General features: G+C 71.1%; 207 protein-coding genes, 4 tRNA genes, 2 pseudogenes and 1 riboswitch (2 of these 214 cut by a window edge). Of the genes and pseudogenes, 118 read left to right on the forward strand and 95 right to left on the reverse strand.

Going from position 1 to position 225,634, the window contains the following annotated elements:
* Together ABXJ52_RS10995 and ABXJ52_RS11000 are read right to left on the reverse strand one after the other, a co-directional pair.
* Nucleotides 1-579, reverse strand: partial view of an AraC family transcriptional regulator gene (locus ABXJ52_RS10995; protein WP_367048971.1) — the 5' portion only. 258 nt of this gene lie to the left of the window's left edge; the window shows 579 of its 837 coding nt (coding positions 1-579); the start codon lies at nt 577-579; its stop codon lies off the left edge, out of view.
* Between the two features lie 264 nt (nt 580-843).
* On the reverse strand, nt 844-1,422 hold the full coding sequence (locus ABXJ52_RS11000) for a Uma2 family endonuclease (protein WP_367041395.1): 579 nt from the start codon (nt 1,420-1,422) through the stop codon (nt 844-846).
* Nucleotides 1,423-1,638: 216 nt separating this feature from the next.
* On the opposite strand from ABXJ52_RS11000, the gene ABXJ52_RS11005 reads away from it, so the two are divergent.
* Complete coding sequence (locus ABXJ52_RS11005; RefSeq protein WP_367048973.1) at nt 1,639-2,463, forward strand: MerR family transcriptional regulator; 825 nt, start codon at nt 1,639-1,641, stop codon at nt 2,461-2,463.
* Entirely contained in the window at nt 2,460-3,344 is an 885-nt protein-coding gene (locus ABXJ52_RS11010; RefSeq protein WP_367041397.1) for a hypothetical protein, read from the forward strand. Before ABXJ52_RS11005 ends, ABXJ52_RS11010 begins: the two co-directional genes overlap by 4 nt.
* Here ABXJ52_RS11010 and ABXJ52_RS11015 read toward each other — a convergent pair.
* A complete protein-coding gene (locus ABXJ52_RS11015) occupies nt 3,295-4,737 on the reverse strand; it encodes an RNB domain-containing ribonuclease (RefSeq protein WP_367041399.1) in 1,443 nt (480 codons plus the stop codon). The two genes, ABXJ52_RS11010 and ABXJ52_RS11015, sit on opposite strands and share 50 nt — an antisense overlap.
* Nucleotides 4,738-5,330: 593 nt before the next feature.
* Between ABXJ52_RS11015 and yaaA the strand changes: the two genes are divergently transcribed.
* Nucleotides 5,331-6,131 (forward strand): peroxide stress protein YaaA, encoded by an 801-nt coding sequence (gene yaaA, locus ABXJ52_RS11020; RefSeq protein WP_367041400.1) that lies wholly within the window; start codon nt 5,331-5,333, stop codon nt 6,129-6,131.
* A gap of 117 nt (nt 6,132-6,248) precedes the next feature.
* Nucleotides 6,249-6,887, forward strand: coding sequence for a bifunctional 4-hydroxy-2-oxoglutarate aldolase/2-dehydro-3-deoxy-phosphogluconate aldolase (eda, locus tag ABXJ52_RS11025; protein ID WP_367041401.1), 639 nt, complete (start codon nt 6,249-6,251; stop codon nt 6,885-6,887).
* A gap of 275 nt (nt 6,888-7,162) precedes the next feature.
* On the opposite strand, the gene ABXJ52_RS11030 is transcribed toward eda, so the two are convergent.
* The 3 genes from ABXJ52_RS11030 to ABXJ52_RS11040 are packed head-to-tail and all read right to left on the reverse strand — an operon-like array spanning nt 7,163 to nt 9,959.
* Nucleotides 7,163-8,356, reverse strand: a complete 1,194-nt coding sequence (locus ABXJ52_RS11030; protein WP_367041403.1) for a bifunctional RNase H/acid phosphatase — start codon at nt 8,354-8,356, stop codon at nt 7,163-7,165.
* Nucleotides 8,357-8,368: 12 nt separating this feature from the next.
* A complete protein-coding gene (locus tag ABXJ52_RS11035; protein ID WP_367048975.1) occupies nt 8,369-9,112 on the reverse strand; it encodes a C4-type zinc ribbon domain-containing protein in 744 nt (247 codons plus the stop codon).
* Nucleotides 9,108-9,959: a Nif3-like dinuclear metal center hexameric protein gene (locus tag ABXJ52_RS11040; RefSeq protein ID WP_367041405.1), complete on the reverse strand. Its 852-nt coding sequence runs from the start codon at nt 9,957-9,959 to the stop codon at nt 9,108-9,110. Before ABXJ52_RS11040 ends, ABXJ52_RS11035 begins: the two co-directional genes overlap by 5 nt.
* Before the next feature lie 333 nt (nt 9,960-10,292).
* On the opposite strand from ABXJ52_RS11040, the gene ABXJ52_RS11045 reads away from it, so the two are divergent.
* Entirely contained in the window at nt 10,293-11,363 is a 1,071-nt protein-coding gene (locus tag ABXJ52_RS11045; RefSeq protein WP_367048977.1) for a hypothetical protein, read from the forward strand.
* 399 nt (nt 11,364-11,762) lie between these two features.
* Here ABXJ52_RS11045 and ABXJ52_RS11050 read toward each other — a convergent pair whose 3' ends face one another.
* The 3 genes from ABXJ52_RS11050 to ABXJ52_RS11060 form a co-directional block, all read right to left on the reverse strand.
* Nucleotides 11,763-12,710: a 3-oxoacyl-ACP reductase gene (locus ABXJ52_RS11050; RefSeq protein ID WP_367048978.1), complete on the reverse strand. Its 948-nt coding sequence runs from the start codon at nt 12,708-12,710 to the stop codon at nt 11,763-11,765.
* Nucleotides 12,711-12,750: 40 nt separating this feature from the next.
* Nucleotides 12,751-13,827, reverse strand: a complete 1,077-nt coding sequence (locus ABXJ52_RS11055; protein ID WP_367041407.1) for a Zn-dependent alcohol dehydrogenase — start codon at nt 13,825-13,827, stop codon at nt 12,751-12,753.
* Nucleotides 13,828-13,888: 61 nt separating this feature from the next.
* Nucleotides 13,889-14,743: a MaoC/PaaZ C-terminal domain-containing protein gene (locus ABXJ52_RS11060; RefSeq protein WP_367041409.1), complete on the reverse strand. Its 855-nt coding sequence runs from the start codon at nt 14,741-14,743 to the stop codon at nt 13,889-13,891.
* A gap of 276 nt (nt 14,744-15,019) precedes the next feature.
* On the opposite strand from ABXJ52_RS11060, the gene ABXJ52_RS11065 reads away from it, so the two are divergent.
* Nucleotides 15,020-16,255: a histidine kinase gene (locus ABXJ52_RS11065; protein WP_367041411.1), complete on the forward strand. Its 1,236-nt coding sequence runs from the start codon at nt 15,020-15,022 to the stop codon at nt 16,253-16,255.
* The gene (locus tag ABXJ52_RS11070) at nt 16,252-16,857 is read left to right on the forward strand and encodes a response regulator transcription factor (RefSeq protein ID WP_367041413.1); all 606 of its coding nucleotides are present in this window, start codon (nt 16,252-16,254) and stop codon (nt 16,855-16,857) included. Before ABXJ52_RS11065 ends, ABXJ52_RS11070 begins: the two co-directional genes overlap by 4 nt.
* Here the strand turns inward: ABXJ52_RS11070 and ABXJ52_RS11075 are convergent.
* From ABXJ52_RS11075 to ABXJ52_RS11085, 3 genes are all read right to left on the reverse strand, one after another.
* On the reverse strand, nt 16,854-18,281 hold the full coding sequence (locus tag ABXJ52_RS11075; RefSeq protein WP_367041415.1) for an MFS transporter: 1,428 nt from the start codon (nt 18,279-18,281) through the stop codon (nt 16,854-16,856). The genes ABXJ52_RS11070 and ABXJ52_RS11075 overlap by 4 nt on opposite strands.
* Before the next feature lie 146 nt (nt 18,282-18,427).
* Nucleotides 18,428-19,618 (reverse strand): lipid-transfer protein, encoded by a 1,191-nt coding sequence (locus tag ABXJ52_RS11080; protein WP_367041417.1) that lies wholly within the window; start codon nt 19,616-19,618, stop codon nt 18,428-18,430.
* 13 nt (nt 19,619-19,631) lie between these two features.
* On the reverse strand, nt 19,632-21,815 hold the full coding sequence (locus ABXJ52_RS11085; protein WP_367041419.1) for an acyl-CoA dehydrogenase: 2,184 nt from the start codon (nt 21,813-21,815) through the stop codon (nt 19,632-19,634).
* 247 nt (nt 21,816-22,062) lie between these two features.
* Between ABXJ52_RS11085 and ABXJ52_RS11090 the strand changes: the two genes are divergently transcribed.
* A complete protein-coding gene (locus tag ABXJ52_RS11090) occupies nt 22,063-23,790 on the forward strand; it encodes an MFS transporter (RefSeq protein ID WP_367041420.1) in 1,728 nt (575 codons plus the stop codon).
* A 47-nt stretch (nt 23,791-23,837) separates the two neighbouring features.
* Here the strand turns inward: ABXJ52_RS11090 and ABXJ52_RS11095 are convergent, their stop codons facing one another.
* Nucleotides 23,838-24,482 carry a CatB-related O-acetyltransferase gene (locus ABXJ52_RS11095; RefSeq protein WP_367041422.1) on the reverse strand — a complete coding sequence of 215 codons (645 nt, stop codon included), beginning with the start codon at nt 24,480-24,482 and terminating at the stop codon, nt 23,838-23,840.
* A gap of 120 nt (nt 24,483-24,602) precedes the next feature.
* Here ABXJ52_RS11095 and ABXJ52_RS11100 point away from each other — a divergent pair, with 120 nt between their 5' ends.
* The 4 genes from ABXJ52_RS11100 to ABXJ52_RS11115 all read left to right on the forward strand — a co-directional run bounded on the left by ABXJ52_RS11100 (nt 24,603) and on the right by ABXJ52_RS11115 (nt 28,449).
* On the forward strand, nt 24,603-25,256 hold the full coding sequence (locus ABXJ52_RS11100) for a class I SAM-dependent methyltransferase (protein WP_367041423.1): 654 nt from the start codon (nt 24,603-24,605) through the stop codon (nt 25,254-25,256).
* A gap of 22 nt (nt 25,257-25,278) precedes the next feature.
* Entirely contained in the window at nt 25,279-26,271 is a 993-nt protein-coding gene (locus tag ABXJ52_RS11105) for an N-acetylmuramoyl-L-alanine amidase (RefSeq protein ID WP_367041425.1), read from the forward strand.
* Between the two features lie 171 nt (nt 26,272-26,442).
* A complete protein-coding gene (locus ABXJ52_RS11110; RefSeq protein WP_367041428.1) occupies nt 26,443-27,315 on the forward strand; it encodes a hypothetical protein in 873 nt (290 codons plus the stop codon).
* A gap of 123 nt (nt 27,316-27,438) precedes the next feature.
* Complete coding sequence (locus ABXJ52_RS11115; protein WP_367041430.1) at nt 27,439-28,449, forward strand: LLM class F420-dependent oxidoreductase; 1,011 nt, start codon at nt 27,439-27,441, stop codon at nt 28,447-28,449.
* 38 nt (nt 28,450-28,487) lie between these two features.
* Here the strand turns inward: ABXJ52_RS11115 and ABXJ52_RS11120 are convergent, their stop codons facing one another.
* Nucleotides 28,488-29,033 (reverse strand): hypothetical protein, encoded by a 546-nt coding sequence (locus tag ABXJ52_RS11120; RefSeq protein ID WP_367048979.1) that lies wholly within the window; start codon nt 29,031-29,033, stop codon nt 28,488-28,490.
* A 129-nt stretch (nt 29,034-29,162) separates the two neighbouring features.
* Here ABXJ52_RS11120 and ABXJ52_RS11125 point away from each other — a divergent pair, with 129 nt between their 5' ends.
* Nucleotides 29,163-29,453, forward strand: coding sequence for a hypothetical protein (locus ABXJ52_RS11125; RefSeq protein WP_367041432.1), 291 nt, complete (start codon nt 29,163-29,165; stop codon nt 29,451-29,453).
* On the opposite strand, the gene ABXJ52_RS11130 is transcribed toward ABXJ52_RS11125, so the two are convergent.
* Genes ABXJ52_RS11130 through ABXJ52_RS11140 form a run of 3 tightly spaced genes read right to left on the reverse strand, consistent with a single transcriptional unit; the run spans nt 29,447 to nt 32,645 of the window.
* Entirely contained in the window at nt 29,447-30,538 is a 1,092-nt protein-coding gene (locus tag ABXJ52_RS11130) for a prenyltransferase (RefSeq protein WP_367041434.1), read from the reverse strand. The two genes, ABXJ52_RS11125 and ABXJ52_RS11130, sit on opposite strands and share 7 nt — an antisense overlap.
* Nucleotides 30,535-31,278 (reverse strand): class I SAM-dependent methyltransferase, encoded by a 744-nt coding sequence (locus ABXJ52_RS11135; RefSeq protein WP_351159880.1) that lies wholly within the window; start codon nt 31,276-31,278, stop codon nt 30,535-30,537. The genes ABXJ52_RS11130 and ABXJ52_RS11135 overlap by 4 nt, the downstream gene beginning before the upstream one ends.
* Nucleotides 31,278-32,645, reverse strand: a complete 1,368-nt coding sequence (locus ABXJ52_RS11140; RefSeq protein ID WP_367041435.1) for a glycosyltransferase family 4 protein — start codon at nt 32,643-32,645, stop codon at nt 31,278-31,280. The genes ABXJ52_RS11135 and ABXJ52_RS11140 overlap by 1 nt, the downstream gene beginning before the upstream one ends.
* A gap of 238 nt (nt 32,646-32,883) precedes the next feature.
* On the opposite strand from ABXJ52_RS11140, the gene ABXJ52_RS11145 reads away from it, so the two are divergent.
* Nucleotides 32,884-33,519: a TetR family transcriptional regulator gene (locus tag ABXJ52_RS11145; RefSeq protein ID WP_367041437.1), complete on the forward strand. Its 636-nt coding sequence runs from the start codon at nt 32,884-32,886 to the stop codon at nt 33,517-33,519.
* Between the two features lie 500 nt (nt 33,520-34,019).
* Nucleotides 34,020-34,262, forward strand: a pseudogene (locus ABXJ52_RS11150) (LuxR C-terminal-related transcriptional regulator); the annotation flags it as partial.
* Here the strand turns inward: ABXJ52_RS11150 and ABXJ52_RS11155 are convergent.
* From ABXJ52_RS11155 to ABXJ52_RS11180, 6 genes are all read right to left on the reverse strand, one after another.
* The gene (locus tag ABXJ52_RS11155; RefSeq protein WP_367048981.1) at nt 34,176-36,002 is read right to left on the reverse strand and encodes an ABC transporter ATP-binding protein; all 1,827 of its coding nucleotides are present in this window, start codon (nt 36,000-36,002) and stop codon (nt 34,176-34,178) included. The pseudogene ABXJ52_RS11150 and the gene ABXJ52_RS11155 sit on opposite strands and share 87 nt — an antisense overlap.
* 110 nt (nt 36,003-36,112) lie before the next feature.
* On the reverse strand, nt 36,113-37,876 hold the full coding sequence (locus tag ABXJ52_RS11160) for an ABC transporter ATP-binding protein (protein ID WP_367041438.1): 1,764 nt from the start codon (nt 37,874-37,876) through the stop codon (nt 36,113-36,115).
* 185 nt (nt 37,877-38,061) lie between these two features.
* Complete coding sequence (locus ABXJ52_RS11165; RefSeq protein ID WP_363307399.1) at nt 38,062-38,187, reverse strand: SapB/AmfS family lanthipeptide; 126 nt, start codon at nt 38,185-38,187, stop codon at nt 38,062-38,064.
* A gap of 45 nt (nt 38,188-38,232) precedes the next feature.
* Complete coding sequence (gene lanKC, locus ABXJ52_RS11170; RefSeq protein WP_367041440.1) at nt 38,233-40,869, reverse strand: class III lanthionine synthetase LanKC; 2,637 nt, start codon at nt 40,867-40,869, stop codon at nt 38,233-38,235.
* 205 nt (nt 40,870-41,074) lie between these two features.
* A complete protein-coding gene (locus ABXJ52_RS11175) occupies nt 41,075-41,308 on the reverse strand; it encodes a ferredoxin (protein ID WP_367041441.1) in 234 nt (77 codons plus the stop codon).
* Complete coding sequence (locus tag ABXJ52_RS11180; protein WP_367041443.1) at nt 41,308-42,774, reverse strand: aldehyde dehydrogenase; 1,467 nt, start codon at nt 42,772-42,774, stop codon at nt 41,308-41,310. Before ABXJ52_RS11180 ends, ABXJ52_RS11175 begins: the two co-directional genes overlap by 1 nt.
* 231 nt (nt 42,775-43,005) lie before the next feature.
* Here ABXJ52_RS11180 and ABXJ52_RS11185 point away from each other — a divergent pair, with 231 nt between their 5' ends.
* The 7 genes from ABXJ52_RS11185 (at nt 43,006) to ABXJ52_RS11215 (ending at nt 50,761) form a co-directional block, all read left to right on the forward strand.
* The gene (locus ABXJ52_RS11185; RefSeq protein ID WP_367041445.1) at nt 43,006-44,055 is read left to right on the forward strand and encodes an MBL fold metallo-hydrolase; all 1,050 of its coding nucleotides are present in this window, start codon (nt 43,006-43,008) and stop codon (nt 44,053-44,055) included.
* Nucleotides 44,056-44,135: 80 nt separating this feature from the next.
* A riboswitch (cobalamin riboswitch) is annotated at nt 44,136-44,204 on the forward strand.
* 144 nt (nt 44,205-44,348) lie between these two features.
* Nucleotides 44,349-45,566: a prenyltransferase/squalene oxidase repeat-containing protein gene (locus ABXJ52_RS11190; protein WP_367041447.1), complete on the forward strand. Its 1,218-nt coding sequence runs from the start codon at nt 44,349-44,351 to the stop codon at nt 45,564-45,566.
* The gene (locus ABXJ52_RS11195) at nt 45,563-46,237 is read left to right on the forward strand and encodes an SCO2322 family protein (protein ID WP_367041449.1); all 675 of its coding nucleotides are present in this window, start codon (nt 45,563-45,565) and stop codon (nt 46,235-46,237) included. Before ABXJ52_RS11190 ends, ABXJ52_RS11195 begins: the two co-directional genes overlap by 4 nt.
* A 15-nt stretch (nt 46,238-46,252) precedes the next feature.
* Nucleotides 46,253-47,446, forward strand: a complete 1,194-nt coding sequence (locus tag ABXJ52_RS11200; protein ID WP_367041451.1) for an energy-coupling factor transporter transmembrane component T — start codon at nt 46,253-46,255, stop codon at nt 47,444-47,446.
* Nucleotides 47,443-49,128, forward strand: a complete 1,686-nt coding sequence (locus ABXJ52_RS11205) for an ATP-binding cassette domain-containing protein (protein ID WP_367041453.1) — start codon at nt 47,443-47,445, stop codon at nt 49,126-49,128. The genes ABXJ52_RS11200 and ABXJ52_RS11205 overlap by 4 nt, the downstream gene beginning before the upstream one ends.
* Entirely contained in the window at nt 49,125-49,958 is an 834-nt protein-coding gene (locus tag ABXJ52_RS11210) for an ECF transporter S component (protein ID WP_367041455.1), read from the forward strand. The genes ABXJ52_RS11205 and ABXJ52_RS11210 overlap by 4 nt, the downstream gene beginning before the upstream one ends.
* Before the next feature lie 347 nt (nt 49,959-50,305).
* A complete protein-coding gene (locus tag ABXJ52_RS11215; protein WP_367048983.1) occupies nt 50,306-50,761 on the forward strand; it encodes a transglycosylase SLT domain-containing protein in 456 nt (151 codons plus the stop codon).
* 113 nt (nt 50,762-50,874) lie between these two features.
* On the opposite strand, the gene ABXJ52_RS11220 is transcribed toward ABXJ52_RS11215, so the two are convergent.
* Entirely contained in the window at nt 50,875-52,044 is a 1,170-nt protein-coding gene (locus ABXJ52_RS11220; RefSeq protein WP_367041457.1) for a steroid 3-ketoacyl-CoA thiolase, read from the reverse strand.
* Nucleotides 52,045-52,307: 263 nt separating this feature from the next.
* On the opposite strand from ABXJ52_RS11220, the gene ABXJ52_RS11225 reads away from it, so the two are divergent.
* Together ABXJ52_RS11225 and ABXJ52_RS11230 are read left to right on the forward strand one after the other, a co-directional pair.
* Nucleotides 52,308-53,552: a cytochrome P450 gene (locus ABXJ52_RS11225; protein ID WP_367041458.1), complete on the forward strand. Its 1,245-nt coding sequence runs from the start codon at nt 52,308-52,310 to the stop codon at nt 53,550-53,552.
* Nucleotides 53,553-53,746: 194 nt separating this feature from the next.
* Complete coding sequence (locus ABXJ52_RS11230; protein ID WP_367041460.1) at nt 53,747-55,369, forward strand: hypothetical protein; 1,623 nt, start codon at nt 53,747-53,749, stop codon at nt 55,367-55,369.
* Here the strand turns inward: ABXJ52_RS11230 and ABXJ52_RS11235 are convergent.
* Nucleotides 55,323-57,386 carry a bifunctional glycosyltransferase 87/phosphatase PAP2 family protein gene (locus ABXJ52_RS11235; protein ID WP_367041462.1) on the reverse strand — a complete coding sequence of 688 codons (2,064 nt, stop codon included), beginning with the start codon at nt 57,384-57,386 and terminating at the stop codon, nt 55,323-55,325. The genes ABXJ52_RS11230 and ABXJ52_RS11235 overlap by 47 nt on opposite strands.
* A 495-nt stretch (nt 57,387-57,881) precedes the next feature.
* Between ABXJ52_RS11235 and proP the strand changes: the two genes are divergently transcribed.
* Nucleotides 57,882-59,282: a glycine betaine/L-proline transporter ProP gene (gene proP / locus ABXJ52_RS11240; RefSeq protein WP_367041464.1), complete on the forward strand. Its 1,401-nt coding sequence runs from the start codon at nt 57,882-57,884 to the stop codon at nt 59,280-59,282.
* Nucleotides 59,283-59,414: 132 nt separating this feature from the next.
* Here the strand turns inward: proP and ABXJ52_RS11245 are convergent, their stop codons facing one another.
* Entirely contained in the window at nt 59,415-60,488 is a 1,074-nt protein-coding gene (locus ABXJ52_RS11245; protein ID WP_367041465.1) for a serpin family protein, read from the reverse strand.
* Nucleotides 60,489-60,730: 242 nt separating this feature from the next.
* Between ABXJ52_RS11245 and ABXJ52_RS11250 the strand changes: the two genes are divergently transcribed.
* Nucleotides 60,731-61,399 carry an O-methyltransferase gene (locus ABXJ52_RS11250; protein ID WP_367041467.1) on the forward strand — a complete coding sequence of 223 codons (669 nt, stop codon included), beginning with the start codon at nt 60,731-60,733 and terminating at the stop codon, nt 61,397-61,399.
* A gap of 77 nt (nt 61,400-61,476) precedes the next feature.
* Here the strand turns inward: ABXJ52_RS11250 and ABXJ52_RS11255 are convergent, their stop codons facing one another.
* Nucleotides 61,477-61,869 carry a hypothetical protein gene (locus ABXJ52_RS11255; protein ID WP_367041469.1) on the reverse strand — a complete coding sequence of 131 codons (393 nt, stop codon included), beginning with the start codon at nt 61,867-61,869 and terminating at the stop codon, nt 61,477-61,479.
* Between the two features lie 115 nt (nt 61,870-61,984).
* Between ABXJ52_RS11255 and ABXJ52_RS11260 the strand changes: the two genes are divergently transcribed.
* From ABXJ52_RS11260 to ABXJ52_RS11275, 4 genes are all read left to right on the forward strand, one after another.
* A complete protein-coding gene (locus tag ABXJ52_RS11260; RefSeq protein ID WP_367041470.1) occupies nt 61,985-62,392 on the forward strand; it encodes a DUF1992 domain-containing protein in 408 nt (135 codons plus the stop codon).
* Nucleotides 62,393-62,440: 48 nt separating this feature from the next.
* A complete protein-coding gene (locus ABXJ52_RS11265) occupies nt 62,441-62,770 on the forward strand; it encodes an antibiotic biosynthesis monooxygenase (protein WP_367041472.1) in 330 nt (109 codons plus the stop codon).
* 76 nt (nt 62,771-62,846) lie between these two features.
* Nucleotides 62,847-63,485: a LysE family translocator gene (locus tag ABXJ52_RS11270; protein ID WP_367041474.1), complete on the forward strand. Its 639-nt coding sequence runs from the start codon at nt 62,847-62,849 to the stop codon at nt 63,483-63,485.
* A 94-nt stretch (nt 63,486-63,579) separates the two neighbouring features.
* Entirely contained in the window at nt 63,580-64,131 is a 552-nt protein-coding gene (locus ABXJ52_RS11275; protein WP_367041476.1) for a GNAT family N-acetyltransferase, read from the forward strand.
* A gap of 80 nt (nt 64,132-64,211) precedes the next feature.
* Here the strand turns inward: ABXJ52_RS11275 and ABXJ52_RS11280 are convergent, their stop codons facing one another.
* Nucleotides 64,212-66,320, reverse strand: coding sequence for an MDR family MFS transporter (locus ABXJ52_RS11280; RefSeq protein ID WP_367041478.1), 2,109 nt, complete (start codon nt 66,318-66,320; stop codon nt 64,212-64,214).
* A 152-nt stretch (nt 66,321-66,472) separates the two neighbouring features.
* On the opposite strand from ABXJ52_RS11280, the gene ABXJ52_RS11285 reads away from it, so the two are divergent.
* Entirely contained in the window at nt 66,473-67,501 is a 1,029-nt protein-coding gene (locus ABXJ52_RS11285; RefSeq protein ID WP_367041480.1) for a peptidoglycan-binding domain-containing protein, read from the forward strand.
* 502 nt (nt 67,502-68,003) lie between these two features.
* Here ABXJ52_RS11285 and ABXJ52_RS11290 read toward each other — a convergent pair.
* Together ABXJ52_RS11290 and ABXJ52_RS11295 are read right to left on the reverse strand one after the other, a co-directional pair.
* On the reverse strand, nt 68,004-68,669 hold the full coding sequence (locus tag ABXJ52_RS11290) for an HAD-IA family hydrolase (protein ID WP_367041481.1): 666 nt from the start codon (nt 68,667-68,669) through the stop codon (nt 68,004-68,006).
* A 185-nt stretch (nt 68,670-68,854) separates the two neighbouring features.
* Nucleotides 68,855-69,433 carry a TMEM165/GDT1 family protein gene (locus ABXJ52_RS11295; protein WP_367041483.1) on the reverse strand — a complete coding sequence of 193 codons (579 nt, stop codon included), beginning with the start codon at nt 69,431-69,433 and terminating at the stop codon, nt 68,855-68,857.
* Between the two features lie 498 nt (nt 69,434-69,931).
* On the opposite strand from ABXJ52_RS11295, the gene ABXJ52_RS11300 reads away from it, so the two are divergent.
* From ABXJ52_RS11300 to ABXJ52_RS11315, 4 genes are all read left to right on the forward strand, one after another.
* Entirely contained in the window at nt 69,932-70,579 is a 648-nt protein-coding gene (locus ABXJ52_RS11300; RefSeq protein WP_367041485.1) for an HNH endonuclease family protein, read from the forward strand.
* Nucleotides 70,580-70,715: 136 nt separating this feature from the next.
* Nucleotides 70,716-72,392: an alkaline phosphatase D family protein gene (locus ABXJ52_RS11305; RefSeq protein WP_367041487.1), complete on the forward strand. Its 1,677-nt coding sequence runs from the start codon at nt 70,716-70,718 to the stop codon at nt 72,390-72,392.
* Nucleotides 72,393-72,642: 250 nt separating this feature from the next.
* On the forward strand, nt 72,643-74,619 hold the full coding sequence (locus tag ABXJ52_RS11310) for an FAD/NAD(P)-binding protein (protein WP_367041488.1): 1,977 nt from the start codon (nt 72,643-72,645) through the stop codon (nt 74,617-74,619).
* Nucleotides 74,620-74,681: 62 nt separating this feature from the next.
* The gene (locus tag ABXJ52_RS11315) at nt 74,682-75,131 is read left to right on the forward strand and encodes a DoxX family protein (protein WP_367041490.1); all 450 of its coding nucleotides are present in this window, start codon (nt 74,682-74,684) and stop codon (nt 75,129-75,131) included.
* Nucleotides 75,132-75,222: 91 nt separating this feature from the next.
* On the opposite strand, the gene ABXJ52_RS11320 is transcribed toward ABXJ52_RS11315, so the two are convergent.
* On the reverse strand, nt 75,223-75,561 hold the full coding sequence (locus ABXJ52_RS11320; protein WP_367041492.1) for a hypothetical protein: 339 nt from the start codon (nt 75,559-75,561) through the stop codon (nt 75,223-75,225).
* Entirely contained in the window at nt 75,540-75,791 is a 252-nt protein-coding gene (locus ABXJ52_RS11325; protein WP_367041494.1) for a hypothetical protein, read from the reverse strand. Before ABXJ52_RS11325 ends, ABXJ52_RS11320 begins: the two co-directional genes overlap by 22 nt.
* Nucleotides 75,792-76,020: 229 nt before the next feature.
* On the opposite strand from ABXJ52_RS11325, the gene ABXJ52_RS11330 reads away from it, so the two are divergent.
* Entirely contained in the window at nt 76,021-76,725 is a 705-nt protein-coding gene (locus tag ABXJ52_RS11330; RefSeq protein ID WP_367041496.1) for a VTT domain-containing protein, read from the forward strand.
* Here the strand turns inward: ABXJ52_RS11330 and ABXJ52_RS11335 are convergent.
* Nucleotides 76,722-76,979, reverse strand: a complete 258-nt coding sequence (locus tag ABXJ52_RS11335) for a DUF2277 domain-containing protein (protein WP_367041498.1) — start codon at nt 76,977-76,979, stop codon at nt 76,722-76,724. The genes ABXJ52_RS11330 and ABXJ52_RS11335 overlap by 4 nt on opposite strands.
* A 196-nt stretch (nt 76,980-77,175) precedes the next feature.
* Here ABXJ52_RS11335 and ABXJ52_RS11340 point away from each other — a divergent pair, with 196 nt between their 5' ends.
* Nucleotides 77,176-77,523: a hypothetical protein gene (locus tag ABXJ52_RS11340; protein ID WP_367041499.1), complete on the forward strand. Its 348-nt coding sequence runs from the start codon at nt 77,176-77,178 to the stop codon at nt 77,521-77,523.
* Between the two features lie 40 nt (nt 77,524-77,563).
* A complete protein-coding gene (locus ABXJ52_RS11345; protein WP_367041501.1) occupies nt 77,564-77,887 on the forward strand; it encodes a hypothetical protein in 324 nt (107 codons plus the stop codon).
* A gap of 96 nt (nt 77,888-77,983) precedes the next feature.
* Here ABXJ52_RS11345 and ABXJ52_RS11350 read toward each other — a convergent pair whose 3' ends face one another.
* A complete protein-coding gene (locus ABXJ52_RS11350) occupies nt 77,984-78,328 on the reverse strand; it encodes a hypothetical protein (protein ID WP_367041503.1) in 345 nt (114 codons plus the stop codon).
* Nucleotides 78,329-78,653: 325 nt separating this feature from the next.
* Here ABXJ52_RS11350 and ABXJ52_RS11355 point away from each other — a divergent pair, with 325 nt between their 5' ends.
* Both ABXJ52_RS11355 and ABXJ52_RS11360 read left to right on the forward strand, forming a co-directional pair.
* On the forward strand, nt 78,654-79,016 hold the full coding sequence (locus tag ABXJ52_RS11355) for a cupin domain-containing protein (protein ID WP_367041505.1): 363 nt from the start codon (nt 78,654-78,656) through the stop codon (nt 79,014-79,016).
* 259 nt (nt 79,017-79,275) lie between these two features.
* Nucleotides 79,276-79,755, forward strand: coding sequence for a response regulator (locus ABXJ52_RS11360; protein WP_367041507.1), 480 nt, complete (start codon nt 79,276-79,278; stop codon nt 79,753-79,755).
* A gap of 23 nt (nt 79,756-79,778) precedes the next feature.
* Here ABXJ52_RS11360 and ABXJ52_RS11365 read toward each other — a convergent pair.
* Nucleotides 79,779-79,850 (reverse strand) — tRNA-Val (locus ABXJ52_RS11365).
* 245 nt (nt 79,851-80,095) lie between these two features.
* Between ABXJ52_RS11365 and ABXJ52_RS11370 the strand changes: the two genes are divergently transcribed.
* The 4 genes from ABXJ52_RS11370 to ABXJ52_RS11385 all read left to right on the forward strand — a co-directional run bounded on the left by ABXJ52_RS11370 (nt 80,096) and on the right by ABXJ52_RS11385 (nt 83,919).
* Nucleotides 80,096-81,565, forward strand: coding sequence for a hypothetical protein (locus ABXJ52_RS11370; RefSeq protein ID WP_367041509.1), 1,470 nt, complete (start codon nt 80,096-80,098; stop codon nt 81,563-81,565).
* An 87-nt stretch (nt 81,566-81,652) separates the two neighbouring features.
* Complete coding sequence (locus ABXJ52_RS11375; RefSeq protein WP_367041511.1) at nt 81,653-82,243, forward strand: DUF4383 domain-containing protein; 591 nt, start codon at nt 81,653-81,655, stop codon at nt 82,241-82,243.
* A 36-nt stretch (nt 82,244-82,279) separates the two neighbouring features.
* On the forward strand, nt 82,280-82,936 hold the full coding sequence (locus ABXJ52_RS11380) for a bifunctional 4-hydroxy-2-oxoglutarate aldolase/2-dehydro-3-deoxy-phosphogluconate aldolase (RefSeq protein ID WP_367041513.1): 657 nt from the start codon (nt 82,280-82,282) through the stop codon (nt 82,934-82,936).
* Nucleotides 82,933-83,919, forward strand: coding sequence for a sugar kinase (locus ABXJ52_RS11385; RefSeq protein ID WP_367041514.1), 987 nt, complete (start codon nt 82,933-82,935; stop codon nt 83,917-83,919). The genes ABXJ52_RS11380 and ABXJ52_RS11385 overlap by 4 nt, the downstream gene beginning before the upstream one ends.
* Before the next feature lie 492 nt (nt 83,920-84,411).
* Here ABXJ52_RS11385 and ABXJ52_RS11390 read toward each other — a convergent pair whose 3' ends face one another.
* The 4 genes from ABXJ52_RS11390 to ABXJ52_RS11405 form a co-directional block, all read right to left on the reverse strand.
* Entirely contained in the window at nt 84,412-84,630 is a 219-nt protein-coding gene (locus ABXJ52_RS11390; RefSeq protein WP_367041515.1) for a zinc ribbon domain-containing protein, read from the reverse strand.
* Between the two features lie 34 nt (nt 84,631-84,664).
* On the reverse strand, nt 84,665-85,468 hold the full coding sequence (locus tag ABXJ52_RS11395) for an HAD family hydrolase (protein WP_367041517.1): 804 nt from the start codon (nt 85,466-85,468) through the stop codon (nt 84,665-84,667).
* 17 nt (nt 85,469-85,485) lie between these two features.
* Complete coding sequence (locus ABXJ52_RS11400) at nt 85,486-88,005, reverse strand: phosphoribosyltransferase (RefSeq protein WP_367041519.1); 2,520 nt, start codon at nt 88,003-88,005, stop codon at nt 85,486-85,488.
* Between the two features lie 62 nt (nt 88,006-88,067).
* Nucleotides 88,068-89,234: an HpcH/HpaI aldolase/citrate lyase family protein gene (locus ABXJ52_RS11405; RefSeq protein ID WP_367041521.1), complete on the reverse strand. Its 1,167-nt coding sequence runs from the start codon at nt 89,232-89,234 to the stop codon at nt 88,068-88,070.
* A 181-nt stretch (nt 89,235-89,415) separates the two neighbouring features.
* Between ABXJ52_RS11405 and ABXJ52_RS11410 the strand changes: the two genes are divergently transcribed.
* Entirely contained in the window at nt 89,416-90,339 is a 924-nt protein-coding gene (locus ABXJ52_RS11410) for a TerD family protein (RefSeq protein WP_367041523.1), read from the forward strand.
* Between the two features lie 128 nt (nt 90,340-90,467).
* Here ABXJ52_RS11410 and ABXJ52_RS11415 read toward each other — a convergent pair whose 3' ends face one another.
* The 6 genes from ABXJ52_RS11415 to ABXJ52_RS11440 all read right to left on the reverse strand — a co-directional run bounded on the left by ABXJ52_RS11415 (nt 90,468) and on the right by ABXJ52_RS11440 (nt 95,188).
* The gene (locus ABXJ52_RS11415; RefSeq protein ID WP_367041524.1) at nt 90,468-91,211 is read right to left on the reverse strand and encodes a Tellurium resistance; all 744 of its coding nucleotides are present in this window, start codon (nt 91,209-91,211) and stop codon (nt 90,468-90,470) included.
* Nucleotides 91,212-91,434: 223 nt separating this feature from the next.
* Entirely contained in the window at nt 91,435-92,586 is a 1,152-nt protein-coding gene (locus tag ABXJ52_RS11420; RefSeq protein WP_367041526.1) for a DUF475 domain-containing protein, read from the reverse strand.
* 64 nt (nt 92,587-92,650) lie between these two features.
* Entirely contained in the window at nt 92,651-93,226 is a 576-nt protein-coding gene (locus tag ABXJ52_RS11425) for a TerD family protein (RefSeq protein ID WP_249593058.1), read from the reverse strand.
* 147 nt (nt 93,227-93,373) lie between these two features.
* On the reverse strand, nt 93,374-93,949 hold the full coding sequence (locus ABXJ52_RS11430) for a TerD family protein (RefSeq protein WP_367041528.1): 576 nt from the start codon (nt 93,947-93,949) through the stop codon (nt 93,374-93,376).
* A 138-nt stretch (nt 93,950-94,087) separates the two neighbouring features.
* Nucleotides 94,088-94,555, reverse strand: a complete 468-nt coding sequence (locus tag ABXJ52_RS11435) for a peroxiredoxin (RefSeq protein WP_367041530.1) — start codon at nt 94,553-94,555, stop codon at nt 94,088-94,090.
* A gap of 195 nt (nt 94,556-94,750) precedes the next feature.
* Nucleotides 94,751-95,188 (reverse strand): DUF3052 domain-containing protein, encoded by a 438-nt coding sequence (locus ABXJ52_RS11440; RefSeq protein ID WP_361189495.1) that lies wholly within the window; start codon nt 95,186-95,188, stop codon nt 94,751-94,753.
* A 423-nt stretch (nt 95,189-95,611) separates the two neighbouring features.
* Between ABXJ52_RS11440 and aceE the strand changes: the two genes are divergently transcribed.
* Nucleotides 95,612-98,344: a pyruvate dehydrogenase (acetyl-transferring), homodimeric type gene (gene aceE / locus ABXJ52_RS11445; protein WP_367041532.1), complete on the forward strand. Its 2,733-nt coding sequence runs from the start codon at nt 95,612-95,614 to the stop codon at nt 98,342-98,344.
* 155 nt (nt 98,345-98,499) lie between these two features.
* Nucleotides 98,500-99,339 (forward strand): potassium channel family protein, encoded by an 840-nt coding sequence (locus ABXJ52_RS11450; protein WP_367041534.1) that lies wholly within the window; start codon nt 98,500-98,502, stop codon nt 99,337-99,339.
* On the opposite strand, the gene ABXJ52_RS11455 is transcribed toward ABXJ52_RS11450, so the two are convergent.
* Both ABXJ52_RS11455 and ABXJ52_RS11460 read right to left on the reverse strand, forming a co-directional pair.
* A complete protein-coding gene (locus ABXJ52_RS11455; protein ID WP_367048984.1) occupies nt 99,320-99,736 on the reverse strand; it encodes a peptidase inhibitor family I36 protein in 417 nt (138 codons plus the stop codon). The two genes, ABXJ52_RS11450 and ABXJ52_RS11455, sit on opposite strands and share 20 nt — an antisense overlap.
* A 220-nt stretch (nt 99,737-99,956) precedes the next feature.
* On the reverse strand, nt 99,957-101,564 hold the full coding sequence (locus ABXJ52_RS11460; RefSeq protein WP_367041536.1) for an MFS transporter: 1,608 nt from the start codon (nt 101,562-101,564) through the stop codon (nt 99,957-99,959).
* Nucleotides 101,565-101,779: 215 nt separating this feature from the next.
* On the opposite strand from ABXJ52_RS11460, the gene ABXJ52_RS11465 reads away from it, so the two are divergent.
* The 7 genes from ABXJ52_RS11465 (at nt 101,780) to ABXJ52_RS11495 (ending at nt 109,577) form a co-directional block, all read left to right on the forward strand.
* A complete protein-coding gene (locus ABXJ52_RS11465; protein WP_367048985.1) occupies nt 101,780-102,397 on the forward strand; it encodes a TetR family transcriptional regulator in 618 nt (205 codons plus the stop codon).
* A 262-nt stretch (nt 102,398-102,659) separates the two neighbouring features.
* Nucleotides 102,660-103,871, forward strand: coding sequence for an alpha/beta hydrolase (locus ABXJ52_RS11470; protein ID WP_367041538.1), 1,212 nt, complete (start codon nt 102,660-102,662; stop codon nt 103,869-103,871).
* 75 nt (nt 103,872-103,946) lie between these two features.
* Nucleotides 103,947-104,819: a DUF4429 domain-containing protein gene (locus ABXJ52_RS11475; RefSeq protein WP_367041540.1), complete on the forward strand. Its 873-nt coding sequence runs from the start codon at nt 103,947-103,949 to the stop codon at nt 104,817-104,819.
* Nucleotides 104,820-104,952: 133 nt separating this feature from the next.
* Entirely contained in the window at nt 104,953-106,317 is a 1,365-nt protein-coding gene (locus ABXJ52_RS11480; RefSeq protein WP_367041542.1) for a histidine kinase, read from the forward strand.
* On the forward strand, nt 106,314-106,985 hold the full coding sequence (locus ABXJ52_RS11485; protein ID WP_367041544.1) for a response regulator transcription factor: 672 nt from the start codon (nt 106,314-106,316) through the stop codon (nt 106,983-106,985). Before ABXJ52_RS11480 ends, ABXJ52_RS11485 begins: the two co-directional genes overlap by 4 nt.
* Nucleotides 106,986-107,133: 148 nt before the next feature.
* Nucleotides 107,134-108,351: an alpha/beta hydrolase gene (locus ABXJ52_RS11490; RefSeq protein WP_367041546.1), complete on the forward strand. Its 1,218-nt coding sequence runs from the start codon at nt 107,134-107,136 to the stop codon at nt 108,349-108,351.
* Nucleotides 108,348-109,577 carry an acyltransferase gene (locus ABXJ52_RS11495; protein WP_367041548.1) on the forward strand — a complete coding sequence of 410 codons (1,230 nt, stop codon included), beginning with the start codon at nt 108,348-108,350 and terminating at the stop codon, nt 109,575-109,577. Before ABXJ52_RS11490 ends, ABXJ52_RS11495 begins: the two co-directional genes overlap by 4 nt.
* Before the next feature lie 326 nt (nt 109,578-109,903).
* Here the strand turns inward: ABXJ52_RS11495 and ABXJ52_RS11500 are convergent, their stop codons facing one another.
* Both ABXJ52_RS11500 and ABXJ52_RS11505 read right to left on the reverse strand, forming a co-directional pair.
* Nucleotides 109,904-110,953, reverse strand: coding sequence for an aldo/keto reductase (locus ABXJ52_RS11500; RefSeq protein WP_367048987.1), 1,050 nt, complete (start codon nt 110,951-110,953; stop codon nt 109,904-109,906).
* Between the two features lie 59 nt (nt 110,954-111,012).
* Nucleotides 111,013-111,597 (reverse strand): MerR family transcriptional regulator, encoded by a 585-nt coding sequence (locus ABXJ52_RS11505; protein ID WP_367041550.1) that lies wholly within the window; start codon nt 111,595-111,597, stop codon nt 111,013-111,015.
* A 147-nt stretch (nt 111,598-111,744) separates the two neighbouring features.
* On the opposite strand from ABXJ52_RS11505, the gene ABXJ52_RS11510 reads away from it, so the two are divergent.
* Together ABXJ52_RS11510 and ABXJ52_RS11515 are read left to right on the forward strand one after the other, a co-directional pair.
* Complete coding sequence (locus tag ABXJ52_RS11510; protein ID WP_367041552.1) at nt 111,745-112,230, forward strand: GNAT family N-acetyltransferase; 486 nt, start codon at nt 111,745-111,747, stop codon at nt 112,228-112,230.
* A 19-nt stretch (nt 112,231-112,249) separates the two neighbouring features.
* A complete protein-coding gene (locus ABXJ52_RS11515) occupies nt 112,250-113,065 on the forward strand; it encodes a serine hydrolase domain-containing protein (protein ID WP_367041554.1) in 816 nt (271 codons plus the stop codon).
* A gap of 183 nt (nt 113,066-113,248) precedes the next feature.
* Here ABXJ52_RS11515 and ABXJ52_RS11520 read toward each other — a convergent pair whose 3' ends face one another.
* Nucleotides 113,249-113,914 carry a pirin family protein gene (locus ABXJ52_RS11520; RefSeq protein WP_367041556.1) on the reverse strand — a complete coding sequence of 222 codons (666 nt, stop codon included), beginning with the start codon at nt 113,912-113,914 and terminating at the stop codon, nt 113,249-113,251.
* Nucleotides 113,915-114,099: 185 nt separating this feature from the next.
* Here ABXJ52_RS11520 and fasR point away from each other — a divergent pair, with 185 nt between their 5' ends.
* From fasR to fabF, 5 genes are all read left to right on the forward strand, one after another.
* Nucleotides 114,100-115,239, forward strand: coding sequence for a fatty acid biosynthesis transcriptional regulator FasR (fasR, locus tag ABXJ52_RS11525; protein ID WP_367048988.1), 1,140 nt, complete (start codon nt 114,100-114,102; stop codon nt 115,237-115,239).
* An 89-nt stretch (nt 115,240-115,328) separates the two neighbouring features.
* Entirely contained in the window at nt 115,329-116,276 is a 948-nt protein-coding gene (locus ABXJ52_RS11530) for an ACP S-malonyltransferase (RefSeq protein WP_367041558.1), read from the forward strand.
* A 17-nt stretch (nt 116,277-116,293) separates the two neighbouring features.
* Nucleotides 116,294-117,325 (forward strand): ketoacyl-ACP synthase III, encoded by a 1,032-nt coding sequence (locus ABXJ52_RS11535; protein ID WP_367041560.1) that lies wholly within the window; start codon nt 116,294-116,296, stop codon nt 117,323-117,325.
* A 98-nt stretch (nt 117,326-117,423) separates the two neighbouring features.
* The gene (locus tag ABXJ52_RS11540; RefSeq protein ID WP_367041562.1) at nt 117,424-117,672 is read left to right on the forward strand and encodes an acyl carrier protein; all 249 of its coding nucleotides are present in this window, start codon (nt 117,424-117,426) and stop codon (nt 117,670-117,672) included.
* Nucleotides 117,673-117,773: 101 nt separating this feature from the next.
* Entirely contained in the window at nt 117,774-119,036 is a 1,263-nt protein-coding gene (gene fabF / locus ABXJ52_RS11545; protein ID WP_367041564.1) for a beta-ketoacyl-ACP synthase II, read from the forward strand.
* 74 nt (nt 119,037-119,110) lie between these two features.
* On the opposite strand, the gene ABXJ52_RS11550 is transcribed toward fabF, so the two are convergent.
* Complete coding sequence (locus tag ABXJ52_RS11550) at nt 119,111-119,605, reverse strand: DUF3145 domain-containing protein (RefSeq protein ID WP_367041566.1); 495 nt, start codon at nt 119,603-119,605, stop codon at nt 119,111-119,113.
* A 327-nt stretch (nt 119,606-119,932) separates the two neighbouring features.
* Here ABXJ52_RS11550 and ABXJ52_RS11555 point away from each other — a divergent pair, with 327 nt between their 5' ends.
* Together ABXJ52_RS11555 and ABXJ52_RS11560 are read left to right on the forward strand one after the other, a co-directional pair.
* Complete coding sequence (locus ABXJ52_RS11555; protein ID WP_367041568.1) at nt 119,933-120,832, forward strand: SGNH/GDSL hydrolase family protein; 900 nt, start codon at nt 119,933-119,935, stop codon at nt 120,830-120,832.
* A 10-nt stretch (nt 120,833-120,842) separates the two neighbouring features.
* Nucleotides 120,843-121,829 carry an aldose epimerase family protein gene (locus ABXJ52_RS11560; RefSeq protein WP_367041570.1) on the forward strand — a complete coding sequence of 329 codons (987 nt, stop codon included), beginning with the start codon at nt 120,843-120,845 and terminating at the stop codon, nt 121,827-121,829.
* A gap of 44 nt (nt 121,830-121,873) precedes the next feature.
* Here ABXJ52_RS11560 and ABXJ52_RS11565 read toward each other — a convergent pair whose 3' ends face one another.
* Nucleotides 121,874-124,327: a glycoside hydrolase family 3 C-terminal domain-containing protein gene (locus ABXJ52_RS11565; RefSeq protein WP_367041572.1), complete on the reverse strand. Its 2,454-nt coding sequence runs from the start codon at nt 124,325-124,327 to the stop codon at nt 121,874-121,876.
* Nucleotides 124,328-124,504: 177 nt separating this feature from the next.
* On the opposite strand from ABXJ52_RS11565, the gene ABXJ52_RS11570 reads away from it, so the two are divergent.
* The 3 genes from ABXJ52_RS11570 to ABXJ52_RS11580 all read left to right on the forward strand — a co-directional run bounded on the left by ABXJ52_RS11570 (nt 124,505) and on the right by ABXJ52_RS11580 (nt 127,723).
* Complete coding sequence (locus tag ABXJ52_RS11570; protein WP_367041574.1) at nt 124,505-125,074, forward strand: TetR/AcrR family transcriptional regulator; 570 nt, start codon at nt 124,505-124,507, stop codon at nt 125,072-125,074.
* Between the two features lie 156 nt (nt 125,075-125,230).
* A complete protein-coding gene (locus ABXJ52_RS11575; protein WP_367041576.1) occupies nt 125,231-126,349 on the forward strand; it encodes an abortive phage infection protein in 1,119 nt (372 codons plus the stop codon).
* 153 nt (nt 126,350-126,502) lie between these two features.
* On the forward strand, nt 126,503-127,723 hold the full coding sequence (locus tag ABXJ52_RS11580) for a pyroglutamyl peptidase (protein ID WP_367048990.1): 1,221 nt from the start codon (nt 126,503-126,505) through the stop codon (nt 127,721-127,723).
* Here the strand turns inward: ABXJ52_RS11580 and ABXJ52_RS11585 are convergent.
* Nucleotides 127,704-128,531: an EI24 domain-containing protein gene (locus ABXJ52_RS11585; RefSeq protein ID WP_367041578.1), complete on the reverse strand. Its 828-nt coding sequence runs from the start codon at nt 128,529-128,531 to the stop codon at nt 127,704-127,706. The genes ABXJ52_RS11580 and ABXJ52_RS11585 overlap by 20 nt on opposite strands.
* Nucleotides 128,532-128,678: 147 nt before the next feature.
* On the opposite strand from ABXJ52_RS11585, the gene ABXJ52_RS11590 reads away from it, so the two are divergent.
* Together ABXJ52_RS11590 and ABXJ52_RS11595 are read left to right on the forward strand one after the other, a co-directional pair.
* A complete protein-coding gene (locus ABXJ52_RS11590; protein WP_367041580.1) occupies nt 128,679-131,279 on the forward strand; it encodes a M14 family zinc carboxypeptidase in 2,601 nt (866 codons plus the stop codon).
* Nucleotides 131,280-131,470: 191 nt separating this feature from the next.
* Nucleotides 131,471-132,628: a serine hydrolase domain-containing protein gene (locus ABXJ52_RS11595; protein ID WP_367041582.1), complete on the forward strand. Its 1,158-nt coding sequence runs from the start codon at nt 131,471-131,473 to the stop codon at nt 132,626-132,628.
* A gap of 66 nt (nt 132,629-132,694) precedes the next feature.
* Here ABXJ52_RS11595 and ABXJ52_RS11600 read toward each other — a convergent pair whose 3' ends face one another.
* The gene (locus ABXJ52_RS11600) at nt 132,695-133,123 is read right to left on the reverse strand and encodes an organic hydroperoxide resistance protein (protein ID WP_367041583.1); all 429 of its coding nucleotides are present in this window, start codon (nt 133,121-133,123) and stop codon (nt 132,695-132,697) included.
* Between the two features lie 115 nt (nt 133,124-133,238).
* Nucleotides 133,239-134,285 carry an NADP-dependent oxidoreductase gene (locus ABXJ52_RS11605; protein WP_367041585.1) on the reverse strand — a complete coding sequence of 349 codons (1,047 nt, stop codon included), beginning with the start codon at nt 134,283-134,285 and terminating at the stop codon, nt 133,239-133,241.
* A 127-nt stretch (nt 134,286-134,412) separates the two neighbouring features.
* Here ABXJ52_RS11605 and ABXJ52_RS11610 point away from each other — a divergent pair, with 127 nt between their 5' ends.
* Nucleotides 134,413-134,862 carry a MarR family transcriptional regulator gene (locus tag ABXJ52_RS11610; RefSeq protein WP_367041586.1) on the forward strand — a complete coding sequence of 150 codons (450 nt, stop codon included), beginning with the start codon at nt 134,413-134,415 and terminating at the stop codon, nt 134,860-134,862.
* Nucleotides 134,863-134,887: 25 nt separating this feature from the next.
* Here ABXJ52_RS11610 and ABXJ52_RS11615 read toward each other — a convergent pair whose 3' ends face one another.
* The 4 genes from ABXJ52_RS11615 to ABXJ52_RS11630 form a co-directional block, all read right to left on the reverse strand.
* On the reverse strand, nt 134,888-135,577 hold the full coding sequence (locus tag ABXJ52_RS11615) for a hypothetical protein (protein WP_367041588.1): 690 nt from the start codon (nt 135,575-135,577) through the stop codon (nt 134,888-134,890).
* A 137-nt stretch (nt 135,578-135,714) separates the two neighbouring features.
* The gene (locus tag ABXJ52_RS11620) at nt 135,715-136,563 is read right to left on the reverse strand and encodes an SMP-30/gluconolactonase/LRE family protein (protein WP_367041590.1); all 849 of its coding nucleotides are present in this window, start codon (nt 136,561-136,563) and stop codon (nt 135,715-135,717) included.
* Nucleotides 136,564-136,612: 49 nt separating this feature from the next.
* Nucleotides 136,613-137,917 carry a helix-turn-helix domain-containing protein gene (locus ABXJ52_RS11625; protein ID WP_367048992.1) on the reverse strand — a complete coding sequence of 435 codons (1,305 nt, stop codon included), beginning with the start codon at nt 137,915-137,917 and terminating at the stop codon, nt 136,613-136,615.
* Between the two features lie 12 nt (nt 137,918-137,929).
* Nucleotides 137,930-138,082 (reverse strand): hypothetical protein, encoded by a 153-nt coding sequence (locus tag ABXJ52_RS11630; protein ID WP_367041592.1) that lies wholly within the window; start codon nt 138,080-138,082, stop codon nt 137,930-137,932.
* A 190-nt stretch (nt 138,083-138,272) separates the two neighbouring features.
* On the opposite strand from ABXJ52_RS11630, the gene ABXJ52_RS11635 reads away from it, so the two are divergent.
* From ABXJ52_RS11635 to ABXJ52_RS11680, 10 genes are all read left to right on the forward strand, one after another.
* Complete coding sequence (locus ABXJ52_RS11635) at nt 138,273-139,316, forward strand: DUF3068 domain-containing protein (protein WP_367041593.1); 1,044 nt, start codon at nt 138,273-138,275, stop codon at nt 139,314-139,316.
* A gap of 209 nt (nt 139,317-139,525) precedes the next feature.
* Complete coding sequence (locus ABXJ52_RS11640) at nt 139,526-140,692, forward strand: glycosyltransferase family 4 protein (RefSeq protein WP_367041595.1); 1,167 nt, start codon at nt 139,526-139,528, stop codon at nt 140,690-140,692.
* On the forward strand, nt 140,689-141,408 hold the full coding sequence (locus ABXJ52_RS11645) for a class I SAM-dependent methyltransferase (protein ID WP_367041597.1): 720 nt from the start codon (nt 140,689-140,691) through the stop codon (nt 141,406-141,408). Before ABXJ52_RS11640 ends, ABXJ52_RS11645 begins: the two co-directional genes overlap by 4 nt.
* Nucleotides 141,405-145,919, forward strand: coding sequence for an alpha-(1->3)-arabinofuranosyltransferase family protein (locus ABXJ52_RS11650; protein ID WP_367041599.1), 4,515 nt, complete (start codon nt 141,405-141,407; stop codon nt 145,917-145,919). Before ABXJ52_RS11645 ends, ABXJ52_RS11650 begins: the two co-directional genes overlap by 4 nt.
* Nucleotides 145,916-147,409, forward strand: a complete 1,494-nt coding sequence (locus ABXJ52_RS11655) for a condensation protein (RefSeq protein ID WP_367041601.1) — start codon at nt 145,916-145,918, stop codon at nt 147,407-147,409. Before ABXJ52_RS11650 ends, ABXJ52_RS11655 begins: the two co-directional genes overlap by 4 nt.
* The gene (locus ABXJ52_RS11660) at nt 147,406-148,155 is read left to right on the forward strand and encodes a class I SAM-dependent methyltransferase (RefSeq protein WP_367041603.1); all 750 of its coding nucleotides are present in this window, start codon (nt 147,406-147,408) and stop codon (nt 148,153-148,155) included. Before ABXJ52_RS11655 ends, ABXJ52_RS11660 begins: the two co-directional genes overlap by 4 nt.
* 15 nt (nt 148,156-148,170) lie before the next feature.
* The gene (locus ABXJ52_RS11665) at nt 148,171-149,076 is read left to right on the forward strand and encodes a hypothetical protein (RefSeq protein ID WP_367048993.1); all 906 of its coding nucleotides are present in this window, start codon (nt 148,171-148,173) and stop codon (nt 149,074-149,076) included.
* Nucleotides 149,076-149,303, forward strand: coding sequence for a Trm112 family protein (locus ABXJ52_RS11670; RefSeq protein WP_367041605.1), 228 nt, complete (start codon nt 149,076-149,078; stop codon nt 149,301-149,303). Before ABXJ52_RS11665 ends, ABXJ52_RS11670 begins: the two co-directional genes overlap by 1 nt.
* Nucleotides 149,300-150,154, forward strand: coding sequence for an FkbM family methyltransferase (locus ABXJ52_RS11675; RefSeq protein WP_367041607.1), 855 nt, complete (start codon nt 149,300-149,302; stop codon nt 150,152-150,154). Before ABXJ52_RS11670 ends, ABXJ52_RS11675 begins: the two co-directional genes overlap by 4 nt.
* A complete protein-coding gene (locus ABXJ52_RS11680) occupies nt 150,144-150,767 on the forward strand; it encodes a hypothetical protein (protein ID WP_367041608.1) in 624 nt (207 codons plus the stop codon). The genes ABXJ52_RS11675 and ABXJ52_RS11680 overlap by 11 nt, the downstream gene beginning before the upstream one ends.
* Here ABXJ52_RS11680 and ABXJ52_RS11685 read toward each other — a convergent pair.
* From ABXJ52_RS11685 to ABXJ52_RS11700, 4 genes are all read right to left on the reverse strand, one after another.
* Nucleotides 150,695-151,948, reverse strand: a complete 1,254-nt coding sequence (locus ABXJ52_RS11685) for a Cmx/CmrA family chloramphenicol efflux MFS transporter (RefSeq protein ID WP_367041610.1) — start codon at nt 151,946-151,948, stop codon at nt 150,695-150,697. The two genes, ABXJ52_RS11680 and ABXJ52_RS11685, sit on opposite strands and share 73 nt — an antisense overlap.
* A 236-nt stretch (nt 151,949-152,184) precedes the next feature.
* On the reverse strand, nt 152,185-153,048 hold the full coding sequence (locus ABXJ52_RS11690) for a hypothetical protein (RefSeq protein WP_367048994.1): 864 nt from the start codon (nt 153,046-153,048) through the stop codon (nt 152,185-152,187).
* Between the two features lie 172 nt (nt 153,049-153,220).
* Nucleotides 153,221-153,589 carry a DUF488 family protein gene (locus ABXJ52_RS11695; protein ID WP_367041612.1) on the reverse strand — a complete coding sequence of 123 codons (369 nt, stop codon included), beginning with the start codon at nt 153,587-153,589 and terminating at the stop codon, nt 153,221-153,223.
* A 385-nt stretch (nt 153,590-153,974) separates the two neighbouring features.
* Complete coding sequence (locus ABXJ52_RS11700; protein ID WP_367041614.1) at nt 153,975-157,679, reverse strand: S8 family serine peptidase; 3,705 nt, start codon at nt 157,677-157,679, stop codon at nt 153,975-153,977.
* Nucleotides 157,680-158,613: 934 nt separating this feature from the next.
* On the opposite strand from ABXJ52_RS11700, the gene ABXJ52_RS11705 reads away from it, so the two are divergent.
* From ABXJ52_RS11705 to ABXJ52_RS11715, 3 genes are read left to right on the forward strand one after another with little or no spacing between them, the layout of a single operon-like run.
* Entirely contained in the window at nt 158,614-159,651 is a 1,038-nt protein-coding gene (locus ABXJ52_RS11705) for a rod shape-determining protein (RefSeq protein WP_367041615.1), read from the forward strand.
* A 49-nt stretch (nt 159,652-159,700) separates the two neighbouring features.
* Nucleotides 159,701-159,973, forward strand: coding sequence for a hypothetical protein (locus tag ABXJ52_RS11710; RefSeq protein ID WP_367041617.1), 273 nt, complete (start codon nt 159,701-159,703; stop codon nt 159,971-159,973).
* Entirely contained in the window at nt 159,970-161,574 is a 1,605-nt protein-coding gene (locus ABXJ52_RS11715) for a GAF domain-containing protein (RefSeq protein ID WP_367041619.1), read from the forward strand. Before ABXJ52_RS11710 ends, ABXJ52_RS11715 begins: the two co-directional genes overlap by 4 nt.
* Before the next feature lie 20 nt (nt 161,575-161,594).
* Here the strand turns inward: ABXJ52_RS11715 and ABXJ52_RS11720 are convergent, their stop codons facing one another.
* Nucleotides 161,595-161,828 (reverse strand): hypothetical protein, encoded by a 234-nt coding sequence (locus ABXJ52_RS11720; protein ID WP_367041621.1) that lies wholly within the window; start codon nt 161,826-161,828, stop codon nt 161,595-161,597.
* Between the two features lie 566 nt (nt 161,829-162,394).
* Here ABXJ52_RS11720 and ABXJ52_RS11725 point away from each other — a divergent pair.
* The 4 genes and pseudogenes from ABXJ52_RS11725 to ABXJ52_RS11740 form a co-directional block, all read left to right on the forward strand.
* Nucleotides 162,395-163,606, forward strand: coding sequence for a helix-turn-helix domain-containing protein (locus tag ABXJ52_RS11725; protein WP_367041623.1), 1,212 nt, complete (start codon nt 162,395-162,397; stop codon nt 163,604-163,606).
* A gap of 295 nt (nt 163,607-163,901) precedes the next feature.
* Complete coding sequence (locus tag ABXJ52_RS11730) at nt 163,902-164,090, forward strand: hypothetical protein (protein ID WP_367041625.1); 189 nt, start codon at nt 163,902-163,904, stop codon at nt 164,088-164,090.
* Complete coding sequence (locus ABXJ52_RS11735; protein WP_367041627.1) at nt 164,087-164,248, forward strand: hypothetical protein; 162 nt, start codon at nt 164,087-164,089, stop codon at nt 164,246-164,248. Before ABXJ52_RS11730 ends, ABXJ52_RS11735 begins: the two co-directional genes overlap by 4 nt.
* Before the next feature lie 32 nt (nt 164,249-164,280).
* A pseudogene (locus tag ABXJ52_RS11740) lies at nt 164,281-164,532 on the forward strand (SAM-dependent methyltransferase); the annotation flags it as partial.
* A 17-nt stretch (nt 164,533-164,549) separates the two neighbouring features.
* Here ABXJ52_RS11740 and ABXJ52_RS11745 read toward each other — a convergent pair.
* The 5 genes from ABXJ52_RS11745 to ABXJ52_RS11765 form a co-directional block, all read right to left on the reverse strand.
* Nucleotides 164,550-164,957, reverse strand: coding sequence for a PIN domain nuclease (locus ABXJ52_RS11745; RefSeq protein ID WP_367041629.1), 408 nt, complete (start codon nt 164,955-164,957; stop codon nt 164,550-164,552).
* Entirely contained in the window at nt 164,954-165,187 is a 234-nt protein-coding gene (locus ABXJ52_RS11750) for a type II toxin-antitoxin system VapB family antitoxin (RefSeq protein ID WP_367041631.1), read from the reverse strand. Before ABXJ52_RS11750 ends, ABXJ52_RS11745 begins: the two co-directional genes overlap by 4 nt.
* 312 nt (nt 165,188-165,499) lie before the next feature.
* Nucleotides 165,500-165,576 (reverse strand) — tRNA-Ile (locus ABXJ52_RS11755).
* Nucleotides 165,577-165,751: 175 nt separating this feature from the next.
* Nucleotides 165,752-165,824: transfer RNA gene (locus tag ABXJ52_RS11760), tRNA-Asn, on the reverse strand.
* A gap of 5 nt (nt 165,825-165,829) precedes the next feature.
* Nucleotides 165,830-165,902 (reverse strand) — tRNA-Asn (locus tag ABXJ52_RS11765).
* Between the two features lie 178 nt (nt 165,903-166,080).
* Between ABXJ52_RS11765 and ABXJ52_RS11770 the strand changes: the two genes are divergently transcribed.
* The 4 genes from ABXJ52_RS11770 (at nt 166,081) to ABXJ52_RS11785 (ending at nt 171,758) form a co-directional block, all read left to right on the forward strand.
* Nucleotides 166,081-166,383, forward strand: coding sequence for a YtxH domain-containing protein (locus ABXJ52_RS11770; protein ID WP_367041633.1), 303 nt, complete (start codon nt 166,081-166,083; stop codon nt 166,381-166,383).
* Between the two features lie 62 nt (nt 166,384-166,445).
* A complete protein-coding gene (locus tag ABXJ52_RS11775) occupies nt 166,446-167,882 on the forward strand; it encodes an FGGY family carbohydrate kinase (RefSeq protein ID WP_367041635.1) in 1,437 nt (478 codons plus the stop codon).
* 223 nt (nt 167,883-168,105) lie between these two features.
* On the forward strand, nt 168,106-169,839 hold the full coding sequence (locus ABXJ52_RS11780) for an ABC transporter ATP-binding protein (protein ID WP_367041637.1): 1,734 nt from the start codon (nt 168,106-168,108) through the stop codon (nt 169,837-169,839).
* Nucleotides 169,839-171,758 carry an ABC transporter ATP-binding protein gene (locus tag ABXJ52_RS11785; protein ID WP_367041639.1) on the forward strand — a complete coding sequence of 640 codons (1,920 nt, stop codon included), beginning with the start codon at nt 169,839-169,841 and terminating at the stop codon, nt 171,756-171,758. Before ABXJ52_RS11780 ends, ABXJ52_RS11785 begins: the two co-directional genes overlap by 1 nt.
* 6 nt (nt 171,759-171,764) lie before the next feature.
* On the opposite strand, the gene ABXJ52_RS11790 is transcribed toward ABXJ52_RS11785, so the two are convergent.
* The 5 genes from ABXJ52_RS11790 to ABXJ52_RS11810 form a co-directional block, all read right to left on the reverse strand.
* Nucleotides 171,765-173,114 (reverse strand): RNA polymerase sigma factor, encoded by a 1,350-nt coding sequence (locus ABXJ52_RS11790; protein WP_367041641.1) that lies wholly within the window; start codon nt 173,112-173,114, stop codon nt 171,765-171,767.
* 150 nt (nt 173,115-173,264) lie between these two features.
* Nucleotides 173,265-175,172 (reverse strand): DNA primase, encoded by a 1,908-nt coding sequence (gene dnaG, locus ABXJ52_RS11795; RefSeq protein ID WP_367041643.1) that lies wholly within the window; start codon nt 175,170-175,172, stop codon nt 173,265-173,267.
* A gap of 44 nt (nt 175,173-175,216) precedes the next feature.
* Nucleotides 175,217-176,479 (reverse strand): FAD-dependent oxidoreductase, encoded by a 1,263-nt coding sequence (locus tag ABXJ52_RS11800; protein ID WP_367041644.1) that lies wholly within the window; start codon nt 176,477-176,479, stop codon nt 175,217-175,219.
* Between the two features lie 184 nt (nt 176,480-176,663).
* Nucleotides 176,664-178,022 carry a deoxyguanosinetriphosphate triphosphohydrolase gene (locus ABXJ52_RS11805; protein ID WP_367041646.1) on the reverse strand — a complete coding sequence of 453 codons (1,359 nt, stop codon included), beginning with the start codon at nt 178,020-178,022 and terminating at the stop codon, nt 176,664-176,666.
* A gap of 67 nt (nt 178,023-178,089) precedes the next feature.
* The gene (locus tag ABXJ52_RS11810; protein WP_367041647.1) at nt 178,090-178,902 is read right to left on the reverse strand and encodes a sirohydrochlorin chelatase; all 813 of its coding nucleotides are present in this window, start codon (nt 178,900-178,902) and stop codon (nt 178,090-178,092) included.
* A gap of 166 nt (nt 178,903-179,068) precedes the next feature.
* Here ABXJ52_RS11810 and ABXJ52_RS11815 point away from each other — a divergent pair, with 166 nt between their 5' ends.
* Both ABXJ52_RS11815 and ABXJ52_RS11820 read left to right on the forward strand, forming a co-directional pair.
* The gene (locus ABXJ52_RS11815) at nt 179,069-179,758 is read left to right on the forward strand and encodes an ElyC/SanA/YdcF family protein (protein WP_367041649.1); all 690 of its coding nucleotides are present in this window, start codon (nt 179,069-179,071) and stop codon (nt 179,756-179,758) included.
* 250 nt (nt 179,759-180,008) lie between these two features.
* On the forward strand, nt 180,009-182,369 hold the full coding sequence (locus ABXJ52_RS11820; protein ID WP_367041650.1) for a molybdopterin oxidoreductase family protein: 2,361 nt from the start codon (nt 180,009-180,011) through the stop codon (nt 182,367-182,369).
* A gap of 106 nt (nt 182,370-182,475) precedes the next feature.
* Here the strand turns inward: ABXJ52_RS11820 and ABXJ52_RS11825 are convergent, their stop codons facing one another.
* The 3 genes from ABXJ52_RS11825 to cutA form a co-directional block, all read right to left on the reverse strand.
* Nucleotides 182,476-182,772 carry a DUF6355 family natural product biosynthesis protein gene (locus ABXJ52_RS11825; protein ID WP_367041651.1) on the reverse strand — a complete coding sequence of 99 codons (297 nt, stop codon included), beginning with the start codon at nt 182,770-182,772 and terminating at the stop codon, nt 182,476-182,478.
* 246 nt (nt 182,773-183,018) lie between these two features.
* A complete protein-coding gene (locus tag ABXJ52_RS11830) occupies nt 183,019-183,468 on the reverse strand; it encodes a gamma-glutamylcyclotransferase family protein (protein WP_367041653.1) in 450 nt (149 codons plus the stop codon).
* A 16-nt stretch (nt 183,469-183,484) separates the two neighbouring features.
* Nucleotides 183,485-183,841, reverse strand: coding sequence for a divalent-cation tolerance protein CutA (gene cutA, locus ABXJ52_RS11835; RefSeq protein WP_367041656.1), 357 nt, complete (start codon nt 183,839-183,841; stop codon nt 183,485-183,487).
* 185 nt (nt 183,842-184,026) lie between these two features.
* On the opposite strand from cutA, the gene ABXJ52_RS11840 reads away from it, so the two are divergent.
* On the forward strand, nt 184,027-184,794 hold the full coding sequence (locus tag ABXJ52_RS11840; RefSeq protein ID WP_367041658.1) for a hypothetical protein: 768 nt from the start codon (nt 184,027-184,029) through the stop codon (nt 184,792-184,794).
* A complete protein-coding gene (locus ABXJ52_RS11845; RefSeq protein ID WP_367041660.1) occupies nt 184,791-186,152 on the forward strand; it encodes a HAMP domain-containing sensor histidine kinase in 1,362 nt (453 codons plus the stop codon). The genes ABXJ52_RS11840 and ABXJ52_RS11845 overlap by 4 nt, the downstream gene beginning before the upstream one ends.
* Nucleotides 186,153-186,170: 18 nt before the next feature.
* On the opposite strand, the gene ABXJ52_RS11850 is transcribed toward ABXJ52_RS11845, so the two are convergent.
* A complete protein-coding gene (locus ABXJ52_RS11850) occupies nt 186,171-186,833 on the reverse strand; it encodes an NAD(P)H-dependent oxidoreductase (RefSeq protein ID WP_367041663.1) in 663 nt (220 codons plus the stop codon).
* Nucleotides 186,834-186,943: 110 nt separating this feature from the next.
* Here ABXJ52_RS11850 and ABXJ52_RS11855 point away from each other — a divergent pair, with 110 nt between their 5' ends.
* The 3 genes from ABXJ52_RS11855 (at nt 186,944) to ABXJ52_RS11865 (ending at nt 189,425) form a co-directional block, all read left to right on the forward strand.
* Nucleotides 186,944-187,729 carry an aminotransferase class IV family protein gene (locus ABXJ52_RS11855; protein ID WP_367041666.1) on the forward strand — a complete coding sequence of 262 codons (786 nt, stop codon included), beginning with the start codon at nt 186,944-186,946 and terminating at the stop codon, nt 187,727-187,729.
* A 310-nt stretch (nt 187,730-188,039) separates the two neighbouring features.
* The gene (locus ABXJ52_RS11860; protein ID WP_367041668.1) at nt 188,040-188,600 is read left to right on the forward strand and encodes a hypothetical protein; all 561 of its coding nucleotides are present in this window, start codon (nt 188,040-188,042) and stop codon (nt 188,598-188,600) included.
* A gap of 135 nt (nt 188,601-188,735) precedes the next feature.
* Complete coding sequence (locus ABXJ52_RS11865; protein ID WP_367041671.1) at nt 188,736-189,425, forward strand: class F sortase; 690 nt, start codon at nt 188,736-188,738, stop codon at nt 189,423-189,425.
* A gap of 87 nt (nt 189,426-189,512) precedes the next feature.
* Here ABXJ52_RS11865 and ABXJ52_RS11870 read toward each other — a convergent pair whose 3' ends face one another.
* The 3 genes from ABXJ52_RS11870 to ABXJ52_RS11880 all read right to left on the reverse strand — a co-directional run bounded on the left by ABXJ52_RS11870 (nt 189,513) and on the right by ABXJ52_RS11880 (nt 192,125).
* Entirely contained in the window at nt 189,513-190,295 is a 783-nt protein-coding gene (locus tag ABXJ52_RS11870) for a TSUP family transporter (RefSeq protein ID WP_367041672.1), read from the reverse strand.
* Nucleotides 190,296-190,445: 150 nt separating this feature from the next.
* Nucleotides 190,446-190,616 (reverse strand): hypothetical protein, encoded by a 171-nt coding sequence (locus ABXJ52_RS11875; protein WP_367041675.1) that lies wholly within the window; start codon nt 190,614-190,616, stop codon nt 190,446-190,448.
* 39 nt (nt 190,617-190,655) lie between these two features.
* Entirely contained in the window at nt 190,656-192,125 is a 1,470-nt protein-coding gene (locus ABXJ52_RS11880) for a ferredoxin reductase family protein (RefSeq protein WP_367041677.1), read from the reverse strand.
* A gap of 648 nt (nt 192,126-192,773) precedes the next feature.
* On the opposite strand from ABXJ52_RS11880, the gene ABXJ52_RS11885 reads away from it, so the two are divergent.
* The 7 genes from ABXJ52_RS11885 to ABXJ52_RS11915 all read left to right on the forward strand — a co-directional run bounded on the left by ABXJ52_RS11885 (nt 192,774) and on the right by ABXJ52_RS11915 (nt 199,816).
* A complete protein-coding gene (locus ABXJ52_RS11885; RefSeq protein WP_367041678.1) occupies nt 192,774-194,033 on the forward strand; it encodes an FAD-dependent oxidoreductase in 1,260 nt (419 codons plus the stop codon).
* 1 nt (nt 194,034) lies between these two features.
* Nucleotides 194,035-196,647, forward strand: a complete 2,613-nt coding sequence (nirB, locus tag ABXJ52_RS11890) for a nitrite reductase large subunit NirB (RefSeq protein ID WP_367041680.1) — start codon at nt 194,035-194,037, stop codon at nt 196,645-196,647.
* Nucleotides 196,647-197,015, forward strand: a complete 369-nt coding sequence (gene nirD / locus ABXJ52_RS11895; protein WP_367041682.1) for a nitrite reductase small subunit NirD — start codon at nt 196,647-196,649, stop codon at nt 197,013-197,015. The genes nirB and nirD overlap by 1 nt, the downstream gene beginning before the upstream one ends.
* A 33-nt stretch (nt 197,016-197,048) precedes the next feature.
* Nucleotides 197,049-197,633, forward strand: coding sequence for a TetR/AcrR family transcriptional regulator (locus tag ABXJ52_RS11900; RefSeq protein ID WP_367041683.1), 585 nt, complete (start codon nt 197,049-197,051; stop codon nt 197,631-197,633).
* A 77-nt stretch (nt 197,634-197,710) separates the two neighbouring features.
* A complete protein-coding gene (locus ABXJ52_RS11905) occupies nt 197,711-198,487 on the forward strand; it encodes an SDR family oxidoreductase (protein ID WP_367041685.1) in 777 nt (258 codons plus the stop codon).
* 90 nt (nt 198,488-198,577) lie between these two features.
* Nucleotides 198,578-199,195: a hypothetical protein gene (locus ABXJ52_RS11910; protein ID WP_367041688.1), complete on the forward strand. Its 618-nt coding sequence runs from the start codon at nt 198,578-198,580 to the stop codon at nt 199,193-199,195.
* Between the two features lie 3 nt (nt 199,196-199,198).
* Complete coding sequence (locus tag ABXJ52_RS11915) at nt 199,199-199,816, forward strand: hypothetical protein (RefSeq protein ID WP_367041690.1); 618 nt, start codon at nt 199,199-199,201, stop codon at nt 199,814-199,816.
* A gap of 59 nt (nt 199,817-199,875) precedes the next feature.
* Here the strand turns inward: ABXJ52_RS11915 and ppdK are convergent, their stop codons facing one another.
* From ppdK to ABXJ52_RS11930, 3 genes are all read right to left on the reverse strand, one after another.
* Complete coding sequence (ppdK, locus tag ABXJ52_RS11920) at nt 199,876-202,569, reverse strand: pyruvate, phosphate dikinase (protein WP_367048995.1); 2,694 nt, start codon at nt 202,567-202,569, stop codon at nt 199,876-199,878.
* A gap of 594 nt (nt 202,570-203,163) precedes the next feature.
* The gene (gene dusB, locus ABXJ52_RS11925) at nt 203,164-204,294 is read right to left on the reverse strand and encodes a tRNA dihydrouridine synthase DusB (protein ID WP_367041691.1); all 1,131 of its coding nucleotides are present in this window, start codon (nt 204,292-204,294) and stop codon (nt 203,164-203,166) included.
* A gap of 49 nt (nt 204,295-204,343) precedes the next feature.
* The gene (locus ABXJ52_RS11930; RefSeq protein ID WP_367041693.1) at nt 204,344-205,306 is read right to left on the reverse strand and encodes a helix-turn-helix transcriptional regulator; all 963 of its coding nucleotides are present in this window, start codon (nt 205,304-205,306) and stop codon (nt 204,344-204,346) included.
* 112 nt (nt 205,307-205,418) lie between these two features.
* On the opposite strand from ABXJ52_RS11930, the gene ABXJ52_RS11935 reads away from it, so the two are divergent.
* From ABXJ52_RS11935 to ABXJ52_RS11955, 5 genes are all read left to right on the forward strand, one after another.
* Nucleotides 205,419-206,966, forward strand: coding sequence for an MFS transporter (locus ABXJ52_RS11935; protein ID WP_367041695.1), 1,548 nt, complete (start codon nt 205,419-205,421; stop codon nt 206,964-206,966).
* A 143-nt stretch (nt 206,967-207,109) separates the two neighbouring features.
* Nucleotides 207,110-208,591: an MFS transporter gene (locus tag ABXJ52_RS11940; RefSeq protein ID WP_367041697.1), complete on the forward strand. Its 1,482-nt coding sequence runs from the start codon at nt 207,110-207,112 to the stop codon at nt 208,589-208,591.
* A gap of 131 nt (nt 208,592-208,722) precedes the next feature.
* The gene (locus tag ABXJ52_RS11945) at nt 208,723-209,154 is read left to right on the forward strand and encodes a protein-tyrosine phosphatase family protein (protein ID WP_367041699.1); all 432 of its coding nucleotides are present in this window, start codon (nt 208,723-208,725) and stop codon (nt 209,152-209,154) included.
* Nucleotides 209,155-209,290: 136 nt separating this feature from the next.
* Nucleotides 209,291-210,847, forward strand: coding sequence for an oxidoreductase (locus tag ABXJ52_RS11950; protein ID WP_367041701.1), 1,557 nt, complete (start codon nt 209,291-209,293; stop codon nt 210,845-210,847).
* 37 nt (nt 210,848-210,884) lie between these two features.
* Complete coding sequence (locus ABXJ52_RS11955; protein WP_367041703.1) at nt 210,885-211,676, forward strand: alpha/beta hydrolase; 792 nt, start codon at nt 210,885-210,887, stop codon at nt 211,674-211,676.
* 28 nt (nt 211,677-211,704) lie between these two features.
* Here the strand turns inward: ABXJ52_RS11955 and ABXJ52_RS11960 are convergent, their stop codons facing one another.
* Together ABXJ52_RS11960 and ABXJ52_RS11965 are read right to left on the reverse strand one after the other, a co-directional pair.
* Complete coding sequence (locus ABXJ52_RS11960) at nt 211,705-211,911, reverse strand: hypothetical protein (RefSeq protein ID WP_367041705.1); 207 nt, start codon at nt 211,909-211,911, stop codon at nt 211,705-211,707.
* 105 nt (nt 211,912-212,016) lie between these two features.
* A complete protein-coding gene (locus tag ABXJ52_RS11965) occupies nt 212,017-213,396 on the reverse strand; it encodes a glycine--tRNA ligase (protein WP_160504932.1) in 1,380 nt (459 codons plus the stop codon).
* A gap of 144 nt (nt 213,397-213,540) precedes the next feature.
* Here ABXJ52_RS11965 and ABXJ52_RS11970 point away from each other — a divergent pair, with 144 nt between their 5' ends.
* The 4 genes from ABXJ52_RS11970 to ABXJ52_RS11985 are packed head-to-tail and all read left to right on the forward strand — an operon-like array spanning nt 213,541 to nt 216,761.
* Nucleotides 213,541-214,533: a metal ABC transporter substrate-binding protein gene (locus ABXJ52_RS11970; RefSeq protein ID WP_367041707.1), complete on the forward strand. Its 993-nt coding sequence runs from the start codon at nt 213,541-213,543 to the stop codon at nt 214,531-214,533.
* Between the two features lie 32 nt (nt 214,534-214,565).
* On the forward strand, nt 214,566-215,357 hold the full coding sequence (locus tag ABXJ52_RS11975) for a metal ABC transporter ATP-binding protein (protein WP_367041709.1): 792 nt from the start codon (nt 214,566-214,568) through the stop codon (nt 215,355-215,357).
* 5 nt (nt 215,358-215,362) lie between these two features.
* Nucleotides 215,363-216,268, forward strand: coding sequence for a metal ABC transporter permease (locus ABXJ52_RS11980; protein WP_367048997.1), 906 nt, complete (start codon nt 215,363-215,365; stop codon nt 216,266-216,268).
* 37 nt (nt 216,269-216,305) lie between these two features.
* A complete protein-coding gene (locus tag ABXJ52_RS11985; RefSeq protein WP_344527445.1) occupies nt 216,306-216,761 on the forward strand; it encodes a transcriptional repressor in 456 nt (151 codons plus the stop codon).
* A gap of 73 nt (nt 216,762-216,834) precedes the next feature.
* On the opposite strand, the gene ABXJ52_RS11990 is transcribed toward ABXJ52_RS11985, so the two are convergent.
* Together ABXJ52_RS11990 and recO are read right to left on the reverse strand one after the other, a co-directional pair.
* Nucleotides 216,835-217,656, reverse strand: a complete 822-nt coding sequence (locus ABXJ52_RS11990; protein WP_367041711.1) for an isoprenyl transferase — start codon at nt 217,654-217,656, stop codon at nt 216,835-216,837.
* Between the two features lie 32 nt (nt 217,657-217,688).
* Nucleotides 217,689-218,441 (reverse strand): DNA repair protein RecO, encoded by a 753-nt coding sequence (recO, locus tag ABXJ52_RS11995; RefSeq protein ID WP_367041713.1) that lies wholly within the window; start codon nt 218,439-218,441, stop codon nt 217,689-217,691.
* A gap of 98 nt (nt 218,442-218,539) precedes the next feature.
* Here recO and ABXJ52_RS12000 point away from each other — a divergent pair, with 98 nt between their 5' ends.
* On the forward strand, nt 218,540-219,217 hold the full coding sequence (locus ABXJ52_RS12000; RefSeq protein WP_367041716.1) for an AIM24 family protein: 678 nt from the start codon (nt 218,540-218,542) through the stop codon (nt 219,215-219,217).
* Between the two features lie 6 nt (nt 219,218-219,223).
* On the opposite strand, the gene ABXJ52_RS12005 is transcribed toward ABXJ52_RS12000, so the two are convergent.
* From ABXJ52_RS12005 to ABXJ52_RS12015, 3 genes are read right to left on the reverse strand one after another with little or no spacing between them, the layout of a single operon-like run.
* Nucleotides 219,224-219,853 carry a DUF1266 domain-containing protein gene (locus tag ABXJ52_RS12005; protein ID WP_367041719.1) on the reverse strand — a complete coding sequence of 210 codons (630 nt, stop codon included), beginning with the start codon at nt 219,851-219,853 and terminating at the stop codon, nt 219,224-219,226.
* A 35-nt stretch (nt 219,854-219,888) separates the two neighbouring features.
* Nucleotides 219,889-220,110 carry a hypothetical protein gene (locus ABXJ52_RS12010; RefSeq protein WP_367041721.1) on the reverse strand — a complete coding sequence of 74 codons (222 nt, stop codon included), beginning with the start codon at nt 220,108-220,110 and terminating at the stop codon, nt 219,889-219,891.
* Nucleotides 220,111-220,117: 7 nt separating this feature from the next.
* On the reverse strand, nt 220,118-220,279 hold the full coding sequence (locus ABXJ52_RS12015; RefSeq protein ID WP_367041724.1) for a hypothetical protein: 162 nt from the start codon (nt 220,277-220,279) through the stop codon (nt 220,118-220,120).
* A gap of 118 nt (nt 220,280-220,397) precedes the next feature.
* Here ABXJ52_RS12015 and ABXJ52_RS12020 point away from each other — a divergent pair, with 118 nt between their 5' ends.
* The 3 genes from ABXJ52_RS12020 to ABXJ52_RS12030 are packed head-to-tail and all read left to right on the forward strand — an operon-like array spanning nt 220,398 to nt 221,713.
* Nucleotides 220,398-221,231, forward strand: a complete 834-nt coding sequence (locus tag ABXJ52_RS12020) for a helix-turn-helix transcriptional regulator (protein WP_367041726.1) — start codon at nt 220,398-220,400, stop codon at nt 221,229-221,231.
* On the forward strand, nt 221,213-221,485 hold the full coding sequence (locus ABXJ52_RS12025) for a DUF397 domain-containing protein (protein ID WP_367041729.1): 273 nt from the start codon (nt 221,213-221,215) through the stop codon (nt 221,483-221,485). Before ABXJ52_RS12020 ends, ABXJ52_RS12025 begins: the two co-directional genes overlap by 19 nt.
* A gap of 3 nt (nt 221,486-221,488) precedes the next feature.
* Entirely contained in the window at nt 221,489-221,713 is a 225-nt protein-coding gene (locus ABXJ52_RS12030; RefSeq protein WP_367041730.1) for a hypothetical protein, read from the forward strand.
* Nucleotides 221,714-221,773: 60 nt separating this feature from the next.
* Here the strand turns inward: ABXJ52_RS12030 and ABXJ52_RS12035 are convergent, their stop codons facing one another.
* Both ABXJ52_RS12035 and ABXJ52_RS12040 read right to left on the reverse strand, forming a co-directional pair.
* The gene (locus tag ABXJ52_RS12035; RefSeq protein ID WP_367041732.1) at nt 221,774-223,252 is read right to left on the reverse strand and encodes a membrane-associated oxidoreductase; all 1,479 of its coding nucleotides are present in this window, start codon (nt 223,250-223,252) and stop codon (nt 221,774-221,776) included.
* Between the two features lie 32 nt (nt 223,253-223,284).
* Nucleotides 223,285-223,779, reverse strand: coding sequence for a GNAT family N-acetyltransferase (locus tag ABXJ52_RS12040; protein WP_367041734.1), 495 nt, complete (start codon nt 223,777-223,779; stop codon nt 223,285-223,287).
* 137 nt (nt 223,780-223,916) lie between these two features.
* On the opposite strand from ABXJ52_RS12040, the gene ABXJ52_RS12045 reads away from it, so the two are divergent.
* Entirely contained in the window at nt 223,917-224,507 is a 591-nt protein-coding gene (locus ABXJ52_RS12045; protein ID WP_367041736.1) for a hypothetical protein, read from the forward strand.
* An 18-nt stretch (nt 224,508-224,525) separates the two neighbouring features.
* Here ABXJ52_RS12045 and ABXJ52_RS12050 read toward each other — a convergent pair whose 3' ends face one another.
* The gene (locus ABXJ52_RS12050) at nt 224,526-225,122 is read right to left on the reverse strand and encodes a hypothetical protein (protein WP_367041738.1); all 597 of its coding nucleotides are present in this window, start codon (nt 225,120-225,122) and stop codon (nt 224,526-224,528) included.
* A gap of 91 nt (nt 225,123-225,213) precedes the next feature.
* Nucleotides 225,214-225,634 carry the 3' portion of a beta-galactosidase gene (locus tag ABXJ52_RS12055; protein WP_367041740.1) on the reverse strand. It continues 1,466 nt past the right edge of the window, so only the last 421 of its 1,887 coding nucleotides appear in the window; its start codon lies off the right edge, out of view; the stop codon is at nt 225,214-225,216.

Below are 225,634 nucleotides of genomic sequence, written 5' to 3' on the forward strand. Positions count from 1 at the left end.
TTCGGCGAGGGACGGCGGGGCGAGGAGTTCGTCGGCGAGCCGGTCGCGTACGGCACGGGCGATGCGGTCGGCGCCGGGCACCGTGTCCGGCAGGAGCCGGGCGCTGCCGTGTCTGCGGGCCAGGGCGGTGAGCAGCCAGGGCAGCCGCGACTCGGCCTCCAGCGGGTCCAACGCGCCCGTGCTGCCGCTGAGTTCGGTGTGGGCCGTGCGCAGGGCCGCGGCGAGCTCGGGGTCGTTCAGGACCGGGTCGCGGAAGTTCGGTGCGGTCAGGGTGCCGTCGGCGAGGAGGTGCGGCGCGGGGTACATCGCCCGGTACGCGTATCCGCCCCGACGTCCGGGGCCGCCGGTGTGCACCTCGCCCGGGGCGAGCACGACGATGGTTCCCGGCCCCACGTCGAGCCGTCCGCCCCGGTAGTCGATGATCTCGGAGCCACCGACGCAGACGCCGACGGTGTACTCCTCGTGGTAGTGCGGGGCGTAGCGATGCCGGTCGAAGCGGGCGGTGAGGAGATCGAGGGGCGGCGCACACGGTTCGAGGCGGGCACGGGCCCAGCTCGCGTACTCACGGCCACCGCGCACCGCGTACTCACGACCACCGTGCGCCGCGTACTCGCGACCGCCATGCACCTCGCGCTCACGACCGCCATGCACCTCGCGCTCACGACCGCCGTGCATCGCGTGCTCAAGGCCACCGTGCATCGCGTGCTCACGACCGCCGTGCGGTGCCCCGCCCTCACCTGCCGTACCGCTCTCATCCGCCATGCCGCTCCCTCGTCGCCGCGCTCAGGGTGCAACGCCTCCGCGGCCGGATTTCATGCCCGGGGGGCGGGAAGGGGCCGGTCCTCAGTCGAACTCCGCGGTCTCCAGCTCGAAGTCGAACGGTGCGGGGAGGGCTACTGCCTTGCCGAAGGGGAGCGTGCAGTGCTCGCGGTAATCGTCGCCCTCCGGGTCGCGGAACAGCGTCACCGAGGAACCCTCGCGGTCGATGAGCAGGTAGAGGGGGATACCGCCGCGGGCGTAGCAGCGGCGCTTTGCCTCGCGGTCCGACTGAGGCTTGGTGGAGGTGACTTCGACGACCAGGGCTACGCCGTCACAGGGCATCCAGGGCTCGGCGCCCCGGAAGAGCCGCAGCTTCCTGGGTGCGAAGGTCCCGTCCGGGATTGCGTGGTTCTTCGGGCAAGCGCCCCCGCTCTTCAGCTTCAGACCCTTGTTCCCGGAGAACTGCATATCGGTGCGTGACCGCCTGTACACCTGGCTCACGACCAGTTCGACGCAGTCCTCGTGGTCCCCCTCCGGCGGCGGCGCCACGACAATCTCCCCCTCGATCAGCTCCGCCCGGAAACCCTCCGGGGCGTCCAGGGCCAGGAAGCCCTCAAGCAGGACCTCTGCCTGTGCGAGCGGCTCGTGTGCCACGGCAGTCATGTCACGCCCCTTCCTCGGTCGCTCGTCAGACTGGGACATCGCTTGATCCGCCGTCCAAGAGATCGGAAGTTGTTCCCTCGATCGTGGCACAGGATCACGGGCGGGGGTCGGGGTTCGGCCGCCCGGCGGGTCCCGCCCCCCTGCCGCTTGACCTTGCCGCAGCGTCAACGTTTCTACTGGCCTCATGAACGGGATGCGAACGGCCTCATGAGCGGGATGCGGATCGGTGAGCTCGCCGGGATCGTCGGTGTCACCACGCGGGCCATCAGGCACTATCACCACCTCGGGCTGCTGCCCGAGCCCGAGCGGCGGGCCAACGGTTATCGGGAGTACGGGCTGCGGCACGCCGTCGTGCTGGCGCGGATCCGGCGGCTCACCGAGCTGGGGCTCGGCCTCGCCGAAGTGCGGGACGTGCTCGCGGACGACGCGGGGCGCGAGCTCGCCGAGGTGCTCGCCGAACTCGACGCGGACCTCGCGCGGCAGGAGGGCGCGATCCGCGAGCGGCGGGAGCGGCTGCGGGTGCTGCTGGACGGCGCGGAGCGCGGGGTGCTGTCCGCCGAAGGGCCCGTATCGCCCGAACTGGGGGAATTCTTCGCCGAGATGGCCCGCTCCACCGCGGGCCGCGAAGGACCGGAGTCCGCGATGGCCGCGAAGGACCGGGAGCTGCTCGCCCTGATCGACACGACAGCACCCCAGGAGGAACGCGACAGGTTCATGGCCGCGCTGCACCCCGCGCTGTCCACCCCGGAAGCCGTGGAGCGCGCGCACCAGGTGTACGCCCTGCTCGACGCGCTCGCGGAGGCCGACCTCGCCGATCCGCGTACGGAGGCGGCCGTGGACGAGGCCGCCGGTGCGCTCGTCGCAGCGCTGCCCGACTCGCTCCTGGAGGAGCTGGGCACCGAGGGCGTACGGGCGGTGGCCGACGGGGTCGGCAGCGGCGACGACCGGTTCCTCCAAGCCTTCTTCTCCGATTTCGCCCCCGCCCAGGCGGAGGCCGTACGCCGTGGGATGCGGCTGCTCATCGAGCGGGGTGCGCGATGACAAGACTCGTGCGGGGTCTCGCCGGTCTGGCCTGGGTGGTCGTACCTCTCGAACTCGTTCTTGTCGTATGCCTGTTGGCGGGTTCAGCCCTCCCCATGAACGTGCTGATCGGCGTGGAGGCCGTGGCCCTGGCGCTGGTCCTCGTCGAGTGCGCGGGGCTCCTGATCCTGTACCGGCGGGGTGGACGCGCGGCGGTCAGGGACGTCGTGCCGGAGCCGGTGCGGCGGATCGTCGCGCATGAGGTGCGCGCGCTCCTCAGCCTGGTGCTGTGGGTGGTGCGGCGGCGGCACGGGGTGCGGGAAGGGGATCTCGCGTTCGGGCACGCCCGCGATCAGGCCGCGATGCTCTACGGCCTCGTCTTCGTGTGCGTCGTGGAGACGGTGGGGCTCGCCGTGCTGCTGCGCAACTTTCCCACGCTCCACACGATCACCCTCATCATCGACGTCTACGGGGTTGTCCTGATGCTGGGCATACACGCCGCCTCCGTGACCCGGCCCCACGTACTGTCCTCCGACGCGCTCCGCGTGCGCCACGGCGCCCACCGTGACCTGCGGATACCGCTGGACCTGATCGCGTCCGCGAGCGGCGAGCGGCTCTTCACGCACGAGGCCGCCGACGGGGTCCTCAACATTCCGGTCGCCTCGCAGACATCCCTCACGCTGGAGCTGACCGAGCCCGTGATGGCGGCCGGTTTCCTCGGCGGGGGCCGGCCGGTGACGACCGTACGGCTGCACTCCGACGAGCCCGGGAAGCTGCTGGCCGCGCTGGGGCGGGCCCTGGCACTCACGCGGGAACGCACTCAGGAACGCGTGCAGGAACTCACGCAGGAACTCACGCAGGCGCGAACCGCACCTTCGCCGCCCCTGGATCGGCCTGCGTGAGCCGCACCCTCAGCCGTTCCCCCAGCGGCAGGTCGCCCGTGCCGCCCTCGATGCGGGCGACGACCGCGGGGTCGGTCAACTGGACGGTTCCGACGGCGGGTTCACGCTCCTGGACGTCCACCACCACCCCGTCGAACAGCTCGCCCACCCGGTCCTTGAGCAGCGCGGCCTCGACGAGGTCCACGCACTCGCGCTCCACGGTGTTGCCGCGCCGCGTCCCGTCCGCCATCTCCTTGGGCAGCTCGTCCAGCGCGGCGAGCACCCACTGGGGCGGCTCGTCCCCGGCGACCGCCGCGAGGCAGAGCTCGGCGGCGTAACGGTCGACGAGGCGGCGGAGCGGGGCGGTGCAGTGGGCGTAGGGGGCGGCGACCGCGGCGTGCGTGGTCAGGTCCGGGACCTCGCCACCGCTGAACGCGGTGTATCCGGCGCCGCGGAGCAGCGTCGTGCACTCCTGGAGGAAGGCGGCGTGGTGGGGCAGGCGCGGGTCGAGTGAGCGGACGAGCTCGGCGTACGGGACATGGTGCGGCCAGTCGACCCGCAGGGCCTTCGCCGTGCGCCGGAGCCGGCCGACGGCGCCGTCCGGGGCGGTGGGGAGGGTCCGCAGGATCCCCGCCCCCGACCGGATCATGAGCTCGGCGGCGGCCATGCCGGTGAGGAGGGAGATCTGGGCGTTCCACCCGTCGGCGGGCAGCGGCGCGCGGAAGTCCAGCTCGTACGTCCCGCCCCGCTCGACGATCTCCTGCTCGGGAACGTTGAGGGAGATGCCTCCCCGCTCGACCTCGAGGCGCTCGCGCAGCCGCCCGATGTCCGCGAGCAGGGCGAGGGCCTCCTCGGCGGTGCCGCCGTCGATGGCCCGCTGTACGCCCTCGTAGTCGAGCTTCGCGCGGCTGCGTACGAGGGCACGGCGCACGTCGGTGGAGACGGCGCCCCCGTCCTCGTCGAGGTCGATCGTCCAGAGCACCGCCGGGCAGTCCTGCCCCGGCAGCAGACTGGCCGCGCCCTCGCTCAGCGAGGTGGGGTGCAGGGGCACTTTCTCGTCGGGGAAGTAGAGGGTGGTGACACGCCGATGAGCTTCGGTGTCGAGTGGCCCGCCCGGCGTGACGTACGCGGCGACGTCGGCGATGGCGTACCGCACCCGGAACCCGCCGCCGTCGCGCCGGGACAGGTGCATGGCCTGGTCCAGGTCTACGGAGGTGGGCGGATCGATGGTGAAGAGGGGGATGTCGGTCGCGTCGTACGCGGGCAGTCGCGGGGCGGCGAGGGCGCGCTCCGCATCGGCGAGCACGGCCTCGGGGAAGCCCTCGGGGACCTCCAACTTCATACGCAGCTCACGCAGCACGCCCCGCAACGGAGCTTCGGCTGCGCCGGTCACGCGGAGATGGCGACGGGGCATGGGACGAGCGTAGGCGGGGAGGGCGGGGGCGGCACGGTGAAGGGACGGTGCGTCTCCCGCTGCGCCGCTCCACGGCGGAGGGGCGGTGCGTCTCCCACCGCGCCCCTGCCCGGCCTCCCGGACTACGGGCCCGCGGCCGGCCCGGTCTACGGGCCCGCGGCCGGACGCCGCCCGGTGATCGGGGGGGGGCCGGAGCCCGCCGCGGAGGGGGAGGCTGACGCGGAGGGCCGGAGCCCGCCGGGGCGGGGCGAAGACTGGCGCGGAGGGCGGAGGCTAGCGCGGAGGGCGGCGCCGCTGCCGGGTACGCGGCTGGCACCGCGCCCTCATTCGCCGCGGGCGTAGGCGGCACCACGCCCCGCGTCACCCGCCGCAGGCGTAGGCAGCACCACCCCCACGTCGCCCGCCGCACGCGTAGACGGCACCACGCCCCACGTCACCCTCCGCAGGCGTAGACGGCACCACGCCCCACGTCACCCTCCGCAGGCGTAGACGGCGTACGCGGCCGCGTGGCTCGGCGCGGGCGAATCCCGGGCTCGGAGGCGATTACCCTGGCGCGGGGCCGCATCCCCCCCGTGACCCTCCGAAGGAGACCCATGCTCGTCCTGTTGCCGCCCTCCGAAGGCAAGGCGCCCTCCGGCCGTGGCACCCCCCTGAAGCCGGAGTCGCTCTCCCTGCCGGCCCTCGCGGACGCGCGGCAGGCTGTGCTCGACGAGTTGGTCGACCTCTGTGTGGCGGACGAGGAGAAGGCCCGTGACGTACTCGGTCTGAGCGAGGGCCTGCGCGACGAGGTCGCCAAGAACGCCGAGCTGCGCACGGCGGGCGCGCGCCCCGCGGGCGAGATCTACACCGGCGTTCTGTACGACGCCCTTGGCCTCGCCACGCTGGACGCCGCCGCCAAGCGCCGTGCGGCGCGGTCGCTGCTCGTCTTCTCCGGACTGTGGGGCGCCGCCGGCGTCACCGACCGCATCCCCTCCTACCGCTGCTCGATGGGCGTGAAACTGCCCGGCCTCGGCGCGCTTGGCGCCTACTGGCGTACGCCGATGGCCTCGGCGATGCCTGAAGCGGCGGGCGACGGGCTCGTACTGGACCTGCGTTCGTCGGCGTACGCGGCAGCGTGGAAGCCGAAGGGCGAGGTCGCGGACCGGACGGCGACGGTGCGGGTGCTGCATGCGCAGATGGTCGACGGCGTCGAGAAGCGGTCCGTCGTCTCGCACTTCAACAAGGCGACCAAGGGGCGGATCGTACGGTCCCTGCTCGAGACCGGCGTCCAGCCGGAGAAGCCCGCCGAGCTGGTCGAGGCGTTGCGGGATCTCGGGCACGTGGTGGAGGCCGAGGCTCCGGCGAAGGCGGGCAAGGTGTGGGCGCTGGATGTGGTGGTGCGGGAGATTCACTGATCCTGCTGCTCCTGCTGCTCCTGCCGATCTGCCTGATTCTTCTGAGTCTTTTCGGCCGTGGTTGCAGCATGCGCAATGCCCTTTGCGCATGCTGCGGGGGCGGGGCAGGATGCTCCCATGACTTCCCCCTCCGCATCCGCCTCCGCCTCCGTGCTTGACCTCGCCCCCGTCGTCCCCGTGGTCGTCGTGGAGGACGTTGCCGACGCCGTGCCGCTGGCGCGCGCGCTGGTCGCGGGCGGGCTGCCCGCGATCGAGGTGACGTTGCGGACGCCCGCCGCGCTCGACGCGATCCGGGCCATCGCGGCGGAGGTGCCGGACGCGGTGGTCGGTGCGGGCACCGTCATCTCGCCCCAGGGCGTCGCGGAGTCCGTCGACGCCGGGGCCCGCTTCCTGGTCAGCCCTGGGTGGACCGACACGCTCCTTGCCGCGATGAAGGCGTCCGGGGTGCCGTTCCTGCCGGGGGTCTCGACGACTTCCGAGGTGGTGGCTCTGCTGGAGCGGGGGGTGCACGAGATGAAGTTCTTCCCGGCGGAGGCCGCGGGTGGTACCGCCTATCTCAAGTCCCTCGGGGGGCCGCTGCCGCAGGCCCGCTTCTGCCCTACTGGTGGCATCGGCCTCGCGTCCGCGCCGGCGTACCTCGCGCTGGCGAACGTCGGTTGCGTGGGCGGTAGTTGGATGCTTCCCGCTGACGCGGTCTCGGCGAAGGACTGGGGGCGTGTCGAGGCCTTGGCCCGCGAGGCGGCGTCCCTCCGCTGAACCGCGGGGCCTTTTGTACGTACACGCCCGCGGGCCGGTGGGGCCGCTCGCGCAGTTCCCCGCGCCCCTGAGGTTCCCTGCGGGTGCGTCGTGGTTGCTCGCGCAGTTCCCCGCGCCCCTGACGGGGCCCACCTCCCCGCGCCGACACCAGCGGGTGCTTCGTGGCTGAGCGCGCCGTTCCCCGCGCCCCTGGCGGGGCCGCCCCGCGCCCGAAGGGGCGCGGGGAACTGCGCGACCAGCCCCCACCCACCCGCAGGGAACCCAGAACCAAAGCCCTACCGCAGGTGCGACGTATCGTTCAGCAAGCGGAGCGACGCGTTGCCGTCGGCGTAGTACGCCACCACCGAGACCGACGCCGCCGAGAGTTCCATGCGGAACAGGGACTCCGGTGGGGCGCCTAGCGCGAGGCGGACCAGCGTCTTGATCGGGGTGACGTGCGTGACCAGGAGGACCGTGCGGCCCGCGTACTCGGCGGCCAGGCGGTCCCGTGCTGCCGAGACCCTGTCCGTCACGGCGGCGAAGGACTCGCCCCCCGGAGGCGCCGCATCGGGAGAGGCCAGCCACGCGTTCAGCTCCTCGGGCTGGCGCGCCCGCACCTCGCCGAAGGTCAGACCCTCCCAGGAACCGAAGTCCGTCTCGCGCAGCCCCTCGTCGACGCGCACGTCGAGGCCGAGGCGGGCGGCTACCGCCTGCGCCGTCTCCTGGCACCGCTTCAGCGGCGAGGAGACGATCGCCTGGATCGTGCCCCGCGCCGCGAACGCCGCCGCCGCGCGCTCGGCCTGCTCCCGGCCCACGTCGGAGAGGGAGGGATCGGAGCCCCCGCTGCCGGAGAACCGTTTCTGGGGCGTCAGCGCGGTCTCTCCGTGCCGCAGCAGTACGAAGGTCGCGGGCGCGCCCAGGTCAGCGGGCGCCGCCCAGCCGACGGGCGACCGCGGCGCCTGCATGGCCACGGCCTGGCCCTGGGCCTGGGCCAGGGCCACGTTCCCCGCAGCGCGCACATCCGCGAGCGCGGCCCCCGCGTCAAGCTCCGCCGTAGAGTCCGCCGCCGACCACCGCTCCCCCCGCTTGCCCGCATCCATCGCCTCGTTTGCGAGACGGTCCGCGTGCTTGTTCTTCTCGCGCGGGATCCACTCGTACGTCACCTGGTCGGGCGGGAAGACCCGCGCCGCCTCGGCGGCGAGCGGCCTCATGTCCGGGTGCTTGATCTTCCAGCGGCCCGACATCTGCTCGACGACGAGTTTGGAGTCCATCCGGACATGGATCGAGGCCGCCGGGTCGAGTTCGTGTGCCGCTTTCAGGCCGGCCACCAGACCCTTGTACTCGGCGACGTTGTTCGTCGCGACGCCGATGTACTCCGCGGCCTCCCGCAGCGTCTCCCCCGTCGCCGCGTCGATGACCACCGAGCCGTAGCCCGCGGGCCCCGGGTTGCCCCGCGACCCGCCGTCCGCCTCGACGATGAACTCCCGCACGGCCACGGTCCCTTACAGACCCGACTCGGACGTGCGGACCAGGATGCGGCTGCAGTTCTCGCAGCGCACGACCGTGTCGGGGGACGCCGCCTTCACCTCGTTGACCCCGGTGATGTCCAGCTCGATGCGGCAGCCCTCGCAGCGCCGCTGGTAGAGCTTGGCCGCGCCGATGCCGCCCTCCTTGACGCGCAGCTTGTCGTACAGCTTGAGCAGGTCGGCCGGGACCGAACCCGCCACGACCTCGCGCTCCTTGGTGACCGTGGCGGCCTCGCCGTCGATCTCCTCGAAGGCCGCGTCACGCCGGGCCGTCGCGTCGTCGATCTTCGCCTGGACCGAGGAGACACGTTCCGCCAGCTCGGAGACGCGCTCCTGGGCGGACTCGCGGCGCTCCATGACCTCGAGGACGACGTCCTCCAGGTCGCCCTGGCGCTTGGCGAGCGAGGCGATCTCGCGCTGGAGGTTCTCCAGGTCCTTGGGGGACGTCACGGCGCCCGAGTCCAGGCGCTGCTGGTCGCGGTTGGCGCGCTGGCGCACCTGGTCGACGTCCTGCTCCGCCTTGGTCTGCTCGCGGGCGCAGTCGCTCTCCTCGGTCGTCGAGGCGACGTGCAGATCGCGCAGCTGCGCGATGTCCTTGTTCAGCGACTCGATCTCGGCGTGCTCGGGCAGGGACTTCTTCCGGTGCGCCAGCTGCTGGAGGCGTACGTCGAGTGCCTGGACGTCGAGGAGTCGGATCTGGTCGGCGGGCGCGGCGTTAATTGGGGGCTCCTGTTGAGTCGGTGTTCGAGGCCGCGTGGGCGGTCCAGGGGTCGGTGACCGTCCTGGAGACGTGGACACGAAGTCCCCATCCGTGACGGTCGGAGATCTGATCGAGCTGCGCGGCCGCCAGCTCGCACCACGGCCACTCGGTGGCCCAGTGCGCGGCGTCGAGCAGCGCCAGCGGGGTCTGTGCGCGGGCCTCGGACACCGGGTGGTGGCGCAGGTCCGCGGTGAGGAAGGCGTCCACGCCACAAGCGCGTACGTCGTCGAAGAGGCTGTCGCCGGAGCCGCCGCTGACCGCGATCGTGCGGATGAGCTGCTCGGGGTCGCCCGCGACCCGGATGCCCTGCGCGGTGGCGGGAAGGCGCTCGGCCGCGCGCGCGGCGAGTTCGCGCAGCGTCAGCGGGTGTTCGAGCTCGCAGATCCGGCCGAGACCGCGGCGGCCGTGTGCGTCGGCCGGGTCCGGTACGAGGGGCCGGACGATCCGGAGGTCGAGCGCGCCGGCGAGGGCGTCGGAGACGCCGGGGTCGGCGCGGTCCGCGTTCGTGTGCGCGACGTGCAGCGCCACGTCGTTCTTGATGAGGTCGTGGACGACGCGGCCCTTGAAGGTGGCGGCCGAGACCGTCGTCGTGCCGCGCAGATAGAGCGGGTGGTGCGTGACCAGGAGCTGCGCGCCCAGCTTCACCGCTTCGTCGACGATTTCCTGGACGGGGTCGACGGCGAACAGGACCCGGGAGACCTCCGCGTCGGGGTCGCCGCAGACCGTGCCGACCGCATCCCAGCTCTCGGCCAGTTCGGCGGGCCACAGGGCGTCGAGGGCGGCGATGACTTCAGACAGAAGGGGCACGGAGAAAGGCTACCTTCCCGCCGCGTTCGGCATGGCGTACGTTACGCACCGCTACGGCCTGCTACTGAGCGCCCTCGCAGGGGGCACGGGGAACCGCGCGAGCAAGCGCGTCGCCTTACGTCGAGCGCGCCCTCCTCACGCAGCACAACCACCCACCACAACCACGCAGCACATCCACCCAGCACAACCACCCCCGCCCCCTCAGGCGAATCGATACATCGCCACCCTTCTGTGTGAAGCGGGCGGCCACAGGTGCCACGGCAGCGCGTGCGAAAACTAGCTTCGGGGCCCGGAGGTTCCCCCATGACAGCGCCCACGCTTGAGCCCGAGCCCATGACCGCGCCGACGTCTCCCCCGGCGCCCGCGCCACCCCCAGTGCTGACCGCCGACGGCACGTACGCCGCCCGGCTCGCCCTCGACGGCGGTAACTGGTTCCCCGAGCGCTGGACCCTCGACTCCCCCGAGCCGTACGCGGTGCCGTTGCCCGGCAACCAGCCCGAGGAGCCCGGCACCGAGGTGCTCCCGATGGCCGACGGACGTGTCCTGATCCACCGCGTCGTGGACGGACGGCACGCGTTCGCGCTCCTGTACCCGACGGGCCCGGAGACCGGCGAGGTACCGCTCGGCGCCGTGGAGTGCGGTGAGTCCCGTCTTACGCTGCTGCCGCCGTCGCCGGCCGGCAGCCAGGCGTACGCGCTCGCGGTGGGCGCGGGGTCGACCGCCCTGTGGCTGGTGGCGGGCGGCGCCTTCGGGCCCGAGCACGTCGCCGAGATCCCCGGGCACTGTTCGGGCGGGGTCTGGCTCGACGGGGAAGGGCGGATGCTGGCCCTGGACCGGGAGTTGGGCGGCCGGGTCAAGACGGTGGCAGTGGATCTGGAGCGGGGTGGTGAGGTGTCGCCCCTCCTCCAGATCGCCGACGAGAGCGATGACCGGCTGCTGCTCGCGGACCCCGACAGCGGGCTGCTCCTGATCCGCTCGGACGCGCCGGGCCACGACAGGCTCGGCTGGGGGGTCCTCGGGGGCACGCGCCCGGTGCGCTTCCCCGAGTGCCTGCGCCTGCCCGACCTCGCGGTGACGCCGTTCGCCATACAGCCCGGTCAGACCTTGACGCCGGAGAGCTGTGCGGTGGCGCTGCGGATCGACGGGGCGGCGGGGAGCTGGCTCGGCGTGTGGCGTCCCGCCGAGCGGCGCCTGCATCAACTGACGGCTCCCGAAGGGTGGTTGGCCGGTTCGGGGTGGTGGACGCGGGAGGGTGCGCTGCGGCTTCCGTATGTGACGGGGGCGGTTCCGTGCGGGGTCGCGGAGGTGGAACCTCCCGCTCCGGCGGCGGCGCCCGCGGCGGTTGCCGCGCGGCCTGTTCCGTTGCAGCAGGCGCCTCTCACCGGGCGCGGGGGCGTTGGTTAGACTCGCCCGGCTGCACCGAACGATCTTCTTTACAGAGTTACAGCTTTACGGGGTGAATGTGTTGACGAGAACCGAGATCCGTACGGAACCCGAGCGGAATCCCGAGCCGCGGGAGGCGGCGGGTCCTTCCGGGGCGGGCAAGCACCGGGGGCCTGGGGCCGAGCATGATGCCCCGGCGGTGGCGCCGCGGGGCCGGCATCGTCGTCCGGGCGACGAGAACTGATTCGTTCCCCAACCCCGCCCCTTCCCGAAAACCCGCTCGGCGCGGGGGCCCTCCTCAATCGCCGGAGGGGCTGAAAATCAGCCCCTCCGGCGATTGAGGAGCGGGGTCTGGGGCGGAGCCCCAGGTAGGTCCGGGGTGCAGGCACGGTTTTCGGGAAGGGGCGGGGTTGGGGAATATCAGCCCCGCTTCAACCCCAGCACCTCCGACGCCGCGAACGTCTCCCCCGAGGGCCTGCCCGCGTAGTAGGGCGTCAGGGCCCCGTCCAGCTCCTCGTACGTGAAGACGTCCTTCGCCGTGTCGAACTTCGCCGCCACCTTGGGGCGTTCCACGACGGCGACCATGCCGCCGTGCACGACGAGCAGTTGGCCGTTGACCCCGGCCGCCGCGGGGGACGCCAAGTAGCCGACCAGCGGCGCGACATGCTCGGGGGCGAGCGCGTCGAGTTCGCCCGTGCCCGGCTCCTGGAAGCCCGCGAAGACGTCCTCCGTCATCCGGGTCCGCGCCCGGGGGCAGATGACGTTCGACGTCACGCCGTACTTGCCGAGGGCCAGCGCGCTCGACGTCGTCAGGCCGACGATCCCGCCCTTGGCCGCCGCGTAGTTCGGCTGGCCCGCGGAGCCCGCGAGGAACGCCTCCGACGAGGTGTTGACGATCCGGCCGTACACCGGCTCGCCCGCCGCCTTGGACCGCTCGCGCCAGTGCACGGACGCGAAGTGCGTCGTGTTGAAGTGGCCCTTGAGGTGGACGTGGATGACCGAGTCCCACTCGCTCTCGCTCATCGAGAAGATCATCCGGTCCCGCAGGATGCCCGCGTTGTTCACCAGGATGTCGAGCTTGCCGTAGGTGTCGATCGCCAACTGGACGAGCCCGCGCGCCTGTTCGTGGTCCGCGACATCGCCCAGGTGCGCGACCGCCTGTCCGCCCGCCTCCCGGATCTCGGCCGCGACCTCCTCGGCGGGCGTCGCCGACGCCTCGCCCGAGCCGTCACGGCCCGTCTTTCCGAAGTCGTTGACGACGACGCTCGCGCCGAGCCGGGCGAGTTCCAGGGCTTCCGCTCGCCCGAGGCCCCGGCCCGCTCCCGTCACGATCGCGGCCAGACCGTCGAGTGGCCGTGGCTGTGGCAATGGCTGTGGCAGTGGCTGTGCCATCAGGGGCGACTTCCTCTCAGATCTCGATGCACGTACGCAGCGCGACGCCCGTACGCATCTGGTCGAGCGCTTCGTTGATCTCGGCCAGCGGCACCCGGTGGGTGATCATGCTCTCCAGGTCGATCCGGCCCGCGCGCCACAGCGCGATGGCACGCTCGTAGGACTGCAGGACGTCACCGCCGCCGTACATGGACGGCAGGATCTTCTTCTCGTCGAAGAACAGCTCGAACATGTTCAGCTGGAGGTTGTCGTCCATGGCGCCCGCGCCGACGACGACGAGCGTGCCGCCGCGCCGCGTCGTCTCGTACGCGGTGCGGGCGGTGGCGGACTTGCCGACGACCTCGAAGACGTAGTCGAAGCCCTCGCCCGCGGTGATCCGCTGCTTGGCGTCCTCAAGGGCGTCCGGTGCGACCGCTTCCGTCGCGCCGAACCGCAGCGCGGCCTCGCGCCGCGATGCCACCGGGTCGACGGCGACGATCTGCGCCGCGCCCTTGAGCCGTGCGCCCTGGATCGCGGAGATGCCGACGCCGCCGCAGCCGATGACGGCGACCGACGAACCGGCGGCCACATTCGCGGTGTTGATGGCCGCGCCGAGCCCCGTCGTGACTCCGCAGCCGATGAGGGCCGCGATGTCGAAGGGCACGTCGTCCGGGATCGGCACGGCGCAGCCCGCGTCGACCACGACCTCCTCGGTGAACGTCCCCGTGCCCGCGAAGCCGAAGACATCACCGCCGGGACGCTTGAAGTTGGGGGTGCCCGCGTTCATGAAACCGGCGAGGCACAGCTGGCTCTGGCCGCGCTTGCACGCCGGACACTTGCCGCAGGCGGGCAGCCAGCACACCAGGACCCTGTCTCCCTGACTGATCCCGCTCACGCCGTCGCCGACGTCGACGATCTCACCCGCGCCCTCGTGGCCGGGGATGAACGGCGCCGGCTGGGGCAGTACGCCGTTCATCGCGGAGACATCGGAGTGGCACAGGCCGGTGGCCCGGACCCGGATCTTCACCTTGCCGGGGCCGAAGCCCATCGCCTCGACGTCGTCGAGGACCTCGAGTTTGTCCTGGCCTATCTCGTGCAGTACGGCTGCGCGCATGGTGCGGCTCCCCTCATACGAAGATTCAGGCGTGTACGCGGATTCAGGCGTGTACGCGGATTCAGGCGTGTTCGACGATCGTGTCGGCGAGGACCGGCGCGTCGTCCCGCTCGACCGCCGTCACCGCCACCTGGACCCGGCCGTCGGAGCGCCACATCCGGATCCGCAGGGTCTCGCCGGGGAAGACGACGCCGGTGAAGCGCGTGCTGTAACTCCGCACCCGTGACACGTCGCCGCCGAGCACCGTGTCGACGACCGCCTTGAGCGTCATCCCGTAGGTGCACAGGCCGTGCAGGATCGGGCGGTCGAAGCCGGCGAGCTTGGCGAACTCGGGGTCGGCGTGCAGTGGGTTCCAGTCACCGGAGAGGCGGTAGAGCAGCGCCTGCTCCTCGCGGACGGGGCGCTCGACGGTCAGGTCCGGCTCGCCCTCGGGGGCCGGGAGGCGGGTGGAGGGGCCGCGTTCACCGCCGAATCCGCCTTCACCGCGTACGAAGATCTGGGCGTCGCTGGTCCACAACGGGCCTTCCGCGTCAGCCACTTCGGTGCGCAGGACGAGAACCGCGGCCTTGGTCTTGTCGTACACGGCGGCCACCCTGGAGGTGGTGACGGCCTCGCCCTTGACCGGGATCGGGCGGTGCAGGGTGATGCTCTGGCCGCCGTGCAGGACCGCCGCCAGGTTCACCTCGATGCCGGGGGACGAGAGGCCGCCGACGACGCCCATGCCCGCTCCCGCGACGGTCGCGAAGCTGGGCAGGACATGCAGCTCGGACTCCAGGGTGTAGCGCAGTTCGTCCGGGTCGGTGGCGGGGACGCCCGCGCCGAGGCCCAGGTGGTAGAGCTGGATGTCCTTGTGATCCCAGGCGATCTCGGCCGACCTGGGCTCCGCGGCCAGTGCTTTCGCGGCATCGATGGGCATGTGGTGGCAGCTCCTTGGCCGGTCTGAAGACCTCGGTGCGGCCGTCCGCACCGTCGGTCGCACCGAGGTCGCAACAGGGCCGGAAGGAGCCCGTTCTAGAACGCGTTCCAGTCCGGCGATCCCATGTATAGCCGAGCGTCCGGTAGTTGTGAAGACTCCTGACGTCACGTCAGATAGGCCGGTCGTGCCACCGGTGACGACCGGGACATTTGTACCGGCCGAGTCCGTACGGCTGCCTCTGCCGCCGCCTCGCCCCGGCTCCGTAATGTCGTCGGCATGCACACACGTCTCGCGGCCTGGACACACAGCGGCAGGGCGCAGCTCGCCGAGGTACGCAAGCGGGAGAAGTCCGGCCGGAGCAGGCCCGAGGACCTGGGCCCGCCCAACGGCTTCGCGATGCTGCCCTGGCTCCTGATGGGCATGGGCTCCTTCTCCAACCTCCTCCAGGGAAAGACGGGAAATCCCTGGCTCGGCGGCCTCGGCCTGCTGGTCTTCAACTCCCTCTACATCAGCGTGGTGTTCCGCGCCTTCGACAAGAGGGCGCGAGAGGCGCGCGTCACCAAGCGGCTGCTGCTCGCGCTGGCGGCGGTCACCTTCGCCCTCGCCATCAGTTACGGCGACAGCTGGCTGATGTTCTTCCCGCTGCTCGGTCTCGCCACGGGCGCGGTGCTGCGGGGCCGGCTGCTCGCGCCCGCGGCGTTCGCCCTGAGCATCTCCGCGGCGGTGGTCGGCGGGCTCAAGGACGGCTGGGACGCGGCCGGCATCGCGTACGGCACGTTCATCTCCGTCATGGTGACGGCGGCGATCCTCGCCCTCTCCGAGACGGTGAAGGAACTGCGCGCCACACGCGAGGAGTTGGCCCGCGGCGCGGTCGAGAAGGAGCGGCTGCGCTTCTCCCGGGACCTGCACGACCTGCTCGGCCACACGCTCTCGGTGATCGTCGTGAAGGCGGAGGCGACGCGCCGTCTCGCCCCCCGCGACCTGGAGGCCGCGCTCGGCCAGGTCTCCGACATCGAGTCCGTCGGCCGCCAGGCCCTGACCGAGATCCGCGAGGCGGTCACCGGCTACCGCGAGGGCAGCCTGGCCACGGAGCTCGACCGGGCCCGCGACCTCCTGGACGCGGCGGGCATCGAGGCGGTCGTACGCCAGTCGGGCCCGCCGCTCGCCCCGCAGACCGCGGCCCTGCTCGGCTGGGTCGTCCGGGAGTCCGCCACGAATGTCGTACGCCACTCAAGGGCGACCCGCTGCGAGATCGAGGTGGCGGGCACCGCCGAACGGACCCGGCTGCTGATCACCGACGACGGCCGCGGCGTAGGCTCGGGAAAGCCCGGCAGCGGGCTGAAGGGCCTGGCCGAGCGCCTGGCGGCGGCGGGCGGCTCCCTGGAGTCAGGACCCGCGCCGCGCGGCGGATTCTGGGTCACAGCGGAGCTGCCGGTCACCGAGCCAAGCCCAGGCCCCGGACCCGGTCCCGCCGCCGGTTCCGGCCCCGTCGCGGAGGAGCACACCCCATGATCAGAGTTCTGCTCGCCGAGGATCAGGGCATGATGCGGAGCGCGCTCGCGCTGCTGCTCGGCATGGAGCAGGACATCGAGGTCGTCGCGCAGGTCGGCGCGGGCGACGAGATCGTGGACGCGGCGCTGAACTCCCGCCCCGACGTGGCGCTCCTCGACATCGAACTGCCGGGCCGCAGCGGGCTCGACGCGGCGGCGGACCTGCGTGAGGAGTGCCCCGAGTGCCGGGTCCTCATCCTCACGACCTTCGGCAGGCCCGGCTATCTGCGCCGGGCCATGGAGGCGGGCGCGGTGGGGTTCCTGGTCAAGGACGGCCCGGTGGAGGACCTGGCGGAGGCGATCCGGCAGGCGCTGCGGGGCGAGACGGTGATCGACCCCGCGCTCGCGGCGGCGGCACTGAGCGAGGGGCCGAGTCCGCTGACCGGCCGCGAGGCGGACGTTCTGAAGGCCTCGGTGGACGGGGCGACGGTCTCCGACATCGCCGGGAAGCTGCATCTGTCGGAGTCGACGGTGCGCAACTACCTCTCGGCGGCGATCGGCAAGACGGGGACGCGCAACCGCATGGAGGCGGTCCGGGAGGCGCGGCAGCGCGGGTGGCTCTAGGCGGGTCCGGTCCTCTCCCGCGGCATCCACACCAGCAGCACGAGCACCCCCACCAGCAGGATGCACCCACTGGTCCGGAACGCCATCGCGTAGCCCGCGGTCAGCGCCTCCGGGGTCGTGGAGCCCCCCATCCGTGACGCCGAGACCGTCGAGAGCACCGCGAGGCCCAGCGCCCCGCCCATGGTGCGTGAGGTGTTGATGAGCCCGGAGACGAGCCCCGCGTCCCCCGGGTCGGCCCCCGAGGTGCCGAGCGAGGCGAGCGGCGTCGTGGCGAGGCCCGCGCCGAACATCATCACGATGCCGGGCAGCATGATCGAGGTGACGTAGCCGCCGTCGGCGGTCATCAGGGACTGCCAGCCGAAGCCCGCCGACGCCACCACGATGCCGAGCACGGACACGTTCTTCGCGCCGAGCACCCGCATCAGCCGCGGCGCCAGCTTCGAGCCGACGACGATCGTCAGCGAGGAGGGGATCAGGGCGAGGCCCGCCTTGAGCGCCGAGTAGCCGAGGACGTTCTGCGCGTACAGGGTCATGAAGAACCACATGGCGAACATGCCGCCGCCGCACACGAACATCGCCGCGTTCGCCGCCGAGACCGACCGCACCCGGAACAGCTTCAGCGGCATCAGCGGGACCTTCGTACGCGCCTCGACCAGGAGGAAGAGGCCGAGCAGCACGAGCCCGGCGGCCAGCGGCACCAGGGTGGCCGCGGCCGTCCAGCCCTTCTCCTCCGTCTGCACGATCCCGTACGCGAGCGTGGCGAGCCCCGCCGTCACGAGCACCGCGCCCGGCACGTCGAGGCGGCGTGCCTGGCCGGCCTTGCTCTCGGTGAGCCAGGCGACGCCCGCGACGATGACGAGCGCGCCGATCGGCACGTTGATCAGGAGCACCCAGCGCCAGGAGAGCAGGTCGGTGAGGACGCCGCCGACGAGGCCGCCCGCGGCGCCGCCGCCCGCGCCCACCGCCGACCAGGTCCCGATCGCCCGTATCCGGGCGGGGCCCTCGGGCACCGCCGAGGTCAGGATCGTCAGGGTCGAAGGGGCGAGGACCGCGGCGCCGAGCCCCTGCACCGCGCGCGCCACCAGCAGCTGCCACTCGGCCTGCGCGAGACCTCCGGCGAGCGAGGCCACAGTGAAGAGCCCGAGCCCGACCAGGAACATCCGCTTGCGGCCGAAGAGGTCGCCGGCCCGCCCGCCGAGCAGCATGAAGCCCGCGAAGGCGATCGAGTAGGCGTTGACCACCCACTGCAGTCCGACGGCGCTCATGCCCAGGTCGGACCGCATCGACGGCAGTGCGGTGTTCACCACCGACACGTCGAGTACGACCAGGAACTGCCCGGCGCAGGCGGCGAGCAGCACCGCCCACACGGGCGCGGACTTCCGCGGCGGCGCGGCTATGTAAGTGTCGGGGGGCGTTTGGACCATGACAGGAATGGTGCCAGGGTCTCGGCCGCGCATGCATCGGGGTTTCGACGCAGAGGACCTCCGCCTCCGGTCCTAGGCCCCGAGGTCCTCTCCGTTGCCCACCATTCAGCCCTTGCGCCGCGCGCACAGAGTGTCCCCACTGCCGCTCAGTCCTTGCGCAGCAGCGTCACCACCGCCGCTCCCCCGAGGCCGATGTTGTGCGCGAGCCCCACCCGGGCCCCCGCCACCTGCCTGGCGTCCGCCTCGCCCCTCAACTGCCAGGTGAGTTCGGCCACTTGGGCGATGCCCGTCGCGCCGAGCGGGTGCCCCTTGGAGATCAGGCCACCCGAGGGGTTCACCACCCACCGCCCGCCGTACGTCGTCGCCCCGCTCTCGACGAGCTTTCCGGACTCCCCCGCCGCGCACATGCCGAGCCCCTCGTAGGTGAGGAGCTCGTTGATGGAGAAGCAGTCGTGCAGCTCGACGACGTCGACGTCCTCGATGCCGAGTCCCGACCTCTCGTACACCTGTCGCGCCGCCGCCCTCGACATCGGCTGTCCCACGACGTCGATGCACGAGCCCGAGTCGAAGGACTCCCCGGTGTCCGTGGTCATGGCCTGCGCGGCGATCTCGACGGCGCGCTCCTGAAGGCCGTGCCGCTCGACGAACCGCTCCGACACCACCACCGCGGCGGCCGAGCCGTCCGACGTCGGCGAGCACTGCAGCTTGGTGAGCGGACGGTGGATGGTCTTGGCGGCGAGGATCTCGCCGACGGTGTACTCGTCCTGGAACTGGGCGTACGGGTTGTTCACCGAGTGCCGGTGGTTCTTCGCGCCCACCGCGGCCAGCTGCCCCTCGGTCGTGCCGTACCGCTCCATGTGCTCGCGTGCCGCGTCGCCGAAGATCTGGGCGGTGGGCGGGGTCATCTCGAAGCCGTGCCGGGCGGCCATGATGCCGTAGTGCCGGGCGACGGGAGACGTCTTGAAGTCACCCCCGTCACTCCCACCCCCCAGCGCGCCGCGCGCCATCTTCTCGAAGCCGAGCGCGAGCACACAGTCGTTGACGCCGCCCTCGACGAACTGCCGCGCCATCATCAGCGCGGTCGAGGCCGTCGCGCAGTTGTTGTTCACGTTGTAGACGGGGACGCCGGTCAGACCCAGTTCGTACACGGCGCGCTGCCCCGCCGTCGATGCCTGGAAGCAGTACCCGACCGGGACCTGCTCCACCTGCTCGTACGAGATCCCGGCGTCGTCGAGCGCCTTGGTGCCCGCCTCCTTCGCCATGTCCCAGTACTGCCAGTCCCGCGTCTCGGGCTTCTCGAACTTCGTCATTCCGACGCCGACTATGTACGCCTTCACTGGCCAGCTCCTTCTAGAGGGTGGGGCGCGGCTCGGGGTCCCTCGGCAGGCCGAGCAGCCGCTCCGCGACGACGTTCAGCTGCACCTGCGTGGTCCCGCCCGCGATGGTCAGGCAGCGCGCCATCAGGAAGCCGTGCAGCGCGCGCTCCCCCGGGCCCTCGCGCACCGCGCCTTCGGGGCCGAGCAGTTCGAGGGCCAGCTCGGCGACCTTCTGCTGATGCGGGGTCTGCACGAGCTTGCGGACGGAGGCCCCGGCCCCCGGTTCCGCGCCCGCCACCTGCCGCATCGTCGTGCGCAGGCCGATGCAGGCGAGCGCGTGCGCCTCGGCCGCGAGCGCGCCGATCCGCGCGCGGCAGGCGCCGTCGAGGTCGCAGGCGCGCTCGATGAGCGCCTCCAGGCCGGTGTCGAAGGTCAGCTGGTCGGCCATGTGGACGCGTTCGTTGCCGAGCGTGTGGCGCGCGACCCGCCAGCCGTCGTTCACCTCGCCGACGACCGCGTCGGCGGGCAGCAGGACGTCGTCGAAGTAGACCTCGTTGAAGAGGGAGTCCCCGGTGATCTCCTTCAGCGGGCGGATGTCGATGCCCGACGCCCGCTTCATGTCGATGAGGAAGTACGTGAGCCCCTTGTGCTTGGGTGCGTCGGGGTCCGTGCGGGCCAGCAGGATGCCGTGGTCCGCCCACTGCGCCGCGCTCGTCCACACCTTCTGGCCGTTGATCAGCCAGCCGCCGTCGACCCGCTCGGCCCGCGTCCGCAGCGACGCCAGGTCCGACCCGGCCCCGGGCTCGCTGAACAGCTGGCACCACAGCACCTCGCCCCTGAGCGTCGGCGCCAGGAACCGCTCCTGCTGCTCGCCCGTCCCGTACGCGATGAGCGAGGGCACCACCCAGGTGGCGATCCCGAGGTCGCTGACACGCACTCCGGCCCCCGCCAACTCCTCCTGGACGACGAGCTGTTGGACGGGGCCCGCGCCGAGGCCGTACGGCTCGGGCAGGTGCGGCGCGGCGTAGCCCGTGGGCGCCAGGGCCTTGCGGGCGGCGGCCGGGTCGAGGCCGCGGGCCGGGGCGATGGCCTCGCGCGCCCGCTCCCGGTACGCGTCCGCTTCCCGGGGCAGCTCCATCCGCAGCTCGCGGCGCGCGCCGCCCTCCGCGTGCCGCACCGCCCGCAGCCGGTGCGCGTCGCCGGCGCCGAGCAGCTGCCGGGCGACGAGTGATCTGCGCAGATACAGGTGCGCGTCGTGCTCCCAGGTGAAGCCGATGCCGCCGAGGACCTGGATGGCGTCCTTGGCGCAGGAGTACGCGGCGTCGAGCGCGGCCCCTGCGGCGAGCGCGGCCACGAGTCCCCGCGTCTCCGAGGGCTCATCAGCTGCCCGCGCCGCGTCCCAGGCGAGCGCCCGCGCCTGTTCGAGGCGCACCAGCATGTCCGCGCAGAGGTGCTTGACCGCCTGGAACTGCCCGATCGGCCGCCCGAACTGCTCCCGCACCTTCGCGTACTCGGTGGCGGTCTCCAGCGCCCAGGCCGCCACCCCGCACGCGTCCGCCGCGTACAGGGCGCACGCCAGATCCCGTACGAGCGTCGCGTCGACGGCGAGCACCCGCCCGGCTGGCACCTCCACCCCGTCCGCCGACACCTCGGCGGTGGGCCGCGTCGGATCGGCGCCCTCCTGTGTACGTACGGTCAGCTCAGTCGCGTCGACGGCCAGCCACTCGGTTCCGTGCGCGGACTCGGCGGCCAGGATCAGCAGGTCTGCGTCCGCCCCGCAGAGCACGGGCGGCGCGGCGCCGTCGAGGACAAGGCCGTCCGTCACGGACACCGCGGTCAGTGTTCCCGCGCCGAGAGCGACGGCGCCGACGCGCGCGCCGGAGGCCAGCTCGGCGGCGAGGTCGTGGGCGCCCGCCCGGTGCAGCACGACCGAGGCGAGGGAGCTCGCCAGGTAGGGCCCCGGGAGCGCGGCCCGGCCCGCCTCCTCCAGGGCGACCGCGAGGTCCACGAGGTCGCCGCCCCCGCCGCCGTACTCCTCGGGCAGGTGCACCGCGAGCAGCCCCTGCTCGGCGAGCCCGTCCCAGTGGGCGGGCCTGCCGCCGGTGGGGGGAGGGGCGTCGAGCAGTTTGCGTATCTCCTCGGGCGGTACGGCGCGGGCGCTCCAGCCGCGCACCGCCGCTGCCAACTCCCGCTGTTCCTGCGTGATTCCGATGCCCATGCGCGTCCTCGCCGGTAGCAGCTTCCGGGACGGCGACAGGCTAGAACACGTTCCAATTCGAGGGAAGACTGACGGGGGGTCAGATGCGGGTCCGCTCAGGCGCCGGGCGCGGGACTCCCGTAAGCGCCCGGTTAACAACAGGTCAAGACTTCCCCTCGTACGACATCCGTCGGAATAGTCGCCCGGGGAAACAGGTTCGCACTGCACGTACCCCTGCCAGCTCTGCCGCCCTCGGAGGCCCCACGTAATGACGCAGTCGACGACCCACCAACGCGGCACCCGCGGAGTCGTCCCCGTACTCGCTTTCGCCGGCATCGTCGTCGCGGTGATGCAGACGCTCCTGGTGCCGGTCATCAAGGACCTGCCGACACTCCTGAGCACCTCGCCGTCGAACGCCACGTGGGTCATGACGGCGACCCTCCTCGCCGGCGCCGTCTCGACCCCGATCATGGGCCGCCTCGGCGACCTCTACGGCAAGCGCCGCATGCTGCTCGCGAGCCTGGCCGTGATGGTCGTGGGCTCGCTGGTCTGCGGTTTCACCGACGACCTCGTCGTGATGATCGTCGGCCGCGCCCTCCAGGGCTTCGCGATGGGCGCCATCCCGCTCGGCATCGGCCTCATGCGTGACGAGCTGCCCCGCGAGAAGCTCGGCTCCGCGATGGCCCTGATGAGCTCGTCCATCGGCGTCGGCGGCGGCCTCGCGCTGCCGCTCGCCGCACTGACCGCGCAGCATGCCGACTGGCACGCCCTGTTCTTCGGCGCGGCGGCCCTGGGCGTCATATCGATGCTGCTGACCCTCGTCTTCGTGCCCGAGAGCAAGGTCAAGGCACAGGGCACCTTCGACGTGATCGGCGCGCTCGGCCTCTCCGCGGGCCTGGTCCTCTTCCTCCTCCCCATCACCAAGGGCAGTGACTGGGGCTGGACCTCCGGCATGACGCTCGGCCTGTTCGGCGCCGCGGCGGTCGTCCTGGTCCTCTGGGGCGTGATGGAGCTGCGCCTCAAGGCGCCGCTGGTGGACCTGCGCACCACGGCCCGCCCGGCGGTCCTGTTCACCAACCTGGCCTCGATCATGGTCGGCGTCGCGTTCTACGCGATCTCGCTGGTACTCCCCCAACTGCTCCAGCTGCCGACCGCCACCGGCTACGGCCTCGGCCAGTCCATGGTCGTCGCGGGCCTGTGCGTGGCGCCGCTCGGCCTGACGATGATGTTCACGGCCCCGGTCTACGCCCGCCTCTCGGCGAAGTACGGCCCGAAGGTCACCCTCATCCTCGGCATGCTGATCATCGCCATCGGCTACGGCGGCGGCCTCGGCCTGATGAGCGCCGCCTGGCAGACGATCATCATCGCGGTGGTCATCGGCGCGGGCATCGGCCTCGCCTACTCCTCGCTCCCGGCGCTGATCATCGGCGCCGTGCCCGCTTCGGAGACGGGCGCGGCGAACGGCCTCAACACGCTGATGCGCTCCATCGGCACGTCGGTCTCGTCCGCCGTGATCGGCATGGTCCTCGCCAACACGGCGAACCACGTGGGCGGCGTCGCCGTCCCGACGATGACGGGCTTCCGCACGTCCTTCCTCATCGCCACCGGTGCGGTCGCCCTCGGCCTGGTCTTCGCGCTCTTCCTGCCGTCCGCCCGCCGCTCGGTCAAGACCCAGCTGCGGGCCAGCAGCGAGGAGGACGCGAACCTGCGCGCGGCGACGCAGGCGCTGACCGGTTTCCACGGCCGGGTACTGAATCCCGCCGGGGCGCCGGTCGCGCGGGCGAAGGTGACACTGATCGACCGCAGGGGGCGGCAGGCGGGCGCCGCCCTCACGGACGAGGGCGGCCACTATGCCCTCGCGGTGCCGGGCGACGGCTCGTACGTCCTGGCGGCAACGGCATCCGGACACGCGCCGCTGGCTTCGGCGGCGGGGCATCAGGGGGGTGCGGTGGAGGTCGATCTGCTGCTGCCGGGCGGGAGTGAGGTGCTGGCGTAGGGGCCTAGGGGCAGACGCCGGAGGGGCTGAATATTCAGCCCCTCCGTCTAGCCCCCCGGCGCAACCCTCTCCAAGTCCTCGATGGTGCCGGACATGACGACCCGCACATGCTCGGTCAGATGCTCCGCAGGCCAGTCCCACCAAGCCACGGCCAGCAGCCGCGCCACCTCATCCTCGCTGTACCGCGTACGAATCAGCTTCGCGGGATTTCCCCCGACAACGCCGTAGTCAGGGACGTCGTCCACGACGACCGACCCCGAGGCGATGACGGCCCCGTGCCCGATCCGCACACCGGGCATCACCATCACCCCGTACCCGAACCACACGTCATGACCGACCACGGTGTCCCCCCGCCCCGGCAGCCCGCTGATCAGATCGAAGTGCTCGCTCCACGAGCCCCCCATGATCGGGAACGGGAAGGTCGAGGGCCCGTCCATCCGGTGGTTCGCGCCGTTCATGATGAACCGCACCCCCGTCCCGAACGCGCAGAACTTTCCGATACGGAGCTTCTCCGGCCCGTAGTGGTAGAGGACATTGCGCGTCTCGAAGGCCGTCGAGTCATCCGGGTCGTCGTAGTACGAGAACTCCCCGACCTCGATCAACGGAGACTTCACCAGCGGCTTCAGCAGCACGACACGAGGCTGGTCCGGAAAAGGGTGCAACACCGTCGGATCCGCCGGTACGAGTTCCATAGCTGTTCCCCTCACTGTTCCTCGTCACGGCCCCGCCTTCATGATCAACCGGGCCATGCGGCAGCATAGGTCGGCCCACGGCGCAGACCCACCGCTTTTCCGAAGCCCAGGAGGACCCCCATGGCCGCCCCCCAGCCCAAGCCGGAGATCCTCGCCGCCTTCGAAGCGGCCAAGGGCTTCATGCCCGCCGATGAGGGCCTCGCCCTGTACGCGGCGGCGACGGAGGCCGCGGCGCTGGGGCTTCCGCTCCTGGAGGTCGGCACCTACTGCGGCCGCTCCACGATCCTGCTCGCGGACGCCGCCCGTGCGGCCGGCGTCACGGCGATCACCGTGGACCACCACCGCGGCAGCGAGGAGCAGCAGCCGGGCTGGGAGTACCACGATCCGGCGACGGTCGACCCGGAGGTCGGCCGGATGGACACCCTGCCCACCTTCCGCCGCACGCTGCATCACGCTGGCCTGGAGGAGCACGTCATCGCGATCGTCGGGCGTTCGCCGCAGGTGGCGAAGGCGTGGGGCGGGCCGCTCGGCCTGGTCTTCATCGACGGCGGCCACACGGACGAGCACGCGACGGGCGATTACGAGGGCTGGGCCCCGCACGTCGCGGAGGGCGGCCTGCTCCTGATCCACGACGTCTTCCCCGACCCCGTCGACATCATGACGGGCCAGGCCCCGTACCGCGTCTATCTCAGGGCACTGGAATCCGGCGCGTTCACCGAGGTCTCGGCAACCGACTCCCTGCGCGTCCTGCGGCGAACGGGAGCGGGGATCTGACCTCGCGGTTAGAGTCGCTCTCGTGTCGTACGTAGGTCCGGACAGCCAGCCCCCACGCCCGCCCCGCCGTTTCAGCGGCGGCCCCCTCACGGTGACGCTCGCCGCGCTGGTGCCGACGTGCCTCGCGGGGTGGCTCATCTACGAGGCGACGAGCGGTCCCGGTGGCAGCGAGCCGCCCAGAACGCTGCCCTCCACGAGCCAGTCCGCGAAGCCCTCCCCGTCGGCCTCCGAGAAGGACGACGAGAAGGGTGAGGACAGCGAGTCGAGCGGCAAGCCGAGCGCGTCGAAGTCCTCGAAACCGTCGAAGCCCTCGAAGTCCGCGAGCCGCCCCGCAGCCTCCGGCCCCCTCAAGGGCAAGGTCGTTGTCGTGGACCCCGGCCACAACACGGGCAACGGCAAGCACACGGCCGAGATCAACCGCCTCGTCGACGTCGGCACGCACCGCAAGGAGTGCGACACGACGGGCACCTCCACGAACAACGGTTACAGCGAGGCCCAGTTCACCCTCGACGTCTCGCGCCGCCTGCGCACGATCCTCGAGAAGCAGGGCGCCACGGTCAAGTTCACCCAGGACGGCGACCGCCCCTGGGGGCCCTGCGTCGACGAGCGCGCCCGCATCGGCAACAACGCACGCGCGGACGCGGTCGTGTCCGTCCACGCGGACGGCTCGGGCGCGGGCAACCGCGGCTTCCATGTGATCCTTCCCGCATCGGTGAAGTCCGGCGACGCGGACACCTCCAAGATCGTCGCCCCGTCCCGCGCCCTGGGCGAGCGCATCGCGGGCAAGTTCCTGAGCGCGACGGGCAGCGCCCCCTCCAACTACGTCGGCGACGGCACCGGTCTCGACGTACGCAAGGATCTGGGCGGCCTCAACCTCTCGACGGTCCCCAAGGTGTTCATCGAGTGCGGCAACATGCGGGACGCGAAGGACGAGGCATTGCTCACGGACGGCACCTGGCGCCAGAAGGCGGCCCAGGGCATCTCCGACGGAATCGTGAGCTTCCTGCGCGGATAACGGGTTGGTTCGTCGGGGATAACGGGTTGGTCGGTCTTTATCCCGAGCAGACACCCCAGCGGTGGGAACGATAATGTCCTCCGTACGATGGGGGGCCATCCCCGCGCTTTGCGCCGTGACCTTGGGGCGAGCGACGCCTCCACCGACGAGACGACTTACGAAGGACCTGAAGTGAATATCCGCTCTCTCACTCGAGGCGACGGCGTGGTGATCGGGGCAGCGGTGTTGCTGTTCATCGCATCGTTCCTGGACATCTTCGATGTCGAAGACGCCTCGGACTCCCTGGACATGCCGAACGCCTGGAACAGCGGGCCGGTCCTGCTGAGTGTCATCCTTGCCGGGATCATCGGTGCTGTCTGCATCGTCGTCTCCCGTGGGCTGCCGACTCCCCCGAAGGTCCTCGGTCTCGACCTCGGCCACTTCGGTGTCGCCTTCACCATCGCCGCCGCCTGGAGTGCCCTCGGGCAGATCTTCGACCCGTCCAGCGGGTACGACAACGTGGGCTCGGGCGCCGGTGACACCGGTGTCGACGCCGGCATCGGCCTCATCCTCGCCCTGATCGCCACGCTGGTCATGGCCGCCGGCGCGATCCTCTCCCTGACGGTCCCCGCCTTCAAGGCTCCCCTCGTCGGCGCCCCGCGCCCCACCCCCCAGCCCTACGGCGGCCAGCCGCAGGGTGGTTACGGGTACCCCGGTGCGCAGGGCCAGCCGCAGCAGGGGCAGCCGTACGGTGCCCAGCCCGGCCAGCCCGGACAGCCGCAGCAGGGTCAGCCCTTCGGCGCCCAGCCGGGTCAGCCGCAGCCGGGGCAGCAGACGCCGCCTCCCGGGCAGGCGCAGGCCGCCGGTGACTTCTCGCCGTTCTGGTTCGCCGTGCCGGTGCCGCGTCCGCTGTACGCGGAGGACGGCTCGCCGACGCCGATCGCCGAACTGGCGCCCGGCACCTGGTACTTGGCCGTCGAGCAGCGTGGCCCCGGCCTGGTGGCCCAGACGCAGGACGGCCGTCGTGGCGTGCTGCAGGACACCACGGGGATTCAGCGCGGCTGATCGTTCCTGTACGACGACAACGGCCCCTCGCCCTTCCGGGCGGGGGGCCGTTGTCGTACAGTCGCCTCCCGTCAGGAACTGACGGGCCGTCAGGATGACCACTCGGGTTGGATGGGGGCGCGCATGCGTCTGGGGCTGGCACTTGGCTACTGGGGACGCGGTCCCGACCCGCAGCACGTCGCGCTCGCCCAGGAGGCCGAGCGGCTCGGATACGACTCCGTGTGGACCGCCGAGGCCTGGGGCTCGGACGCCTTCACGCCGCTGACCTGGATCGCGGCGCAGACCTCACGGATCAAGCTGGGCACGGCGATCGTCCAGATGGCGGCGCGCTCACCCGTCACGACCGCGATGCACGCCCTGACCCTGGACCACCTGTCCGGCGGGCGGATGATGCTCGGGCTCGGGCTCTCCGGGCCGCAGGTGGTGGAGGGGTGGTACGGGCGGCCGTTCCCGAAGTCGCCACTGACCGCCACGCGGGAGTACGTCGACGTGGTCCGCCAAGTGCTGCGGCGCGAGGGGCCCGTCGCTCTCGACGGGCGCTTCCACTCCCACCCCTACGCCGGGGAGGACGGCAGCGGTCTCGGCAAGCCCCTGAAGCCGATCACGCATCCGCTGCGGGCCGATCTGCCGGTGCTGCTCGGCGCGGAGGGTCCGAAGAACATCGCACAGACGGCCCGGATCGCGGACGGCTGGCTGCCGCTCTACTGGTCGCCGATGCGGGCCGACGTGTACGAGGCGTCGCTGGAGGGGGCGCGAGACGGCTTCATGGTCGCCCCGATGGCGCGGGCGAGAGTCTGCGACGACGTTGCGGAGGGCCTGCTTCCGGTCAAGGCGATGCTGGGCTTCTATATCGGGGGGATGGGGCACTCCGCGCGAAACTTTCATGCAGATCTGATGGCGCGGATGGGGTTCGAGGCCGAGGCGCGGCGGATTCAGGAACTGTTTCTGGCGGGGCGCCGTGAGGAGGCGGTGCTCGCGGTGCCGGACGCCTTCGCCGATGAGATCTCGCTGGTCGGGCCGCGGGAACGGATCGCCGAGCGGCTGGAGTTGTGGCGCAAGGGGCCCGTGACGGATCTGCTGGTACTGGCGCCGGACCGTCATACGCTGCGGGTGCTGGCGGAGCTGAACGGCTGACCGACCCCGCCGAAGGCCGCTTCGAGGCCAGGGGCCTGCTACCCCTTCGCCAGCTCTCCCGCCGACGGCACCTTGTCCTTGACCTCCGCGCCCGCGCCCTTCCCCGCGTCCTTCACCTGCTTGATGACGTCGTCGAAGGAGTTCACGACCGAGTCGGTGGACTCGCCCTTGCGGAGCTTTTTCGGGAGGTCCTTGAGGGCGTCGATGCCTGCGGTCAGCGGCGCCACCGCCTTGGACAGCGTCGGGTCGCCCTTGGCGTTCTTCGTCGCCGCCTTCAGGCGGTTGTAGGCGAGCGTCCCCGCGAGGCCCGCCTTGATCAGGGCGAACTTGCGCCCGTCGGCGCCCTTCTTGAACTTCCCCGCCCGGAAGGGCTTCACGATCCACTGGTACGTCGCACCCGCCGCGATCCCCGCGTTCGCGACGAAGCGCGTCTTGGCGAACTTCTGCTTCTCGGCGGAGCTGGAGCTCGACGGCGCCGAGGCGGCGTCCGCGTCGTCACCTCCGCAGCCGGTCGTCCCCGCGAGCAGGGCGCCGCACAACACAGGGGCGACGAGAGACCGGCGTACGGTCGCGGCGGACAACAACACGGGAACCTCCGGGCGTGGACAGCGAGTGGACAGCTCTCCCGGCAGCCTCACCCCGCCCGGCGCGTGCCGCCACTCGGGCGCGCCCGTACGGGTTTCAGCCAGGCCCAGCCAGGTACACGGAGAACCATGGCGACCAGAAGCGCACGTGGCAGCACCGCAGCGAGGGTCATCGTCATCGTCGCGGACGTGATGGCCATCATCCTCGGCCTGTGGATCCTCATGTATCTGTTGGACGCGAACCGCGCCAACGACCTCGTCCAGTTCATCCACGACGTGGCCCGCTGGCTGGCCGGCTGGTCGCACGACCTCTTCACGTTCGACGAGGCCTGGGCCCGCGTAGTCTGCGGTTACGGCCTGGCGGCTCTCGTATACGTCCTCGTCGGCCACGCCATCGCGGGACGCCTCCGGCGCTACTGACCCCCCGCGGTCGCTTCGCAGCACTCCGGCGCGAGGCCCACCGGCAGGCGTTCTCCTGAGAACACCGCGCAGGTGGCCTCGTCGCCGCCGAGTGCCGCAACGGCGAGCAGCAGGGAGCCCGCCGTCCATGTGGTGAGTTCCTCCGGCCAGATCGCCTTGTCGTCGAAGACGTAGCCCGTCCAGTAGAGGCCGCTCTCCGCGTCGCGCAGGTGCTGGATCGACTGGAGGATCTCCAGGGCGCGGTCCGATTCACCCAACACCCAGAGGGCCAGGGCGAGTTCGGCGCTCTCGCCGCCCGTCACCCAGTTGTTGGGGATGACGCAGCGCACGCCGAGGTCCGGCACCACGAAGCGGTCCCAGCCCTCCTCCATGCGGGACTTGGCCGCCGCGCCCGTGAGCGCGCCGCCGAGGACCGGGTAGTACCAGTCCATCGAGTAGCGGTCCTTGTCCAGGAACCGCTCGGGGTGGCTCTGGATCGCGTGGGCCAGCGCGCCCGTCGCCAGCTCCCAGTCCGGCTGCGGCTCCTCGCGCTGCTCGGCGATCGCCAGGGCGCACCGCAGCGCCTGGTGGATCGATGAACTGCCGGTCAGGAGAGCCTCGTTGACCGCCTCACCACTCGCCTCACGCTTCCAGCCGATCTGGCCGCCCTGCTGCTGCAGCGCGAGCACGAACTCCACCGCTCCCACCACCGTCGGCCACAACCGGTCGAGGAACGTGTCGTCGCCGGTCGAGAGGTAGTGGTGCCAGACGCCCACGGCGATGTACGCGCAGAAGTTCGTCTCGCGGCCCCGGTCCGTCACGTCGTGCGGATCCCCGTCGGCGTACGCCGCGTACCAGGAACCGTCCGGATTCTGGTGCCGCGCCAGCCAGTCGTAGGCACGGGCCGCCGCCGCGTGCTCGCCCGCCGCGTCCAGTGCCATGGCGGCCTCGGTGTGGTCCCAGGGGTCGAGGTGGTGGCCGCGGAACCACGGGATCGCGCCGTCCTCGCGTTGGACGGCCAGGATTCCGCGGACTGTCCGCTGCGCCTGATCCGCCGTCAGGACGCCCGGCAGGACCAGGTGTTCGGTCCGCTCCGGGCTCGTCACGCGTCGGTCTTCGCGTCGGTCTTCGGCAGATGCGGCTTCGTCGCGTACGCCACGAAGCTCTTGCCCACGACCGGGTTGAGCAGCTGCTCCGCCACCTTCGTGGCCAGCGGTTTCTTCATGATGTCCCAGACCAGGAGCTTGTGGTACGCCCGCACCGGCAGCGCCTTGTCGTTGTCGACGCCGAAAGCGCACTTCAGCCACCAGTACGGCGCGTGCAGCGCGTGCGCGTGGTGCGTGCCGTACGGCTTCAGGCCCGCTTCGCGCATCCTGCCGAGCAGTTCGTCCGCCTTGTAGATGCGGATGTGGCCGCCCTCCACCTCGTGGTAGGCGTCCGACAGGGCCCAGCAGATCTTCTCCGGGCCGTAGCGCGGCACGGTCACCGCGATGCGGCCGCCCGGCTTCAGGACCCGGACCATCTCGGCGAGCACGCCCTTGTCGTCGGGGATGTGCTCCATCACCTCGGAGATGATCACGACGTCGAACGAGGCGTCGGGGAAGGGGAGGTTGAGCGCGTCGCCCTCCATCGCGGTGGCGGTCGCGCCCGCGGGAGCCTCACCCGCCTCCTTCATCGCGGCGAACCACTTGGCGACCTCGCGGATCTCCTCGGCGTTCTGGTCGAGGGCCACCACCTGGGCCCCCCGCCGGTAACACTCGAAGGCATGCCGGCCCGCGCCGCAGCCCAGGTCGAGGACGCGATCGCCCGCGGCGAGCGGGAAGCGGGTGAAGTCGACGGTCAGCATCAGCGATGGCTCCCGGAGTACGTCGGGGTGGTGGCCGGGGGGCGGCCGGATTGCGGGGCCGCGTTTTTTCCGGCGATCGCCGCGCGGTACAGCTCTGCGGTGCCCTGGGCGGCGCGGGCCCAGGTGAATTTGGCGAGGACCCGTTCCCGGCCGGCCGCGCCGAGGCGGGCCCGCAGCTCGGGGTCGCCGAGGAGGCGGAGCAGGCCGGCCGCGAGGGCGCCGGGGTCGGCGGGCCGCACGGCCAGGCACGTCTCGCCGTCCGGCCCCGCGACCTCCGGGATCGCGCCGCCGGTCGTCGCGAGCAGCGGCGTTCCCGTCGCCATCGCCTCGGCCGCGGGGAGCGAGAAGCCCTCGTACAGCGAAGGGACGCAGGCGACCTCGGCCGAGCGGACGAGGTCCACCAGTTCCTCGTCGGTGATGCCCTTGACGAACTCGATGGCGCCTTCGAGACCGTACTTCTCGATGGCCTGGGCGACGGGGCCGTCCTCGGCGCGCTTTCCGACGACGACCAGATGGGCGGCGGGGTTCTCCGCGCGGACCTTGGCCAGGGCTTCGACGAGGTAGGTCAGGCCCTTGAGGGGGACGTCCGCGCTGGACGTCGTGACGATCCGGCCCGGCACCTCGGCGACCGAGGGGTCCGGCGAGAAGAGATCGGTGTCGGCGCCGATGTGCACGACGTTGATGCGCTCCTCGCGTACGCCGAGGTGGTCGATGATCTCCTGGCGCGACGTGCCGGAGACGGTGAGCACGGAGGGCAGGCGGCGGGCCACGCGCTTTTGCATGCGCGTGAACGCGTACCAGCGGCGTACGGACATGCGGCGGCGCCAGGTGGGCGCCGCCTCGAGGTCCAGCCTGCGGTCCACGGTGATGGGGTGATGGATCGTCGAGACGAGCGGGGCGCCGAGGTCGCCCAACAGGCCGTACCCGAGCGTCTGGTTGTCGTGCACGACGTCGAACTCGCCCCGCCTTGCGCGCAGATGGCGGCGGGCGCGCAGGCTGAACGTCGCGGGTTCGGGGAAGCCGCCGGTCCACATCGTCGCCACTTCGAGCGCGTCGACCCAGTCGCGGTACTCGTCGCGCTTCGGCGTGCGGAAGGGGTCGGGCGAGCGGTAGAGGTCGAGGCTCGGCAGCTCGGTGAGCTTGAGCCCTTCGAGGTCCTTGTCGTCCAGGACGGGGTAGGGCTGCGCGCCGATCACTTCGACGCTGTGGCCGAGGCGTGCCAGCTCGCGGGAGAGGTGACGTACGTAGACGCCTTGCCCTCCGCAGAACGGGTTGCCCTTGTACGTGAGGAGAGCGATGCGCAACGGACGGTCACCATCGGCGTCCGGCCCCGTCCGGGGGCCCGCCTCCATGGCCTCAGCGGTCACTCTCGGCCCCCTTCTCCCTGCGGTTGTCCGCGAGGTTACGCCGGGACGGTAATCTAGAACAAGTTTCAGACTTGATCGTTGAATGATCGCTGATCGATCGCGGAACGCGCTTTGAATCTACCGGCAGGTAGCCGCGCTGTAAGGCCCGGATCAGGTGATTCGCGCCACGGCGGGTGCCCTGCCATGCTGGCCCACCACATCACCGGACCGGGACGACGGACAACGGACAACGGGACCTATGACATCGGAAGCCAAGGCAGCGGAAGTCGCAGCAGCTGATCCGGCGTCGCCGCCCCTGACCGAACGGCAGGAGGCTCGCCGCCGTCGCATCCTGCACGCCAGCGCCCAACTCGCGAGCAGGGGCGGGTTCGACGCGGTGCAGATGCGCGAGGTCGCCGAGTCCTCCAGCGTCGCCCTCGGCACGCTGTACCGCTACTTCCCCTCCAAGGTGCATCTGCTGGTCGCCACCATGCAGGACCAGCTCCAGCACATGCACACGACGATCCGTAAGCGGCCGCCCGCCGGTGAGACACCCGCCGAGCGGTGCGCCGAGACGCTGATGCGGGCCTTCCGCGCCCTGCAGCGCGAGCCGCACCTGGCGGATGCCATGGTCAGGGCGCTGACCTTCGCCGACCGCTCCGTGAGCCCCGAGGTGGACACGGTCTCGCGGCTGACCACGGCGATCATCCTTGACGCGATGGGCCTGACGGACGCGCCGACCCCCGAGCAGCTCTCGGCGGTCCGGGTCATCGAGCACACCTGGCACTCGGCGCTCATCACCTGGCTCTCGGGGCGGGCGTCGATCGCACAGGTCAAGATCGACATCGAGATGGTGTGCCGCCTCATCGATCTGACGACCCCGGAGTCGGCGTAGCACGCCGCGCGTCCCCGATCTCCCGGAACCACGCAGTCCGCAGGCCTTGAATCGGTGCACGGGGGGCGCAGGCCTACCTGGTCATTGCGCCCCTGAGCCTCTCCTGGGTCCCGCTTGGCCAGTTCTCGCATCCGTACGAGCGGTCGGCGCCGCTATGAATGGTCTACGTGCTGAATGAAGCAATCGGGGCCGACTGCGGGCACCTGGAGGAGCGAAACGTGATCCGGGTACTTCTCGTGCACGACGCCTGTCTGCTGCGATCCGCTCTGGCGGAACGACTCGCCCGTGAGGCGGACCTGGAGGTGTCCCATGCACCGTGGCACGAGGCACGCGACCGTACGGGCGCGGTGCGTCCCGACGTCTGCGTGGTCGACCCCGACGGCGACACGGCGTACGCCTCCGTCGAGTTCGGGGAGCAGTCCCATCCGGTGGCCGGCGGCCTCGGCTGCCCGCTGCTCGTTCTGGTGTCCGGCAACCGGCCTGGGCTGCTCCGGCGCTGCATGGAGGCGGGCGCGCTCGGCTACGTGGACAAGGCGAGCCCGCCCGACCGGCTGCTCGCCGGGATCAGACAGGTGGCGGCCGGTCAGCGGTTCGTGGACGAATCGCTCGGGTTCGGCTTCCTGAAGGCATCTCAGATGACCCTGACCCCGCGGGAGTTACTGGTCCTGGCCCTCGCCGCCGGGGGCGCGCCCGTCGCCGAGATCGCGCACCGTCTGCACCTGACCAACGGGACGGTGCGCAACTACATGGCCGCGATCACCCGCAAGACGGGGGCCAGGAACAGGATCGACGCCATACGGATCTCGCGCGGCGAGGGCTGGGTGTGAAGCGGCGCGCTCCGGGCCCCAGTTGCCGGAGAGCTCACGGTAGAGCACGGACTGTTCGAGCAGGTCCTCGTGGCGTCCGCACAGGGTGTGCGTCCCGTCCATCACCAGGATCCGTTGGGCGCGGCGGGCCGAGCTGATGCGGTGGGCGATCACCACGAGGGTGCCGCCGGGCCGCGCCGCGAACGCCCGCTCGGCGCGGGCCTCCGCCATCGGGTCGAGGTGGCAGGTGGCCTCGTCGAGCAGGGCGAGGGGCGCGTACGAGACGTAGGCGCGGGTCAGCGCGACGAGCTGCCGCTCGCCCGCGGAGAGCGTGGCGGGGTCGAGCTGGGCTGCGAGCCCGCCGAGCCGCTCGACCACCGGGCCGAGCCCGACGGCCTGTGCGGCGGCCAGCAACTCCGCGTCGCCGACGGTGTCCGGGCGCAGATACTCCAGGTTCTGCCGCACGGTCCCGCTGAAGACGTAAGCCTCCTGCGGTATCAACACCCGCCGCCCCACGGCCTCTTGCCCCCGCACACCCCGCCCGTCCACGCGCACGACACCACCACCGGGCTCCAACAGCCCGGCCACGAGCCCCGCAAGGGTGGACTTCCCGATCCCACTGGGCCCGACGACGGCGAGATGCCCACCCCGCGGGACAGTGAGCGAGAGGTCCCGCACCACGGGCTCGGCGAGGGGGCCGTAGGCGAAGGTGACGGAGGAGAGGTGCAGGGCGGGGGTGCCGTCGACAGCGGGCTCCCCCGCCGGGCTTTGTGTGTCCGGAGCGGAGGGCCCCCGTGGCGGGGGCTTCGGGGTCCAGGTGAGGCGGCGTAGGACTATGGCCAGGCGGGAGCCGCTCGTGCCCAGGCCGTGGATCAGGTTGTGCAGGGCCGGGAGCAGGGCCTGCGTCACGTAGGCGATCGCGCCGACCAGGGCGCCCGGCGTCACCCCGTTGTTCAGGAGCCAGGGCGCCGTGACCAGGAGCAGGACGAGCGGGAGTTGGCCGCCGGTCGCCAGGGCCGCCGTGCGCAGCACGCCCCAGCGGGCGAGGGCGCGGGCCGCCGCGTACTCCGTGGCGACGCCCCGGTCCAGGTCCTCGGCCACGTCCTGCTCAGCGCCGGCCGCCGCGACATCCCGTAACCCCGGTGCGACCGCGCCCAGTTGACTCGCGATGCCCTCGTCGGCGACGAGGAACCTCTCCTGGCGCCGCGCCAGCGGCCGCAGGCTCGCCACGAACAGGCCGACCCCGGCGAGCAGCGGCGGCGCGACCACCAGGAGGAGGAGCGGGGCCAGCGAGAACAGGCCGATCAGCGCTCCCGCCGCTGTGAAGAGGAAGGAGCGGGAGACGAGGACCAGGCCGGCGAAGGTGTCCCTGGCGATCTCCACCTGCTGGGTGAGCCGGGACACGGACGCGTTGTCCGCCTCCCGCAGCCCCCGCCCGACGACCTGACGCACCAAGCTGTCCCGCAGCGGCTCCACCAGATCGGCGACCGCGCGGTACACCCGCCCCGTGCCGTACGCGGCCACGACCACGCCGAGCCCGGCCCCGCCGAGCCACGCGAGGCCCACGTCCGCACGCCCCGCGAGGAAACCGTCGTCCAGGGCGCGCGCGAGGGCGTACCCGGTGAGGAAGGTCTGCCCGGTCTCCAACACGGACCAGAGCGCGAGGCGCAGCACCACCGGCCACCTGCGCCAGAGGAACCGGACACCTCGGCGGTACGGGCCCTGCGGAGGCGAGGGCGGCGGCACCCGTTCCGCGTGCCCCACGGGCCTCACGCGCCTCACGCGCCTCACGTGCCGAACACCTCCCGGTACTCCCGGCGCTGCCACAGCTCCGCATGCGTACCCACCGCCCGTATCCGGCCCTCGTGCAGCCACGCCACCACGTCCGCGCGGGCCGCCGTCGCCGCGCGGTGGGCGATGATCAGGCGGCTGCGGTGCGGCGCGTGGTGGAGCAGGGCCTCGGCGATGTGGTGTTCGGTCACCGTGTCCAGGCTCGACATCGCGTCGTCCAGGATCAGGAGCCGTCCCCCGCGCGCGAACGCCCTTGCCAGGCCGAGGCGTTGGGCCTCGCCGCCGGAGAGGGGCGCGTCCGAGCAGGGCGTGGAGTAGCCGTCGGGGAGGCGGGTGATGAAGGCTTCGGCGTGCGCCGCGCGGGCCGCCTCCCGGATGCGGGGTGACGCCGGGCGCGGGGCGCCGAAGCCGATCGTGTCCTCCAGGGTCGTGCCGAGCAGCGCGGGCCGCTCGAAGGCGTAGCCGACCTCGCGGCGCAGCTCCTCGCGGCCCAGCGAACGCAAGGGGACGCCGTCGAGGCGTACCTCCCCCTCGTCGGGGTCGGCGAGGCGGCCCGCGACGGACGCGAGGAGCGACTTGCCCGCGCCGGAGCGCCCGACCACGGCGAGCGTGCCGCCCGCGGGAACGGTCAGGTCGACGCCGTGGAGCACGGTGCGCCCGCCACGGACCACCGTGACGCCGCGCAACTCCAACTCTCCGTCACCAGGGGAGAGTTTGCGGCTTCCGTACGGCGTCGCCGGTTCCGCGAGCACCTCCCCCAGGCGGCGCGCGGCGGCCCTGGCGCGCACCAGCGCTCCCAGTTGTCCGACGAGCATGCCGATCCCGGTGGCGAGTACCGCGTACCGGGAAGCGGCCAGCAACTCGCCTACGCTGATGCAGTCTTGGACGACCATGTGGCCCGCGACCGCGACGACCGCGATCTGCAGGAGGGGTGCGACCGCGACGGCCTGTGACTGGGAGCGGCCCTGGACCCGCCACATCCGGTGTCCCTGACGGGAGAGTTCGGGCAGCGCGCCGAGGACGCGCCTGGCCTCCTTCTCCTCGGTGTGTGCGGCGGCGATGGTCCGTGCCCCGCCGATCGCCTCGCCGAGGCGGCCCGCGATGTCACCCTGGACCTGCTGGTAGCGCGCCACGCAGTCGGACGAGACGCGCACGAACCACCGCAGGAGCAGGACGAGGACGGGCGCCCCGGCGATGAACACGACGGCCAGCCAGCCGTCGATCAGGGCGAGGGCCACGACGGCGCCCACGGGCGCGACCAGAGCCGCGAGGAGAGCGGCGAGCGTGGCGGGCGCGACGCCCGCGTGTGCCGCGTTGTCGACGAGGCGGGCCACGAGGTCGCCGGGGGCGAAGCGGGCGGTGGCGCGTGGCCCGACGGCCAGCATGTGGCGTCCGACGCGGCCGCGCAGCCAGGCCGTGGTGCGGGCGTTGGTGGTTCCGGTGAGGACGCCGTCGCAGGCGTCGAGCAGGGCTCCGGCGGCGATGAGCGCCGTGCACACGAGGATCCAGCGGGTGGCATCGGCACCGACGTGTCCGGCCGCGTGGCCCGCGAGAATGGCGTCGAGGGCGCGGCCGATGGCGAACGGCAGAAAGAGACTCGCGCCCGCCCCGGCGACACTGCAGAGCGCGAGGGCCACGCAGCGTAGGGCGCTGTAGCGGGTCGCGTCCTTCAACAGCCCGGCGTCTTTCAACCGCCCGGCGTCTTTCAACAGCTCGGCGTCGAGGCCGGGTTGCTGAGGCGGAGCTTTCGTGGTCGCCATGCGGTCCGGGTCCTCGCAGTCCTCGTGTCCGTGGCGGGGCGGGCGGCAACAGTGATGGTGTCCGTGACGTCGACCCCCGTGGCGTCGGCGTCTGTGAACGCGATGGACCCGGGCGGTGCCTCTGGGGAGAGGCGCCGCCCGGTTCCTCACGGGCGAACCGTGCCGGTGTCAGGCACGGGTCGGCGTCAGAGACAGAGCAGCACGCTCGCGTCGCTCCAGCACAGCAGCAGGCTCACCTGGCTGCCGCCGCCACCGCCGCCGCCACCGGTCATCTCGTCGGACTCCATGCTCTGCAGGTCGAGAAGCGCCATGATCTTCCCTCTCATTTGGGGACGTTGATGTCCTCGTGGGTGGTGTCACGACCCCGCTGCGTGGCGGGACCGGCTCTGGGGCCGCCTGAGCGGCGGCAGGAAGGGGACGTGTGCTCCGCCGTCCCCCAGGGCGGCGGCGAGCGCGAGGAGGCAGCCCGCCGTTCCGGTGTGCAGGTCCATGGAGAGCCGCAGCATCTGATGGCCGGGGAAGGCCAGTTGACCCGCGTACGGCATCGCGAACCAGCCGAGTCCCTCGATCTGCGCGGCGACGTCCTCGGGCGTGATGCCGGGCGCGGTGCTGCGGTTGAGGTGCAGCAGCAGTCCGGCCCGCCCCTGGAACAGGCCGGGCTGGACGCAGAAGCGTGAGCGCGCGGTGGCCAGGATGCCCGGACGTACCGCCTCGAACCCGGCGTCGTCCCGGTGCGCGAGGTAGTCGTCGACGACCATCCCGATGCCTACGCTGCCGTCACCGAGGTAGGGCATCGTGCGCCAGCCCTCGTCCACGCCGAGGCTGCCGTCGGGCCGTGCCACGCACCGGGCGAGGTCCGCGCGCAGGGCCTTCGCCGCCAGGTCGAGGAGCGCGGAGTCGCCGTTCCTCTCGTACAGGCGCAGGAAGAGGAGCGCGGGCCCGGTGGCGCCGTGCAGCAGACCGGCCCGTTGCCGCCCCTTGGGAGGGGGCTCCGCGGTGAGCCGCTCGCCGATCACCTCCGCGGCCTGGAGCGCGTGCTGGGCGAAGGACTCCTCGCCCGTGCTGTGCGCGATGGCGTCGAGTGCGAGGCCGAGTCCGGCGAGGCCGCCGTGCAGGTCGGAGGGGAGCCGCTGCCAGTTCTCCTGGAGGACGAGCTCCATCAGGTCGAGCGCGCGCGTGCGGTGGCCGAGCCGTTCGAGTACGTGGGCGATGCCCGCGAGGCCGTCGTTCAGGCCGAGGGGCGTGCCGCGCGGCGCGGGCTCGATGTGCTTCAGGAGCCAGCGCTCCCCCTCTTCGTAGCGCTCGGCGCCGCTCTCGGCGAGGGCGAGCAGCACGCCGGCCGCGCCGTGCGCGAGGCCGAGCCCGCCGCCGTCGGAGAACTGCGCGATGTCGCCGGGGAAGAGGCGGTCGTCGCGCTCCGGGGTGGCCGATGCGAGGATGGCCTTGACCATCGAGTCCCGGCTGTAGGGCCAGTCGGCGACGTCGACGAGCGGCGCGGCCGCTCCCGCCGCACTCGCGGTCGCCCGTACGGCACCCTTCGCGCCGGCCTGGGCCTGCCCGCCCCGCTCGATCTCCGCCACGGCCTCGTCGAGGAACTCCCGGGGTATGTCCGGGAACTGGGACGCGATCACCGTCGCGAGGTGCGCTGCCTTGCCCCGGTCGATGGCGAGGAGCGTGGTGATCGGCAGGAAGAGGGCGAGCCGCAGACACGCGAGGGCGTAGCGGTCGACGTCCACGCCCTCGCGGTCCGCGGGTGCGATGAACCCGGGGTGGGCCACGACCTGTCGGCCGCTGTCGCCCACCCGCGCCGCCGCCTCGAAGTCGAGGAGGGAGACGGACTGTTCGTCGGGGGCGACCATGATGTTGAACATGTGGAGGTCGTTGAAGACGACGCCCCGCTCGTGCACGGCGGCGACGGCCTCCTCGACGGCCCGGTGGATGCGCAGCGCCCAGGCCGTGTACGCGGCGATCGCGTCGGCGTCGGGCTCGCTGACGAGCAGTGGATGGCGTTCCGCGAAGAAGGAGTTGAGGGTGCTGCCCTCCAGGAAGTCCATGACGAGGAAGCGGTGGCCGCCGAGCTCGAACCAGTCGCGCACCTCAGGTGCGACGCCGAGCCCCGCGAGCTTCTGCAGCGCGTCCCGCTCACGCTCCAGACGGGCCACTGCGTCCGCGCCGTCCGACGCGAGGCCGGCGTACGGCCGGCCCTCCTTCAGGACGACCTTGCGGCCGTCACGCGTGTCGGTGCCGACGTAGACCCCGCCGCCGTTGGAGAAGTGCAGTGCCTTCTCCATGCGGTACGGCAGGTCGGTGACCGTCGTGTCGTTGCGTGCCGCCAGCTGGGCTTCGAGGAACGCCGGCAGCGTCACCCACTCGGGCACCCGGAAGGCGGGATCGCGCGAGTCGGGGACGAGGCGGCCCTGGTCGTCCTCGATGGCGGGCACGAGAGAGCCGCGCTCGTCGGCGCACATGCGGCGGGTGAAGGCGCCGTATCTGACGTACAGGGGGCCTTCCTGCCAGCGCAGGTCGGTGAGGATGTACGGGCCCTCGAATCCTTCGAGGAGCCGCCCCAACTCGCCGAGTATCTCGTGCAGTTGCTGCTCGTCGGACGGATAGATCGTCGCGAACTTGCCGCTGCCGTCACGTCCCGCGTACTTGCTGTTGCGCAGGTGGAGCAGGGGCCGTCCCGCGATGAACTTGAAGGGCACGGTGCGCGGCACGCAGTAGTCGTGGACGACCGCGGCGATCCGGTCGGCGTTCTCCAGCGTGGCGGACACATGGATCTTCCAGCCCTGCTGGGGCGCGGGCCGTGCGTGCCCGTCGTCGTCGACGGGCACGAAGGTCAGCCAGTCGCCCTCGCGGGCCGACCGCCATCCCCGCGGGACCGGGCGCCCCGCCGTCTGGAACTCGGGGGCGGTGCCGCCCACGGACAAACGGTCCGGAGTCTCGTAGAAATGCCTGTCGGCCAGACAGTAGACCTCGTACCGCTTGTCCACGGCGTCCCCTCCCCAAGTGGTCTGGTTCTGAACAGTTCCAGGCCGCAAAGGGGACGGACAGTCACGGATGTCATCGATCAACCATGCGGAACGCATGGGTAAAGTCCTGTTCGCACACGTTCGAGTGCAGATAAAGCACACAGGATCGACACAAAACGGCCCGGATCGCATCACGGAAGTAAATCCGGTTGCCGGAGCGAAGCCGTTAGTCCTCCGGCGGGAAGACGACCTCCCCACTGCCGGACAACGTGATCGTGATCGCCTCGACCGGACATCCCTCGGCCGCTTCGAGCACCTTCTCGTTGGCGTCGGTCTCGGGGTCCGCGGGGTGCGACTGGCGGGCGGAGTCGAGCGCGAAGGCGCCCGGCGCCGTGCTCACGCACATCCCGGAGCCGATGCAGACCGACCGGTCCACCTCGACGTGCCAGCGGTCACCCATCAGGCACCCGCTCCTTCGTAGCCCGCGGGGAGGTGGATCATCTTGTGCTCGAAGTACTCGCCGTACCCCTCGGGCCCGAACTCCCGCCCGAGACCGGAGTTCTTGTAGCCGCCGAACGGGCCGAGCATGTCGAGGCTGAAGGTGTTCACCGAGTACGTCCCGGTCCGCACCCGCCGCGCGATGTCGATGCCGCGCTCCGTGTCCGCCGTCCACACACTGCCGCTGAGCCCGTACTCCGAGTCGTTGGCGATGCGCACGGCCTCGCTCTCGTCGCCGTACGGAATGAGGCAGATGACCGGGCCGAAGATCTCCTCGCGGGCGACGCGCATCGAGTTGTCCACGCCGCCGAAGAGCGTCGGCTCGACGTACCACCCCTGGTCGAGCCCGGCCGGACGCCCGCCGCCCGTAAGGATCTTGGCGCCTTCCTCCTGGCCGATGCGGATGTAGTCGAGCGAGCGCCGCTGCTGGCGCTCGGCGACCAGCGGGCCCAGTTCGGTCTCCGGGTCGAGCGGGTCGCCGACCTTGAGCGCGGAGGCCGCGGCGGCGAAGGCCTCGGCGAACTCGTCGTGGCGCGTGTGGGGCACGAGGATGCGGGTCTGGGCCACGCACGCCTGGCCGTTGATCATCCAGGCGAAGGGGACGATGCCGGCGACCGCGCTCGCCGCGTCCGCGTCCGGCAGGATCACGGCGGCCGACTTGCCGCCCAACTCCAGTGTCACGCGCGTGAGATTGCGGGCGGCGACCTCCATGACACGCTTGCCCGCGCCGACGGAGCCGGTGAAGGACACCTTGTCGATGTCCGGGTGCCCGACGAGGTACTCGCTCACCTCGCGGTCCGCGGAGATGATCGAGAGCACACCCGGTGGCAGCCCCGCCTCGGTGGCGATCTCGGCGAGTATGTACGCGTCGAGCGGCGTCTCGGGCGACGTCTTGAGGATCACCGGGCACCCGGCCAGCAGCGCGGGCGCGAGCTTGGCGGCGGCGGTGAACTGCGGGACGTTCCACGGGACCACGGCCGCCACGACACCGACCGGCTCACGCCGGACCAGGATCTTGCCGAGGGCTCCGTCGCGCGCCTCCTCGTACGTGAAGTTCTTCGCGACGGTGAGCGCCGAGTCCCAGACCATCATCGCGGCGAGGGCCTGCACCATCACGCTCGACGTGTACGGGGTGCCGTTCTGGGAGCTGATGACGCGGGCGATCTCCTCGTGCCGTACGGCGAACGCGTCCTTGATCCTGGTGATGACCTCGATCCGCTCGTCGAGGGTCATCCGGGGCCATGGCCCCTCGTCGAACGCCTTGCGCGCGGTGGCGACGGCCCGGTCGACGTCGGCGGGCGCGGCGTGCGGCACCCGTGCGAAGGGCTCGCCGGTGTGCGGCGAGATCACCTCGATGACGTCCTTGCCGTGGGGGTCCACCAGCTCCCCGCCGATGAACAGCTGTCCGTGTTCCACGAGCTCGGTCATGGCTGACTGCCTCCTGCGGGATGACGGGATTCCGCCTGCGCGGCACGCTTTCTGACACCGTTTCAGAACTGATACCAGTTCTAGTTCCACTAGTCCACGGAGGGCAAGGCTCGCGCAGCCCTTCAAGTGGCCAGCCGAAACAGTCGACTTGGGCGATCATTGGAACTAGTTCTAGTTATGCTGAAGGTGGCCGTGGTCGTGGCCGCGCAGCGACGAGAGATGAGGGCCCCGATGACGCAGGTGACCGATCCGCGGGTGACCGAGCACGGCGGGGGCGTATGGAGCATCAAGGTCCCGATCCCCGACAACCCCCTCGGCTTCACCCTCGTCCACCTCCTCGACACCGACGGTGGCCCGGTCCTCATCGACACGGGATGGGACGACCCCACATCCTGGGACGCCCTCGCCTCCGGCCTCGCCGCCTGCGGCACATCCGTCGAGGCGGTGCACGGCGTCGTCATCACCCACCACCACCCCGACCACCACGGCCTCTCCGCCAAGGTCCGCGAGGCGTCGGGCGCGTGGATCGCGATGCACGAGGCGGACGCGTCGGTCGTTCGCCGGACGCGCAGCGGGCCGCCCGCGCGCTGGTTCGACTACATGGTGGAGAAGCTGACGGCCGCGGGCGCCCCCGCCGAGCACATCGCCCCGCTCGTCACCGCCCGTGACGCGGGCCGCGCGCCCCGGCTGCCCGGGCTCGCCGCCGCGCTCCCCGACCGCGACATCACCCCCGGCGAGCTGCTCGAACTGCCGGGCCGCAGGCTCCGCGCGATCTGGACCCCCGGCCACACCCCGGGCCACGTCTGCCTGCACCTGGAGGAGGAACACCCGGCGCGACTCCCGGGCCACGGCCGCCTGTTCTCCGGCGACCATCTGCTCCCCGGGATCACCCCGCACATCGGCCTGTACGAGGACCCCGACGACGAGACGATCACCGATCCCCTCGGCGACTACCTCGACTCCCTGGAGCGCATCGGACGCCTGGGGGCCGCCGAGGTGCTTCCCGCCCACCAGTACGCGTTCACGGACGCCCCGGCCCGCGTGCGCGAGATCCTGGCCCACCACGAGGAGCGCCTCACCGACCTGCTCGCCCTCCTCGCCGAGCCCCTCACGCCCTGGCAGCTCGCCGAGCAGATGGAGTGGAACCGTCCCTGGGCCGAGATCCGCTACGGCTCGCGGAACATCGCGGTCTCCGAGGCCGAGGCCCATGTGCGGCGCCTGGTGAAGCTGGGACGTGCGGAGGCGGTGGGCAACGATCCGGTGCGCTACCGCGCGGTGTGACCTCCGGCCGGGGGCGGGCGCCCCGGGGCCCTTCCCCTACGGGCCGGTAGAGTGGCCCCGTCGTCATCATGCCCGTACGGGGGGAAGCCGGTGCGAATCCGGCGCTGACCCGCAGCCGTATACCGCATCCGCGGTGAGCCGGAATGCCCGGTACGGAGCGTGACCGGCTCGCGTCATCGGGACCTCCGATGGCCGGCACCGTCGAGGTATACGGAGCCGGAGCCGCCCGGTGCCCGTGCCCGCACGCGCCCGTGCTGCCCCGCTCCCCCGCAGGGAGAGGCACCCGCCGCATCATGAACGTTCGCCGCAGCGCAGCGGTCCTGGCCGCCGTCGCCGTGTTCGGTTCGGCCGCCGCCCCGGCCGCCTTCGCGGACACCGCGTCCCCGTCGCCCTCCGCCAAGCTGCCCTCCGGTCTGTACGGCGACGGCGACCCCAAGTTCGACGGGGTGTTCCGGCAGTCGTACGCCCTGCTCGCCCAGGACTCGGCCGGTGTGAAGCCCGCCGACAAGGCCGTCGACTGGCTCACCGGCCAGAGTTGCGCGAGCGGTGGTTACGCCGCGTACCGGGCCGACGCGGGGGAGCCGTGCGACTCCAAGACGACGTTCGACAGCAACGCCACCGCGGCCGCCGTGCAGGCGCTCGCCGCGCTCGGCGGCCAGAAGAAGGCGGTCGACAAGAGCGTCGGCTGGCTGAAGTCCGTGCAGAACCAGGACGGCGGCTGGGGCTACAGCCCCGGCATGAAATCCGACGCCAACTCCACCGGCATCGTCATCGGCGCGCTCACCGCCGCGGGCGAGAAGCCGGAGGGCGTGAAGGCCCAGAGCGGCAAGACGGCGTTCAACGCGCTGCCCGCCCTCGCCATGAGCTGTGACAAGGACGGCGGCGCCTTCGGCCTCGCCGACGTCAAGTCCGGCAAGCTCTCGCCGAACGCGGACGCCACCGCGGCAGGCGTCCTCGGCGCCCACGGCAAGGGCCTGGTCGTGGACGCGGCCAAGAAGAAGGAAGCCGCCCCGAAGTGCGCGAAGGCGGACACCGCCGAGCAGGCGGCGGCGAACGGCACCGGCTACCTCCTGAAGACCCTCGCCAAGGGTGACGACCACCTGATGTCGTCGATGCCCGGCGCCAAGAACATGCCCGACCTGGGCAACACCGCCGACTCCGTGCTCGCGCTCGCCGCGGCCGGCCAGCCGGAGCAGGCCGAGAAGTCGGCCCAGTGGCTGTCGAAGAACTCGGCGGACTGGGCCGAGAAGTCCGGCCCCGCCGCCTACGCCCAGCTGATCTTCGCCGCCCACGCCGCGGGCATGGACGCGCGCGACTTCGGCGGCACGGACCTGGTCAAGCAGCTGAACGCGCAGGGTCCTGCCCCGGAGGCGACGGAGAAGGCCGCCGACGAGAAGAAGGACAGCGACGACGGCGGTGTGAGCATCTGGTGGATCATCGGCGTCGGCATGGTCGCCGGCATCGGCATCGGCTTCCTGTACAGCGGCAACAGGAAGAAGCAGCAGCTGTGACGCGGGGTCGCGCGCGGCACGGGCGCCTGGTGATCGGGGCGCTCCTCGTCGCCCTGCTCGGTGTCCTCGCCGCCGCCCCCGCCCAGGCGGCCACCGGCTACCGCTACTGGTCCTTCTGGGACCGGGACGGCTCGACGTGGGCGTACGCCAGCCAGGGGCCGAGCACCGCCCGTCCCGACGACGGGGCCGTCCAGGGCTTCCGGTTCTCCGTGTCCGAGGACTCGAAGGACGCCGCGAAGCCGCGCGGCGCCGCGGACTTCGACACGATCTGCGCCAAGACCCCCGCCGAGGACGGCCGCAAGCGGATCGCCCTGGTCATCGACTTCGGCGCCCCCGGCGACGCCCCCGAGGGGGAGACCCCGCCGAAGCCCCGTACGGCCTGTGCGCGGATCGCGGACGACGCGACCAGCGCCGACGCGCTCGCCGCGGTCGCCAAGCCCCTGCGCTACGACAGCAACGCCCTGCTGTGCGCCATCGCCGACTACCCCAAGTCGGGCTGCGGGGAGCAGGTCTCGGGCAACGGCGAGTCGGGCGACGCGGAGAAGAAGCAGACCGCGAGCGACGAGAAGAGCGACTCCGGTGGACCCTCGGTCGGCCTGATCGCGGGCGTCGCCGTCATCGCCCTGCTCGGCGGGGCCGCCGTCTGGCAGGCACGCCGCCGACGCGGCTGACCGCGCGACGACACGATGACCGATCACACGAGCGCCGCTCCCGGTGCGCTGCGGCGGCGGCTGGCCCCCGAAGCGCACCGGAGCAACGCGCTGCACCCGGGCGCCTGGTGGGTGTGGGCGCTCGGGCTCGGCGTGGCGGCGTCCCGCACCACCAACCCCCTGCTGCTCGGTCTCCTGATCGGGGTAGCGGGCTATGTCGTCGCGGCGCGCAGGACGTCGGCGCCGTGGGCACGGTCGTACGGCGCGTTCGTGAAGCTCGGCCTCCTCGTGATCGCGATCCGGCTCGTCTTCGCCATCGTGCTCGGCTCCCCCATCCCCGGTTCACATGTCATCGTGACGCTCCCCGAAGTGCCGCTGCCCGACTGGGCGAAGGGTGTGCGGATCGGCGGCCGGGTGACGGCCGAGGGGCTGCTCTTCGCGCTCTACGACGGGGTACGCCTGGCCGGCCTCCTCATCTGCGTGGGCGCCGCCAACGCCCTCGCAAGCCCCGCACGGCTGCTCAAGTCGCTGCCGGGCGCGCTGTACGAGGTGGGGGTCGCCATCGTCGTGGCGATGACGTTCGCACCGAACCTGATCATGGATGTGCAGCGTCTGCGGGCCGCGCGGCGCCTTCGCGGGCGCGCGGACAAGGGCATCCGGGGGCTGCTCCAGGTCGGGCTGCCCGTCCTTGAGGGTGCGTTGGAGCGGTCGGTCGCCCTGGCCGCCGCGATGGACGCGCGCGGCTTCGGCCGCAGCGCGCCGGTGCCCGCCGGGGTGCGCAGGGTGACGGCGTTCCTGACGCTCGGCGGTCTGATGGGCGTCTGCGTGGGCACGTACGGTCTGCTCACGGCGGACGGCACGGCCTACGGCCTGCCTGTCCTCGCCGTCGGTCTCCTCGCCGCGCTCGCCGGGCTCCGCCTCGGCGGCCGGCGCTCCGTGCGCACCCGCTACCGCCCCGACCCGTGGGGCGTGCGCGCCTGGCTGGTCGCCGGGTCGGGGATCGCCGTGGCGGGCCTGATGATCTGGGCCGCCACGCACGACGCGTCCGCCCTGCACCCCGGGGTCGTCCCCCTGACGGCGCCGACGCTGCCGCTGTGGCCGGCCGCCGCCGTGCTCATCGGCCTGCTGCCCGCCTTCGTGGCGCCGGTGCCCGCCGATGCCGCCGCCTCCGCACGTCCTGCTCGCCCCGCACGTCCTGCTCGCCCCGCTCGCACCAAGGAGCCCTCATGATCCGCTTCGAGGATGTCTCCGTGACGTACGAAGGGGTCACGGGGCCCACCGTGCGCGGGGTCGATCTCGCCGTGCCCGAGGGTGAGTTGGTGCTCCTCGTCGGCCCTTCCGGGGTCGGCAAGTCGACGCTGCTCGGCACGGTGAGCGGCCTCGTGCCGCACTTCACCGGGGGCACGCTGCGGGGCCGTGTGACGGTGGCGGGGCGCGACACGCGTACGCACAAGCCGCGTGAACTCGCCGATGTCGTCGGCACGGTGGGCCAGGACCCCCTCTCGCACTTCGTGACGGACACCGTCGAGGACGAACTGGCCTACGGGATGGAGTCGCTCGGGCTCGCGCCCGACGTGATGCGCCGCCGGGTCGAGGAGACCCTGGACCTGCTCGGGCTCGCCGATCTGCGCGAGCGCCCCATCGCCACGCTCTCCGGCGGCCAGCAGCAGCGCGTCGCCATCGGCTCGGTGCTCACCCCGCACCCCGAGGTCCTCGTCCTCGACGAACCGACGTCGGCACTCGACCCGGCCGCCGCCGAGGAGGTGCTCGCCGTACTGCAGCGGCTCGTGCACGACCTGGGTACGACGGTCCTGATGGCCGAGCACCGCCTTGAGCGGGTCGTGCAGTACGCCGACCAGGTGCTGCTGCTCGCGGCGCCGGGCGAGCCGCCGGTGCTCGGGGACCCCGCCTCGCTGATGGCCCGCTCCCCGGTCTACCCGCCGGTGGTCGGCCTCGGCCGCCTCGCGGGCTGGTCCCCGCTGCCGCTGACGGTGCGCGACGCGCGACGCAGGGCGGCAGGGCTGCGGGAGCGCCTGGCCGAGGTCGAGCCCCGGGAGCAGGTCGTGACCGTGCGCCCCGATGAGCGCCCCGCGACGCTCCTGGGCCGACTCCGTGAACGTACGAAGGGGAACGCACCCGAAGCGGCGGCCGCCGTGGTCTGCGCCCTGGCCGTACGGCGGGGCCGGGTGGAGGCACTGCGCCGCGTGGACCTCACCGTCTCCGCGGGCGAGACGGTGGCCCTGATGGGCCGCAACGGCGCCGGGAAGTCCACGCTCCTGTCCACCCTGGTGGGCCTGCTCGAACCGGCGTCGGGCTCGGTCCGCGTCGGCGGCGCGGTCCCGCACCGCACCGGGCCGCGCGAGCTGATCCGCCACGTGGGCCTGGTCCCCCAGGAACCCCGTGACCTCCTCTACGCGGACACGGTGGCCGCCGAGTGCGCGGCGGCCGACCACGACGCGGCGGCCCCCGAAGGCACCTGCCGCGCGCTGGTCACCGAGCTGCTCCCCGGCATCGCGGACGACACCCACCCCCGCGACCTCTCGGAGGGCCAGCGCCTCACCCTGGCCCTGGCGATCGTCCTGACGGCCCGCCCGCCGCTGCTCCTGCTCGACGAGCCGACCCGCGGCCTGGACTACGCGGCCAAGGCCCGTCTGGTCACACTCCTGCGCGGCCTCGCCGCCGAGGGGCACGCGATCGTCCTGGCCACGCACGACGTGGAACTGGCGGCGGAACTGGCCCACCGGGTGGCGATCCTCGCCGACGGGGAGATCGTCGCCGACGGCCCGACCCCGGAGATCGTGGTCGCGTCGCCGTCCTTCGCCCCGCAGACCACCAAGATCCTCGCCCCGCAGAAGTGGCTGACGGTCACGGAGGTCCGGGACGCCCTCGGCGCCGATGGCGGTACCCCGTGAGCGGCTCCTCCGCGGCCCGGCAGGCCCGTCCCATCCGCCTCGGCCCGCGCTCGATCGGCGCCCTCGCGCTCGTCAGCGCGGTCGGCGTCGTGGCCTTCGGGTGGCCGCTCATCGCGGGCGGTGAATCGGGGCTGAGCGCGCACGCCCAGGACGCGCCCTGGCTGTTCGCGGCGCTCCTTCCGCTCCTGCTCGCCGTCGTCGTGGCGACCATCGCGGACGTCGGGCTCGACGCGAAGGCCATCGCGATGCTCGGGGTGCTCGCCGCCGCGGGGGCCGCGCTGCGACCGCTGGGGGCGGGGACGGCCGGCATCGAGCCGATGTTCTTCCTCATGGTGCTCAGCGGACGTGTGCTCGGACCCGGCTTCGGGTTCGTGCTCGGCGCCGTGTCCATGTTCGCCTCCGCGCTGCTCACCGGGGGCGTCGGCCCGTGGATGCCGTTCCAGATGCTGTCCATGGGGTGGGTCTGCATGGGGGCGGGGCTGCTGCCAGGACCCGACCGCATCCGCGGCCGCGGCGAGCTGTGGCTGCTCGCCGCCTACGGGGCCGTCTCGTCCGTCCTGTACGGCACCGTCATGAATCTGCAGGGCTGGCCCTACCTCGGCGGCCTCGCGACCGGCGTCTCCTTCGTGCCCGGTGACCCCGTCGGCGACAACCTGGGCCGCTTCATCGCGTACTGCCTGGCGACCTCGCTGGGCTGGGACCTCCCCCGCGCCGTCGTCACCGTCCTGCTGAGCCTCGCCCTCGGGCCCGCCGTACTGAAGGCGCTGCGCCGGGCCACGCGCCGGGCCGCCTTCGAGGCCCAGGTCACGTTCGAGGGGCCGAAGGCGTAGGCGACCGCTGGCTCTGCGTCACCTGGAGGGTCCCTTCGCGGTGAGGCGGCCCACAGTACTTTCGTCCTCTACTACGGCGAGCCGTAGAAGTGGCCGACTGGCGCGTACGCGTCAAAATGCGCGCTGACCTGCGGATTGAGAGCCACGTCACACGAAGGACCTTTCGCACACATGCGACATCCACTAGTAAAAAGGGGCATTGCGGAGACGTGGCAGCCCTGTTTCTCTGGATCGAGTCGCACGGCGCCGCCGGCCGCAAGGTCCAGGGCGCCGACGCATTCCCCAAGCCACACCCCCGTGGCCTTCGGCGTGCCCGCGACACCATGTCCCCCACGGAAGGTCACGCTTTGTCCGCCGCGCTCCTGACTCGTATCGCCACCCCGAAGAAGGCCCTCACCGGTACCGCCGTGGCCGCCGCCGCGACCGGCATGCTGTTCATGGCGGGCCCGGCCCAGGCCGCCGCCCCCTCCGAGGCGAAGGCCGCCGCTCCGGCCGCCGCTCCCGCCGCGGCGCCTTCCTCGGCCAAGGCGATCGCGAAGAAGATGATCCCGGACCCGGCTCAGTACAAGGCGTTCAGCAAGATCGTGGAGCACGAGAGCGGCTGGAACCCCAAGGCCACGAACGCCTCCTCCGGCGCCTACGGCCTGGTCCAGGCCCTGCCCGCCTCGAAGATGGCGTCGGCGGGCTCGGACTGGAAGACCAACCCCGAGACCCAGATCAAGTGGGGCCTCGACTACATGAACGACCGCTACGGCAGCCCGACCGGCGCATGGGCCCACTGGCAGGCCAACGGCTCTTACTGAGCCGAACCCCCTCGCGGCGCACCGGAGATCACCGGCTCCGCCGAGTTCGTCCTCAAACGCCGGACAGGCTGGACATCCCAGCCCGTCCGGCGTTTTTCGGCGTCCGGAACGGCCTACAGCCGCTGAATGATCGTCCCCGTAGCGACAGCGCCCCCCGCGCACATCGTGATCAGCGCGAACTCCTTGTCCCGTCGCTCCAGCTCGTGCAGAGCCGTGGTGATGAGCCGCGCCCCGGTCGCCCCCACGGGGTGCCCCAGGGCGATCGCGCCGCCGTTCACGTTCACCTTCTCCAGGTCCTGCTCGAAGACCTGCGCCCAGCTGAGGACCACCGACGCGAACGCCTCGTTGATCTCCACGAGGTCGATGTCCTTCAGGGACATCCCCGCCTTGCCGAGCACCGCCCGCGTCGCGTCGATCGGCCCGTCGAGATGGTAGTGCGGGTCGGCGCCCACCAGCGCCTGCGCCACGATCCGCGCGCGCGGCCGCAGCTTCAGCGCGCGCGCCATCCGCTTCGACGCCCACATGATCGCCGCGGCGCCGTCCGAGATCTGCGAGGAGTTCCCCGCGGTGTGCACGGCGGTCGGCATCACCGGCTTGAGCCGCTCAAGGCCCTCCATCGTGGTGTCCCGCAGCCCTTCGTCCCGGTCGACGAGCCGCCACATGCCCTGCCCGGCGGCCTGCTCCTCCTCCGTCGTCGGGACCTGGACGGCGAACGTCTCGCGTTTGAAGCGCTCCTCGGCCCAGGCGGTGGCCGCGCGCTCCTGCGAGATGAGGCCGAGCGAGTCGACGTTCTCCCGCGTGAGGCCGCGGTTGCGGGCGATCCGCTCGGCCGCCTCGAACTGGTTGGGCAGGTCGACGTTCCACTCCTCGGGGAACGGCTTGCCGGGGCCGTGCTTGGAGCCCGACCCGAGCGGCACCCGTGACATCGCCTCGACGCCGCAGCTGATGCCCACGTCGATGACGCCGACCGCGACCATGTTGGCGACCATGTGGCTCGCCTGTTGCGAGGAGCCGCACTGACAGTCCACCGTCGTCGCGGCGGTCTCGTACGGAAGCCCCATCGTGAGCCAGGCCGTGCGCGCCGGGTTCATGGACTGCTCCCCGGCGTGGGTGACCGTGCCGCCCACGATCTGCTCGACGCAGTCGGCGTGGATGCCCGTGCGGCCGAGGAGCTCGCGGTAGGTCTCGCCGAGCAGATAGGCGGGGTGGAGATTGGCGAGCGCGCCGCCGCGCTTACCTATGGGGGTGCGTACGGCTTCGACGATGACAGGTTCCGCGGCCATGGGCGTCCTCTCCATCCACATCCCGCGTGAGTGTCCCGGCACCCACACGGAGAACTAGTACGCGTTCTAGTTCTGCAAGCAGTCTGCTGAGCGCGACCCCACCGCCGCAAGGGGCTTGCACGCACCTTGCGCACGACCCGCACGAAAGCCGTGCGGCCGCGGCCCTTGCCTCTTGTAGAACCCGTTACTACCTTGCGGGGCATCTCCTGATGGGCCGTCAGGAATGCTGCAGAGATGACAGACCTGAACTCCTGGAGTTGCCGATGCCCTGTCCAGCGCTGCCCGACGGGTTCGACTTCACCGACCCCGACCTGCTCCAAGAGCGCATACCCCTCCCGGAGTTCGCCCAGTTGCGGCAGACGGAACCGGTGCGCTGGATCACCCAGCCGCCCCGCATCTCCGGCTTCGACGACGCGGGCTACTGGGCCGTCACGCGGCACACGGACGTCAAGTACGTCTCCACGCACCCCGAGTTGTTCTCCTCCAACCTCAACACCGCGGTCATCCGCTTCAACGAGTCGATCAGCCGCGACCAGATCGAAGTACAGAAGATGATCATGCTCAACATGGACCCGCCCGAGCACACCCGGGTCCGCCAGATCGTGCAGCGCGGCTTCACACCCCGCGCCATCCGGTCCCTGGAGGACGCCCTGCGCGAGCGCGCGGGCTCGATCGTCGAGACGGCCCTGGCGAACGCCGCGGCCGACGGCTCCTTCGACTTCGTCACGAACGTCGCCGTGGAACTTCCCCTCCAGGCCATCGCCGAGCTCATCGGCGTACCCCAGGACGACCGGACGAAGATCTTCGACTGGTCGAACAAGATGGCCGCCTACGACGACCCGGAGTACGCGATCACCGAGGAGGTCGGCGCCGAGGCGGCGATGGAGATCGTCTCGTACGCGATGAATCTCGCCGCCGCCCGCAAGGAGTGCCCGGCCAAGGACATCGTGAGCCAGCTGGTGGCCGCCGAGGACGAAGGCAACCTCTCCTCCGACGAGTTCGGCTTCTTCGTCATCCTGCTCGCGGTGGCCGGCAACGAGACCACCCGCAATGCCATCACCCACGGCATGCACGCCTTCCTCACCCATCCGGAGCAGTGGGAGCTCTTCAAGCGCGAGCGTCCGCAGACCACCGCCGAGGAGATCGTGCGCTGGGCCACCCCCGTCGTCTCCTTCCAGCGCACCGCGACCCAGGACACCGAGATCGGCGAGGCGAAGATCAAGAAGGGCGACCGCGTCGGGATCTTCTACTCGTCGGCCAACAACGACCCCGACGTGTTCGACGAGCCGGAGAAGTTCGACATCACCCGCGACCCCAACCCCCACCTCGGGTTCGGCGGCGGAGGCCCGCACTTCTGCCTCGGCAAGTCGCTCGCGGTCCTGGAGATCAACCTCATCTTCAACGCGATCGCGGACGCGCTGCCCGATCTGCGTCTGGTCTCCGACCCCCGCAGGCTCCGCTCGGCATGGCTGAACGGGGTCAAGGAACTGCAGGTCAGCACGGACTGACCGGCGGCCAGGGAGGCAGGGGCGATTCCCCCCTACGCCCTGCCCCTGCCTCCCCCCTGGCGGCCTGCCCCCGCGTCCTGTCCGATCAAGGGGCAGATCCGGCCAGGCGCCGCCCGGAACCAACGTTTCTGTTGCGGGGCGCGTCTTGAGAAGCAAGCCTTGCTTCTCCAAGACTTCGAACGGAAACGGTTGCCGTGGTCTCCGCAGGTCTCCCCCTCGCGCCGTCGGGCAGCGCACCCAATGAGCGGAAGGCCTCCCTCCGCGCCTTCTGCCGGCGCAACCGCATTCCGCTCATCGCCACCCTTCCCACCCTTCCGCTGTACGCGGTGTGGGCGGCCTTCCTCGCCACCGGTGGCGGCGACCTGGCGGCGCAGTACGCGTGGGCGCGCTTCGCGTCCGAGCACGGGGCCTCCGCGTACGGCCTGTTCTGGTACGGCGGCATGCACACCGCCAACTACTCCCTGATCTCGCCCTACTTGATGGCCGCCGTGGGCGTGAAGACGGTGACGGTGGTGTCGGGCGTCGCCGGTGCCTGGCTGGTCGCCGCGCTCGTCGAACGCACCGGCATGCGGCGCCCGCTGTGGCCCGCCGTCCTCGCCTCCCTCGCGGTGTGGTGCAACGTCGCGTCGGGCCGCACGACCTTCGCGCTCGGCATCGCCTTCGGGTTCGCCGCCTGCCTGGTGCTCGTGCGGGAGCGGCGCGTGGCGGCGGCCGTGGCGTGCGCGACGCTCGCCACCATGTCCAGCCCGGTGGCGGGGCTCTTCCTCGTGGTGGCGGGCGCCGCCTATTTCCTCGTACGGGACTGGGGCCGGGCCGCCGCCCTGATCGTGCCGCCGGTGGTGGTCGTGGGCGCGACCACCGTGCTCTTCCCGTTCAACGGCGAGCACTTGATGCCCTTCGACCGGATCTTCCCGCCGGTGCTGTTCAGCCTGGCGCTCATCGCGGCGGCTCCGCGCGAGTGGCGCGTGCTGCGGTGGGGAGCGGGCGTGTACGCGGCGGGGACGGTCCTGACGTATCTCATCCCGTCCCCCATCGGCACGAACGTGGAGCGCCTGGCCGAGCTGCTCGCGCCCACCGCGCTGCTCGGCGCCCTGCTGATGCCCGCACTGTCGCGCGTACGCCGCGTCGTGCTCACCGTCGCGCTCGTGCTGTCCACGGCCTGGGTGACGCAGAAGACGGTGGCCGATCTGACGGTGTCCACGGCCGTGCCCAAGTGGGCCGCCGACACCCGCGGTGTGGTGCGGGAACTCGATCGGCTCGGCGCCGACCGGGGGCGCGTGGAGGTGGTCCCGGCCCGCAACCACCGCGAGGCGACGGCCCTGGCGCCGTACGTGAACATGGCGCGCGGCTGGAACCGTCAGCTCGACATCGAGCGCGGTCGCCTCTTCTACGACGGGTCGTTCTCGGCGACCACCTACCGGGCCTGGCTGGACAAGTGGGCGGTCGGCTATGTGGTGCTGCCGTCGGGCAAGCCGGACGGGTTCGCCGAGGACGAGGCGGCCTTGGTCGCCAGTGGCCCCACGTGGCTCGAACCGGTGTGGCGGGACGCGCACTGGCGGGTGTACCGGGTGAAGGACGCGGTGCCGATGGTGTCGAAGCCCGCGACCGTCGTGCGGTCCACCGACTCCGCCATGGTGGTGCGCGTCCCCTCCCGGGGGCCGGTGACGCTGCGCCTGGTGTACTCGCGGTGGCTCCGGGCGGAAGGAGCCTGCCTGCGACGGCAGGGCGAGTTCACCCGGCTCACGGTCTCCGCGCCGGGGACGTACGAGATCAGCTCGGGGTACGGTCCTTCGCCGAGTCCTTCGTCATGTCGATGACCGGCGGCCGTGCCCCCGTGGCCACCTTCAGGGCGCTGTCCACCCGGGGCCCCGCCAGGAGGTAGCCGAGGCCGAAGCCCGCGCCCACGACGGCCGCGCCGCCCACCGCGTCGAGGACCCAGTGGTTTCCGGTGGCGACGATCGCGGAGACCGTGAACAGCGGATGCAGCAGGCCGAGCGCCTTCATCCACAGCCTCGGCGCGAGGATCATGATCACCACGCCGCACCACAGCGACCAGCCGAAGTGCAGCGAGGGCATCGCCGCGTACTGGTTGGTGAGCGCGGTCAGCGTGCCGTAGTCGGGCTGGGTGAAGTCCTGCACGCCGTGCACCGTGTCGATGAAGCCGAGCTCGGGCATCAGGCGCGGCGGGGCCAGCGGGTAGAGCCAGAATCCGACGAGCGCGAGGACGGTCGCGAAGCCGAGCGCGGTGCGTGCCCAGCGGTAGTCGGCGGGGCGCCGGACGTACAGCACTCCGAGGACGGTCAGCGGCACCACGAAGTGGAACGACGTGTAGTAGAAGTTGAAGAACTCCTCCAGCCAGTTGACCTTCACCACCGCGTGGTTGACCCAGTGCTCGATGTCGATGTGCAGTAACCGCTCGATCGCGTGGACCTGTTCGCCGTGCTGCTCGGCGGTAGCTCGCCCTCCCGAGTTGGTGCCGCCCGTCGCGGCGAGCCGTGCCTGCTGGTAGGCGGAGTAGCCGACGCGGATCAGGAGCAGTTCGAGGAGGAGGTTCGGCCGGGTCGTGACCCGCCGCCAGAACGGGAGCAGGGGCACCCAACTCCAGCGCGCGGGCGCCGGTTTGGCGTAGTCGGTGGCGATGGGCTCTTGGTACCGCGGATCCGTGCGGGAGAGGAACGGCACCACCGTGGCGGCGGCGAGCGCGGCGATCAGCACGACGTTGTCGCGGACGGGCTCCACGACCGGCATGTTCGGCAGCATCATCTTCGCCGGGAGCGTCGACACGAGGACGACGGCCACCGGCCACATGTACCGGTCGGACTGCTTCCTGCCGGCCCGGCCGACCACCGCGAGCAGCACCCACAGGAGCTGGTGCTGCCAGGTCGCCGGAGACACGGCGACGGCTACGCAGCCGGTGATCGCGACGGCGAGCAGCAGCTGTCCGTCCTTGGCGAAGCGGACGGCGCGGCGCACGCCGAACCAGACGACGGTCGCGCCCAGGGCCACGAAGACGCCGATCTCCAGCGGCCCTTCGAGGCCGAACCGGAGCAGGGCGCCGTGCAGCGACTGGTTGGCGAGACCGGACGGGCTCGCGCCGAGGCCCGCGCCGGCCAGGTGATGGATCCAGTACGTCCACGAGTCGTGCGGCATCGCGGCCCAGGCGAGGGCGGTGACGGCGAGGAAGGTGGCGCCGGTGGACGCCGTGGCGCGCCTGCGGCCGGTGAACCAGAACAGGGCGGCGAAGAGCAGCAGGGTGGGCTGGAGCGCGGCCCCGATACCGACGAGGACGCCGCTGGCCCGCTCACCGCGCACCGCGAAGCAGCCGAGCAGGACGAGGAGTACGGGGATGATGCTGGTCTGGCCCAGGTGCAGGGTGTTGCGCACCGGGAGCGACAGCATCAGGAGGCAGATCGCGACGGGCGCGGCCAGCAGTGAGGTGCGCCGGGACACGGGCTGCGGCAGGGCGCGGGCGGCGACGAGGCCGAGCACCACGACGAGGATCAGCGTGCCGAACGTCCAGCCCCAGCCGAGTGCTTGCTCGGCCGCGCGCGAGAAGGGTTTGAGGACGAGTCCGGCGAAGGGGGTGCCGGTGAACTTGTCCGCGTCGTAGAAGGAACCGTTCACATGCAGGACGCCGTCCGGGCCGATCCAGGTCTCCAGGTCGGTGAGCCGCTCCCCTTTCGGCGTCCGTAGGACGACCGCCACCTGTCGTACCGCGAGTACGGCCGCGATCAGCCAGAGGGCGACGCGGAGCGCCCCGATCCGCGTCCTCGGCGTGTCGGGCGCCCCCGCCCCAAAGGCATTTCCCGGTCCTCCGTGCTCAACATTCGCCACGCGCCGTCGACCCTCCCGCCCCGCTCGTCTTCTCTGCTCGGTCCCAACGTCCGGTCGGCTCCGAGAGTTCTCCCGCGGCCCCGCGATACGCGCCCGGACCCGAGAGGCTCGCGCCCACGGATAAGACGCACGCCACCCCCATTTCACCTGGCAGCCATGCCGCTTTCTGCCGGCTTTCGAGCAGACTTCCCAACCAGCCCTTTTGTCCGGTTGACGACCTGATCTCCACGAGTCGTCCACTTCCCCTTCATGGAACGACGACCCGTACCCCGCCGGGCGGTTCCCCGCGGAAGCCGCGACATAGATCACAAGGACGTCTTCTCGCCACCTCCACAAGCGGAACCATTTGCCCTGGATAGCGGCGCTTTCCGCGCGGTGTGCGGTTGGCCGGACACCGACCGTAATGATGCCGCCTACACCTATGGTCGCTTGCGGGCCGCCCCGCGCTGGGCGGCTCTGTACTTGCAGTCAACCGAGAGGCAGGCGAGCGAACCCTTGCCGGCAGCCGCATCCGTCGCACCCGTCGCACCCGTCGCTTCGCAGACCCAGGCCCCTCCGTCCGCGCACGCCTCGGCGGACGTCACCGTCGTCGACCCGGCGCTGGTCAAGCGGGCGGTGAAGGCGGCGGCCCTCGGCAACGCGATGGAGTGGTTCGACTTCGGTGTCTACAGCTACATCGCCGTGACGCTGGGCAAGGTCTTCTTCCCCTCGGGCAACCCCACGGCCCAACTGCTCTCCACCTTCGGCGCCTTCGCCGCGGCCTTCCTGATCCGCCCGCTCGGCGGCATGGTCTTCGGCCCGCTCGGCGACCGCATCGGCCGCCAGAAGATCCTCGCCCTCACCATGATCATGATGGCCGCGGGAACCTTCGCGATCGGCCTGATCCCGTCCTACGCCTCCATCGGCGTGGGCGCCCCGATCCTGCTCCTGCTCGCCCGCCTGGTGCAGGGCTTCTCCACCGGCGGCGAGTACGCGGGCGCGGCCACGTTCATCGCCGAGTACGCACCCGACAAGAAACGGGGCTTCCTCGGCAGCTGGCTGGAGTTCGGCACCCTGGCGGGCTATATCGGCGGCGCGGGCCTGGTCACCCTGATGACGGCCCTGCTCTCCACCGACGACCTCCTCTCCTGGGGCTGGCGCATCCCGTTCCTGATCGCGGGCCCGATGGGCCTGATCGGCCTGTACCTGCGGATGAGGCTGGAGGAGACCCCGGCGTTCGCCGCGGAGCTCACCAAGGCGCACAAGGACGAGCAGTCCCGCCCGAAGGTGCGGCTGCGCGACATGGTCCAGGGTCAGTGGAAGGCACTGCTCCTGTGCATGGGCCTGGTCCTCGTCTTCAACGTCACGGACTACATGCTCCTGTCGTACATGCCGAGCTACCTGACGAGCGAGCTCAAGTACGACGAGACGCACGGCCTCCTGGTCGTCCTGGCGGTGATGGCGCTGATGATGTGCGTCCAGCCGTTCGCGGGCGCGCTGACCGACCGGGTGGGCCGCCGCCCGGTGATCGCCGCGGGCTGCGTCGGCTTCCTGCTCCTCTCCGTCCCCGCGCTGCTCCTGATCCGCGAGGGCTCGCTCTGGGCGATCGGCCTCGGCATGGCGGCGCTCGGCCTGCTCCTGGTCTGCTTCACGGCCTCGATGCCGTCGACGCTCCCGGCCCTCTTCCCGACCAAGGTCCGCTACGGCTCGCTCTCCATCGGCTTCAACATCTCCGTATCGATCTTCGGAGGCACGACACCGCTGGTGGTGACGGCGCTGATCGGAGCGACGGGGAACATGATGATGCCCGCGTACTACATGATGGCCGCGGCCGTGGTGGGCGGCATCGCGGTGTGGTTCATGACCGAGAGCGCGGGCCGGCCGCTGCCGGGGTCGCGGCCGGCGGTGGAGAAGTAGCCCGGCTGCCGGTGGAGAAGTAGCCCGTCCGGCGTTTGAGGACGAACTCGGCGAAGCCGGTGATGAGGGTCACCAAGGCCCCCGCGCCGAGCGGGTTTTCGGGAAGGGGCGGGGTTGGGGAAGAACCCGCCCCTACCCCGGGACCCCCGCCTGCCACCCCACAAACAACGGCACCTCCCCCGCCCCATCAAGCACCACAACCCCGAACGGCCGGTTGAAGGCGATCCACTCGATCCGTCGAGGGACATACGGAGCCCCGGCAGCCACCGGCACAGCCGTAACCGCCGCCGCCTCCACCCCCTCCTCCGCAACCGTCACCACGGCCTCCTGCACCACCTGCGATATCGCGAGCTCCTCCGGTGACATCCCGGAGAAGTCGGCCCCCTCACTCATCGCCCACCGCACGCCCAGCGCCGCCAACTGCTCCGTCGCATCGACCCGCGTCCGCAGGGACATCCGCGGCAGCGCCATGTTGATCTGCTCGGCGTCGATCCCCGTCCAGCGGCCTTCCGCCGCCCAGGCGAGCGGCAGCACCTCGGCGGCGCCGGCGCCCGGCTCGCCGAGCACGAACCGCACCCGGGCCGGCGCCCGCCCGCCGTCCGACCTGCACTTCAGCTCGATGACACTCGCGCCGCCCACGGTCCAGGCGCAGTTCAGCGGCACGGGCCGGTGCATCGTCGGCACCCGGTGCCGCACGCCGAGGGCGTCGGTGAAGTCCTGGTCCCGCGTGCCCGCCCCTTCGAAGGGGATCTCCCAACGCGCCTTGAGCGCAAGCGCGTTGACCAGGACGAGCAGCACATCCGGAGTGATCACCACCGGCAGCCGCTCGATGAGGCCATCCGTCGCCTCCCGCACCCACGCGTCGATGCCCTCCGGGTCCATCGGCCCGAATCCCACGTCCGGCAGCGCTTCTCGATAGGCGCGGTACACCGGAACCCGGCTCCACACGCGGGTCGCGACGGCCACGGCGTCCGTGCCGCCCAACGCCCGCGCCGCCGCCGTGACCACACCGGCGGCCTCTTCACCCGCGACGCCGAGCAACTCCCGCAGCTCCACGGCGGTCTCCTCCCGCGCGCCCACCGCGACGGCGGCCAGCGCGAGCCACAGCCCGGCGGGCGAGCACACGAAGTCCCCGGCCCCGGCCCCATCACCGCGCCCCCGCGCCCGCCCGGGCCCCGCTCCCGGCCCCGCCCCCGTCGAAGCCATCAGCGGCAGCCACCGATCGGCAAGCCCCCGGATCGCCGCCGCCGGCAACTCCCGTCCGACCCCGACCCCTACCCCGGCTTCCGGCCCAGCCCCAGCCCCGTACGTCATCTCAACCCCCGCAGCCCACAGCCCTCGTCCCGCCATCACGGACCGACAACCCCAGTATGCGAGCCCCCACTGACAATCGGCCCCCACCCCACTAGCATCGTTAGCGAACCTAACGAATACCTGGAAAGGCCTTCATGAACCAGCAGCAATGGAACGCGGTCGACACGTACTTCACCGATCTCCTGACCCCTGCCGACGAGGCACTGACCGCGGCCCTGCACGACAGTGACGCCGCCGGTCTGCCGCAGATCAGCGTCGCGCCGAACCAGGGCAAGCTGCTCCAGCTCCTCGCCCAGATCCAGGGCGCGCACCGCATCCTCGAGATCGGCACGCTCGGCGGCTACAGCACCATCTGGCTGGCCCGCGCCCTGCCCGCGGACGGCCGCCTCGTCACTCTGGAGTACTCCCCGGTGCACGCGGACGTGGCCCGCGGCAACCTCGCCCGCGCCGGCCTCGACAAGCTCACCGAGGTCCGGGTGGGCCGGGCCACCGACTCGCTCGCTGCGCTCGTGGCGGAGGACGCGGCCCCCTTCGACCTGGTCTTCATCGACGCGGACAAGGCCAACAACCCGCACTACGTGGAGTGGTCGCTCAAGCTCACCCGCCCCGGCAGCCTCATCATCATCGACAACGTCGTACGAAGCGGCGCGGTCGCCCACGCCGACTCCGTCGACCCCAGCGTCCAGGGCACGCGCAAGGCGCTGGAAATCATCGCCGAGCACCCGAGGTTGAGCGGCACGGCGCTGCAGACAGTGGGCACGAAGGGGTACGACGGCCTGGCGCTGGCCCGCGTACTGGACTGAGCGCCAGGCCGGGCGAACCGGCCCTGGCCAGCCCCCGGCCGGCCTCAACCCTCCTGCCCGGCGAGGCCCGGCCGGCCTCAACCCTCCTGATAGAACCCGACGTTCACGCTGCGCGGCCCGGCCCGGTCCTGGATGACGACGTCACCGGAACCGCCCCGGGGCAGCGGCACCGTGCCCCCGTACTCAAGGAGCGACGGCGCACCGCCCACGGTGAGCCGCACCTCCGACGCGGGCTCGGGATGCGACCCGCGCAGCCAGGTGACGGTCCAGGCCCCGTCCGTTCCGCAGCGGAACTCCAGGTGCGTACGCGACACGAACAGCCAGTCATCGGGGGGCACAAGACGGCACACGCTGCGGTCGCGCCCCACCCGCAGCACGGAACCCGGTGCGCTCGGCGCGTCAGCCATGAGCATGCCCGCCGTCGCACCTTCGTCCGCCCCCGGCAAGGAGGCCATGGTCAGCTCCAGCACGTACGCTCCCCCAGCTCTCGGCGGTCAGAACGCGCGGCGGCCGCACACGCCCCCGCGCCGCCGCATCCTATGGCGGACCTCACGCGACCGCACGACCGCCTGGAACAATGGACGTATGACTGAACGGAAACCACCTGAGGTCAGCTTCGAGTCCTGGATCGACAAGCAGATCCGCGAGGCCGAGGAGCGGGGCGACTTCGCCACCCTGAAGGGCCGCGGCAAGCCCCTGCCCGACGGCCTGAACACCACGTCACACGACGAGCAGTGGTGGATCAAGCAGAAGATGGTCCGCGAGGGCCTCTCGCACCTCCCCCCGACCCTCGCCCTGCGCAAGGAGGCCGAGGACGTCCTGGCCGCGGCGCCGGACGCCCCCTCCGAACAGGCGGCCCGCACGCTGGTCACGGACCTCAACACCAAGATCCGCGAGGCCCTGCGCATGCCGCCCCCGGGCCCGCCCCTCGGCCTGAAGCCCTACGACGTGGACGAGGTGGCCAAGGCCTGGCGCGAACGCCACCCGCGCTGAGCGCATGGGGGCGGATGGCGGGAGGGGGCCATGCGCGAGGATGGGCGCATGAGCATCGTAAAGATCAACGTCCTGACCGTCTCCGCCGAGCAGCGAGAGACCCTGGAATCGCGCTTCGCGTCCCGCGCCGGCGCCGTGGAGAGCGCGGACGGCTTCGAGTGGTTCGAGCTGCTGCGCCCCATCGAGGGCACCGATGACTACCTGGTCTACACGCGCTGGCGTGACGAGGAGTCCTTCAAGGCGTGGATGGAGGGCCCCATGAAGGCCGCCCACCAGGGTGGCGCCGCCGGTGGTGGCGAGCGGCCCAAGCCCGCATCGAGCAGCGCCGCGGTGTGGTCGTTCGAGGTCGTGCAGCAGGCCGCGCCCAAGAGCGAGTAGCCGGGACGCGGGGGAGGCGGATGGGGCCGGGAAAAAGCAGTACCGGCGCCTCCCCGGCCCGTGGTGCCATGGGCCCATGATGTCCACCGACCGGATACTCGCCTTCGCGGCCATGTCCTTCCTGCTCATCGTGGTCCCCGGGCCCAGCGTCCTGTTCGTCGTCGGGCGGGCGCTGGCGCAGGGGCGCCGGGCCGCGTTGACCTCCGTGGTGGGGAACACGATCGGTGCGTACGTGCTCGTGGTGGCCGTCGCGCTCGGGGTGGGGTCCGTCGTCGAGCGCTCCGTCGTCGTCTTCACCGCGCTGAAGCTGCTCGGAGCCGCCTACCTGGTGTATCTGGGAGTCAAGGCGGTGCGCCAACGCGGGTCGCTGCACGCCGCGTTCACCGGTGACGCTCCCGCCCGCAGCGGGCTGCGTACGGTGTGGGAAGGGTTCGCGGTCGGCGTGGCCAACCCGAAGACCCTCGTCTTCTTCGCCGCCGTGCTGCCGCAGTTCGTCGACCGCGAGGAGGGGCACGTGATGCTGCAGATGCTGCTGCTCGGCCTGGTCTTCAACGCCATCGCCCTGGCGTCCGACAGTGTGTGGGGGCTGGTCGCGGCCACCGCGCGCGGCTGGTTCGCGCACTCGCCGCGGCGGCTCTCGATGGTCGGCGGGGCCGGCGGGCTGACCATGATCGGGCTCGGCGTCGGCATCGCCGCGACCGGACGCAAGGACTGACCCCGGGGCGTCGTCGAGGGCAGTGGCACCGGGGAGCACCGCGGGCCCGGTAATTCGCTTGCGGGGCAGGGCAGTCGGGTTCTGAATGGCCCTCATGACCACCCACATCGAGACCAGCACCGCGGGGCCCGCCTCCTGGGCCGTCGCTCCCGAAGCCGTCGACTCCCCTGTCGCCGCGGCGCTCTGGCGCGCGTACTACACGGAGGTCAGCGACCGGTACTACCTCCTCCACGACGGGCGAAGGACCGACCCCGGAGAGCTGGAGCGCGAGATCGCCGCCGAGACGGACCAGAGCCTGCGCCCGCCCACCGGCGTACTCCTCGTCGCCCGGTACGGCGGCGAGCCCGCGGGCACGGCCGGGGTGCGGCTCATGGGCGACCTGAAGGGTTTCCGTACCGCCGAGCTCAAGCGCGTCTTCCTGCGCGAGGACATGCGCGGCAAGGGCGGCGCCGCGCTCCTCCTCGCCGCCGCCGAGGACGCGGCCCGCGCGCTCGGCGCGGAGCGGCTCATCCTCGACACCCGCCTCGATCTGGTCGAGGCCAGGGCGCTCTACGCACGGCACGGCTACGAGGAGAGCGAGCCGCTGACCGAGCGGATGTACGCCGAGTGCTGGTACGCCAAGAAGCTGGCCCCGGCGGCCGGTTGAGCCCGGACTCGCACTCCGGTCCCCGCCCTGAGCGGCGTTGCGCCGCGACGCCGCGCTGTGGCGCCGCGCTGTGGCGCCGCTCAGGCCGCGACGCCGCGCTGTGGCGGCCTGCCGGTCCTTCCGGGCCCACCTGGGCCGCCGCCGTGCGGACCGTTGTACGGCTGTTCCGCGTCCGAGCCGCACATCTCGGCGCCCAGCTCCTCGACGAGCTGCACCAGGTCGGTGGGCCGGTCGGGACCCCACCAGTCGCCGAGCAGCTCGGCCAGGGACTCCTCGCGTGCCTTGGCCAGCTTGGCGACCGCCACCCGGCCCTCGTCGGTCAGCCGCAGGCCCATGCCCTCGCGCCGGGCGAGCCGGCGCTCCTCGACCTGGCGGGACGCGGCCGTGATCACGGAGAGCGGCACGGGGCTGCGTTCGGCGAGCACCGCCGGTTCCACGTGGCCGTGCCGGCTGATGCGCAGCAGGAGCCAGCTGGCACCGGGCAGCAGGTCGTAGCCCGCGCGTTCGGTGATGCGTACGTAGATCTCGCGGCGGCCCTCCCGCGTGCCGAGGACCGAGAGTGCCCGCGCCACCTCGTCGTACGACGAACGCTCGACGGGGTTGCTGGCGAGCGTCTGTGTCGGATCGGGCGCCGTGACCGAGCCGCGCAGCTTGTCCTCGCGCAGGAACCAGGCCAGGACGAACGCGACCAGGGCCACCGGCGCCGCGTACAGGAAGACGTCCGTGATCGACGACGCGTACGCGTGGATGACGTCCGGGCGCAGGGCCGCCGGGAGTTCGGCGATGCCCCGCGGGTCGGCCGTGAGGGAGTCCGCGCTGACGCCGGGCGGCAACTGCTGGCCCGCGACGGCGTCGGAGAGGCTGTTGACGAGGCGGTTGGCGAAGATCGTGCCGAAGATCGCGACACCGAACGAGGCTCCGATGGAGCGGAAGAACGTCGCGCCGGACGTGGCGACGCCCAGATCCCCGTACGGGACCGCGTTCTGCACGATCAGCACCAGGACCTGCATGACCAGGCCGAGCCCGAAGCCGAAGACGAAGAAGTAGACGCTCATCTCTCCCGTGCCGCTGTTCTCGTCGAGTTGGTGGAGCAGCAGCAGACCGAGGGCGGTGACTCCCGTGCCCGCGATCGGGAACACCTTCCAGCGGCCCGTGCGGCTGACGATCTGGCCGGACGCCGTCGTCGCGATCAGCATGCCGATCACCATCGGCAGCATGTGCACACCCGACATCGTCGGCGAGACGCCCTGGACGACCTGGAGGAACGTCGGCAGATAGGTCATCGCGCCGAACATCGCGAAGCCGACGACGAAGCTGATGATCGCGGAGAGCGTGAACGTCCTGACCCGGAACAGCTTCATCGGGATGACCGGTTCGGCCGCCTTGCGCTCGATGGCCACGAACGCCACGGCGAGCACGACGCCGAGCACCGCGAGGCCGACGATCTGCGGCGAGCCCCACTCCCAGGTGGTGCCGCCGAGCGACGCGACGAGGACGAGGCAGGTGGCGACGGCCGCGATGAGGAAGGTGCCGAGGTAGTCGATGACGTGCTTCGTCGAGCGCACCGGGATGTGCAGGGCGGTGGCGATGACGATGAGCGCGACGACGCCGATGGGCAGGTTGATGTAGAAGACCCAGCGCCAGCTGAGATGTTCGGTGAACAGGCCACCGAGCAGCGGCCCGAGGACACTCGTCGCACCGAAGACGGCACCGAACAGGCCCTGGTACTTGCCGCGTTCACGCGGCGAGACGATGTCGCCGACGATCGCCATCGACAGGACCATCAGACCGCCGCCGCCGATTCCCTGGAGGGCGCGGAAACCGATGAGCTGCGGCATGTTCTGCGCCATGCCGCAGAGCGCCGAGCTGACCAGGAAGATCACGATGGCCAGCTGGAACAGCTTCTTGCGGCCGTACTGGTCGCCGAGCTTGCCCCAGAGTGGTGTCGCGGCCGTCGCGGCGAGCAGATACGCGGTGACGACCCACGAGAGGTGCTCCATGCCGCCGAGCTCGCTGACGATGGTGGGCAGCGCGGTCGAGACGATGGTCTGGTCGAGGGCGGCGAGCAGCATGCCGAGCAGCAGCGCACCGATGGAGACCAGTACGCCGCCGTGGGTGTGCTCGTCCGGGGGCCCGGGGACGGGATCCGGCTCCGGCCCCGCGGGGCGGGCGCTGACGTCCTGCGTCATGGACACCTCCTGAGGGCTTCCGCGTGTCCTGCGCGTCCTGCGCGGGCCTCTCCTTCTCCATCCTGATCCGTGTGACCCGTTATGGCCTGTTGAACCGGCGGTCTGCATAATCGCTGGAGTTCTCTAGGGGTGGGATACGAAGAGTGAGCAGCATGGAGGAAGGACGTCCGGACGGCGCCGAAGGCCGCCGGCACGGTCAGCGATGTCCCGAATGCGGTACGTCACGGGAGCCGGGCAGCGCGCCTGCCTGCGGTTGTACGGAGCGGGCCGCCGACGCGGCACGGGACGCGAGGTCCGCGGACGCCGCCGCCGCGGAGGACTTCGATCCGCTGCGGATACGTCCGTATGTGACGCTGCCGGAGCCGGGGTCCGGGGAGGCGGAGGCGGAGGCGGAGTCGGAGGTGGCGGGGCTTGAGCCGGGGCGGTCTCCCGTGCCCGTTCTGCCGCCGGAGGCTGTGGCTCCGCCGCGGTCGACGGATGTGGGCCTGTTCGCGGCGGGCGAGGGGGCGGAGGGCGCCTCGCGGCTGCCCTCGCCCTCGGCCTCGCCCTCGATGCCGTACGACGGTGCGGTCGGCGACGGGGCGGAGCCGAGGCGCGGCCGTACGGGCCTGTACGCGGGGGTGAGTGCGGTGGTGGCCGTGGTGGGCGTCGCGGTGCTCGCCACGGTGCTGCTCTCACCGGACAAGCCGCAACGGGAGCAGGCGATGCCGGACGTGCCGACGCGGGCGGCGAGCGCAGCCCCGTCGGGCTCCGCCTCGGAGCCGCCGTCGACGGCGGCTCCGTCGTCCTCCGCGGCCCCGTCCGCCCCGGCCTCCACGTCCAAGTCCGCTTCCCCCAGGGGGAGTTCGTCCCCGTCCCCGTCGAGCACGGCCTCGGCCAAGCCGCGCTCCACGCCGCCGCCGAGCCGCTCGACGGCGCGGGCGACGGGTTCCGTGGAGTCGGGGACGCCGAAGGCCGACGGCGTCCTGAAGCGCGGCGACAGGGGCCCTGAGGTCGAGGAACTCCAGGGTCGGCTGCGACAGCTGTACCTGTACATGGGCGAGGCCGACGGCACGTATGACACCTCGGTGGCCGAGGCGGTCACCCGCTTCCAGTACGCCCGCGCGACGCAGGCGGACGGCGAGGGGGTCTACGGGGAGCGGACGCGGGCGGCGCTGGAGCGGGAGACCAGGGAGCCGTAGGCCCCGGCTACCGCCGGGTGCGACTACCTCGGCGGCCCTGCGTCCGCCCATACGGCACCCCCGCGCGCCGCTGCCCCGGCGGCCCTGCAAGTCCGCCAACCCGGCGGCCTCGGCGCCAGCTGGCCCGGGGCGGCCCTGCGCCTGCTCCCGGCTGCTTCTCGTCCGCGGGTGCGCGGGGGCTGATCGCGCAGTTCCCCGCGCCCCTGACGGGGCACACCCGCCGACCGAACGGCAAGCGCCCGGAACCGGCACAAAGCAAGCGCCCACTACCCGCCGCCACTCGCCCACAGGCACGCGTCGGCTGATCGCGCAGTTCCCCGCGCCCCTGACGGGGGCACACCCGACGCCCGAACGGCAAGCCCCCGGAACCGGCACAGAGCAAGCGCCCACTACCCGCCGCCACTCGCCCACAGGCACGCGTCGGCTGATCGCGCAGTTCCCCGCGCCCCTGACGGGGCTCACGTCACCCCCACCCAAGCAGCGAGCAGCGAGCAGCCCTGGATCAGGCGAACGTCAGTCGCAGTGCCCCGCCCTCGGCCGGCTCCACCATGACGCCCGTCAAGTCGTCGACATGCACGGTGGGCCCGAACTCCCCGGCCCGGGGGCCGACTCCCACGACCCGCATGCCTGCCGCGAGGCCCGCGGCTATGCCCGCCCCGGAGTCCTCGAAGACCACGCAGTCAGCGGGGGCGAAGCCCAGCTCCGCGGCGCCCTTGAGGAAGCCCTCAGGGTCGGGCTTGCTCGCCCCTACGCTCTCCGCGGTGACGCGCACCGCGGGCAGCGACAGCCCGGCCGCGGCCATCCGCCCGGTCGACAGGGGCACGTCCGCGGACGTCACGAGTGCGTGCGGCAGCCCCTCCAGGGACGCCAGGAAAGCCTCGGCCCCCGGCACGGGGACGACGCCCTCCATGTCCGCGGTCTCCTCGGCCAGCATCAGGCGGTTCTCCGCGTAGTTCTCCTCCATGGGCCGCTCCGGCAGCAGCACCGCCATCGACGCGTACCCCTGCCGCCCGTGGACGACCTTGATGACCTCGTCGAAGTCGAGCCCGTGCCGTTCGGACCAGCGCCGCCAGCAGCGCTCGACCACCGCGTCGGAGTTGACGAGGGTCCCGTCCATGTCCAGGAGGAGGGCCCGGGCGGTCAGTACAGAGGTGGTGTCGGCCGTCATCGGCGTACTCCAGAGAAAGCGGAGAAAAGGACCGGCGGAAGAATCAAGGCAGCTCCGCCCGCCGGTCAGGGAACACGGGCGGAGCCACTTTGTTTCTCTACGATACAAAAAGGCCCCGGCGGGCGCCAGCGCCGCAGGTCACACCCGTTCCGGGACCACGATCCAGGCAGGAAGTCAGGCGGAAATCAGGCAATCGCCTCGTACAGGCTCCAGACGCCAAGACCCAGCATCAGCATCGCCGCGATCTTGGTGATGAGCGCGAGCGGAACACGCTTCATCAGCGCCTTCCCGCCGACGATGCCGAGCCCGGCGACCGCCCACAGCGCGAGCACCGCGCCGAGACCCACGGAGAGCGGGTCGTCGTACCGCGCGGCCAGGTTCGCGGTCATGATCTGCGTCAGATCACCGAACTCCGCGACCAGGATGAGCATGAAACCCGCGCCGGAGACCTTCCAGAAGCTCTGGTCCTTGGGCTCGCGGACCTCCTCCTCGTCCTCCCCGCCCTTCAGGAGCAGCATCGCCGCCCCGCCGAGGAAGAGGACACCAGTGAGCGCGTGCAGCAGTTGCTGCGGCAGGAGCGTCAGCACGCTGCCCGCCGCCACGGCGAGCACCACATGGACGACGAAGGCGGCGGCGACCCCGACGAAGACGTACGAGGCGCGGTAGCGCGTCCCGAGGACGAGCCCGGCCAGCGCTGTCTTGTCCGGGAGTTCGGCAAGGAAGACGACGCCGAAGACGAGCGCCATCACGCTGATGCTGATCAAGGTTCCTCAATCGGTCGGGGCTGCCCCACCGAGAGCAATCTGTACCTCACGTACGACACCTCGGCACGGCAGCGCACACGGACGTACACGGTCATGTACGTCGGGCACTGCTTGCCGAAGGTCTCGCTGGCCGACCGCGTCCATCCCAGGGATGGCGGGGCCTGCCTCCGGGCGCCGGCTCAGGCGAGCTGAGCAGTATGTCGACGGTCCGGCGAAGAGCTACTCCCCTTCTGCGCCATCCATCGTACGGGACGTCCGCACACCCCGGACCAGGGCCTTTCGACCCCCTCGCGTGTGACTCAGGTCACGAAGAATCGCGAAAACCCAACTCCCGGGCAGGCGGCCGGACATGACGCGGCGCCAGGACTCTTGAACTGTCTCTTGAACTGACCACCGGATTGACGCGACCCTGTCACCTGACGCACATCCGCAGGAAACCCCACCGCGTCAGCATGGCCGCCCCAACGGCCAACATCCCCCCACGTCAAGGGAGTTCGTATGTCCGCTGTCTACGCGCGTCGACGCCTCGCCACTCTCACCGCCCTGACCGCACTCGCCTCCGCGGCGTCCCTCCTCACCGGCGCCCCGGCCCAGGCCGCTCCCCCGGCACCGGTCTCCGCCGCCACCGCCCGCACCTACCTGGGGCAGCTCACGGAGAAGGCCGAGGGCTCCTCCGACGGCTACAGCCGCGACAAGTTCCCGCACTGGAGCACCCAGTCCGGCGCCTGCGACACCCGCGAGGTCGTCCTCAAGCGCGACGGCACGAACGTCCAGCAGGACTCCAGCTGTGCGGCCACCTCGGGCTCCTGGAAGTCCCCGTACGACGGCGGCACCTGGACCGCGGCGTCCGACGTCGACATCGACCACGTCATCCCGCTCTCCGAGGCCTGGAAGTCCGGCGCGAACAGTTGGACCACCGCCCAGCGGGAAGGTTTCGCCAACGATCTCAGCCGCCCCCAGCTGATCGCCGTCACCGACAACGTCAACCAGAGCAAGGGCGACCAGGACCCGGCGGAGTGGATGCCGCCCACCACGTCGTACCACTGCTACTACGCCCGGATGTGGGTGGACGTGAAGCACCACTACAGCCTGACGGTGAACGCGGAGGAGAAGACCAAGCTGTCGTCGGTCCTCAGCGGCTGCTGAGGTCACCGGGTCACCAGTAGTGCACCGGGTCACAAGTAGTGAGGTCACCGGCCTGTAACCAGCGGGAATCCCCGGAACCTCGCCACCGGCCTCCGTCGTTCCGTACCGTACGGGGCGACGGAGGAGAGTGATCAACGTGGCACGGCTGCGCCTGGGTCCACTACTGAGGTATGTCGACGGTTCGACGGCGACGGTCTGGGTCGAGGCCGACCGCCCCTGCACCGCCGAGGTGCGGTGCGCGGACGGCGCCAAAGGCACGGCGAACACGTTCCAGATCGCGGGCCATCACTATGCGCTCATCCCGGTCACCGGCCTGCGTCCGGGCACGGAGACCGCGTACGAGGTGCGGCTCGGCGACAGCGGCGGCCCCGTGTGGCCGCTACCGGACTCGCCCTTCCCGCCGAGCACCATCCGCACGCCGGGCGAGGGCGACGACGAGGAGCTCCGTGTCACCTTCGGGTCCTGCCGCTGGGCGGCTCCGCCGAGCGACGAGCACGACCCCGTCGGGCCCGACGCCCTGGACACCCTCGCCGCGCGCATCGCCACCGGCACACCGGCCGACCGCCCGGACGTCCTGCTCCTCCTGGGCGACCAGGTGTACGGGGACAACACGTCCGAGGCCACGCGCCGCTGGCTCGCGGCCCGCCGGAACCTGAACGAACCGCCGGGCGACCAGGTCGCGGACTACGAGGAGTACACCCACCTCTACTACGAATCGTGGCTCGACCCCGAAGTGCGGTGGCTGCTGTCCACCGTGCCCAGTTGCATGATCTTCGACGATCACGACGTCATAGACGACTGGAACACCAGCGCGGCCTGGCTCGCCGAGATGCGGGCGACACCGTGGTGGCGCGAGCGGGTGCTGAGCGGCCTGATGTCGTACTGGGTCTACCAGCACCTCGGCAATCTGCCGCCCGCCGAGCTGGAGCGCGACGAGCTGTACGCCACGCTGCGCTCGACACCCGACGGCACGGACGCACTGCGCGCGTTCGCGGCGGCCTCGGACGCCGACCCAGGGGCTACCCGGTGGAGCTACCGCCGGGACTTCGGCCGCGTACGCCTGCTCATGATCGACACCAGGGCGGCGCGCGTCCTGGACGAACAGAACCGCGCCATGATCGACCCGGACGAGGCCCGCTGGCTGCGCGAGCAGGCGCTGGACGGCGTGGGCGGAGAAGACGGCCCGGGCCGCACGGGCGGCTACGACCACCTTCTGATCGGCACGTCGCTGCCCTGGCTGCTTCCGCACCTCATCCATGACGCCGAGGGCTGGAACGCCGCGCTGTGCCGTGGCGAGCGGGGAGAGCGCTGGGCCCGCTTCGGCGAGAACCTGCGCAGGCGGTCGGATCTGGAGCACTGGGCGGCGTTCCCCTCGTCCTTCGACGCGCTCACCTCGCTGATCGCCGAGGCGGGCACGGGGGCGGGCGCCCCGGCGACGGTGTGTGTGCTCTCCGGCGACGTCCACCACGCGTACATCGCGGAACCGACCTGGCCGGCGGGCGTCGGCCCCGAGGCCCGCGTCCTGCAACTGACGTGCTCCCCCGTCCACAACTCCATCCCCGCGTCGATAAAGCTGGGCTTCCACTTCGGCTGGAGCAGGGTGGGCCGAGCCCTGGGCCGCCGCTTCGTCCGCCACGGCCGGACGGCACGGGCAGCCATCAACTGGCGCAAAACGGGCGGCCCCTGGTTCGGCAACCAGCTCATGACACTGACACTGAGGGGCCGTTCGGCGGACGTACGACTGGACCAGGCACAGGTGGTGAAGGGCGTCGGCACCCACTTGGAGACGACGCAGAGGTCACGGCTCTCGTGAGCTCCGGGGGCTCGTGGGGCTAGCCCCTGGGTCCCATAACCCCGCAAAGGCGGCCAGCACCCCCAGACAGTACGTGACACAGGCCACACCCCTCTGGTGAACCTCCGTCACGGGGTTCGACTTCGGGGGTTCCGGCGGCATGATGAGGCGGACCGTCCGCTTCCACCACCCCGCACCCCGCACCCACTCCACACCCCCCAACCACCCCCACGCCCCCCACCGCCCCCTGCTATGCCCGGGAGTCACGCTCTTGTTCGCACCATCCGCAGCGGCCGCACCGGAACATGACGTTGCAGTCGCCGTCGTCGGCGCGGGGCCCCGCGGCACGAGTGTCCTGGAGCGCCTCTGCGCCTCGGCGGCCGAACTCCTGCCGCCAGGGGCGCGGCTGACGGTTCACGTCGTCGACCCCTCGCCCCCGGGGCCGGGACGGGTCTGGCGGACCGCCCAGCCGGCCGAGCTGCTCATGAACACGGTCGCTTCACAGGTGACGCTCTTCACCGACGAGAGCGTCGACTGCGCGGGACCGATACGGCCGGGCCCGAGCCTGTACGCATGGGCCGCCGCCGGACACGCGCCGGCGCTCGGCCCCGACGACTACCCGACCCGCGCCTGCTACGGCCGCTATCTGGAGTGGGTCTTCGCCGAGACCCTGCGCCGCGCCCCCGGAACCGTCCGGGTCGAGGCGCACGCGGCGCGCGCCGTACGCCTCGAAGGGCCTGCCGACGGCGCCCAGTCCCTCGTGCTCGACAGCGGCCGCGAGCTCTCCGGGCTCGACGCCGTCATCCTCGCGCAGGGGCACCTCCCCACAGTCAGCGACGAGGGGCAGGAGCACCTCACCGCGCACGCGGCCCGGCACGGCCTGCGCCACATCCCGCCCGCCAACCCCGCCGACGTGGACCTCTCGGCCATCGCCCCCGGCGAGCGTGTCCTGCTGCGCGGGCTCGGCCTGAACTTCTTCGACCACATGGCGCTCCTGACGCAGGGCCGCGGCGGACGCTTCGCCCCGGCGCCGGGAGGCGGCCTGCGCTACCACCCCTCGGGGCACGAGCCGAAGCTGTACGCGGGTTCGCGGCGCGGCATCCCGTACCAAGCGCGCGGCGACAACGAGAAGGGCCCCTACGGACGGCACGAGCCACTCGTCCTCACGTCCGACGTCATAGCCCGCTTCCGCAAGCGCGCCGACAGCGGTGACGCCCCGGACTTCCTGGACGAGATATGGCCGCTGGTTGCCAAGGAGGTGGAGACGGTCTACTACGCGGCCCTCGTCCAGCCCCGCGAGCGGGAGCGGGTAACGGACTTCCGGGACGCCTTCCTCGCCGTACCGCACCACAGTCCTCAAGAGGCCCTCGTACTGGACGAGTTCGGAGTCCCCGAAGCCGCACGCTGGTCCTGGGACCGCCTCGCGCAGCCGCATGCCGGCCACGCCTTCGGCTCCCCGGCCGACTTCCGCGCCTGGCTGCTTTCGTATCTGCGCGAGGACGTCGCGCAGGCCGCGCTCGGCAATGTCACGAGCCCGCTGAAGTCCGCCCTCGACGTCCTGCGCGACCTGCGCAACGAACTCCGCCTGATCCTCGACCACGGCGGCCTGTCGGGGACCTCACGCCGCGAGCACCTGGACCGCTGGTACACCCCGCTCAACGCCTACCTGTCGATCGGCCCTCCCCGGCGCCGCATCGAGGAGATGACCGCGCTGATCGAGGCGGGCGTCGTGGAGGTGCTCGGCCCGCGTCTCGCCGTGCGGCCCGCGGCGGGCGGGACGTTCCTCGCCCACTCCCCCGACGTACCGGGTTCGGATGTGTCGGTGACCACAGTGATCGAGGCCCGGCTCCCCGAACCGGATGTGCGGCGCACCGCGGACGAGCTGCTCGGGCGGCTCCTGGAGACGGGCCAGTGCCGCGCCCACGTGGTCGGCGGCCACGAAACCGGAGGCCTCGACGTCACTCCCCGCCCCTATCACCTGATTGACCGTCAAGGCCGTTCCCACGCACGGCGGTTCGCGTTCGGAGTGCCCACCGAGGGCGTGCACTGGGTGACGGCGGCCGGGGCCAGGCCCGGCGTCGACTCGGTCACCCTGTCCGACGCGGACGCGGTGGCGCGGGCCGCGCTGCGGACGGCGGCGGGAGCGGCAGGGGCGACGGAGATCCCTTCCCCGAGGGGAGCGGTCCCCTCCGCGCGGCAAGCGGAATCGCCGGAATGGCCAGATGTTGAACTTGCAAGCATAGATTAGGTTCACCTAACCTTGGGCCTCCGCTCGGTTACCGTCCCCAAAGACCGAAGGAGTCCCCCACCATGACTGGACGTCTCAACAGCGCCCAGCCCTACGCCCTCGGGCTTTTCCGCATAGTCATCGGCCTGCTCTTCGCCTGCCACGGCGCCGCCTCGCTCTTCGGAGTGCTCGGTGGCGCGATGGGCGGCGGCACGGTCGACGCCGGCACCTGGCCGGGCTGGTACGCGGCCGTCATCCAGCTGGTCGGCGGCGGCCTGGTCGCCCTCGGCCTCGGCACCCGCGCCGCCGCGTTCATCTCGTCCGGCTCGATGGCGTACGCCTACTTCAAGGTGCACCAGCCGGAGGCCCTGTGGCCGATGCAGAACGGCGGAGAGGCCTCCGCGATCTTCTGCTGGGCCATGCTCCTGCTCGTCTTCACCGGCTCGGGCGCGCTCGGCCTCGACCGGCTCTTCGCCTCGCGCGGTGCGAGCGAGACCAAGGCGGCGTCGGAGCGGACGCCGGTGGCGGCCTGACGCGCCCGCGCAGCCGCGCACACCCTGACGTGAGGGCGCCCCATCCTCGTGCGTTACGAGGATGGGGCGCCCTCACGTCAGCTCATGAGCCTCAGTGGGTGGGAAGGAACGGCACCGTCACGCACGCCGACCGGTCCCCCGCCCCACCCTGCTCACCGTGCAGCACGACGGACCTGGCCTCCCCCGCACGGAACTCCCAGTCATGGCGGGAGGTCGCCGTGCCCGAACCGTCCTTGCCCGCGGTGAAGTCCAGCCAGACCTCGTTCTCCGGGTTGACGTAGGCCGGGTCCTCCGAGGGCTGGACCGGGTCCTGGCGGTGCTGGTAGTGCCCGCCCGCCGCGTCGGGGTCGCTGCCGCACGGCTTCTGGTGCACGTGCGCCCCGTACGCGTAACCGGGTTTCATCCCCTTCACCCGGAGCGTGACCTCCATGTCGCCCGGCTTGCCTCGCTGTTCGATCTCGATCTGCGACCCGGCGGGACGAGTTTCGTGTCGTACGTGACCGCCCACGAGTACATCGAGGCCTTGGGCGGCGCGAACCGCCCCGCGACCCGCATCTCGTAATACGGCGCGCCTCCGTCAACCGCTCCCCCGCCGACCGCGCCACCGCCCGCTGCGAGCACCGCTGTTGCCACGGCCCCGGCGAGCATTCCTGCCACCATCGCCCCGCTCCTTCCTGTTGGTGACTCTGTTGGTACGGGACTTCGGCGCCGTATGCCCCATCGAAGGCGGCAGCCGGGTGAACGTGACGTAGCGAACATATGAGCCCCCCGTGGATCTCCGGCGGGGACCGCGGCGTACGCTGTACAGCTGTCACCAAGCCGCCCCTGCCGCTCCCCCGCGACGTCGCGGCAGTCACGTCGTCGACCGGGGAGTTACGGGGAAATTCCGGTGCTTGAGAGTCTGGGCTCACTGACCAGCAGCCCATGGATCTACGCGGTAGTCGCGCTTTCGGTGCTTTTCGACATCGTCCTGCCCGTGCTGCCGAGCGGCGTCCTCGTCATCACGGCGGCCACCGCGGCGGCCGCGGCAGGCACGGCGAGTACGGCGACCGCGGGCGCGGGGAGCGTGCCGCACGCGGTGCCCGACATCCTGATCCTGCTGCTCTGCGCGGCCACCGCCTCGGTACTCGGCGACCTGGCCGTCTACCGCCTCGCCTGGCGCGGCGGCGAGCGCCTGGACCGCGCCATCGCCCGCTCCCGGCGCCTCACCACCGCGCAGGAACGACTCGGCACCGCGCTCTCCCGGGGCGGCGGCGCCCTGGTCGTCCTCGCGCGCTTCGCCCCGGCGGGCCGCTCGATCGTCTCGCTCGCGGCGGGCGCGGCACATCGCAAGGTGCGTGAGTTCCTGCCCTGGTCGGCCCTGGCGGGCGTGGCGTGGGCCGGGTACAGCGTCGCGCTCGGTTACTTCGGCGGGCAGTGGCTCGGCGCGACGTGGCTGGCCACGGGTGTCTCACTGCTCGCGCTGTTCGCGGCGGGCGCGGGTGCGGCGTTCCTGGTCCGCCGACCGCGGTCGGCGACTGCGGCGGCTGGGGCGGGGGCTGCCGGGGCCGCCGGGGCGGCGGCGGGGGCTGCTGGGGCTGCGGCGGCGAACTAGGCCGCCGGGGCTTCCTCGGGCGTCCGGTCGGCGGCCCGCGGCTTGGCCCCGCGCACCTCGATCCCGGCGAGCAGTTCCGCGGTGGCCTCGGCGACCGCGTCCACGGCTCGGTCGAAGACCTCGCGGTTGTGCGCGGCCGGGGCACGGAACCCCGAGACCTTGCGCACGTACTGAAGCGCGGCGGCCCGGATCTCCTCCTCGGTGGCGTCGTCGGGGATGGCGGGCGGACGGAGCGTCTTGATGCTGCGGCACATGCTTACAGCTTGCCGCGAAGGGAGCTCGGACGTGAAGTCGTCCGCGCGACGAGAGCTCACACACCCCGCTCCCCGCTCCCCGCGCCCCGCTCCCCGCATCCCCGCACCCCGCATCCCCGCACCCCTCCCGAAGTTCACCCCACCTCAGGCGTGGCGGCTCTCGCACTCGAAATTCGAACAGGAGTAGCATTACGGGGTGCCTGCAACCCCTGCATACGACTTCCCTGACGACCTCCTCGCGGGTCAGGAGGAACTGCACCAGGTCCGGGCCGAACTCCTGGCCCTGCTGAAGCGGCTCCCCTGGTCGGTCACGCCCCTCGACGGCTTCAGCGACGACCACGGCTGGCGGAAGGTGGAGCGCCCCGCCTCCCCCGGCTGGACACCGGACGAACAGGAGGAGGTCGAGAAACTCCGTGCCCGGGAGCGGGAGTTGGCGGTGTTCGTCACGTGTCACCGCTTCTGGGATCAGGTGTCGGGACCCGATGCGGTGGCGGCTCGTGCACGGCTGAAACACATCCACGAGAAATCCATTGACACCGGGTGACGGCGGGCGTTGACTCCTGCTACGCCAAGGAGGTGCCGCCATGAACGCTCTGCTGGTCGTCCTGCTTCTCGCTCTGGTCGGCCTGGGTTTCGGCCAGCCAGTTCTGTGGCTGGCCGCTGCGGCACTCGTCTTCTTCATGGTCCAGCAGTACGACCGCGGAGGCTCCGGCAAGAGCAGCAGCGGAAGCGGCGCGAGCGGAGCCTCGGGGGCCGGAGGTGGCGGCGGGGGCGCAGCCGGCGGTGGGGGCGGAGGTGGCGGAGGCGGAGGCTATCCCAAGACCTACCGCGACTACCGCATCCGCAAGGAACGCCAGGAGCGCTGGGACCGCAGGTACCGCCGGACCCACCCGGGTTCGGGCCGCTGAGCCGGACGGTCACCGCCGGGCAGCCGTCCGACTCAGCGAAGCCCCTCCATGCCGTACCAACGGCAGTCCCCGTAGGGGCACTTCGCCGGGTCGGCCTCAGCCGACCGGCGCCCCGGCGGGCAGCCCACCGAGCATCGAGACCGCTCCGAGCGCCGCGTCGCCGGCCTTGGTCGTGACGGCGCCGGGGTTGTTCGCGGTCAGCTCTCCGGTGGTCGGGTCCACTGCGGCCTCGCCGAGGAGGTCCTGCACGTCCTGCGTGGTCCTGGTGGCGGAGTCGAGGACCCGCGTCACGCCGTCGGCGGACGGCTGAGCCTGCGGCTGGGGCTGAGGCTGGGGCGCGGCGATCGCGGGGGCAACGGCACCCAGCGCGAGCCCGACACCGGCGACTCCGACGGCACTGGCGACACTGGCGACACCAGCAGCGGCCTTGGAGATCTTCACGAGGTGTATCCCTTCCGGCAGGGCCCAACGGCAGCACGACGGTCGCCCGCCCGAAGCATCCGCACAGGACACTCGCACAGGCCTTGCCACTGCCTCCAACTCACCCGAGATCCCCGAAGTTCTGGACGACCACCCGATCGATTTCACTGCCGCGGTCCACGGGTCGGGCCGCGTACCGGCCGGGATTCCCCCAGGTGGCGGCCCCCGCTTGACAGGCAGACGATGGAGTGAAGGGGTCGGCTGGTGATGACGTCGGCCGTGGACCCCGCGGCGGCGACAACTGACTCCGAGATCGCGGGCGTGAGCCCGAACGGAGGAAGTTGTCATGATCGAGGTCAAGGCGGTCGAAAAGCCGGACGAGCGTCGCGATTTCCCACGCGGCCACCTCGAAGTCGTCCATCTCACAGGGCTGGACTTCGCCGTGGGCACCTTCGAGCCCGGCTGGCGCTGGACCGAGTCCGTGGCCCCGCTCGCGGGCACCGACACCTGCCAGATCCACCACAACGCCTATGTCGTCGCGGGGCGGATGCACCTCCTGATGGACGACGGAGGCGAGGCCGAAGTCGGCCCGGGCGATGTCTTCGTATGCCCGCCCGGCCATGACGCGTGGGTCGTCGGCGACGAACAGGTCCTGCTGTACGACTTCGCGGGAGGCATGGCGCAGGAGTACGCCAAGGCGCGGGAGTAGCCGTAGCGCGCCGTGACGCCTTCACGAGCGCGGTGACGCTTTCACGTGATCACGCTGAACACCACCCGAGCCCCCGGCACACCGGCCCCGCACCCGATCAGGTGCGGGGCTTCTGCTCTGTAGCTGACGGTGCTACTGCTACCTCCGGTGCTGCGGTCATGAACCAGGGCGGCAACCCGGACAGCAACCAGAGGTGAGAGACGGATTCTCCAACTCGACTTCGGCTTACCGTAGTTACTGAGAAAGGGGGCTCAGGTCCATGCCGACTACATCCGTGATCCTCGTAGTCGATGACCACAAGGACACCCTGTTCGCGCTGGAGAGCGCACTGGCCCCTCTCGGCTACCCGCTGGTGAGCGCGACCAACGGCGACGACGCCCTCAGAGTGGTCCTGCGCGGGGACGTCGGGCTCATCCTGCTCGACGTGCGCATGCCCGGCGTGAGCGGCCTCGACGTCGTGCGCTACGTACGCCGTCTCGACCAGACACGCGCCATACCCATCATCCTGCTGACCGGCTTCGACGTCAGCCGCGAGATCGCCGCCGCGGCCTTCCTGCTCGGAGTGGCCGACGTAGCCCTCAAGCCCATCGACCCACTGACCCTGCGCACCAAGGTCCGCTACCTCTTCGACACCTACGCGCAACTGAAGTCGCTGCAACAGGAGATCGACGACCTGCGGGCCCAGGTGAAGGACAGCGCCCGGGAGAAGGACAGCTACGCCGAAGACCCCCAGCCGTGATCGACTGGGGGTCTTCGTCCGGGTGGGCGCGGACGGTTTCGAACCGCCGACATCTGCCTTGTAAGGGCAGCGCTCTACCGCTGAGCTACGCGCCCGGGATGTTTCGACAGCCTACCTTGCCGGTGGCCCCGGGTCGCAAACCCGTATGAGGGTGGGCCCGGGAGGGGCAGCGTGGATGTTTCCGCTCCCCGTGGCGGTGGTAGTCCGCACCTCGTGTCCGCCCGCAGCGAAGACGGCGAAGTCGCGGTGCGCAGCGCGAACTAACCGACCCGTGTGTTCGTCATTAACGGTGGGAGAATGTGACACCGGGCAAGGCGGATGACAGCACGGGAGAGGGATAGTGACGGCGACACCTTCGCAGCCGTACACACCGGACACGTCGAGCAGATCGAGTGCCTCAGCAGTGCCGGACGGGGATGTACGTCGCTGCGGGAGCGTGCGGCCGCGTTCCCGCCCGCACGGCCTCCGAGATAGCCGCGGCCCGCTCCGGCCCCTCCGCGACGCCCTGGCGCTCGCCCTCCTGCCCCTCCCCCTCATCGCTCTCGCCCTGCCCGCCGCCTTCGCCGGCGGCGGCACCCGGCGGTGGTTCGGCGGGCGCGGGGAGAGCGTGCGGGCCGACGCCCAGGCCGCCAAGGACGCTGCGGCCGCCGCCTTCTACGAGCTGGACACCGCCCAGCGGGATCTGCGGATCTCCATCGAGACGATCATCGCCGTGGACTCCACGCCCGCCGCGCAGCGTGCCGTCTCCGACTTCGAGGCCATCGGGCGGCGGATCGACGAGGTCAGCCACCAGTACATCAGCGCGGTGGACGCGCACGACCTCGACCGTGACGATCTCGAAGCCTCCGTCGCCGCCCGCGCGAGGACCGAGCTCACCGAGGCCAAGGGTGAGCTGGACAAGGCCAAGCAGGACCTGGACCGCTTCCAGCAGGGGCTCGGCCCGCTGCTCGACAAGGCGGAGACGCAGCTCGCCCGGCTCGCCCCCGCCGTCGAGCGGGCCCGGCAGAGCCTCCTCGCCGCCAGCAACGCCCTCGATGCCGTACGGGGGGCGGGGCTCAAGGCCGATGATCTGGCCGTCCGCCTCGCCGCCCTCGGGCCCGAGCTGACCAAGCTCAACCAAGGCGCCGGCCAGCACGGCGTGCCGGAGACGCTGCAGCGCGCCGACCGCGTCCTGCGGGACGCCGAAGCCGTCAGGACCGAGGCCGACCGGCTGCCCGAGCGGGCCGCGGAGATAGACCGCCGCCTCGTCTCCCTGCGTACGCGCGCGCAGGCGCTCACCACACGCAGCGGCCAGGTCGACCCGGTGCTCAGCGAGCTGCGCCGGCGCTTCACCGCCGCCTGCTGGCAGGACCTGCAGCGCGTGCCGGACCAGGCCGCGGAGAACGTACGCCAGGCCGAGGTCAAGCTGAGGGAGGCCCGGCAGGCGCGCGAGGAGCAGCGCTGGCCCGACGCCACATCGCTGCTCTCGACGGTCCGCGCCCTGCTGAACGCGACGGACGAGGCCGTCTCGGCCGCCGGCGACCGGCTGCAGCGGCTGAACGCGGTGGCGAAGGACCCCCAGCACGAGATCGAGCGCACCCGCTTCGCCATCCGCGACGCCCAGCGCCTCGCCATGGCGGGGCGCCAGACCCCGGAGCAGCGCCACGCCCGCCCCCTCGACGAGTCCGTGGCCCGCCTGGACCGGGCGGTGGCCTCCCTGGAGGGGCGACACCCGGACTACTGGCACTTCCTGACCGAGACCGAGGCCGTGCGGCAGGCGGTGGCGCGCGTGGTCACACAGATCCGGGAGGAGCGCGGGCAGGGGGCCTAGGGGCGGCCCGCCCCTGGGCCCCCTGCTGGCGGTCCGTACCCCGCGGGCGGATATTGGAGATACGTACGCCGACGTCAGGAGGCGGACATGGCCACGCACGTACTCCACCCAGGGGCGAAGCGGCCCAAGCGGCGCGTCACGCTGAACGAACATTTGCCCGTCGACCACCGCCTCAGCACGGTCTACCGCGTCGGCGCGGGTCTGATGGGGCTCGTCCTGCTCGCGTTCGGCATCCTCGGCCTGATCGACAAGGTTGGCTTCTTCGACACCGGGGGCGACACCGTCGCCGGTCTGAACACCAACGGCGCGCTGAGCGTCCTGTCGATCTGCGTCGGCCTGCTCCTGTTCGCCGGCATGGTGATCGGCGGGAACTTCGCGTCGACACTCAACATGGTCCTGGGGTGCGCCTTCATCCTGAGCGGCTTCGTCAATCTCGCCCTCCTCGACACCGGTTTCAACTTCCTCGCCTTCCGCATCCAGAACGTGCTGTTCAGCTTCGTGGTGGGCGTCCTCCTGATGATCTTCGGGATGTACGGGCGGGTCGGCTCGGCCCTGCCGCACGACAACCCGTACTGGCGGGCACGCCACCCCGAGCAGGTGCGGCACGCCGGGCGCGGGCGTGGCGGCCGCCGCGTCGAGCCCAGGTCCAAGGTGCCGGGCACCGACACCCGGCCCTGAGCAGGCACGCTGAATCCCCTGTGCGAGCCTTGGGGCATGTCGGACCTCACCACTGCCTTCAGTTCAGCCCTGCGGACCCGGCGTCTGCTCGCCATCGTGCGCGGCACCGACGCGGAGGCCTCCTTCCGGACGGTCATGACGCTCGTCGAGTCCGGTGTGCCGCTCGTCGAGGTCTCCCTCAGCGGCGCCGACGCCCTGGGCGTCCTGCGTCGGGCACGCGCCGAGCTGGGCGGCGAGGCCTGGCTGGGCGCGGGCACGGTCCTCACCACTGACGACGCGCGCCGCGCCGCGGACGCGGGGGCGAACCTCATCGTGACGCCCGGACTCGGAGCCGGGGTCGACGAGGCACTGCGGCGTGAACTGCCCGTCGCCGCCGGGGTGTTGACCCCCACCGACGTCATCGCTGCTGACGCCGCCGGTGCCACCGCGCTGAAGATCTTCCCCGCTTCGGCGATGGGCGGCCCCGCGTATCTCAAGGCCCTGCGAGCCCCCTTCCCGGACCTGCCCTTCGTACCGGTGGGCGGCGTGGACGCGGCCGCCGCCGAGGAGTACCTGGCGCTCGGCGCGGTCGCGGTCGGCGTCGGCTCCCCGCTCATCGGGGACGCGGCGGACGGCGGAGACCTGGAGGCGCTGCGCAAGCGCGCGGCGCGGTTCGTGGCGGTCACCCGGGCAGCGGCGGGGGCGGACCGATGAGCGGCACCACACCTCCCCGCGGCGCCACCGACGTCCTCACCCTGGGCGAGACCATGGTCGCCCTGCGCGGCAGCGGTCCGCTCAAGCTGGGCGGTTCGATGGACGTGTCCATCGCGGGCGCCGAGTCGAACGTGGCCATCGGGCTCGCGCGCCTCGGCCACGCGACGCGGTGGGCCGGCGCGGTCGGTGACGACGAGGCGGGCGAGCTCGTACTGCGCACGCTGCGGGCCGAGGGTGTCGACGTCTCCGGCGCGACCCGCGACCTGGACGCGCCCACGGGGCTCATCCTCTTCGAACCGCGGCTGCCCGAAGTGACCCGCGTGCACTACTACCGCGCGGGCTCCGCCGGTTCACGCCTCACGGCGGCCGCGGTCGAGGGCGCGTTCACGGCTCCTGGCCCGCCCCGCGTCCTGCATCTCACCGGCATCACCCCGGCCCTCGGCGCGTCCGCCCTGGCCGCCTGCCGGCGCGCCCTCGAACTGGCCCGTGAGCACGACACGACGGTCTGCCTCGACGTCAACTTCCGCTCGCGGCTGTGGAGCGACGAGGAATCCGCCGCGGTGATGCGTTCGTGGATCCCGTACGTCGATGTCCTCATCGCGTCGGACGACGAACTGCCGCTGTGCGTACCGGAGACGACGGCCACCGGTGAAGCCCACGCCCTGGCCAAGGCGCTCCTCGCGCAGGGCGTGCGCGAGGTCGTGGTCAAGCTCGGCGCCGACGGGGCCACCGCGTACACCGCCGAGGGCGAGCTGTACGCACCGGCGCGTCCGGTGCGGGCCGTGGACGCGGTGGGCGCGGGGGACGCGTTCGTCGCCGGGTATCTGTCGGCGCTGCTCGACGGCGACGACGTGACGGGCCGCCTCGACCGCGCGGTGACCACGGGCGCCTTCGCCGTGGCATCACACGGGGACTGGGAGGGGGCACCGACACGGGCGGAGCTCGGGCTGCTGGGGGCGGGGCCGGGGACGGTGGTGCGGTAGCCGTCGGCTGGGGCGGCGGGCCAGCTGGGCATCTCAGAAGCCGCCGGGACGCGGGTCGGCTGGGCATCATCAGGAGCCGCCGGGACGCTGGCCCGCAGGGGCACCCTCCAGAGCCGCGGGGCCGTCGCCCACTGGGCGCCTGCAGGAGCCGACCGGCCCGCCGTCCGACTGGGCCACGTTCAGAGGAGCCGGCCCGCAGCCCGCAGGGCATCTTCCAGAGCCGACCAGGACGTCGACTCGCAGAGCACCTTCCAGAGCCGACTGCCCGTCGGTCCGCCGGGCGCCTTCCAGAGCAGCCTGGCCCGCGGGCCAGGCTGGGCCCGTCCAGGGGGCGACCGGCCCGCAGGTCCCCTACGGAGCCGACTAACCCGCCGGTCCGCCGGGCGCCTTCCAGAGCAGCCCGGCCCGCGCGGGCCCGCTGGACCAGCCCAGGGGCGAGCGCGGCCCGCTGGCCCGCAGGGCACCTCCCAGAGCCGCCCGGACCGCCGGTGGCTAGCCGCAGCAGCCCCCGCCACAGCAGCCGCCTCCGCCACCGCCTCGCGGGGCCGCGGCAGGCGTCGAGGTCGAGCCTCCGACGGCCACCGTCGACAGCAGCTTCACCGAGTCCTCGTGCCCCGCGGGGCAGGCCGCGGGGGCGGCGGACTCGGCCATCGGGCGGCTCAGCTCAAAGGTGTCGCCGCAGGAACGGCAGCGGTACTCGTATCGGGGCATGGGCCAAGGCTAGCGGCAGCGGACCGGCCGGGGGTCAGGCGTTGGCCGAACCATGGCGAAGGAACTCCCGCAGGATCTCCTCCCCCGCCGCGACCCCCCGCTCCGGCAGCACCGTGAGTCCCGGCGCCGTCCAGCCCGTGTCCGCCAGTTCGCCGTGCCCCGGCCGCCAGGAACGGTCGGCGGCGAGCAGCAGATCGGCGTCGAGGAGCGAGTCACCGGCGGCCAGGATCTCGTCCGCGTCGATACGGCGGGCCACCTCGCGCACCGCCGCACTCTTCGTCAGCGGCTTCGGCACGGCGTAGAGCTTGCGGCCCTGCAACGAGACGGTCCAGCCGCGCCCCTCCGCCCACACGGCGAGTTCCTTGACCCACTCCACCGGCAGCAGGGCGCGCTCGACGACCAGATAGGCGAAGAGGTCCTCGGCCACCCGTTCCTTGAGGAGCCAGGCGGGGTCGGCGGTGCGCACCATGTGAGCGCGGACCTCGTCGAGCGAGGCGCACTCGGCGGCGAGCCGCCGGTCGATGTCCGCCCGCCACGCGGGGTCGGACACCCCGTCGACCAGCAGGTGCCCCCCGTTGGCACAGATCGCGAACCGCGGTGCGGGGCCCGGCAGATGGATACGTCCGTACTGCTCGCGCGTCCGCGTGGTCGTCGGCACGAAGACCGTGCCGCGGCCCGCCTCGTCGAGCAGCCCGGCGGCGGTCTCGGTGACGTACGACAGCGGCTTGCTCTCGTAGACCTCGACGCAGAGCAGGCGCGGCGCTTCGGTGTCGGGCATGGTCAGACCGAGCGCGGCGGAGGAGTAGATGAGGGTGCGGTCGAGGTCACTGGCGACCAACACTGAACGAGAGGTGCTCACTTGGCGGCCACCGCCTTGCCGTCCGTACCGGTGGCTCCGCGCGTGAACTGAGGGTGGATCAGTCCGACGCAGGTGTAGGGGAGTTCGGACACCTCCTCGACCGGAACACCGCGCTGCTCCGCGAGGAGCCGTACGTGATCGAGGTCGGCCCCCGCGCCCTCGCGCGCCAGGATCTTCCAGGGGACGCGCCGCAACAGGACGCGCGTCGTCTCGCCGACGCCCGGCTTGACCAGGTTCACGTCGTGGATCCCGTACTCCTCGCTGATCCGCTCGACGGCGGCCCACCCCTCCCAGGTCGGGGCCCTGTCGGCCGAGAGCAGCTCCTTGACCTGGGCGTCGACGGAGTCGGCCACCTCGTCGAAGCGGGCGGTGACGGCGTCCAGGAAGTCGAGGGACACGTCGCCGTCGGCGAGCTCGCGGTAGAACTTGGCGCCGTGGAAGTCATCGGGCCCGACCAGATCCGCCCGCAGGACGGTACGTGATATCAGGCCGGACACCGTCGAGTTGAGGCAGGCCGAGGGGATGAGGAAGTCCTCGCGGGTGCCGTAGGTACGGACACAGGAGCCGGGGTCGGCGAGCACCGCGATCTCCGGATTGAAGCCGACCGGACCACCGGCCGCCTCGAACTCCCGCACCGCGTCGGCGAGTTCACGCGTGATCGCCCCCTTGCCCGTCCAGCCGTCGACGAAGACGACGTCGGCCGGGTCATGGTGGGCGGCGAGCCAGCGCAGCGCGTTGGCGTCGATACCGCGGCCACGCACGATCGAGACGGCGTAGTGCGGCAGGTCGAGGCCGTGCCGGTGCTGCGCCCAGCGCCGCATCAGCACGCCGACGGGCGTACCCGCACGGGCGAGGGAGACGAGGACCGGACGCGGGGAGCACTCGGCGAGCACGGTCTCGGTGACGGCACCGACGGCCTGCGCGATGCGGGCGGCGGAGGTGCCGAGCGCGGCACGGAACAGCTCTTGGTACTGCGGGCTCGGCTGGTACTCGACCGGCAGCGACTCGGCGTAGTGCGCGCCACCGCTCTGTATCGCCTCCTCGCGCTCCTCGGTGGGCGCCTCGAGCGTCACGTCCGAGAGGTCCTGGAGCAGCCAGCCGACGTCTTCGGCCGGGTACGAGGAGAAGTCGGGGCCGCGGAGAGGCTCGGGCAGCATGGAGGGCCTTTCGGGGACGTACTCAGAGGCTTGCTGGGGGACGTACGAGGGCACGACGGCGAGCAGCACCTGCGGTGCGTGCGCGGCGAGCTGCGCCAACAGGCCGTCGGGGGCGTGGAGTTCGGGGCGGTCGGCCACGGAGTCGACCACAAGGACGATCGCGTCGAAGCCCCCGCCGGCGACGTTGTACGCGTACCGCTCGCCGGGTCCGTCGGCGGGGTCGTCGTGCGCGGGGAAGACGAGGCGGCTGCGGATGGCGTAGCCGGGGTCGTCGACGGCCAGGACGGGCGATCGCGTGGTGGTCGAGTACCGCACCTCCACGGCACCACCGGACAACCGCTCCTCCAACGCCACGCCGAGAGCCAGCGGCGCGTACATCAACTCCTCGAAGCCGAGGACGAGGACGCGGGTGGCGGGAGTTGCTTCCGAGGCCGACTGCGGGACGGCATTCGGCGCGCCCCCCAGAGCCACCGCTTCCGCGAGCCGGTTCGCCATCCCCGGGAGCGCCGCATCGAGGGACGCCCTGTGCTCGGGGGTGAAGCCGTGGCGGCCGCCGTCCGGTACCGCGGCGGGCCAGGCGAGGTCGACCCGGGTGACCGAACCGGCCTCGCGGCGCGGGGCGGGGAGCGCCGAAGCCTCGTACTCCTCGACCAGCGCCTGCCCCCTCTCCAGGACCCCCTCCGGCAGGCTCACCGTGCCGGACGCCATCGCGATCAGGTCGACCCGCGCGCCGATCTCCCGGGCGAAGTCGGTCAGGCGGCCCTGGTCCTCGGGGGAACGCATGTCGACGAGCGCCACGATGACGTACCGCTCGCGCGGGTACAGCTCGTGCAGGGCGCGAATGGTGTTGAGGACCGTGTTGCCGGTGGAGAACTCGTCGTCCACGAGCACCAGCGGACCGTCCCTGGTGAGCAGCCGGGGGTCCTCGGGCAGCAGCAGGTGCGAGGTCGCGTGGGAGTGGGACTCCTCGAAGCCGCCCGCCCTGCGCACCCCGTCGACCGGGCGGCGCGTGGAGTGGAGGTAGGGCGCGAGGCCGATGCCGTCCGCGACGCAGTGGCCGAGGCCGGTCGCCGTCTCCGCGTACCCGAGCACGACCGCGCGCCCGGCCTCCGCCTCGCCCAGGAGGGCGCGCACCCGCACACCGAGGTCGCGCCCGGCCGCGTACACGACGGAAGGGAGCTGCGGCACATGCTTGCCGAGGACGTTCGACACCAAGAGATGCGCCCGCTTCGGATTGCGGCGCAGGGCGAGGCCGAGCAGGCCGCTCAGCCCCGCGTCCCCGGCCAACTCCACACCGAGCCGCTCGGCGACCCACGTCCCTGACCACACCGTCGCCGGCTCCACCACGTCGTCGTTCACAGTCCTCGCACAGTCCTTACGTTCGGAAAAAGGGGGCCCGGGCGCTCAGGCGGCCCGGGTGCTCAGCCGGAGAGCCCGGCGGTGAGCAGTTCCACGAAGCCGATGTCCTCGCGTGCGACGCCGAAGACCTCGGCGCGCTGGAGGGTCCTCTCGGCCCAGGCGCGGTGCGGCTTCACTTCGTTCATCTTGTTCGTGTACGCCGAGCGCATGACCCCGCCGCCGTCCCGCTCCGGGCGCAGGATGTCCTCGGCGTCGCTGAACTCCTCGTGGCTGACGACCGAGAGCGCGTGCACGGGCAGCACGTGCGAGGGGTGGATGCAGGTCTTGCCGAGCAGGCCGTTGGCCCGGTCGAGCTCGATCTCGCGCAGCAGCCCGTCGATGTCGTGCTCGATGAGCGCCTGCCGCAGCTCCTCGGCCCGGCCCTCGAGGAAGGGGCTGCGGCGCAGCTGCGGCTTGAACATCCTCTCCTGGGCGCGGAAGTACTCCCACACAGGGCCTGTCACGGTGAAGCCGGTGCCGTCGGCCCTGCCGAGGCGGTTCACCACGTCGGCGATGACGGAGGCCACGATGTGCACGTCGTACGCGGTCATGTGCGGCGGCCTGCGCAGTCCGTACGCCGAGCAGAAGTCGGTGACGCCGAGCCGCAGCGCGAGCACCCGCTCGCGGTACTTGTCGACGGTGCGGGCGATCCCGGCGAGGGTCTCCGAGCGGCTCTCCAGGTGCAGCAGTTCCGGCGATTCGAGGACCGGCATCGCGAAGAGCCTGCGGCCGCTCGCGGCTTCCGCCACGGCGAGCGACTCCAGGAAGGCGACGCCGCGCTCCTCGGTGAACTTGGGCAGCACGAATCCGGAAAGCAGCCGGATCCCGGCGCCGAGTCGCTCCGTCAGGTCGGCTATCTGTTCGGGCGTCCGGACCCGTATGAAGAGAAGCGGAGGCTCCGCGCCGTCCCGCCCGGCCAGGTCGGCGAACTGCCTGACCAGGTTCTCCTCAGCGCCGACGACTTCCGCGTCGTCGATCGAGTCCTCTAGGCAGAGCACCATCGAGATCACGCCATGCCCTGCCTGTTTGAGGATGTCGTCGGCGAGGCGGGGGCGCGTGGCAGGGCTGTAGAGCGTGGCTCCCAGGGCGGCGGCGAGCAGGCGCGGGGAGGAGTCCGCGGTGAAGGCGCACGGCTCCCGATGGAAGAGACGCTGTCGCACCTCTGGGGCTATATGCCCGAAATGACGCATGATTTCCCCTGTACTCGTCGGCGCGACCCGACGTGATGTGGCCGGTAATAGTACGTAGGGACGGGTGTCAAGGGTTCCCCACGGGCATGAAATTCAAGTAACTCGGCCATGACAGTCACACAGGCCACACACCGTCACCCCCGCGTTGTCCCGTTCAAACCCGGGAAGGCAGGATGACCGCATGACGCACGCGATGTTGAAGGGGTCGAACGTCCCGCTCGAAGCCACCGCCGTCCGCGCCGTGCTGCGCTGGACCCCTGGTCAGGGCGTCCCGGACGTCGACGCGTCGGCTCTGCTCCTCGGCGCCGACGGCCGCGTGCGGTCCGACGAGGACTTCGTCTTCTACAACCAGCCGCGCCATCCGTCGGGCAAGGTCTGGCGGCTCGGCAAGAAGCGCGTCTCCCAGGGCCTCTCCGAGGGCCTGACCGACACGATCCAGACGGACATGGCGGGCCTCGACCCCGCCGTGCACCGCGTCCTGCTCGTCGCCTCCGCCGAGAACGTCGCCTTCGAGAACGTGCGCGCGCTGCGCATCCTGCTGTACGACGCCGGCGCGGGCGAGGCCGAACCGCTCGCGTACTTCGACATCACCCCGCAGACGGGCGCCGAGACGGCCCTGATCTGCGGCGAGCTCTACCGCCGCGGCGAGGTCTGGAAGTTCCGCGCCCTGGGCGAGGGCTATCTGAACGGCCTGGAGGGTCTCGCCGGCGACTTCGGCATCTCCGTGGACGAGTCGGAGGCGGTGCCCGAGCCGACGACCGAGGCCTCGCTCCCGCAGCCGTACCCCCAGCGGCAGCCGCTGCCCGAGGCTGCCACGCAGGCGCAGGCCCCGGGTCCCGCCCAAGGTCCGAGCCAGACTTCGGCCCCGCAGATCCCCGCCCCGCAGCCCTTCCCCTCCCCGGCCCCGCAGCCCGCGTACGGCTACCCTCCCGAGCCACCGCGCCACCAGCCCGCCCCGCAGCCGTCCTACGGCTACCCGCAGCACCCGCCCGCCCACGCGGCGCCGGTCCCGCAGCCTTCGTACGGCTATCCGCAGCCCGTGGCGCCGATGCCCGACCCGAACTTCCGGCTGCCGCCCCAGGGCCCGCAGTTCCTCGCACGCTGAGGACGCTGAGGACGCGGGGCCGCTCAGCAGACCGAGCGGGGCGGGCGGGGCGAGCGGGAGCGGGCTGGGCGGGCCGAGCGGGCTCAGCACGCCGATTGGGCCGAGCGCAATGAGCGCCCGGGGCCCGTTCAGGCGCCGCCCACCTTCGACTTGTAGCCACGGCCCCACTGCAGCCCCCAGCCGTAGAGACGGTCGAGCTCGGCCTGGAAGCCGTACACGAACTTCACCTCGCGGCGCACGACCATCTCGCCCTTGACGTTCTCCAGCGTGAAGATGGCGCAGGAGCGCGCCTGCGGCTGGCGCTCGTCCAGGTCGATCTCGATCCGCGGGCCGTTGCTGGGGTAGAGCGTCACCTTGGCGTGCGTGCGGTCGAAGGCCGGCGTCTGGTCGTATATGTAGGCGAAGAACAGCAGCCGCTTGATCGACTCACGGTGGTCGAGGTTCACGTAGATCGTCTCGCCCGACGGCGAACCGAAACGGTCGTCGCCGCTGAGCTTCACGTGAGGCGGCGCGTTCAGGTCCCCGAAGAAGCTGCCCAGCGGCTGCACGACGCCCTTGGCGCCGTCCATCGTCTCGTACAGACAGCCGAGGTCGAGGTCCACGTTGACCACGCCCTGGGTGTGCGCCTGCACCACGTCCGGCTGGAACATCTTCAGGGGGTGCCGCAGCAGGCCGGCGCCCTTGGGTTTGCCGATGATGTCGGACGTGCGCATCTGCCAGGAGAGGTTGACCCGGAGGTTGCCGGTGGCCGCGCCCTGTTTGTTGAGCGAGACCGTCGGGTGCCGCTTGGTGAGTTCGATGGAGTTCGTCGCGGCGCTGCCCGACTCGTAGTCCATCGTTCGCCCACGCCACAAACCGTCCCAGAAGGACATCGCCGCCCCCAAAAAAAGTGCCGGAGCCTCATGAGCCCCATGGGCCCTGTGAGTTCCTTACGAATGCGAACGGGGCGGCCAGGAGGACTCGTCCTCGATGGCCGCCCCGTTCAGAAGCGTTCCTCACCCGGCCCCGCGTCACACTCCGGGAACGGATCGGACCCTGGGTCAGACCTGGGCCAGACTTGGGTCAGACCTGGGCCAGACCTGGATCAGGCCTGGGTCAGACGCCGGAAGGCACCTCGGCCTTCTCGTCCGAACCCGAGCCCTTGCCCTTGCCCTCCGCCGCCGCGATGCGCTTGTTGCGGCGCACGGACGAGAAGAAGGACCAGGCGATCAGGACGACGCCGACGAGGCCGGTGATGACCTCGTGGATCTCGTACTGGATGGTGACGAGGAGGATCACGGAGAGGGCGCCGATCGCGTAGTGCGCGCCGTGCTCCAGGTAGACGTAGTCGTCGAGGGTGCCCTGGCGGACCAGGTACACGGTGAGCGACCGGACGTACATCGCGCCGATGCCCAGACCGAGCGCCATCAGGACGATGTCGTTCGTGACGGCGAAGGCGCCGATGACACCGTCGAAGGAGAACGACGCGTCCAGGACCTCGAGGTACAGGAACATGAAGAACGCGGCCTTGCCGGCCATCGCCATGCCGGTGTTCTTACCGGTGCGCTTGGCCTCTTCCTCGGCCTCGTGCTCGCGCTCCTCGTCCTCCTCGAGCTTGTTCTCGAAGAAGCCGGAGAGGCCGCCGACGATCAGATAGGTGATCAGACCGGCGATGCCGGAGATCAGTACCGTCTCCGCCTTGTTGACGTGTGTGCCGCCGTGCTGGTGGGCGTGGACGGCGAAGGTCATCGAGGTGATCAGCAGGACGATCAGCGCGATGCAGGCCGACAGCATGTCGACCTTGCCGAGCTTGGCGAGCGGACGCTCGAGCCAGCCCAGCCACTTGATGTCCCGGTCCTCGAAAATGAAGTCCAGGAAGATCATCAACAGGAACATGCCACCGAAGGCGGCGATCGACGGGTGAGCGTCGGTCACCAGCTGCTTGTACATGTCCTTGTCGGTCATCGCCAGGTCGACGGCCTCGATGGGCCCGATCTTGGCGCTGATGGCCACGATGACGACGGGGAAGACCAGCCGCATGCCGAACACGGCGATGAGGATGCCGATGGTGAGGAAGATCTTCTGCCAGAAGGCACTCATCTTCTTCAGGATTCCGGCGTTGACCACCGCGTTGTCGAAGGACAGCGAGATCTCGAGGATGGACAGGATCGCCACGATCCCGAAACCTGTCCACCCCCCGTAGAACACCGCCGCGACCAGGCCGAGCGCGGTAACCGCGAACGACCAGCCGAAGGTTTTCAGAAGCACTGGCTACCCAATCGTGTGTGTACGGGCTCCCGTTTAGCGGTCTCCCCCGCGCCGGTCCCCTGCTTTACGAAACATTGACCCCGAAGTCTAGAGCGATGCCCCGCAGACCTGACGCGTACCCCTGCCCAACGGCACGGAACTTCCATTCGCCCCCGTAGCGATAGACCTCGCCGAAGATCATCGCGGTCTCCGTGGAGGCGTCCTCGGAGAGGTCGTACCGTGCGAGCTCCTGATGGTCCGCCTGGTTGACGACACGGATGAAAGCGTTGCTGACCTGGCCGAACGCCTGACCGCGATTGTCCGCGTCATGGATCGAGACCGGAAAGACGATCTTGTCGCAGGTGGCGGGAACCTTGGAGAGATCGATCAGGAGCGATTCGTCGTCACCGTCACCCTCACCCGTGAGGTTGTCGCCGGTGTGTTCGACGGAGCCGTCCGGGCTCTTGAGGTTGTTGTAGAAGACGAACCACTCGTCGCCGAGAATCCGGCCCGAGTTGCACATCAGCGCGCTGGCGTCGAGGTCGAAGGGTGCTCCGGTGGTGGAGCGCGCGTCCCAGCCGAGGCCGATCAGGACCTGTGTGAGGTTCGGTGCGGCCTTGGAGAGGGAGACGTTGCCTCCCTTGGCGAGCGTGACGCCCATGATGTGGTCCTCCCCGTGGTTCGAGAGCAAGAGTTTCCCGGTCCCCCATGATTCGGGAGCTGTGCCCGGGAGCAGGAGTTTGAGCACGTCCGGCGCCGCACTCGTGGTGTGCGGCGCCGGACGACAAGGCGGAGGGCGTTACTCGGCTCAGACGTTGACGCCGAAGTCCTGCGCGATGCCGCGCAGGCCCGAGGCATAGCCCTGGCCGACGGCGCGGAACTTCCACTCCGCCCCGTTGCGGTACAGCTCGCCGAAGACCATCGCCGTCTCCGTCGAGGCGTCCTCGGAGAGGTCGTACCGCGCGATCTCCGTGCCGCCGTCCTGGTTCACGACGCGGATGAACGCGTTGCGGACCTGGCCGAACGACTGCTGGCGGGTTTCGGCGTCGTAGATCGAGACCGGGAAGACGATCTTGTCCACGTCGGCCGGAACGGCCGCCAGGTTGACCTTGATTCCCTCGTCGTCGCCCTCGCCCTCACCGGTGGTGTTGTCACCGGTGTGCTCGACGGAGCCGTCCGGGCTCTTCAGGTTGTTGAAGAACACGAAGTTGCCGTCACTGCTGACCTTGCCCTCGGCGTTGGTCAGAATGGCGCTGGCGTCGAGGTCGAAGTCCGTACCGGTGGTGGTACGGACATCCCAGCCCAGGCCGACCAGAACCGCGGTCAGGCCGGGCGCCTCCTTGCTCAGCGATACGTTGCCGCCCTTGCTGAGGCTGACTCCCACAGGTCCTCCCAATTGATGTCCAGGGGCGGGGAGCCCCAGTCGTGCTTGCCATCGGATCAACGAGTGGATCCTAGTGACCGGTTCCCGGCCGCCACAGGCTCTGCACCTGAAGAAACACAGGGTGTCACCCCTGAGGAATCACAGGGTGTCGAGCGCCTTGACATACTCGTCGAGGTCGCGGGCGTCCGGCAGGCCGTTGACAACAGTCCAGCGCACCACGCCCTCCTTGTCGATGATGAAGGTGCCGCGCACCGCGCAGCCCTTGTCCTCATCGAAGACCTCATACGCGCGCGACGCCTCGCCGTGCGGCCAGAAATCGGAGAGCAGCGGGTACTCCAGGCCCTCCTGTTCGGCGAAGACGCGCAGGGTGTGGATGGAGTCGTTCGAGACCGCGAGCAGCTGCGTGTCGTCGTTGACGAACTTCGGCAGTTCGTCGCGCAGCGCGCAGAGTTCCCCCGTGCACACACCAGTGAACGCGAACGGATAGAAGAGCAGCACCACGTTCTTCTCGCCGCGGAAGTCCGACAGCTTCACGGTCCGGCCGTGGTTGTCCTTCAGTTCGAAGTCCGGGGCCTTGGTGCCGATCGCCGTTCCAGCGAGCGCCATGAGTTCGCATCCCTTCGATGGGGCTGTTCGGGTGACGACCACCCTACGCAACGGACGTTTCGTCCGATCACCCCGCAGGGCGGGCGCTTTTGCGGCCCGGCCGCCCTCCGGACATGCGTGAGCCCCCACCGGCATGCGTCGGTGGGGGCTCACGGCGATCGGCTCAGTCGACTTCCTGCTGCCTGAGCGGCAGCTTCACCGCTTCTTGGCTGCCGCCTTCGGCGTGACCAGACGGCTGCCCGTCCAGTCCTTGCCCGCGTTGATGCTCTTGGTCTGAGCGAGGCCGGCCGTCTGTGCTGCTTCGTTGATGTCGCTCGGCTCGACATAGCCGTCACGGCCTGTCTTGGGCGTCATCAGCCAGAGGTCGCCGCCCTCTTCGATCAGCTGGGTGGCGTCCACCAGCGCATCCGTCAGGTCGCCGTCGTCCTCGCGGAACCACAGCACCACGGCGTCAGCAGTGTCGTCGTAGTCCTCGTCGACGAGCTCGCTGCCGATCACCCCTTCAATGGCCTCGCGGAGCTCCTGATCGACATCGTCGTCGTAGCCGATCTCCTGGACCACCTGCTCGGGCTGGAAACCCAGCCTCGCGGCAGGGTTGGTCCGCTCCTCCGCGTGGTCCGCGGTCGCGCTCACGGCTTGCCTCCTGATCATGTTTTCGGGAATGCCTTCACCCACGCGCGTGCGCGGGACATTGGCGGTAGTCCACACGGGCGGACCGGATCGCGCAAGTACCCGGCCGTCAAGACCGCTGAAACGGTGACGTTCCCGGCCGTGTCGCCGCAACTCAAGGCCCACCTGCCAGATCCTTCTCCGCTCGCACTCAGCTCGACTTCGCTCGTACGACACCGATCGGAACTGAGGTCCGAACGGCCTTACGAACCGGCTAGGCGGGATGGGCGTATCGTTGCGATTTGGTCGAGCCTACCCCAGGGCCACCGGGCGGACCCGTCGGTTACCTCTCAGTAGAGATGACGATTGCGTCTACGCGGTACACGATGGGGAACGTCTCACAGCCAGGCAGAACCCAGGCGAAAGCCCCAACAGCGAAGGAACAGCGTGGCTTCCGGATCCGATCGCAACCCGATCATCATTGGCGGCCTGCCGAGTCAGGTCCCGGACTTCGATCCCGAAGAGACCCAGGAGTGGCTCGACTCCCTCGATGCCGCGGTCGATGAACGCGGCCGCGAGCGGGCCCGCTACCTGATGCTCCGGCTTATCGAACGTGCGCGCGAGAAGCGCGTCGCCGTGCCCGAGATGCGCAGCACGGACTACGTCAACACGATCGCCACCAAGGACGAGCCGTTCTTCCCCGGCAACGAGGAGATCGAGCGCAAGGTCCTGAACGCGACCCGCTGGAACGCCGCGGTGATGGTGTCGCGCGCCCAGCGCCCCGGCATCGGGGTGGGCGGCCACATCGCCACCTTCGCGTCCTCCGCATCGCTCTACGACGTGGGCTTCAACCACTTCTTCCGCGGCAAGGACGAGGGCGACGGCGGCGACCAGATCTTCTTCCAGGGGCACGCGTCCCCTGGCATCTACGCCCGCGCGTACCTCCTCGACCGGCTCTCCGAGCAGCAGCTCGACGCGTTCCGCCAGGAGAAGTCGAAGGCCCCGAACGGCCTTTCGTCCTATCCGCACCCGCGTCTGATGCCGGACTTCTGGGAGTTCCCGACCGTCTCGATGGGCCTCGGCCCTCTCGGCGCGATCTTCCAGGCGCGGATGAACCGCTACATGGAGGCGCGCGGCATCGCCGACACCTCCAAGTCGCACGTCTGGGCCTACCTCGGCGACGGCGAGATGGACGAGCCCGAGTCGCTCGGCCAGCTCTCCATCGCCGCCCGCGAGGGCCTGGACAACCTCACCTTCGTCGTCAACTGCAACCTCCAGCGCCTCGACGGCCCGGTGCGTGGCAACGGCAAGATCATCCAGGAGCTGGAGTCCCAGTTCCGCGGCGCCGGCTGGAACGTCATCAAGCTGGTCTGGGACCGCAGCTGGGACCCGCTGCTCGCCCAGGACCGCGACGGCGTCCTGGTCAACCGGCTCAACACCACGCCCGACGGCCAGTTCCAGACGTACGCCACCGAGACCGGCTCGTACATCCGTGAGCACTTCTTCGGCGACGACCACCGCCTGCGCTCCATGGTCGAGAACATGACCGACGAGCAGATCCTGCACCTGGGCCGCGGCGGCCACGACCACAAGAAGGTCTACGCGGCGTACGCGGCCGCCAAGGCCCACAAGGGCCAGCCGACCGTCATCCTGGCGCAGACGGTCAAGGGCTGGACCCTCGGCCCGAACTTCGAGGGCCGCAACGCCACCCACCAGATGAAGAAGCTGACGGTCGACGACCTCAAGGGCTTCCGCGACCGCCTGCACATCCCGATCACGGACAAGCAGCTGGAGGACGGCGCCCCGCCGTACTACCACCCGGGCCGTGACTCGGAAGAGATCCAGTACATGCACGACCGCCGCCAGGGCCTCGGCGGTTACGTACCGACCCGCGTGGTCCGCTCGAAGCCTCTCCCCCTCCCGGAGGAGAAGACGTACGCGGCAGCGAAGAAGGGCTCGGGCCAGCAGTCGATCGCCACCACCATGGCGTTCGTCCGCATCCTGAAGGACCTCATGCGGGACAAGGAGATCGGCAAGCGCTTCGTGCTGATCGCCCCCGACGAGTACCGCACCTTCGGCATGGACGCCTTCTTCCCGAGCGCGAAGATCTACAACCCGCTCGGCCAGCAGTACGAGGCCGTCGACCGCGAGCTGCTCCTCGCCTACAAGGAGTCCCCGACCGGCCAGATGCTGCACGACGGCATCTCCGAGGCCGGCTGCACGGCCTCGCTGATCGCCGCGGGCTCGGCCTACGCCACCCACGGCGAACCGCTGATCCCCGTGTACGTCTTCTACTCGATGTTCGGTTTCCAGCGCACCGGCGACCAGTTCTGGCAGATGGCCGACCAGCTGGCCCGCGGCTTCGTACTCGGCGCCACCGCCGGCCGCACGACGCTGACCGGCGAGGGTCTCCAGCACGCGGACGGCCACTCGCAGCTGCTCGCCTCGACCAACCCGGGCTGCGTCGCCTACGACCCGGCCTTCGGCTACGAGATCGCGCACATCGTCAAGGACGGCCTGCGCCGGATGTACGGCCCAGACAGCGAGGACGTCTTCTACTACCTCACCGTCTACAACGAGCCCATCCAGCACCCGGCCGAGCCCGCCGATGTGGACGTCGAGGGCATCCTCAAGGGCATCTACCGCTTCAAGGCGGGCGAGCAGGGCGCCATCCCGGCGCAGATCCTCGCCTCCGGTGTCGCGGTGCCGTGGGCGGTCGAGGCCCAGCAGATCCTCGCTTCGGAGTGGAACGTCAAGGCGGACGTCTGGTCGGCGACCTCCTGGAACGAACTGCGCCGCGAGGCGGTCGACGTGGAGCGCCACAACCTCCTGCACCCCGAGGAGGAGCAGCGCACCCCGTACGTGACGCAGAAGCTGTCCGGCGCCGAGGGCCCGTTCGTGGCCGTCTCCGACTGGATGCGGAGCGTCCCCGACCAGATCTCCCGCTGGGTCCCCGGCACGTACCAGTCCCTGGGCGCCGACGGCTTCGGCTTCGCGGACACCCGCGGTGCGGCCCGCCGCTTCTTCCACATCGACGCGCAGTCGATCGTGGTCGGCGTGCTCACCGAGCTGGCCCGCGAGGGCAGGCTCGACCGCTCCGTACTGAAGCAGGCCATCGACCGCTACCAGCTCCTGGACGTCACGGCGGCCGACCCGGGCGCCGCTGGGGGCGACGCCTAGCACGTCTAGGACGCCTGGGAATGGCGGTGACCGTGCGGTACTCGTCGGCGTGCAGTACGCGCGGACCCCGTAGCACGTAGAGCGTTCGGAGGGTGGTGGGGCGGTGGCTCCCGCCGCCCTCCGGCGTTTCCTACGATGCGCGCATGGAAGCGCCCATGAAGCATCAACCGGCACAGCTGCGTTGGGAGCGACGCACCCAACGTCCGCTCCTCGTGCTCGCGGTGGCCTTCGCCGTCGCCTACGCCGTGCCCATCGTGGTGCCCGACGCGAGCAAGAGCGTCGGAACCACCTGCACGGTGGTGGAGTGGGTCGTCTGGGCCTCGTTCGCCGCTGACTATCTCGTACGCCTCTACCTCACCGACCACCGCAAGCAGTTCGTCCGCTCGCACTGGTTGGACCTCGGTGCTGTCCTCCTCCCCATGTTGCAGCCGCTGCGGTTGCTGCGGCTCGTGTCGACTCTGCTGCTGGTGGGGCGCCGGGCCCGGATGGCGTCGCAGATTCAGCTGACGACATATGTCGCCGGAGCTGTCGTGGGCCTCCTCATGTTCGGTTCGCTGGCTGTCCTTTCGGTGGAGCGGGAGTCACCGAACGGCAATATCAAGACCCTTGGTGACGCGGTGTGGTGGTCCTTCACCACGATGACCACCGTCGGCTACGGCGATCACGCGCCGACGACCGGGCTCGGCCGCGTGCTCGCGGTCGGCCTGATGCTGTCGGGCATCGCACTGCTGGGTGTGGTGACCGCCAATATCGCGGCCTGGTTCATTTCGCGCTTCGACCGGGACGACGTCGAGGAGCGGCGCCAGACAGCGGCGATCGAGGCGCTGACGGCGGAGGTGCGTGCGTTGCGGGCCCAGGTGACCGCACTGTCGGCCGGGGCGGAGCCGGGGGCGGCTGGTGCCTCTGGTGAGCGGGTGGAGGTGCCGCGGCCGGCGCCGACCGCGGAGACTCCCGATGTGCCCCCGGTGCCTCCGGTCAGTTCTCCCAGACCTTGAACGCCCGTACGCGGTAAGGCGATTCCGGGACCCAGCTGCCACCCCCTGGGTAGGTGTCGAACTCGCCGGTCTCGGCACACTCCGCGGATTGGTACGTGGTGACCGGCCGGCCCGTGCGGTTGGCGAGAGCTTGAGCGCTGCCCCCCTCCGGCAGCGCTACACAGCTCTCGATGTCGATTTCGGACAGCTCATACGTCTGTCGGGCGCCTTTGAACTCCGCCTTTCCCCATAGGCAGAGCTCCCCCGGCCCGCAACCGGCGAGCCTGGGCGGGGCTGCGGCCCCGGCGTGCTTCGCGGGTGTCGTGAGATCGGCCTTGGTGACCGGTGCCGTGGCACCGGCCTGTGTGGGGGCGAGGATCATCGTGGCGAGTGTGGCCGCGGCGAAGGTCGTGGGCATGCTCATGCGCATCTGCTTCAACTCCCGTGTCGTGTGGATCACTTGCCAGAACTGTGACCCACTCGCCAGCTCCATCGGAAGGGGTACGGATGTGCGTCACCCAGATAGGCGAAAGCCCCCCAGTAGAACCCTGAGGGGCTTTCCCTGATGCGCGTGCGCGACGGCACCAAATGCGCGTGCGGCGTCACGAGAATGCGCAGGCGCGACGGCTCGGACGCGGCTAGATGTGCCCGACCCCGGCGCCCGCGTCGGCGTTGGCACCGCGCTTGGTCAACGTGGCGACCAGGGCCGCGATGACCGCGACGACACCGGCGACGGTGAAGGCCAGGCCCATGCCGGACACGAACGTGTCATGCGCGACCGAGGTGATCGCCTTGGCGACCGGCTCCGGCGCCTTCGGCGGGACCGGGGCCCCGCCCATCTCGATCACGGCGGACGCCTGGTCCTGCTGCCCGGCCGTCATCGGCGGCAGCTTGGCGTCCGCCCAGTTCGCGGGCAGGTCCTCGTCGACCCGGGCTGCCATCACCGCGCCGAGCACCGCCGTGCCGAGCGCGCCGCCGACCTGCATGCCGGCCTGCTGGAGGCCACCTGCCACACCGGACAGCTCCAGCGGGGCGTTGCCGACGATGACCTCGGTGGCTCCCACCATCACGGGCGCGAGACCGAGACCGAGCAGACCGAGCCAGAGGGACATCGGCAGCGTCGCGGTGTCCGTCGTCATCGTGGACATGCCGAACATCGCGATGGCGGTGGCCACCATGCCACCGACGAGCGGAACGCGCGGGCCGAACTTGGTGATGAGCGCACCGGCGATCGGCGAGGCCACGATCATCATGGCCGTCAGCGGCAGCAGGTGCAGCCCGCTGTCGACCGGGCTCATGCCGTGCACGTTCTGCAGATAGAACGTGACGAAGAACAGACCGCCCATGAAGGCGAAGGCCATCAGCACCATCAGGACCGTGCCCGCGGACAGCGGAATGGACCTGAACATGCCCAGCGGGATGAGCGGCTCCTTGACCTTCGTCTCCCAGAAGGCGAAGAGCACGAAGAGAACCACCGCGCCGGCGAGGAAGAGCAGCGTCCTCGTTCCGCCCCAGCCCCACTCCGAGCCCTTGATGAGGGCGAGGATCAGGGCGAACATGCCGCCCGAAAGCAGGACGATGCCGGGGATGTCGAAGGACTTCGGCGCGTTCTCCGCGCGGTGGTCCTTGAGGATCACCAGGCCGAGGACTAGAGCGATGACGCCGACGGGCACGTTGATGAAGAACACCGACTGCCAGCTGACGTGCTCGACGAGCAGACCGCCGACGATGGGGCCACCCGCGGTCGAGGCGCCGATGACCATGCCCCAGATGCCGATCGCCATGTTCAGCTTCTCGGCGGGGAAGGTGGCGCGCAGCAGGCCGAGCGCGGCCGGCATCAGGAGGGCTCCGAAGAGGCCCTGGAGCACGCGGAAGGCGACGACCAGGCCGACGCTGCTGGAGAACCCGATGGCGCCCGAGGCGACGGCGAAGCCCGCCACTCCTATCAGGAAGGTCTGCCGGTGGCCGAACCGGTCACCGAGCTTGCCTGCGGTGATCAGCGCGACGGCCAGCGCGAGGAGGTAGCCGTTGGTGATCCACTGGACGCCCGCCATCGAGGTGCCGAGGTCCTTGGCGATGGCCGGGTTGGCGATCGCCACGATGGTGCCGTCCAGGGCGACCATCATCACGCCGATCGCGACGGAGAAGAGCGTCAGCCAAGGGTGGCCGCGGAGCCCCTTGGCCGGGGCCGGAGCGGACGGCTCCGGCGCCTTGTCCGCCTTGTCGACGGTGATCTGACTAGTCATACGTTCGAGGCTAGTGTCAGTCACTGACAGTTGACAAACCATTTCACTAGTCGGTAACTGTCACGTAGCTCACAGGTAAGGTGAGCTGGTCGGAACGGTGGAAAGAAGGCCATGGCGTGAGGACCGAGCAGCGAGCGGCGGGCCCCGCGAAACCGCAGGCCGAGGCCCTTGGAGAGACCCTTGGAGTCCTCTCCGACGAGTCCTCTCGGCCCGGACTGCGCGAGCGCAAGAAGCAGCGCACTCGTGACGCGCTTCTGCGCGCAGCGCTCGAGCTCTTCACGACCAAGGGGTACGAGGAGACGACGGTCGACGAGATCGCCGAAGCCGTCGACGTCTCTCAGCGCACGTTCTTCCGGTACTTCGCCAACAAGCAGGAGGCCGCGTTCGCCGTACAGGAGATGGTGGAGCAGCGGTTCGTGGAGGCGTTGCGCGAACGGCCTGCCGACGAAACGCCGTTCGTGGCTCTGCGTGGGGCCGTCATAGGGGCCTGGGACGCGATGGGCCGGTCCATCGAGGAGGTCGTCCCCGTTGAACTCCACATGCGGACCTACCAGATGATCGAGTCCACCCCTTCCCTGCTCGCCGCCCACCTGCGCCGCTCCATCGAGATGGAGGAAGAGGTCGCGCGGGTGATCGCCGAACGCGAGGGGCTCGATCTCGACACGGACCCCCGGCCACGCGTGGTGGTGGCCGCCTTCAGCGGAGTGATGCGCGTGACCGGGCGACTGTGGGGTGCGGGCGAGGACTCGAGCGTGGAGTCGATCCGCGCGATCACCGAGACGTATCTCGACCACCTCGGACCCGCGTTGGCGGAGAACTGGCGCAGGCAGTGACGGCAGGCACACTCCGCGGCGTCCGGTCACAGGTGACGTCCGGCCACCGATGGATCGACCCATCGAACAAATCAGCACGTTGGGTGACTGGTTGATACACCGTAAGTAACGGTTTACGCCGGTGCGCAGTGCGTACATACCCATACAACGCGTGACGAGAATGCTCGAAGTGTGCCCACTTTGCCTCAATTACCCCACGTGAAACGTGATCTGTCTCACCCGGTGCACGGTAGGCATCACGATTCTCCTAGGGTGTTCCGTAGTGACTTCCTTCGACTCCTCCCCTCAACTCAGCGCCTGGCGCGCACTGCTCGCGCTCGCCGTCGTGTTCGTCATGCTGGCGACCACGGGCTGGACCGCGGTGCGCCACCACAAGGACGCCGCATCGCCGCTCGCGGCCTCGCTCTCCGCCTGGGAGCGTGGGCACATCGGCGGCCGCGCCCTGCCCGACGCCGGTGCCCCGGCCGGCAAGCTCGCTCACTTCTTCTCGTCGCTCAACGCGCACCAGCGCAGCCGACTCGCCACCCGCTACCCCCTTGCGGTCGGCAACATGAACGGTGCCCCCGTAGAGCTGCGATATCGCGCGAACCGCATCGCGCTGGAGCAAGCACGCAAGACCGAGCGACAGCGCGTGCACGACAACCGGCTCTCCCCTCTCGGGCAACAGGAGGCGGAGCGCAGAATGAAGCGCTTCGGCGTGATGATGCACCCGGGTCGGCAGGTCCTGTCCTTCGATCCCATGGGAGCCGGCCGTATCGCCGAGGTCTTCGGGGACCTCGGCAAGGCTTCCAGGGTGTCGGTCGTGGTACCCGGGGTGGACACGAACGTACTGACCTTCGAGCGGACGAACCGCAAGTACTCCGCGCCGGTCGGTATGGCCAAGGCCCTGTACGGCGCGGAGCACGAGGCGAGCCCACGCGCGCGTACCGCCGTGATCGCCTGGGCCGACTACACCGCGCCCGCGGGCCTCGGAGTCGACGCGGCCACGTCCATGCGCGCTGACGACGGCGCGATCCGGCTCAACTCCCTGGTCCGCGGTCTGCCGGGTCACTCACCGGTCGCGCTGTACTGCCACAGCTACGGCTCGGTGGTGTGTGGGGTCGCCGCGCGAAAGCTGCCCTCCCGCGTCACCGACATCGCGGTCGCGGGCAGCCCCGGGATGCGCGCGGACACGGCGGCGCAGCTGGGCACGGGGGCTCGCGTCTGGGCCACACGGGACGGCGACGACTGGATCCAGGATGTGCCAAACATGGAGGTCGGCGGGCTCGGTCACGGTGCCGATCCCGTCTCTCGGGACTTCGGCGCGCGCGTGCTGTCCGCACGCGGCGCCATCGGCCACACCGGCTATTTCGAGCCGGGCACGGACAGCCTCAGGAACTTCGCCGACATCGGCGTTGGTTCGTACCGCTCGGTGCGGTGCGCGAGCGGCGATGACGTCTGCCGGGAGGAATCTTCCGGCTCAGCCGCGGCCTGACGCGCGTAGAAATCGACGAAACAGCGGCACGCCGCAGGAGGGACGGAGGCGCGCGTGCCGCCTACGATGAGCCGCATGGGTGATGTACTGGCCGGATTTCACGCCGCCTGGGAGTTCGAGTCCGACTCCGTGCTCATCCGCTTCGAACGGGGGATCCGTACGCCGAAGCTCCTTCAGGCGCTCGGCGAACGGCGCATCCCCCACGAGGCGATCGCAGCGGTGACACTCACTCCCGGCAAACGCGGGACAGTCGTTCTGCACGCCGTGCCGAGACCGGGCGCCGACCCGTTGATGGAGGCGGCCGCGGGTCAGCTCAAGGACGGGTGCGACCCGTATCGACTCGTGCTGCCCGCCGAGCGGGAGACGCTCGCCGAGTACTACGCGGACGAACTGCGGGCGCAGCTCGCAGAGGGTGACTGCGGACCTCCGGACCGCTATCTGGTCGCCCCGCCGGAGGCTCCGCTGCAGTTCAAGGCGTACGACGGCAAGGCCTCCTTCGACGGCAAATCGGTGGCCTTCCGGTGGTTCTGGACGGGCGCTTCGTCCGCGAAGTGGAAGGCCGGCGACCAGAGTTTCCTGGTCACGGATCTGAGCGGCGTCGAGTGGCGCTCCCCGGAGGTCTTCGAGGGCCATCTGCGGCTGCTGCGCCGTGAGACCCCACTCGCCCAGCCCGCGCAGGCGGACCAGGATCCCGCAGCCGTCGTCTTCGGTCTCGGGTACGGGCCGGTGCACGAGTCGCTGCCCTTCGCGGCATCGGTGCTCGCCGCGGTGCGGACGTCGGGCCCGGCCCTGACGCCCGGCACGGTCCCCAGCAGCGCCCCGGCGATCCGTCGTGACCCGGCGGACATCGCGGATCGCATCCGGCACCTCGGCGAGCTGCACCAAGCCGGGCTGCTCACGGACGAGGAATTCACCACGAAGAAGGCCGAGCTGCTGGCGGAGTTGTGACCAGGCGAAGCCATGGGCCCATGAGTCATACCTGGGTATCGCCGGGAGCCCGATTCGTACCTGGGTATGGGGCGCAGGTCAGCTCCGCGGTACGACGGCGTTGGGCGTGCTTCGTGCCTACGCTGAACAGGCCATGAGCAGCGCATCGACACCACCGGACCAGGATTCCCGCCCACCGGCCTCGGAGCCGGACAGGAGCGGGGTCACCCTTCAGCATGCGATCGCGAGCGTTCGCGAAGGGCTCGGCAGGGCAGGGGCCTTCCTCTCCACACCCGCGGGGCGGGCCGAACCGCTCCTTGCGCGGGCGCCCAAGCGCTGGATGCGGTTGCTCCCCCTGATCACCGCGCTGGGCTTCGTCGCCGCCCTCATCCCGATCACCACCCAGGTGCTGGCGAACGACTATGGGGTGAACGGCGGTCTGGCGGGCGCCCTGGGCGTCGCTCAGGCCGCGCCGCTGCTGCTCGCGGTGAGTCGCCCCTTGGGCGCCTGGTGCATCGTCATCGTCGCGGATGTCATCGGAGCGATCGTGACGTTGTCCACGGGCGACGACCGCCCCGCGCCCTGGACAGCAATGATCATCGTGGGTTACGTGGTCGTGTGCCTCCTGCTGTCCCTGCGCGAGAGCCGCCGCACCCTCCTGGGGGTGTGGCTGGTGACCGTCGTCGTGAGCCTCGTCCTCGGCGCGTTCCGCGACGACGGCAGCCAGGACACCAGCGTGCTGCTGATCGTGCTGAGCGGTGTCGCGCTGCTGCTCGGCGCGCTGCTGCGCGAGCGTGGCGACGCGCAGCGCAGACTCATCGAGCAGGAGACCATCAGCGAGGCCGAGCGCGCCCAGCGAACACTTCTGGAGGAACGAGCCCGCATAGCCAGGGAGTTGCACGATGTCGTCGCTCACCACATGTCGGTGATCACGGTGCAGGCCGACTCCGCCCCCTATCGCCTCGACGGCCTGCCGGACGCGGCACGCGAGGAGTTCGGGAGCATCGCGGCCAGCGCCCGCGAATCCCTCACCGAGATGCGGAGGCTGCTCGCCGTGCTGCGCAGCGAGGACGCAGCGGGCGAGCGGGCGCCGCAGCCGGGACTCAGCAGACTGCCGCATCTGGTGGAGGCGACGGTGCGCGCCGGCGTACCGATCGAGCTGTCTCGTCCTGAACTGTCGGTGCTCACACAGCTGGCCGACGTCACACCGGCTGTCGACCTGTCCGCGTACCGCATCGTCCAGGAGGCCCTGTCGAACGTGATGCGGCACGCGCCGGGAGCACGCACCACCATCACCGTGACCCTGGACGCGAAGCATTTGCTGATCCTGGTGGTCAACGGCCCGCCCACCGAAACACCCGACGCGTTGGAGCACAGCGGCACAGGTCACGGTCTCGTCGGCATGCGCGAACGCGTACGGTTGGTCGGCGGCACGGTCGACGCCGGGCCCCTGCCCGACGGCGGCTTCCGTGTGGCGGCCCAACTCCCCCTTCTCAAAAAGGACTCCGGCACCGCATGACCATCCGCGTGATCATCGTCGATGACCAGAACATGGTGCGGGCCGGCTTCGCCGCACTCCTCGCGGCGCAGAGCGACATCGACGTCGTGGGCGAGGCGCCGAACGGCAAGGCGGCTGTCGACGTCAGCCGCAACACCCATCCCGATGTCGTCCTGATGGATGTCCGGATGCCCGAGATGGACGGACTCACCGCGGCTCGCGCCCTGTTGGACCCTCCGCCCGGAGTGGTGCACGTGCCGAAGGTGCTGATGCTCACCACCTTCGACGTGGACGACTATGTGTACGAGGCGCTGCGCGCCGGAGCCTCGGGCTTCCTCCTCAAGGACGCTCCGCCCGCCGATCTGATCTCGGCGGTCCGCGTGGTGGCGGCCGGCGACGCGCTGCTCGCTCCATCGGTGACACGCCGCCTGATCACGGACTTCGCCAAGCAACGGCCGCGCACCGACCAGTCGCTGCGACTGAACGGCCTGACACAGCGTGAGACCGAGGTACTGGTGCTGATCGCGCGCGGCCTGTCGAATCAGGAGATCGCCGAGCGCCTGGTCCTCGCCGAACAGACCGTGAAGACCCATATCGGCAAGGTGCTGTCCAAGTTGGACCTGCGGGACCGCGCGCAAGCCGTGATCTTCGCCTACGAGTCAGGACTGATCACGCCCGGGGAGCAGTAGAGCCCTCCCCCATACCGGGGTATGGGTTCCCCCTACCCCGGTATGAGCTGCAAGTTGGCTCCGCAGTGTGAGGTGCCGCAGGGCACCGTCTCCCTACTTTTCCCCTCGTCACGCCAGAGCGTGCACGAGATGGGGAGGGAGACGGGCCATGCGCCTTCGTTCAGGGAAAGCCCGCGGGAGCTGGAAGAGCCGCAGCAAGCGGACATTGATCGCCGCGGCGCTCACGACGACGATCGTGACCGGCACGACCGGCTGGGCGGTCGGCAGTGAGCAGCAGCCGCTCACGGGCCCGCCGCCAGGTACGCAGGCCTGGCGCGCGGACCATACGTGGGCGGTTCGACTGCCGGATCCGGCAACCACGACTCCCGCCCGAGTCGCCGCGTTCTTCGACTCGTTGAGCCAGGCGCAGCAGCACCGCCTGGCCGCACGGCATCCATCGGTCGTCGGCAATCTGGACGGCGCCCCGGCCGAATTGCGCTTCGAGGCCAACTCCCTGTCCCTGAAAGTCGAGCGCGCCCGCGAGCGGGCGCGTGAGAGCGACCCGCGGCTCACTCTGCAGGACCACGAGCGGGCCCGATCCCTTGTCACGCGTTACGAAGACCTCCTGAACCCCGGTCGCCAGATACTCGCGTTCGATCCCCGCGGCAGGGGTCAAGTAACTGAGGTGTACGGCGACTTGACGTCCGCCCGCCACGTATCCGTGGTCGTGCCGGGCTCCGACATGGACCTGGGCACCTTCGACCGCTCGAAGGACGAGTACGGCACTCCGGCCGGGATGGCACGCTCCCTGCACGCCACCGCGGGCGACGACACGGCCGTGGTGGCCTGGGTCGGGTACACCACGCCGGTGGGCCTCGGACCGGACTCCGCGACGGGGCGGCTCGCGGACGCCGGCGCGCCACGGCTCGCACGGTTCGTGCAGGGCCTGACGGCGTCAGGCACCCCGCGCCCCGCCGTGTTCTGCCACAGCTACGGCTCGGTGGTGTGCGGTCTTGCGGCCCCCCAGCTGCCGGCGTCCGACCTGGTGGTGCTCGGCTCCCCCGGTATGCGTGCCGAAAGCGTGGCCGATCTGCACACCTCCGCCCGCGTGTGGGCGGCCAAGGACGAGAGCGACTGGATCGGTGACGTGCCGAACGTCGAGCTGTTCGGCCTCGGCCATGGCGAGGACCCGGCCGACCCGAGGTTCGGCGCCCGACGCGTTCCCGCGGAGCGAGCCGAGGGCCATACCGGCTACTTCGCCCCGGGGACGGATTCCCTCCAGGCCTTCGCCGCCATCGCGAAGACCACCTCCTCCACCACCTCGGACCACGGCACCGCCGGCTGGGCGCCTGCCGCCGACGCCCGCCCCAACGGAGAGCGGCCATGAACCTCACCCCACTGACCACCCTGCGCAAAACCGCGTCGGCGATCGACGCCAAGACGCCCGCACATCGTGACCGGGCCATAGACGGGCTGCGTGCGCTCGCCCTGCTCGCCGTGCCGACCGGGCACTGGCTGCTCGGCGGATTCACGCTCGACGCGGGCGGGGCACTGCACAATGCCAGCCCGCTGGCATCGTTCGGATTCTTCGCGCCGCTCAGTTGGGTGCTGCAGATGCTCGGCATCTTCTTTCTGGTGGGTGGCTACGCCTCCGTCCTGTCGTATCGCCGGGCGGCGGCGCGTGGCGAGTCGACGAGCCGCTGGCTTCGTGGGCGAGTGGCGCGTCTTGGGCGTCCGGTCCTCGGGGTGACGGCCGTCTGGGCGGCGCTGATCCCGGTGCTGTACGCGATGGGAGTGCCCGGCACGACCCTGCGCACGGGGTCGACGCTGGTGATACAGCCGCTGTGGTTCGTCGGGATCTATGCGGTGATCACCGCGCTTACTCCATGGTGCATAAAGGCGGCCGAACGGCTCGGGGCCTGGGCCGCGGCGCCACTGCTCGGATCAGTGGCAGTCGTCGACTTCCTTCGCTACGGCCCGTTCGGGGAGGCCGTGCCGTCCTGGCTGAGCCTGCTGAATCTGCTGCCCGGCTGGATGTTCGCCTATCAACTGGGCGTCAGCTGGGGCGAGAAGAGGCTGGGCAGGCGCGGTGCGTGGCTGCTGCTCGTCGGAGGGTCGGCCCTCTTCGCGGCCCTGCTGCTCGTCTTCCACTACCCGGCATCGATGGTCGGCGTCCCGGGTGAGGCCCGGACGAATTCCCACCCTCCGTCGCTGCTGGTCCTGGCACTGGCAGCCGCGCAGAGCGGTGCGGCGATCCTGCTGCGGGAGCGCATCGGCAAGTTGCTGCGCAGGCCCGCCCTGTGGGCGCCGGTGGTCGTGATCAACCTGTCGGCGATGACGATCCTGTGTTGGCACCAGACGGCGATGCTCGCGGCGGCGGTGCCCGGCTCGTTCCTCGGCGGCACGGTGCCGGGGCTGACAGCGGGCCCTGACACCTGGGGCTGGATAGCCGCCCGGATCGCGTGGCTTCCGGTCTTCGGAGTACTCCTGCTGCTGATAGGCCGCTACACCCGCGGCTTCGAGGCCCCGTGGAAACGAGCCACGCACGCCCGAAGGGCACTGGCCGGACTCTTGGCGGCCGGGTTCGCGGTCTTCGCACTGGGGCTGGCGTGAGCGGGCTGGGGGGCCGGATGTTGCCGGGCGCGTGCCGCGCGGCTGCGGGGCGTTCGCTCGGAGCCCCGCCGGGCGGGCGCGGCGGGGCCCCGTGCACAGCCACGGGGCCAGGAGTACCCGCCGGACGGCCGCGGGGTGGGCTGGCGGCGCCCCGCGGGGGCAGGGGCCCGCCGAGAGTCCCCGGCGCCGTGGCGTCCCCGTCGAGCAGAGAGACCCCGGAGGCGGTTGCCAGGAACCGTGGCCGCTGGGCCGCTGTCGTGTAAGGCACCCCGCAGGGCAGGGGCAGGGGCAGGGATCGGCCGGTCGGCAGGGCTGTCGGTTGATCGCTACTCGCGACCTGCTGACGTGAAGGTCATGTCGGCGTAGCGGTCGCCTGCTACCTGGGCGGCGATGGGGTTCAGGAGAGCGAGTTCGGAGGGGGTGAGTTCGAGGTGGGTGGCTGCGGTGTTCTCCTCGACGCGGGTGCGCTTGCGGGTGCCGGGGATGGGGACGACGGCCAGTCCGTGGGCCTGGGCCTGTTGTTGGACCCAGGCGAGGGCGACCTGGCCGAGGCTCGCGCCGTGGGCTTCGGCGACGGCGCGGATGGGTTCGAGGAGGGCCGCGTTGGTGGCGGCGTTGTCGCCGGTGAAACGGGGCTGCTGGCGGCGGAAGTCGTCCTGGCCGAGTTCCTTGTCGGCGCTGACGAACGAGCCGGTGAGGAAGCCGCGGCCGAGCGGGGAGTACGGGACGAGGGCGACGCCGAGTTCGGCGGCGACCGGGACCACGCCCTGCTCGATGTCACGGCTGAACAGCGACCACTCCGACTGGACGGCGGCGATGGGGTGAACAGCGCGGGCGGCGCGGAGTTCGGGGCCGGTGACCTCGCTGAGGCCGAGGTGCTTGACCTTGCCGGCGGCGACCAGCTCTGCCATCACGCCGACCGTTTCCTCGATCGGCACCTCGGGGTCGCGGCGGTGCATGTAGTAGAGGTCGATGGTGTCCACGCCGAGGCGCTGGAGGCTGGCGTCGATGCAGGCGCGGATGTAGGCGGGGTCGTTGTTGATGATGCGCTTGGTCGGGTCGGCCGGGTCCATGGCCAGGGCGAACTTCGTGGCGAGGACGACCTCGTCACGGTGTGCCTTGAGGAAGGGGGAGAGGAACTGCTCGTTCTCACCGGCGGCGTAGGCGTCGGCGGTGTCGTAGAGGGTGACGCCCAGCTCGAGGGCTCGCTCCAGGGTCGCCCGGGCCTCGTCGGCGTCGGTGGGGCCGTAGGCGAAGCTCATGCCCATGCAGCCGAGTCCCTGGACGCCGACTTCGGGGCCGTCTGTCCCGAGCTGCACCTTCGCGATCCGAGAAGTCGTTGCCGTCCCGGAGGTCGTTGCCGTCTCGGGCGTCATTGCCGTCTCGGGGGTCGTAGCCGCTTCGGGGGTGTTGGGTGTTTCTGCGGTCATCAGTGTCAGAGCCTCTCCGGCGCCGGGCGGGCGTCAGCGTAAAAGTTGATCTTGTAGTCGAGTACGGCGAGCGTGTCCTGGAGCTCCGCTATGCGGGTGCGGACGTCGAGCCGGGTCTGTTCGAGGAGTTCGTGGCGCTCCGTGAAGGTGTGATCACCCTCGCGCACCAGCTCGGCGTAGCGGACCATGTCCGCCACCGGCATGCCGGTCAGGCGGAGCTTGCCGACGAAGGTGAGCCAGTCGAGGTCACGGTTGCGGTAGCGACGCTGGCCCGTGTGGGAGCGGTCGATGTGGGGCATCAGGCCGATTCGCTCGTACCAGCGCAGGGTGTGCGCGGTCAGGCCGATGAAGGCGACGACCTCACTGATCGTGTAGTGGTCCCGTCCGTCCGGGCGGGGGTGCGCGGTGGGTACCGAGGCACAGGCGTCAGCACTGGCGTCCGGGCCGTCGGAGCTCCCGGCGGCACCGGGGGCACCGGGGGCACCGGGGGCACCGGCGGCACCGGCAGCACCGGCGGCGCCCGGGTCCGGTTCGGTCACGCCGGGTGTGGGGCCCTGTGGATGGGCGGTCTCGGTCTCGATCACCGTCATGACCCCAACGCTAAAACCTTGGAGTGCGCTCCAAGCAAGCAGAACCGGGAGGAAAAATGTGACGAAACCAAACCTCGGAAATGTGACGAAGCCAAACCCTCGGAAAATCGGGGGACGTCGCTGCGTGTGGTGGCTACGGTGCCGATCATGAGTCTTGTGCGTCGCGCCACGCCAGAGGATGCCGAAGAACTGCTCAGGCTGCGGCAGGTGATGATCGACTCGGTGTTCGCCACCGACTCGGTGTCGGCCGCGTCCGACACCGGCTGGCATACCGAATCCCTGCCTGTCGTCCGGGACAAACTGGCCGATCCGGATGGCGACTTCGTCGCTTTCGTCATCGACCAGTCGGAGCAGCCGGGGAAGCTGGCGGCGCTGGTGGTGGGCACGCTGGACTACCGCATCGGGCGGGCGGGCAATCCGCAGGGTGCCATCGGTCACGTGTTCAGCGTGGCCACCGATCCGGATCAGCGACGGCGTGGGTATGCGCGGGCCTGCATGGAGGTGCTGCTCGACTGGTTCCGGGAGCGCGGCGCGGGGAGTGTCGATCTCAACGCGTCCACGGACGCGGAGCCGCTGTACGCCTCGCTCGGCTTCGTGCGCAAGCCCGACCCCTCGATGCGGCTGAACCTGTAGGGCGCTTAGGCTCGTACGCATGCAGAGCCTGGCGTTGATCGAGAACTGGCCGGTCCCCACCGCTGCCGCCGCCGTCGTTCGCGCGGACGGCACGGTCGTCGGGGCGCATGGACCCACCGGGCACCGTTTCGCGCTCGCTTCGGTCACCAAGCCGTTGGCGGCGTACGCGGCGCTCGTGGCGTACGAAGAGGGGGCGGTCGAGCTCGATGAGCCCGCCGGGCCCGAGGGGTCGACCGTGCGGCATCTCCTTGCGCACACCAGCGGCCTCGCGTTCGACGAGCACCGGGTGACGGCGCCTGCCGGAACGCGGCGGCTGTACTCGAACTCGGGGTTCGAGGTGCTGGGTGATCACATCGCCAAGGCGACGGACATCCCCTTCGGGGAGTATCTGCGCCAGGCCGTGCTGGAGCCGTTGGGCATGGGGGCCACCTCGCTCGACGGAGGCGCTTCGCCCGCCAAGGACGGGGTGTCCACCGTCGATGACCTGGTGAAGTTCGCCGCTGAGGTGCAGGCGCCGCGGTTGCTCGATCCGCGGACGGTGGCCGAGGCGATGTCGGTGGCGTATCCGGGGCTGAAGGGTGTGCTTCCCGGGTACGGGCATCAGAGTCCCAATGACTGGGGGCTCGGGTTCGAGATCCGGGACTCCAAGTCGCCGCACTGGACCGGGAGTTCGTCCTCACCCCGGACGTTCGGGCACTTCGGGCAGGCCGGGACGTTCCTCTGGGTCGATCCCGATGCGGGGGCGGCGTGTGTCGCTCTGGCGGATCGGGCGTTCGGGCCGTGGGCCGTTGAGGCGTGGCCTCCGTTCACGGACGCGGTGCTCTCCGAGCTGTAGGGGGCGTAAGGGCGGGCCTTGCGGGCCCCGCAGCTTTGCGCACCCCGCAGCACAGTTGCCGCAAGGACCGTCTCCGCAGCCCGGCGGGGGCGGGGTGCCGCCGCTGTGCCCACCCGTGCCGCCCCAGCGGCACGACTGCCCACAGCGACAGCCAGCCACAGCCACCGCCACCGCCACCGCGACTCAGCCCCCCGTCATCTCCCACACCAGCAGCTCCGCCGCTCCCCCGGGTCCCGCCACTGCCTCCAGGTCCTCCCCGTCCGTGATGCGGGCCGCGTCGCCCGGGGTCAGGGTTTCGTCGGCCACGTGGACTTCGCCGCGTACGACGTGGACGTACGCGAAGGGGGCGTCAGGGATGGCGGTGCGCTCGCCCGGGGCGAGTCTGCGGACATGCAGGAGCGCGCCCGCCGCCGGTACCGCGTAGGGAGTGGAGTCCGCGATGCCGTGGACCACCTCGTAGGACGGCTCGCCGCCCGGCGTCAGCGGGGAGAGCCACATCTGCACGAAGACCAACGGGTCGCCGCCGTCGTTGCGTTCCACATGGCGGACGCCGCCCGCCGCGCTCAGGTGCTGGACGTCCCCGGGGCGTACGACCGACTCGTGACCGGCCGAGTCGCGGTGGGTGAGTTCGCCCTCCACCACCCAGGTCACGATCTCCGTGTGGCTGTGCGGGTGTTCGTCGAAGCCCGCGCCGGGCGCCAGACGCTCCTCGTTGCAGGCCAGGACCGCGCCGAAGCGGAGGTTGTCCGGGTCGTAGTGCGGCCCGAAGGAGAAGGCGTGGAAGGTTTCGATACCGGCGGCGGGCTCGCCGCCGCGGTACCGCTCGCCGGAGCGCCGTACATCAATCACGCACCCCACGTTAGACCCGGCTCCGCATGTCCCCGTCCCGATAAGGCAGTCTTGTCCCCGTGCCCGAACCCTCTGCGAACGAAGCCCGCCAGGACGCCCATCAGGCAGCCCACGAGGAAGCCGCGCGCCACGAGGAAGCCGCCCGCCAGGACGCGCACCGGAAGGCTCACGCGCACTCAGCCACGCTGAAGCGCCTCGAGCAGTCGGCCGGCAGTCTCGCGGCGCAGGCCATCGCGCGCATGGACGAGACCCTGTCCTGGTACCGGGCGATGCCCCCCGAGAACCGGTCGTGGATCGGTCTGGTCGCGCAGGCCGGTATCGCCGCGTTCACCGAGTGGTTCCGGCATCCCGACGCCCCCCAGGCCATCTCCACCGACGTCTTCGGCACCGCCCCGCGCGAGCTGACCAGGGCGATCACCCTGCGCCAGACGGTGGAGATGGTGCGTACGACGATCGAGGTGATGGAGTCCGCGGTCGACGAGATCGCGGCCCCCGGAGACGAGTCCATCCTCCGCGAGGCGCTCCTGGTGTACGCACGCGAGATCGCCTTCGCCACGGCGCAGGTCTACGCGCAGGCCGCCGAGGCACGCGGTGCCTGGGATGCCCGCCTGGAGTCCCTCGTCGTGAACGCGGTGCTCTCCGGGGAGGCCGACGAAGGGGCCGTGTCGCGCGCCGCCGCGCTCGGCTGGAACTCCCCCGAGCATGTCTGTGTCGTCCTCGGCACCGCGCCCGACGGCGACAGCGAACTCACCGTCGAAGCCATCCGTCGCGCCGCGCGGCACGCCAAACTGCAGGTCCTCACCGGTGTGCTGGGCGACCGTCTGGTCGTCATCGCGGGCGGCAGCGACAATCCGCTGCAGGTCGCCAAGGGTCTGATCGGGCCGTACGCGGCCGGGCCCGTCGTCGCCGGACCCATTGTCCCCGACCTGCTGGCCGCCACCCGGTCCGCGCAGGCCGCGGCGGCCGGGCTCAAGGCCTGCGCCGCCTGGCAGGACGCCCCGCGTCCCGTCCTGGCGGACGATCTCCTGCCGGAGCGCGCGATCGCGAGCGATCCCGCCGCGCGTGAGCAGTTGGTGGAGGAGATCTACAGACCACTGGAGGAAGCGGGTTCCGCGCTCCTGGAGACGCTCAGCGTCTATCTGGAACAAGCCAGCAGCCTCGAAGGCGCGGCCCGGATGCTCTTCGTGCACCCCAACACCGTGCGCTACCGGCTGCGACGTGTGACTGACGTCACCGGCTGGTCGCCATCGGACGTACGCTCCGCGTTCACGCTGCGGATCGCGCTCATCCTGGGGCGTCTGGCCGACGGAGATCTCCAACCGTAGGTTTTTGTCGGGCCTCTACAATTCCCCCAGCGGTTCTTCGTCCCTGTCCCCACGGGCGGCTTCCACCGTCCACAAGAGAGAGTGTGAGAGTGCTCGTACTCGTCGCTCCCGGCCAAGGCGCCCAGACGCCCGGCTTCCTGACCCCCTGGCTCGATCTCCCCGGTGCGGCCGACCGCATCGGGGCGTGGTCGGACGCCATCGGGCTCGACCTTGCCCACTACGGCACGCAGGCCGACGCGGACGCGATCCGCGACACCGCGGTGGCCCAGCCGCTGCTCGTGGCCGCCGGTCTGCTCTCCGCCGCGGCACTCAGTGACGCGCTCGGCGCGAACCAGCCGGGCGCGGTCGCGGGACACAGCGTCGGCGAGATCACCGCCGCCGCGTACGCCGGTGTGCTCACCGAGGAAGCCGCGCTCGGCCTCGTACGCAAGCGCGGTCTGGCCATGGCCGACGCCGCCGCGATCACGGAGACCGGCATGGCGGCCCTCCTCGGCGGCGACCCCGAGGTCACCATCCCGCACCTGGAGAAGCTGGGCCTGACGCCGGCGAACGTGAACGGCGCGGGCCAGATCGTCGCCGCGGGCACCGCGGAGCAGATCGCGGCGCTCGCCGAGGACAAGCCCGAAGGTGTCCGCCGCGTCGTACCGTTGAAGGTGGCGGGCGCGTTCCACACGCACCACATGGCCCCCGCGGTCGCCACGCTGGAAGAGGCCGCCAAGGCGCTCGACCCGGCCGACCCGAAGCTGACGTACGTGTCGAACCGCGACGGCCAGGCCGTGGCGACCGGCTCGGACGTCGTGTCCCGCCTGGTCGGCCAGGTGGCCAACCCGGTGCGCTGGGACCTGTGCATGGAGACGTTCAAGGACCTGGGAGCCACGGCGATGGTCGAGCTGTGCCCCGGTGGCACGCTCACCGGTCTCGCCAAGCGCGCCCTTCCCGGCGTGCGGACGGTGGCCCTGAAGACCCCCGACGACCTCGACGCCGCATCTGCGCTCATCGCCGACACCGCATCCGCCGCCGACGCGGCGGGTGCCTGAGAAGGAGCCAGGAGAGCATGTCGAAGATCAAGCCCAGTAAGGGCGCCCCGTACGCGCGCATCATGGGAGTCGGTGGCTACCGCCCGACCCGTGTCGTGCCCAACGAGGTGATCCTCGAGACGATCGACTCGTCCGACGAGTGGATCCGCTCCCGCTCCGGCATCGCGACGCGCCACTGGGCCTCCGACGAGGAGACCGTGGCCGCGATGTCCGTCGAGGCCTCCGGCAAGGCGATCGCCGACGCGGGCATCACCCCGGAGCAGATCGGCGCGGTCGTCGTCTCGACCGTCTCGCACTTCAAGCAGACGCCGGCCATCGCCACCGAGATCGCGGACAAGATCGGCGCGGGCAAGCCCGCCGCCTTCGACATCTCCGCGGGCTGCGCCGGCTTCGGCTACGGCCTGACGCTCGCCAAGGGCATGATCACCGACGGTTCCGCGGAGTACGTCCTGGTCATCGGCGTCGAGCGGCTGAGCGACCTGACCGACCTGGAGGACCGCGCGACGGCCTTCCTGTTCGGTGACGGCGCGGGCGCCGTGATCGTCGGTCCGGCCAAGGAGCCGCAGATCGGCCCCACCGTCTGGGGCAGCGAGGGCGACAAGTCCGAGACCATCAAGCAGACCGTGTCGTGGAACGACCTGCACGTCGGCGATGTCTCGAAGCTGCCGCTCGACAGCAAGGGCAACATCAAGTTCCCTGCGATCACGCAGGAGGGCCAGGCGGTCTTCCGCTGGGCCGTGTTCGAGATGGCGAAGGTCGCCCAGCAGGCGCTGGACGCGGCCGGAATCACCGCGGACGACCTGGATGTCTTCATTCCGCATCAGGCCAACGAGCGGATCATCGACTCGATGGTGAAGACTCTGAAACTGCCGGAACACGTCACGGTCGCCCGTGACGTCCGCACCACCGGCAACACGTCGGCAGCCTCGATCCCGCTCGCGATGGAGCGGCTTCTGGCGACCGGCGAGGCGAAGAGCGGCGACACCGCGCTCGTCATCGGCTTCGGGGCGGGTCTCGTGTACGCCGCCACGGTCGTTACCCTCCCCTAGGCATGTCGTCCGGATCATCCGATCCGTACGGCTGTAAACCAACCTGCCGCTGCCGCGGCGGGCGCCACACCCTCTGGATACATAGAAGGAGCGCCAACATGGCCGCCACTCAGGAAGAGATCGTCGCCGGTCTCGCCGAGATCGTGAACGAGATCGCCGGCATCCCGGTCGAGGACGTCCAGTCGGACAAGTCCTTCACCGACGACCTGGACGTCGACTCGCTGTCCATGGTCGAGGTCGTCGTCGCCGCCGAAGAGCGCTTCGACGTCAAGATCCCGGACGACGACGTCAAGAACCTCAAGACGGTCGGCGACGCGACCAAGTACATCCTCGAGCACCAGGCCTGATCAGGCCGCTCTGCTGAAGCACCGGGCCTGACAAGGCTGCTCTGCTGTCGCCACCCGGCGGTGGCGCCGCTGATCCCCTCAACACCGTGGAGAATTTTCCTGTGAACTCGACCAATCGCACCGTGGTCGTCACCGGTATCGGCGCAACCACACCGCTGGGTGGCGACGCAGCCTCGACCTGGGAAGGTCTGCTCGCGGGCCGCTCCGGTGTCAGTCTTCTCGAGCAGGACTGGGCGGCCGAACTCCCGGTCCGCATCGCGGGCCAGATCGCTGTGGAGCCCGGCGAGGTCCTGCCGCGCCCGCAGGCCCGCAAGCTGGACCGTTCGGCGCAGTTCGCGCTGATCGCCGCCAAGGAGGCCTGGGCCGACGCCGGCTACACCGCGAAGGCCGGCGAGGACACATCCGTCGACCCGCACCGCCTCGGCGCGGTCATCGCCTCCGGCATCGGCGGCGTGACCACCCTGCTCGACCAGTACGACGTGCTCAAGGAGAAGGGCGTACGCCGCGTCTCCCCGCACACCGTGCCGATGCTGATGCCCAACTCCCCGGCGGCCAACGTCGGCATCGAGCTGGGCGCCCACGCGGGTGTGCACACCCCCGTGTCGGCGTGCGCCTCGGGCGCCGAGGCCATCGGCTACGCGATCGAGATGATCCGCACCGGCCGCGCCGACGTCGTCGTCGCGGGTGGCACGGAGGCGGCGATCCACCCGCTGCCGATCGTCGCGTTCGGCAACATGATGGCGATGTCCAAGAACAACGACGACCCGGCGGGCGCCTCGCGTCCCTACGACGTCGACCGCAACGGCTTCGTGCTCGGCGAGGGCGCCGGCGTGATCGTCCTCGAGTCCGAGGAGCATGCCAAGGCCCGCGGCGCGCAGATCTACGCGGAGGCCGTCGGCCAGGGCATCTCGGCCGACGCCCACCACATCACGCAGCCCGAGCCCTCCGGCAACGGCATCGCGGCGGCGCTGCAGAACCTCATCGACGGCACGGACCTCAAGCCCGCCGAGATCGTGCACGTGAACGCGCACGCCACCTCGACGCCGCAGGGTGATGTCGCCGAGATCAAGGCGCTGCGCAAGGCCTTCGGTGACGACGTCGACCACATGGCGATCGCCAGCACGAAGTCGATGACCGGTCACCTGCTCGGTGGCGCGGGCGGCGTGGAGACCGTGGCGACGGTCCTCGCGCTGAAGCACCGCATGGCCCCGCCGACGATCAACATCGAGAACCTCGACCCCGAGGTCGACGCGGACGTCATCCGCGACGAGGCCCGCGCGCTGCCCGAGGGCAGGATCGCGGCGCTGAACGACTCGTTCGGCTTCGGCGGCCACAACGTGGTGCTCGCGTTCAGGACCGTCTGAGCACTCACCTGTACGTAGCGAAGGGCCCCCACCGCGCGGTGGGGGCCCTTCGCCGTACTACAGCCGGAAGTACGTCACACGACCTGGTGCAGCCACCGCACCGGAGCGCCCTCACCCGCGTACCGGAAAGGTTCGAGTTCGTCGTCCCAGGGCTTGCCGAGGAGCTTGGCGAGCTCGGCCTCCAGGTCGCTCTCGCCGCCCTTGGAGCGGGCCAGGGCGGCCCGCAGGCGGTCCTCCGGGATCAGGATGTCGCCGTGGATGCCGGTGACCGCGTGGAAGATCCCGAGCTCGGGGGTTGCGCTGTAGCGCTCGCCCTCGGCCGTGGGGCACGGCTCGGAGGTGACCTCGAAGCGCAGCAGCTGCCAGCCGCGCAGGGCGGAGGCGAGTTTGGACGCGGTGCCCACCGAGCCGCGCCAGGAGAACTCCGATCTCCAGCTGCCGGGCGCGGCGGGCTGCCTGATCCAGTCGAGGTTGACGCGCGCGCCGAGTACGCCCGCGACTGCCCATTCGACGTGCGGACACAGCGCGCGCGGTGCGGAGTGCACGTACAGAACTCCACGTGTCGTCACCGGGACCTCCAGTGTGGGTCGAGGTTCGCCTTCCCCAGCGGCCTCGCGCCCGTGCCGAGCGTTGTCGCCCTGAATTCGGGAAACTCCCGAAAACGGGACAGATGTGACGTGATGTAATTTAGCGGAACCGGAAGAGCAGGGTGCCACTGGGTGGCGAGGCTACCGTGCGGCGGAACAAGGAGTGTGACGTACCGTCGGTCCCGAGGCCAGGAATCGCCCACCATTCACTCGCAGGGGCGCCGAAACGGCGCGGTCGGCCTACGGCGGCATCTCGGCCCCACGGCCCACGGCGACGGATCGGCGTACGGCAACAGAGGGGACCTGGGGATGCGGAACCGAAGGCACCGCTCACGTGCCGCCGTCGCCGCCGCGACGGCGGTTCTTCTCGGCGCCACCGCTCTCACGGCGTGCGACGCCTCCGGCGGCGACTCCCCGGCGCCGGGCGGGACCTCCGCGCGCGACAAGCCGTCGCCCAAGCCCACCCCGACGTGGGACACGAGTCCGGACTCCCTGGCGGCCGTCGGCGACTCCATCACCCGCGGCTTCGACGCCTGCTCGGTGCTCGCCGACTGCCCCGAGGCCTCCTGGGCGACGGGCACGGACTCCGAGGTGCGCAGCCTCGCCACCCGCCTCCTGGGCAAGGAGCGGGCCGCCGGGCACAGCTGGAACTACGCGAAGACCGGCGCGCGCATGGCGGATCTGACCGGGCAGATGGGGCAGGCCACGCTCAAGCGGCCCGAGCTGGTCACGGTCATGGCGGGCGCGAACGACGCGTGCCGCCCCTCGGTGGATTCCATGACGCCGGTCGCCCAGTTCCGCGCGGACTTCGAGGAGGCGATGCGCACACTGCGGCGCGAGCTTCCCAAGACGCAGGTGTACGTGACGTCCGTGCCGGACCTGAAGCGGCTGTGGTCCCAGGGGCGCACCAACGCGCTGGGCAAGCAGATCTGGAAGCTGGGCATCTGCGCCTCGATGCTGGCGGACCCGGACGCGCGGGACGCGGCGGCGACGGAGCGCCGGGCCACCGTGCAGAACCGCGTGGTCGCGTACAACGACGTGCTCAAGGAGGTGTGCGCGAAGGATCTGCGCTGCCGGTACGACGGCGGGGCGGTCTTCGAGTACCGCTTCGACGGTGACCAGTTGAGCCGCTGGGACTGGTTCCACCCCAGCAAGGACGGCCAGTCGCGCCTCGCCGAGCTGGCCTACCGGCAGGTGAAGGCCAAGTAGGGTCCCGATCATGCGCAGTGAACTCTTCGGGACGCTCCCCGACGGCACGCCCGTCCATCGCTGGACCCTGGAAAGGGGCGGGGTGCGGGTACGCGTCCTGACGTACGGCGGGATCATCCAGTCGGCGGAAGTTCCGGACCGGTCGGGGCGGTGCACGCCGGTCGCTCTCGGCTTCGACGATCTCCAGGGCTATCTCGACCACCCGGGGCCGTACTTCGGGGCGCTGGTGGGCCGGTACGCGAACCGGATCGCGGGCGGCGCGTTCACGCTCGGCGGCCGGACGTACCGCTTGGCGCGGAACAACGAGCCCAACGCCCTGCACGGCGGCGCGGCCGGCTTCGACAAGCGGGTGTGGGAGGCGGCGGAGGCCGAGCACGGGGTGCGGCTCTCGCGAGTGAGCCCGGACGGCGAGGAGGGCTACCCGGGGCGGCTCACGGTGTCGGCCACGTACTCGCTGGACGAGTCGGGCGCGCTGCGGATCGCCTACGAGGCGACGACCGACGCCCCGACCGTCGTGAACCTCACCAACCACACGTACTGGAACCTCGCGGGGGCCGGGAGCGGTGGCGCGGGCGGCCATGAGCTGCGGATCGCGGCGGCGCGGCTCACACCGACGGACGGGACGCAGATTCCCACGGGGGCGTACGAGGACGTCGACGGCACGCGCTTCGACTTCCGGGACGCGCGGAAGGTCGGGGCCGGGATCGACCACAACTACGTGCTCGACAAGGGGGTCACCGCACGGCCCGTCGAGGTGGCCGAGCTGAGCGATCCGGCGTCCGGGCGCGTGCTGACCGTGGCGACGACGGAGCCGGGCCTTCAGCTGTACACGGCGGACCACTTCGCGGAGCCGCTGCCGTTCGCTCCCGGGGACGGTGTCGCCTTGGAGACGCAGCACTTCCCCGACTCCCCCAACCGGCCGGAGTTTCCGAGCACGGAGCTGCGGCCGGGTGGGGTGTACGCGTCGGAGACGGTGTACGGATTCTCCGTTCACTAGTTCGCTAGGCGCGGTTGCCCGACGTCAGACGGTGATCGTCTCGTTCAGACGGTGATCGTCTCGGTCAGGCGGCGGTCGGCGATGGAGCGGCCCACCTGAACCTCGTACGAACCGCCCTGGTGCGTCCAGGTGTTGGCGCTCTCGTCCCAGATCTCGAAGGCGCGGCGCGGGAGTTCGATCCGCACCTCCACGCTCTCGCCGGGTGCGGCCTCGGCGCCCGCGAAGCCCGCGAGCCAGCGGGCGGGGCGGGAGCCGTCGTTCGCGGTCGGGGCGAGGTAGATCTGGACGACCTCACGGCCCGCGCGCGGGCCGGAGTTGCGGACGCGGACCGTGGCCGTCGTGCCCTCAACGGTGAGGGACTCGTACGTCCAGTCGGTGTAGCCCAGGCCGTGGCCGAAGGCGTACGCGGGGGTGGCGCCGGACTTCTCCCAGGCGCGGTAGCCGATGAACACGCCCTCGTCATAGCGGAGTTCGCCTTCCTCGGGGGTGACCTGGGTGATCGGCGCGTCCGTGAAGGAGCCCCACGTCGTGGGCAGGCGTCCGCCCGGCTCCTGGGCGCCGAGCAGCACGTCGGCGAGCGCGGCGCCGCCCTCCTGCCCGGGGAACCAGCCGAGCAGCACCGCCGCCACGTCGTCGCGCCACGGAAGCTCCACCGGGGAGCCGGAGTTGACGACCACGACCGTGCGGGGGTTGGCCGCGGCCACCGCGTGCACCAGTTCGTCCTGGCGGCCCGGGAGCCGCAGGTCCTGCCGGTCGAAGCCCTCGGACTCGACGCGTTCGGTGGTGGCGACGACCACGACCGCGGTGTCGGCGCCCCGCGCCGCCTCGACGGCTTCCGCGATCAGCTCGTCGGGGTCGCGCCGCGGGCCGAGGTGCACGAAGGAGAACACCACGCCGGGCAGCGGGGCCTTGTACTCCTTGTCGAGCGGATGGAGCAGGGAGACCTCGACCGGCTCGCCCGCCGTCAGGGTCACCTTGGCGCGCTCGACCGGGGAGCCGAAGAACGCTTCGAAGGGGTCGGACGCCTCACCCATCACCTCGGTCCCGTCGAAGACGACGTCGCCGCCGACCGTGAGCGTGAAGGCGCCGAGACCGCGCGTGCCGAAGGAGTGCTCGCCGCTCTCACGCGGCGTGAACGTACCGACGACCTCGATCGAGGCCATCGCCTCGTGGGTGACTCCTTCGGGCAGGTCGTCACCGATCCACTGGACCTGACCGGAGGGGAGGCTGCCCTCGCCCAGGATGGTGCCGTCGGCGTCGCGGCAGACGGCGCGCAGCTCGAACCCCTTGTCGGCGGGGGCGAGTTCGTCGCTCGGGTCAGCGCCGACGGCGTACGTCAGAGACTCCTCGCTCAGCGCCGCCGTCAGGCCGTCGAGCGGGGAGATCACGCGCGGCGGGAAGACGGTGGCGGAGCCGCCGCCCAGGACACGGGCGTCGCGTGCGGCGGCGCCGATGAGGGCGACGGAGGCGGACGGCCCGAGCGGCAGGGTGTCGTTCTCGTTGCGCACGAGGACGAAGGCGCGGCGGGCGACCTCGCGGGCCAGCGCCTCGCCGTCGATCTCGGCAGGCGGATCGGTGACGACGGGCTCGGCGCCTTCGAGGACGCCGACGCGGGCGGCGAGGCGCAGGACGTTGCGGACGGCGTCGTCGACCACCGCCTCCTTGACCCGGCCACCGCGCACGGCATCGGCGAGCGCGTCGCCGTACACGGTCCGCGGCCCCGGCATGGCGACGTCGAGACCGCCCTCGATGGTGCCGGCGGTCGTGCGGGCGGCCATCCAGTCGGAGACGTTGTAGCCGTCGAAGCCCCACTCGCCGCGCAGCACCTCGTTGACCAGATAGCGGTGCTCGGTCATCGTCGAGCCGTTGACCTTGTTGTACGCGGTCATGATGCCCCAGGGGTGGGCGTTGGTGACGATCGCCTCGAAGGGCGCGAGGTACAGCTCGCGCAGGGCTCGCGCGCTCACCTTGTTGTCGACGGTGAAACGGTCGGTCTCGGCGTCGTTCGCCACGAAGTGCTTGACGGTCGTGCCGACGCCGCCCGACTGCACGCCCTGGACGTAACCGGTGCCGATGACGCCGGTCAGATACGGGTCCTCGCTGTACGCCTCGAAGTGCCGGCCGCCCAGCGGTGAGCGGTGCAGGTTGACGGTGGGCGCGAGGAGGACGTGGACGCTCTTGCGGCGGGCCTCCTGGGCGAGGAGGGCGCCCGCGCGGCGGGCGAGGTCCTGGTCCCAGGTGGCGGCGAGCGCGGTCGGGGACGGCAGGGCGATGGAGGGGTCGTCGGCGGTCCAGCGGGTGCCGCGCACGCCGATCGGGCCGTCCGACATGACGAGGGGCGCGAGGCCGATCTCGGGCAGCGGGTGCAGCGACCACATGTCGCGCCCGCCGAGCAGCCGGGTCTTGGCGTCCAGATCCAGCGCGGCGAGCGCGGCCTCCACGACCTCCTCGCGCGCCTGATCGCTCCGCGTCGCTCCGGTTCCCTGGGTTCCCGCCATGGCGGTGCCTCCTCGTTGAAGTCGCCTGTGCCGTCGAAGTCCGTTCCGTACGTTCCCTCCATCCTGCCTCGACTGCCTGTAGACCGGTAGGTTTCGTAACCTGGACGTTATATTCAGACCGGCGCATGACGTACGGTCGTCCCGCGAGCAGCACCGAGAGCGGGAAGGGCAGAGACCATGGCGACCAGGGCCAGAAGCGAGGAACGGCGCGCGGAGATCCTCCGGGCCGCCCTCGAGGTGATCGCCGAGCGGGGCTACCGGGGCGCGAGCCTGGGCGCCGTCGCCGAGCGGGTCGGGCTCACCCAGCAGGGCCTGCTGCACTACTTCCCCACGAAGGACGCCCTTCTCGTCGCCGTCCTGGAGGCCCGCGACCAGTGGGACGCGGTGCCGGCGAACGAGATCCGCCTCGACCTGCTCGGCTCGCTCGTCGAGTACAACGCGATGCGCCCCGGCATCATCCAGACCTTCAGCGCACTGCTCGGCGAGAGCGTCACGGACGGGCATCCGGCCCGGGAGTACTTCACCGAGCGGTACGGATCGGTGCGGGCCAAGTTCGCCGCGGTGCTGCGCGCGGAGTACGGCGAGCGGCTCCCGGGGGGCCTCACCCCGGAGGCAGCGGCGCCGCTCCTCGTCGCGGTGATGGACGGACTCCAGTACCAGTGGCTCCTGGACCCCGAATCGGTGGACATGGCGGGGGCGTTCAGGGATTTCCTGGCTCTGCTGGGCGGCGGATCCGACGAGCGGTGATCACGCCGGCGCGCTACTCAAGTCGCCTCGCGGGGCGGCGCTTTCCTACCAAGGTCGCCCGCGGCGTAGACCGACGGCGGTCGAGGTGGACCGGTGTCGCTGGTGAGACTGGGCGCACCGTACGGACCGTGCGGGCGGGCACTGGGAGGCACCGTGATGAGTGACGGGATCAGTCGGGGGCGGTTTCTGGTGGGGGCGGGGGCCGTGGGCTTCGCGGCGGCGGCAGGGGGCCTGCTGACGGCGGCGCCGGCTTCCGCAACTCCCCCCGGGGCAGGCCGACTCAGGTATCGCGGCGTCTGCTACGAGGCCGTCGCGGGGGAAACGCCCTCGACCGGCTGGAGCGCTGCCCGCATGCGCGAGGACCTGTGCGTGATCGACGAGCGGCTGCACGCCACCACCGTCTCCGTGTTCGGCGACGGCGTCGAACGACTCGGCGCCACCGCGACGGAGGCCGCCGAGCGCGGGCTGCACGTCTGGCTCCAGCCGCGCCTGGCCGACCGGCCCCAGCGGGAGATCCTCGACCACCTCGCGGAGACGGGCCGGCACGCCGAGCGGCTGCGGCGCCAGGGCGCGGCGGTCCATCTGAGTGTGGGCTGCGAGTTCGTGCTGTTCGTGCCGGGCATCGTGCCCGGCGACAGCGCGGTGGAGCGCATCGAGAACATCAGCAAGGGGAACTACGACCCCGTACTGACGCAGCGGCGCCTGAAGCGGTTCATCGGGCGGGCGGCGGCGGTCGGCAGGTCCGTCTTCCGGGGCGGGCTGACCTATGGGGCGGCGGACGGTGACGAGGTGGACTGGGACCTGTTCGACATCGTCAGCGTCAACTACTACGGCTATCACCGCAGTCGGGCCGCCTACGTACGAGATCTGGCGCCCTACCGACGCTGGGGCAAGCCGGTGGCGATCACCGAGTTCGGCTCGTGCACCTTCCGGGGCGCGCCGGAGCAGGGCGGCATGGGCTGGGACGTCGTCGACTACACGAAGTATCCGCCCGAGATCAAGGGCGGGCTCGTCCGCAGCGAGCGGACCCAGGCGGCGTACATCACCGACGTACTGGACGTCTTCGAGTCGATGGACCTCTACTCGGCGACGCTCTACAACTTCGTCAGCCCCGAGGCCCCGCACCACGCCGATCCGCGCCACGACCTCGACATGGCGAGCTACAGCATCGTGAAGACCATCCTGGACGGGCCGTCCGGCCGCTGGCACTGGGAGCCCAAGGAGGCGTTCCACGCGGTGGCCGACCACTATGGGCGCGCGGCTCGGCGTTCGTGACCCTGCGCGCCGCCCGGGTCGCGGGAGTTCAACCGCTGGCGGGCGCCACCCTCTCGGCGCGATACTGCGGCCACCCCCACCGGCCACGGAAGGACTCCCGTGTCACCTACGTCCCATGGCGCCGCCCGGCTCACCTCGCTCGGTGTCACCCTCCTGCTCTCCCTCGCCGCCGTGCCCGCGTCGGCGGCCACCGCGCCCGCCATGACCGCCGAGGAACAGCGCCTCGACCGCGCGGCCCCGCAGGAGATCCTGCGCCGCAGCGGGTTCGACGCCGTGGCACCGGAGTTCGCGCGCGCCCTCGACCGCGCCCACTCGTACGGCGAGGCCAAGCGCATCGTCGTACGCCAAGGGGACGCGCTGTGGCGGCGTGCCGTCGAGCGGGCGCAGGGGCGGGGGCACGGGGCGACGGGAGCCGGGGAGCTGAGCCGGGACGACGACCGGCCCCTGTACTGGGCCCGGCTCGGCATGACACGGGAGCTCAGGCAGTGGGAGCCGGGCCGCTTCGGGGTGAGCGAGGCCCAGCACGGGCGCCTGATACGGGCGTTGGAGGATGCCTCTCGCGGGCACGACTCCATCCGCTACCCGAAGGAGGACCGCGCGGGCCACCGCCTCAAGCGCGTCCTCGTCACCGGCTTCGACCCCTTCACGCTCGACCGGGACGTCCGCATCAGCAACCCGTCGGGGGCGACGGCCCTCGCGCTCGACGGCACCGTCATCCAGACCGCCGAAGGTCCCGCCCGCGTGGAGACCGTCGTCTTCCCGGTCCGCTGGGACGACTTCGCGGAGGGGACGGTCGAGCGCACCCTGCGCTCCCAGCTCCCCCGCGTCGACCTCTTCACCACCATCAGCCAGGGCCGCGCGGGACGCTTCGACATCGAGCGGACCAACGGGGCCTGGCGTGGCGGCTTCCCCGACAACGAGAACCTCTCGCGTACGGAGACGGTGCCGGTCACCGATCCGGCCACGCAGCCCCAGTGGACGTCCACGACCCTCCCGTACCAGGAGATCGTGAGCGCGGAAACCGGCCGCTTCCCGGTGTACGACAACACCTCGGTGACCGAGATCCCGGCGGGCCAGACCGCTCCCGTGGTCCGTCCCGACGGGCCCACGGCCGGTTCGACGGCCCGCGAGGGCGGCGGCGGCAACTACCTGTCGAACGAGATCGCCTACCGGGCGACGCTCCTTCGCGACCGCCTCGGGCTGCACGACCGGCTGCCCGGCGGCCATGTGCACACGCCGATCCTGCAGTTCGGCGCGGGCAACACGGACCCGGCGACGGGCGAGATCACCGACCCCGAGTTCGTGCGCAACCGGCTCGACATCATCGCTCAGGTGCGCGAGATCCTGACGACGGCTATGAACGCCCGCCGGTAGCGGCCTGCGGTCCGCCGGGTCCTGCCGGGCCGGCCGCGCCCCGGGGGTCGTCGTCCGGGGCGTGGCCGCTGTCCTCGCCCACGAGCTCCCGCGCCATGAGCGTCGCGCCCGCGACCGCTCCCGGCATCAGGAACACCGCGACGAACGGGACCAGGAAGGCCACGGCGAGCGGGGTGCCGAAGCCCCACGCCAGTTGCTTGCGGCCGCGCAGCAGCGCGAGCCGTTCGCGGGCCTCGACGCCCCGGCGCTGGAGTGCCACCCCCGTCAGCTCCTCCACGAGGAAGAAGCCCGTCACGCAGAAGCCGACCACCGGGACCACGGTCTGGCCGACGACCGGGATGAAGCCGAGGGCGAAGAGCAGGATGCCCCAGACCGCCGCCCGCAGCACGATGCGCAGGCTGTCGCGCGCCGAGATCCACAGTTCACGCCAGAGCGGCAGGCCAGACTCGGGGGCGAACCCGGAGACGGAGATGTCGACCTTCTCCGAGAGCGACTCGTAGAAGGGCTGGCCCACCAGGAGCGTCACCGCGGTGAAGGTGACCACGGACAGGAGCAGCGCCAGCGCGAAGAGGAGCGCCGTGAGGAAGCCCCGGAACAGGCCGGCCCACGGCGACGACCAGTCATCCGCGAAGGGCGTCGCCCAGCCGACGAAGTCCGCGCCCCACAGGGCGAGCGCCACGAGGGCGGCCGCGTAGAGAAGCAGGGTGATCAGGCCGGGCAGCAGGCCGACTCCGAACTGCTTGCCGTGCTGGGCCACCCACCGCTGGCCCTTCATCAAATAGCCGAAGCCTCGTCCCAGATCACGCATGCGGCACAGCCTATCCGCCGGTCACGGCCGTGCGGTCCACGGGACGCGTGGGAGTGAAGGGGGTCGAAGGCCCTCTTGTTGCGCGGGGGTTGAGGCGGTAGACCACGCGTACTGACTTCTCTCCAGCTGTCGCTCCCGGAGGTACGTATGGGGATATCCTGGCCGTCAAGACCCGTTCTGCTCACCACCCTCGCCTCGGCGGGCGTCCTTGTCCTCACCACGCTCGCCCCCGGCGCCGCGACCGCCGACCCTCGTCCGGGCGGGCGCGACATCCTCCGCGAGGGCTCGCCCCTCAGCAGTACGGAACGGGCCGCGAGGACGCCGCTGAGCGCCGCAGACCGGGCTCTGGGAACCGCGGGAGCCCCCGACCTCGACTCCGGACGCGGCGGCAAGGACCGCGGCTACCCCCGCGAGCGGAAGCTCACCCCGCCTCCCGCGAACCCCGACGACAAGTCGATAAAGCTGGGCCTTGCCCCCTACCACTCCATCGCCCCGAAGCTGAACGACATCCAGGGCATCGGCGACCGCGTCAGCGTGGAGATCGCGGGCCGTTCGGCGGGCGGTCACCGGCTCTACCTGGTGACCGTCACCGCCCCCGAGTCGGCCAGGGAGACCGCCCGCCAGGAGCGGATGCGCGAGCTCATCGAGAACGCGCCGGACACCGCGGCCAAGGACCGTGCGATCAAGTCGTCATACAAGACGCCGGTCTTCATCAACAACAACATCCACGGCAACGAGTGGGAGGGCACGGACGCCGCCCTGAAGCTCATCGAGAAGCTCGCGAAGGCCAAGGACGGCAAGACGAAGGACCTGCTCGCGCACAACCGGCTCTACTTCAACGTCACGGCCAACCCCGACGGCCGCATCGCGGGCACCCGCGCCAACGCCAACGGCTTCGACCTCAACCGTGACTTCATCACCGCCTCGCAGCCCGAGGCGCGCGCGATGCGGCAGATCGCCGTCGACAAGCAGCCCGCGGTCATGATCGACCTGCACGGTTACGTCAACGGCACGCTGATCGAGCCGACGACTCCCCCGCACGGCGAGAACTACGAGTACGACCTCTTCCTCAAGAACACCTACGCGAACGCGCTCGGCATGGAAGCCGCGGTCAACGGCCTCGGTTACACCCCCGAGAAGGACGGCGTGGAACCGGCGATCATCCCCTTCCGTGACCAGGAGGAGGGCTGGGACGACTGGCCGCCGATCTTCACCCCGCAGTACATGCCGTTCCACGGGGCGGTCGCCGCGCACACCATCGAGTTCCCGATGACCGTCAACAACGACGAGTACGACGAGCTGCCGGTGCCGGAGCTGCGGCGGCGGTCCGCGATCAACGTGGACATCGCGGGCGCCGCGATGTCGGCGACGCTCAAGTACACGCAGGAGCACCGCACTTCGGTGATCGCCGACCAGATCGAGACGTTCCGGCGCGGCGCGGCGGGGGCAGCGCAGGTGCCCGTTTCGCCGGAGACCGTGCCGGGTGTGCCGGGCATCGGCCCGGAGGACGTCTACACGACTGACTTCCCGCGTGCGTACGTGATCCCCCAGGGTGGGCGTGGCCAGCGTTCCGCCGCTGCCGCCTCGCGGCTCGTGGAGCATCTGCTCGACAACGACGTCGAAGTGCGGCGGGCGACAAGGGACTTCAGGCTCGGCGGGACCTCGTACGGTGCAGGGTCCTACGTCATCGACATGCGTCAGCCCAAGCGCGGGCTCGCAAACGTGATGCTCGCCGACGGGCGGGACATCAGCGACAAGGTGTCCACCATGTACGACATCTCGGGGTGGAGCCTCGGGCGGTTGTGGGGTGCGACGGTGGACTCGGTGAAGGGCGGTTCGCTGTCCGGTGTGCGCTCGCGCGTCGTAGACACGGCTTCGCGGGTCGGTCATGTCGCGGGGCGGGGGAATCTCCGGCTGCGGCTCGACGACGCGCGGGAGGTGGCCGCGCTCAACTGGCTGCTGGCGCGCGGGACTTCTGTGCGGAGGTCAGATGACGGGAGTGTGGTTCTGCCGTCGTCGGCGCGGGGGGCGGCTGTTGCCGCGGCGAGGAAGTATGACGTCGCCTTCGACGCGACGAAGACGAAGGGTGGCGCGGTGGTCCGTCCCACGCGGGTTGCGGCGGCGGTGACGCCCGGGGAGCTGTTCGCGCTGCGGGAGATGAACTTCGACGTGGTACCGGTCTCGACTTCGGTGCTCAACGCCGGGTTCGACTGGAAGAAGTCGGGTGCGGACGCGTTGTTCGTCTCGGCGGGGCTTTCGTACGGGGAGCTGGACGCGGGGGCGCGGGGCGGGCTCGACGCGTTCCTCTCCGGGGGCGGTGGGCTCGTCGGGCGGGGCGCGGAAGGGGTCGCGCTGAACTCCGACGCGAAGTTGCTCTCCGTTGAGGCGGTCTCCGGGAACGGGGATGCGAATGGTGTGGTGCGGGTGGTCAATGCGGGGGGCCCTGTTACTGGGGGTGCGCCGTCTCACTCGTTCGTCTATGCGCCCATGTGGTTCACGGGGCTTGGGAGCGGGGTGCGGGTCGAGCAGTCCTACGGGGGTGGGAATCCGCTGGTCTCCGGGCACTGGCGTCCTGCGGAGGGCGGCGGGGGTGGGCCCGCGGATGCCGCGGGTCAGGCTTCCGTCGTGAGCGGGGCCGCTGCGGGGTCCCGTGTGGTCCTCTTCGGCACCGAGCCGCTCTTCCGGGACCACCCCAAAGGGGTGTTTCCGCAGGTGGGGCGGGCGTTGCTGAGCGTGGGCCGGGGCTAGGGCGGCCCCTGCGGGGCTTTCCCCAATCCCGCCCCTTCCCGAAACCAAGGGGCTCCGCCCCCTGGGCCCCCGTACAAGATGTCCTCAAACGCCGGACGGGCTGGAATTTCCAGCCGGTCCGGCGTTTGAGGACATGGCCCCCGCGCCAGAGCGGGTTTTCGGGAAGGGGTGGGGTGGGGGAGGAAGAACGCATGACACGTGAGATCAAAGTCCACGGCACCACCGCAGCCGGATACGAATCCGTGCGGGACGAGTTCACCGCCATGCTCGCCCAGGCGGAGCCCGATCACGCCTCGCAGGTCGCCGCCTACGTACGAGGGCGGCAGGTCGTCGACCTGTGGGTGGGGCCGGACACCGACGGTGACACGCTCTTCGGGGTGTACTCGTCCACGAAGGGCGCCGCCCACCTCGTCATGGCGCTGCTCGTCCAGGACGGCACCCTGGAGCTGGATCGCGAAGTGGCCTACTACTGGCCGGAGTTCGCCGCGGAGGGGAAGGGGGACGCCACCCTGCGGGAACTCCTCTCGCACCGCGTCGGCGTCGTCGGCGCCGACTCCGGCTTCAGCCCCGAGGAGATCGCCGACGACCGCGCCGCCGCCGCCCGGCTCGCGACCCAGCGCCCCTACTGGCGCCCCGGCACCGCCTTCGGCTACCACGCCCTGTCCATCGGCGCGCTGGCCGGCGAGGTCGTCCTGCGGGCCACCGGGCGGACGCTGCAAGAGGTGTACGAGGAGCGCGTCCGCGTCCCGTACGGCCTTGATTTCCACCTCGGGCTACCGGAAGCACTGGAGCCCCGCTTCCGTTCCGTGCTGCCGATGATGCCCTCCCCCGAGGAGCGTGCCCTGCTCGACGCGCAGCCGCCGCAGCCGGGCACGCTGAACTCCATCGCCTTCAACCGCCATGGCGCGCAGCCCACCGACGTCGAGTCCCTTCCCAACTCCCGTTCGGTGCGCGCCCAGGGGCCCGCGTCCGCCGGTGGGGTCGCCTCCGCGCGCGGGCTCGCCGCGATGTACGCGGCGGCCGTCGGCGGGCTCGAAGGGCGGGAGCCACTCTTGAAGGCGGACACCGTGGCCGAGTTCGGGCAGATACATTCCCATGGGCACGACCTGGTGCTCCGGGCCCACAAATCGTTCGGGGTGGGGTTCCAGAACGTCGCCGAGGCCTGGTATCCCTTCCTCGGCGTGGGGTCCATCGGGCACAAGGGCGTGGGCGGCTCGCAGGCGTTCGCCGACCCTCGCAGCGGGCTCGCCTACGGGTACACGCGGCGCCGCTTTCCCGCCCCCGGCGGAGCGGCCCCGGAGGACGAGCGCCTGGTGCGCGCCATCCACACGGCGGCGGTCACCCGCTGACCGCATGACGGAGGGCCGCACCCCCGCTCCGGGGTGCGGCCCTCTGTCACGTATCGGAGGAGACGGTCAGGCGACCGCGAGCTCCACCTTGATGTTGCCGCGCGTGGCGCTGGAGTACGGGCACACCTGGTGCGCCTTCTCGATCAGGGCCTGCGCGGTGGCCGCGTCCACGTTCGGGATGGAGGCGCTGATCGCGACCTCCAGGCCGAAGCCGCCGGCCTCGGTCGAGCCGATGCCGACCTTGGCGGTCACGGTCGAGCCGGAGATGTCGACGTTCTCCTTGCGGGCGACCACGCCGAGCGCGCCCTGGTAGCAGGCGCTGTAGCCGGCCGCGAAGAGCTGCTCGGGGTTGGTGCCCGCGCCGCTGCCGCCCATCTCCTTCGGCGGGTTGACGACGACGTCGAGCTTGCCGTCGTCGGTGGCGACGCGGCCGTCACGGCCGTTCTCGGCGGTGGCGACGGCGGTGTACTTGACGTCGATCTGCTGGATGGACATAAGTGCCGGTTCCTCCTGAGATGTTCCGCGATGCGCGCCCACAGTCGCGACAATGTGGAATCACTTTATCGGATGCCGGAAAATCACCGGGCGCTACTCCTCGGGTGCCCGCACCTCAGACCAGGGAAACGATCATCTTTCCGGTGTTCTCGCCGCGCAGCATGCCCAGGAACGCCTCGACGCCGTTCTCCACGCCCTCGACGAGCGTCTCGTCGTACTTCAGCTCGCCGGAGCGGATCCACGCGCCGACCTCGGACACGAACTGCGGCTGAAGTGCCTCGTGGTCCCCGACCAGCACGCCCTGCAGGCGCAGGCGCTTGCCGATGATCATGGCCATGTTGCGCGGGCCCGGCGTGGGCTCGGTGTCGTTGTAGCCCGCGATCATGCCGCAGATGGTGGCGCGGCCGTGCACGTTCATGCGGCTGATGGCCGCTTCGAGGTGCTCGCCGCCGACGTTGTCGAAGTAGACGTCGATGCCGTCGGGGGCCGCCTCCTTGAGCTGCTCGACGACCGGGCGCGGGTCCTTGTAGTTGAACGCGGCGTCGAAGCCGTACTCCTCGACGAGCTTCTTCACTTTCTCGTCCGAGCCCGCCGAGCCGACGACGCGCGAGGCACCCTTGAGCCTGGCCATCTGGCCGACCTGGGAGCCGACCGCACCCGCGGCGCCGGAGACGAAGACCGCGTCGCCCTCCTTGAAGGAGGCGACCTCGAAGAGGCCCGCGTAGGCCGTCAGGCCGGTCATGCCGAGCACGCCGAGGTACGCGGAGAGCGGCGCGGCCTGCGCGTCCACCTTGACGGCGTGCTTGGCGGGGACGGCCGCGTACTCGCGCCAGCCCGCGAAGTGCAGGACGTGGTCGCCCACCGCGATGTTCTCGGTGTTCGACGCGATGACCTCGCCGACCGCGCCGCCCTGCATGGGCTGGTCCAGCTGGAACGGCGGGGTGTACGACTTCACGTCGTTCATCCGGCCACGCATGTACGGGTCCACGGAGAAGTGCAGGTTGCGGACCAGGACCTGGCCGTCGGCCGGGGCCGCCACGGGGGCCTCGCGCAGCGCGAAGTCCTCCGGGACCGGCCAGCCGTGCGGGCGGCGCACGAGGTGCCACTCACGGCTGACGGCGGGGAGCTTCTGGGACCCGGAGGCCTCGGGGGTGACGGACATGCGGGCGTCCTCCTCCTGCTCAGGCTGCCGTCGCCGGCAGACTGGCACATCGAAAATGCTTCACGTTCTGAAACAACCATGCGCCTACATATTTCATGATGTCAAGTAACGGGGTAACCTGGAGCGCATGGCCACCTCCAGCTCCAGCGCGCCGCGCACCGACCCCCTGACGCTCGAAGTCGTCGAGCTCATCGGGACGGTCGTCGCGCGCTACTACGAGGAGTACGACGCCGCGGCGGGCAAGCACGCCCTCACCGGGGCGCAGGCACGCGTACTGGGGCTGCTGTCCCTCGAACCGCTGCCCATGCGGCGCATAGCGCAGAAGCTGAAGTGCGAGCCGTCGAACATCACGGGGATCATCGACCGTCTTGAGACGCGCGGACTCGTCGAGCGGCGGCCCGACCCGGCCGACCGCCGCGTGAAGCTCGCCGCCCCGACGGAGGAGGGCCTGACGGTCGCCCGCAGCCTGCGCGAGTCACTGGACTTCGCGCGCGAGCCGCTGGCCGAGCTCACCCGCGAGGAGCGGCTCTCGCTGCGCGGGCTGCTGCGCAGGATGGTCGGCGAGGACGCGGGCTGACCGCTCGCTCGCCCTCAGGAGCCGGTTACGTGCACCACCACAGGAAGCGGTCGCACGTCTGGGAGGGCTCCGGCTCGGGCGTCGGATCCGGCTGCTGCGTGGTCGGCGGGGGCGTGGGGCGCGTGGTCGCGGGGGTGTCCGGGGGGCTGTCGGGGGTGTCCGGCGCGGACGTCGTGACGGGAGCCGCTGAATCGGGGTCCTTGTCGGCCCCCTCCGTCTTCTCGCCGGCCTTCTTCTTGTCCTCGTCCTTCTTCGCTTCCTTGGCCGCCTTGTCCTTCGCGGACTCCGAGGCCGAGGGGTCGGCAGACGGGGCCGCCGTGGTCTCGGCGCCGGTCGCCGTGCCGTCGGCCGGGTCCTTCGGCGTCCGTGACGCGGGCCGGGCCGCTCCCCCGTCCGGCGAGGCCGCCGCCGTCGGTTCCTCCGACGGGCCCTCGATGCCGAGCTCGGCCAGGCTCAGGCCACCGGCCGCGAGTGCGAGCCCCGCGGTGATCAGCAGGACCTTGCGGCGTCTGCGCCGGTGCGCCCGGCGACCGCGCTCCCTGCGGCGGCCCCTGCCGCGGGGCACCACGTCGTCGTACGTGCGCTCCGGACCGGCGGGGGCTTCCTGCTCGGCGACCGCCTCCGCGTACTCACGGCAGGCTTCGGCCGGGGTTCCGCACCCCGGGCAGGCCAGGGCGCCGTTGAGGTGCCTGTGGCACGGGTGGCAGTAGTCCATGAGGCATGGAGGCTAAGTGAGCCGCGGGGAACAGAGGAAGCCGCTGCCGTGAAGGTTGTGTGCGGAATCGGATGTTCCAGCCGTGTCGGCTTCCCCTATGGGGCAAACCGCCTGTTCCGCTCCGGCCGCGGGCCCGCCTACCCGGCGAACGCCGCCTGTTCCACGCCCTGTCCGGCGTCCGGCAGCACGAGCACGGAGCCCGACAAGGGGTGCGGCGCCTCAAGTCCCGTACGGGCGGAGGTGATGTACAGGTCGCGCAGTCCCGCGCCGCCGAACGCGCACGCGGTCGGGCGGACCACCGGCAGTTCGATCACCCGGTCCAGGGCGCCGGAGGGGGTGTAGCGGCGGATGGCGGCGCCGTCCCACAGGGCGACCCAGACGCAGCCGTCGGCGTCGACGGTCAGGCCGTCGGGGTAGCCGGCTTCGGGCTCGATCGTCACCAAGGGGCGCCTGGAGCGCGGGAGTTGGTCGTCTCCCAGTTCCACGACGTCGACGTGGCGCGTCGGGGTGTCGATGTAGTACATGAGCCGGCCGTCCGGGCTCCAGCCGATGCCGTTGCTGACCGAGACACGGGACAGGACCTCGTCCCGGGCGCCGTCACCGGTCAGCCGGATGAGGTTGCCGCCGCCCTCCCCCTCGTCGTAGCGCATCGTGCCCGCCCAGAGCGCCCCGTCGGGGGCGACCGCGGCGTCGTTGCCCCGGCGGCCGGGCACGACCTCGCGGTGCAGCCAGCGGAAGGCGCCCCCGTCGGCCGCGGAGTCGTAGAGACCCACGCCGTCCCGGAGGTTGACCACCAGGCCGCCGCCCGCGCGCGGCTTCGCGGCGCCGACGTGCTGCTCGGTGGCCAGGACGGAGCGGTGCCCGGTCGACGGGTCGTACGTGTGGACGCGTGAGCTCAGGATGTCGACCCAGATCAGCCGCTGGGCGGCGTGGTCCCAGGTGGGACCCTCGCCGAGTGCTGCCTGGGCGCGTACCGCTATGTCCATTGCGGCAGGCTACCCGCAGGGCCGTCCGTACGGCTGGCCGAACGCCCGCTCAGCCCACCCGTCCCAGCTCCCCGCGCAACCGACGCGCCCTGAGCACCAGTTCCAGCTCGAAGCGGCGGTCCGGGTCGTCGACCTCGTCGCCCCACAGCTCCCTGATCTGCCGCAGGCGGTAGCGCACCGTCTGCGGATGCACCCCGAGCCTCGCCGCGACCTCCGGGGCGCCGCCCCGTGTCTCCAGCCAGGCGAGCAGCGTCTCGGCGAGGCGGCGGCCGTGCGCGGGCCCGCAGTGCGCGAGCGGGGCCAGGCAGCGGCGGGCCAGGTCCTCGATGAGCTCCTCGGGTTGCAGCAGGACGAGGGCTTCGGTGTGCTCGGTGCAGTGCAGGACCTCGCCGGAAGGCAGCAGGCCCCGTTCCATCAGGCGGACGGCGGCCTGGGCCCAGCGCAGGGACTTCGCCGCGTCGGCGAGCGGTACGGGCGGGCCGATCGCGCCGGACCAGCCGGCCATGGCGCGCCGCAGGAGCTCGGGGCGGCCCGCGGCTTCGGGGTCGGGGACGACCATGCGGGGCTGTTCGGTCTCCATGTCGAGCAGGACGCCCTGGCCGACGGCGGGCGCCACGGCTTCCCGCGCGGGGCGGAGCAGGACACCGACGGCGACCCGCTCGGGCAGCTGCCAGCCGACGCGGGCGGCCCGTTCGTCGAGTGCGCTGCGGGCGCCGGGCGCACCGGCGGCCGCCGAGCGGGAACCGGAGGCGTGGCCGAAGTCGGCGGGCGCTCCCGCGCCGGGGTCCCCGCGCCGCTCGGAGAGCAGGAGATCCATCAACTTCCGCTGCAGGCGCAGCCGTTCGCCCGCCTGCCGGGCCGCTGCCTCGGCGTACCCGCGGACGGACTGGTCGACGAGACCGTCCAGGTACTCGAAGCCCGACTCGGCGAGTTCGTACATGGCCGGTGGCGGGATCTCGATCTGCTGGCCTATCTCGGCCAGGCGGCGCCAGGCGAGCCGTACGCCGAGGCGGTAGATCGCCTGGAGCGAGTCGAGGCTGCGGCCGTGCAGGCCCTCGCCCCTGCCGAACTCCTGGAAGACCTCGAGGGGGTAGACGGGCCGGCCGCCCTCGGCCGCCGCGATCTGCTGGACGAACCCCTCCAGGGCGCGGCGTATGCCGATGAGCGCCATGGGTTCGCCCGACTCGTCGAGCACGACGGGCAGGGCGGGGTACTCGGCGCGGATCTCGCGCAGGATGTCGTGGGCGAGGGCGGGCACTTCGTCCAGGGCGAGCGCGGCGAACTGCCGCACCTGCACGGGCGGTACGTCGCGCCAGGCCGAGCGGACGGACAGCGAACCCTGGCTCTCGGTCACGGGCACGGCCACTCACTGTCCCCGAGGGGCGATCTCGTAGTGCACGAGGGGGGTGTTGGGCTGCTCGGGGGTCGCGTTCAGGAGCGCGACGACGCCGAACGCGGCGGCCACGGCGAGTGCCGCGGCGGCTACGACGGTCAGCCCGGCGGCGAGCAATCGGTGCATGTCAGGGTCAGCCTCTCTGCTGGAGGTCGTCCCCACCCAGGTCGCGCGGATGGCGCTCGCACAGTCCTTTACCGGCCCCACCCGGTAGGTGCACAGTTTCATCAACGCATTGACACTTCGTCAAGGGTCCGCCTAGCGTTCCGGCCCCTACGGCTCGGTAACACTTCTCACCCGCCCCCAGGAGTGCCGGATGCGCCGCACAGCCTCGCCCCTCTCGCTGATCCTCCTCGGACTCGGCGTCTTTCTGCTCGTCCTGGCGCCGATGCTCGCGTGGTACGTCGAGCCACGCGCGAAACGCACGCCCGTGGACATCGACACGATCACTGTTTTCAAGGGCAAAGGCAGCTATTTCGACACCGAGAAGATCAAGACGGTGCGCGACAAGAACCTCACGATCACGCGGCAGGTCCGCGGCGACGTGGAGGACAGCACCAGCGAGCACGCGGTCTGGGACGTGGTCACGTCCGTCGACCCGGACAAGTCCCTGCCCGCGTCGGACCCGCACGATTCGCTCCAGTTCACGACGGAGCGCTGGGTCACCGACCGCGGGACGAACAAGCCGGTGCACTGCTGCGACGAGAAGCCGCACTTCGAGGGCGAGGCCTACCTCAAGTTCCCCTTCGACGTGGAGAAGCGCTCCTACACCTGGTGGGACAACACCCTGGGTGCGACCGTCCCGCTGACCTTCCGCGGCACGAAGAAGATCCAGGGGTACGAGGGCTACCGCTTCACCGCCGAGGTGAAGCCCGCCAAGACCGGCACCCGTCTGGTGCCCGGCCGCCTGGTGGGGCAGCCCAAGCGCAGCAACGTGCTGGCCGAGGAGTGGTACGCCAACCACGGCGTCGAGCTGGTCGCCGACAAGCGCACCGGCCGGATCATCTACGCGGCGATCGGCCCCCGCAAGACGCTGCGCGCGCCCGGCTCGGACAAGGACGCGACGGTGCTGCTCGACAGCGAGCGCATCGCGTTCACCGAGAAGACGCAGAAGACGCAGGTCGGGCTCGCGGACGACGACAGCAGCCGGCTGAAGCTGGTGGGCGAGACGCTGCCGGTCGGTACGGGTGTGCTCGGCGCGCTGCTCGCGCTCGCGGGAGGCGTTCTTGTCATCCGCGGACGACGTTCCGACAGTGGGGCGCAGGGACCCGATGGGCCCGGAGGGCCCGGTTCAGCGGCGGAGCCGGGCGGTCCGCATAGCGATACGTCCCCAACCGCCCTGCAACCCACCACGATGTGATGAGACGTCAGCTGTTGAAACAACGAAAGTTGTCACTTCGGTGAGTAGCCGCGTCGAACACGGCGGCGAAAACTAACGACCCCACCCCGCGCACAGTCCCCGCACCGCCCCCGCACAGTCAGAGCACAGCACCTCCGTAAGCGACCCCCGAACGGTGCAACCCCCCATAGGCACCTCACGGTTCCGCACCCTGACGAGTTGGAGCACGCATGCCCCAGCACGTGCCTTCTCCGCTGCGCGCCGCAACACCGCGGGTCGCGCAACGGCTACCGGCACCTCCCCCGCAGCCGCGCCGGATCGTTTTCCTCGCCCGCCGCGACCTCGCGAACCCGGCCGCGGGCGGATCCGAACTGCTCGTCGACCGGCTGGCCGACGGCCTGAGCAAGCTCGGCCACGAGGTCACCCTCCTGTGCGGGGGCCCCGCCGCTTTCCGTGACTACCGCGTCGTGTCGGCGGGCGGTGACCTCGGGCACTATCTGCGCTCGCGCTCCGCCTTCACCCGGCAGGTCGGCGACTGCGACCTCCTCGTCGAGGTCTGCAACGGCATGCCGTACCTGGCGCCGCTGTGGCACCGCGGGCCCACGCTGTGCCTGGTCAACCACGTCCACACCGATCTGTGGGGGATGCGCTTCCAGGGTGCGCTCGCCCCCGCGGCCCGGCTCGGCCGAAGACTCGAGCACTGGTCGCTCTCCGGCGCCCAGCGCGGCAATCTCCTGGTGGCCGTCTCGCCGTCGACGGCCACCGCCCTGCGCGCGATAGGCGTCGAGCGTGAGCGCATACGCATAGTCCACAACGGGGTCGAGGAGCCGGGTACGCTCCACCCCCGCTCGGACGAGCCGATGTTCCTCGCGATGGGACGGCTCGTCGAGTACAAGCGCATCGACCTGCTGCTCCGGCTCTGGGAGCGCGTCAGGCCCGTCACCGGCGGCCGTCTGGTGATCGTGGGCGACGGACCGGAGCGCGAGCGGCTGCAACAACTCGCGGGCCCCGGCGTGGAGTTCAAAGGCCATGTCTCCGAGGCCGAGAAGCACCGGCTGCTGTGCGAGGCGTGGATGCTCCTGCACCCCTCCGCCGTGGAGGGCTGGGGCCTTGTCATCACCGAGGCGGCGACCCGCTCGACCCCGGCGATCGGCTTCGACGTACCGGGCGTACGTGACTCCATCGAGGACGGTGTGACGGGGCTGCTCGCCCGGGGCGAGAGTTCCTTCGCCGCCGCCTGGTGCACCCTGGCGCTGAGCACCGAGCGCCGCGAGACCCTCGGCAAGGCCGCGGGCGAACGGGCCACCAGCTACCGGTGGGCCAATTCCGTGCGCGAGTTCCAGGTGGTGGCCTCCGAGGCGATCGTCTCGCACCAGGCAGCCCAGGGGTCCGCGTGAAGGACCCGTCCCTGCGCCGATCCCTCACCCTCTTCCGGGCCTTCCTGCGCGAGCAGCAGGAGCCCGAGCGGTGTTACACCCTGCTCGCCCGTGACGCCGCCGACCAGGTCGAGGCCTATGGACCGGTCAAGGACCGCGTCGTCGTCGACATCGGCGGCGGCGGTGGCTATTTCACCGAGGAGTTCCGGCGGCGCGGCGCGCAGAGTTTCCTCTTCGAGCCGGACCCGGCCGAGCTGGGCGCCAAACCGCCGGAGGGCTCCGTCGTCGCCGACGGGTATCTCCTCCCGCTGGGGGACGGCGTCGCCGACGTCACCTTCTCCTCCAACGTCCTCGAGCACGTGGACGATCCGCAGACGTTCCTCAGCGAGATGGTGCGGGTGACCAGGCCCGGCGGCCTGATCTACGTCTCCTTCACCAACTGGTACTCGCCGTGGGGCGGCCACGAGTGGGCGCCCTGGCACTATCTGGGCGGCGCCCGTGGCCGCGCCCGCTATGAACGACGTACAGGCAAGGCAGCCAAACACACGCTCGGCGAGAACCTCTTCGCTCACCACGTCGGCCCGACCCTGCGCCAAGTGCGGGCGAGGGAGGACGTGTCCGTCGTGTCCGCACGGTCCCGCTACTGGCCGTTCCTGGCCAGTGGCATCACCAAAGTGCCGGGTGTACGCGAGTTCGCCACCTGGAATCTCCTTCTCATCCTCAGGCGGTGTCCATGACCACGGTCCAGGCCCCACCCCCGGCGGCAGTCCGGCCAACGGCTGACGCCCCCGAACCCGGCAGAGGGCCGCGCTCCAAGCGCTGGCTGCTCGGGTTCTGGGCCGTGGTCTTCGTCCTCTTCCTGGCGGTGAAGCCGGGGCGGATGACGTTCGACACCAAGCTGGGCGTCGCCGTCGACCCCTGGCGGTTCCTCTCCGACCTGGGCCAGCTGTGGCAGGACCAGGGCGGCTTCGGCGGCATCCAGAACCAGTACGTCGGCTATACGTGGCCGATGCTGCCGTTCTACGGCCTGGCGGACCTCGTCCAGCTCCCGGTCTGGCTCGCGGAGCGGCTCTGGCTCTCGCTGATCGTGGCGACCGCCTTCTGGGGTGCGCTGCGGCTCGCGGAGCGGCTGAACATAGGCAGCAGCGGGAGCAGGCTGCTCGGCGCGGTGGCCTACGCCCTGTGGCCGACGTTCACCGTCGTCGTCGGGTCGACGTCGGCGGCGGCGCTGCCCGGCGCCCTCCTGCCGTGGGTGCTGCTCCCGCTGACGAACGACCGCATCAGCGCGCGCTCGGCGGCCCTGCGCTCGGCGCTCTTCATCCCCTTCATGGGCGGCGTGAACGCGGCCTCGACGCTCGCTTCGCTGCTGCCGGTGGGCCTGTATCTCCTGTCGCGACCGAACGGCCCACGCAAGCGGAAGCTGATCACCTGGTGGGTGCCCGGCGTCATCCTCGCCACCGCCTGGTGGGTGGTGCCGCTGCTCGTGCTCGGCATCTACGGCGAGAACTTCCTCCCCTTCGTCGAGAACTCGGCCACCACCACCGGCACGATGTCGGCCACGGAGACCCTGCGCGGCGCCGGCAACTGGGTCGCCTATCTGCACTTCGGTGAGGCGTGGCTGCCCGCCGGGTGGACGGTCGCGACGTCCGTGGTCGTCGTGGTCTGCTCGGCGCTCGCCGCCGCCCTCGGCCTCGCCGGGCTCGCGCGGCGTGACCTGCCCGAGCGGCGCTGGCTCGCCTTGACCGTGCTGTCGGTCGCGCTGATCACGCTCGCGGGGTACGGCGGCTCGTTCGGGGCGCCTTTCCACGACACGGTGCAGTCGTGGCTGGACGGCGGGCTCGTCCCCTTCCGCAACATCTACAAGTTCCAGACGGGCCTCGCGCTCGCGCTGGTCTTCGGTCTGATGCATCTCGTGGGTGTGGCCGCGCAGGCGCGCGGGGCGCGGCCGGTGCGCGGGCGCAAGTTCGCCCCGCTGATCGCCGCCCTGCTGGTGCTGCCCGGTCTCGCCTTCCCCTACCTCAACGGCTCGATCCTCCAGCCGGGCTCCTTCCAGAAGCTGCCCGACTACTGGGAGGCGACGGGCGACTGGCTGAAGAAGTACTCCCCCGACTCCCGCGCGCTCGTGGTGCCCGCCACCGCGCACGGCATCTACACCTGGGGCTCGCCCATCGACCAGCCCCTCGACGTGCTCGCGGAGTCGCGCTGGGCGCAGCGGGACTACGTGCCGTTCGGCACGGCGGGCAACCGGCGCGCGATGGACGCCGTGGAGCAGGCGCTCGCGACGGGTGGCGAGGTCCCCGGTCTGCGGGACTACGTGACGCGCGCGGGCCTGTACTACGTCGTCGTACGCAACGACCTCGACCCCGACCAGGTCGGCAACATCCCGACGGCGACCGTGAAGCGGACCCTGGAGGAGTCGGGCTTCGAGCGGGTCACCGGCTTCGGTCCGACCGGGACCGGCGGGAAGATACCCAACGACACGCCCCTCCAGGTCGAGGGCCTCTACCCGCGCCAGCGCGCCGTGGAGATCTACGCGCCGGGGTCGGGCGCCGAGCGGCCCGGACAGGCCGGGATCAAGCCCGTGTCGAACACGGCCGTGGTGAGCGGCGGCCCCGAGTCGCTGCTCCAGCTGTCCGCCGACCCCTCGATGCGGGACCGGCCGTCCGTCCTGACGGGCGACAACCACCCGGGGGTCGGAACTCCCGGCCTCCAGGCGGTCGGTGACGGTCTGCGTCGCGCCGACACCCGCTTCGGCCTGGTCAACTCCAACACCTCGTACACGTACACAGCGGGCGAGCGGAACGCGAGCGAGGCGCTCCAGGACGCGGGCAAGAAGCCGCACCAGATCCTGCCCACCACGGGTATCGAGCACCAGACGACGGCCCAGCTGCGCGGCGCGAAGTCCGTGACGGCGTCGAGCTACGGCAACTGGCTCTTCCACCTGCCGCAGTACGACCCCGTGAACGCCTTCGACGGCAATCCGGCCACGGCGTGGGCCGAGGGCAGCCCCGGAAAGCCCGACGGTGCCTGGATCAAGGCCGAGTTCAGGTCCAAGGAGTCCGTCCCGTCCTCGATCCGGCTCACGCCGCTGCCGCAGGAGGGCGTGCGGGCCGCGCCCACCCGGGTGCGGGTGGAGACGGAGCAGGGCAGCCGCACGAGCACGCTGCAGCCCAACGGCATGCGCCAGAGCGTCAAGGCGCCCGCGGGCGACTCCAGTTGGCTGAAGGTCACCATCCTGGACGCGGAGATCGGCAAGGCCGGTCTGACGGGCGCGGGGTTCTCGGAGATCACCGTTCCCGGCGTGCGGGTGACGAAGCTGCTGCAGCTACCCACGGACACCGGGTCCGCCGCCAGGACGCCCGCCGAGGGCGCCGAAGCGACGACGTACTCGATGCACCGTGCCTCGGACCCGAGCGCCCTGTCGCCGGTGAACACCGAGTCGGGGCTGCACCGCCGCTTCACCACACCGGCCGAGGCCGAGTTCGAGGTGAAGGCGAGCGCGGTCGCCATGCCGGGGTCCGAGCTCGACAAGCTGCTGTACAAGGTGGCGCCGGAGCAGAAGGACCAGATCGTCGCCAGCGCCGACTCCACGTCGAAGCTCGGCGGCAGTCTGTCGCCGCGCAATCTCACGGACGGCGACCTGACGACTGCCTGGATCGCGGGTGACAGTCCCGTGGTCCATCTGAAGTGGAAGGGCAAGCAGGCGATCGACGAGATCGTCCTGCCGGCGGCGGGCGGTCTCTCGACGCGCCCCCAGAAGGTCGAGATCAGCTCGCCGGACGGCGCGGCGATCGCCGGTGTCGACGAGAACGGCAACGTGCGGTTCCCGCCGATCACCACGGACGAGCTGACCATCACGGTCACCGAGACCGCGCCGCTGACGGTCCACAACCCTGCGGTGGACGACGAGTTGCAGCTGCCGGTGGGTCTCACCGAGGCCTACGTCCCGGCGCTCGACAAGTACCGGACGAAGCAGCCCAAGGCCTCGGCGACCTTCGAACTCGCCTGCGGTGAGGGCCCGGACCTCGCCGTCGACGGCAAGCTGCACGCCACGAGCGCGAAGGGTTCGGTACGGGATCTGACCGAGCGGCGGCCCATCGAGGTGACGCTCTGCTCGCGCGGCTCGCAGAACACGGCCCTGTCGCTCGGCGCCGGCAAGCACACCGTCGAGGCCGGGGACGCGGGTCCGCTCGTCCTCATGGACGTCTCGCTGACGCAGGGGACGCCGGGCGCGATCGACGAGGAGTCGCGCTCCCTCGACATCAAGGACTGGCTCGGCGACCGGCGCGAGGTGTCGGTGGGCGCGGGCTCGGCCTCGTACCTCTCGACCTACGAGAACATCAACGACGGCTGGAAGGCCACGCTGAACGGCAAGGAGCTGTCGTCCGTACGGCTCGACGGCTGGCAGCAGGGTTTCCTGGTCCCCAAGGGCGAGGGCGGCACGGTCAAGCTCTCCTACGAGCCCTCGCGGATCTACGAGATCGGCCTGATCGGCGGCGGTGCAGGGGTCCTTGCCCTCATCGCCCTGGCCCTGATCCGGCGCCGTGAGCCGAATCCGGACGGGCCGGACGTGGTTCCGCCCGCGCCGGGGCTGATCCTCGGCACGGTGGCGCTGACGCTGGTGGCCGCGGTGATCGCGGGCTGGTTCGCGCTGCTCGTGCCCGCGCTCGCCCTGCTCGCCTGGCGCCGTCACGCGCTGCTCGTACCGCTCGCCTTCGTGGCGATGGCGGGGGCGGGGATCGCGGCGGCGGTGGGTGCGGGTGAGCCGGCCACGGCTGACGAGGGCGCGTTCAGCCCCTTGGCCCAACTCCTGGCTCTCATCGCGCTGTTCGCGGCGCTGGTGAGTGTGCGGGGTGCGGCAGCCGGGGCTCCGGCGACGGCCACGCCTCCCGGCGGGGGTGGCCAGGCCGCCCCTTGGGAGCCGCCCGCGCACCAGCCGCCGCCCCCGGTGCCGCCGATGACGCCACCGCCGGGCCCCGACCGGGACCTGGGTACGACTCCGCTGCCGCGCCGCAAGCGCGGGGAGAGCGGTCCTGGCGCCGGCGGCCACGACGCCGGCGGCGCACCGCAGGCGGCGACCGGCCCGACGATCTCCGCCAGGGGCCCGGCATCGGCCCAGCCGGAACCGGCACCGTCAGGTACCCGGACCATGCGGACCACGCGCTTCAGGCGGCGCAGGCCAAGGGCGACGGACGGGCCGGTGGGAGCCGCCGCACCGTCCACCCCCGGGGAGGACACGGACCGATGACCGCACTCGATCACCCGGCACGTCACGCGGACGGACCCGAACGGCCTCCGGAGCGCGTGCCGTTCCCCGTCGTCGACGAGGTCGCGAGGCACTGCCTCCAGGAGGAGGAGCCGGAGACGGTGCACATCGAGGTGCACCTGCCCGGCACCCCGGACCCGGCCCGCCTGAAGGCCGCGTTCACCGAGGCCCTGCGCCGCCACCCGCGCATCCTGATGCGGGAGGCGCGGGGGCCTTGGTACCGCCGCCGCTACGAGTGGGAACTGACGGCGGAGCCGGACGTGGAGGTGGTGACGTTCCCGCCCCCGGAACGAGACGCCCTGAAGAAGGCCCGCACCCGCTCCCTCTCCGAGGCCCCACCGCTGTCGGCTTCCCCACCGATCCGTCTGGAGGTGATCGCCGCCGAGTCCTCCTCCACTGCCGTGAGTGATGCCGCCCCGGAGGAGCCGGAGGCTGCAACCGCCACCGGCCCGGAGCCCGGGGCGCCGGAAACGGACGCCACTCCCAGCGGTAACGGAGGCGGCAACGGCAGCCCACAGTCCGGCAGTGTCCTGTTCCTCACCATCAACCACACCGCCCTCGACGGTCCCGCCTGTCTCCGTGTTCTCGCCACCGCCGCCGAGTTGTACGGCGAGCAGGACAACTCGCCCGCCGCGCCTCCGTTGCGGCCGCCCTCGTCCGCCGTGCCCGAGAAGGCGGATGACGCGGGGGGTGGGCCCTCCGGGTGGGCTCCGCCTGCTCGGGTCTCTCGGGGGAAGCCCGAGCCCTCTCCCGGCAACGGCATGCTCGTCGCCGAGTTGCCCGTGCCCCGGCGGCCCAAGGGGGCGCCGTTCACCGTGAACGATCAGCTCATGGTGGCGACCGCGCTGATGATCGCGCACTGGAACCGGGAGCACGGCGCGCGGCCGAAGCCGTTCCGGATCACCATGCCCGTCGACGACCGGACCCGGGACATGGACATGCCCATCGGCAACGGCACCCGGCTGGTGGAAGTGCCCTTCAGTGCTGCCGAGTTGACCTCCGATGAGTGGGGGCCCGCGGATATCGGGGCACTCCTGCGTCGCACCGCCGACCGCACCCGCGCCCTCAAGGCACTCTCCCGGCCCCAACTCGGCCGTGGCGCGGCCCTTCTGACCTCGCCCGTCCTGCCCGTCACCCTCAGGGCGGCCGTGACGCGCGGCCTGCGCAGAGCCGCCGCGCCCTGGACGTCCACCACGCTGCTCAGCAACATCGGGCGCGTCCCGTACTCCCTGGACTTCGGTGACGCGGGCCGCGCGCACGCCGTCTGGTTCTCCGCGCCCGCCCGGCTGCCCCGCGGCCTGACCGTGACCACGGCGTCCACCGCGGGCCGCCTGCATGTCGCACTGCGCTGGTCGAAGTCCCTGCTCAGCAGCGGCGACGGCGCCCACCTGCGCGACCTCTTCGAGCACTACCTCCACGCGACGGAGCAGACGGAGCCGACGGAGCACACGGAGGAGGGGAAGACACCGTGACCAGCACCAGTACGGTCAGCACCAGCACCGCGCCCCGCGATCTGCGGGACTTCTACGAGGACCCCTCCGTCCCCGTAGCCTCCGGCGACGCCCGCAGCATCCGCCAGGCCCGGATGCTCGCCGACGCCCTCGGCCCCGCCACCGCCCGCACCGCCGTCGTCCTCGACATCGGCTGCGGCGACGGCACCGCCGCGGCGACCGCGGCCCCGCTGCTCGCCGGGCATCGCGTCGTCGGCGTCGACTGGTCCCAGGACGCCCTCAAGCGGGCCCACGCGCATCTGCCGTACGTCGTACGCGGTGAACTCACCGACGGCGGGCTTCCGTTCGCCGATGGTTCCGCCGACGCCGTCCTCTTCAGTGAGGTCATCGAGCATCTCGTCGACCCCGACAGCGCGCTCGACGAGCTGCGGAGAGTGCTCAGGCCGGGCGGGCATCTGATGCTGTCCACACCCAACCTCGCCGCCTGGTACAACCGCGGCCTCCTGCTCGCGGGCGTACAGCCCGTCTTCTCCGAGGTCAGCCTGCGCGGCATCCACGGCCGCCCGGGAAGCGAGGTCGTCGGGCACCTGCGGCTCTACACCGCCCGCGCGCTGCGGGAGTTCGTCGCCGCGTCCGGCTTCGACGTGGTGCGCGTCGCCGGTGCGCCCTTCCACGGCGTACCGCGTCCGCTGCGCGCCCTGGACCGGCTCGCCTGCGCCGTGCCGAGCGCGTCGTCGATCCTGCTGCTGCACGCTCGAAGGTCGTAGACCATGTGGTGGGGTGTGGCCGCCGCCCTCCTTGCGAACGTCCTCTACAGCACCGGGTTCGTCCTGGAGAAACGTGCCCTCACCGCGATGCCCTCCGTCAGCGTGCGCAGCCCGGCACGGCTGCTCAGGCAGGTGATCTCCAGCCCGCTGTGGATCGGCGGATCGCTCGCGCTCGCCGCCGGGTTCGGCGCGCAGCTCGCCGTCTACCGGACGCTGCCGATCGCCGCCGCGCAGGGCATCTTCGTCTCCGGGCTCGTGCTCCTGCTGCTGCTCTCCTCCGTGCTGCTCGGGGAGCAGACCTCGGGGCGCGAGCGGTACGCCGTCGGTGCCATCCTCCTCGCGCTGCTCATGGTCGTCCTGTCGCTGAGCGAGGAGGCGGACACCGTGAGCCGCAGCGCGCCGGTCCCGCTCGTCCTCACGGTCTGCCTGCCCTCGCTCGCCGCGGGGGTCCTGCTGTACGGGTCGGCCGAGCGGCGCGCGAAGCACCGGCACCGGCTGCCCACGACGGGCGTCGAGTACGGGGTCGCCGTCGGGCTCCTCTACGGGGTCAGCTCGCTCGCCATCAAGGGGGTTTCCAGCTACCTGACCACGGACGAACTCGGCTCCGCGCTGCTCGACCTGCTGCGCTCCCCGTACCCGTATCTCCTGCTGTTCACCGGCGCGTTCGGCCTGATCATGTCGCAGGCGGCGTTGCAACGCTGCCGGGCCTCGCTCATCGTCCCCGTGTGCACGACGGTTACCGCGCTGTTCACCGCGGTACTCGGCACGCTGGCCTTCGGCGAGCCGCTGCCGGAGGAACCGCTGCGGCTCGCCCTGCGGATCGCGGGCACGGCGCTCGCGGTGTCCGTGCTCCTCGCCATGCCCAAGCATGACGCGCCCCCGCCCCAACCGACGCCGCCGACCAAGGAGTTGACGAGCTGATGAACCCCGAAGATCCCCTCCTGAAGATCCTCGCCTGTCCGCTGGACAAGGGGCCGCTGCATCTTCTGGAGCCGGCGGAACCCCTCGTACCGGAGGAGGTGCTCTACAACCCGCGGCTGCGCCGCCGCTATCCGATCATCGATGGCATACCGCAGCTCCTGCCCTCGTCGGGCGAGCAGATACCCGAGGACGAGCACGAGCAGCTCCTGAAGCGGATCTCCCCGTGACGGGCCCCGAAAGGTCCGCCCCCGAGCCCCACGGGACCAAACCGCACAAGACCGTGGCGGCCCGCCTCGCCCCGCACCTCCCCGCCCGCCTCATCGGCGCCGTGGCCCGCCTCGTCTACCCCCGCTTCGAGCCGGAGCTCGCCCGCCTCGCCGACCTCTGCCCGCGCGGCTGCGGCACGGCGGTGGACGTCGGCGGCTGGTACGGCCCCTGGTCGCGCCGTCTGGCCTCGCGTGCGCGCCGCGTGGTGACGGTGGAGCCCGTGCCGCATCTGGCCAGGTTCCTGGAGACCTCCACGCCCGGCAACGTCCGGGTGATCCAGGCCGCGGCCACCGACCGCCCCGGCACGGCACGGCTCTGGCTGCCGCAGGGCGACCGCGGGGACCGCGGGGTCTCCTCGCTCATCCGCAGGGACATCCACGCCAAGGCGGTCGAGGTGCCCTGCCTCACCCTGGACGGGCTCGGCCTGCGTGACGTCGACTTCATCAAGATCGACGTGGACGGCAACGAGCTCCCGGTGCTGCACGGCGCCCGGGATCTGCTGACCCGGGACCACCCCGCCCTCTTCATCGAGCTGGAGTCCCGCATCCAGCCGATCGAGCCGATCATCGAGCTGCTCACCCGGCAGCACGGCTACCGGGGCTGGGTGCTCCCCCACGACACCTGGGTGCCGCTCGACGGCTTCGACCTGGAGGCGCACCAGAAGGACACCTCGTACGTCGTCTCGCAGGGGCTGCTCCGCAGGGTGCTCACGCCGCGCAGGCCCCGGTACGTCAACTCGGTGCTCTTCCTTCCCGGCGGGCGCCGCCCGGGAGCGGCGGCGGTGCGCGACCATGGAGCGCATGTCCGCTAGCTCCGCGTTCACCCCGCTCGACTTCCAGCTGGTCCTGTTGCGCCGCATGGCCGACCACAACCCGGACCTGGTGGAGGCGGCCCGCCACGAGCTCGGCGCCTCCATCGCGGAGATGCGCGAGGCCAACCGCCGCTGGCAGGCGATGACCCGTTCTTCCCCAAGCTCTCGGCTTCGCTCGAGCAGGGGAGACCCCAACCGCTCGCGCGGCGCGGTCTCCCGCTACCGCTCGGTCCTCGGCGCCCCCGAGTCCACGGTGACCCGGCAGATCGGTGACCTGGAGTGCGAGGCCCTGCTGTGGCCGGTGCCGCTCTGGCCCGACCTGCGCTTCGAGGTCCTGCGCGCACCGAACGGCGCGGTGTGGAACGAGTGGCTGATCCGCGCGCCCGGCACACCGGGCCCCGCGCTGCGCACCCTGGACGACCTCGCCCCCTGGTCGTGCACGGTCGACGAGGCCGCCCGCGCGTTCGCCCCGGCCCGCCCGATGGAGGGCACGGCGCCCACCCGCTGGCGGCTCGCCTTCACGGCACCGGACGCGGCGGGTCAGCCGCGCCGCTGCGTCGCGGAGTTCACCTGGGGGCTTCTCCAGCGGCTGTCGTTCCCGGCCCCGGACTGACGCTTCCCCAGTGCCAGGGCCCCGACCATCAGGGCCAGCGTCACGAGCAGCGCGCTGACCCACAGGGGCGAGCGGTGGCCGAGCCCCGCCGAGAGGGCGAGGCCGCCGCCCACGGGACCGATCGCGGCGCCCACGTTCAGCGCGGCCGTGGCGAAGCCGCCGGCGAGGGTGGGGGCGCCGGTCGCCGCGTACAGCGCCCGGGTGATCAGGGCGGAGCCGACGCCGAAGGACAGCGCGCCCTGGACGAGGACGAGTACGACCGCCGCCACGGGGTTCCCGGCGGTCAGCGCGAAGAGCACCCACCCGGCGAGCAGCGCCACCGCGCCCGCGAGAAGGAACCGTACGGGCCGCGCGTCCGCGAACCGCCCCGCGACCGTGACCCCGATGAACGAACCGGCGCCGAAGAGCGCGAGCAGCGCCGGAACCCAACTCTCCGAGAACCCACTGGTGTGGGTGAGCAGCGGCGAGAGATAAGTGAACGTGCAGAAGGTCGCGCCGTTCACCAGGGCGCCGAGAAGCAGCGTGACCAGGAGACCCGGGTCGCGCAGCGAACGCAGCTCTGCCCGCACGTCGGCCCCTGCCTCGTCGGCGCCTGCCGTGTCGGCCCCTGCCGCGTCGGCACCCGCCGCGTCGGGCGCACCGGCAGGCACGGACCGCAGGATCGCGATGATGGCCGGCACCGAGACGAGGGCCACCGCCCAGAACGCGGACCGCCACCCCCAGAACTGCCCGAGCAGCGCGCCGCCCGGGACGCCCGCGACGCAGGCGAGCGTGACGCCGCCGAGCAGCACCGAGGTGGCCCGCCCCTTGGCGTTCGGTTCGACCATGCCGATGGCGGCGACCAGGGCCACCGCGAGGAACCCAGCGTTGGCGAGCGCACCGACGACGCGGGTGGCGAGGAGCACGGCGAAGCTGGTGGTCAGCGCGCCGACGACATGGACGAGCAGGAAGGTGACCAGGAAGGCGAGCAGCGCGGTCCTGCGCGGCCGACGGCGGCCGATGACGGCCATCACGGGCGCACCGATGACCATCCCGACGGCGAAGGCCGAGGTCAGGGTGCCCGCGGTGGAGAGGGACACATCGAGGTCGGCGGCGATGTCGGGGCCGAGACCGGAGAGCATGAACTCGGAGGTTCCTTGCGCGAAGACGGCAAGGCCGAGCATGTAGAGAGCAAAGGGCATGAGGGAACTCCGCACCCACGTCATGGGTCGACCACGTCAGGGGTCGACAAGGCGGCGGCTCAGCCGTGCGGCTGCCGCGCCAGGAAGAAAAGGGGAATGTCGAATCCGCGCTTCGGCGATCGGTCCGGTGACGTGAGAGGGGGCCACCGGGCGTGCCGGCCGGTGGCTAGAGTCTGTCGGACTCGGGACTGGACATGGCGGCAGGCTAATCACGCCCGCGCCGCCACGTCCACCCGTTATCGGGCCGCGGTAAGGATCTCCTCGGTCGCCGCGGGCAGCGAGTCCGCGTGCAGGAAGAGGAAGAGGTTCGGCTCGACGAGTTCGAGCTCCATGACGCAGGGCAGCTCGCCGTCGGCTCCGTCGACGAGGTCGACCCGCGCGTACAGCAGCTCGGGCGAGCCCGGCACGGCGGCCAACGCCCGCTCGGCCACGTCGAGTTCTTCCGCGGTCGGCTGCCACTGGCGGAGGTCGGGGTGAGGCATCTTCTCGTCGTCGTAGGCCGTGCCCGGCGCGAGGACCGCGCCCTTCTGTATGGCGTGCAGGAAGCGCCCGCCGACGAAGACGAGCGCGCGTTCGCCGGTCTCGTCGACGCGGGCCATGTAGGGCTGCACCATCGCGGTCAGGCCTTCCGCGTGCATCCGCTCGATGTGCGCAGCGGCGGTGTCGTACTCGCCCTTCTCGTACCGCGCCGCGAAGCGCGCGCCCGCACCGTGCGCGGGCTTGACGACGAACGAGCCGTCGTCCGGGATCTCGATCGCGTCGCCGGGCGCCAGATAGGCGGTCGGCACGACGGGAACGCCCGCCGCCGCCAGCTCCGCCAGGTACCGCTTGTCGGTGTTCCAGCGCACCACGGACGCCGGGTTGGCGAGAACGGTGAGCCGCGCGACCCGCCCCGCCCAGGCCAGGAACTCGGTGACGCGCTCGCTGTAGTCCCAGGCGGACCGGATGACGACGAGGTCGAACGCCTCCCAGTCGACCCGCGGATCGTCCCAGGACACGGTGGCGACATCGGCGCCCGCCGCGCCGAGCGAGCGCGCCAGCTCGGGGAGGTCACGGTCGAGGCCGGTCTCCAGCTGAGGCCTGCTGGTGACCAGGGCGATCGTGGGGCGGTCGGGTGACACGTGGTCCTCCAGGGTTCGATGATCCGCCCCGCAGGCTAACAACATGTCGACGTGCTCCCGACAAGACCCTTGCGTCCCGCCGGGGCGGACCAGACACTCGACCGGGTCGCCACAGCCGGGCCCGGAGAGCACCTCGGCGAGGGCGTCGGCCTCAGCCCTCTTGCATCAACTCGGCCCGGAGCGTCGGCAGATGCCCGTGCTCCACGTCCTTGACCGCCGTGACCAGGGTGACCGTTCCGGCGTCCGCGAGTTCGCGCAGGTGGTGGAGGGCGTCCTGCTGCTCGGGGCCCGCGAGCTCGGCGCGGTAGCGGCGGCCGAACTCCTCGTACTGGTCGCGGTGTTGGTGGAACCAGTTCCGCAGCTCGTTGGAGGGCGTGACCTCCTTGAGCCATTCGTCGACGGCCGCCCGCTCCTTGGAGACGCCGCGTGGCCAGAGCCGGTCGACCAGGACGCGTACGCCGTCCTCCTCGTCGGGCGGGTCGTACACGCGGCGCACGGGGAACGTCTCGGCAGCCTCCATGGGGCCATCCTCGCGCCCCTGCGGGCGTGCCGCATCTCGACGACGCGAACCGAAAATGCGAACAGGGGAGCAGTTGTTCCCTGGAACAGGTGATCGTCGCGCCAGGGATTGCATGTGACGCAAGTGATTGACGATGATTACGGAACGCAAGCAACGGGCTGCAGACCGTAGTTGCCGCGTTCCCGGGCCATGTCCCATACGAGGTCCGGGAGTTGGAAGATCCTGAGAATGTCCCACAAGGAGAAGCACCACCATGAACATCATCACTGACGTCGTCGCCGGTATCGCCCACTTCCTCGGCTGGCTGGTCTGACGTCACCGAAACACCCGCAGCGACGCCGTCTCCCCCGTCCCAGGGGAGGCGGCGTCGCCGCGTTCCGGAGCCCTACCGCACCCCCACCGCCCGAATGATCTCCTGGCTGACGGACCCGCCCCGGTCATCGCGCACCGAGGCCCGCAGCGAGACGAACTCCGCGTCGCCGGGCACCTTCAACTTCCCGTCCCAGGCGGCCCCGCGGCCGTCCCGGTCCAGGTCGACACCCTTCCAGCTCTCACCGTCGTCGTACGACACTTCGAGCTTGCCGCCGCCGATGGACCCGGTGTCCACCGCTCCCTTGACGTACTCGGAGAAAATCCCGACCCGCACGGAGCGCCCGCCACGGACGTCGCCCGCGAGATCCGTGTCCACGTCGAACCCGAGGTTCAGCAGGGGCAGGAAGGTCTTGCGGTCGTCCGGTGTCTCCTTCGACGTGAAGGTCCACTCCGAGTGCCCCTTCGTGGCGAGCCGCCACCGCTCCGGGTCCAGCGTCGTGTCCGTGACGACCTTGTACGTCGTCGACGCGGGATTCGCGTCCCACACGTACACACCCGAGCTCTGCCGCCGGTCGACCAGCTCCCCGTCCGCGTACACCTCACTGACCTGCGTCATCGAGTCGTCGTTCCACACGTCGCCGAATCCGGTGTGGTCGGGTCCCGAGTCGCCCCAGCCGGGCACGTTGAACTCCAGGGTGTTCCCCTGCCGCTGCTGACCCCAGCCGAGGCCCGTCCCGAGCCACGGGTGCCACACGGGCTTGAACCAGTTCAGCTCACCGTGCTTGCCACCCCGATAGCCGACCAGACCACTGCGCTGCTCCACGGCGCCGGGCCCGACCGACACCGACTCGTGCCACAGCTGGCCGGCCCCCGTGGAGGCGTAGTCCGTCCGCTCGACCGGGTAGTCGATCTTCTCCTGGAAGCCGATCCCGACGGAGAAGGTGTCCGTCAGCGAGTAGCGGAACTCCCCGCCGGCCACCGGCTTCACCGCATGGAACTTCGTGTTCAGGACGGCGAGTTCACGCTTGGTCGGCTCGTACGTCAGGTCGCCGCGGGGCACCGCGCCCTTGTGACCCTCCGACACGTCGTAGACGTAGGGCGTGCGGGATGTCGCCGTCGTCTGCACGGTACGGCCCGCCTTCGCCGCCGCGAGCAGCCGCGCGCCGTCCGCCGCGTCGACCGTGCCGATCCGCAGCGGCCGGTCGCCGTTGTCGTCCGTACCGAACCAGGCGTTGAGCCTGCCGGGCACGTCATCCGTCACGAACAGAGCCTTGACACCCGCGTCCTGGGCAGCTTGCGCTACCTGAGAGGGCGTCACATCGCCCCCACCGGACCGCCGCACGATGACGGCCTTGCCCTTGACGTCCTTGCCCGCGTACTCGGCCGCCGTGCCGCCGCCCACGTCCACGATCGGCAGCCTGCTACGGCCGTCGCCCACCGTGCCGCCGGGCTGCGCGACCACCTGGCCGAGCCCCTTCACGTCCAGGGTCGGCTTGCCGAGACGCCAGACGGTGCGGTACTCGAAGCTGCCTTCGGTCACCTTGCCGGTGGGTGCCGCGAAGACGCTGTCGTACTTGACGGGCACCTGGACCGCGCCCTGCAACTGGGCGCCCTTCGCCTCGCGGTCGTACTCCATCAGGAGCTGCCGGGTCTCCGTCCGCCTACCGACGTCGACACCGACCTCGCGCAACGCACGCCCGTCCAGGGTGACTTCACGGTCCTGGTCGAGGACGACCTCGGGTGCGGCGAGGAAGCCGAGGCCGAGTGAGTCCTTGCCCTTGCTGCCGCGCACGTCGAGGAACGAGGAGAGGGAGTACGTGCCGGGCTTGAGGCGAAGCTCCAGGGTCCCGGAGTCGCCGACCTCCGCCTGTACGGGGTCGACCTGCTCGGCGAGCCGCTGAAGGACGAGGCCCGCCCCGGTCGGCGCACCGTCACGGTCCTTGACGCGGACGGTGAGCGTGTACCGCTCCTCCTCCTTGACCAGGCCAAAGGCGGTATGCGCGACAGGCTCACCGGCCACGCTCGCGACAATCCGGCCACTGGTGTTGCCGACGGGCGCCTTCGCACCGTCGCCGGTCACCGTGGTCGACGCGGTGCCGTGCGCGGGGACGGTGAGCGTCTTGTCGGCGAGGGCCACCACGCCATCAGCCGTCCCTTCGCCGGAGAGGCTCAACTCCACATCGCTGCCGGACGAGTTGCTGTAGGTAAGTGTCCTCGTGACGGGCTCATTCGCCCCATAGGGCCAGGAGTAGAAGCCGAGATCGACGCTGCCGCTCGCGGTGACCGGCGTATCGACGGCATCGGGGACGCTGACGCGACCGGAGCCCAACTCATATACGGAGGCGTCGAGTTGCTCGGATGAGGACATCAGCGCGTCCTTCAGCCGAGCCCCGCTCCAGTCAGGGTGCTTCTCGGCGAGCAGGGCGGCGACGCCCGCGACGTGCGGGGTCGCCATCGACGTACCGCTCAGCTCGGTGTAGTAGCCCTCACCTGCGACGAGCTGCGAACGAGCGGCGAGGATGTCGACGCCGGGTGCGGAGAGGTCGGGCTTGAGGGCGTGGTCGCCGTATCGCGGGCCCTGGCTCGTGAAGTACGCGGCCTTGTCGGCGGAGTCGACCGCGCCGACGGTCAGCGCGGAGTCGGCGGCGCCGGGCGAGCCGATCGAGGAGGGGGCGCCGGTGTTGCCGGCGGCGATGACGAAGAGGGCGCCGGTGTCCTTGGACAGAGCATTGACGGCGGCGGCCATGGGGTCGGTGCCGTCGCTGGCCTCCTGCGAACCGAGGCTCATCGACACGACTTTGGCGCCGACGTCCTTGGCGGCCCACTCCATTCCGGCGATGATCTGCGATTCGCTGCCGGAGCCCTCGTCGCTGAGCACCTTGCCGACGGAGAGTTCGGCGCCGGGCGCCACGCCCTTCTCCTTGTCGCCGTCGGACTCGGCGCCGCTGCCGCCGACGGTCGAGGTCACGTGGGTGCCGTGGCCGTTGCGATCGGCGACTTCCTCGCCCGGGATGAAGCTCTTGCTCACGCCCACGCGGTCCTTGAGCCCAGGGTGGCCCGCGTCGACACCCGTGTCGAGGACGGCCACCTTCACCCCCTTGCCGGTGAGCCCGGCCTCCCACGCCTTGGGGGTGCCGATCTGCTCGTTGCTCTGCGCCATGTCGGCCTCGACGCGGCCGTCGAGCCAGATCTTGCCGATGCCGTCGGCGAGAGCGCCGCGGGCGGCGTCCGCGGTGACGTCCGCGGTGACGTCCCTCCAGAAGGCCCCCGGCCTGTCCGCTGTCACGGCGAGGCCGCCCACGCTGGGCAATGACCGCACTGTGTCGGCGCCACGGGGGGCGACCGGTCCGGCGCTGCCGCGCCGCGCGCCCTCCTCATACGTGACGATGAGCGGCAACGCACCACCCTTCTCGTCCCCCAGCCCCTGCCGTATCAGCTCCGTCACGTCGAAGAGACGCTTGTCGAGGGTGCCCGCGTTCAGGTGGGGCCGCGCCTCGTCCGGTACGACGGTGATGCGGTCACCGGCTATCTCGCTCCGGACGGCTCCCGTGGCCCCGGCGGGCCGGTCGACGGTGACGGTCTTCTTCCCGCCGCCGAGTTCCGTGACGGTGACCTTGTCGCCGGTCACCAGGGTGACCGTGTGGGCGGCGGGGGTTGCCCGCCGCTGTGGCGCATCCGCGGGAGCGGCGTTCGCGCTCTGCCCTGCCGGGAGCAGGGCGAAGGCGAGGCCGACGGCCGGCAGCAGCCTGGCTCTTCGCCACGCGGGTGATCGGGTCATGGGTGCCCTCTCTTCGTCGGACCCGGGCGGGGGTGGGCGCCGGGTGCTGCGAAAAGTGTCAGGGGGCGTGTGTTGCAGGGGTGTTGACGGTCACTGGCGGAAATCCGCCAGGTCACCTTCCCGCCAGTCCGTTGCACGGGGCTTTGACGGTGACCGCCTCCCCCGGGCCGCCGGGACCCCACCTTCCCCACCCACAGCCGCCGGCCCGCCCCGCAACCACCGGTGCCCGAACAGGCCTCTCCCACCCACCCACCCGATCACCCCGCATCCACCCCTGAACGAACAAGCCTTTCCCACCCACCCGCCCGATTGCCCCGCAGTGACAGGCGAGTGGGCGGGTAAGGGGACAGCTCGACAGGGAGGGGCGGACATCGCGGGCGGGGGGGTGGGACAGTGCCACGCACCTGCAGCCGGCAGCGCACGCGAGGGGACGTGTCGGTATGTCTGCCCGGAGCACGGTTCGCAGCACTCCGGAGCCGAAGCACCCCAACGGCCACCGGACGATAGCGAGGACGGACATACCGGCGCGGCCCCGCACCCGAAGGCGGACCAGTCCCGCAGCCGCACGCGCCCGCAGTCGGCAGCGCACGCGAGGGGACGTGCCGGTATGTCTGCCCGGAGCACGGTTCGCAGCACTCCGGAGCCGAAGCACCCCAACGGCCACCGGACGATAGCGAGGACGGACATACCGGCGCGGCCCCGCACCCGAGGCCGGACCAGCTCCGCAGCCGCACCCACCCGCAGCCGGAACGCCCCTCACACCCCCGGCACCCCCTGCACCCCACCCCCACCCCCACCCCCGCCCCAAACCACCCGTGCGGCGGCACCCCACCCGGCTCAGCCCAGCGCGCGCGCCGCCCGCGGCCACCGCACGATGCGAGAGGGGACCGTCGTCCGACGGCCCGTACGGTCTGCGCTCTCGGGAGGATCTGCCATGACCGTCAGTCTGGAGCAGTTGCGCCGCTGCCACATCGCCGTCGACCTGGGTGCCGCGAGGACCCGGGTGTTCGTGAAGGGCGCGGGGCTCGTCGTCGACGAACCGAGCGCCGCCGCCGTCAACACCCGGACGGGCGCGCTCATCGCGGTCGGCCAGTTCGCCGAGCAGATGACGGGACGTACGCCGGGCTACATCCGGGTCGTACGGCCGGTGTCCGGCGGCACCGTCGTCGACATCGAGATGGCCCAGCGCATGCTGCGCCACCTCCTGGGCGAGAAGCTCCGCCGCACCCTGCGCCGCAAGCCGCGGCTGCGCGCCGCCGCCTGCACGCCGCACGACGCGGACCCGCTGGCGCAGCGCGCCGCCGTCGAGACGATGGTCGGGCTCGGGGCGCGCAGGGTCGAGCTGGTGGACACGCTCATCGCGGCCGCGGTCGGCTGCGGGCTGCCCGTCGAGCAGCCGGAAGCGACGATGATCCTGGTGTGCGGGGCCGCGACCACGCAGGTCGCGGTGCTCTCCCTCGGGTCGATCGTCACGGCCCAGCGCATCCCGGTCGGCGGCGAGGCGATCGACAACGCGATCGTCCAGCACCTGCGCCACCACCACGAGCTGATGCTCCCCAGCCAGTCGGTACGCCCGCTCCAGCTCGCCCTGCGCGGCAACGGCCTGACTCCGGAGGGGCCTGAGTCGACCGAGATCCACGGCCGCGATGTCGCCACCGGGCTCGCCCGTTCGGTGCACGTCGACACCGCCGCCGTCCGCGAGGCGATCCACACCCCGCTGACCGCCGTACTCGACGGCATCGGCAAGGTGCTGCGGGACTGCCCGCCGGACCTGGTGGCCGACCTGGCCGATCGCGGGATCATGATGGTCGGCGGCAGCGCGCTGCTGCCCGGCCTCGACCAGATGCTGCGGGACGCGACGGGGATGCCGGTGCAGATCGCCGAGCGTCCGGACGTGTGCGCCGTGCTCGGGCTCGGCGCGATGCTGGAGGGCAAGATCCAGCCCCTGGTCCTCAACCCGCTCTCCGGCTGACGCGAGCCCTCTCCCCCGCTGATCCCGGCCCCCGCGGAAGAGCGCCCGTATGTCGATGACCGTGCAGCTGATCGGCTCCGCGTTGATCCTGCTCGCCTTCGTCCTCGCCCAGGCGGGCAGGCTCGGCACGGACACCTGGCTCTATCTCTGGCTGAACTTCATCGGTTCGGGCCTCACTGCGGGCGATGCTCTCCATGAAAGGCAGTGGGGTTTTCTGCTTCTGGAGGGTGCGTGGATGGTCGTCTCGTTGCTGAGCCTGGTCCACAAAGCGCGCGGCGGCGGCGGCGCGGCCGGCCGGGACCTGAACGGCGCCGCACCGTGAGCGGCGACGAACTGCCCCTCCCCCTCGTCCCCCTCCTGGACGCGGTGCTCGGCGTCGGCTCGGACCTCGAACTGCACACCACGCTCCAGCACATCGTGGACAGCGCGACCGAGCTGGCCGGCGCACGGTACGGCGCGCTCGGCGTCATCGACCCCGGCCACGGCGGACTGACCGACCTGTTCACCGCGGGCCTGACCGACGCCGAGCGGGAGCGCATCGGCGCCCTGCCCGACGGCCGCTCGGGCCTCCTCGGCACCCTGATCCGCGAACCGAAGCCGCTCCTCCTCGACGACCTGACGCGGGACCCGCGCTCGTGCGGCGTACCGCCGGGGCACCCCGAGATGCACAGCTTCCTGGGCGTACCGGTGCACGTCCACGACGAGGCGTTCGGCAATCTCTACCTCACCGAGAAGCGCGAGGGCCGCTTCACGGACGAGGACCTGCAACTGCTCCGCGTCCTCGCGAGCCAGGCGGGCATCGCGATCGGCAACGCCCGCCTGTACGAGGCGGCACGACAGCGGGAGCGGTGGATCGACGGGGCGGCGGCGGTCACCACGGCCCTGCTCACCGGCGAACCGGCGGCCGACGCCCTGATGACGGTCGCCGAGCAGGCCCGCATCCTCGCGAGCGCGTCGGCGGGGGTGATCCTGCAGCCCACGGACCAGGGCGGCATGCGGATCGTCGCGGCGGCGACGGAGGAGGAGGACGGCATCACGCCGCCCCCGAGCGAGTCCGACGCGCACCCGCACGCCCTCCAGAACGACCTCATCGGCACGACGATCGAGCCCGGCAGCGAAGTCCTCGGTCAACTGCTCGGGGGCGAGCCGGTGTTCATCGAGGACTCCGCGACCGACCCCCGGATGACGACCCATGTGCGGACCAACTTCGGGCCCAGCATGATGCTGCCGCTGCAGGCGGGCGGACGGCTCATCGGGACGCTCGCGCTGCCCCGCCGCAGGGGCGAGCGCGCGTACACCTCCGTGGAGCGTCTCCTCGCCACGCAGTTCGCCTCACAGGCCGCGCTGGCCCTCGTCCTGGCGGACGCCCAGCAGAGCAGGCAGCGCCTGGCCGTGTTCGAGGACCGCGACCGCATCGCCCGCGACCTGCACGACCTCGTCGTCCAGCGGCTCTTCGCCACCGGCATGATGCTGGAGTCGACCCGGAGCAGGGACCACACGCCGCAGGTGGAGTCCACCCTGGACCAAGCCGTGGACGAGCTGGAGTCCACCATCCAGGAGGTCCGTACGGCGATCTTCGCGCTCCAGCAGCCCCCGGCCGACGCCCCGACCACGTTCCGCGGCAAGGTGCTCCGCGAGACGGCGGGCGCGGCGGCCGTGGTCGGTGTGCAGCCCTCGGTGCACTTCACCGGCGCCGTCGACGCCCGCGTCACGGAACCGGCGGCGAGCCATCTCCTGGCCGCCCTGCGCCGCGCCCTGGCCACCGCGTCCCGCCGCCCCGACGTCACCCGCATCGAGGTGGCGGTGGACGCGCGGGCGACGCTGCCGGACGGCCGGACGGGCGTACGTCTGACGGTCTACGACGACGGCACGACGGACGGCGTCGGATCGGGCACGACCACCACCTGGCAGGCCCCGCTCTAGACCCGGGTCCGCTCGCACACCTACGCCGCTTCGTACTGGTGCGCCCCGCCGCCACGCCATTTCACCCACGCGGGGTCGTCCAGGAGGCCCTCGGCGTCCGGCAGCCCGGCAAGACGCAGGAACTCGACCACGTCCGCGTCCGAGTGCGCGAGGCCGACGATCTGCCCGCGGACCGTCACGCGCCGCCCGCCGGTGCCCTTCGACGGATGCACGGCCACCGGGGCGGCCGCCGTGTCCCCGGCCCGCGTGCTCACCGGCGCTTCCGTGACTGCATGTACCAGGCTGCGGCTAGGCCGATGACCACCAGAACGATCAATATCTTCATGTGCCCCTGCTGCCCCGGATCGCGCGGCTGAAGCTCCTGCCGCGCTTCGGCCTTGCACGGCGGCCAGTGACGGCCGCATGCCCAGGCAGTTCGCCCCTCGGGCCGGCAGGGACCGACAGGCGGTCACCTACGCGTCACCTCATTGGGAGCACCCAGGAGGTTTGCACTGTCGACGCAGGTCGTTCCTGCGCCCCAGCGCTGCGGGGGGGGCGGGTGGGACTCGAACCTGTCCCAGTGACGCGTGACTCTCCGATGTCGAGTATTGCTTGGGCCACGCGGGCCAGGGATTCGCGGAGTACGTCATCCGGGACGACGCCCAAGGCTTCCTGTGCTCCCCGTTGGGCTTACCAGGTCAGCTCACGAGCCTCTCCCGCATGGCTACGGCAAGTACGGAGGCCGTGTTGGCGCAGCAGTCGATCACTGCGCGACCTGCCAGAGTCTCCAACTCTGCGCAGGGGGCCTTTCGCCATGCCCGGGTCGGCGTAGCGTGGCCGCGTGGCAAACGAAGACCTGGGACGTACCCTCCGCCGCCTGCGGCGCCTGGCCTCCCTGACCCAAGAGGAGTTGGCCGAGCGCTCCGACGTGTCCGTAGACGTGATCCGGCAGCTTGAGCAGCGACGCAAGCATTCGGCTCGCCTGCCCACACTTCACGCTCTGGCGAACGGTCTGGGCGTGGAGTTGACGACCCTGCTGGGGGACCCTCCTGCGGCCTCGACGGGAGAGAACGACGGGCCGCAGTTCGTGGCGGTACGGCGGGCCGTCATGCCCGCGCTCTGGGTGGCCGCGCCACAGCCGCCTGGGCCCGACTTCTCTCTGCCCGACCTGCGCGAGCAGATCGCGGACGGCTGGACCCAGTACCACTCCGCCGAGTTCGACACCGTGATGAAGGCACTGCCCGACCTGATTTCGGAAGCGCGCGCCGCCGCGGCATCGCCCGACAGCGTGGATCAGGGCGCCGGCTTCGCCGCGCTGGGCAAGTCCCTCCAGCTGGCCGGGCACGTAGCCGTGCGGATGGGGAAAACCGATCTCGCTCTGATCAGCCTGGAGCGCGCCATAGACGCAGCGGGCCGTTCGTCCGATCCTCTGCTGCGCGCCATGATCGTCAACTCTGTCGCGTGGACCTATCAGCGGCAGGGCCGTCTCGCCGACGCCCTGAGCATCGCCCTGCACGCGGCTGGCGACATCGAGGACAACGGGCATACGGGCACCGCCGACGGCCTGAAGGTCTGGGGCGCTCTCACCATGTCCGCCGCCACCTCAGCCGCTCGCAGCAACGACTATGAGCGGGCTGCTGCGTTGATGGAACGCGCAGAGAAGGAGGCAGCTCATGTGGCCAAGCTGCCGCAGGGCAGCGACAGTCGCATGGTCAGCGTGTTCAGTCCGTCGTCGGTGCGTATCGAGCGCGTCCGCCTGGCCGTCCAGTACGGGCACCCCGAGGAGGCCCTGGCCCTGGCGAAGGGGATGCGGCTGACCAAGGACACCCCGCCGTCGTGGCGAACGTGGCTACTGCTGGATGTGGCCCGCGCTCACACAGACCTTGGGGACGCGGCGGGAGCGGTGAAGGCTTTGGAGTCGCTGCGCCGCGTGGCGCCGACGTGGATGCAGCATCACACCCTGGCGGTCGCCATCGTCCGTGATCTGTGGGTGCTCCCCAACCACCCGGCAGGGCTGCGCCCGTTGGCGGAATTCCTGGGGGTCGGCGAATAGCGTCGCGAAACTAGGACGCCACATCACTGTCACCCTGTGTAGCGATCCGATTCCATGAGTCGTACAGCGCCCCGGCAACCGCGTGAACGGTCCCGGGGCCGGCCGACCACCAGGAGTCGACATGGCCGACAGTACGGGCCCAGCGTCCGCCGCGAGAAGCGGATCGACCAACACACTCGAAGCGCCGCCCATCCAAGTCCCAAGCCCTGGAAGCCTGTCCGAGCAGCAGGTGCGCGGTAGGGCGTGCGTGTGGTGTGCCGTCGCCCTGAGTAACGCCGCGGCCGTGGATCTCGGCGTGCGGGAGGCCGAAACGCACGGTTCGTGTGCCCGCTGGTTCCCCCGCTCCTGCTGCCCCTGTGCCGTCATCGCCGCGCACAAGGCGCTCCTCGACCACACCGAGAACTGCCTGCAGTGCTACGACAACCCCGCCCGCTGCACCGGCGGGCAGGCCTTGCGGCAGACGCTGAAGGAGACACGGCGATGAGCGAGGGCCCACGGTACTGCGGGCACTGCGACGAGCCGATCACCGAAGGCCAGAAGTTCCGGACCTTCGCCAAGGTCTCCATCTCGGCCGGCGGCATCACGATCCGCGTGCACGAAGCCTGCGCGGAACGCCCGACATTCGTCCGGCGCCGCCCCTAGACCCCTTGCCGTGGCCAGTCGGACAGCCCCACGGCGCTGCCTGGTTCACCGACCCGCCCCGGCTCTTCCCTCTCGTCCGGGAGCGTCTGGCTCCGGGGGGCGTCTTCGTGTTCTCACAGCCGCCTGCCATCCCGGGCGCCTACGGCCCGCATGGCATGTACAAGGGCGGGTTCGCGGGGAAAGCCATGTTCACCTACCGCTACAGCTACAAGCCCGCGGTATGGGAGCGGCATCTCCTCCGGGCCGGCTTCGCTGCTGTCGAGTCGGCAGTGATCGAGGCGCCGAATGCGGCCGCCAGCAGTCAGGCGCGTACGTCCCGCTGCTGCACTTCCTTGAGGACCGACGCCACCGTGGCGAAGTCGTTGTCCACGTGGAGCACCGTGTGGCCGTGATGAACCGCGGTGGCACACACCAGAAGATCGATGGGCCCGGCGGCCCGGTGCTGTCCCTGCTGGGTGAGCTTGTACTGCGCGGTATCGACCCAGCGCCACGCGTTCTTGGGAACCGGCGAGAGATGGCAGAGAGCATCCAGCTCTTCGGCCAACTCATCCCGGTGGGCCGGGCTGGTGGCCGAGTAGAGGAACTCTGCCCTCGTGGGCTCGCAGATATGGAAGACGCCTGCGGCGATGTGCCCTTCCCAGGGCCTCAACGCCCCCGGCGTGCGGAAGAGGTGCCACAGGGCGGAAGCATCAAGGAGGTACGTGATCACTCGAAGGCTGCCTGCCGGGCGCGCTTGGCAGCTGCATGCGCCGCAGCCGCCGCCTCGAACTCGCCCCGCTCACCCCGCGCGGCCAGCTTCTCGGCAGCCTCCAGCCGCTTGATGCGCGCCACGTAGTCCCGCAGAGCTCCGTTGACCGTCTCTTTTTTCGTGGAGGTACCCATGAGCCGCATCGCCTCGGCCAGCGCCTCGTCATCGAGATCGACCTGAGTAACCGACATACCAGCCACCCCTCACCGAGAGTACGTGATGTACATAACCACGATACGTCACCAACATTCCTGTGCGGAGTCCATCACGCACGAGGCAGACGCAACCCGCCCGCCGACGCGGATGTCTCGGTGCAGGTGAACCCCTTGCTGGAGGGCGCATACTCGACGAGACGTAGCAAGACGTGTGTTCGCCTCACCGATGCGAGGCCCTCGCTACCCCCGGATTCCGGGCCTGACGCCACCCGCACGTCACTTCAAAGGGAAGGACGGGGAGGTTTGCACTGTTGACGCAGGTGGAATCGTTCCTGCGCCCCAGCGCTGTGGTGGGGCGGGTGGGACTCGAACCCACGGCCGACGGATTATGAGTCCGCTGCTCTAACCGGCTGAGCTACCGCCCCTAACGGCGCGTCGCGCACATTTGTGCGCGCCGTCTGCCGCAGCATAGCCGCTCATACGATCTCCTGCTTCGGATGGTCGGCATCGCTCGACCATGAGGACCTCCGTGCTGCCCGCGTGGTTCCACCAGGCACGAAAAAGGACCCTTGAGGGCAACCTCAAGGGTCCTTCTCACAGCTCTCCCGACTGGACTCGAACCAGTAACCTGCCGGTTAACAGCCGGCTGCTCTGCCAATTGAGCTACAGGAGACCGAGCTCCCCCGACTGGACTCGAACCAGTAACCTGCCGGTTAACAGCCGGCTGCTCTGCCAATTGAGCTACAGGGGATCGTCTCGTTGCATCGAACGCAGCTACCTGGGAACTCTCCAGGCGGCGGGCGGTCGCTGCGACACATACATTAGCGCAAGCAGGGGGGTGCTCCGCCAATCGGTATCCCCCACCGCCGACGCAGAGCAGCAGACGGGCGACAGACGCTCGACGCCGACGCAAGGGAAGGGTGGCAGCCATGCGCTACCGGCTCACATTCGTAGCGGGAGTGGCTCTCGGGTACGTGCTCGGTACCCGGGCAGGCCGCGAGCGCTACGAGAAGCTGAAGAAGGCAGCTCGCGAGTTCGCGCAGAACCCAGCCGTGCGCAACACCGTGGAGTCCGCGACACAGCAGGGACGCGACGTGGCGGGCAAGGCCTTCCACTCCGTGTCCGAGAAGGTCGGGGACCGGGTCCCGGACTCGGTGGCCGACCGGGTGCGGTCGCTGCGCGAGCGCGGGCCGGGCAGTGGCGAGGACGACTGGGGCACCAGTAATACGTAGCCGTGGCGGCTCCTGGGAGCTGAGGTACGGGTCACGTCGCGCGGTGCGGCAGAATTCCTGGCATGGGGATAGTCGCAGGGTTGGACAGTTCGCCCGATTTCACGCGCATCGTGGTCTGTGACGCGGACACGGGTGCCGTACTCAAGCAGGGCTATGCCCCGCATCCGACGGAGGGCCCCGATGGCGCGGGCCGTCCGTCGGACGTGGATCCGCAGGCCTGGCTGCTCTCGCTCGGCGAGGCGGCCGGCGGCGGGCTGCTCGAAGGCGTGCAGGCCATCGGCGTCTCGGCGCAGCAGAACGCGGTCATCCCTCTGGATCAGCACGGCAACACGGTGCGGCCCGCGCTCGTCGGCAACGACCGGCGGGCGCAGGTCGCCGCCGCCGACCTGATCGACGGGCTCGGCAGCCGCGAGGCCTGGGCGCAGGCCGTCGGATGCGTCCCGCAGGCGGCGCACCCCGTGACGAAACTGCGCTGGCTGGCGAAGACCGAGCCGGAGTCCGCCCAGCGCGTGGCCTCTCTCATGCAGGCGCACGACTGGCTGGTGTGGCAGCTCCTCGGCCGGCCCGCGCGGCGCACGAGCGACCGCGGCGGCGCCTCCGGGACCGGCTACTGGTCGGCGGCGACGGGTTCGTACCGTCCCGATCTCGTGGAGCTCGCGCTCGGTCACCAGGCGATGCTGCCCGAGGTGATCGGTCCCGCCGAGGCCGCGGGGACGACCCCGGCAGGGCTGCTGATCTCCGCCGGGACCGGCGAGACGATGGCGGCGGCGTTCGGGCTCGGAGTCCAACAGGGCGACGCGGTCGTCTCGTTGGGGGCTTCGGGATCCGTGATGGCCGTGCACCACGAGGCCCTGGTCGACCCGAGCGGGACGATCACCTCGCTCGCGGACGCGACCGGCATGCATCTGCCGGTGGTGCACACGCTGAATGCCGTGCGGGTGCTGCGCGGCGCGGCCGAGATGCTCGGGGTTGCCGACCTCGAGGGGCTCTCCGATCTGGCCATGAAGTCGACGCCGGGCGCGCACGGGCTCGTACTCCTGCCGTATCTGGAGGGGGAGAAGACGCCGAATCTGCCGCACGCGGCGGGCACTCTGACCGGGCTGCGGCGTGAGTCGATGCGGCCCGAGCATCTGGCGCGGGCGGCCTTCGAGGGCATGCTGTGCGGGCTCGGGGACGCGCTGGACGTGCTGCGGGGCCGCGGTGTGGAGGTGCGCCGGGTCTTCCTGCTCGGTGCGGCGGCCGAGCTGCCGGCGGTGCAGGCGGCGGCGCCGATGCTGTTCGGTACGCAGGTCGTGGTGCCGCAGCCCGCGGACTACGCGGCGATCGGCGCGGCGCGCCAGGCCGCATGGGCGCTGAACGGCCAACTGCCGTACTGGCAGGGGGCGGCGGCGCAGATCTTCGAGCCGGGCGAGGAGCACGCCGTGGGCCAGGCGGTACGCCAGCAGTACCGGACCGTGCGGGAACAGACGCACCCCGGGGCGCTCGACAGCGCCCCGTAAGCGGCGCGGGGAACTGCGCCCCGAAGGGGCGCGGGGCAGCGACATGTGCGGCTCCGCCGCGTGGGCGCGACAAGCCACGACGCACCCGCGGGGACCATGCCCGCTTATTGACCCGGCCTATTTTTTTACCGGGTCATGACTTAATCGGTTGCACGCCCCCGGGTGCGGTACCGGAGGATAGGGGCGCCCTCTCCAGACCCCGCCCCCGCCTCTCGAAGAGACCATGCTCATACGACTCCTGCGGGCCCACCTAGGCCCGTACAAGAAGCCCATCGCCCTGCTGGTGCTGCTGCAGTTCCTGCAGACCTGCGCCTCGCTCTATCTGCCGACTCTCAACGCCGACATCATCGACCAGGGTGTGGTGAAGGGCGACACGGGCTACATCCTGTCGTTCGGCGGCGTCATGATCGCCGTCACCGTCGCCCAGGTGGTCTGCAACGTGGGGGCCGTCTACTACGGCGCCCGCACCGCGTCCGCGCTCGGCCGCGACGTGCGGGCGGCCGTGTTCGACCGCGTGCAGTCGTTCTCCGCACGCGAGTTGGGGCACTTCGGCGCACCGTCGTTGATCACCCGGACCACGAACGACGTCCAGCAGGTGCAGATGCTGGTCCTGATGACGTTCACGCTGATGGTGTCGGCGCCGATCATGAGCGTCGGCGGCATCATCATGGCCCTCGGTCTCGACGTACAGCTCTCGGGCGTCCTGGTCGCGGTCGTGCCCGTCCTCGCGCTCTGCGTGAGCCTCATCGTGAAGCGGCTGCGTCCCCTCTTCCGCACCATGCAGGTGCGCCTGGACACCGTGAACCGCGTGCTGCGCGAGCAGATCACCGGCAACCGCGTCATCCGCGCCTTCGTCCGCGACGCGTACGAGAAGGACCGTTTCCGGAAGGCCAACGCCGAGCTGACCGACGTGTCGCTGGGCACCGGCAAGCTGCTCGCGCTGATGTTCCCGATCGTCATGACCGTCGTGAACATCTCGTCGATCGCCGTGGTGTGGTTCGGCGCGCACCGCATCGACAGCGGCGGCATGCAGATCGGTGCGCTCACCGCGTTCCTCGCGTATCTGATGCAGATCGTGATGTCCGTGATGATGGCCACCTTCATGTTCATGATGGTGCCGCGCGCCGAGGTCTGCGCCGAGCGCATCGAGGAGGTCCTGGACACCGAGAGCAGCGTGGTGCCCCCGGCCTCCCCCGTGACGGAGCTGCGGCGCCACGGCCACCTGGAGATCCGCGACGCGGGCTTCCGCTACCCCGGCGCCGAGGAGCCCGTCCTGAAGGCCGTGGACCTGGTCGCGCGGCCCGGTGAGACGACCGCCGTGATCGGGTCGACCGGCAGCGGCAAGTCGACGCTGCTCAGCCTCGTGCCGCGGCTCATCGACATCACCGAGGGCGAGGTCCTGGTGGACGGCGTGCCCGTGCACACCATCGAGCCCGCGCTGCTCGCGCGGACGGTGGGCCTGGTGCCGCAGAAGCCGTACCTCTTCGCCGGCACGGTCGCCACCAACCTCCGCTACGGCAACCCGGACGCGACGGACGAGGACCTGTGGCACGCCCTTGAGGTGGCCCAGGCCAAGGGCTTCGTCGAGAGCCTGGAGGAGGGCCTTGGCGCGCCCATCTCGCAGGGCGGCACGAACGTCTCCGGCGGACAGCGCCAGCGCCTCGCGATCGCGCGGACGCTCGTACAGCGCCCCGAGATCTATCTCTTCGACGACTCCTTCTCGGCCCTGGACTACGCGACCGACGCCGCCCTGCGCGCCGCGCTCGGCCGCGAGACCGCCGAGGCGACCGTCGTGATCGTGGCCCAGCGCGTGTCGACGATCAGGGACGCCGACCGCATCATCGTCCTCGACGAGGGGCGGGTCGTGGGGACGGGGCGCCATCACGAGCTGATGGAGAGCAATGAGACCTACCGGGAGATCGTGCTCTCCCAGCTGACGGAAGCGGAGGCCGCGTAATGGCCGGTCCGGGCGGACAGATGATGGGGCCGGACTCCCGGTCGATGGATTTCAAGGGGTCGGGCAAGCGGCTCCTCGCGCAGTTCAGGCCCGAACGCGCCACGATGTACGGGATGATCGCCGCCGGAGTGTTCAGCGTGGCGCTCACCGTGCTCGGCCCGAAGATCCTCGGCAAGGCGACCGACCTGCTCTTCGCGGGCATCGTCGGGCGTGACATGCCGAGCGGCGTCACCAAGGACCAGGCCATCGAGAGCCTGCGCGAAAAGGGCGACGGCGGCATGGCGGACATGCTGACCGGCGTCGACTTCACGCCGGGCGAGGGCATCGACTTCGGCGCGGTGGGAGAGGTGCTGCTGCTCGCTCTCGGGGCCTTCCTGATCGCGGGTCTGCTGATGGCGGTGGCGACGCGGCTCTCCAACCGCGCCATCAACAAGACCGTGTTCAAGATGCGCGGCGACGTGCAGGAGAAGCTCTCGCGGCTTCCGCTGTCGTACTTCGACAAGCGCCAGCGCGGCGAGGTGCTCAGCCGGGCGACGAACGACCTCGACAACATCGGCCAGACGCTCCAGCAGACCATGGGCCAGCTGGTGAACTCGCTGCTCACCATCGTCGGCGTACTGATCATGATGTTCTACGTCTCGCCGCTGCTGGCCCTGGTGGCGCTGGTGACCGTGCCGCTGTCGTTCTTCGTGGCGACGAAGGTCGGCAAGCGGTCGCAGCCGCAGTTCGTGCAGCAGTGGAAGTCCACCGGCAAGCTCAACGCGCACATCGAGGAGATATACACCGGGCACAACCTGGTGAAGGTCTTCGGGCGGCAGGAGGAGTCGGCGAAGGCGTTCGCCGAGCAGAACGACGCGCTGTACGAGGCCGGGTTCAAGGCGCAGTTCAACAGCGGGGCCATGCAGCCGCTGATGTTCTTCATGTCGAACCTCAACTACGTGCTCGTGGCCGTGGTGGGCGGCCTCAGGGTCGCGTCCGGCGCGCTCTCGATCGGTGACGTGCAGGCCTTCATCCAGTACTCGCGGCAGTTCTCGATGCCGCTCACGCAGGTCGCCTCGATGGCGAACCTGGTGCAGTCCGGTGTCGCGTCCGCCGAGCGGATCTTCGAGCTGCTCGACGCGGAGGAGCAGGAGGCCGACCCGGTGCCGGGCGCCCGTCCCGACCAACTGCGCGGCCGGGTCGAGATGGAGGAGGTGTCCTTCCGCTACGAGAAGGACAAGCCGCTCATCGAGGACCTGTCCCTGAAGGTCGATCCCGGCCACACGGTGGCGATCGTCGGGCCGACCGGCGCCGGAAAGACCACCCTGGTCAATCTCCTCATGCGGTTCTACGAGGTCACCGGCGGGCGCATCACGCTCGACGGGGTCGACATCGCGAAGATGTCACGCGACGAACTGCGGTCCGGCATCGGCATGGTGCTCCAGGACACCTGGCTGTTCGGCGGCACGATCGCGGAGAACATCGCGTACGGGGCGGCCAAGGACGTGACCCGCGAGGAGATCGAGGAGGCGGCGCGGGCGGCCCACGCCGACCGCTTCTGCCGCACGCTGCCCGACGGGTACGACACAGTGATCGACGACGAGGGCACGGGGGTGAGCGCGGGCGAGAAGCAGCTCATCACGATCGCGCGGGCGTTCCTGTCCGACCCGGTGATACTCGTCCTCGACGAGGCGACAAGCTCGGTCGACACCCGGACCGAGGTGCTCATCCAGAAGGCGATGGCGCGGCTCGCGCACGGGCGGACGTCGTTCGTCATCGCGCACCGGCTCTCCACGATCCGCGACGCGGACACCATCCTGGTGATGGAGAACGGGTCGATCGTCGAACAGGGCACGCATGACGCGCTGCTGGCCGCCGGCGGGGCGTATGAGCGGCTCTACAGGGCTCAGTTCGCGGAGGCCGTGGCTGAGGTCGACTAGCTCCCGCTAGTCCAGATAGCCGCGCAGCTGGTCCGCGAAGGCGTGGTCCCGCAGCTTGTTGAGGGTCTTGGACTCGATCTGGCGGATGCGTTCGCGTGTCACGCCGAAGATCCGGCCTATCTCCTCCAGGGTGCGGGGCCTGCCGTCCGCGAGACCGTAGCGCAGCTGGACGACCTTGCGTTCGCGCTCGCCGAGCGTGGAGAGCACCGCCTCCAGGTGCTCGCGCAGCAGGAGGAAGGCGGCCGACTCGACGGGGCTCGTCGCGTCGCCGTCCTCGATGAGGTCGCCGAGCGCGACGTCGTCCTCCTCGCCCACGGGCGCGTGCAGCGACACCGGTTCCTGGGCCAGGCGCAGGACCTCGCTGACCCGCTCGTGCGGCAGGTCGAGGTGGGCCGCGACCTCTTCGGGGGTCGGTTCGTAACCCCGCTCCTGGAGCATGCGGCGCTGGACGCGCACGACGCGGTTGATGAGCTCCACGACGTGCACGGGGACGCGGATGGTGCGGGCCTGGTCGGCGAGGGCCCGCGACATCGCCTGGCGGATCCACCAGGTCGCGTACGTGGAGAACTTGTAGCCGCGGGCGTAGTCGAACTTCTCGACCGCCCTGATCAGGCCCAGGTTTCCCTCCTGGACGAGGTCGAGCATGGTCAGTCCGCGGCCCACGTACCGCTTGGCGACGGAGACGACCAGGCGGAGGTTGGCCTCGATCAGGCGGCGCTTGGCCATCCGGCCGACCACCACCAACTTGTCCAGGTCGAGGGCGAGTTGCGAGTCCAGGTCGGTGGCGAGGCGCAGCTTCTCCTCGGCGAAAAGACCGGCCTCGACCCCGCGCGCGAGCTCCACTTCCTCCGCCGCCGTGAGCAGGGGGATCCGGCCGATCTCGCGCAGATACTGCCGGAACAGGTCGGACGAGGGGCCGCCGGTGTCGGCGCGGTTGCGGGGCGCGGGCGGCAGGGGCAGCTCGCCACTGTCGGGTTCGAGTGCCTCCGGCGGCTCCGGCGCGGCTTCCGCTTCGGAGCTCTCCTGGCCCGCCTCCGGGTGCCCAGCGGCGCGGTTCTGGGACGGTACGGCCGCGATGACGTCCGTATCTGCCGCCGCCTCCGCTTCCGTTTCTGATTCCGCTTCCGCTTCCGCTTCCGCTTCCGCGGCAAGGGCGGTCTCGGACTGGGTGAGGGTCTGGGTCTGCACGGGGGCGACCTCCATGATGATCGCGGCTGAGGCGTGCGGCAGCGGTACGGCGGGATCGGCTTCGACGGCCTCGCCGCTGTCCGTCCCGAACACGATGTGTGGAATCGCGGGGATACCGGATCCGCATCCGCTGTCTGCGGGCCGGCCGCGCTCCGAGGACTCAGGCACCGCCACCCAGTGTGGGGTACGACACACGGCCGCCACGAGGGGCGTGCGGTGACTTTCTGAGTCCGGTGCGTGACCGAGTGGTTACCCGCCGGGTAACCAACTGGGCGTCATGTGAACCTCGGGCGGGGTCGGTGCTGCCCGAGCGGAAGCTCAGAGTGCGTCGGCGCCGCGCTCGCGCAGGGCTTGCGCGTACTGCTGCAGGACCCACAACTCGTTCTGGACCGCCGCCAGTTGCGCGGCGTCTCCCTGGGCGCTCAGGCGGGTCAGGCTGCCCGTGACGTCGCGGATGCGGCGGTCGACCGCGCGCAGCCGGACCTGGACGAGCTGGATCCCCGCGTAGATCTCGTCGACCTGCTTGCGCAGGATCGCCTCGACGGCCAGCTCGGTGACCATGGCGCGGACCGTGTCGTTCGGTGCCGCGTCCAGGACGCGGGCGAGGTAGGTCTGCGGCTCGGGGATGCCCGCCTCGGCGCCGCCGGCCTCCTCCACGCACTGGCGCACCGCGGCATACGGGGGCGCGGTGAACTCGTCCACGCCGTACGCGTCGAAGGCCGGGGAGACCAGCTCCGGACGCTGCAGGGCCAGTTTGAGCAGCTCGCGCTCTGTGCGGTGGGCGGGGCTGCGGAGGGTGAGCGCCGGGCCGGAGGGGCCGGAGGGCGCCGAGGCCGCGTACTGCTGGTGCTGCTGCGTGCGCTGCTGCTGCGGGGCCGGGCCCCTGCCGCCCCGGTCGCGGGCCCAACGCGCCAGCTGGGCCACGCGCTTGACCACGAACTGGGTGTCCAGGATGCCGAGCATCCCGGCGAGCTGGACGGCCACCTCGTGCTGCGCGCCGCTGTTCTTGATGCGGGCCACGACCGGCGCCGCCTCGTCCAGCGCGGCGGCGCGGCCGGCGGGGGTCTCCAGGTCGTACCGCCCGACGATCTGGCGCAGTGCGAACTCGAAGAGCGGCGTGCGGGGTTCGACGAGGTCGGCGACCGCGGAGTCCCCCTTGGCCAGGCGCAGCTCGCAGGGGTCCATGCCCTCGGGTGCGATGGCGATGTACGTCTCGGCGGCGAACTTCTGGTCGTCCTCGAAGGCGCGCAGGGCGGCCTTCTGGCCTGCCGCGTCACCGTCGAAGGTGAAGATCACCCGCGCCGAGCCGTTGTCCATCAACAGGCGGCGCAGGATCTTGATGTGGTCGCCGCCGAAAGCGGTGCCGCAGGTCGCGATGGCCGTGGTGACACCGGCGAGGTGGCAGGCCATGACGTCCGTGTACCCCTCGACGACGACCGCGCGGGAGGTCTTGGCGATCTCCTTCTTGGCGAGGTCGACCCCGTAGAGGACCTGGCCCTTCTTGTAGATCGGCGTCTCGGGGGTGTTGAGGTACTTGGGGCCGTTGTCGTCGTCGCGCAGCTTGCGCGCGCCGAAGCCGACGACCTCGCCGCTGATGTCGCGGATCGGCCACATCAGGCGGCCGCGGAAGCGGTCGATGGGGCCGCGGCGGCCCTCCTGGGCGATGCCGGAGAGGATGAGCTCCTTGTCGGTGAAGCCCTTGCCGCGCAGGAAGCGGGTGAGGTGGTCCCAGCCCGCCGGGCTGTAGCCGACACCGAAGTGCGCGGCGGCGGCCTGGTCGAAGCCGCGCTCGGCCAGGAACTTGCGGCCGATCTCGGCCTCGGGGCTCTCCAGCTGGTCCACGTAGAACTGCGCGGCGATCTTGTGGGCCTCGACGAGCCGGATGCGCTCGCCGCGCTGGCTGGTGGGGTTGTACCCACCCTCCTCGTACCGCAGGGTGATGCCCGCCTGGGCGGCGAGGCGCTCGACCGTCTCCGAGAAGGTGAGGTGGTCGATCTTCATCACGAAGGCGATCGTGTCGCCGCCTTCCTGGCAGCCGAAGCAGTGGAAGAGACCCTTGCTCGGGCTGACCTGGAAGGACGGTGACTTCTCGTCGTGGAAGGGGCACAGGCCCTTGAGGTTGCCCCCGCCCGCGCTGCGCAGCTGGAGGTAGTCGGAGACCACGGCGTCGATCGGGACCGCGTCCCGAACCGCCTTCACGTCCTCGTCATTGATCCTGCCAGCCACGTTGGAATACTACGGCCCTGCTGTGACACTCCCGCCCTGCCCCGTCACCCCAGCAGCGACTCCAGGGGGACGGACGGGTCGGAGAGGGACTCGGCGGGCGGTCGCGCGCCCGCGCGGATCAGCTTCTGGATGGTGTCCGTGACGTCCCACACATTTACGTTCATCCCGGCGAGGATCCGCCCCTCGCTCAGCCAGAAGGCGATGAACTCCCGCTTCCCCGCGTCACCTCGGACCACGACCTGGTCGTACGTCCCCGGGGGCGCCCATCCCGAGTACTCCAGGCCCACGTCGTACTGGTCCGAGAAGAAGTAGGGCACGCGGTCGTAGGTCACCTCCTTGCCGAGCATCGCGCGGGCCGCGGCCGGGCCGCCGTTCAGGGCGTTCGCCCAGTGCTCGACGCGCAGCCTGGTGTCGAAGAGCGGGTGCTGGACGGCGGCCACGTCGCCCGCGGCGAAGATGTCCGGGTCCGAGGTCCGCAGGGATGCGTCGACCACGACGCCACCGCCGTGCGCTCGGTCGGCGATCTCCAGTCCCGCCGCCTCGGCGAGCCCGGTGCGCGGGGCAGCGCCGATCGCGGCGAGCACGTCGTGCGCCGGGTGCTCCTCGCCGTCGTCCGTGCGGGCGGCGAGGACCAGGCCGTCCTCCCCCGCGATCTCGGTGAGCGTGGCGCCGAAGTGGAAGCGCACGCCGTGCTCGGCGTGCAGGTCGGCGAACATCTGGCCGAGCTCGGGGCCGAGCACCGCGTGCAGCGGGGTGGGCTCGGGCTCGACGACGGTGACCTCCGCGCCGTACGTCCGCGCGGCGGCGGCGACCTCCAGGCCGATCCAGCCCGCTCCCGCGATCACCAGATGGCCGTTGTCGCGGCCGAGACCGGCGAGAACCTGACGCAGCCGGTCGGCGTGCGCGAGGCGGCGCAGGTGGTGCACGCCGACCAGGCCGGTGCCGGGGACGTCGAGGCGGCGCGGCTCCGCGCCCGTGGCCAGAAGGAGCTTGTCGTAGTGGATGACGTCGCGGTCACCGAGGCGGACGGCCTTGGCCTCGCGGTCGATGGAGACGACGGTCTGGCCGAGGTGCAGCTCCACGTCCGACTGCGCGTACCAGGAGGGTTCGTGCACGAAGACGCTGTCGCGCTCCTCCTTGCCCAGGAGATATCCCTTCGACAGGGGCGGGCGCTCGTACGGGTGGTCGCGTTCGTCGCCGATGAGGATCACCCGGCCGGTGAAGCCCTCGGCCCGGAGTGTCTCGGCCGCTTTCGCGCCCGCGAGACCTCCTCCGACAATGACGAACGTCTGATCCGCGTCGACCACTTGATGCCTCCTCAAAGCCTTGCCGTCAGGGGGGAGCGTCCCGCACGGAGCGTGATGGGGGAAGGGGTTGCGGCCCGATCCGGCCAGTTTTCGTCACGCCCCGTGGTCGATCGGCTCATTCCGCATATGTCAGGGCCCTATATGTCGGGGCCCTTCCGTGTCAGGGGCCGCGTCAGGGGCCGCCTCAGGGCTGTCTCGCCGTGAGCCGCGCGTGCAGGGAACGCGCGGCGGCGTCCGTGAGGGACGCGATCTGGTCGACGACCACGCGCAGCGCCGCGCGGTCGTCGGACGCGGTGTCGTACAGCGCGCGGAACTGCGGGTCGAGCCCGTCGGGAGCGCGGGCGGTGAGGGCCTCGGCCAGCTCGGCGACGACGATCCGCTGATCCGCGCGCAACCGCTCCTGGGCGGGGCGCTGCATCACGTAGCGGTCGGCGACGGCCTTGAGGACCGCGCACTCGTGACGGGCCTCGCGCGGGACGACGAGCTCGGCGGCGTACCGGGTGAGGGGGCCCTTGCCGTACCGCAGGCGGGTGGCGGTCTCGGCGGCGAGGCAGAAGTGGCCGATGAGCTGGCTGGTGGCGTCCTTCAGGCGGCCCTGGGCGATCGCCGAGCCGTCGTACCCGTGCGGCCACCACTCCTGTTCCAGGAGGCGGTCGAGGGCTTCGGACAGCTCTTCGGGGTCGGTGTCCGCGGGGACGTACCGCCCGATGGCGACGGCGAAGATGTCCTGGCGCTCGGGCTCGGCGTGCAGGAGGTTCGGGTCGAGATGCCCGGCGTGCAGGCCGTCCTCGATGTCGTGCACCGAGTACGCCACGTCGTCCGCCCAGTCCATGACCTGGGCCTCGAAGCAGGTGCGGCGTCCGGGGGCCTCCTTGCGGACCCAGTCGAAGACCGGCCGGTCGTCTTCGTAGACCCCGAACTTGGGGGACTCGGGGTCGGTCGGGTGGGCGCCGCGCGGCCAGGGGTACTTGGTGGCGGCGTCCAGGGCGGCGCGGGTCAGATTGAGCCCCACGCTGACGAGTTCGTCCGTCTGCTCACTCCTTACGAAGCGCTTCGGTTCGATGCGGGTGAGCAGACGCAGCGACTGGGCGTTGCCCTCGAAACCGCCGCAGCTCTCCGCGACTTCGTTCAACGCCTGCTCGCCGTTGTGCCCGAAGGGCGGGTGGCCCATGTCGTGGGAGAGGCAGGCGGTCTCCACCAGGTCGGGGTCGCAGCCGAGGGCGGCGCCGAGCTCGCGGCCGACCTGGGCGCACTCCAGGGAGTGCGTCAGGCGCGTACGGGCGCTGGCGTCCCACGCCTCGTTGCTGCGCGTGCCGGGGGTGACCACCTGGGTCTTTCCCGCGAGGCGGCGCAGCGCGGAGGAGTGCAGGACGCGCGCGCGGTCCCGCTGGAAGGCGGTGCGTCCCGGCCTTTTGTCCGGCTCGGTGGCCCATCGCTCGACGGCGGCCTCGTCATAGGCGGCCTCGGCCACTTCGACTGCCTCGGCCGCCTCGACCGCCTCAGCCGCCTCGTCGTCGTACGTGTTCGGTGCAGTGCCTTCCATGCACCGACAGTAAACGCAAGCAGTGACAAAGAGGGCTTCAGGGCCTCTCGGTGGCCGACAGCGGCCGTCAGGCGGAGGTCAGCTGACGGGCCGGCAGGTGCGTGGCGGGGGTGGCGGGGGTGGCGGGGGTGGTGGCGCGGGCCTTGTCGTAGCGGTGCAGGAGGAGGTGGGCCATCGCCGGGTGGTCGCCGAGCGGGGCCGACGCGATCCAGGGGGCGGCGTCGGCGCACTGCGTGGCGAAACGGCCGGGCGCCGTGAAGTACGAGGCCACGGCGGTGCGGTGGCGGCCACGTGCGGTGAGGGCACGCACCGCCGCGGGGACGCTGAGCGGGGAGGCGGCGGTCGGCGACGCGTAGGCGGGAACCACCGGTACGCCGAGCCGCTGGGCGAGGAGGTCCGCCGTGCGGCGGGTGTCCGTGGCGGAGTCCGGGTCGCGGGAGCCGGCCGCGGCGAGGATCACGCCGCCGGTGCGCCGTGCCGCACGGCCGAGCCGGTCCGGCCAGCCGGCTTCGGCGAGCCGGTCGTGCAGCGCGTCGACGAGCAGGGGGTGCGGGCCGAGCGGGGCGGCGACCCGTGTTCCGAGGTGCGGTGCGCTCGCGGCGGCTTCGGGGATGTCGTGCTTGACGTGGTAGCCGCGGCCGAGCAGCAGCGGCACGAGGACGGCGCGGCCTGCCGTCGCGGCGAGGGTGTCGGTGAGCAGCGGCTCGTTCAGCTCGATGTGGCCGAGGCGGACGGTGAGCCCTGGGCGCAGCTCACGGACCCGTTCGAGGAGCGCCGTGACGGTGGCGAGAGCGCGGGGGTCACGGCTGCCGTGGGCGACCACGACGAGTGCGGGCGCCGGGCTGCCGGGCCGGCTGCGATGGGGGTTCGACGGCGTCATGGACCGAGGATGGCCGTGCGGCGTTTCGGTCGCGTTGCGCGCCGGTGACGGGGCCTTTCGGCCTGGCTCACCGGCGACGCCGCGGCGTTGTCAGTGCGGTCGCTTACCGTTGGCTGCAGTGATCGGATCGGGGGATCCGGTATCGGGGTACGGGGGACGGGGCGGCATGAAGGGTCCGGGGTGGAAGTGGCCGAGGTGGCTGCGGGTGCGGTTGCCGCGGACGCGGCGAGGGCAGCGGCGGGCCGTGCAGGTCTTCATGGCCTGTTGCGTGGTGGCGTTGCTGCCCGCGACGTGGCTGTTCGTGACGGCGGAGGGTCGGTTGCGTACGACGGCTGACGTGCCGCGCACGCGGGTCGCGGTCGTCTTCGGCGCCGGGCTCTGGGACGGCGAGCCGTCGCCGTATCTCGCGCACCGGCTGGACGCGGCGGCCGAGTTGTACGAGGCGGGGCGGATAGAGGTCGTCCTCGTCACCGGGGACAACAGCCGCGAGGATTACGACGAGCCGAACGCGATGCGCGCGTATCTGACCGAGCGGGGCGTGCCGGGGCGGCGGATCGTCAGTGACTACGCGGGCTTCGACACCTGGGACTCCTGCGTGCGCGCCAAGAAGGTGTTCGGCGTCGACCGCGCGGTGCTGATCAGCCAGGGCTTTCACATACGCAGGGCCGTCGCGCTGTGCCGCGCTGCGGGCGTCTCGTCGTACGGCGTCGGGGTCGACGCCAAGCATGACGTGACCTGGTACTACGGCGGCGCGAGGGAGCTGTTCGCTGCGGGCAAGGCGGTGTTGGAGGTGGCGTTTCAGCCGGATCCGCGGTTTCTGGGGCCCCGTGAGCCGGGGCTGGCCCCTGGGCCTTGAGCGGGGTTGGGGGTGCGTCTGCCCTTCCGCCCGGTCGTTCGCCGGGTGCCGGTTGTGGTCCGTCCTCGCGCAGTTCCCCGCGCCCCTAAAGGGGCACGCCCCCCAGCTGCGGGTCGTGGTCCGTCCTCGCGCCCCTGAAGGGGCACACGACCGGCTCACAGTGGGGTGTGGGCCCTGCTGAGGTCGGGTTACCTCGCGTGTAACGCGATCGCGTCGGGGGGCGTAACAAGTCCGGCGGAGGCTGGGCCGTATGCACACCAAGGCGACACCGGCCCACTGTCCGTACTGCGCGCTGCAATGCGGGATGGGCCTGGCCGCCGGGCCCGGCGGCGGGGTGGAGGTCGTGGAGCGGCCCGAGTTCCCCGTGAACGGGGGCGCGCTGTGCGGCAAGGGCCGCACGGCGCCCGCTGTGCTCTCCTCCCGGGTGCGGCTGACCGAGCCGCTCATCCGATCCCACGCCACGGGCCGGCTCGAACCGGCCACCTGGGAGGAGGCCGTCGCCCGCGTCGCCGAGGGGCTTTCCCGTACACGTACGGAACATGGCGCGGACGCGATCGGGGTGTTCGGCGGCGGGGGGCTGACCAACGAGAAGGCGTACGCCTTGGGGAAGTTCGCGCGGGTGGCGCTCGGCACCTCGCAGATCGACTACAACGGCCGGTTCTGTATGTCGTCGGCGGCTGCGGCGGGCCAACGGGCCTTCGGGCTCGACCGCGGTCTGCCCTTCCCGCTCGACGACATCCCGCGCACCGGCTGTGTGATCCTCGTCGGCTCGAACCTCGCCGAGACGATGCCGCCCGCGCTGCGGTATCTGACGGAGCTGAAGGCGAACGGCGGGAAGCTGATCGTCGTCGACCCGCGCAGGACCCGCACCGCCGAGCAGGCCGACCTCCATCTGGCGCCGCGCCCCGGAACCGACCTCGCCCTCGCGCTCGGCCTGCTGCACCTGGTAGTGGCCGAGGGGCGGACGGACGAGGCGTTCGTCGAGGAGCGCACCAGCGGCTGGCAGGAGGCGCGGGCGGCGGCGATGGCCCACTGGCCGGAGTACGTGGAGCGGATCAGCGGAGTTCCCGTGCCGCAACTCCGGGACGCCATGCGGATGTTCTGCGACGCGGAAGCGGGGATGGTACTGACCGCGCGCGGGCCCGAGCAGCAGTCCAAGGGGACGGACACGGTGGGCGCGTGGATCAACCTCTGCCTCGCGACGGGCAACGCGGGCCGCCCCTTCGCCGGGTACGGCTGTCTGACCGGGCAGGGCAACGGCCAGGGCGGACGGGAACACGGCCAGAAGGCCGACCAGTTGCCCGGCTACCGCAAGCTGACGGACCCGGCGGCGCGGGCGCATGTGGCGGGGGTGTGGGGCGTCGACCCGGACTCGCTCCCGGGCCCGGGCCGCTCGGCGTACGAGCTGCTGGACGCTCTCGGCGGGGACATCAAGGCGCTGCTCCTGATGGGCTCCAACCCGGTCGTGTCGGCGCCGCGCGCCGCGCACGTGGAGGAGCGGCTTCGATTGCTCGACTTCCTGGCGGTGGCGGACGTCGTGCTCTCCGAGACGGCCCAACTGGCCGATGTCGTGCTGCCGGTGACCCAGTGGGCCGAGGAGACGGGCACGGTCACGAACCTGGAGGGCCGGGTACTGCTGCGCCGCCAGGCGGTGAGCGCGCCCGACGGCGTACGGAGCGACCTGGACGTACTGCACGGCATCGCCGCAGCCCTCGGCCACGAGAAGGGCTTCCCGACGGACCCGGAAGAGGTCTTCGAGGAGCTGCGCAGGGCGAGCGCGGGCGGAGTGGCGGACTACTCGGGGATCTCGTACGCGCGCCTGAGGGAGGGCAACGGGGAGGGCGTGTTCTGGCCGTGCCCCGCGCGGGAGGGCGGGGAGGGGGACGCGGATGGCGGTGGAGACGGTGGGAAGCGGGGAGCGTACGACGAACGGGGCGGGAAGCACGCCGCAGACGACGGACTGGCCGAGGAGCCCGGCGCCGATGACCGCGGAGTGGGCGGGAAGCACGTCGCAGACGACTGCGGACCGGGCAGCAAGCACGCCGCAGGCGATGGCGGACCGGGCGGGAAGCGGGGTGCAGTCGGCGGCGGAGATGGCGGGAAACCGGGTGCAGTCGGAGGCAGAGACGGCGGGAGCGGCGCCGGTGGGGAGCATCCCGGGAGTCCTCGGCTTTTTCTTGAGCGGTTTGCTACCGAGGACGGGCGGGCGCGGTTCGTGGCGGTGGCTCATCGGGGGGCCGCCGAGGAGCCGGATGCGGAGTATCCCGTGCTCCTGACCACCGGGCGGGTCCTCGCGCAGTACCAGTCGGGGGCCCAGACCCGCCGGGTGGACGAGCTCAACTCCGCCGCTCCGGGCCCCTTCGTGGAGCTGCATCCACGGCTGGCGGCGCGGCTCGCGGTCGGGGAGGGCGAGTCGGTGACCGTCGTGTCGCGGCGGGGGCGGGCCGTCGCCCCGGCGCGCATCACGAGCGCGATCCGCTCCGACACCGTGTTCATGCCGTTCCACTGGCCTGGCGAAGGCCGGGCCAACTCCCTCACCAATCCGGCACTTGACCCCGTGTCCCGGATGCCGGAGTTCAAGGTGTGCGCGGTCCGGCTGGAGCGGGCGTAGCCGCCGGACGCGGCAGCAGCAGCGGCAGCGGCGGCAGCAGCAGCGGGCCGGGGTGGAACCACCCCGGCCCGCCGTCACGCACGTAGGTAAGGCAGCGCGTGCGGAATCAGCAGGTGCGTCCCACGTAGTGCGCGCCCTGGATCTTGCTCGACGAGCCCAGCCAGTGCTTGCCCGGGCCCACACAGCGCTCGTAGTCGGGGGCGAGGGCCACCCGCACGTGGATGACGACCTTCGAACCGTCGCCCGTGCAGTGGTTGTAGAACGCGTCGCTGCCGGTCTCGTAGAACCCGCAGGGGTTCATGACGGCGGTCGGGGTGTGAGCGGACGCGGCGGCCGCCACGGGGAGGCCGAGTGTGAGGGCTACGGCGCCTACGAGGGCCGGCAGCGAACGGCGAAGGCTCATGGGGCAACTCCTGCTGAGGACGTGGTGCTCACGCACCGACTCACGCACCGACTGGTGCACACGGAGAGTGCCACAGGGCACACTCTCCGCGATCATGTGATTCACGCGGGTCGCTCTGACGGGTGACGGAGTACACCGGATCGAGTGCTCAACGCGTGCGCAGGCGTTTGAGCTGCGGAATCCGCGTCCGCGACCACCCCTCAGTAGCGGCACCCGCACCGTCACCCGGCACGCCCGGACCACACCTCACCCCCGCCCCCGCCCCCGCCCCCGGAACGACGCCCAGTCCCCACCCCCGATCAACACCCCCGAAGCACGCAGCATCGCCGCCACCCGCGGCGCCGCCACGTACACCCACGCGCGCACCCGCGCCCCGTCCAGGAGCGTCGCCTCGCGCGCGACGCGCTCATACAGGTTGCGGGGGTCGCCCGGCGCGTAGTCCTCCAGTACGTCGAGGTCGGCGAGGACCCGGTCGTACGCGGACGGGTGCGGGGTGATCAACTCGCCGCGCACCGGGCCGCCTTCGGGCGCCTCCACCAGGTACGGATAGCCGGGCCCTTCGTAGAGGACCGCCCCCGAGAGCAGGGCGGGCGGCTCCGCCTCGACGCTGCCGCGCAGGTGGACGTCGTGGTTCGGCTCCCCCGGCCGCAGCGTCCCGTACACGAAGAACGGCAGCCGGTCCCTCCCCCGCCTCATCGGACCGCCCCCCGCCTCATGGGGCCGTCTCCCGCTCCACCCACTCCAGGTACGCCGCGCTCCCCCGCACGACGGGCGTCGCGATGATCTCGGGGGTGTCGTAGTCGTGGGCCTCGGTCAGCCAGGCCTCCAGTTCCTCGTACCGCGCGGCGGCCGTCTTGAACAGCACCTGCCACTCCTGTGCCGTCTCGACGGCGCCCTCCCATCGGTAGACGGAGGTGACGGGCCCCACTACCTGCGCACAGGCGGCGACCCGCGCCGCCACCGCGCCGCTCGCGAGGGCTTCCGCCTTCTGCGCGGTGTCGGTCGTGGTGAGCACGGTGAGCACCGCCGCCCGTGCGGGGCCTGATTCCGTTGCGTACGTCGACTTCATGGGCCGATTCTCGCCGCGCAGCGCGGAAAGTCTCTCACCGGCCTCCGCGCCGAACGCTCCCACGACCGGCCGGGGCCACCGGCCAGGCCGAAGGTCCCGACCTCCGCTCCCCCGCCCCGCTTACCCCTGTCTGTTACACAACATCCCGTTTTCCGTGATGGACGCTTCCTACCGTCGGTAGTGCCATGAATCTTCCCTGCCCCCACCGCCGCCTCCTGCGCCGCGCCGCCCTTCTCGCCGGCACGGCGGCCATCGCGCTGGCCGGATGCGGCAGCGTGGACGGGCTCGGCGCCGGTGAGCCCGCGCCGTCCGTGTCCGTGCAACCGCGCCCCGAACCGCTCTGGCCCGCCTGGACCAGTACGTCGTCCGAGGCGCCCGGCGCCGATGCCGCCACCCACCAGCCGCCGCCGGAGCCGCTGGCAGGGCTGCCGAAGCTCGGCAGGGGCGGACTCGGCGCGGAGGACTTCCGCAAGGTCCTGCGGGCCGATCCGCGGATGAAACCACTCGCCGACCGCGGCGAGATCGACCGCCCCGGACAGGCCGGGCTCCGGCCTCCGCTCCTGACGGACCTGACCGGCGACGGGCGGCCCGAACTGCTCGTGGCCGCCGACACGGAGAGCGGACGCAGCCTCCTGGTCGCCTACTCCGAGCGCGAAGGCCGCGTGTACCCGATCCTGCTCACCTCCGGCAAGCGCGTGAGCGTCGAGACGCTCGGCTCCGACCTGCTGGTGCGCAGCCCGTGCGCGGACGGCGGCGAGCAGGCCGTGCGGTTCCACTGGGACGGGGTGCGGATGTCCACGGTGAGCGACACCAAGAAGTACAACAAGGCGCCGGACGGCGCCGACGGCTCATCGCATTCACCATCCCCGTCGCCATCCCCGTCACCGAAGCCCACGCGCAAGCCCGCTCCAGAGCCCTCGGACAGCGACAAACCTTCGGACGGGCACAGATGAGGGCCCTCGCCCGGCGCGTGCGCGCCGCACTCAACGCCCTCGGTCTGCGCTGGAAGATCGCCGCGCTGCTCGCGCTCGGCTGCGCGGTCGTCGCCGTCGCCATCGGCGTACTCGTCCACCAGGCGCGCCTCGAACAGGTCTCCAAGACGGCCAGGTCGGGGGCGACCGCGCAGTTGGTGCGGGTGCGCCAGCTGTACGAGCTGACCGGCCAGGTGGACACCGGTGGCGAGGCCGATACGGACGCCGCTCTCGACGCGCCGAATCTGCCCGCGTCGCTGCGCGCCGCCGCGCTGGACGGGCGGCGGACCACGTACCTCGACATGGGCGCCGCCGACCCCGTCGTGTGGGCGGCACGGCCGGTCGGCGACCATGTGCTGTCGGTGCGCGAACCGTTGGCCCAACAGGCCGAGGAGATGGCGGAGTTCGACCGGCAGCTGATGGCTTCGGGAGCCGTCGTCGTCATCCTCGCGGCGCTCGGCGGCGCCGCGCTGGCCAGCCGTCTCAGCCGCGAACTGCGGACCGCGGCGGCCACCGCGCGCCGGATCAGCCAGGGCGATCTGGACGCCCGTATCGACCATCCGCGACCGCCCGGTGGCCGGCCGGGCAAGGACGAGGTGGCCGAACTCGCCACCGCCGTCGACACGATGGCGGCGTCCCTGCAGCAGCGGCTCGAGGCCGAGCAGCGCTTCACCGCGGACGTCGCCCACGAGCTGCGCACCCCGCTGACCGGTCTGCACACCGCGGCCGAGCTGCTGCCGCAGAGCCGGCCCACGGAACTCGTACGCGACCGAGTCCTCGCCCTGCGCACCCTCACCGAGGATCTGCTCGAAGTGGCGCGCCTTGACGCGGAGATGGAGCGCCCCGACCTGGCCACGCATCCGCTGGGCACGCTGACCGAGGGGATCGTGCAGCGGTCGGGGTGCCCGGTGCGGTTCGCCGCGGTGCGCGACCCGCATCACCCCGCCGACCCGGGCGCCCCGGGCGGCCGGGGCGCCCACGACGGCCGGGACGACCAGGGCGCCGGCCGGGACGACACGCTCGTACGCACCGACGCGCGCCGCCTGGAACGGATCATCGCCAATCTCGTCGCCAATGCCCGCAGGCACGGCGCCGACCCGGTGGACGTACGGGTGGCCGGGCCCGTGGTCACGGTCAGCGACCATGGGCCCGGCTTCCCCGAGCATCTGCTGAAGGACGGCCCCCGGCGCTTCCAGACCGGCGCGCGCGAGCGCGGGCAGGGCACGGGCCTCGGCCTGACGATCGCGTTCGGCCAGGCGCAGGCGATCGGCGCGCGCGTGGAGCTGAGCAACGCGGAGAGCGGTGGCGCGGTGGCGGAGGTACACCTGCCGACGGCGTGAGCGCGCTCCGCGCCGGCCTCAACTGCCGTACGGCCGGGACTCCTTCGCGTTTCTGAGGGCCCACGCCCACCAGTGGAGCTGGTCGAGCATGGACTTGGCGGCGGCGTTCGCGGCCGTCGGGTCCTTGTGGGTGCCGTCGTCGGCGAAGAGGGCGCCCGCGTTGTGGAAGGAGACGGTGTCGCGAATCGTCATGGTGTGCAGTTCGGCGAAGACCGGGCGCAGGTGCTCGACCGCGCGCAGGCCGCCGGAGAGCCCTCCGTAGGAGACGAAGGCGAGGGGCTTGGCCTGCCATTCGGCGTTGTGCCAGTCGATGAGGCTCTTGAGGGACGCGGGGTAGGAGTGGTTGTACTCGGGGGTCAGTACGACGAAGGCGTCGGCGGCGGCCAGCTTCGGGGTGACCTTGCCGAGTTCGGCGAGCGTCTCGGGGGACGGGTTGAAGGAGAGCGCGGTCGGCAGATGGGAGTCGGCGAGATCGATGACGTCCACCTCGAAGTCCGTGCGTTCGCCGATCCGGGCAAGCAGCCAGTCGGCGACGATCGGCCCGAAGCGGCCCTCGCGGTTGCTCCCGACGATGACGGCGACGCGAAGGGGCGTGGCGGGGGTGTCGGGGGTGTCGGGGGTGTCGAGCGTGGTGGGCGTGGTGGAGGACGTGGGGGCAGCGGCACTCGTGTTCTGGGTCATGAGGAGAGCCTGATTGCTCAACCTAGGTTGAGGTCAAGCGCCTCTTTCGACGAGTTCGGCGCGGGGTCCGCCGACGAGTTCGGCGCGCGGCCCGCCGTACCGTGTGGACCATGACAACTCCCTCACCTCTGCAGCGGCTTGAGATCGACGGGCAGGCGGCCACCGCCGACCGGCTGTTGTGGTCCGCGCTCGGTGGCGTCGGGCACTTCACCGCGATGCAGGTCAGGGGTGGCGCGACGCGTGGGCTCGGGCTGCACCTGGAGCGGCTCGACTCGGCCACGCGTGAGCTCTTCGGCCGGGAGCTCGACGGTGAGCACGTCCGCGAACTCGTCCGGCACGTGCTCCGCGACGACATCGCCGACGCGTCCGTACGCGTCCACGTCCACGCACCCGACGGCGAGCCGTCCGTGACGGTCACCGTCCGGGCGCCGGGCGGGATGCCCGGGGGCGCGCAGGCCCTGCGGTCCGTCCCCTACCAGCGGCCCTTCCCGCACATCAAGCACCTGGGCGGCTTCGGGCAGGCCCGCCATGGAGAGCTCGCCCGGCGGGCGGGCTTCGACGACGCGCTGCTCACCGGGCACGACGGAACGGTCAGCGAGGGCGCCACCACGAACATCGCCTTCTACGACGGCACGGAGATCATCTGGCCGGACGCGCCCTGCCTGACCGGCATCACCATGCGACTGCTCGAACCCCGCCTCCCGGCCACCGGACTCCCCACGCGCCGGGCCCCGGTCACCCTCGCGAACCTCTCCTCGTACACGGCAGCCTTCATCACCAACACACGGGGCATCGCGCCGGTGCGGCGGATCGACGACACGGAGTTCGAGGTCGACGAAACACTGATGGAGACGCTGGCGGGGCTCTACGCCGACGTCCCCTGGGACACCATCTGAGGCGGACGCGGGTCGGCGGCAGGCCGGGCCCGCGGCGGCGCCACGACCCGCCCCTGTCGGGTGTGGGGTCACCCATTCACAGGCGCCCCGCGTCTCCTTCGGGCACCACTCCGCGACACGCCGAGTGACCTGCTGGAACGTATCCGTCGAAGTGTCAGAAGCCGCTCCGCAACAGGGTTTCTGACCGCCCTTCAGGAGGCGTCCGTCGCCGAGTGCCACTTACCTCGGTACAGCGGGGTTCGACCGACGCAGCGGCACTTGGGGGTGCCGCGGGCCGTGCCCTCTGATGGCTCCTCGGAGGACAAGCACGATGCGCAAAGCCCGCCTGCTGACCACTGCCGCGCTCACCGTCGCATCGGCGGCGCTGCTGGCACCCGCAGCCGCCGCCGCGGCACCCGCCGCCGGTGGTGGTGGCCTGGAGGTCCACCCGGCCACGGTCATGCCCGGCTCCACGGTCACCGTGAGCACCACCGAGTGCGGCAGCGACGGCTCCGCGTCGGGCGACGCCAGCGCCGTGGGCGCGGGCACGTTCACGCTCGCGCCCGGCTCGGACGAGGAGCACGAGGGGAGCGCGGCCGGTCGGTTCGAGGTGCCGCCGTCGGCCCAGCCCGGCACCTACGAGATCGTCGCGAAATGCTCGGGTTCCGGCGCCGACGGCAAGCAGGTCGCCGGTGACCTGGTCGTGACGATCACCTCGACCGCCGCCGCCCGCGAGCAACAGGTCACCCCTAAGGGGCACGTGAAGACGGGGGTCGGCGGCGCTCTTGGCCCCGACCCCGTACAGACCGCGGCGGGTGTGGCAGCGCTTGCCGTCGCCGCCGCGGGCGGTACCTGGCTCCTGCATCGCCGGGCGAGAGGCGACAGGATCTGACGGACACCCTCCGCTGTCCACCGGTACCGCCAGCCCCCTCCCCCTCCGGGTCCGCCTGTCCCTCGTGGACCCGGAGGGGGATGCGGGGAACGGCCTCCCCGAACCCTGAGAACCCTGAGGGGGACGAGTCGAGTGATGCGCAGGAAGAACCCCGGCAGGCACAACCCCGGCAGGAAGCCACAGGGGCGCGGGCCGCTGGGCAGAAAGGCCGTCAACTCCGCCATAGGCACGGTCACCGTCCTGGCCCTGTGCTCCGGGGCATGGCTGCTGCGCAACGGCACCGAGTCCCGTCCACCACCCCAGCCGTCCGCCGCCCAGGCCGCTTCGGCGTATCCGCACTCCGGCCACACCACGTCCGCCGACGCACTGCCCCCGTCCCCGCCCGACCGGATCCGCATCCCCGCGATCCGGGTCGACGCGCCCCTCATGGGGCTCGGCCTCAACCAGCAGGGAAGTCTCGACGTACCGCCGCCGAAGAAGACGAACCTCGCGGGCTGGTACGAGTCCGGGACGACGCCCGGCGAGAACGGCACGGCCATCGTGGCGGGGCACGTCGACAACGCCGACGGGCCCTCCGTCTTCTACGACCTGGGCGGCCTGACCAGGGGCCGCACCATCGAGGTCGAACGCAGGGACGGCAGCGTCGCGGTGTTCACGGTCGACGCGAACGAGGTCTACGACGCGGAGAACTTCCCGGACGAGAAGGTGTACGGGGCGGCGGACCGGCCGGAGCTGCGGGTGATCACGTGCGGCGGCGACTATTCGCGGAAGACCGGCTACGAGGGCAACGTGGTGGTGTTCGCCCACCTGACGGGCGTGCGCTGACCCTCGGGCGGCGGGGGTGCGCCGGGGCGCCGGGGTGCGGCCCCCGGCTTGGGCCACGCGAGCTCTAGGGCCACGCGAGCTCTAGTGCTACGCGAGCCACTGTTCGTACGCCATCTTCGCCACCAGGCCGAACACCGTGGTGAGCAGCACGATCCGGACGAAGCCGCTGCCCTTCTTGAGGGCGGTGTGCGCGCCGAGCATGCCGCCCGCGAGGTTGAAGACGGCCATCAGGCCGGCCAGTTGCCACAGGACCGCGCCCTGCCAGGCGAACATCGCGAGGGCGCCCGCGTTCGTGCAGCAGTTGACGATCTTGGCGGTGGCCGAGGCCGACACCAGGTCGAGGTGGAGCACGGCGGTCAGCGCGAGCACCAGGAAGGTGCCGGTGCCGGGCCCGATGAGCCCGTCGTAGAACCCGATGCCGAGGCCCGCGAGGCCGATGGCGGCGAGGATGCGCTTGGGCGAGGCGGGGCGGGCCGGCGGCGCGGTGCCGAAGGCGGGCCTGAAGATGACGAAGGCCCCGACGCCGAGCAGCACCACCATGATCACGGGCTTGAGCACCTCGGTGCTCATGCCGGCCGCGAAGAAGGCGCCGCCCATGGATCCGGCGAGCGCGGCGAGACCGATCCGTACGGCGGTGGGCACGTCGACCCGCGTCTTCCTGACGTACGTCACCGCGGCGCCGGTCGTCCCGACGATGGCGACGGCCTTGTTCGTCCCCAGCGCATGCGTGGCCTGGGTCCCGGCCGGCAGGCCGAGGAGCAGGGCGGGCAGGAGGAGCAGTCCCCCGCCGCCGACCACCGCGTCGATCCAGCCTGCCGCGAGGGCGGCGATGCAGAGGACGACGACGGTGGTCAGCGATATGTCGGGCATGATCACGACCTTATGGAGGGAGTGATCACGTCGTCCATGAGTTCAGGGAGAGTTGAGGGTTTCCAGAGGTTCCAGAGGTTCCGGAGGTTGCGGAGGTTGCGGAGGCTTTCTGGGGTTGCGGAGGCTTCCGGCCCGGTTCTCCTACGCCCCCTACGGCGCCGCCTGCGGTGCCGGGATCCCCGCCGGGGCGCGGTCGGGAGCCGGCGGTGCGGCCGGGTCGACGGTGAGGGCGAGGGCGGTGGCGACCAGCGCGCTCGCTCCCGCGAGGCCCGTCGCCAGCTTGCGGCGCGCTTGCAGGGTGGGGCCCTGGGCCGGGCCCACGGGTCTACGGTGACGTCCCACGTCAGCCCCTCTCAGATCTCAGAAGGTGAAAAACTCGGCATGGATGCGCTCCTGGGGCACACCGGCCCGCAGGAGCGCGGCGGTGGCGGATGAAGCCATCGCGGGCGGCCCGCACAGATAGACGTCGTGCTCGGCCAGGTCCGGGATCAGATTGCGCAGCGCCTGCGGGGCGAGCGGATCGAAGGAGGCGTCGGAGCGCCCGAGCAGATAGTGCAGCCCCGCTCCCCTGCTCCTGGCGATCTCCTCCAGCTCCGCCCGCAGGACGAGCTGCTCCGCGCTGCCCGCCCGGTAGAGCAGCGTGATGTCCCCGGGCCCGCCCGGCAGCGTCTCGAACAGCGCCCGCATCGGGGTGATCCCCACCCCGCCCGCGAGCAGCAGCACCTTCCGCTGCGTACGCCGGTGCGCGGTCAGCGCCCCGAAGGGCCCTGTGGCGAGCACCCGCGTCCCCGGCTTCAGGCGCCGCATCCGCCGCGTGTGGTCGCCGAGGGCCTTCACGGTGATCCGGAGGGTGTCGTCGCGCACGGGCGCGGACAGCGAGAACGGCAGCGCGGTGCGCCAGAGCCTGCGCCGCAGGAAGCGCCAGCGGAAGAACTGTCCTGGTTCGGCGCGCAGTTCGTCGAGCCCGATGCCCTGCATCACGACCGACACGACGCCGGGCCCTTCGTCCCGTACGTCGATGACGCGCAGGCTGTGCTTCAGCGCCTGCCGCACGGGTACGACGACGCGGTACCAGACGAGCAGCACCGCCACCGTGGCGTGCAGCATCGACCACGCCCACACCGTCAGGATGCCGCCCGCCACGTCGGGCCCCGCGAGCTGGTGCACGAAGGCGAGCGCCGCGCCGAGATAGGTCAGTAGGTGCACGGCCCGCCAGGTCTCGTGCGGGACGCGGCGGCGCATCGCGCGCGCCGATGTGACGCCGACGGCGAGCAGCAGGGCGGTGCCCGCGCAGGCCAGGGCGAGGCCCGGGTAGCCGAGCAGGTCGAGGCCCGCGCTGAGGAGGTCGGTGTCGGCGTGGACGGCGTATCCGCACAGGGCGAGCAGGGCGTGGCCGACGCACAGGCTGAGCACGTAGCGACCGCCGAGGGCGTGCAGCCGGGCGAGCCGGTCGGCGCCGACGCCGTGCTCGACCGCGGGCACGCGGGCCATCAGGAACAGCATGACGAGAACGCCGTACCCCGCGAGCAGTCCGGTGAGGTGGGCTCCGGTCGCGAACAACACGTCGAGCCGGGCCGAGGGTTCGGCTTGCACGGCCCAGAGCGCGGTGACGGCGAGGCCTACGCCGAGGATTCCGTTGCGCAGGGTGGTGGGGGTGAGGCGGATGGGGGTGACGGGGGTGGCGGGGGTGGCGGCCCGGGGCCGTGGGGGCTCCGCAGGCATGGGCGGAACCGGCGAAACCGGCGTCCCCTCCGTCTGCCGCAGGTACGCGGCAAGGGCGGGGTAGGCGTCAAGGCTGGAATCGGTTGCGTCGGCTACGTCGGTGGTCACCGCCGCAGACTAGGCGCGGAGCGGGGGCGGAAGTGGCTGGTCAGGGGGATACCGCTGATCCTTAAGGCGGGCTTGAGGATTGCCTCAACGGCGGTTAAGCCGGTGCGGTTCCGGTCCGTGGGTGGGCGCGGGGTTGCTTCGCCCCCGGAGCGCCGCGAACCGTGCTCCGGGCGCTGCCGGCTGCGGATGCGTGCGGCTACGGTGCTGGTCCGTCTCCGGGTGCGGGGCCGCGCCGGTATGTCCGTCCTCGCTATCGTCCGGTGACCGCGGAGCTACTTCGCCCCCGGAGCGCCGCGAACCGTGCTCCGGGCAGACATACCGACACGTCCCCTCGCGAGCGCTGCCGACTGCAGCGAATCGGATGCAGGGCAATCGGGCGGGTGGGCGGGAAAGGCCTGTTCGGCAAGAGTCGGATGCAGGGCAATCGGGCGGGTGGGCGGGAGAGGCCTGTTCGGCAAGGATCGGACGCGGGGTGAACGGGCGGGTGGGTGGGAGAGGCCCGTTCGGCAAGAGTCGGATGCGGGGGGGGAGCCCAAGGCCCCCGGCCAGGACCCTCACAACCCGCCCCGGCCCCCGCTGAGCGCACCGTTCCCCCTGGGAAACAGACAAGATGCCGCCGGGTAACACCACCCCCGCACGCTGCCGTACATGACCTCATCGACCCCGAGCCCCCCGCCCCCCGTGGTGGTCATCGGCGGCGGCCTCGCCGGCGTCCGTCTCGCCCAGCGCCTCGGGGGCGACGGCGAAGGCGCCTCCGGGGTCACCCTCATCGGGGAGGAGCCGCACGCACCGTACAACCGCGTGCTCCTCGCCGACGTCCTCTCCGGACGACTCGACCCCGAGGTCATCGCCCTGCCGCCCACCCCCGGCGAGTTCCTCCGCACCCGCGCCGTCCGCGTCGACCGCGCCGACCGGCTCGTGCACTGCGCGGACGGCAGCGTCGTCCCGTACGGCACCCTCGTCCTCGCGACCGGCTCGAACCCCGTGCTCCCGCCACTCCGCGGCCTCTTCGAACCCGGCGCCACCGAACTGCCGCGCGGCGTGCACGCCTTCCGGACCATGGACGACTGCCTGGCCCTGTCCGAGGCCGCGCGGCCAGGAACCCGCGTCATCGTCATCGGCGGCGGCCTCCTCGGCGTATCGGCCGCCCGCGCGCTGGCCGTGCGCGGCGCCCAGGTCGTCCTCACCCAGCAGGGCGACCGCCTCATGGAGCGCCAGCTCGACCCCGCCGCGAGCGCGCTCGTGCACCAGCACCTCACCGAACTCGGGGTCGAGGTGCACACCGAGTGCCGCGTACGGGGGGTGCGCCAGGCCGACGGGGCCATCCGCTCGGTGGAGCTCGCCGACGGCTACGTACTCGGCACCGACCTCACCGTCCTCGCCTGCGGCGTCCGCCCCCGCACGGGCCTCGCGCAGGCGGCGGGCCTCGACGTGCGCCGCGGCGTCGTCGTCGACGACGAACTGCGTACCTCCGACCCGCACATCCGCGCCATCGGCGACTGCGCCGAGCACTCCGGCGAGGCCCGCTGCCTCGCAGCACCCGCCCTTGAACAGGCCGACGCGCTGGCGGACAGCCTGCTCTCCCCGCGGGACGCGCGTCCGTACTCCGGCACCCGCGCCCTCACCCGCCTCACCCTGCACAACGGACGCCCCGGCTCCGCTCCCCTGGACCTGGCGGCCTTCGGCGACCCCGAGCACCGGCCCGACGACGACGTCGTCCAGCTCGCGGACGCCACCCGTGGCACGTACCGCAAGGTCATCGTGCGCGGCGACCGGCTCGTCGGCGGTGTGCTGCTCGGCGAGCTGACCGCCGTCGGCGCGCTCGCCCGCGCCTGGGAGGCCGACGACCAGCTGCCCGACGACGGCAGCCCCCTGCTCCACCTGCTCACCAACGACGGAGGCCTCTGAGATGCCCACGGACACCCCAAGACCCCGCCACGGCGCGCACGACAACACCCTCGTCCTTGTCGGGCACGGCATGGTCGGCCAGCGCTTCCTGGAGGCCATCGCCGCCCGCGGCCTCACCGACAACCACCGCGTGGTCGTCCTGTGTGAGGAGCCTCGGCCCGCCTACGACCGCGCCCAGCTCACCTCGTACTTCGCGGGCCGTACGCCCGACGAACTCTCCCTGACCGACCCGGAGTTCATCGAGAAGCACGGCATCGAGCTGTACGTCGGCGACCCCGCCGAGAGTGTCGACCGCGTCGCGAAGACCGTCACCGCGCGCTCGGGGCAGACCTTCGCCTACGACACCCTCGTCCTCGCGACCGGCTCCTTCCCCTTCGTGCCGCCGGTGCCGGGCAAGGACACCACGGGCTGCTTCGTCTACCGCACCATCGAGGACCTGCTCGCCATCGAGGAGTACGCGAAGACGTACGCCACGACCGGCGCAGTGGTGGGAGGCGGACTGCTCGGACTGGAGGCGGCCGGCGCGTTGCGCGGGCTCGGACTCGCCACGCACGTGGTCGAGTTCGCGCCGCGGCTGATGCCCGTACAGGTCGACGAGGGCGGTGGCGCCGCGCTCCTGCGCACCATCACCGGGATGGGCCTGACCGTGCACACGGGCGTCGGCACGCAGGAGATCGTCGGCACTGAGGGTGCCGTCAGCGGCATGAAGCTGTCGGACGGCAGCGAACTCGCCGCCGATCTGGTCGTGTTCTCCGCCGGTGTCCGGCCCCGCGACCAACTCGCACGCGACTGCGGCCTTTCCGTGGGCGAGCGCGGCGGCATCACCGTCGACGAGCAGTGCCGCACCAGCGACCCGGCCGTGTACGCGATCGGCGAATGTGCCCTGGCGTCGGACGGCCGGGTCTACGGTCTGGTCGCGCCGGGCTATGAAATGGCCGAGACCGTTGCCGCCGCGATCGCCACGGAGGAGTCGAGTTTCACCGGCGCCGATCTGTCCACCAAGCTGAAGCTCCTCGGTGTGGATGTCGCCTCCTTCGGTGACGCGCACGGCGCGACCCCGGACTGCCTGGACGTCGTCTACTCCGACTCGCGCTCGGGCACGTACAAGAAGCTGGTCATCGGCGCGGGCGGCGAGCTGCTCGGCGGTGTCCTGGTCGGTGACGCGGAGGCGTACGGCGTGCTGCGGCCGCTGACCGGGAGCGTGCCGCCGGTCTCGCCGGAGCAGCTGGTCCTTCCCGCGGGCGCGGGCGCACCGGTGGCGATCGGACCGTCCTCGCTGCCGGACTCGGCGGTCATCTGCTCCTGCCACAACGTCACCAAGGGCGCGATCCGTGGCGCCGTCACCGAACACAGCTGCACCACCGTGCCCGAGGTCAAGAAGTGCACCAAGGCCGGTACGGGCTGCGGCAGTTGTGTGAAGGTGCTCGGCCAGCTGGTCAACGACGAGCTGGAGGCGTCGGGCGTCGAGGTCGACAAGGGTCTGTGCGGCTGCTTCGCCCAGACCCGCCAGGAGCTGTACGAGATCGTCCACACCCTGGGGATCACCTCCTACCGCCAACTCCTGGACTCCCACGGCCGCGAGTCCGCCCGTGGCACGGAGGGGTGCGAGACCTGCAAGCCGACGGTCGGCTCGATCATCGCCTCGCTCGCCCCGACGATCGGCGCCGACGGCTACGTACTGGAAGGCGAGCAGGCGTCCCTCCAGGACACGAACGACCACTTCCTCGCCAACCTCCAGAAGAACGGCTCCTATTCGGTCGTGCCGCGCATCCCCGGCGGCGAGATCACCCCGGAGAAGCTGATCGTGATCGGCGAGGTGGCCAAGGACTTCGGTCTCTACACGAAGATCACCGGCGGCCAGCGCATCGACATGTTCGGCGCGCGGGTCGAGCAACTACCGTTGATCTGGACGCGGTTGGTGGACGCCGGCTTCGAGTCGGGGCACGCGTACGGGAAGTCGCTGCGGACGGTGAAGTCGTGCGTCGGGCAGACCTGGTGCCGTTACGGCGTGCAGGACTCGGTCCGGATGGCGATCGACCTGGAGCTGCGCTACCGCGGCCTGCGCTCCCCGCACAAGCTGAAGTCGGCCGTCTCGGGATGCGCCCGGGAGTGCGCGGAGGCCCAGTCCAAGGACTTCGGCGTGATCGCCACGTCGAGCGGCTGGAACCTGTACGTGGGCGGCAACGGCGGCGCGACGCCGCGCCACGCCGACCTGCTCGCGCAGGATCTGTCCGACGCCGAACTGGTGCGCCTCATCGACCGGTTCCTGATGTTCTACATCCGCACGGCGGACCGTCTGGAGCGCACATCGACCTGGCTGGAGCGGATCGAGGGCGGCCTCGACCACGTACGGGACGTGGTCGTCCATGACTCGCTCGGCCTCTGCGACGAGTTGGAGGCCCTGATGGCCGACCATGTCGCGCACTACCGCGACGAGTGGTCCGAGACCATCAACGATCCCGAGCGCCTTGCGAGGTTCGTGTCCTTCGTGAACGCGCCGGACGTCCCGGATCCGACCGTGAGCTTCGTCCCCGAACGGGACCAGATCAAGCCCGACCTGCCGCTGCTGTCCATCGGCTCCCGCCCTCGCGACCTGGAAGGTGCCGCATCCTGATGACCATTGCGCCGAGCACTTCAATGAGCGTTCAACTCCGCCTGGAAGATGACTGGTTCGAGGTCTGCGACCGCGCACACCTCCAGCCGGGACGCGGCATCGCCGCGCTGCTCCCCGACGGCCGCCAGGCCGCACTCTTCATCGACCGCGCGGGCCGCGCGTACGCGATCGACAACCGCGACCCGTTCACCGGCGCCGCGGTGCTCTCGCGCGGTCTGCTCGGCGCGGCGGCGGGCAGGCCGTTCGTCGCGTCGCCGCTGCTGAAGCAGCGGTTCGACCTGGAGACGGGCCGGTGCCTGGACGACGACTCGGTGACGGTCCAGACGCACCGGGTCAGGCTGGCCCAGCAGCCAACCGCGATTACTTGACCGAGCGTTCCAGATAACTCTAGTCTCCTCCTCGTGGCCAGGACCAAGGAATTCGATCCGGACGCCGCGCTCCAGTCGGCCCTAGAGCTGTTCTGGCGGCGCGGCTACGAGGCGACGTCGATGGCCGACCTCGTTCAGGAGCTCGGCATCGGACGCGCCAGCCTCTACGCGACCTTCGGCAACAAGCACGACCTGTACCTGAAGGCACTGGAGCGGTACGCCGGCGCCCAGAACCCGCGGCTGCTCGCGGAGCTCTCGCAGCCGGGCCCCGCGCTGCCCGCCGTCCGCTCGGTGGTCCGCCGCTTCGGGGCCGAGGCGGCTTCCGAGGCGGGGCGTTTGAGCGGCTGTTTCATCACCAACACGGCGGCCGAGCTCGGCCCGCACGACGACGCGGCGGCCCGCTGCGTCGAGCGCAGCTGGGAGCACCTGGAGACGCTGCTGCACTCCGCGCTCGTCCGCGCCCAGGCGCAGGGCGAACTCTCCGAGGACCGCGACCCGCTCGCCCTCGCGCGCATGCTGCTGACCCTGATGCAAGGGGTGCGCGTGGTCGGCAAGGCATCGAGGGACCCGGCGCGGGTGCGGGACGCGACGGAACAGGCGCTGAGCCTGCTCGGCTGAGCGCCGTTTCCCCGAGCCCCCTGACCCCTTTTTCATGTCCTGATACCGAACCGATCGTTCAAGAAAAGAGTTTCGTGATGTCTTCAGCACCGCGTACCCGCTTCGCAGGACGCACCGCCCTCGTCACCGGCGGCGGCTCCGGCCTCGGCCGTGCCATGGCGCTCGCGTTCGCCGCCGAGGGCGCGAACGTGGTCGTCGCCGGGCGCACCGAAGGCGCCCTCAAGGAGACGGTGGGCCTCATAGCGGACGCGGGCGGCACGGCAGTCGCGATCCCGGCCGACGTCTCGCGCTCCGCCGACCTCTCGGCGCTCGTCGAGGCCACCGTCGAGCGGTTCGGCTCCCTGGACGTGGCCGTCAACAACGCGGGCGTCCTGCGCGCCGGGCAGCCGGTCGCGGAGCTGCCCGAGGAGGACTGGCGGACGATGCTCGACATCAACGTCACCGGCGTACTGCTCGCCCTCCAGGCCGAGGTGAGGCAGATGCGCACGCAGCCCGGCGGCGGGACCATCGTGAACGTCTCCTCCAACCTCGGCCCCCACACCAGCCTCCCGGGCACCATCGGCTACGGCGCCACCAAGGCGGCCGTCTCCGCGCTGACCAGGGGCGCCGCCATCGAGAACATCAAGGACGGGGTACGGATCAACGCGGTGAGCCCCGGTTCCGCCGACACCACCATGTCGCTGCGCCAGGGCGAGAGCCCGGCCGAGCGCACGGAGCGCATGAAGAACGCGACTCCCCTCGGCCGCGTGTCGACGACGGAGGAGGTCGCCGCCGCCGTCCTCTACCTCGCCTCTGACGAGTCGGCGCCGGTGGTGGGTGCCGACCTGGTGATCGACGGGGGCGCCGCGGCCTGAGCCCCCGCCCTGCACGCCCCGCGCCCCCGCGTTTCCGCGCTTCCGCGCTTCCGCCTTGCGGCAGGACGCGGGCGGTCCTAGCGTCGCGCCATGAGCGGACGTGCGGGAACTAGCGGCAGCGGGGGCGGCACGGGCAGCGCGGGCAGGAGAATCACCGACAAGCTGTCGTCCGACGCGCTGCGCGAGGCGACCGGCAAGGACTGGCCGCAGTGGTTCGCGGTGCTCGACGCCTGGGGCGCCACCTCCCGCAACCACACGGAGATCGCCCGGCACGTCCGCGAGGAACATGGCGTCGACGGCTGGTACGCCCAGTCCGTGGCCGTCGGCTACGAACAGGAGCGCGGCCTGCGTCAGGTCGGCCAGAGCAGCACGGGCCAGTGGCGGACGAGCGGCAGCAAGACGATCGACGCGTCGGCGGCGCGGGTCATCGAGGCCTTCGCGGACGACGCCGTACGCCGCCGCTGGCTCCCCGACGCCGAGATCTCGCTGCGCACGCACCGCCCCGGCAAGTCGGTGACCGCCGACTTCAAGGACGCGGGCGGCGGGGGCGGCCGTATCTCCGTGACCGTCACGGTCAAGGCCCCGGAGAAGACGGTGGTGGGCGTCGGGCACGAGAAGCTGCGGGACGCGGCGGAGGTGGCGGCGTACAAGGTGTACTGGCGCGAGCACCTCACCGGCCTCAAGTCCCTCCTGGAGGAGGAGGGCTGAGCGATGACACTGCGTTCCGACGTGGCCGGGTTGCTGGCGGAGGCCGATATCCGCGACGTGGACGTCGACGAAGCCGTCGCGGACGACCACGCCCGAACGTCCGCGTACCTCCGCGTCGTCTCGGTGACCGCTGCCTCCCAGAGCCGCGACCGGGACCGCGCGATCGTGGCCACGATCCTGCGCGACCCCGACGAGATGGGGGCCAAGACGGCGGTGGTCGCCCTCGTGGACAGGATCGCGAGGAAGATGACCGTTCCTGCCGAGTTCCGGCAGTGGTCATCCGGACTACTGCCGGAGACCGAACACCTCAAGGCGTACGGCGATTTCATCCGCCGCCGCATCCACGACTGGCTGTTCTGCCTCTCCGTCGAGGAGGACGGCCACGTGCCGACACCGGCCGAGTTGGCCGAGGTCACGGACTGGATGCAGCGCCACCTCGCCGAGTGGTCGATATCGCCGGCGGCACTCGCCGTGGTCGCCGAGTCGGCCCGCACCAGGAAGACGCGGAACATCGCGAGGAACCGGTCCAGGAGCCGCGAGCTGAGAACGACCGAAGGGGCAGCTCCCCCGCACAGGGAACTGCCCCTTCGTGGTGAACCGGGACCGACGCCGCATCGGTGAGGGTCGGGGACACGGCGTCGGCCCCGGAGTTCTACCGGTGGCCCGTCAGGCCTTCAGGCCTACCGGTGGTCGCTGCCCGCCGACTCGGAGGCCGCGCGTCCCGCTTCGAGGCGGGCCACCGGGATCCGGAACGGGGAGCAGGAGACGTAGTCCAGGCCCACCTCGTGGAAGAAGTGCACGGACTCCGGGTCGCCGCCGTGCTCGCCGCAGACGCCGAGCTTCAGGTCGGGGCGGGTGGCGCGGCCGGCCTTGACCGCGTCCTTCACCAGCTTGCCCACGCCGTCCTTGTCGATGGTCTCGAACGGGGAGACACCGAAGATGCCCTTCTCCAGGTACGCCGTGAAGAAGCTCGCCTCCACGTCGTCCCGCGAGAAGCCCCAGACCGTCTGCGTGAGGTCGTTCGTGCCGAAGGAGAAGAACTCGGCCGCCTCCGCGATCTGGTCCGCCGTCAGAGCCGCACGCGGCAGCTCGATCATGGTGCCGAGCGCCAGCTTCAGCGCCACGCCGGTCGTCGCCTCGACCTCGGCGATGACCTGCTCGGCCTCCTCGCGGACGATCTCCAGCTCCTGGACCGTGCCGACCAGCGGAATCATGATCTCCGCGCGCGGGTCGCCCTTGGCGTTCTTGCGCTCGGCAGCGGCCTCGGCGATGGCCCGTACCTGCATGGTGAACAGGCCGGGGATCACGAGGCCGAGACGTACGCCTCGCAGGCCCAGCATCGGGTTCTGCTCGTGCAGGCGGTGCACGGCCTGGAGGAGGCGCAGGTCGTTCTCGTTGGAGTCCTTGCGGGATTCTGCCAACGCCACCCGGACGGAGAGCTCCGTGATGTCCGGCAGGAACTCGTGCAGCGGCGGGTCCAGGAGGCGGACGGTGACCGGAAGGCCGTCCATCGCCTCGAAGAGCTCCACGAAGTCGCGCTTCTGGAGCGGCAGCAGCTCCTTGAGGGCTTCCTCGCGCTCGCCGTCCGCGTCGGCGAGGATCAGCCGCTCGACCATCTCGCGGCGCTCACCGAGGAACATGTGCTCGGTGCGGCACAGGCCGATGCCCTGGGCGCCGAAGCGGCGGGCCCGCAGCGCGTCCTCGGCGTTGTCGGCGTTGGCACGCACCCGCAGGCGGCGCACCCGGTCCGCGTACGCCATGATCCGGTGCACGGCGCCTACCAGCTCGTCGGCGTCGTCGGCGCCGGCGTGCATGCGGCCCTCGAAGTACTCCACGACCGGAGAGGGGACCACGGGCACCTCGCCGGCGTAGACCTTGCCGGTCGAGCCGTCGATGGAGACGACGTCGCCCTCTTCGATCACTACGCCGCCGGGCGCCGTCAGGCGCCGGCGCTTGGTGTCGACCTCGATCTCCTCGGCGCCGCAGACACAGGTCTTGCCCATGCCGCGCGCGACGACGGCGGCGTGCGAGGTCTTGCCGCCGCGGGAGGTGAGGATGCCCTCGGCCGCGATCATGCCGTCGAGGTCGTCGGGGTTGGTCTCACGGCGGATGAGGATGACCTTCTCGCCCGAACGCGACCACTTGATGGCCGTGTACGAGTCGAAGACCGCCTTGCCGACCGCGGCACCGGGTGACGCGGCGATGCCCCGGCCGAGCTGCTCGCCCTTCGCGGTCTCGTCGAAGCGCGGGAACATCAGCTGGGCGAGCTGCGCGCCGTTGACGCGCTGCAGGGCCTCGGCCTCGTCGATCAGGCCCTGGTCGACGAGCTGCGTCGCGATGCGGAAGGCGGCGCCGGCGGTGCGCTTGCCGACGCGGGTCTGGAGCATCCACAGCTGGCCGCGCTCGATGGTGAACTCGATGTCGCACAGGTCCTTGTAGTGCGTTTCGAGGGTCTCCATGATCTGCATGAGCTGGTCGTACGACTTCTTGTCGATCTGCTCGAGATCCGCGAGCGCGACGGTGTTGCGGATGCCCGCCACCACGTCCTCGCCCTGCGCGTTCGTCAGGTAGTCGCCGTACACGCCCTGGTGGCCGCTGGCCGGGTCGCGGGTGAACGCGACGCCCGTACCGGAGTCGGGGCCGAGGTTGCCGAAGACCATGGAGCAGATGTTGACCGCGGTGCCCAGGTCACCGGGGATGCGCTCCTGGCGGCGGTAGAGCTTGGCGCGGTCGGTGTTCCACGACTCGAAGACCGAGCGGATCGCGAGGTCCATCTGCTCGCGCGGGTCCTGCGGGAAGTCGCGGCCGGCCTCGGTCTTGACGATCTTCTTGAACTTCGTGACCAGCTTCTTCAGGTCCGCGGCCTCCAGGTCGGTGTCGACCGTGACCTTCTTGGCGGCCTTGGCGGCCTCCAGGGCGTCCTCGAAGAGCTCGCCGTCGACGTCCAGGACGGTCTTGCCGAACATCTGGATGAGGCGGCGGTAGGAGTCCCACGCGAAGCGGTCGTCGCCGGACTGCTTGGCGAGACCGGTCACCGACTTGTCGGAGAGCCCGATGTTCAGGACGGTGTCCATCATTCCGGGCATCGAGAACTTGGCGCCCGAGCGGACCGAGACGAGCAGCGGGTCATCGGCCTGACCGAGCTTCTTGCCCATGGTCTTCTCGAGGGCGTCGAGGTGCGCGCTCACCTCGTCGCGCAGCTCGGCCGGCTCCTCGCCGCTGGCGAGGTAGGTCTTGCAGGCCTCTGTGGTGATCGTGAAGCCCGGAGGGACGGGCAGCCCGAGGTTGGTCATCTCGGCGAGGTTCGCGCCCTTCCCGCCGAGAAGGTCCTTGAGGTTCCTGTTGCCCTCGGTGAAGTCGTAAACGAACTTCACCGCCGCATCGCTCGCGTCGCTCGCGTCGTTCGCGTCGTTCTGCGCTACGTGGGGATCTTTGTTTTCCGACACGGGTCTCGACTCCTCGAGGACTCGGTGGCTGCCCTGACGGCGAGGAACATACCCAGATCGAAGGCGCATGGGTACGTCCACTTGTGCGTCATGCGGCCGTAACCACCCGTCCGCCAGTAGATCGAAAGTGACTCAGCGGTAGCTGGATGGACGATCATTCGTTCAACTCTTGAAGACGTGACGCCCGTAGACCCGGCATTTTGCTCAGATGAGCGGATCATTCTCAGATGTGAGTTCACCTCATGAATGATCGAGCGGTGGCACTGAGTGCCACCCCTTGGAGAAGTGCAGTCACCCCTGAAAGCGCTCATCTGAGCGCAACACCTATCAGGGGTGGCGAGAATCACGCCGTTTGAAGCGGCTGGATGTCAGCATCCGGACGCGCCGCGAGACGATTCGCGCGCGGGTCGGACGCCGCTCGCGCGTCGAGCGGGGCAGGGAACGCCGACAGAACGGCCCGCGGCGCACCGCGGGCCGGGATACGGGAAGGTCGTTCAGGCCAAATCTCGCGCGGGGCGCGGTTCAGCCGCCCGACGTGTCCAGCTCCGCGTCCTCGCTGATGCCCGCGCAGTCGTACGGGTCCTTCAGCCAGCCGTCCGGCAGGACAACGCGGTTGTTGCCCGACGTACGGCCACGCGGACCGTCCGCTCCCGCGGGCCACCCCTGGTCGAGGTCCAGCTCGCCGAGCCCGTCCTCCAGCTCCGCGAGCGACGAGGTGATCGCGAGACGCTTGCGCATCTCCGAGCCGACCGCGAACCCCTTCAGGTACCAGGCCACGTGCTTGCGGAAGTCGATGACACCGCGCGCCTCGTCACCGATCCACTCGCCGAGCAGGGTCGCGTGCCGCAGCATGACGGCGGCGACCTCGCGCAGGTCGGGCGCCTTGGGCGCGCCCGTGCCCTCGAAGGCGGCGACCAGGTCGCCGAAGAGCCAGGGGCGGCCGAGGCAGCCGCGGCCCACGACGACGCCGTCGCAGCCGGTCTCCTTCATCATCCGCACCGCGTCGGCGGCGGACCAGATGTCGCCGTTGCCGAGCACCGGGATCTCGGGGACGTGCTCCTTGAGGCGGGCGATGGCGTCCCAGTCGGCGGTGCCGCCGTAGTGCTGGGCGGCGGTGCGGCCGTGCAGCGCGATCGCCGTGACGCCCTCCTCGACGGCGATACGGCCCGCGTCGAGGAAGGTGATGTGCTCGTCGTTGATGCCCTTGCGCATCTTCATCGTGACGGGCAGGTCCCCGGCGCCGCTGACCGCCTCACGGAGGATCGCGCGAAGCAGCGGCCTCTTGTACGGGAGCGCGGAGCCGCCGCCCTTGCGGGTGACCTTGGGGACGGGGCAGCCGAAGTTCAGGTCGATGTGGTCGGCGAGGTCCTCCTCGGCGATCATGCGGACCGCCTTGCCGACCGTCGCCGGGTCGACGCCGTACAGCTGGATGGACCGCGGCTTCTCGGTCTCGTCGAAGTGGATCAGCTGCATGGTCTTCTCGTTGCGCTCGACCAGCGCCCGAGTGGTGATCATCTCGCTGACGAAGAGGCCCTTGCCCCCGCTGAACTCCCGGCACAGCGTCCGGAACGGCGCGTTCGTGATGCCCGCCATGGGCGCGAGCACGACGGGCGGCCGCACGGCGTGCGGGCCGATCTGAAGCTGGGGCTCCATGGCGGGGGAATCCTCCGGGGCGAGCTGTTCTGAAGCGTGGGCAGACCTCTTATTGTCCCTCATCCACGCGCATGCCCTCACGCGTGGCCGGACGAGTGCCCTCACGCGTGGCCGGACGAGTGCCCGCGCGGCTGCCCACACGCCCGGCCTGTACCAGCCGATGCAGCTTCTCCGTGGCCGCCTGCGAGCGCGCGTCCGCCGGGACGTACGTCCCCAGGCGCGGGCCCTCGGCCGGGCCGAGCCACAGCCCGTGGTACGTGAAGTGCAGCGGCCCCACGACCGAGTTGTTGAACCGTTTGGACTGGTCCACCGCCTGCATCACCTCGTGCCGCTCCCACAGTTCACGGAACTCCGGCGAGGCCATGCGCAACCTCCTCAGGAGCGTCTTCCACGCCGGGTCCGCGAGATGCCCCGCCATCCGAGCCCGGAACCTCGCCACCATCCTGCGCATCGTCTCCTCCCGGTCCTCCATGGCGGCCTGCCAGGCGGGGTGCGTGAAGGTGAGCCACATGCAGTTGCGGTCCTCGGGCGGCAGCACGTCGAGGTCGGTGAGGAGGTTCGCGTACGTCGCGTTGCAGGCGAGGATGTCGTAGCGGGAGTTCTGCACACAGGCCGGGTACGGCTCCAGCTGCGTGACGATGCGCAGCAGGCCCTGCGGGACCGACGCGGTCTCGGCTGCCGGGGAGGGGTCGGCGGTGCCCGCCAGCTGGAAGAGGTGGGCGCGCTCGCCGGCGTCCAGCATCAGGGCGCGGCACAGCGCGTCGAGCACCTGGGCCGAGACGTGGATGGCGCGGCCCTGCTCCAGCCACGTGTACCAGGTGACGCCCACCGTCGAGAGGTGCGCGACCTCCTCCCGGCGCAGGCCCGGCGTGCGGCGGCGCGGGCCGCGGGGCAGGCCCGCCTGCTCCGGGGTGATGCGCTCGCGGCGGCTGCGCAGGAAGTCGGCGAGCTCGCTGCGGCGGATACGGTCGGGCTGCTGCTGCTGCGGCGTCGGCGGCACTGCGGTGTCCATGGGATCAGCTTGCCCGCCCGTGACTGCCCCGGCGACCCTGTTTCCAGGTAGTACAGGTACCAGGATAAAGAGACTCTGGTACCAGGCTGGCGATACGACGACCGTCATACTCGTGAACCTCACCAACTCCACGGCCCGCGCCTTGAAGCCCACCGCGCCGCCCTGCGGGCCCACGTCGGCCGGCGGGCCCGCGCCCACCGACGAGCCCGCGGCAGCCCACCAACCCGCGCCGCCCGACCGACCCACGGCAGCCGACCGGCCCGCAGGGAACGCCTCCCCCGCCCTCACCCCCCTCGGCCTCGTCACCATCCTGCTCGGCGCCGCGCTCCCGATGATCGACTTCTTCATCGTCAACGTCGCCCTGCCCAGCATCGAACACGACCTGCACGCGTCCCCCGCCACCCTGGAGATGGTCGTCGCGGGCTACGCCGTCGCGTACGCCGTGCTGCTCGTGCTCGGCGGGCGGCTCGGCGACACGTACGGGCGCCGCAGGCTCTTCCTCTGGGGCGTCGCCGCCTTCGGCGTGACCTCGCTGGCCTGCGGGCTCGCGCCCGGCGCCTGGTGGCTGGTGGGTGCGCGCGTCGCCCAGGGCGCGGCCTCCGCGCTGATGCTGCCGCAGGTCCTCGCCACCATCCACGCGACGACGCGGGGCGAGCGGCGCTCGAAGGCGGTCGCCCTCTACGGCTCGGTCGGCGGCATCTCCATCGTCCTGGGTCAGGTGCTCGGCGGCGTCCTGGTCTCCGCCGACCTGGCCGGCACCGGATGGCGCGCGGTGTTCCTGGTGAACGCGCCCGTCGCGGTCGTCGCCCTGCTCCTCGCCGTGCGTTCGGTGCCGGACAGCCGGGCCGAGCAGGCCACTCGTAGCGACGTCGGCGGCGCGCTGCTGCTCGCCGCGTCCCTGATCGCGCTGTTGCTGCCGCTGACCGAGGGGCGGGCCGCGGGCTGGCCGCTGTGGTCGGTGCTCTCCCTGGTCGCCTCGCCGTTCCTGGCCTGGGCGTTCGCCCGCGTCGAACTGCGGGCCGAACGCACCGGCGGCAGCCCGCTGCTGCCTCCGTCGCTGCTGCGCGAACCCGGCGTACGGATGGGGCTCGCCGTCGGCCTGCCCATCTTCACCGGCTTCGCAGGGTGGATGTTCGTCAGCGCGGTCACGCTCCAGCAGTGGCTCGGCTTCAGCCCCCTGAAGTCCGGGCTGACCCTGATCCCCATGGGGGTCGCGCAGTTCGCCTCGTCCATGCTCGCCCCGCGCCTGGTGACGCTGCTCGGCAGCCGCGCCATGACGCTGTGCGCCCTGGTCCACGGCACCGGCCTCGCGATCCTCGCCCTGACGGTGCTGTGGACCCCGTACGCCTCGTTGAGCCCGCTCGTCCTCGCCCCCGGTCTCGCCCTGTGCGGCCTCGGCCAGGGCGTGCAGCTCGCCCTCTACTACCGCATCGTGCTGGCCGCGGTGCCGGCGTCACGGGCGGGCGCGGGCAGCGGCCTCGCGGCCACGGTCCAGCAGTCGTGCCTGGCCATCGGCGTCGCCACCCTCGGCTCGCTGTTCCTGGCCCTGGTGCCGGGCCTCGGCATGCGCACCGCGTTCGCGACCGTCCTCGCGGTACAACTGGCCGGTCTGCTCGGCCTCGCCCTGCTGAGCCTGCGACTGCCGCGGAGGCTGGGCTGAGGGCGCCCGCCGCCCGGGGACCTCTCGCCGGCGGGACACCGGGCGGGACATCGGACGGGACATCGGACGGGACATCGGACGGGATATACGTACGCCCCCGCCCGCAGAAGCGACCCGCAGCCGGCCGAGTTACCGTCGAACTCATGCCCAAGCAAGAGCTCACGCACCGCCGACGCATGCTCGTTCTCGCGATCTGCTGCATGAGCCTGCTCATCGTCAGCCTCGACAACACCGTCCTGAACGTCGCCCTGCCGTCCATGGCGCGGGAGTTCGGCACCAGCATCTCGGGCATGCAGTGGACCATCGACGCCTACACCCTCGTACTCGCCGCGCTCCTCATGCTCGCGGGGTCGACGGCGGACCGCGTCGGGCGCCGGAAGATCTTCAAGATCGGCCTGGTGATCTTCACGCTCGCCTCGGTGGCCTGCTCGCTCGCGCCCAACCTGGAGTCCCTCGTGGCCTTCCGCATGGCGCAGGCGGTCGGCGGCTCCATGCTCAACCCGGTCGCGATGTCGATCATCACCAACACGTTCACCGAGCCGCGCGAACGGGCCCGCGCCATCGGCGTCTGGGGCGGGGTCGTCGGCATCTCCATGGCGGCGGGCCCGCTCGTGGGCGGCCTCCTGGTGGACTCCGTCGGCTGGCGCTCCATCTTCTGGGTCAACCTGCCGGTGGGCCTCGCGGCGCTGCTCCTCACCATCCGGTACGTCCCCGAGTCCCGCGCCCCCAAGCCGCGGCGCCCCGACCCCGTGGGCCAGCTCCTGGTGATGATGCTGCTGGGCTCCCTGACGTTCGCGATCATCGAGGCGCCGACGGCGGGCTGGACCTCGCCGCTGATCATCGCGTGCGCGGGAGCCGCGCTACTGGCCCTCCTCGGCCTCCTCGCCTACGAGCCGCGCCGGACGGACCCCCTCATCGACCTGCGCTTCTTCGGCTCGGCGCCGTTCAGCGGGGCGACGGTCATCGCGGTCTGCGCCTTCGCCGCGCTGGGCGGATTCCTCTTCCTCTCCACGCTCTACCTCCAGAACGTACGCGGCCTGAACGCCCTTGACGCGGGCGTGTGGATGCTGCCGATGGCCGCGATGACGCTGATCTGCGCCCCGCTGTCGGGCCGCCTGGTCGGCAGCCGGGGCCCACGCCTTTCCCTGCTCGTCGCGGGGGTCGCGATGACGGCGTCCGGGGTCCTCTTCGCCGCCTTCGACGCGGAGACCACGAACGCGACGCTCTTCCTCGGCTACGTCCTCTTCGGCCTCGGCTTCGGCTTCGTGAACGCGCCCATCACGAACACCGCCGTCTCCGGAATGCCCCGTTCCCAGGCGGGCGTCGCCGCCGCCGTGGCCTCCACGAGCCGCCAGATCGGCCAGACGCTCGGCGTCGCGGTCATCGGCGCGGTCCTGGCATCGGGGGTGGGGTCTTCGTCGTACGCGGCCACCTTCACCGAGGCGAGCCGCCCCGCCTGGTGGATCATCGCGAGCTGCGGCCTCGCGGTCCTGCTCCTGGGCGCGCTGACCAGCGGCCACTGGGCGAGGAGAACGGCCCAGCGGACAGCGGCCCGCCTGGAGGCCACGCCCCAGGAAGGCGCCGCGACCCCGACCCACCCGAACCAGCGCTCGGCACGGCCTTGAACGGCAACGGCAGCGGCAACAGCTGCGGTAACGGCTGTGGCTGACGGCGCTGCGGCAACGGCTCCAGACGCCGGAAGGCACTTCGTCCGAAAACGACGGCCGCCCTCCACCCCCGGGGCTACGCTCGCGCCGTGACCACGACTTGGGAAACAACTGCATCAGGCGTCCTGCGCCTTCCCTCCGGCCGGCTGATCCGGGGCCGGGGGCTGCGCCGTCCTGTTCCGGAAGGGCTCACACCCGACTTCGCGCTGTACCTCCTGGGCAAGGAGCCACCCACGGTTGCCTGGGAATCCCGCTGGCTGCGCTGGCCGGACTTCCGGCTACCGGCCGACCGCACGGCGACGACCGCCGCCCTGCGCGAGGCGCTGGAGCGGGCCGATACGGAGCGGGTCGAGATCGCGTGCAGTGGGGGGCAGGGGCGTACGGGGACGGCGCTGGCGTGCATCGCGGTTCTGGACGGGGTGCCGAGCACGGAGGCGGTGGCGTATGTGCGGGAGCACTACGCGCCACGGGCGGTGGAGACGCCGTGGCAGAAGCGGTTCGTAGCCAAGTTCCAGTCGTAGCCAAGTTCCAGTCATAGCTAAGTTCCAGTCGTAGCCAAGCTCCAGCAGTCACAGTTCCCGTAGCCAAGTCCCCATGGAACTCGCGCAGTTCCAGTCAGGAGAGAGATCACTACAGGGAGATCACTACTCTGCACGGGTGCTCTCCTACGACGAGTTGACTTCACCGGAACGTGAGCTGTGGGACGCGTTCCCCGAGGGGCGCCGCGTGGACCTGCGCGCGGGCGTGCCCGAGGACGACCGAGTTGCCGATGGCGGGCGGTGGGGCCCGGGACGGACGGTGCGGGCCGCCGTGATCGCGGCCCTCCTGCTGGGCGCGAACACCCCGCAGCCGGGCGCCGTCGCATGTCTTCGGCTCGCCGGTGCGCGGATATCCGGGCGCCTCAACCTGGCCGGCGCGCAGATCGCTCACGCCTTGTGGCTCGAGGACTGCTCGTTCGAGGAATCGGTCGACCTTCTCGGGGCGTCGACGCAGACGATCGTGATCACCGGCAGTCGGACGCCGGGCATCGAAGCCGACGCGGCCCGCATCGAGGGCAACCTCGACCTGCGGCGATCCGTCATGGAAGGCGGCTTCTCCTCACCCTTCAACCACGAGAACACCGCTCTGTCGCTGAGCGACGCCCACGTGACGGGCGGCGTGCTCCTCAACGACGCCGAGTTCAACGTGCCCGGGGGGTGGGCCGTGTCCGCCGGGGGCCTGGCCATGGAAGGGGGCGTCTTCTGCAAGGGCGGGTTCACGGCGCGGGGTGAAGTGCGTTTCGTCGGCGCGCAGTTGCCGGGCGGGCTCTTCATGCAGGGCGCACACCTGGCAGGTCCTGGACCGCACGGGGTGGCGCTCTCTTTGGACAACGCCGTGGTCTCGACGCTCCATCTCTCCAAGGGGTTCACCGCGAACGGGACCCTACGGCTGCGGGGCGCCCAGATCTCGGACAACCTCACCTTCGACGGAGCAGTCCTGAACGGCCCTCCCGACGGCGGCGGCCCGGCCCTGTTCGCCCCGCTGATGCAGGCGGTCGAGTTCCGTCTCACCCCCGCCCTGACCCCGTCCGCCCCGCTGGACCTGCGGGGTGCGCAGGTCTCCTACCTGCACGAGAACCAGTGGAGCTGGCCGGATGTGGTGGAGCTGGACGGCTTCGGCTACGGCTCCATCAAGTCGGCGGAGGCGGGTGAACGGCAGGACGGCGCGGGGCACCGGGAGTCCGCGGCCCACCGCGTGGCGTGGCTGCGACGCAGCCCGGGCTACAGCCCGCAGCCGTACGAGCAGTTGGCGAGCTGGTACCGGACGATCGGCCACGACGACGACGCCCGCCGGGTGCTCCTGGCCAAACAGCGTCACCGGCGCCGCGCCCTGACCCTGCCGGCGCGCGCCTGGGGCCATCTGCTCGACGCGACGGTCGGCTACGGGTACCGGCCATGGCTGGCCGGTGTCTGGCTCCTGACGCTCACCCTGCTGGGCACCCTGATCTTCGGCGCGCACACTCCAAGCCCGGTGAAGCCGGGCGAGGGCGCTCCGTTCCAGCCAGTCGTCTACACGCTCGACCTCCTGATCCCCATCGGCGGCCTGGGCCAGCGCACGGCCTGGTACTGGACGGACGCCGGCCCCCAAGGGCTGGCCTACCTGCTGGTGGCTCTGGGCTGGGTACTGACAACCGCACTCATCGCGGGCGTCACCCGCACCCTGCAGAGGAACTAGCATCCTGACACCAGAGGGTCGAAGCCCGGGGGGACTTATGACGGCACCGGATACACCGAACACACCGACCGCACCGACCGCACCGACCGCACCGACCGCACCGACCGCACCATCACCACCCATCGTCTTCGTGCACGGCACGCGGTTCAGCGCGGGGCAGTGGAGTCCTCAACTCGCCGCGCTCCGCAGCGACTTCCGGGTGGCCGCAGTTGATCTGCCGGGGCACGGCGCCCGCTCGGACCAGCCGTGGAGCCTGGACGCGGCTACGGAGATCATCTCCTCCGCGGTGGATACCCTGGCCTGCGGGCCCGCTCTGGTCGTCGGGCACTCGCTCGGCGGGTACGCCTCGCTGGAGTTCGCGCGGCGCTGCCCCGAGCAGCTGCGAGGGCTGGTCCTCGCCGGGGCCAGCGCATCGACGCGTGGCCGGTGGGCCACGCCGTACCGGTGGGTCGCCGGTCTCGTCCCTCGTCTGCCGGCGGACCGGCTTGCCCGGTTGAACGACCGGTTGCTTCGCCGGCTCTACCCACCCGAGGTGGTGGCGGCGACCATCCGCGGCGGATACGCGTTCCACACGCTCCCGGCCGCCTGGGGCGAGGTGTTGGGCCGTTTCGACGCGGGCTCGATGCGTCACGTCACCTCCCCCGTACTCATACTGAACGGCGAGAAGGACACCGTCTTCCGGTCCGGCGAGAGGGACTTCGCCCGCGCTCATCGGGACGCCCGCGTCGAGTTGATCCCACGGGCGAGTCACCTCGCGAACTTCGACGATCCGGACGCCTTCACCGACGCCGTCCGCCGTTTCGCTCGCCAGCTGACACCCGGGCGGTAGCCACTCCGCCCAGCAGCCCACCCAGCAGCTAAGGCACCGTGGGATCCACTGTCGCCTGATGTTCCTCCGCGAGGTGTTCCTCCGCCTTCAGCCACGGCAGGAACTGCACCCGCTTCCCCCAGCCGCACGTGTCGCAGCTCAACTGGCGTTGGACGCCCGCCTTTTGCACGTGCACCACATGCTCGCGCCCGTGCTGGTCCCATCTGCTGACCTTGCTCGTGGTCATCGAAGGCATGGCGAACAGTGTGCAGCAGAAGGCCCCGGTTCCGTATGCGGAACCGGGGCCTTCTTTCAACCTTCACTCAGCCGAAGACCGAGCAGGGCCGAGCGGAGCGGAGCGTCAGCAGCCCACCAGGCGCGAAGCCAGGTAGCCCTCGATCTGGTCGAGGGAGACCCGCTCCTGCTTCATCGAGTCCCGCTCGCGCACCGTCACCGCGTTGTCGTCCAGGGTGTCGAAGTCGACCGTCACGCAGTACGGCGTGCCGATCTCGTCCTGGCGGCGGTAGCGGCGGCCGATGGCGCCCGCGTCGTCGAAGTCGATGTTCCAGTTCTGGCGAAGGGCCGTGGCGAGGCCCTTGGCCTTCGGGGACAGCTCCGGGTTGCGGGACAGCGGCAGGACCGCGACCTTCACCGGCGCGATGCGGTGGTCGAAGCGCATGACCGTCCGCTTCTCCAGCTTGCCCTTGGCGTTCGGGGCCTCGTCCTCGATGTAGGAGTCCAAGAGGAACGCCAGCATCGTGCGGCCCACGCCCGCCGCGGGCTCGATGACGTACGGGGTCCAGCGCTCGCCGGCCTCCTGGTCGAAGTACGACAGGTCCTGGCCCGACGCCTTGGAGTGCGCGGACAGGTCGTAGTCCGTGCGGTTGGCGACGCCCTCCAGCTCGCCCCACTCGCTGCCGCCGAAGCGGAAGCGGTACTCGATGTCAGCGGTGCGCTTGGAGTAGTGGGAGAGCTTCTCCTTCGGGTGCTCGAACCACCGCATGTTCTCCTCGCGCAGGCCCAGGCCGGTGTACCAGTTCCAGCGCTGCTCCATCCAGTACTCCTGCCACTTCTCGTCCTCGCCCGGCTTGACGAAGAACTCCATCTCCATCTGCTCGAACTCGCGGGTCCGGAAGATGAAGTTGCCGGGCGTGATCTCGTTGCGGAAGGACTTGCCCATCTGCGCGATGCCGAACGGCGGCTTCTTGCGCGAAGTCTGCTGGACCTGGGCGAAGTTGGTGAAGATGCCCTGCGCGGTCTCGGGGCGCAGGTAGGCGACGGAGCCGCTGTCCTGCGTGGGGCCGAGGTGCGTGGAGAGCATGCCGGAGAACTGCTTGGGCTCGGTGAACTGGCCCTTGGTGCCGCAGTTGGGGCAGTTGACGTCGGCCAGGCTCTCGGGCGGACGGCCGTGCTTGGCCTCGTACGCCTCTTCCAGGTGGTCGGCGCGGTGCCGCTTGTGGCAGGAGAGGCACTCGGTCAACGGGTCGGAGAACGTCGCGACGTGACCCGAGGCCTGCCAGACCTCCGTGGCCAGGATCACCGACGAGTCGATACCGACGACGTCCTCGCGCGAAGTGACCATGTAGCGCCACCATTGGCGCTTGAGGTTCTCCTTGAGCTCGACGCCGAGCGGCCCGTAATCCCAGGCGGCACGCTGGCCGCCGTAGATCTCACTGCACGGGTAAACAAAGCCACGGCGCTTGCTCAGGCTGACGATGCTGTCGATCTTGTCGGCGGCCACGGTGCTCTCTTCATTACGACGGTGGGCGAAGCGAATGGTTCAGGTTACCGGCGGCCTTACCCCACTTATCAAATCGGTTCCGGTCGAGCTTCCTCCGACACTGCTAGTTGACAATCGTTTCCAGATTTGTTGAAAATGAGTGTCATGAACGTACGTCGCCTCATACCCACCGCCGCCGTCGCCTCCGCCACGGTTCTCGGGCTCACGGCTCTGTCCGCCTGCTCGTCCTCCAGCGCCGCGGACAAGAACGGCGACGGCAAGCTGAACGTGACCGCGTCGTTCTACCCCATGCAGTACCTCGCCCAGGAGATCGGCGGCAAGCACGTCTCCGTGGACACCTTGACCAAGCCGGGTGTCGAGCCGCACGACCTGGAGCTCAGCCCGCGGCAGACCGCCGATCTTGGCGAATCGGACTTCATCCTGTACCTCAAGGGCATCCAGCCCGCCGTCGACGACGCCATCGGCCAGTCCGGTGTGAAGAACACCGTGGATGCCGCGGAGCTCACCCACCTGGAGAAGCACGGCACCGGAGTCGGCCACGACCACGGCCACGAGGGCGAAGAGCACGAGGGCGAAGAGCACTCCGAAGAAGAGCACAGCCACGAGAACGAAGCCGGCGCCGACCCGCACATCTGGCTCGACCCGGTGAAGTACGCCGAGGTCGCCGAGGGTGTCGGCAAGGCGATGGAGAAGGCCGACCCCGACCACGCGGCGGCGTACAAGAAGAACACGAACGCCCTGGTCGAGAAGCTCGGCGCGCTGAACACGAAGTTCGAGGGCGGCCTGAAGGACACCAAGAGCAAGACCTTCATCACCACGCACTCCGCCTTCGGCTACCTCGCCGAGCGCTACGGCCTCGACCAGGAGTCCATCGCCGGCATCGACCCCGAGTCGGACCCGAGCCCCGCCCGCGTCAAGGAGCTCCAGGACATCGCGAAGAAGGACCACGTCTCCACGGTGTTCTTCGAGACCCTCGCCAGCGACAAGACCGCCAAGACGCTCGCCGGTGACGCGCACCTCAAGACGGACGTGCTCGACCCGCTGGAGGGAATCACGGGCAAGTCCAAGGGCGATGACTACATCGAGGTCATGGAGTCCAACCTCGCCGCGCTGCAGAAGGCTCTCGGCGCGAAGTGAAACGGCCAGCAGCAGCATCGGAGGCACCCGCCATGGAAGCCAGCCAGCCAGTACCGCCCGTCATATCCGTGCGGGCGGCCACGGCCACCCTCGGCGCGCGTCCGGTGCTGCGCGGCATCGACCTCACCGTAGGGCGCGGTGAGGTCGTGGCGCTGCTCGGCGCGAACGGCTCGGGCAAGTCCACCGCTGTGCGCTCGGTGATCGGCCAAGTCCCCCTCACCGGCGGTGACATCAGCCTCTTCGGCACCCCCCTGAAGCGTTTCAGGCAGTGGGCCCGCATCGGCTACGTGCCGCAGCGCACGACGGCCGCCAGCGGCGTCCCCGCGACGATCCGTGAGGTCGTGTCGTCCGGACGCCTGTCGCGTACGAAGCTGTCGAGGCTCGGCGTGAGCACCAAGGCGGACCGCGCTGCGGTCGACCGGGCGATCGGGCTCGTCGGCCTCGGCGACCGCGCCAAGGACTCCGTGAGCGCCCTGTCCGGCGGCCAGCACCAGCGCGTGCTCATCGCCCGCGCGCTCGCCTCCGAGCCCGAGCTGCTGATCATGGACGAGCCGATGGCGGGCGTCGACCTCGCCAGCCAGGAGATCCTCGCCCAGACGCTGCGCGAACAGGTCGCGGCCGGTGCGACGGTGCTGCTCGTGCTGCACGAGCTCGGCGCACTGGAGCCGCTGATCGACCGCGCGATCGTGCTGCGCGACGGCTGCGTGACGCACGACGGCCCGCCGCCCAAGGCCACCGGACAGCACGCGCTGCCCGGCCACGACCACGTACATCCGCACTCGGCCGACGAGCACGAGCCGATCCGCACAGGACTGCTGACCTGATGATGATGGAAATCTTCCAGACCGAGTTCATGCAGCGGGCGCTGATCGCCGCCGTCCTCGTCGGCATCACGGCCCCCGCCATCGGCATCTACCTCGTCCAGCGCCGCCAGGCCCTGATGGGCGACGGCATCGGCCACATCGCCATGACGGGCGTCGGCCTCGGCTTCCTGCTCAACTCCAGCCCCGTCTGGATGGCGACGCTGATCGCCGTCGTCGGCGCGGTGACGATGGAGCTGATCAGGGCGTACGGCAAGACACGCGGCGACATCGCCCTCGCGATGCTCTTCTACGGCGGCATGGCGGGCGGTGTCCTGCTGATCAATCTCTCGGACACCGGCTCGAACGCGAACCTCTCCTCGTACCTCTTCGGCTCGCTCTCGACGGTCTCGGACTCCGACGTCACGGCGATCTGCCTGCTCGCGGCGTTTGTGGTCCTCGTCACGGTCGGCCTGCGCAAGCAGCTGTTCGCGGTGAGCCAGGACGAGGAGTTCGCGCGGGTCACGGGGCTTCCGGTGCGGGCGCTGAACCTGCTGATCGCGGTCACCGCGGCCGTCACGGTGACCGTCGCGATGCGCGTCGTGGGCCTGCTCCTGGTGAGCGCGCTCATGGTGGTGCCGGTGGCCGCCGCCCAGCAGATCACCCGCTCGTTCAAGGTGACGTTCGTCCTGTCGGTGGTCATCGGCACCGCCGTGACACTGTCCGGCACGGTCACGTCGTACTACCAGGACGTGCCGCCCGGGGCGACCATCGTCCTGATGGCGATCGGCGTCTTCGTCGTCCTCACGGCGCTCGCGACCCCGCTGGCCCGGCGCCGGGCGCGGGCCGCGACCGCCGCCGATGCGACCTGCACGGCGGACGCCCCGAAGGACCTCCCGGGGGCGCGGCCCCCGGCCGACGAGGTCACCGTCTGAGAGTGAGCTGGCACAATGGCCCGGCGGGATATGACAGATGTGCGGGCGATCGTGCGAGTTTTCAGTTGAGGAGGCACCTGTGACAACGGCTGCGGGACCCCCGGTACGAGGCCGATCCACCCGGCAGCGAGCCGCTGTGGCGGCGGCCCTGGGCGAGGTGGACGAGTTCCGCAGTGCGCAGGACCTGCACGACATGCTCAAGCACAAGGGCGATTCGGTGGGCCTGACGACGGTCTACCGGACGCTCCAGTCCCTCGCCGACGCAGGCGAGGTCGACGTGCTGCGCACCGACGAGGGCGAGTCGGTCTACCGCCGCTGCTCCACCGGCGACCACCACCATCACCTGGTCTGCCGGGTGTGCGGCAAGGCGGTCGAGGTCGAGGGCCCGGCGGTCGAGAAGTGGGCCGAGGCGATCGCCTCCGAGCACGGGTATGTGAACGTGGCGCACACCGTGGAGATCTTCGGCACGTGCGCGGAGTGCGCGAGCAAGTAGCGCCGTACGTATATGGGAGGGCCCCCACCGTCGAGCTGACGGTGGGGGCCCTCCCATATACGTACACCTACGGCTAACTGTCGGCGATCTGCTGCTCGTTCGGGATCGCTCCGCCGAAGCGGCGGTCGCGCGAGGCGTATTCGAGGCAGGCGCGCCACAGGTCACGCCGGTCGAAGTCCGGCCACAGGACGTCCTGGAAGACCATCTCGGCGTAAGCGCTCTGCCACAGCAGGTAGTTGGAGGTGCGCTGCTCGCCGCTCGGGCGCAGGAACAGGTCGACGTCCGGCATGTCCGCGTAGTACAGGTACTTCGCGAAGGTCTTCTCGCTGACCTTGGAGGGGTCGAGCCGTCCCGCCTTCACGTCCTCGGCGAGCGCCTGCGCGGCGTCCGCGATCTCCGCGCGGCCGCCGTAGTTCATGCAGAAGTACAGGGTGAGCTTGTCGTTGCCCTTGGTCTGCTCCTGGGAGATCTCCAGCTCCTTGGCGACCGACTTCCACAGCTTGGGCATCCGGCCCACCCAGCGCACCCGGATACCCAGTTCGTCGAGCTGGTCACGGGTCTTGCGGATGAAGTCGCGGTTGAAGTTCATCAGGAACTTCACCTCGTCCGGGGAGCGCTTCCAGTTCTCGGTGGAGAAGGCGTAGAGCGAGATCGCCCCGACGCCCATCTCGATGGCGCCCTGGAGGACGTCGAGTACGCGCTCGGCTCCGACCTTGTGCCCCTCGGTGCGCGGCAGACCGCGCTCCTTGGCCCAGCGTCCGTTGCCGTCCATGACGATCGCCACGTGCTTGGGCACCAGCTCGCCGGGGATCTTCGGCGGCGTGACGCCCGAGGGGTGCGGCTCGGGGGTCTTGTACTCACGGCGGGACCGTCCGAGGATTCCGCGTCGTGCCATGGGGGGCTCTCTCCTACCTAGCTGTATCTGTGTTACGTGGTCTTCTCTACGTACCGCAACGAGCGCAGCCCGCGCTCCAAGTGCCAGTGCAGATAGGCGGAAACAAGCCCGCTGCCCTCCCTGACATGCCGCGCCTCGCACGCGTCCGCCGTCTCCCAGTCTCCGGTGAGCAGCGCGCCGAGCAGGCCGAGGGCTTCCATCGAGGGTACGACGCTGCCGGGCACCCGGCAGTCGGCGCAGACCGAGCCGCCCGCGGCGACGGAGAAGAAGCGGTTCGGTCCGGGCATTCCGCACTTGGCGCAGGAGCTGAAGCTGGGCGCGTACCCGTTCACGGCGAGGGAGCGCAGCAGGAACGCGTCGAGGATGAGGTGGGGCTCGTGCTCGCCGTTGGCGAGGGTCCGCAGGCCGCCCACGAGCAGCAGATACTGCTGCACGGCGGGCTCGCCCTCATGATCGGTGAAGCGTTCCGCGGTCTCCAGCATGGCCGTGCCGGCGGTGTAGCGCGCGTAGTCGGTGACGATCCCGCCACCGTAAGGAGCGATGGTCTCACTCTGCGTGCACAACGGAAGGCCGCGTCCGATGAGTTCGCTGCCGCGCGCGAAGAACTGCACATCGACGTGCGAGAAGGGTTCGAGCCGCGCCCCGAACTTGGACTTCGTGCGCCGCACGCCGCGCGCGACGGCACGGACCCGGCCGTGACTGCGGGTGAGCAGCGTGATGATGCGGTCCGCCTCACCCAGCTTCTGGGTGCGCAGCACGACGCCGTCATCACGGAACAGACTCATGGACCCATTCTCGCGTACGGGGCCGACAGCCGTGGCCGGGGTCGTACCGATCCGCTCCGCCCTCTGGCCATATCGCTCACGCCTGCAAAAATGCCCGCATGAAGAGTGAGCTGTTCTCCACGGAGCACATGGCCCAGCAGTCCGTCGCCCCCGGGATGACCCTGCAGAACGCCAAGTCCATCAAGTACGCGGTCAACGGCGAGATGCACGCTCGGCAGGGCGCGATGATCGCCTACCGCGGCGACCTCCAGTTCGAGCGCAAGGGCCAGGGCGTGGGCGGCATGCTCAAGCGGGCGATGACCGGTGAGGGTCTGCCGTTGATGGCGGTGCGCGGCCAGGGCGAGGCGTGGTTCGCGCACGAGGCGCAGAACTGCTTCATCGTCGACATCGAGCCGGGCGACGTCCTGACCGTCAACGGCCGCAACGTCCTGTGCTTCGACGCGACGCTCTCGTACGAGATCAAGACGGTGAAGGGCGCGGGCGTCACCGGCGGCGGCCTCTTCAACAGCGTCTTCACCGGGTCCGGGCAGCTGGGCCTGGTCTGTGACGGCAACCCCCTCGTCATCCCGGTGTCGCCGCAGCAACCGGTGTACGTCGACACGGACGCGGTGGTCGGCTGGACGGCGAACCTGGACACCACGCTGCACCGCTCGCAGTCCATCGGCTCCATGATCAGGGGCGGTTCCGGCGAGGCGGTGCAGTTGCTGCTGCGGGGCGAGGGATACGTGATCGTGCGGCCGAGCGAGCTGACTCCGCAGAAGCCGCAGCAGCACTAGCGAGCACTAGCCCCGGCGGGCGGGGCCGGGCCGGTCCGGGTGACTGATCACTTCCCAGGGAGCGAGGTTCCACGGGCTCGCCCGGTTCGCCGGGTCCAGGAGCGCCTTCAGGTGGGCGTCGGACGCGGCCTGGGGAGCGGGGAAGTCCGCGTCCCGCGTCCCCTGGAGACTGTCCCGCCACACCTTCCTGCCGAGCAGATAGTGGTCGGCGTACTCCTGCCAGGAGGAGTACGTCCCCGCCACCGTCGGCACGACGTTCTTCAGCCGGGCCCAGGTGTCGGCCTCGCTCAGCATCCCGCAGGCGAAGCCGCGCCGTGAGATGTCCACGTAGAGCGCGATGTCCCACGCCAGCGGTGCGATACCCAAGCGCCGCTGGGCCATGGCTCGGTAGCCGGTGCTCGCGAGCCCGCTCAGGCGCCCGAGCAGCTGCTCGGGCGCGGTGATCTCCCACTGCTCGGCCAGCCACCTCTGCGCCTTGCCGTCATCGATGCGGGTGAAGGGATACAGGGTCGTCCGGGAAGCGTCCTTGTCCCGGCTGACCGGCGCGCTCAGCGACACCATCCACAGCTGGTGCATGGTCAGCGGCGTCGGGTACTTGGACTCGACCTTGGGCTTGCCCCACTTCCATATGGCCATGCGCCCGCACCTTACGTGACGCGACTTCGCCTACGTCACGGGACTTCGCCCCGGCTCCGTGCGTTGGCATAGGCGGTCGCCGCGCGCAGCCGCTCCGCGGTGGTGGCGCTCCTGAGCGCGTCCGGGTCGCAGTCCCACTCCCGCCCGCCGCCGAAGGGTCGGAGCTGGACGTAGGGCCCTTCGTGGCCCATGACCCGGCCCACCTGTCCGGTACGGGTGTCCACGGCGTAGGCGCCGATCGGCAGGTAGAGGTTCATCCCGCCCTCAATTCATTCCGCGGACAAGGGGCTTCACGGGCCAGGATGTGGGGTCGACCCGCAATCCGGACAGAATAATTCCGGCCCCTGCGGGCGCGGTGCGCAATTCCTTCATCGTCTCCTCCGCTTCTTCGGCGCATTGCGCCGAGTTCGCCTTGCTGTCAGCCATGACGTGGCTCCCCTTTCCCATCGGATTTCACGCTTCGTGCCTCGATGGTGACCGCCCCGGCCTACACTCGTGAGGGGTCTGCGCTCTACAACTGCGGCGCAGCGAAGGGTGGTTGGCCATGGCCAATGGTTCGCGGCAGGCAGCTTGGGAGTTCTTCGGGGCGGAGTTGAGGCGGCGCCGGGAGGACGCGGGGCTCACGCAGTCCTCGCTGGGGCTTCAGGTTTTCGTGTCCGGCGCGTACATCGGCCAATTCGAACAGGCAATTCGCAAACCGCAGTTGGATGTAGCCCAGCGGATCGACGAGATTCTGCAATCCGACGGTATTTTCGAGCGGATGTGCCGCAAGCTGATCAATGACTCACGGTACGCCGAGTACTTTGCGCAGGCCGCAGAACTGGAGGCGCTGGCGACGCGAGTGTGCGACTTCGCGCCAGCGGTCGTACCGGGGCTGCTCCAGACCGCTCCGTACGCCAGAGCACTGACGGTGGCGACGAATCCGTATGCCTCGGATGAGTACGTCGAGGAAAAGGTGCAGGCACGCTTGGAACGGGCCCACATTCTCAAGGACCCGGACAGGCCCAAGCTGTGGGTCATCCTGCATGAGCACGTGCTGTGCATGCAGGTGGGCGAACCGGCCGACATGATCCAGCAGTTCCAGCACGTCACAGCCCTGATGCGCACGCGCCGGGTGCTCGTACAGGTGCTGCCCTTCTCCGCGGGTCCCTCCCCTGCCCTCCACGGGACGCTGCGACTCATGGAGTTCGATGACGCGCCGCCAACGGCCTATACAGAAGCGGTGTTTTCAGGGAACCTGCTGGACGACCCGGCCATGGTGAAGCGCGCCCAGGAGACATACGATCTGCTCAGGGCCGCCGCATTGTCGCCGGAGGCGTCCCTCGCCCTGATCGCATCGGCGGCTGAGGATTACAGACAATGCACGGGTTCGACCTGACCACTGCTCGGTGGCGCAAGAGCACCTACAGCGACGGCAACGGCGGCGAGTGCGTCGAGATCGCCTACGACTTCGTTGGCGCCGCCCGCTGGCGCAAGAGCACCTACAGCAATGGCGACGGCGGCGACTGCGTCGAGGTAGCCGACGGAGTCCCCGGCATCGTCCCGGTACGGGACAGCAAGGACCCCCAAGGCCCCGTCCTGCTGCTCGGCGCCGATCCCTGGTCCGTTTTCGTCACCTACGCGAAGGGCTGAGGCATGCAGCTGCCCAAGGGCGACATCGGCCTCGCCCACGAGCTCGGCTTCGCCATCGTCCGGCGCGGTTACGACCGTGACCAGGTCCACGCCTACGTCGCACGCCTGGCCGGCGCCGAACCACCCACGGAACCGCCCGCCTTCGATCTGGTCCGCCGAGGCTACGACTGCGACCAGGTCGACGCGCACATCGCAGCCACCCGAGCGACGCCTCCCCGGCAGGACTGAAGCGCGCGCACGCCCCGACGGCGGTGGCGAAACCCTCGGCCTTCGTAGCCGGTCTCCCCCCTACTGGCGGCTGATCGACCGCGTGACGCCCGCCGCGATCGTCGTGGCGAGGGTCCAGCCCATGATGACCAGGGCGTACCCGAGCCACTGATACGCGCCCCGCGAGGCGTACGCGTGCTCCTGGCCGAAGTCGATGATCGGGAGCAGCAGGTCCAGGGTGTAGAAGACGGGGTTGAACTCCGCGGCCTCCTTCGGCTTCAGCGCCACCGGCTCCCGCACCGCGTACGTGACGGAGCCGATGAGGAGCAGCGAGAGCAGCCAGACCGCCGCCCGCGTGGGCCGGAAGCCGTAGCCGACGGTGGCGTCCTGGAGGTGGCCCCAGGCCTTGGCGTACCAGGGCAGGGTGGTGCGGTGGCGGCGTTGCTTGGCGAGCTGGACCTTGCGTGCGGCGGCGTCGTCCCCGATCCGGCGGTAGGCGGTGGCCAGTTGCTCGTACGCGTACGGGACGTAGCCGTCGGAGTCGCGTCTCAGGACCTGGAGCCGACGCTCGGCGGGCTCGGGCGGGTCGAGCGTGGTGTAGGTCAGGCCGTCGAGCCGGACCTCGTCCGGCCAGGTCTCCGGGGCGATGCGCAGCAGGTCGAGCTGGGAGCGGCGCAGGGTGAGGGAGCCCTCGATGGGGGCGGCCTCCTTGAACCACAGTTCGCCGACGGCGAGGCTGCTGGCGCGCAGGGCCATGCCGCCGGGGTTGGACAGGCGCGCGTGGGTGAAGTTGAGCTGGCCCGGTATGCGGGCGCCCCGCAGGTTGATCCGCCCCCGCGCAGTGAGCCGCATCGCGTGCAGATCGGTGCCGCTGCTCAGGTTCGACGCTTGGAGCGCGGTGCCCCCCGGGTTACTGAGAACCGCGTCGTCGAACGTGATCGTCCCGGCGACGACCGCTCCCGCGAGGCGGACCATCCCGTGGGCGGTGAAGCCGTGGTCGGCGGTCAGGTCGTCGTCGATGGTGACGCGGTTGAGGGTGAGGATGGGCTGATCGGGGTCGACGATCGCCCCCTCCTCGCCCAGCTGGGCCCGGTCGAGGAACAGGGCCCCGGAGATGCGCGCGCCGCCCAGCCGGACGTTCCCCCGGACGCGGACTCCGGTCATCCGCAGCGAGCCGTCGACCCGCAGTCCGACCCCGTACAGGCCGGGGAAGATGGACCAGCCCAGGTTCAGCTGGCGTAACTGGGCGCCGTAGATGTCCAGTTCCTCGTCGAAGTAGCACGCCCAGAGGTGGATCGCCCCCGTGACCTCCGCGTACTGGAGGTCCAGCTTGCCCGTGATGCGGGCTCCGTTGAGGCGCAGGACGGGGGTCTCGCCCTCTTGGCGGGGCCCGTCGATGAGCAGGGCGCGGAGCACGTCGGCGCGCACGGTCCGCTCGGGGCCCCAGTCGGCGCCGAGATCGGCGGGTTCCCTCGTGTGCTGCCGGAAGTCGACGAGCCGCCCCAGCGGGAACGCGTCCCACACCTGCCGCTCGGCCTCGCTCAGATCCCTGATCTCCACCGGCGCGACTCTTGCGCGGGACGGATCACGTGTCAACCGGCCGCCACCGCACGGCGATAGCGCACCTCCACGCTCCCTTTGCCCTCCACCTCCACCTCGCCGACGACCACGAACCCCGCACGGACGAGCACCGCACGGGAGCCCTCGTTGTCGGCATCGGTGGCCGCCCGCAGGGCCGTGAGGCCGTACTCGGCGCCTGCGACCTCGCAGACCTGCCGTACGGCGGACGTGGCAAGACCCCGTCCCGCCGCCCTCTCCGCGATGCGATACCCGAGCTCGGCCTCCCCGTCCGCGACGTCGACGAGATTGACGCGCCCGACCACGGCGCCCTCTCCATCCACCAGTACGTGGAAGTGGCAGGCTCCCGTGGCCTGTTCGGCGAGCAGGGCGGCGAGTCGCGCATCGAACTCGGTGAAGTAGGCGTCGCCACGGTCGGGCACGGACTTCGCGAAGTAGGCCCGGTTCTCGCGCTCGAAGGCGAGCAGGGCGGGGGCGTGTTCGGCGCGCAGGCGCTGGAGTTCGGGCATGGCGGAAACGTAGCGCCGGTGGCCGGCCGACGCCTCGGCTTTTCGCTCCGGCGGGAGGCGGGCGTGGGCGGCGATGTCAGTGCCGGGCGGTAGCGTCCGTTGCCGTCACCCGAACCGCCCCTCGCCGAGGAGATGCCGTGGTCAACGTCATGGGCACCGCCTACTCACCCATACCGGAGCTGAATCTGCTCAAGGAGTTCCACGACGGCCCCGGGAAGGCAGGCTTCGCCGACGGGTTCGAGATGTACGAGTACGGGCGGCGTGACGCCGGCCTCGTCGAGTGGCTGGACATGACCGACACCCCGGAGCTGCGGGCCCGCCTGGACCGTCTCGTGCCCTTCGCCCAGGCCACCGGCTCCGGTTCGTTCTACGCGCTGTGGCGCTGCGACGACCGTGCCGATCTCGCGACGCTGCCCGTCGTCCTCTTCGGGGACGAGGGCGACCTCGACGTCGTCGCCTCCGGGCTGCGGGATCTGTTCCGGCTCCTTGCCATCGACCACGAGTGGTATCTGCCCGACTGGGAGTGGGACGAGGAGGAGGAGCACAGCGTGGGGCACGGGGAGTATCTCGCCTGGCTGGAGGAGCGGTTCGGCCTCACCGCGCCCGAGGACGCCGACCTCATCATCGACGGCGCACGGGACGCGTACGGCCTGCGCTTCATGGACTGGCTCCTGGAGTTCTGCCCCGAGTACGTGGTCGACGCACTCCGAGAGAACCTTGACGAGTAGTAGCTGGCCGCTACTGAACTACTTCTTGACCGGCGGGCAGTAGCCGGTGTCGGCGCCGATGGAGTTGATCTCGGCGTTCGACCGCGAGTCGCCCACGTAGTTGATCTGGTCCGTGCAGCTGACACCGGGCTTGTTGGGGGTTCCCGAGGGCTTGTGGCCCTTCTCCGGGGTGGGGCAGGTGCCGGTGTCCGCGCCGATGGAGTTGATCTCGGCATTGGACCTCGGGTCGCCCGCGTAGTTGATCTGGTCGGTGCAGCTCTTCCCGGGCTTGGCGGGGGCGGCCGACGGCTTCTCGCCCTTCACCGGGGTGGGACAGGTGCCGGTGTCCGCACCGATGGAGTTGATCTCGGCGTTCGACCTCGGGTCGCCCGCGTAGTCGAGCTGGTCGGTGCAGCGCTTCCCGGAGTCGTCCGGGGCGGCCGACGGCGCCTCGTCGGCGGAGGTCGTGGCGGTCTTGCCGGTCTTGCTGGTCTCGCCTGTCTTGGACGCGGAAGCGGCGGAGGAGGACGACGTGTCGTTGCCGCCGCCCTGGCAGGCGGTGAGCCCGAACGCGGCGACGGTGATCACCATGGCGGCTGCGGCCTTGCGGGCGTGGAGGAGGGTGGCGTGCGACATGTTCTCACCGTTCTGTCGGGTGGTGCGGGGTTCGACAGAACAAGACTGTCCGTCGCCGCTGGTGATCCAGCGCCGTCTGGCTAACGCTCCACTAACGTGTCGGCGAAAGCCCCCGCCGCACCTCCACGCTCAGGTCCCGCCCGTCGAGCACCACATGCACCCGCTCCCCCGCCACCGTCACCCGCGTCCGCGCCTGCACCCCCTCCGGGAGGCCGGGGAGGACCGGGTTCACCCCGCATTCCGTGCGCACCCGGTCGAGGAGTTCCCGCAGCTCCTTAGGGGCGGGGCGCGTGCCCAGGTACCAGGCCACGCCGTCGCCGTACGCGTGGCGGGTGACCGCCGGGGTGCCCTCGGGGGTCGTGGTGACCGCTTCCGCGCCTTCCAGGTGGATCTCCTCCGACCAGGTGCCGTCGGGGCGGGGGTCGAACTCCTCCACGCGCAGGCCGAGCAGCTCGCGGAAGGGGGCCGGGTAGCCGCCGAGGTGGACGCGGTCGTGTTCGTCCACGATTCCC

This window comes from Streptomyces sp. Je 1-332 (genome assembly GCF_040730185.1).
In the GTDB taxonomy this organism is placed as follows: Bacteria; Actinomycetota; Actinomycetes; order Streptomycetales; family Streptomycetaceae; genus Streptomyces.

Coding starts and splice junctions, on each gene's coding strand:
- ABXJ52_RS11460 (WP_367041536.1), bottom strand. CDS start 101,564: ATGACTAGTCAGATCACCGTCGACAAGGCGGACAAGGCGCCGGAGCCG.
- ABXJ52_RS11095 (WP_367041422.1), bottom strand. CDS start 24,482: ATGGAACTCGTACCGGCGGATCCGACGGTGTTGCACCCTTTTCCGGAC.
- ABXJ52_RS11495 (WP_367041548.1), top strand. CDS start 108,348: ATGAACCTCACCCCACTGACCACCCTGCGCAAAACCGCGTCGGCGATC.
- ABXJ52_RS11480 (WP_367041542.1), top strand. CDS start 104,953: ATGAGCAGCGCATCGACACCACCGGACCAGGATTCCCGCCCACCGGCC.
- ABXJ52_RS11810 (WP_367041647.1), bottom strand. CDS start 178,902: ATGACGCCGTCGAACCCCCATCGCAGCCGGCCCGGCAGCCCGGCGCCC.
- ABXJ52_RS11595 (WP_367041582.1), top strand. CDS start 131,471: ATGACACGTGAGATCAAAGTCCACGGCACCACCGCAGCCGGATACGAA.
- ABXJ52_RS11585 (WP_367041578.1), bottom strand. CDS start 128,531: ATGCGTGATCTGGGACGAGGCTTCGGCTATTTGATGAAGGGCCAGCGG.
- ABXJ52_RS11375 (WP_367041511.1), top strand. CDS start 81,653: ATGGCCACGCACGTACTCCACCCAGGGGCGAAGCGGCCCAAGCGGCGC.
- ABXJ52_RS11260 (WP_367041470.1), top strand. CDS start 61,985: ATGACTGAACGGAAACCACCTGAGGTCAGCTTCGAGTCCTGGATCGAC.
- ABXJ52_RS11045 (WP_367048977.1), top strand. CDS start 10,293: ATGACCGCGCCGACGTCTCCCCCGGCGCCCGCGCCACCCCCAGTGCTG.
- ABXJ52_RS11135 (WP_351159880.1), bottom strand. CDS start 31,278: ATGCTGACCGTCGACTTCACCCGCTTCCCGCTCGCCGCGGGCGATCGC.
- ABXJ52_RS11205 (WP_367041453.1), top strand. CDS start 47,443: ATGATCCGCTTCGAGGATGTCTCCGTGACGTACGAAGGGGTCACGGGG.
- ABXJ52_RS11870 (WP_367041672.1), bottom strand. CDS start 190,295: ATGCCCGACATATCGCTGACCACCGTCGTCGTCCTCTGCATCGCCGCC.
- ABXJ52_RS11515 (WP_367041554.1), top strand. CDS start 112,250: ATGCAGAGCCTGGCGTTGATCGAGAACTGGCCGGTCCCCACCGCTGCC.
- ABXJ52_RS11710 (WP_367041617.1), top strand. CDS start 159,701: ATGTCGATGACCGTGCAGCTGATCGGCTCCGCGTTGATCCTGCTCGCC.
- ABXJ52_RS12030 (WP_367041730.1), top strand. CDS start 221,489: ATGCAGCTGCCCAAGGGCGACATCGGCCTCGCCCACGAGCTCGGCTTC.
- ABXJ52_RS11970 (WP_367041707.1), top strand. CDS start 213,541: ATGAACGTACGTCGCCTCATACCCACCGCCGCCGTCGCCTCCGCCACG.
- ABXJ52_RS11910 (WP_367041688.1), top strand. CDS start 198,578: ATGAGCGGACGTGCGGGAACTAGCGGCAGCGGGGGCGGCACGGGCAGC.
- ABXJ52_RS11000 (WP_367041395.1), bottom strand. CDS start 1,422: ATGACTGCCGTGGCACACGAGCCGCTCGCACAGGCAGAGGTCCTGCTT.
- ABXJ52_RS11840 (WP_367041658.1), top strand. CDS start 184,027: ATGAATCTTCCCTGCCCCCACCGCCGCCTCCTGCGCCGCGCCGCCCTT.
- ABXJ52_RS11055 (WP_367041407.1), bottom strand. CDS start 13,827: ATGCGCGCAGCCGTACTGCACGAGATAGGCCAGGACAAACTCGAGGTC.
- ABXJ52_RS11780 (WP_367041637.1), top strand. CDS start 168,106: ATGCTCATACGACTCCTGCGGGCCCACCTAGGCCCGTACAAGAAGCCC.
- ABXJ52_RS12000 (WP_367041716.1), top strand. CDS start 218,540: ATGAAGAGTGAGCTGTTCTCCACGGAGCACATGGCCCAGCAGTCCGTC.
- ABXJ52_RS11065 (WP_367041411.1), top strand. CDS start 15,020: ATGCACACACGTCTCGCGGCCTGGACACACAGCGGCAGGGCGCAGCTC.
- ABXJ52_RS11555 (WP_367041568.1), top strand. CDS start 119,933: ATGCGGAACCGAAGGCACCGCTCACGTGCCGCCGTCGCCGCCGCGACG.
- ABXJ52_RS11680 (WP_367041608.1), top strand. CDS start 150,144: ATGTCCGCTAGCTCCGCGTTCACCCCGCTCGACTTCCAGCTGGTCCTG.
- ABXJ52_RS11060 (WP_367041409.1), bottom strand. CDS start 14,743: ATGCCCATCGATGCCGCGAAAGCACTGGCCGCGGAGCCCAGGTCGGCC.
- ABXJ52_RS11405 (WP_367041521.1), bottom strand. CDS start 89,234: ATGCGTCATTTCGGGCATATAGCCCCAGAGGTGCGACAGCGTCTCTTC.
- ABXJ52_RS11855 (WP_367041666.1), top strand. CDS start 186,944: ATGACAACTCCCTCACCTCTGCAGCGGCTTGAGATCGACGGGCAGGCG.
- ABXJ52_RS11630 (WP_367041592.1), bottom strand. CDS start 138,082: ATGCACCGATTGCTCGCCGCCGGGCTGACCGTCGTAGCCGCCGCGGCA.
- ABXJ52_RS11975 (WP_367041709.1), top strand. CDS start 214,566: ATGGAAGCCAGCCAGCCAGTACCGCCCGTCATATCCGTGCGGGCGGCC.
- ABXJ52_RS11980 (WP_367048997.1), top strand. CDS start 215,363: ATGGAAATCTTCCAGACCGAGTTCATGCAGCGGGCGCTGATCGCCGCC.
- ABXJ52_RS11075 (WP_367041415.1), bottom strand. CDS start 18,281: ATGGTCCAAACGCCCCCCGACACTTACATAGCCGCGCCGCCGCGGAAG.
- eda (WP_367041401.1), top strand. CDS start 6,249: ATGACTTCCCCCTCCGCATCCGCCTCCGCCTCCGTGCTTGACCTCGCC.
- ABXJ52_RS11225 (WP_367041458.1), top strand. CDS start 52,308: ATGCCCTGTCCAGCGCTGCCCGACGGGTTCGACTTCACCGACCCCGAC.
- ABXJ52_RS11825 (WP_367041651.1), bottom strand. CDS start 182,772: ATGAGCCTTCGCCGTTCGCTGCCGGCCCTCGTAGGCGCCGTAGCCCTC.
- yaaA (WP_367041400.1), top strand. CDS start 5,331: ATGCTCGTCCTGTTGCCGCCCTCCGAAGGCAAGGCGCCCTCCGGCCGT.
- ABXJ52_RS11815 (WP_367041649.1), top strand. CDS start 179,069: ATGAAGGGTCCGGGGTGGAAGTGGCCGAGGTGGCTGCGGGTGCGGTTG.
- ABXJ52_RS12010 (WP_367041721.1), bottom strand. CDS start 220,110: ATGAACCTCTACCTGCCGATCGGCGCCTACGCCGTGGACACCCGTACC.
- ABXJ52_RS11160 (WP_367041438.1), bottom strand. CDS start 37,876: ATGGCGACCACGAAAGCTCCGCCTCAGCAACCCGGCCTCGACGCCGAG.
- ABXJ52_RS11705 (WP_367041615.1), top strand. CDS start 158,614: ATGACCGTCAGTCTGGAGCAGTTGCGCCGCTGCCACATCGCCGTCGAC.
- ABXJ52_RS11830 (WP_367041653.1), bottom strand. CDS start 183,468: ATGAGGCGGGGGAGGGACCGGCTGCCGTTCTTCGTGTACGGGACGCTG.
- ABXJ52_RS11090 (WP_367041420.1), top strand. CDS start 22,063: ATGACGCAGTCGACGACCCACCAACGCGGCACCCGCGGAGTCGTCCCC.
- ABXJ52_RS11850 (WP_367041663.1), bottom strand. CDS start 186,833: ATGACCCAGAACACGAGTGCCGCTGCCCCCACGTCCTCCACCACGCCC.
- ABXJ52_RS11455 (WP_367048984.1), bottom strand. CDS start 99,736: ATGCCCACGACCTTCGCCGCGGCCACACTCGCCACGATGATCCTCGCC.
- ABXJ52_RS11505 (WP_367041550.1), bottom strand. CDS start 111,597: ATGACGGTGATCGAGACCGAGACCGCCCATCCACAGGGCCCCACACCC.
- ABXJ52_RS11940 (WP_367041697.1), top strand. CDS start 207,110: ATGCCCAAGCAAGAGCTCACGCACCGCCGACGCATGCTCGTTCTCGCG.
- ABXJ52_RS11500 (WP_367048987.1), bottom strand. CDS start 110,953: ATGACGCCCGAGACGGCAACGACCTCCGGGACGGCAACGACTTCTCGG.
- ABXJ52_RS11560 (WP_367041570.1), top strand. CDS start 120,843: ATGCGCAGTGAACTCTTCGGGACGCTCCCCGACGGCACGCCCGTCCAT.
- ABXJ52_RS11565 (WP_367041572.1), bottom strand. CDS start 124,327: ATGGCGGGAACCCAGGGAACCGGAGCGACGCGGAGCGATCAGGCGCGC.
- ABXJ52_RS11610 (WP_367041586.1), top strand. CDS start 134,413: ATGGCCACCTCCAGCTCCAGCGCGCCGCGCACCGACCCCCTGACGCTC.
- ABXJ52_RS11360 (WP_367041507.1), top strand. CDS start 79,276: ATGCCGACTACATCCGTGATCCTCGTAGTCGATGACCACAAGGACACC.
- ABXJ52_RS11575 (WP_367041576.1), top strand. CDS start 125,231: ATGAGTGACGGGATCAGTCGGGGGCGGTTTCTGGTGGGGGCGGGGGCC.
- ABXJ52_RS11655 (WP_367041601.1), top strand. CDS start 145,916: ATGACCGCACTCGATCACCCGGCACGTCACGCGGACGGACCCGAACGG.
- nirD (WP_367041682.1), top strand. CDS start 196,647: ATGACCATTGCGCCGAGCACTTCAATGAGCGTTCAACTCCGCCTGGAA.
- ABXJ52_RS11620 (WP_367041590.1), bottom strand. CDS start 136,563: ATGGACATAGCGGTACGCGCCCAGGCAGCACTCGGCGAGGGTCCCACC.
- ABXJ52_RS12005 (WP_367041719.1), bottom strand. CDS start 219,853: ATGGCCATATGGAAGTGGGGCAAGCCCAAGGTCGAGTCCAAGTACCCG.
- ABXJ52_RS11250 (WP_367041467.1), top strand. CDS start 60,731: ATGAACCAGCAGCAATGGAACGCGGTCGACACGTACTTCACCGATCTC.
- ABXJ52_RS11700 (WP_367041614.1), bottom strand. CDS start 157,679: ATGACCCGATCACCCGCGTGGCGAAGAGCCAGGCTGCTGCCGGCCGTC.
- dusB (WP_367041691.1), bottom strand. CDS start 204,294: ATGGAGCCCCAGCTTCAGATCGGCCCGCACGCCGTGCGGCCGCCCGTC.
- ABXJ52_RS12050 (WP_367041738.1), bottom strand. CDS start 225,122: ATGTCGCACGCCACCCTCCTCCACGCCCGCAAGGCCGCAGCCGCCATG.
- ABXJ52_RS11390 (WP_367041515.1), bottom strand. CDS start 84,630: ATGCCCCGATACGAGTACCGCTGCCGTTCCTGCGGCGACACCTTTGAG.
- ABXJ52_RS11325 (WP_367041494.1), bottom strand. CDS start 75,791: ATGGTGGCAGGAATGCTCGCCGGGGCCGTGGCAACAGCGGTGCTCGCA.
- ABXJ52_RS11775 (WP_367041635.1), top strand. CDS start 166,446: ATGGGGATAGTCGCAGGGTTGGACAGTTCGCCCGATTTCACGCGCATC.
- ABXJ52_RS11100 (WP_367041423.1), top strand. CDS start 24,603: ATGGCCGCCCCCCAGCCCAAGCCGGAGATCCTCGCCGCCTTCGAAGCG.
- ABXJ52_RS11590 (WP_367041580.1), top strand. CDS start 128,679: ATGGGGATATCCTGGCCGTCAAGACCCGTTCTGCTCACCACCCTCGCC.
- ABXJ52_RS11220 (WP_367041457.1), bottom strand. CDS start 52,044: ATGGCCGCGGAACCTGTCATCGTCGAAGCCGTACGCACCCCCATAGGT.
- ABXJ52_RS11200 (WP_367041451.1), top strand. CDS start 46,253: ATGACCGATCACACGAGCGCCGCTCCCGGTGCGCTGCGGCGGCGGCTG.
- ABXJ52_RS11750 (WP_367041631.1), bottom strand. CDS start 165,187: ATGTCGGTTACTCAGGTCGATCTCGATGACGAGGCGCTGGCCGAGGCG.
- ABXJ52_RS11085 (WP_367041419.1), bottom strand. CDS start 21,815: ATGGGCATCGGAATCACGCAGGAACAGCGGGAGTTGGCAGCGGCGGTG.
- ABXJ52_RS11650 (WP_367041599.1), top strand. CDS start 141,405: ATGACCACGGTCCAGGCCCCACCCCCGGCGGCAGTCCGGCCAACGGCT.
- ABXJ52_RS11320 (WP_367041492.1), bottom strand. CDS start 75,561: ATGGAGGTCACGCTCCGGGTGAAGGGGATGAAACCCGGTTACGCGTAC.
- ABXJ52_RS11245 (WP_367041465.1), bottom strand. CDS start 60,488: ATGGCTTCGACGGGGGCGGGGCCGGGAGCGGGGCCCGGGCGGGCGCGG.
- ABXJ52_RS11770 (WP_367041633.1), top strand. CDS start 166,081: ATGCGCTACCGGCTCACATTCGTAGCGGGAGTGGCTCTCGGGTACGTG.
- ABXJ52_RS11845 (WP_367041660.1), top strand. CDS start 184,791: ATGAGGGCCCTCGCCCGGCGCGTGCGCGCCGCACTCAACGCCCTCGGT.
- ABXJ52_RS11820 (WP_367041650.1), top strand. CDS start 180,009: ATGCACACCAAGGCGACACCGGCCCACTGTCCGTACTGCGCGCTGCAA.
- ABXJ52_RS11510 (WP_367041552.1), top strand. CDS start 111,745: ATGAGTCTTGTGCGTCGCGCCACGCCAGAGGATGCCGAAGAACTGCTC.
- ABXJ52_RS11380 (WP_367041513.1), top strand. CDS start 82,280: ATGTCGGACCTCACCACTGCCTTCAGTTCAGCCCTGCGGACCCGGCGT.
- ABXJ52_RS11885 (WP_367041678.1), top strand. CDS start 192,774: ATGACCTCATCGACCCCGAGCCCCCCGCCCCCCGTGGTGGTCATCGGC.
- ABXJ52_RS11960 (WP_367041705.1), bottom strand. CDS start 211,911: ATGCCTTCGATGACCACGAGCAAGGTCAGCAGATGGGACCAGCACGGG.
- ABXJ52_RS11615 (WP_367041588.1), bottom strand. CDS start 135,577: ATGGACTACTGCCACCCGTGCCACAGGCACCTCAACGGCGCCCTGGCC.
- ABXJ52_RS11265 (WP_367041472.1), top strand. CDS start 62,441: ATGAGCATCGTAAAGATCAACGTCCTGACCGTCTCCGCCGAGCAGCGA.
- ABXJ52_RS11180 (WP_367041443.1), bottom strand. CDS start 42,774: ATGACCGAGCTCGTGGAACACGGACAGCTGTTCATCGGCGGGGAGCTG.
- ABXJ52_RS11115 (WP_367041430.1), top strand. CDS start 27,439: ATGCGTCTGGGGCTGGCACTTGGCTACTGGGGACGCGGTCCCGACCCG.
- ABXJ52_RS11275 (WP_367041476.1), top strand. CDS start 63,580: ATGACCACCCACATCGAGACCAGCACCGCGGGGCCCGCCTCCTGGGCC.
- ABXJ52_RS11335 (WP_367041498.1), bottom strand. CDS start 76,979: ATGTGCCGCAGCATCAAGACGCTCCGTCCGCCCGCCATCCCCGACGAC.
- ABXJ52_RS11315 (WP_367041490.1), top strand. CDS start 74,682: ATGACTGGACGTCTCAACAGCGCCCAGCCCTACGCCCTCGGGCTTTTC.
- ABXJ52_RS11930 (WP_367041693.1), bottom strand. CDS start 205,306: ATGGACACCGCAGTGCCGCCGACGCCGCAGCAGCAGCAGCCCGACCGT.
- cutA (WP_367041656.1), bottom strand. CDS start 183,841: ATGAAGTCGACGTACGCAACGGAATCAGGCCCCGCACGGGCGGCGGTG.
- ABXJ52_RS11865 (WP_367041671.1), top strand. CDS start 188,736: ATGCGCAGGAAGAACCCCGGCAGGCACAACCCCGGCAGGAAGCCACAG.
- ABXJ52_RS11005 (WP_367048973.1), top strand. CDS start 1,639: ATGCGGATCGGTGAGCTCGCCGGGATCGTCGGTGTCACCACGCGGGCC.
- ABXJ52_RS11415 (WP_367041524.1), bottom strand. CDS start 91,211: ATGTCCTTCTGGGACGGTTTGTGGCGTGGGCGAACGATGGACTACGAG.
- ABXJ52_RS11165 (WP_363307399.1), bottom strand. CDS start 38,187: ATGGCGCTTCTCGACCTGCAGAGCATGGAGTCCGACGAGATGACCGGT.
- ABXJ52_RS11955 (WP_367041703.1), top strand. CDS start 210,885: ATGACGGCACCGGATACACCGAACACACCGACCGCACCGACCGCACCG.
- ABXJ52_RS11290 (WP_367041481.1), bottom strand. CDS start 68,669: ATGACGGCCGACACCACCTCTGTACTGACCGCCCGGGCCCTCCTCCTG.
- ABXJ52_RS11450 (WP_367041534.1), top strand. CDS start 98,500: ATGAAGCATCAACCGGCACAGCTGCGTTGGGAGCGACGCACCCAACGT.
- ABXJ52_RS11860 (WP_367041668.1), top strand. CDS start 188,040: ATGCGCAAAGCCCGCCTGCTGACCACTGCCGCGCTCACCGTCGCATCG.
- ABXJ52_RS11175 (WP_367041441.1), bottom strand. CDS start 41,308: ATGGGTGACCGCTGGCACGTCGAGGTGGACCGGTCGGTCTGCATCGGC.
- ABXJ52_RS11300 (WP_367041485.1), top strand. CDS start 69,932: ATGTCCGCTGTCTACGCGCGTCGACGCCTCGCCACTCTCACCGCCCTG.
- ABXJ52_RS11570 (WP_367041574.1), top strand. CDS start 124,505: ATGGCGACCAGGGCCAGAAGCGAGGAACGGCGCGCGGAGATCCTCCGG.
- ABXJ52_RS11685 (WP_367041610.1), bottom strand. CDS start 151,948: ATGCCCTTTGCTCTCTACATGCTCGGCCTTGCCGTCTTCGCGCAAGGA.
- ABXJ52_RS12040 (WP_367041734.1), bottom strand. CDS start 223,779: ATGCCCGAACTCCAGCGCCTGCGCGCCGAACACGCCCCCGCCCTGCTC.
- recO (WP_367041713.1), bottom strand. CDS start 218,441: ATGAGTCTGTTCCGTGATGACGGCGTCGTGCTGCGCACCCAGAAGCTG.
- ABXJ52_RS11985 (WP_344527445.1), top strand. CDS start 216,306: ATGTGCGGGCGATCGTGCGAGTTTTCAGTTGAGGAGGCACCTGTGACA.
- ABXJ52_RS11145 (WP_367041437.1), top strand. CDS start 32,884: ATGACATCGGAAGCCAAGGCAGCGGAAGTCGCAGCAGCTGATCCGGCG.
- ABXJ52_RS11490 (WP_367041546.1), top strand. CDS start 107,134: ATGCGCCTTCGTTCAGGGAAAGCCCGCGGGAGCTGGAAGAGCCGCAGC.
- ABXJ52_RS11915 (WP_367041690.1), top strand. CDS start 199,199: ATGACACTGCGTTCCGACGTGGCCGGGTTGCTGGCGGAGGCCGATATC.
- ABXJ52_RS11280 (WP_367041478.1), bottom strand. CDS start 66,320: ATGACGCAGGACGTCAGCGCCCGCCCCGCGGGGCCGGAGCCGGATCCC.
- ABXJ52_RS11640 (WP_367041595.1), top strand. CDS start 139,526: ATGCCCCAGCACGTGCCTTCTCCGCTGCGCGCCGCAACACCGCGGGTC.
- ABXJ52_RS11785 (WP_367041639.1), top strand. CDS start 169,839: ATGGCCGGTCCGGGCGGACAGATGATGGGGCCGGACTCCCGGTCGATG.
- ABXJ52_RS12025 (WP_367041729.1), top strand. CDS start 221,213: ATGCACGGGTTCGACCTGACCACTGCTCGGTGGCGCAAGAGCACCTAC.
- ABXJ52_RS11010 (WP_367041397.1), top strand. CDS start 2,460: ATGACAAGACTCGTGCGGGGTCTCGCCGGTCTGGCCTGGGTGGTCGTA.
- ABXJ52_RS11485 (WP_367041544.1), top strand. CDS start 106,314: ATGACCATCCGCGTGATCATCGTCGATGACCAGAACATGGTGCGGGCC.
- ABXJ52_RS11600 (WP_367041583.1), bottom strand. CDS start 133,123: ATGTCCATCCAGCAGATCGACGTCAAGTACACCGCCGTCGCCACCGCC.
- ABXJ52_RS11125 (WP_367041432.1), top strand. CDS start 29,163: ATGGCGACCAGAAGCGCACGTGGCAGCACCGCAGCGAGGGTCATCGTC.
- ABXJ52_RS11270 (WP_367041474.1), top strand. CDS start 62,847: ATGATGTCCACCGACCGGATACTCGCCTTCGCGGCCATGTCCTTCCTG.
- ABXJ52_RS11990 (WP_367041711.1), bottom strand. CDS start 217,656: ATGGCACGACGCGGAATCCTCGGACGGTCCCGCCGTGAGTACAAGACC.
- ABXJ52_RS11285 (WP_367041480.1), top strand. CDS start 66,473: ATGGAGGAAGGACGTCCGGACGGCGCCGAAGGCCGCCGGCACGGTCAG.
- ABXJ52_RS11905 (WP_367041685.1), top strand. CDS start 197,711: ATGTCTTCAGCACCGCGTACCCGCTTCGCAGGACGCACCGCCCTCGTC.
- ABXJ52_RS11695 (WP_367041612.1), bottom strand. CDS start 153,589: ATGGAGGCTGCCGAGACGTTCCCCGTGCGCCGCGTGTACGACCCGCCC.
- ABXJ52_RS11670 (WP_367041605.1), top strand. CDS start 149,076: ATGAACCCCGAAGATCCCCTCCTGAAGATCCTCGCCTGTCCGCTGGAC.
- ABXJ52_RS11425 (WP_249593058.1), bottom strand. CDS start 93,226: ATGGGCGTCACGCTCGCCAAGGGAGGCAACGTCTCCCTCTCCAAGGCC.
- ABXJ52_RS11605 (WP_367041585.1), bottom strand. CDS start 134,285: ATGTCCGTCACCCCCGAGGCCTCCGGGTCCCAGAAGCTCCCCGCCGTC.
- ABXJ52_RS11635 (WP_367041593.1), top strand. CDS start 138,273: ATGCGCCGCACAGCCTCGCCCCTCTCGCTGATCCTCCTCGGACTCGGC.
- ABXJ52_RS11435 (WP_367041530.1), bottom strand. CDS start 94,555: ATGGCGCTCGCTGGAACGGCGATCGGCACCAAGGCCCCGGACTTCGAA.
- ABXJ52_RS12015 (WP_367041724.1), bottom strand. CDS start 220,279: ATGGCTGACAGCAAGGCGAACTCGGCGCAATGCGCCGAAGAAGCGGAG.
- ABXJ52_RS11540 (WP_367041562.1), top strand. CDS start 117,424: ATGGCCGCCACTCAGGAAGAGATCGTCGCCGGTCTCGCCGAGATCGTG.
- ABXJ52_RS11185 (WP_367041445.1), top strand. CDS start 43,006: ATGACGCAGGTGACCGATCCGCGGGTGACCGAGCACGGCGGGGGCGTA.
- ABXJ52_RS11805 (WP_367041646.1), bottom strand. CDS start 178,022: ATGGAAGGCACTGCACCGAACACGTACGACGACGAGGCGGCTGAGGCG.
- nirB (WP_367041680.1), top strand. CDS start 194,035: ATGCCCACGGACACCCCAAGACCCCGCCACGGCGCGCACGACAACACC.
- ABXJ52_RS11070 (WP_367041413.1), top strand. CDS start 16,252: ATGATCAGAGTTCTGCTCGCCGAGGATCAGGGCATGATGCGGAGCGCG.
- ABXJ52_RS12020 (WP_367041726.1), top strand. CDS start 220,398: ATGGCCAATGGTTCGCGGCAGGCAGCTTGGGAGTTCTTCGGGGCGGAG.
- ABXJ52_RS11735 (WP_367041627.1), top strand. CDS start 164,087: ATGAGCGAGGGCCCACGGTACTGCGGGCACTGCGACGAGCCGATCACC.
- ABXJ52_RS11475 (WP_367041540.1), top strand. CDS start 103,947: ATGGGTGATGTACTGGCCGGATTTCACGCCGCCTGGGAGTTCGAGTCC.
- ABXJ52_RS11385 (WP_367041514.1), top strand. CDS start 82,933: ATGAGCGGCACCACACCTCCCCGCGGCGCCACCGACGTCCTCACCCTG.
- ABXJ52_RS11355 (WP_367041505.1), top strand. CDS start 78,654: ATGATCGAGGTCAAGGCGGTCGAAAAGCCGGACGAGCGTCGCGATTTC.
- ABXJ52_RS11535 (WP_367041560.1), top strand. CDS start 116,294: ATGTCGAAGATCAAGCCCAGTAAGGGCGCCCCGTACGCGCGCATCATG.
- ABXJ52_RS11015 (WP_367041399.1), bottom strand. CDS start 4,737: ATGCCCCGTCGCCATCTCCGCGTGACCGGCGCAGCCGAAGCTCCGTTG.
- ABXJ52_RS11190 (WP_367041447.1), top strand. CDS start 44,349: ATGAACGTTCGCCGCAGCGCAGCGGTCCTGGCCGCCGTCGCCGTGTTC.
- ABXJ52_RS11345 (WP_367041501.1), top strand. CDS start 77,564: ATGAACGCTCTGCTGGTCGTCCTGCTTCTCGCTCTGGTCGGCCTGGGT.
- ABXJ52_RS11410 (WP_367041523.1), top strand. CDS start 89,416: ATGACGCACGCGATGTTGAAGGGGTCGAACGTCCCGCTCGAAGCCACC.